We start from the raw sequence: 230,686 nt of genomic DNA, 5'->3' as shown, positions 1-230,686 counted from the left end.
ACGCGGTACGTATGCTGCGACAGCAGACGCCGGCGAGACGATGGCAATCTTATCCCCTTTTTGTAAGCGTGGTGGTTTCATGAGAGTTCCCCCTTTTCATTACAAGTATTTCCAGTATAACAAATCGAAAGGGGACCGCGTACTTTCATTTTTCCCCTCCATTTTACAGCTTCACGAAGAGCGAATCTCCGTTCTCAAGCAATTCTCCTTTTTCCGAGACATAATCGACCTTGACTGTCATATGTTGAAGAATCTTTTGTTCGCGCAACGACTTTGCCCACGCTGTGACCTGCGCTTTATCTTGTTCGTGTCGCTTGCGTGGAACGTCCACTAAGAGCGTCGGAGCGACTTCCTTCCGTAAATAAGCCTTTGAATAAAAACGCGCGTCACCTAGATGCTGTATTTTATCGTTGTCATAAAGTACGGTCACGCTCAATTGATTGTTCAGTTGTTCGAGAGTCGGCGACGGGATCCGTCGCTCTAACCGATCTTCCCAAAGTGACGCATGATACGAGTCAACGAACCTCCCCGACTCCTCTTGTTGATAGACGAAAAACTCAGTATTCGTTTTTTCGTCTATCGCGCGTGCGGCATATTCAAATGGAAAATTGCCCATGTTGTCGTAAAGACTACCGGTCACCTTCGCTTCCGGAAGATGCTGTTCTAAGTAAGTTTTTGCTTTCCGCTGTACTTCAGTCTCTTTCGTTCCATCCGAGTTCATGTCCTGTGTAAAAGCGAAAGTCATCAATAAGGCACTACCTCCGATGACTCCAATTAGACTGGCAATCCCGATTATCCAACGTTTCATATACTCCCCTCCCATATTTTTACACTTACAATTTTACCATAAAAAAAGTAGCGGACGAAGTCCACTACTTAAGTATTGCTGATTGGATTGCTTACTGGATAACAGCGTGAACGAGCGGGCGTTCTGCCGGTTTCGTTTCACTGATATGGTACGCGTGATCCATTTTTTCGATTGCTTGATCGAGTGTTTCTTTGTTTGAACGAAGTGTTGCGATGACATCGCCGACTTCGACACGGTCGCCGACTTTCTTGTGCAACGTGACGCTTGCTGCGTGATCAATCTCATCTGTTTTCGTCGCGCGTCCTGCACCGAGGATCATTGCTGCAACACCGACTTCGTCAGCGATGATTTCAGAGACATAACCTGCTTTTGAAGCGACGAATGTTTTTTCGTATTTCGTTTCAAGTGCTTTTGTCATGTCGTCAACGAGAGACGCGTCGCCACCTTGAGCTGCGATGAACTTTTTAAAGACGTCAAGTGCTGCTCCGTTACCGAGACGTGTTTCGAGATCCGCATATGCTTCGTCAAACGTCGGGTAGAAATCACCGAGGACTGCCATGTGTGATGCAATCGTCAAGGCGATGACTTTCAAGTCACGAACATCTTTCCCTTGAAGGACTTCGATCGCTTCCTTGACTTCGTTTGCGTTTCCGATTTCAAAGCCGAGCGGCTGATCCATGTCCGTAATGACAGCAACCGTCTTACGGTTGACACTCTTACCGATCGAAACCATCTCTGTCGCGAGTGCTTTTGCATCTTCAAACGATTTCATGAAGGCACCAGAACCTGTCTTGACGTCGAGTACGATGCTGTCTGCTCCTGCTGCGATCTTCTTCGACATGATCGAACTTGCGATCAATGGGATCGAGTTGACCGTCGCCGTAACGTCACGAAGGGCGTAGAGTTTTTTGTCTGCAGGCGTCAGGTTACCCGTTTGACCGATGATTGCCATCTTGATGTCGTTGACTTGTGAGACGAACGCTTCTTCAGAAAGCTCGACGTCAAAACCAGGGAACGCTTCGAGTTTGTCGATGGTTCCACCTGTATGACCGAGTCCACGACCGCTCATCTTCGCAACCGGAATACCGATTGACGCAACGAGTGGTGCGACGATCAGACTGATCTTGTCACCAACACCGCCTGTCGAGTGTTTATCGACTTTTTTCCCGTGGATACGTGAAAGGTCGATCACGTCGCCCGAGTTGACCATCGCCATCGTCAAATCAGCGATTTCACGATCTGACATTCCTTGATAGAAAATCGCCATCGACATCGCTGACATTTGGTAATCTGGAATCTCACCATTCGTGAATCCTTCTACCATTGCTTGAATATCAGCTGTTGCGAGTTCGCCACCATCTCGTTTTGTTGCAATCAAATCTACCATACGCATAATCTAGTTCCTCCTCAGGAGTGGTTGTGAGTTTTATAAACAGTCGTTACATTTTTTTGATCGAACCGCGAACGAGTGATAGGAAGTGTGCCCGGACACGTTCTGTCGTTTCGATGACTTCATCATGATGTAACGGTTGGTCGAGAATACCTGCTGCCATGTTCGAGACACATGAAATCCCAAGGACTCGCATATCGGAATGACGGGCAACGATGACTTCAGGGACCGTCGACATACCGACGACGTCGCCACCGAGCATCCGTGCCATCTTGACTTCTGCTGGCGTCTCATACGTTGGACCAGTGTTTCCGAAGTAGACACCTTGACGGACACGAATTCCGAGCTCGTCCGCTGTTTCCTGTGCAAGACGAAGTAATTCCGCATCATACGGCTTCGACATATCCGGGAAACGTGGTCCCATCTCATCGACGTTCTTCCCGATCAATGGGTTCGTACCGAAGAAGTTGATGTGATCTGTGATCAACATCAAATCACCTGGTTCGAACGCTTCGTTACAAGCACCCGCTGCGTTCGTGACGATCAATGTCTCGACACCGATCGCTTTCATGACACGGACTGGGAACGTGACCATGTCCATCGAATATCCTTCGTAGAAGTGGAATCGCCCTTGCATCGCAACGACTTGTTTCCCTTCAAGAGTACCGAAGACGAGTTGTCCCGCGTGTCCTTCGACCGTTGATACTGGGAAGTTCGGGATTTCATGATATGGAATCGCGATCGGGTTTTCGATCTCATCCGCGAGGACACCCAGTCCTGAACCGAGAATCAATCCGATCTCCGGTTTTGCCTGCATCTTGCTTTCTAAAAACGAACGTGTTTCATTCCAGTTGACTGTCATCTGAATCGCTCCCTCGAATTATAGTTCTGTTAAAAAGCTTGTTCCATGTACCGGCATCTTGACGGCGAAGTTTTCTGCGACCGTCGCTCCAAGATCAGCGAACGTTTCACGGATACCGAGCGGTTTTGCAACACCATTTTTATGGTAGGCAAGCAATGGTACGTATTCCCGTGTATGGTCAGTCCCAGCATGAACCGGATCGTTTCCGTGGTCAGCCGTGATGATCAAGAGATCGTCTTCGTTTAAGCGAGCAAACACTTCCGGAAGACGCGCATCGAACTCTTCGAGTGCTTGTCCGTAGCCTTGCGGATCACGACGATGTCCGAACAACGCATCGAAATCGACAAGGTTTAAGAAGCAAAGTCCGTTGAAATCACGATCGAGTTGTTTCACGAGCTGATCCATGCCGTCCATGTTCGACTTCGTCCGGATTGCATCCGTGACGCCTTCTCCATCGTAGATATCAGCAATCTTACCGAGCGAAATGACATCGAGTCCTGCCGTCTCGAGTTCGTTCATGACCGTCCGGTCGAATGGTTTAAGTGCATAGTCGTGACGGTTCGCTGTCCGGACCCACGCTCCTGCTTCACCAAGGAATGGACGTGCGATGATACGACCGAGCATGTACGGGTCATCCCGTGTGATATCACGTGCGTATTCACAAATCCGGTACAATTCTTCTAATGGCACGACTTCTTCGTGTGCTGCGATTTGAAGGACAGAGTCTGCCGACGTATAGACGATCAAGGCGCCTGTCTCGACATGTTCTTGTCCGAGTTCGTCGAGAATTTCCGTACCAGAAGCCGGTTTGTTCCCAATGATCTTCCGACCTGAGAACTCTTCTAGGCGATGAATCAAATCATCCGGGAATTTTTCGAAGACACGGAATGGTGTATCGATCCGGAGTCCCATGATCTCCCAATGCCCTGTCATCGTATCTTTCCCTGCAGATACTTCCTGCATTTTTCCGTATGCCGCAAGCGGTGCTTCTTCAGCTGAGATACCTTCGATCGGTTCGATATGCGAGAGACCGAGTTTTGCCATGTTCGGCATGTTGAGTCCGTTGCGTTCACGCGCGATGTGACCGAGCGTATGCGAACCAAGATCTCCGAACTGTTCAGCGTCCGGTGCTTCTCCGATTCCTACGGAGTCCATGACGATCAAAAATACACGTTTAAATGATTGAGCCATTTGCTGTTCCTCCTATATACGAGCTGTAGTTGTGCGATTCCCGTTACGATTTTTCCCGGAAAGGGACTAGACAAAACGCATCATTTGTCTGAAGTCAGACCTTTAAAAGATAGAACCATCATGCCCGTGGATGATGTTTCTTATACACGTCGTGAAGTCGTGCTTTGTTAACGTGTGTATACATTTGTGTCGTCGACAAATCAGCGTGTCCTAGCATCTCTTGTACGACGCGTAAATCGGCACCATTTTCAAGTAGATGGGTCGCGAACGAATGACGCAGGACGTGCGGCGTGATCTCTTTTTCGATACCCGCTTCCTTTGCCCGTCGCTTGATCATCTTCCAAAACCCTTGCCGTGATAAACGATCACCGCGACTGTTTAAGAAGACGTCGTCCGTCTGTTGACCACCGAGACTGTTGCGCGCGAGGTCAAGATATGTCCTGACGCTCTCAATCGATGTCGTACTCATCGGGATGATCCGGGATTTGTTCCCTTTCCCAAGACACGACAGATACCCGAGTTCGAGTTGCAAATCGTTCAATTTCAGTTGGAGCAGTTCGCTGACGCGCATGCCTGTTCCATAGAGAAGCTCAAGCATTGCTGCATCTCGTCGTGTAAGCGGATCGACACCGACGACCGAATCAAGCAAGCGTTCGACGTCCGTTTGACTCCAGACGACGGGCAACTTTTTCTCCGGTTTCGGTAAATCAAGATGACGAGACGGATCATGTGTTGCAAGTCTCTCTTCGACCAAATATTGATGGAACGAACGGATCGAGCTCGTCGCCCGGCGAACCGTCGATCGTGACTTTCGTGCTTCAAGCAATCGTTCAATATGGTCGACGATATGATGTCGGTGAACCTGTTCGAACGAGGAAACTTCCGCTGTTTCAAGCGTCTGTAAGTATTGATTTAAATCATTTCGATACGCAGCTGCCGTATTCGCGGACATTTGCCGTTCAATCACTAAATAATTGATAAATGCTTCCAGTTGTTCACGCACTGAACTCATCCTCTTCGTTTACGAAATCGCTTACTTTCCCATCATATCAAAGGTGTAAACCGTTGTGAAGAGGTCTGACCTATAAAATTGAAAAAGAAAAACCATCCGAAATTTCGTCGGACGGTCAGACTGTTTGTGTTTGCGATTGTTCCAACGCTTCCCGAGCATGACGCTCTTGGCAGACACGGCAGACGCCATGGAATGTCAGGCGGTGATCCTTGATTTTAAAGTGGAATCGGGACACGATTTCTTTCTCTACTTCTTCTAGCATGTCGTCTAAAATCTCTTCGACGGATCCGCATTCGATACAGACGAGATGGTGATGCGAATGACTCGCACCTTCTTGTCGTAAATCAAACCGGGATACGCCATCTCCGAAGTTGACTTTATCGACGACTTCAAGCTCCGTCAATAATTCGAGCGTCCGGTAAACCGTCGCAAGTCCGATGTCGGAGTTCTTTTCTTTTACAAGGAGAAAGACATTTTCGGCACTGAGGTGATCCGACTCGTGTTCGAGCAGGACACGCACAGTCGCTTCACGTTGGGGAGTCAGCTTATATCCTTTACCGCTTAGCTGTTTTTTGATGCGTTCTACACGACTTTCCATCATAACGCCCCCTTTGTTCGAACTGATGCTATTATCATAGCTGATAATCAGTCTTTTTTCAAATTAAAATGATTATCAACTGAAAATCATTTAAATGAGAATCATTTTAAAGTACGAATTTGCCAATGCTGGATCGCCATGATCGTTTTCGCGTCGACGATCGTTCCGTTTGCAACGAGTTCGAGTGCTTCTTCGAGCTTCAATGTCTTATTCTCAAGGAACTCATCCTCATCTAGTTGACGATCACCGGCAGTCAGACCAATCGCTTCATAGATATGTACACGCTCACTGCAGAAACCAGGCGCACCGTAGAAATCAAAGACATGTCGTAACTCTTTCGCGACGTATCCTGTTTCTTCCTTTAATTCGCGTCCGGCACAATCGAGTGGATCTTCACCCTTCTCGAGTTTTCCTGCTGGAATCTCGATCGATAGACTCTCGAACGCCTTCCGGTACTGTTCCACGACGATCAAATCACCTTGTTCATCAAAAGCAATGATTGCGACGGCACCATTATGATAGACCAATTCACGGACCGAGGTATTGCCGTTCGGTAACGTGACGACATGTTTCTCGACATCAAAGACTTTTCCTTCATAGATCACTTCACGTTCAATCGTTTTTTCTTCCATCGGATGTGTTCCCCTCTTCTATCTTAGTTTACGTTCTCTGTCATGATTAGTATGCCGTTTCCGACGTATTGCCGCAAGACTTCGAAATCGTCTTTTTCATCAGATATGATACACTAGAAAGCAGAAGTTCCAAACTTATAGTTCATCTAAGAAAAGAGGGAATTGAACATGTCATTAGGATTAGGTACGATGACGATCTTAAAGCGTGGTCAGGAGGAAGCAACAGCAATCCTGCGGACGGCACTTGATGCCGGAATCACGCACTTCGATACAGCGGACGTCTATGCGAACGGAGCGGTCGAATCCATCATCGGTCAAACCTTCTCACAAGAGGATCGCAGTCGATTGTTCCTCGCCTCAAAAGGTGGGAATCGGATGAACGCGACCGGAACCGGTTGGACATGGGATCCGAGTTATGACTATCTGAAGCAAGCTTGTCTTGAAAGTTTGAATCGTCTTGAAACACCTTATCTCGACCTGTATTACGTCCACGGCGGCACGATCGATGATGACATCGATGCGTCGATCCGCGCAATGGAAGATTTAAAAGCAGAGGGGAAGATCAAGGAATATGGTCTGTCGTCACTGCGCCCGAATGTCATCGAATATTGGCTCGAGCATAGTAATTTCTCTTACTTGATGACGCCTTATTCGTTGCTCGATCGCCGCATCGAAGAGTTGTTGCCACGCTTAAAAGAGAAAAACATCCAAGTCGTTGCCCGTGGTCCACTGGCAAAAGGACTCTTGACACATGAGAGTGCTTCACGCCTGCAGTCGGTTGATCGGTTCGAACAATTCGATAAGGAAACGCTTGAGGCGAGTCTACAAAAACTTCAAGATTTCCCGCTTCCGGCGCTTGCGTTGCAAGCCATCGATCAACAGGTCGATATCGTCCTTCCTGGCGCGTCAAGCGTGTCACAGCTTCAGGCAAACGTCCAAGCGATGAAAGAGCCGATCTCGCAAGCTCAAATCGATCAGGCACTTGCTACACTGCCGGTTCATCACTATACGGAACACTGGTGAGGTTTAACTCTTCATATCTCCGGGAAACTCCTTCTTTGTAACGTTCATACAGAGGAGGAGTTTTATTATGGCTCGTATTTTAATCGTATCAACAAGTGCAGATGACATGAATGGTCACAAAACAGGATTATGGTTCGAAGAGTTCGCAGCACCATACAACCTGTTTAAGGATGCAGGACATGACGTGACGGTCACTTCGATCAAAGGTGGCGACGTCCCGATCGATAAAGCATCGATCGTCAAAGAAATCTTGCCGAAATTCCAAGATGCACGCCGTGCGTTGCACGACACGAAAGCACTCTCAGAAGTCGATCCAGCATCATTTGATGCTGTTTACTTCCCAGGTGGTCACGGTGCGGTCGTCGACTTCCCGAATAACCCACAAGTGGCAGGTGCCATTGAAGCTGTCATCAAAAAAGATGGCGTCGTCGCATCTGTCTGTCACGGTCCAGCGGCCTTTGCACACGTCATGATTGATGGCAAACCTTTCGTATCAGGTCGTCAAATCAACGGCTTCACAGACGAAGAAGAAAAATCGACAGGTCTCGAAGATAAAGTACCATTCTTGCTTGAGACGACACTTCGTGGTGAAGGCGCTACTTTCCTCACATCGGATGCTGGTAAGGAATTCGCAGTCATCGACGGCAACGTCGTCACAGGACAAAACCCGGCTTCAAGTGAAGCAGTCGCAAAACTAGTCCTCGCAAAACTGGCGACACAAGCGTAATAGATAGTATTCATACAAAATGGAGCACGCGACATCATGTCGCATGCTCCATTTTTTCATACGTTATAGACGGTGAATTGAATCCAATCGTTCGAGGTCAGCTTCTGTCTCACGTGTTTTTTGTTCGAGTCGCTTTAACTCGTCCTCGAGTTGTTGCTGTTGGGCTTGCAATGCAGATCGTTCTTCCTCCGTATAGGAACGTGCTACTTCTTTTTCTTTGAGGTACCACCATTTTTTGACTTTTTTAGGTGGCGGTCCGAGTTCAATCTGTTGCTCGTGTTGTTTGACCTCATCTATTTGTTCAGCATGCGCCAATTGAAGCTGCTTCAATTCCGCCTCATAAGTGGCTTGTCTCGCTTCAAGAATTGGTGTGAGGTACGCGAGGATATGCGCAGTAAAATCTCGCTTGACGACCCGTCGTAACACATCTCGCCGAAGGGAAGCTTCCGAATGACCTGAGGCATTCTCCCAAACGATTGAATCCGCTCGTTCTAGAATCTCCTCTTCTTCTGCTTCTCCGAGCCAACGTAATTTCAGCAATAATGGTTCAAGGAGTGCCTCTTCTACATACGCCGTAAATTGCGAATACGAGATTGCTTCTCGTATCAGCGGTTCTTCATGTAAGCGAAATAATGCTTCCGCCTCTTCCTCAATCCAGTCTTCATAGTCATTAAAGTACATCGATTCTCTCCTTACTAAATCCTATTACAAAATAAAACTGGCTCGAATCCGCCATCTACATGACAGTCGAGCCAATATTGTTAGACGTTTGCTTCGTTCTTTTTGATTTCCGCGATTGCCCAGTCACACCAATCCAAGTAATTCAACATCATACGCAAGCCGTACTCACTCGTCAAGGTCTCCCCTAGTGTTGCACCGTTCTCGAGGTGGTCGTGACGCCAACTATGCATCATCTCGACGGCAAATTGATGGTGCCGCTTCGACTCTTCCAAATAAGCAACGGCTTCCTCTGGTGGGAGCAGATGCAAGAGCGACACCCGCATCAAGTTCTCATCCTTCATCTTCGGTTTGAATTCATTTGGTGTCCGTAACCATTCAACGAGCTCCGTACGCCCTTTATCGGTAATCGAATAGACTTTCTTGTCCGGCAAGTCTTCTTGGACGATATGAACACTCGTCACGAGCTCTGCCTCTTCCATTTTCAACAACTCTCGGTATATTTGAGTATGGTGTGCGGTCCAGAAGTGGATCATCTGTTTTTTAAAAGTCGCGCTTAAATCGTAACCGGTCGCTTCCCCTTGGGTCAGCAGCCCGAGTAGTGCAAATCGTAATGCCACTGGCTGCACCTTCTTTCCTTCTTTTGTATATATACTTAATTATCTCAAATATATCTTAATTTCGCTACTCTTGCGTCGAACGAATGTACGATTAAAAAAAGACCTACGAGCGAAATCACATTCGATCGTAGGTCTTCATGCGTTATTGCTTTCCCATTCTTTCTATTTACGTAATTGCTCGATTCCTTGTCGTACATGTCTCCAGTAAGAAGAAGGATGCGGAACGAATTGACGACGATCGAACCACTCGCCTGTCGTGTCCTGAATACGCTCGATGGACATGTCAGCGATTCGCTCAAACTGCTCGATCGAAAAAGCAATCAATCGCTTCACTTCTGTTTCCTGGAGGACGTATGCGTCTATCGCTTGATCACTTCGAGCAAGAAAGACATGGCATCGCTCACAGTCCCATAGTGACGCATCCCGAAACTCCTCTTCCTGGATGCCAAGCGGTATCAATTGATCAAACGTACACGTCAAACCAATCTCTTCCTCGAGTTCCCGGACACCATCCTCGACTGTCTCATTCGCAAGCAAGTGACCCGCTGCCGTGATATCAAGCATTCCTGGAAAGTCCTTCTTTTGTTCAGACCGTTGCTGGAGCAGCACGACGTCCCGCTTTGGATCGTAAACGAAACAATGAAACGTTTCGTGCCACAAGCCGTTTGCGTGGACTTCTGATCGTGGACGAGGTCCGAGCAGGTTGCCCGCTCGATCCACAGTCATGATCATCTCTTGTTCACTCATCGCAACACCTTCGAAGCTTGATGGAATCGCTCCCCGACCGTATAGAGTTCAGCAATCAAAAAGACAATTGCGATCCAAATGATGGCGCTTGGGAACAGGATCATCGCTGTTAGGAATAAAAACCCTTCCGTCCGCTCGACGAGTCCCGGTTGATATTGAAACGACTTATAGCCGTAATTTTCACTGACCGCTCCGATTGCGAGGAACATCGTCATCCCAATGACGAATGATGCGACGAGCAACAGAATAACGACCTGCGTTTCCGGAAATCGGAGTGCAAGACCAATCAGCACTGACAGCTCGACGATCCGGTCGAGCACAAGGTCAAGAATCGTACCAATCGGAGTTGTCTTTTCTTTTCGTGCCATCGTTCCATCGATGACATCAAGCATGCCCGAGATCCACAATAAGACAATCGCCGTTCCCATCATATCGTTATAAACGAAAAATCCCGTCGCACCACCGATGATGCCGGAAATGATCGTCACCTGTGTCGCCGATAATCCAATTTTCTTAAATAAGGTCGCCCCTTGATCAAACAGGGGTTGAACGATTTTACGCGCACGCGTATCTAACATGTCACCCCTCCTTTCTAACGATATAGCCTTCTTTCTCATGAATCGTCTCGTCTGAAGAAAGCACGAGCCGTTCTCCGGACGCCCGTTCTACTTCGTAGAAGCGAACGCCGTATTGAATGAGTTCTTTCGTAATCGTAACACGTTCATCCGTTTCCTTCGTCGGTCTTGAGACCAAGTTGACTGCCGTCAGCGGATGCCATGTTTCTTCAATCTGAATGCCTTCGCCAAAAAACGGACTTGTCTGACTAAGTGTGATTGGAGTGCCATGATCGACGATTCGTCCGTGCTCTAAGACATAGACGATATCCGCCATCGCCATTGCCTCTTCCCGATCGTGTGTGACAAGGAGTGTCGTGACACCTTGTTCCTCGGTCAACTTCCGAATCAATGTCCGTAGTTCCCGTCGTCTCGGTACATCTAGACTCGAGAACGGTTCATCGAGCAACAAGAAGTCCGGTTGACTCGCCAGCGCACGAGCTAAACTCGCCCGCTGCTGTTCGCCCCCTGACAATTCGTGAACAGCACTTTTTCCTCTTCCCTCGAGTCCGACGCGATGTAACCAGGATTCGAGCTCAATCGGTGTTAATTGTTTGGCACCGAGACGGATGTTCTGTTCGACGTTCAAATGTGGGAACAACAGCGACCGTTGAAACATCATCGTCACACCACGTTGATTCGGTGAAAGGACAGTCACATCTCGGTCGCCGAACTGAATCACTCCACTCGTCACACGTTCGAGACCTGCAATCAGGCGGAGAAGCGTCGTTTTCCCACTACCACTCGGTCCGACTAAGGCCACACATTGTCCAGACGCAATGCTTACATCGATATCAAATAATACATGCTTCGTTCCAAAACGTTTATTGACTTGTTGTATCGTGACTTCCATTTAAACGCCTCCGTACGATTCGTATCCAACTAGAAAAAATAATAGCTTGTCCAGCATAAAAGAGGATGGGTAAACCAATCAACCAGAGTGTCGCTAGACGCGCCGCCCCTTGAGAATTACCGGAATACGCCGGAAAAACTTCCAGTGCAATCATGCGGACGATTCCGCCACCAATCAACGCAACCAGTGCGTACTGACTGATGGTGATCACCGTGACGAGTAGCGTCACGGATTGTAACGTCGACCGAAGCATCGGTCCCGTCAAATAGAACCAACGCTTGAACCGGTTTCCCTCAATCAAGACCATCTGTTCAAGCATCCGTTCTCCGAGCGCCTGAAATCCGTTCGTGTACAAGCGAACTGTATAGGGTAAGGTCGGCAGAAGCAACACGAGCAGGACACCAAAAAATCGATCTGCCAAACCAAGACGGATCCATGTCAAATAGAGACCGAATGATAGCAATAACACGGGAACGAACAGCGGCAAACTAATCAAGAACTCTGCTATACGAATCCGTTTCCCCGTTTGAAAGGCAATCGCTTTTCCTGCCATGTATCCGAAGAGATGATTTAACAATACGACGGCACAAATCATCGCGACGGTCGTGCCGAGCGTCGCTTCTAGGCGCGGATTCCAATTCCACTCTCCTGGAATCAAACCAATTAAAGGAACGATGAACAGGAGTACAACGAATACGGTCACACTGATTTTTTTCATCATTCGCTTCGCCCCCTACTGATCTTCGTTGCCAGTGGGCGTGTCAAACCAGTCATAAGCAATAGCAGGAGGAAGAGTCCTCCCGTCAAGACGACACTCATTGCAAAAGCGAGTGGTTGCTCCGATAAATCGCCTTGTGTATACAAATCGAATGCATAGACGCCAAGTAATTTTGGATAGGTCACGCCAAGCAGTGCTGGAATCTCATATGCGAACAGGATGAAGGCAAGCAAGATAAATGCTGCCTCAAGCATCGGAACGAGTAGGAAAACACCCCGCGCATGCCAGAATCGGCACACTGGTGATAAACCGAGCATCATACCGAGTTCTTGATAACGCGAATCAAGGCGCCGGACCACCGGTAAGAGATAAAAAAACACGAACGGAATTTCTTTATACAGATACGTCAGGATGACACTAAAATAATTCCTTTCATGCGGTCCGATGACAGGCACATCACTCAAATAGAGAATCGCGAGGTATGCTGCTCCTAGATGAGGGATGAATAAAGGAATCGCAAGTAACACAGCTAGTCGTGTTCTGCTCAAGAGCCTTGCGAGCACCACACCAATGATCAGCGCGAGCACCGTACTGATGATGGCCACATAACTGCTGACGGCTAGACTCTCTAAAAAGACCTCATCCGTCAGTAGCTCGCGGTAATCAGCAGATGTCGTCATCGAGATACTGACCCATAACCCGTATAAGACCATCCCTGCCATCAAGAGTGCAGCAGGATACGCGTTACCGCGCCACACGAGACGGCCATTCCTTACGGATCATCTCGAAAATGGATGGGTCGAGTTCCGTCCGGACCTTTCCTTCAAAGACGCTTGGCTTTGGTGTCGACGGTGCAGCCGGTACATCAGCGAATTGCTTTTGTTCTGACGAATTCAGTGTCGATAAATCAAGACTCGTTCCGTCTCCCCAATACGTCGCATCGTATTTTTTCAACTGTGCTTCTGGTGATAACAACGTATTGATCGCTACGAGTGCGCCCTTCGGATTCGGTGCGTTGAACGGTACGGAAAGGAAATGCGTCGACGCGATTGATCCATCCTTCAAGACGATCGGACGTGTTTGTTTCGGAAACGTTCCTGTCTTCACTTCTTGTTCAGCCCGTCGTTCGTTGAAGCCCATCGTGAAATCAACGTCTCCCTTCGCGTATAACTGATCGAGTTGGGCAAGTGTCTTTGGATAGGTCTTCCCTTTTTTCCAGAGATACGGTTTGATTTCGTTCAAATAAGCCCATGTCTTCTTGAAGTCTGCTTTCGGGTCTTTTAAGGTTTCATTCGATTCGACACCATACATGACGTGGCGGACGAAGGCATTCCCCGTAAAGTCCGTCACTTCCGGATAAGTGAAACGTCCTGGATTTTCCTTGACCCATGACTTCAGTGCTTTCAAGTCGGTCGGTGGCGACTTCACGTCAGCTGCGTCATAGTGCAACGTATATTGAACTTTCCCCCATGCGGCTTCAAGTCCGTCTGTTTTCGTACCACTATCTGAACTCTGTGCGGCAGCATCAACATATTTCATGTTCGGGAGGACTTTTGTGATTTCTCCATAGAGTAAATCATCTTTTTTAGCATTCAAGAAATTATCGCCATTGATCCAGACGACATCGATGACACCTTTTTCCTTACCTGCCTGCTTCTCAGCACGCAGTTTTTGAATGATATCCGCCGTCTCGATCGGGACCCGTTCTAACGTGATGTTGTGTTCCTTCTTCAGACGCGGTGCTACATACTCATCGATGTAGGCATTGATGCCGTCATCGCCGCCCCACATGTACATCCGAACCGTTGACTTTTCCGCTTCTTTTTCGATCGTCTGATAAGAAGTCCCCAAGACATTCTTCGGTTCCGGTGTCGCATCCGGTGTTCCACAGCCTGCGAGCAGCGTACCTAGGGCAAGAAAGCTGATTACCTTTGTTTTCATTTGTCGTTCTCCTCCGTCATCACTTTTTATCGAAGCCCGGTTTTCCTAACCACTCGATCAACCGTGGCATCACGCCGTACCCTTTTGCCGATAACTCCATCCACCATGGTGCATTGACTTCACGTTTACGCCGCTCTATTGCTCGGACGACAGTCGAAGCTAGTCGTTCTTTCGATAGGACGATGGAAGCGACATTTTGCTCATACTTCCGGTCGACATCCGCACGGACAAAAAATTCTGTCGCGATCGGCCCTGGATTGACCGTCATGACGTGGATGCCTTTTGGACGTAACTCCAGACGTAACGCGTTCGAAAACTGCAACATCGCTGCTTTCGTCATGCAATAGATCGTTGATTTCGGTGTCGGCAACTTCCCCGCCTGACTGGCCACGTTGACGATCATGCCACCTTCTTTCAGTAATGGCAGACATGCCTTCGTTAAGCGAATGGGACTTAAGACGTTGATCCGGTGCATCGACTCAATCGTTTCAATCGAGGTATCGTCTAAGAAGCTGAATTCCCCGAAACCTGCGTTATTAATCAAAATATCAATCCGTCCATAACGATTTGCGAGTGTTTTCGCAAGAATTTCAGGCGCCTTTTCCAAATCGTAGACCAGGTAGTCTGCCTGGAGTTCAGATGCTAACGTTTGTAACCGATCCTCGCGTCGTGCAATTAAAATCAAGTTTGCGCCTTCTTTATGCAGAGTGCGCGCCAGTGCTTCCCCGAGTCCACTTGAAGCGCCCGTGATGACGATCGTCCGGTTGATGAGTTGCATTAGACTTCCTCCATTTTCGAATAGTAGAGGATACCTGATCGTTTCTCGACCGTGATCGCACCGCGGGCGACGAGTGTATCGAGACGTGCTTTCATCTCACTCATGACAAGCGGGAATGATTTTTTTAATCGGTTTCCATACGTCACTTGTGCTAATTCGAATAACGTATGTTCTCCCGAAAAATACTTCAAGAGCTGATCACCACGTGCCTTGCGTTGCATCAATCGTTCTTCGACGAGTACCGCAACATCTCGAATCGGAGCACCATGTCCAGTGTAGGCGATTCGAATCTGCTCACTTTGTAATTTTTCTAAAGAGTCAAGATACGCAAGAACAGGACGTTTTACGAGCACATCATCACTTGGTTGCGGTTGTTCGAGCAATGGATTCGGCTCGACCCGGTCGAGCAGGTGATCAGCCGCGAACAACACACCATCGTCACTTAGTATTCCGATTTGGTCACTTGCATGCCCCGGTAGTTCGATGACCCGGTATCGCCCAGACGGCGTAATTGCGTCGCCTTCTTTTAATGTAAAATCAAGTTGACCTTTTCCAAGCCATTTCAAGGCAGATTGATAGCTTGGTAACATCTCTTGAATCGCTAGCGGAACGCCAAACGATGTCGCCAATCGACGCAAGAATGCGTCCCCGTTGTTCAAGAAGGTCTCGTCCTGTTCCAAGTATGGGCGTAATCGCGCATGTCCATAGACGGGAATGCCTTTCTCTGAAAAGCGATGTGCCATCCCAGCATGATCCGCATGGTGATGTGTCACGATGACACGATCTAAATCCTCGACCTGAAGTTCATGTCGCGCAAGCGTCCGTTGCATCGTTTGCCATGCTTCAAGCGTATCCGGTCCACAATCAATGAGGATGTTTTCCCCTTCCGTTCGTAGTACATAGCAGTTCACGTCTCCAACCGGAAATGGTGTCGGAATCGGAATCGGGATGATTTCGTCTGATACAGTCATACCTACACGCCTCTTTTCTCTCGTCCATTTTCTTTCATTATAGAGAGAATGAAGCTATAGCGCCAAACTTTGTGCGTCAAAGGGTAACATTTGTTTTCTAGCTTACGTTACGGCGTGAGAAATGGATGCACAAAAAACCGACCTTTCCGCAGATTGAAAGGTCGGTCAGAAACTTATTTTAAGTTGAGGACCGTTAATTTGTCGCGTGTCATCGAAGCGAGGCTACGTCCGACGCCTTGAACGCCGAGACCCGATGATTTCACACCGATGAATGGGAAGTGGTCAGGACCACGTTCCGTCCGACCATTGATTTGAACAGAACCTGTTTCAAGCGCATCCGCTACTGCAAACGCAGCATCGATGTTCTCTGTGAAGACACTTGCTTGAAGACCGTATTCTGATTCGTTTGAGTATGCAATCATTTCGTCGACCGAGTTGACACGGATGATTGGAAGAACTGGTCCGAACGGCTCTTCCCAAGCAACGCGCATATCGCGTGTCACGTTGTCAAGAAGTGTTGGTTCGATCAAGTTCGCCGTACGTCCGCCACCTGTGACGAGTGTTGCGCCTTTGTCTGTTGCGTCCGTGATCAAGCCTTCGACGAAGTCCGCTGATTTCGTATCGATGAGCGGTACGACGACACTGTCTTGTTCAGGTGAACCGACTGTCAATTTCGCGATTCGTGTCTTGAGTTCTTCGATGAGTGCATCCGCTTGGTGATCAAGAACGAAGACGCGTTTGATTGCTGTACAACGTTGACCTGAGTAAGAGAACGCCCCACTGATGATATGGTCTGCCGCAAGTGACAGATTCGCATCTTCAAGTACGAGTGCTGGATCTTTTCCACCAAGTTCAAGGACAAGTGGAATCATTGCCGATTGACGCGACAAATGTTGTCCTGTGCCTGTACCACCTGTGAATGTGATCATGTTGATGCCCGGGTGAGCCGTCAAGTAATCACCGATGACCGATCCACGACCTGTGACGATGTTGACGAGTCCAGCTGGAAGACCTGCTGCGACGAGTGCCTCGACCATCAAGATACCGCTGATCGAACCTTGTGTTGCCGGTTTGAAGACGACGGCGTTTCCTGTCATGAGGGCAGGTGCGAGTTTCGCTGCTGCCAAGTTGACTGGGTAGTTGAACGGTGAAATTGCAAGGACGACGCCGAGTGGTGCTTTTTTGATGACCGCGATTTTTTTCGCGCTACCACCAGGGAACGAATCCCCTTGCATCATCTGACCGTCGAAACGGAGACCTTCTTCCGCTGTGTAGCGAATGATTTCAGCTGTCCGTTTGACCTCTTTGACGCCATCTGCACGTCCTTTACCGACTTCGCGCATGATGACTTCACCGATTTCGTCCGCACGTTTTTCGAGTTCCGTTGCCCAAGCGTGAAGCAATTCAGCCCGTTTGTTTGCTGGTTGTTTTGCCCACTCTGCTTGTGCCGCTTTCGCTGAAGCGATGGCACGATCGACTTCCGGTTTCGTCATCGCTTGAACGCGACCGACAAGATCCTCTTTATATGGTGAAGAGATTTCAATTGTCTCTTTTGATTCACTTTCATGCCATTGTCCATCTAGTAAAAATGTGTAGGTTTTTGCTGTAGTCATTCCACTCTACCTCCATTTATTTTTATCTCTCTCATTTCAGTGTGTGGCTGCATAGCTTATTGTAATCAATTGGTCTGACAAATGCCAAATTTTTTGCTTAACATATTATGAAAGCGATTACAACACTTTTTTTGTCAATTCAGAACTAGAATTTTCAGCGTAGCATGCCGATAACTAGTCAGAAGTGAAGTGAAGGTAATGGAAAGGGGCACAACCATATGTATAATCAGCACGATATTTTATTAGAAGCCGGCACGAACGAACTCGAGATCGTCATCTTCCATTGCGGACCATACACGTTTGGAATCAACGTCATGAAGGTCCGGGAAATCATCGTTCCGCTCCCGATGACACCACTCCCAGGTACACCGGATGCTGTTAAAGGATTGATTGAACTGCGTGGCGAAGTCATGACAGTCATCGATTTGCCGACGGTCATCGGTGTTCCCCACGATGAAGCAACCGAGGATCGATTGATCATCTGTGAATTTAATGGGGAAAAAAGCGTCCTGCGTGTCGATTCCGTGACGGAAATCCGTCGTATCTCATGGGAACAGATCGATACACCAAACGAACTCGCTCGTGGCATTGAGGGATTAACGAATGGTGTCGTCAAAACGGGCGACAAAATGATCATCCTGCTCGACTACGAAAAAATCGCACTTGAGCTCTCACGCAAGGATATCTTCGCCCGCGAAGAAGGGCGTCGCGTCCAGTCCCGTGACCGGTCCGACAAAGTCATCTGGATCGCCGAAGACTCGGAAATGCTCCGGACGTTGATCATCGAAACACTCGAGGAAGCCGGTTACCATGGTCTGAAATGGTTCATCAACGGTAAGGAAGCTTTTGATGCGTTTGAGAACGGAAGCAACTGTGACCTCCTGATCACCGATATCGAGATGCCGAAGATGGATGGACTACACTTGACGAAACGACTCCGTGAAGATGATCGTTATGCGGAATTGCCAATCATCGTCTTCTCTTCCTTGATTTCCGACGATTTACGCCATAAAGGTGAATCGGTTGGTGTCAATGCACAAATCACGAAACCGGAAATCGGTCGTCTGATCGAAACGGTCGATTCATACGTCTTGTAAATCAAAAAAAGCCGACATGAAGTCGGCTTTTACTATTTATTTCATCCTTAACGTAAAGCGTCAAGATTTTTTCCAGTAAACACATCGAGCCAGACGACACGGAATTCCACCATGCATTGCTCAATCCGATCGACGATTTCTTGTGTTCCGGTCATTGAACCAGATTCTGCTTCTTTTTCAAGCAGTTCGAAATCATCAGCTAAATCATCAGCGGCAACGGAATAGGAAGCACCTTTTAGCAAGTGAGCGAGCTTTTCAGTTTGCTCAGCATCTTGCTTGGCGACGGCATCTTTTAGTTCAGGAAACTTTCGATCGAACTGCGCGATATACGTTTCTCCGATTTTTTGAAGGAACGCGTGATCCCCACCCGCGATCGATTGAAGTTCTTCGAGCTTCTTAGCATTAAAAAAAGGCATGTCTTCCCCTCCTCTGTTTTCATCTTATCACTAATCTTCGTAAAAAAAAATCGGAGAATCATTTACACGCCATCGTTTCTATTTCTATAATGAGACAGTGAAGAGCAGGAGGGATAGACAATATGTTGACGATTTATCGAAGCGATGTCACCGGGGCAGTCAACGAGATACAGGAGTTCACGAAGGGTTCCTGGATCCATCTTGTCAATCCGACAAAGGACGAAGCCGACCAAGTCATCGCTGCTACGAATATTCCAGAGGATTTCATTTATGACCCTTTGGACGTGGAAGAAAAACCACGTTTTGAAAAAGATGAAGAAGGTCTACTGATGATCGTCGACGTTCCCTACATCGAAGAAGAATCATCAGGACGCCGTTATAATACGATTCCGCTCGGTATCATCGTGACATCCCGTCATTTCATCACCGTTTGTTCGCAACAGCTCGATGTCCTGACGTTATTCTCGAGTGGTAAGTTGCGAGGATTCCGGACGAATTACCGATCGCGCTTCGTATTCCAGATTCTCTATAAAGTCAGTTCCTCGTATTTACGTTTCTTGCGTCAAATCGATCGTCGTATGGACGAACTTGAGGAAGAACTTCAACGTTCGATGCGAAATCAAGAAATCTTTCAATTGATGAATCTTCAAAAATCATTGGTCTATTTCATGACGTCCTTGAAATCGAACGATGGTGTGCTCGACCGAATCATTAAGACACCGAGTCTTGAGAAACATGAAGATGATGAAGATTTACTGGAAGACGTCTTCGTCGAACACCGACAAGCGATGGAGATGGCTCAAATTTATAAAGACATCATCAGTTCGACGATGGATACGTTTGGTTCTGTCATCTCGAACAACGTCAACTTCGTTATGAAGTTCCTTGCCTCAATTACGATTGTCATCTCGATTCCGACGATGATTTCCGGGATGTTCGGGATGAACGTCCACGTTCCATGGGAAGGAGAAGTCATCGGATTCTGGATTGTTTTCGGTATGATGATTTTCTTCTCAGGCCTTGCAGCATTTATCCTATGGCGTAGAAGGTTTTTCTAGACCTTGTATGGTTTCATACAAAAAAGACTAGGTAGCGGAAGTATCTGCTACCTAGTCTTTTTCTATTGCGCTTTAGTTAATCTCGACTGTCACGAGACAAAGGTCATCCGCTTCATCGCTCTGATCTGGTTGAATCAACTGATGGATATTCGGTCCTTGTTGTTCAATCAAGTTTTGAATAGCGTGGATCCCTTCATCAATACCTTTACTGTAGAGTTCCATGAAACCGTCCGTATAGAGGTAAACACATCCTGGTGAGACGATATCGATCGTCTTGCTCGTATAGGTCGAGTCTTCGAACATACCGACTGGAAGGCCCGTATTCTCAAGCGGAATGATTTGATCATTCATGCGTAACAAACCAGGTGGGTGCCCTGCGTTCGCATAGCTGAGCTTCATCTCATCTAGGTCGATGTAAAGGTAAACGGCAGTGAAATAGATTTCTGTCTCGTCTCCCGGGAACAATCGACTCATCTGCTGATTCAATTCTTCAAGTACTTGTGCTGGATCACCAATTCGGTGCACGAGTTCAAATAAGATCGAACTCATCCCCATCGTGATCAGCGCAGAAGAGACACCGTGTCCCATGACGTCAAACAAGATGATGCCATATTTATTCTGAGAGATGCGATACCAGGCATACATATCTCCCGCTAATTTCTTAGACGGGATATACGTCGCCATGATGCGGATCTCATCGTCTTCGATATTCGCACTGAGCACACTCTGTTGCAGTTTTTGCGCCAAATCAAAGTCTTCCTGTAATACTTTTTCATAGCGTTTTCGCGCATCGATTGCTTGTTTCAGACCGATCGCATTACGAACTCGCGCGAGCAATTCCGTTTTTCGGATCGGTTTCGTCGTATAATCGGATGCCCCTGCATTCAGTCCATCAACGATATCTTCTTCGTTTGATCGCCCGGAAACGATCAGAATCGGTAATTCATCAAGACCAAACCGTTTTCGAATCAAACGTGTCGCCTCGATTCCACTGATCCCCGGCATTTCGACGTCGAGGAGAACGACGTCCAACTGTTCGATGAATAACGGATCATCCATTAATTCGATTGCTTCTTCCCCACTCATCGCCTTGACGACGTCATAGCCTTCATTTTCTAACAATCGCTCTAGGAGCATTAAATTCGTTAACTCATCATCTACGACCAAAATACTCATACGCCGTCACCTCGTTCCGTTTAACATGTTTATCTGACATCAGTTTAGCACACAACCTACAATTTCGTTTAGACGGAAGCTGCGTTTTCCGTCATACTAGAAAGTGAACGAAAGGAGGAGTGGACTATGTGGTTATATGTCGTCTCCATTCTCATCATCGTATTCGTCTTGGTCGCCTCGATCATCGTCATTTCGAAAGGATATGGCTACAAAGGCAACAAAGATGATATCGAAATCGATTATGATGAAATCAACCGAAAACTTCGTCACGAAAATGATGATGATTCATCCAACAAATGAACCTCTTAGACCATCATATCACGATGGTCTTTTTTATATTCATTTCAAATACATGTTATTTTTAAATGTTTTTTATTCACTCACAAGGGTATATCCATATCATGGTTAAATATTATCTCAAGGGAGTGTTCATCATGGAACCGAAGCTTCAACATGATCCACACGCAGCACACGCAGAACATCCGAATCGCCAGTTCGATCAGGAAGAATCATCAGGTCGTCAAATCAATCTCGTCACAGGGATGTTGCTCGGTGCCCTTGTCGGCGGTCTATTGACGCTACTTAGTTCTTCGTCTCGCCAAAATACGAAACAGAGTTTACGGGGGGCGAAAGATTCCGTCTCTACCCTCGCTTCTTCTATTAAGGAAGATCCGTCAGGTAAAGCATCACAAGTCATCAATCAAGTGAAGAGTGCTTCAAGCATCATTCAAGAAGTCGCATCTGACGTTCAAAATGTCTATGACAAAGTGAACACAGAGCTTGAAACGGTGAAATCAGATGCCTCGACGGTGAAAGAGACAGTAAATGAGACGAAAGGTGACTTGAATGCAATCAGCAATAAAGTCGTCGAAGCGAAGGATGTCGCACTCGGCAAAGAAGAACCACCTGCTGAGCATGATGCTTCCGACAAACAAGCAAATGATTCTCAATCTTCCGAGGAAAAACATAAAGGTGAAGGCATCTAATCATTCAATGCACTTCTTCTTTCGCCCCGACATGTTCAGCATGTCGGGGTTTTTAGCGTAGGAATTGAACAACGATCGCAACGCGTTCGCGCATTCCGAATCGAAGGACTCCTGAAAGTGGCGTCTCAGCCGGAATCGCATCCGTCTGTAAACCAAGTTGCTGTGCTTCTTTTCGAGCACGGTATAAGTGGAAATCCGACGTGACGATTGAGACGCGTCGGACGTCCTTTGGCAACAACGCTTTTGAAAACTTTAGATTTTCTGTCGTTGATGTCGAGTCGGCTTCAAGGATCAATCGCTCTTCAGCAATCCCGGACGCCATCATTCCGCGTCGCATCGCTTCTGCTTCCGAAATATCTTCATCCGGACCTTGTCCACCACTTAAGATGAAGCGGACTTCTGAATGTTTTTTCCCATATGCCGCAGCTGCCTGAATCCGGTTATGTAGGATTTGCGAAGGTTTTTCTCCTTTGACACCAGCGCCGAGGACGATGACATACGGTGACGTTCCATCAGCGAGTGGTCGCTCCCCTTTGTTGACGAAAATACCGACACTGTACCAGAAGGCGACACAAGCGACGAGCCCCCCACCGACCATCCATTTGATGTTTCGCTTGTTAAACGTGCGTTTGATCATACCGTACGACCTCTCTACTAAAAAATAACTTACGGTAGGCAATACGAATGGTTCTCCAAAAAAGTTTCAGCATAACAGGTTCGGACTCAATGAAAAAAGGCTGACTCAAAAAAGAATGACGCGTCTTTTCACGCCCTTTCCTCAGGCGAGACACAAGCCAGTTTTCCTGCTTTATTCAAGCAGGAAAGCGGGTCTTATTTGTCTCTGTCAGCGCAAAGATGCGCTTTTCCCTGTAGGAGTTGCGTGAAACGCGTCATTCTTTTTGTTACAAGATAGGGGTGGCAGATCATCATTCTGCCACCCCTATCTTTGTAGAGACTGACTGTTGAGTCAGCCCCTTTCCTATTTACTGACTCGTCATCAATTTCCCCAAATTGATGTTACGTATTCCGGATGATCGATGAATGGATTCCGGTTTTTTTGCCACTTCTCAAAGATGACATCGTTGCGACGTTTCTCGAAGCTATCGACTGGGTCAAGCTTATTCCATGCTTTCAGCGTCGACAATTTGCCATGTAACGGGTTCGTACCATTATTGACGTTTTCTGAGGCTTCGAGATCGATTTCTCCGCCACCTTCATAACGAACCGCCATGTAGAAGATCATCCGCGCGATGTCACCTTTGACACGGTTCGGTGGTTCCCACGAATCGCCATCACGGTAGCAATCGCAACCACTGTATTTCGTACCGCCATTGTCGAAGTCAAGATTCCCACGTGCACTGTTGACGACGACGTCTTCCGGACGCAAGTGATGCAAGTCTGTTCCAGGACCGTTCGTCGTACCAAAGTCACCGTGCGACTTTGCCCAGACATGTTCACGATTCCATTGACCGACATTCCCACCGTTGTTACTTTTCGCAATCGATTTTCCCGTGTATAACTCGATGACGTTATTCGCATTATTTGGATCTTGATCCGTTTCTTTCAGTGCTGTCCATACCGTGTCGTATGACACTTGTGTATGGTTGTCGATGATATCGTGCAGCGATGCCTTCAACGCTGCCCCTGTCTTCCCCGCTGCTGGTAGATAGTACGCATCGATCGTCGATTGTGACGTGACCATCTGCGGACCTGCTGAAACTTGTTTTGGATCAACTGTTTTTGCTGTGACCGGTGTAAATACGATTGACCCGAGTGCAAGTGTTGCGGCAAGCGCACCTGTGACCTTTGACTTCCAGTTCATGTGTGTTCCCCCTTAAATGGTATGTATGAGAGCTGGTGTTACACGCTCATTTTCACACCGAATCCATTCCTGGTGGAAGATGGACGATAGACCTGCTTTTTTAAAGGTGAGTCGTCGTTCAGAATATTCATCGAAAGGCAACGGTTAGATGGTCCTGATTTTTTTCATTCATGACGTTAATCTCATCAAAATAATTCTTCAGAAGAAATATTCTAGGGTCAAAAGTCACGAACAAAAGAGACTTACAAATAAGAATCCGGGACGATATTCCTCCTGTCTGAAGCTTCCCTATAATAAATAATGCAAGCGCTTTCACAAATCATAAGGAGGTCTTTACGTGAAACAAAAAAGATGGATTTTAGCAACCGTCGCATCCGCTGCTTTTTTAGCGCCACTTGCGCAACCGATTGCAGTCGGCGCAACGGCAGACAACGGAACGATGATGCAGTATTTCGAATGGTATGTGCCAAATGACGGTAACCATTGGAACCGTCTCGGGAGTGACGCAACAAAGCTTGATCAGCTCGGAATCACATCGGTCTGGATTCCCCCTGCTTACAAAGGTACCTCGCAAAATGATGTCGGATACGGCGCCTACGATCTATACGATTTAGGTGAGTTCAATCAAAAAGGAACGGTCCGTACGAAATACGGCACAAAGGCGCAATTAAAAACGGCGATCGGACAATTGCATACCGCTGGAATCGATGTCTATGGTGATGTCGTCATGAACCATAAAGGTGGCGCCGATTTCACGGAAGCCGTCACGGCAGTCGAAGTCAACCCGGGTAACCGTAATCAAGAAGTCTCTGGCGATTATCAAATCCAGGCATGGACGGGTTTCAATTTTGCAGCACGAAATAACCTCTACTCGAACTTCAAGTGGAAATGGTACCACTTCGACGGCACGGACTGGGATCAATCACGTTCTAAGAGTGCCATCTACAAGTTCCGCGGTACCGGTAAAGCGTGGGATACGGATGTCTCAACTGAAAATGGCAACTACGATTACTTGATGTATGCGGATCTCGACTTCGATCATCCAGAAGTCCAGCAAGAAATGAAGAACTGGGGTAAATGGTACGTCAACGAACTTGGTCTTGATGGGTTCCGTCTCGATGCCGTCAAGCATATCAAACACGGTTACTTAGCGGACTGGCTCGCGAATGTTCGTCAGACGACGGGCAAACCATTGTTTACAGTCGCAGAGTACTGGCAGAACGATCTCGGCACGTTGCAAAACTACTTAAGCCGGACGAATTATCAACAATCCGTCTTTGATGCACCGCTTCATTATAAGTTCGAACAGGCAAGTAAAGGCGGCGGGTATTTCGACATGCGGACGATCTTTGATGGTACTCTCGTCAAGAGCAATCCAGTCCAAGCCGTCACACTCGTAGAGAACCATGATTCGCAGCCTGGACAATCGCTTGAATCAACGGTTCAGTCATGGTTCAAACCGCTTGCTTACGCGATGATTCTGACACGCGAACAAGGCTATCCGTCGGTCTTCTATGGTGACTACTATGGTACAAAGGGTACGTCGAATCGCGAAATTCCAGCACTCGCTTCGAAGATTGATCCGTTACTTAAAGCACGGAAGGACTTCGCGTTCGGGAAACAAAATGATTACCTCGATAACCAAGACATCATCGGTTGGACACGTGAAGGTGTCTCAGACCGTGCGAAATCAGGTCTTGCGACGATTCTGTCAGATGGTCCTGGCGGTAGCAAGTGGATGTACGTCGGGCTTCAGAACAAAGGAGAAGTTTGGACAGACATCACTGGAAACAACACGAAGTCGGTCACGATCAATCAAGATGGCTACGGTCAATTCTTCGTCAATGGTGGTTCAGTCTCCGTCTATCGTCAACAATAAGCAATCAAAAAAGACTCTTCCGTATATGGGAGAGTCCTTTTTTCTTCATTCTGCTAAACCGACACTCGATTTGATATGATCTTCTGTCTCGATTGCCTGTAAGAGGAAATGCGCCACATCTGCGCGATTGATTTGTTTCGCATCTTCCGGTACACCTGTATCTGCTTGACGATAAAGCCCCGTCAACGGACCGTTCAGTAAACGGAGTGGTCGGGCCACCGTATAGTTCAAATCCGCTTGTTGCAAAAGCGCGATCGCTTGGCGGTGATCCTTCAGTGGATTTTTCAGAATCCGCTGAGCGAGCATCCCTTGTACACCCGGTAATTCATCATCAACACCGGCAGACGCAACATAACCGATCCGGTCTACCCCCTGTTTTTTCATCGCTGTCACAATCCGGACGAGACTCCGTTCTAAAAAGCCGCTGTATGCAAGACTCTCAGTGCCAAGAGCCGTCAGGACAGCCTCTTGCCCGGCAACAGCAGCCGTCACCGCTTCTTGATCGAGCACGTCGCCTTTAACGACGTGTAACCGTTCGTCACGTAGTGTCAGTTTTTCCGGACTACGGACGAACGCTGTGACCTCATGCCCGTGATCAATCGCTTGCTTGACCAGTTCTTGCCCCGTTTGACCCGTCGCTCCAAAAATAATCAATTTCATACAAAACACCCTTTCTCTTTCAACAACCACTGATTCCATCATACCCTCACCACTTGAAAATGAATCGTCTCACCTTGTCTTTATTTTCAGAAAATTGTTTTTATTTGTTAAGCGTGTATGCTAAAATCTTCCTAAGTACATATGGATATTTTTTCCTTAAAAACAGGAAGGAGGATCGCTTGTGTTACGGCAACGCTTTATCATGTCGCTTGGTGTCATTTTGATTGGTCTGTTCTTGTTTCAAACCGTCACGACGTACGTCTATACGCATTACATCATGCCGGATCCTGTTAAGCCCGTCTCAGAAGAACATCTTGCTGAAGGAGTACCTGAAAAAAAACAAAATGACGCAATCATCATGTCGAAACGTATTACTCGAAAAGAATTAGACAAAATCGAACGTATTCCTCGCCCGAAAGAAATATGGAAATCACTCAAAGCAAATGTATCTGACTCTCCACTTTCTTATCTGCAATACATCATTTTAATCAGCTTGTTTAGTTTCATGGTCTGGAAACTCGTTCAGTCGCGCCGCGTGAAAAAACGGCGCAGGTCTACAGGAGAGGTAACGGATGACGTTCCATTCGCTCAATCAATCTTTCGTCCTGCTTCTTTAAGAAAATCACCTTACCTATATGCATCGTATTCGTCTTCACGTGTCCGTGATCTCGTCATTCGTTTTGAGCAACAGTTACCGCGCAGTCAGCAACGTCGTCCGAACGAAACGCTTGAAGACTGGTTACGTCGGATTGAAGTCGCTGTCGATTTTCAGTTATATCGGGATATCCGCTACGGTGACATGTCGGAAACAATCGTCACGGACGATGAGATTTTACGCTTCGAACAACAACTAGCACGCTACTCAACCATTTAACCTTGGAGGGATTTCCTATGAAACTACAACAATTAAAAGACCAACTCAATTCCATCTATCTCGGTAAACCGGACGTCATCGATCTCTGTCTGACGGCACTCATCGCTGAAGGACACATTCTCCTTGAAGACGTACCGGGAACAGGGAAAACGATGCTCGCCAAAGCGCTCGCTCAGAGCTTCGAGAGTGCCTTTTCGCGGATCCAGTTCACGGCGGATCTTCTCCCATCAGACGTCATTGGTTCAGACTTCTTCAATTTAAAGACGCAAGAGTTCGAGAATAAACGCGGTCCCTTGTTTGCGAACGTCGTCTTGATCGATGAGATCAATCGTGCCGTTCCGCGGACACAATCGGCACTGCTTGAAGCGATGGAAGAGCGTCAGGTCTCGATTGGTGGAACGACCTATCAGATGCCAGCCCCATTCTTTGTCATCGCGACACAAAACCCGATCGAATCGGCAGGAACGTTCCCACTACCGGACGCCCAACTCGACCGGTTCATGGTCGCAATTGAAGTCGGTTATCCGGATTTCGAGAACGAACGGCGCTTATTGTCTGAGATTCTGACGAACGTCCGTCGGTCAGCTGTCGGCATCGCGTCAGGTGGTGACTTGATTTCCTGGCAGGAAGAGGCACGCCGCGTCCATGCATCACAAGACGTGCTCGATTACTTGCTCCATATCGTCCAAGCGACACGAAACCATGAACTCATTGAAGTCGGCGTCAGTCCGCGTGGAGCGATTGCATTACTTCGCGCCTCGCAAAGCTACGCGTTCTTGAATCAACGCGACTTCATCATCCCGGAAGATATCAAATATCTTGCAAAACACGTCCTATCCCATCGCCTGACACTGACACTCGAAGGTGGAATCAAGACGACGAAAGCGGCTGTCTTGACGCATATTCTGGACGACGTGCCGGTTCCGGTCGAGATGGGGTGACGAATCATGCAGATTGAACGTTCCGTCCCGTTTTGGCTTGAACGCCGACTTTTTCCACTGTACGTCACGATGACGTTCATCTTTCTCTTCATTCCGCGTCTTTCCGTCCTCGGTTTTCTGTTCGCAGCTTTGGCGACGATTCATTTCGTCGTCGGGCGAACAGAAAAGCAGCTCCGACGGGATGTCGCAATCGAATGGAAACATTATGAATCATTGATGTTCAACCAGGAGAAGACGTCGCTCCATTTGCAAGTCTTCGGCGTCGAATCCTTGAGTCAACTCGGACTCGAAGCGACACTTCGTTTGCACACGGATGGCGGAGTCATTTTCCCGGAGATGGACCCACTACATCCGGCGACGTTTCATGCAGTAATTGACTCTGAAGACGCAGTGACGATCCCGATTCAGACGGTTCGCCGCGGACCAGCCGAGTTCGATGAGATCATCTTGACGATTCGCCTGCCCTGGAAGATGGGCGTTTATCTCTTTACGTTCGATACATATCCGTCGTTTACAGTCTTACCGTCCTTGACAGTGCAAGCGACGCCGCTTCTCTTACAGCGTTTACGAATCGGTGATCGACCGGACCGTTACTCACCGCTCAAGAACAAACTGGTTCAACTCGGTGCAAAACCTTATACGGCGGAACCGTCAAAAGAGATCGATTGGTATGCGACGGCGAAGACCGGTCGCTTGCAGGCAAAAGTATTCGAAACGAGCAATCAAGATACGTTTACGATTGCCTTGAACTTATCTGCCCCGAGCGGTTACGGACTCCACCAACAATTTGAGACGTTCATCGAACAAGCGGCATTCCTGATCAGTGAATTAATCAAGGAGGGCTGTAAGATTGAACTGTTCTTGAATCGACTCGACGGAGCAAACCGGATGACACATCTCTCGTTACAAGAAGGACAACCGCAATTAAAACATGTCCTGATGACCCTTTCGACGGTCTCGATGCGTGATTCGTTCATCGCGACACAACAGTTCGAACGCTATGTACTGCGCAGGAAACATATGAACAGTCAGTTGATCCAAATTGGCAATGACCGGATCCTCGCCATCGGCTGAGGATCCAAAGAAAGGAGTTTTTCGCCTCATGGTGTTTATCGCCCGAAAATCAATTCAGCTTATCGTGGCATTTTTTGTCTTGATTGCGATCAGCGCCCTTCCGGCGCTTGTCGCGCAAATGAAATTCAACCCAGCAAGCTACTGGGAAGGTCTGAAGCAACAATTTGCTCAATTAACGAAACTTGATGAGATTACCTATTTCAACGTAACCGCTCAAAAGGAATTCTTGTTGCTTCCTACCATCAGTCCATTCATTAAAGAGACGTTGATTATCTTTACGACAGCTATGCTGGTCTCCGCTGTGTGTGCGATTTTTTATGCTTATTTGTTTTATCGGAGTGGTCGCAAAACACGCATGATGCTGAAACAAACGACTCGGACGCTTGAGATGGTTCCGGATCTGTTCTGGATCATTCTTTCGCAATTCCTTGTCCTCTATCTGTTTAAAACGACCGGGTATGACAAAATCGAAATTGCGGGATCCTATGCTGAGTACATTCGTTTTTTACCGATTCTTACGCTAACGTTGACAACACTATTCTTCTTCATCAAATGGTTAACGACGCAAGTACTCGAACAGGAAGCTGCTCCTTTCCTTGAACTCGCACGGGCTAAAGGCATTCGTCCTGCCGCTCTTTTCTGGAAACATTTGATTCCGACAATGATCTATCGGTTTTATCTGTTTTTCCGAGCGAACATCATTACGGTCTTATCGAGTCTCGTGATCATTGAATACACGTTCGAAGTGCAAGGTATGTTCCGGTTCGTCTTTTATAATGGACAAATGCCGATTTTGATGGTCATCTTGTTCTTAATCTATCTGCCGATTTTCATCATTGATTTGTTGGCAGAATGGCTTATTCCTAACGCCTGGAAAGGGGGGATTTGATGCGTCGTACTTTGATGCGAGATCCTGTCTTCTGGCTATGTTTATTTTTACTCACTGGTTTACTGCTCCTTAGTTTTGGAAATACGATCTTCCGTGATGGTCAAGTCGATCAAATCTCGAACCGGTATGCTGAAGACGGTACGTTCCTTGCGACGTCACCACTAAAACCGTCAAGTGATCAATGGCTCGGTACAGACCGCTCTGGCTATGACCTCTTTCAATTGATGATTGAAGGATTTAAATGGACAGCCGGTATTTGTATGATTGTTGCGCTCGGTCGAATGTTTCTTTCGCTAGTGATTGCGATTCCGCTAGCTTTTAGAAGTGCTCGCGTCAATCGATACTTAAAACTTATTCTTGATGGATTTTTAGTTTTACCGCTCTCTCTTGTCGCGTTGCTCATTTTGCTTCCATCACTTACGTTCTTTGATTCAACTGATATCCCACCACTTTTTGATCGTGTATCGTTTGAATTGATTGTCTTGATTTTGCTTGGTCTCCCCTCTTTATCGCTTTATCTGATTGCTGAGACCCGCCAGTTACTTAGTCAAGAGTTCATGATTGTCGCACAGACGCTTGGTGGCAGTCCGTGGCATAGGTTCAGACGCCATATTTGGCCACATCTTGTTCCAACGTTGACAATCGTTTTTATGCAACAGTTCATCCAAACGTTGATGTTACTCGTCCACTTATCGCTCTTTGATATTTTCTTTGCAGGAACAGTTAATTTACATGTAGGAACTGCTCCAACGATCTTTGAATGGTCGTCGATGTTTGGCTATTACTACAATCAGTTTTCGGCGACGTCGTGGCTCAACCATATGTTCCTCGTTCCACTAATTGGACTAGCATTAGTCGTCTTTTTCAGCAATCTATTCATGAGTCGACTCGAACGGGCTTTCCGATTCCGCCAGCAACTAAAACCAATCAAGCTATCGGCATCTCGTGCTCAAGACGAAGCTGCCGCGACGTCGATGGTTGATCCCTTTACACCCGTTGCACTGAAATCTCATCACGATTCTGATTGACAATCCATTTTTTTCCTCTTACACTAAAAAAAACACGAAATGAGGGCGTCCAATGTAAGTCATTCTGAATTTTCACTCCTAATTAAATACGTACGATATGGAGGTCATTCAGAATGAACCGGTTTACGCTTTTATTGGTCAGTCAATGGATTGCGAATGCGGGAGATGCGCTCTATATCGTCTCCCTGATCGCGATGATCTATCAAACGACAGGGCAAGCGAGTCTCGCTGCCCTGTTTCCCGTTCTCGTCACAGCAGGCATGACAGGAAGCGGCTTCTTATTCGCCCAAGTCGCTCAACGTGTTCCCCATGCCTCCTTGTTGTTCGGCAGTCAACTCCTCAAGACGATTCTCTTAGGCGTCATCTGGGGGTTTGATCTACCACTGCCGCTCGTCCTCGCGCTCGTTGGGTGTATTGCCTTCTTCGACGGATTTGCTCGTCCGATCGAAAGTGCCTTCATCCCTCGACTGTGTCAGGATGTCCAAAAAGCTAACAGTCTCGTACAAGGTTCGAATCAAGTGATTCAGCTCATCATGTGGCCGCTTGGTGCCATTCTGGTCAGCTGGTTATCGCCGCTTTCCGTCTTGTCCGTCTCGGCTGGTCTGTTTTTAGGTGCGAGTCTCATCAGTTATCTGTTCTATCGAAGCGTCCGCTCTCTACCCGCCCCTTCGATGGAAGGGGAAGACGTTTCCTTCCGGTCGAGTATTCGCTACACGCGAACGCATCCTTTCGCGAAAGCCAACACGTATCTCGTCGGAATCGATGCGTTCGTCAGTACGGCTTGGATTTCTGCTCTGTTCCTCGTCTACATCGATACACATTTCCAGCTATCGGAACGCTGGTGGGGCATTCTAAATGCCTTCTATCTGCTGAGCATGATCGCCGGTAGTTACATGATGTTACGTCGTCGTGGAACGCGTTCGTTGCTTTATCGTAGTATCGGCTTTTCGATTGTTGCGACCTTCTTGTTTGCTTTCGCTCCAATCGTCACACTTGCCGTGATCGCTTGTCTGATCCAAGGGTTTGCGAGTCAAGTCCGGGCGATTGAGCTGAATACGTTGTTGCAAAAGACGACACCACTCGAACGGTTACCGTATGTCTATAGCGTGCAACAAACCGTTTATGCACTCTGTTTCTGCCTCGGCAGTCTATTGTTCGGATGGCTTGCCGATTTGTTTGCGATCGAGCTTGTCTATGCGCTCGCAGGAGCCCTCTCTTTGTTGATGTGGCAACCGGCTCGCCAGGTATTGGCACGTTCCTCTCAGGAGCAACGACACGTGTCGTAATAAATGACAGTCAAAAGGACAAAGGTCAATGCACCTTTGTCCTTTTTTTGATTCAGTTCTGACGCGTTCGCGTCACACTATACAACAGAAGCAATATAAGTGAGACGAGACCGAGCGCAGCATAGGTCATCTGAAGCGAGAAGACACGTTCGACGAAGACGAATAGCGTACCGGTTCCAAGCACAGCTAAACGTTCAATGACTGAGATCAGCGACGTAAACGTTGCGCGTCCATTTGTCGGCGCAACATCTTGGATGACAGTGGTCACATAAGGCTCAGCCCAGCCATAGCACAAGTACAGCATACCGAGTAAACCGATACTGACGAGCGGAGAGGCAACCGACAATCCGGCAAGACACACGATATAGATCATCGCCCATCCGACGGGCGATCGGAACCGAGATAAGGACGCACCAATCGCCTGCATGATTTGGAATAACACGAAGACGAATCCGAAATGGACCATCGGTATCGTTTGATCCCGTAGATAGAGTTGCCAAAACTCATCAACGAAATCAATCGTCGCCCCGTATAACAAGACAAGACAAAGAATTCGGACGTAGACGCGTCGAAACGAAAAACCGTTTAGCAATGTCTTCAACGAACTCGTCTCTCCGTCTTGTTCTCGCGATGCTTCCTTTAAGAAAAACGTCAGGAGTACTGTTCCGAGCAAAACCCACCAAGACACGTGATAGTGCCAGATCAAGTCTACCGATCGCACGGCGTAACTCCCGACGAGTGCCGCAAGTCCAGACGTCAACAAACCACCGATTGAAATCACTCGCCAGACCGTCTCGAATCGCTCTTCTCTCCTATGCATGCGCAATGTTTCATAGACGTGGGCTTCAAGCGCTCCACTAAGTGCTGCGCTACCAATGCCAGCAAGGGCCATCGCCAAGAGGAAAGCAGGTAATGAGTAGGCTTCAAGCAACACCGTAAACGATAACCACTCACATACGAAACCAGCCAGAATGAACGGCTTTCTACCCCACCGGTCGGATAACAAACCGAACGGGATCTCACCAATCAACATGACCCAAGCAAAGACGATTTCTGCGATGACGACGTCGGCAATACTCATTCCTCGGTCTTCCCAGTAAAAACGTTCAATCACATATGCTGGAATGAACGAACTACTGGCTTCAATCAGGATCCACAAAATGAGTGATCGTCGGACTTAACATGGCCACCTGCTTCGCCGCATCTCCTCACTTCCTTTCTGTTTGATAGTAATCCGTTCCCGTTTTGCAAAGGAAACCAACAAAAAAACGCCCTTTGATTGAAAAAATCAAAGAACGCTTTTGACATTAACAGTCCTCTGCCGATTCTGTGACCGGTACGACGGACTGGACGATCGGTAGTTCGACGATGAACGCTGAACCGACACCCTCCGTTGATTCGACATGAATCATTCCTTCATGCGAACGAACGATTTCCTGACAAATCGCAAGACCAAGACCGGTACCGCCGATTTTTCGACTATCCGAGTTATCAACACGGTAGAACTTACTGAACAGTTGTGGTAACGCATGACGCGGAATGCCGATTCCCTCATCTTCGATCTTCAGCTGGACACGATCTTCGACTTGACGCATCGTGATCGTGATTTGACCACCATCCGGTGAATACTTGATTGCATTGTTGATCAGGTTCGTGAACAGCTGACGCATTTTTTGTTCGTCAGCATGAATCCGCCCCGTCGTCGTTTCTTCAAAATCAAGGACTAGCTCGTGATCTTTTGCCGAAGCGGTATGGAACTCGACCGTTTCCTGAATGACTTTCGTCAGATCAAGCGGTTTAAAGTCATACTGTTGCTGACTCGATTCCATGCGCTGGACATCGAGGAAGTCGTTGACGAGGTTCGTCAACCGTTCGGTTTCTGCATGAATCGTCTCGAGATACCGTTGACGTTTTGATTCCTGGACGTCGCGCGCGAGCATCAATTCCGTATAGCCGTAAATCGAGGCAAGCGGTGTCCGCAACTCATGCGATACGGTCGAGACGAATTCCGATTTCATCCGGTCGATCGCCGTCTCTGCCGTCACGTCACGTAAGACGAGCATCGTACCGCGGAAACAACCACCGTAATGGATTTCCTCTGCATATAACGTGACGAATCGCTCTTCCTTGTTTAAGGACAATGCCAAGCTCTCCGTCGGAATTTCCTGACTGCAGACATGATCCATGTAGGTTAAGAACGCCTCATGTTGATCAACCTGTACTGCCAACTCTTCGATTTTGACGTCGAGCGTCATCAATCCTTCTTCCGCCACTTGATCGTGCGCCGGATGATGGAATAAAGCGAGCAATGGTTTATTAGCAAAAATCGTTTCTCCTTCGATATAGATGACCGCTTCCCGAATCGAATGGAGAAGTTTTGACGTCTTTTCCCGTTCTCGTTCGACTTCTTCGAAGACGCGCATCCGGAGCAAGGAGAGTGCCAATTGACGGGAGAACGACCAGATTTCGTTCGTCTGCTCTTCCGTAAAGGCATCCCGGTAACGAACGAGATAAATGCTTGCAATCATCGTGTTCGTCGCTGGATCCATCACCGGTACGACGATTTCGTACATCGTGTACGGATATGGGAGCGGATGATGACTCGCGACTTGTTTCGTCGAGCGAACAGCTCGCTTGTTTTGACGTGTGCGTTCGAGTAATGACGTCGAAGCATGTAATAACTGGTGCTCCTGAGCTGCCGTCATTCCGTAAGAGACGAGATCCGTATAGCGGTCTTGCTCTAAGAAGACGATTGCTCCGAGCTCCGCATCGGTAATCGTGATCAATTTTTCGATGATCGCTGGATACGCCGTCAACGTTTCACGAGACGCGAGTGTCTCGGTCAACTCATTGCGATAACGCAAATGCGTCTCGTTACGCAACGTGATGTCGAGTGCTTCTTCGAGCTCTTCCTGTTGCGATTGAAGCTCTTCTTGCTGGGCAATTAATTCTTCCTGTTGACTTTGTAGTTCGTCGTTACTTGCGACGAGTTGATGTTTTTGCCCGGAAATGGCGGCTGCCATCTGGTTGAACGTCGTCGTCAATTCACCAATCTCATCTTGACGATTCGTGATGACGATTGGTGTCGCATCCTCACCTTTAGCGAGTCGTCCACTTTCCCGGTTCAACTGACGCAACTGACGCGTCAAGCGGCGGACGAATGGTCGGACGAAAACGAGAGTAATCAATAAGAGGATTGCGATATTGACTGCTCCGAGAATTTGCGACGAGTTGACTTGTTTACCAAGCCGCTCTTGCGCTGCCATCTCTTGATCGTTTAAGGAATTACGATATTTTGTGAAGACCGTCTCCATATCAACGATACTTGAACTCATATCAGCCGCACTCTTCGTCTTGATGTTAAACTTCCGCTGTGGATCGAGTGGTTTTGATTTTGTGACCTTTCCAAGCGTCGGCATCTTCAAGAACGGTTCCGTCACTTTGCCGTCTTTTTTCGCCGCGACATAATTGACGAGGCTCGGCATGACGCGTTGGGTATACGCTGTATAGAGTTCCCGTGCGTCCGTTGCATACTGCCGTTCTTCTTTGAAGCGTGCATTGCGCTCGAACCATGTCGTTTGTTGATTGATGCCATTTTTCTTTGCTTCGATTTCTTTTAACATCTCTTCGTCACCAAGCAAGACGAAGCCACGCATCTCGTACTGCATGCTTTGCCATGATTCGTACAAATCCGTCGCCCGTGTCCGATGTTCGTTTAACATCTTTAACTCTTGGCGTGATTCATCCACCTGTTGTTTCGTATATAGGTAGACACCACCTGTCGTTAGCAGCAGTGTCAGAAAAATCACATAAAACGCAGACATGATTTGCCGTCCAATCGTTCGATTCAGCCATGTTTTCATTAAAGGAATTCAACTCCTTTCCCTTTATCTTTCTCCAGCAATAAAGGTATTCCCGTCCATTCATTGTAAACTTTTTTCAACCGATACACAGCATTCTGCTCAAAAAGATTTCAATTTCATACAACTTTAATCTAAATCGTTGTATATGACAATTAGATGTCACGATTCGATCGTTTTCAACAAAAAAAGAGCCCCTCAGGACCCTTTTTTTAATGATGATGGTGATGGCTATGGCTATGGCTCCGGACCGGCTGTTCATCCGCTAAATGATCCGCATCCAAAATACCGAGCCGTAAGTACTGAGCGATGACTTGTTTTTTCGTCGTTTCGGAAATTTGATCCGTTCCTTGGACGAGCCTTAAGATGCCAGTCGCAATCCGAAACGGTTCGAGATTCGTCTTTTCGACCGGAAAACTTGTCAACGTTTCTAAGTAAGCGACGTAATTCAGTGCATCCGATTCATCCGGACTGACGAGACGCGCCGCATGCTCGCGCAGTTGTTGCGTCAATGAATTCGTTGAGATTCCCTTTGAGGCTGCAGAGATGACTCCAAACAGAATGAACCCGATGATGAGAACAAAAAATCCGACCATGAAAATCGGCATGCCCGAGAAGAAGCCATCGCCTCCCAGTTCGCTTTCCATGAATGCTACTGTGAACATAGTGAACCCTCCAAATGAATAGAATGATGACGATCACTTATCCTACGTCATCCTCTTCAAGGAAGTTTCACTTAGTTAGGTAGTTTTTGCAAATCAGCTTGGAACCAGTCTTCAACGAAGAAGCGTTCCGTCTCCGTCTCGATTTGATATGAATACAACACTTCGAAGTCGCCCTCCGTCAGCATCGGTAACGTCAATTCGCGTACGAGTTGGCGTAATTCTTCCGTCAGCTCAGCTTCGTAGCGGATGAATCCATCTTCCCGGTGCTCGACTTCCGTCAAGTACGGAAGTAGGATGTGTTTTCCGAATGATTGTGGATCATCGATCACTTCCGCAGTCACACCAAACAGTTCTTCTGCTTCTTCGACCAGTCCTTCTGCCGACTGTACCTCAATGTGGTCCGGAAACCAGACCGTCAAGCGGCGCCCTTCTTGTAACAGTCGTTCAAAGACAGGACGAAACGTTTGATTTTGAATCAGTTCGTATTGCATCAGTCTTCCCCTTTCGTGAATTCGAATTTTAATTGATCGCGTTCGAGATAGAGCATCGCCTTAAACTGGCGCGCATTTTTTTTCATCTCGAGTGGCTTTGTTTTTTGACCCGCTAGTACTTTTTTGACTTCCGTTTGCGTCAGTCGGGCACCAAGGATCGTTTTCGGTAACGTAAAACCACAGTTGTTCTTTTGATAGCCACTGCAGCCATAGAACTTCCCACGATCAAGCACTGCTGATTGACACAGCGGGCACGGACCGACCGGACGATTCGTTGCCCCCCGCGGGGACTTGCTTTTGACTTGTGTCGGATCAACGGTGAGTTGTTCTATTCGTTGTTTGGCATCGACGACGAGATGCTCCGACAATTTTTTCGCCTGTTCAATGAACTGGGCAGCCGACGCTTCCCCTTTACCGATTTGCTCAAGACGGCTCTCCCACTTCGCTGTCATCTCTGGCGAAGCAAGAATGCTTCCCGTCACGGCATCGATCAAGATCCGACCTTTTGGCGTCGGATGAATCTCTTTTTTGACGAGTTTGATGTATTCCCGCCGTTTTAGTCCGTCGATGATCCCGGCACGGGTCGCTTCCGTCCCAAGTCCCTCGACTTCCTTCATGATCGCTTGCAGCTCATCTTCGAGTAATTTACCGGCTGTTTTCATACCGAGGATGAGCGTCCCTTCCGTATAGCGTTTCGGCGGCTCCGTTTGTTTCTCAAGCAGACGACAGCCTTTGATCGGCATCTCTTGTCCTTGTTCGACGGCTGGTAACTCGACTTCCTTTGACTCGATTTGTAAGACCTGTTTAAAGCCCGGATCAATCGTCCGACTGCCGCGCGTCAAAAAACGGTCCATCTCACGCGTCGTCACGATTTCCGTCTTCTCCGAGACGGCGTCCGGTGCAAAGGCAGCAAGAAAACGGCGAACGATTAAGTCGTAGACTTGCGCATCTCGTCCGGAGAGCTTCGCGACGGCACCCGCTTCTTCTGTTGGAATGATCGCATAGTGATCGCTGACCTTTGCCGGATTGACGTAGCGCTTATCGTTAACCGGATTGTTCGTCAGGACATCCTTGATTGGACTATATTCCGCTTGCTTCAGTAACCGATCAAGAATGACCGGGAACTGTCCTGCCTCCTCTTTCGTCACGAAGGAAGAGTCCGTTCGCGGATAACTGATCCAACCACGGATATAGAGTTTTTGCGCGATATCGAGCGTCTCTTTTGCACCGAGACCAAACCGTCGGCTCGCTTCTGTTTGTAAGAGCGATAAACTGAACCAAAACGGTGGTCGTTCCGTCTGCCGCTTTTTCTCGATTGATGCGACGACTCCGGTTCCTTTCGTCCGATTCACGATCGCTTGTGCCTGATCCCGGTCACTCAGCTTCGTCTGTTTCTTCGCATTGATGTATTTTCCTTTGTATCGCGTAAAATCCGCCTCGACTTCGTAGTACGTCTCTGGTCGGAAGTTCTCGATCTGTTTTTCCCGTTCGACGATCAGTGCGAGCGTCGGTGTCTGGACCCGTCCGAGGGAAAAGACGTCGGCGATGCCCTTCTTCTTCAGTAACGTCGTATACGCACGGGACGCATTCATCCCGATCAACCAATCGGCGCAAGCGCGACTCATCGCCTCGTGAAAAATGTTCTCCGTTTCCTTACCATCGAGCAGGTTCGCAAAACCATGGTCAACGGCTTGAGGCGTCAAACTCGAAATCCAGAGTCGTTGCAACGGTTTTGCGTTGTTCGCGAGACGTAAGATCAATCGGACGATTGCCTCTCCCTCTCGCTCGGCATCCGATGCTATAATGATGGAAGTCGTCGTCCGCTCATTCAATAATTTCTTGATGACCTGGTATGGTTTACTCTTGCCTTTTGCCAGTCGGTAATCAAATCGTTCCGGGATGATCGGCAGATGATCGTAGTTCCATCGTTTCCATTTGGCGTCATAATGCGCTGGCTCCTGCAGTTCACATAAGTGTCCGACCGCATAAGCGAGTTTTGCTCCTTGCGGAAACCGGTCACATGGTTTGATTTCAATGTAGCCGTCCCGCTTCACCGATGGATACGGAGCTGCCAGTTTTTCCGCTTGTTTTGGTTTTTCAGCAATGATCAATTGCACACGCTTCACCCTCATTTCCTTACTTCAGACATGTGGAGGTACCCATGCCCTATTTTACGTTATTCATGGCTTTATTCTTTATTTCAACATCGGCAATCTTCGTCAAGTGGGCGGAGACACCGATCGAGGCTGTCGCCTTTTACCGCATGTTGTTCTCGACCTTGTTGTTGCTCCCGCTCATTCGATTGAAGGAACTGTTGCAACTCAGTTCGTCAACGATCCGGCATATGCTATTAAGTGGCATTTTGCTCGCCGGGCATTTTTGGCTGTGGTTCCTCTCTCTTGATTATACGACAGTTGCGAGCTCAACGCTCTTCGTGACCGCGAGTCCGATTTTTGTTCTGGCCGGTAACGCGTTATTCTTCAAACAACACCCGTCGCGCAAAGCACTCCTGTTCGTCGCTGTCGCCTTATTTGGTGGCGGTCTCGTCGCTTATGGAGATATCGCTGTCGGCATGCGCGCCTTGATCGGGGACGGTCTTGCCTTGCTCGCAACGATTTTAGTCGCTGGTTACTGGTTGCTCGGTCAACACGTCCGCACAAGCGTCTCGACGAACCTCTATTCGTTCGGTGTCTACGCTGTCGCGTCGCTCGTCTTACTTTTGTTATCATTGATTCAATCAACGAATCTCGTTGCTGCGTTCCAACAGGATTGGTGGCTGTATATTCTTCTCGCCGTCTTCCCGACGTTACTCGGTCACAATTTATTCAACTGGGCGCTCGCTCGTGTCAGTGCCAGCATCGTCAGCATCACGATTCTTGGTGAAGCGGTCTGGGGGATGATTTTCGGATATTATCTGTTTGACGAGAAGTTGACGTGGATTCAAATCACTGGTGCTGCCTTACTGTTGATCGGCATCGGATTGTTCCTCCGACGCAATGAACGCGATATTCGCGAACAACTCGCCCAGCGTGAGAGTGCCACTAGTCAATCTTCTTAATGACAAAAGCGAACTAGGATGATCACCATCCTGGTTCGCTTTTTCATTACGATCGTGGATCGTCAGGTCGAACTTTCGGTAAACGCCATGTCATCGCAAACGCGAGAATGGCACAAAGAACGCCACCGATGAAGACGTAACGTAATCCATGTGATAACGCGATTTCTGCCGCATACTGCACATCCTGTCCGAACGTTTTTGCCGTACTCGATTGGAAGAATGGATCAATCGCGTACCCTGAGAGCGTGTCCGACGCTGAAAACGAACGAAGGATGGATAGGTTGAAAATCGTACCGAAGATCGCAACACCGAGCGTCTGTCCCGTCGTACTCAAGAACGAGTTGACGGCCGTCGCTGAGCCACGAAGTGACCAATCGACGGAAGTCTGCAGGACGACCATGAAGACGGGTTGTGAGAGACCAAAACCAATTCCGATCAGCGAAACGGCAAGATAGATGAAAACATCACTTGATTCGCGCGTGATCAACGATAAAATCACTGTACCGACGATCAGCAGTCCCATTCCTGTCATCGTCCGATACCGGGGTGAGGCGGCACCAATCGTCCGTCCACCGATAATGGCGGTCAGCGTCCAAAAAAGCGACAGTGGCATCAACATGAAACCAGCTTCGGTCGGACTCTTGCCGAGTACCCCTTGGGCAAAAATCGGAATATATGCCGACATCGAGACGAGTACCCAGGCGGAAAAGAAGACCGCTAAGTTGATCACGAGAATGACCGGATGGCGAATGACTGCTGGTGGCAAGAGTGGATCGCTCGCCTTTTTCTCGACCCGATAAAACGTGAACAATAATACGAAACTAATGAAAAAGCTCGCTAGAATGATCGGCCGCAAGAACGTCTCCGACTCACTGCCCGACAATAAACCGTACAGAAACGCACTCATCCCGAGCGCAAACAATAAGGCACCCCGGTAATCGATTTTCCGCTCCGTTTCCCTGACCGTCTCTTTGTAGTAAACGACGATCATGAAAAACGACAATAAGGCAAACGGTACGTTTAGTAAGAAAATATACCGCCACGAAAGCGATTCGACGAGGAATCCACCGACGAGTGGTCCAGCGACACCCGAAATCCCCCACACGGCACTGAGCACTCCTTGGATTTTCCCTCGTTCCTCATATGTATACAAATCACCGATGATCGTCATCGCGATCGGTAATACAGCTCCTGCCCCGATACCTTGGATGGCACGGAAAACGATCAACATCTCCATCGATTGAGCGAGTCCACAGGCTAACGAAGCGACGGTGAAGACGCCGATCCCGAATAACAGAACCCGTTTTCGACCATATAAATCTGCCATCTTTCCGTAAATCGGTGTTGATACCGCCATGAACAATAAGAACCCGGCAAAGATCCAACTGACTAATTTCGCCCCGTTCAATTCACTCGCCATGACAGGTGTTGCTGTTGCAACGATCGTCCCCTCGATCGCGGCTAAAAACGTCGCGAGCAACAAGGCGACGGTTACTTTTTTCCTCATCTGTTCCACTTCCCCTCTACTGTTCTATCATACTGGTTGGACCAGTGATAAGAAAAGTAAATGCTTACGAAACAGGATTCGCGGGAACGGTATGGAATGGTATACACTAGACTCAGATTCACGATTTCGAATGGAGGAATGTCCTATGTTACGAAAAACGGCACTGATTACCGGTGCATCGGGTGGAATCGGACTGGATCTCGCTGTCCTCGCGGCGCGAGATGGCTTCGATTGTGTACTCGTTGCCCGCAATGAGAAGAAATTGAAGGAGCTTCAACAGGTCCTTGAAAAACGCTATCAGATCAAAGTCTATGTATTCGCTGCTGATTTATCACTAAGCGACAGCGTTGATCGTCTCGTGCAATACTTAGAGGAACAAGAATTGACAGTCGATCTATTGTTCAATAACGCCGGCTTCGCCACGTCAGGACGCTTTGCGGAAATCGATCCAACAGAAGACATTAACTCGATCCAGGTCAACGTCGTCGCCTTGACGGATTTGACGAAACGTCTCTTACCAGGAATGGTTGAACGTGGCTTTGGACGCATCCTGAATGTTGCGTCGGTCGCTGCCTTCATGCCAGGACCTTACATGAGTGTCTACTACGCAACGAAAGCCTATGTCCTGTCGTTCTCGGAAGCACTTGCGACAGAAGTCGACGGCTCGGGTGTCAGTGTGACTTGTCTCTGCCCGGGACCGACCGATACGAACTTCTTCGATCGGGCGAACATCACGCTACCATTCAAGAGTATGCCGTCACACCTCGTCGCATTCGCCGGGTACCGTGGCATGCTCAAAGGACGCCGCGTCGTCGTTCCAGGTGCTAGCAACCGCGCCATGGTTTCCTTATCTCGTCTCTTGCCACGCCGTCTCCTGACAGAAGTGACCGGTCGCATTCAAGACCCTGCTCGCCAACAAGAATCCTCGACAGAAGAAGAACTCCTGTACGCGAATTCATGAAAAAACGGAAGGACCAGATAGCTGGTTCTTCCGTTTTTGTATTTATACCTCGTGATGACGAAAACGCCGCGTCGCATAACGTTTGACGCGATCAAAGGTCGTCGTATAGCGATACAGATAACGAATGACGAGCGCACCCGTGATCGAGACGATGTAGCCCGTCGATAAGACGAGTAACCAGGAGACAATCGCGAGGAACCATGAACTCTCGAATCGTAAATGTTGCCAAAGTAATCCTTCTGATGAGGTAATGAGCATGGCGCTTGGGAAGATGGCGGCAGCAAGTAAGTAACAAGCAGCATAACGTCCTCTAATCGTACCTTTCATCAACAGAATACTTCCAAACACTAAGCCGACACTCGAGACGATGAGCAACATGACGACATAAGCAAGCGAAATCGACGATCCCAGCATATGCCTTCCCTCCTGTTCGGTATGTTACTATTCTGTACCCCTCTTTTCATCGAATGAATGCATAATTCGTAAAAAAATCGGAAACAATATCCAAATGAATATCGCGTTACTGAATCCGTGAAGCATATCAAACGTTCCCCCGGCTACAAGCAGTGTCAAAAAAGCTTGCCACGAGAATCCGGTCAATACCAAGAACCCGAGATTGCTCACCCATCCATATAAGAAACCAGCGAGAAATCCATACCCAGTCAATACGATCCGGTAACGAAGAAACGGAACGAATCCTAGACTGGCAATTGTTGCATACGCCAGCGCCTGAAAGAGGACGAACGGACCGCTTCCGAGAAACAAACTCGTTAACACGACGACAAGCATCCCAGAAATGGCTCCGACGATCGGATGGATGAAGACGGATACTAACAAGATAAGTGCCGTTGCCGGCTGGACATTCGGCAAACTGGAGAACAACAATCGTCCGACGATTGCCGCTGCCGTGATGATGGCGATGAACCGTAATCGTTGATCCGTCATCTGAAGTCTCTCGAACATGACTAAAAACAGACAAACGATTAGAACCGTTGCGACGATCATACGAACAACCGACTTTCTTGTAAAAAATGCTTCGTCGGTCCATCGAAAGCAACCTCTCCGTGCACGAGATAAATGACCCGTTGTGCTGCCCGAATGAGAACTGGATCATGCGTCGCCATGACGATCAGATTCGTCGGATTCTGCTTCCACGATGCGACAAAAGCCATTCGTGCGCTGTCATCAAGTCCAGCCGTCGGTTCATCAAAGTAATAGCTGTCTTTACTCCAATCGATACCGTCCAAGAGACGTTTTTTTTGCATCGTAAAACTACCGCTTCGATCGTCTAATGGCGCAAGCATCGGATGCGCTGGTACATAATGCGTCTCCCCCGACCGCCGGACTTTTCCGTATAGCGGTCGCTCGACACCAAGCGCGAGCCGTAGTAACGTCGACTTCCCACTACCATTCGCACCGACGATCGCAATGCGTTCACCTTGGTGAAACGACAATTTTTCTGTCACGAGTGCATAGCGTGTCTGTAACGGATAACGGTGTTGGACGTTTTCGATCCGATTCAGGATACGACCTGTCAGTTCAGTGGCGCGACTCGTGATGGACAAATCGGATTGTATCGTCATCGAGCAATGAATCTGACAACCAAACCGTCGTTCGATTTCTTCAAGCAATCCCATTAATCGCTTTCGCCTGACATGATCAAGAAAGAGAAACGGTTCCGACAAGAACAGGGTATTTGGTGACGAAGACAACGCATGACCGAGACCGACGAGCTGTTGTTCTCCGGAAGAGAGCTCACTGGACTCCGCTTCAAAAAAAGCTTCTAGCCCAAGCAAGGTCGCGAGTTCTCCTGCCCGAAACAAGGAACCCGTCGCCAGAAGATCTCGGACACGTCCATGAAGCAACCGCTCGGGTGTCAAGACCGATTGATCATGTTCGCCCGCCTGTTGACGTAGTCGCTCTTCGCGATCGGTGTCGGTATACATGATAGGCATCCCGGATTCCCCCTTTTGTAAATAATAGCGCTATAGGCAAAATCATCGCCGGAATGATTGCCCATGGTGTCAGACAAAGAGCCAATCCTGTCGCAAGCAATAAGCCTATCTGAACATCACGTCGCGTGATCGGTCTTAAGCGAGACGGCACCGCTTCGATCGGTACGATATGATAGGCGGCCATCCGCTCCAGTCGAACAGCAAGCGACGCATCCGGATGACTCATCTTGACTTCGGGCCAGGTTCGCAAGAAAGATGGAATCAGCGCCAGCACCATACCCGTCAATCGTGTCAGTCGAGGTAAGAAACGAAACAACGGACCCATCTGATCGAGTCGAACCAACGTAAAAATCCATTGACTCGACGTGATGAATAACGTCACTTGGACCGTCGTGTCATAAATCGCTACTGTGTCAATGCTTGCACCATAAAGAAGCGGAACACACATCATGACGGCATAAAGAGCCGGGAGGACCAAATAGCGAAACACAGTCCGTTCTTGAACGAATATGAACAAGAGCAGATGATAGACGACGATCACGGATTGATCATGTGTGAGGACGAACGGGATCGTAATCATTCCGATGAAAAAGAGAGCGACGTTCACTGGGTGAAGTCGCTCCCGTTCTGGTTTACTCAAAATAAGCCATTGCATCTTTTTCAAATCGCCATTCGAGACGATCTCCTTTTTTCAGTTCATAACTTCCGGCACCGACTTCGCCTGGTTTGCCGTTGACCCCGAAGACCCAGCCACTACCTGCTCCAGCTGATTTCTCTCGAATCCCATCGACTGCCGTGACATATGCCATCTCACCTTTACCTGTTTTGACGACATCGAGCGTCGTATCTTCAAGTGCATCCAGTGCTGTATCGTTTTCGTTCAAGCATACGTCTTTATCAAACAACGTCTTATCTTTGACGTGATCCACGACTGATACCTTGACTTCCGCCTCACAAGACGCCGTTTGTTGTTCCTCTTTTGCTTCCGCGCAACCGGCAAGTAACACGATACTTGCAGCAAATAACCATTTTTTCATCGTACGACTCCTTTTCGCCTTGATGTCTCAAAGCTGTAATTATATAACAGAATAGTTTTATCGCGTAAGGATTGACCGTCAGAACGGTAGTAGGTCAGACGGACCGCATTCGCTAAGACATCGTCCCCTGTATTGACGTACGGAATCAGTTTTCCTTCGTCATCAATCAAGAAGACCGTTGCATCCTGCAGACTAAACGTTTCATAGAGCCCATCGAGATCCATCTCGACATAGGGTGTTTTGGAATCATGTAAGATTTCATGAATCGAAAGCTTTCGCAACGTCTCAAACGATTGATTCGCATCAATCAGTTTCTGGTAATACGACGTCAACGATTTTGTCGTCAACTCTTCACGTGGTCGATAGGAAATCGTTCCTGTCAGCTCCTGGTAACTCACATCGTAACGAATGAAGCGTTTCGGCGTTTCAACGAGCATCTCAAACGAGGCGTTCCGGAGATTTCCGCCACGATCGAACATCAACTGACTTTGTTCCATCCGCAGTCCCTCTTCACCGACACGTCGTTCGATTTGAGAAAGGAAGCTGTCGAATGAGTCATCCGTGATCGTCACGCGACCAATCTGTTGTGTTTCTTCCCGCAACATCCCAGCATCAAACGGACCGAGAAAGAGTTGGAACAGGAAGAATAAGAACCCAAAGAGTGCCATGTACCGTTTATAACGCGAGTTCTTTTTCGGGTGCAGAACGATCAGAAAAATGATGATGCCGAGCGGTAACTGAATATCATAGACTGGAAACGACACGGCCCCGAGACACGCATAAAAAATGAACTTCATGTACAAGTATTTTTCTTTTTCCGTCCGACGTTCGAGCAAAAATCCTAATCCGCTAGCAGCCAGTAAAAAGAGTGCCCATAGAATAAGAAAGTCCATCGTCTATCCTTTGACCGGGACGACCCGGTGATCAAACATGAGATGGCTGTTCGCGAATACTTCTCGCGCCTCTTGTTCCAGTACTTCTTCTTGATCGACATAACGAGCGGATACGTGCGTCAATAGAAGCTTTTTCGCTTGTGCCGTTTCTGCAATGACGGCTGCCTGTCGAGCGGTCGAGTGACCGAAGCGTCCCGCATGTTCGACTTCTCGATCGGCAAACGTCGCTTCATGAACTAATACATCAACATCTTGCGCCAGTTCGACCGAGGCCGCGCACGGCATCGTATCGCCAAGAACGGCTAGCTTGACACCCGGTTTTGGCGACTCCAAAAAGTCGGACGATGGATAGACCGTTCCTTCGAATTCGAAGGTTTCTTCCAGTGTGATTCGGCGATAGATCGGACCGGAAGGAACGCCTAGTGCCTTCAGTGCATCCACACGCAAAGCACCCCGCTCTTCTGGTCCTTCTAGTCGGTACCCGAACGCCGGGAAGCGATGTTCAAGCGACCGCGCCGTCACGCGGAATCCGTCCTGTTCATAGGTTTGACCGTCTTCGACTTCAACGATCCGGAGTGGATAGCGTAGATATGTTCCTGTGATGCGTAATGTCGCGTCCATCCATTCTTTGATCCCGGTCGGTCCATAGATCGTTAGCGGTGTCGTTCCTTCTAGCGCTGCTCTTGTACTAATGAATCCTGGTAACCCAAAGATATGATCCCCGTGTAAATGGGTGATGAAGATCGCGTTGACTTTCCGTGGTTTGATCGGACTGTGTAAGATTTGATGTTGTGTCGCCTCTCCACAATCGAACAACCAGGTCATTTTGGGGTGTAACAAGGCAATCGATGTGACGTTTCGTTGTTTCGACGGCATACCGGCTCCTGTCCCTAAAAAATAAAATTCCATCTTTTTCCCCTTTTCGTAAAATTATCATTTTTCATACACAAAATACACCTTTCTTCTGTTGAAGCATGGTAAACTGTACCTATTCAGATTTGGAAGGTGGTTTTTTCCATGACTAAGATTGAACGGACCTATGCCCGCATCGTCCGGGAAGCCCGCAAACTGAACGAGAGTTATCGGCAAAAATACGGAAAGTCGATTCAAATCGATGAAATCGCTTCGACCTTATTATGTACTGAAGAACTCGTTCTAGAGTCTATGGAATATGTTGATCGTCCTCAAGTAGTTTAATCGTACAATGATAAAGAGTGTACCGCAATGTTGCGGTACACTCTTTTTTGTGTTTCATCAGCTTATTTGTTCGTAATGTAATCAACTAGCGTCACGCAAAGTTCCGCTGTTTTGACGAGTTCTTCGATTGGCATCTTCTCATTTGTCGTGTGGATATCTTCATATCCGACCGCCAAGTTGACCGTTGGGATACCAAAACCAGCAATGACGTTGGCATCTGATCCGCCACCAGAATGTAAGAGGCGTGGCGTGCGTCCGAGTTGTGTGATCGCTGCTTTCGCGACTTCGACAACTTGATCTCCATCCTCGAACTTGAAGCCCGGGTACATGACTTTGACTTCGACTTCAGCACGACCACCAAGCTCTGCTGCTGCTTCTTCGAACGCCGTTTTCATCTTCTCTGTCTGTGCCTCCATCTTCGGAGCGACGAGTGACCGTGCTTCCGCGAAGATTTCTACATAATCACAAACGATGTTCGTTGATGGACCACCACCGCTGAACCGTCCGATGTTCGCTGTCGTCTCTTCATCAATCCGACCGAGCGGCATTTTCGCGATCGCTTTCGAAGCAATCGTAATCGCCGAGACACCTTTTTCCGGTGCTACACCAGCGTGAGCTGTTTTCCCGAAAATCTTCGCATTGACTTTTGCTTGTGTTGGGGCAGCCGTGATGATGTCTCCGACTTTTCCATCTGAATCGAGTGCAAAACCGTAATCGGCATCGATTTTTGATGGGTCAAGCACCATCGCACCGACGAGCCCAGATTCTTCACCGACTGTGATGACGAACTGAATTTTTCCGTGCGGTTGTTTCGTTTCATTCAATACATGCACGAGTTCGATCAGAGATGCGAGACCTGTTTTATCATCTGCCCCAAGAATCGTTGTGCCGTCCGTCTTGACGTAACCGTCCTCGATGATTGGTTTAATACCTTGCCCCGGGAATACCGTATCCATATGGGAAGTGAAATAAATTTTATCGACACCTTCTTTTGTTGCCGGAAGCGTGACGATTAAATTGTTTCCTTTATGTTCCGTCTTGGACGAAGCGTCATCCTCGAACACCTCACATCCGAGATCCTCGAACGTTTTTTTCAGGTGAGCACAAATCCGTGCCTCCTCTTTTGATTCCGAATCGATCTGGACAAGTTCTAAAAACGTATCTAATACGCGTTGTTCATTGACCATGACTAAACCCTCCTCTTAATGTTTCAATCCATTAGCGCTTTTTTAGTATACCATCCCCATCGTCATTTGCACTTCTGAAAGGTTGTTTGTACAATGGCATTAATCAGTTGATGTAAGAGAGGAGTAGTGGATATGGCAAAACCATCGAAACAACAACGCATCATCAAATGGACGACGATCGGGATTTTAGCAATCTTCCTGATCGGTACGTTCGCTTCGACGATGTTTTATTTCTTTTGATTGACGTAACGTTGTTTTAAACGTAAATACTGCTCCGCTTCTTGTAACATATGCAGTAAGGCAGAGCGGACCTCGAACTCTTCCCGCGTGACGGGTAAGGCAGAGGCACGAAAACGTGTCAATAATGCCTCTAGTTCTGAAATGTACACCATTGCGTCGGCTTCAGGTCGGACATTGTCACCAATCGTCCGAAAGAAGTCGGCGACTTTTTTTCCTTCCTCGACGACGAGGACGAGTTCCTCGGCATGATGGACGATACCGCGCAGTAACTCGAATTGTTGTTCGCGCATCCGGAAGTAGGCATAATCTTCATCATCGTTCCGACGACCGATTGCGTTTCCCATCCGTTTTAAGGCGGCATCCTTCCCTTCACGTAACAGACGTTCTGTCTCGTCAAGCGTCAACGCATGATGATTGACCCGCCCTGTCTCGATCGCAGCGGCGACTTCGAAGAATAAGGCAGCGATCCGTTGGTCGATCTTTTCTCGTCGGTCGTCAATCAACAAATCGAGACTTGGCATGTACATGTTGACAAGCAATCCGACACCAACACCAATGCCAAGCAATAAGGATTCATTTAACAGGATGTGCAGGTTGAGCTGACGCTCCGTATACAAATGTGTCAGAATGACGACACTCGTGATGAAACCGTCCTGAAGTCGGAGGCGTTGAACGGATGGAAGGAATAAAATGAAATAGATCAATAACGTCACCGGACGATAGCCGATGACCTCGAATAGAATGAATCCGAGCACGATGGCAAGTAATGATGCCATGATGCGTTCGTAAGAAGACCGAAACGTCTTCTTTCGTGTCGACTGGATGCTCAAGATGGCGATGATGGCAGCGAAGACGTAATAGTCGAGCTTGAGCTGTTCTGCGATCCACATCGCGAGCGCAGCAGCGACCGCTGTCTTCAGCGTGCGATAACCGATTTGCAACAGGTTCACCCCCTTTTGTTTTTCTTTGTTAGACTACCTACCTTGGACACGAATGTCCATTGCTTTTTAAAGGACGTGATTTACTTTGACGACACGCACTATCCGCCCCGGTCGCCCCGTGCGCCGGACCGGTTCGATAAAAGGATTACTTTTTTTCTTCCTCATCGGAGTTCTCTTGTTCTTTTGGCTCCGCGAGGAACCGAAGACCGTCTTAACCCCATTAACCCCACCTGCGCCTTATTCGGCTGAGCGCTATGAGAAAGGTAAAATCAACGAGCAAGACTTCCAGACGTTCGCCGAAGCGAAGGAATATGCGGGTCAGCGTGGTGCGGTGAAACGTTCATCGGACGACCGCTACGTCTACCTCGGTGGACCAGGTACTGGGATCGTCGACGATCGTGGTATCCTATCGATTCATCGTGACCCTGAGTTAAAGAAACGGCTCACGTACGTCGCTTCCGGCACACGTGTCCAGTTGCTTGAATTCGGGGAACAGACAAGTCGTGTCAGCATCGCCGGCGTGACGGGTCATGTCCCAACGGACCGCTTACGCCCATTCCCGGCAGAACGTGTCTCGAATGCATCGTATTATCAGACGAAAGGTGATCGTCTCCTTCACTACATCGTCGCGGACAGCGGACTTGGTGGACTGATCGTTGCCGGTGAAGCGACGAAAACGACGCCTCGGACGAGTGAATATGTCGAATCGAAGACATTAACACGTGATTTGACGAAACCGACGCATCTCAGTGCGAAACAACTCGATGCGTTCATCAAGGAGCAAGCACCGGACAGTCCCTTGATCGGTAAAGGAAAAGTCTTTAAGTCCGTTGAAAAGAAATACCGTGTCAACGCGGCCTATCTGCTTGCACATGCGATTCACGAATCCGATTATGGACGGTCTGAGATTGCCCGCGAGAAAAATAACTTGTTCGGCGTCAATGCGACCGATTCCGCTCCGGGAGAAGATGCGACCGTCTATAAATCCTTGACGGACTCGATCGAGCAGACCGGTCGATTCATCGCAAAGGATTATCTCGATCGGGATGGACGTTATTTCCGCGGGGCGTACCTTGGGAACAAACAAAAAGGCATGAACGTCTTTTACGCGTCAGACCCCTTCTGGAGTGAAAAAATCGCTGGTATCATGGTGAAAATGAACGCTTTCTAAATCGGAGATATGATACACTATAGGGCGAGACAACAATCATTGAGGAGTGAACACGTCATGGAAAAAGTTTTAGTATTTGGTCACAAAAATCCTGATACCGATACAATCACATCGGCAATCGCTTATGCAGAATTAAAGAAAGCACTCGGTGTCAATGCCGAAGCCATCCGCCTCGGTGAAATGAATGATGAAACGTTATTCGCACTCGATACGTTCAAAGTTCCAGCACCACGTCTCGTGACAGAAGTCGCGACGGAAGCAACACACGTCATTTTAGTCGACCACAACGAACGTCAACAAAGTGCGAACGATATCGACGCTGTTACCGTAACAGAAGTCATCGACCATCACCGGATCGCAAACTTCGAGACATCAGACCCTGTTTACTACCGGGCAGAACCGGTCGGCTGTACAGCAACAATCTTGAACAAGCTCTACAAAGAGCATGGTGTTGCCATCAAACCAGAAATCGCTGGGTTGATGTTATCAGCGATCATTTCTGACTCGCTCCTGTTCAAATCGCCGACTTGCACGGAGCAAGATATCATCGCAGCGCGTGAACTCGCAGAAATCGCTGGTGTCGATGCGAACGTCTACGGTCTTGAGATGCTCAAAGCTGGAGCGGATCTCTCGAAGAAAACCGTTCCTGAATTGATCTCACTTGATGCAAAAGAATTCACGATGGGAACACTCAAAGTCGAAATCGCTCAAGTCAACACGGTCGATACAGCAGAAGTCTTGCTTCGCCAAGCAGAACTTGAAACAGCGATCAACGAAGTCATCCTTGCAAAAGGTCTTGATCTGTTCGTCTTCATCGTCACGGATATCTTGACGAACAACTCTGTTGGACTCGTCCTTGGGAAAGAAGCGAATCTCGTCGAGCGTGCTTACGGTCTTGAAGCGACGAACAACCTTGTTTACCTCGAAGGTGTCGTTTCACGTAAGAAACAAGTCGTTCCTGTCTTAACAGATACGGCTCTTGCAACACAATAAGTCAGAAAAAGAAGGAGTTCGCTCCTTCTTTTTTGAATAAAGAATATGAATGGTGGTTCATTCATTACATAAAGGAGGAAATCATATGACACAAACGATCATGGTGACGGGTGGAACGAACGGAATGGGGAAAGCGATGGCGCTCGCCTTAAAGGAAGCCGGCTGGAACGTCGTCGTTACAGGACGCGACGCGGAACGCTTGCGACTGATGGATGAAGCATTGGATCAGATTCAAGGTGAACATCTGACGATTCAGATGGATGTCCGTGACGCTGACGCTTGTCTGGCTGCAGTCAATCAAGCACGCGAACGGTTCGGTCGTCTCGAGGCATTGATCAACAATGCTGCCGGGAACTTCATCTGCCCGACCGACGAGTTATCACCGAATGGATGGAAGACGGTCATCGATATCGTCCTCAACGGGACATTCAACTGCTGTCACGCTCTGGTCAAAGGATGGCAGGAAGATCAAGTCGTTGGCGGACAAATCGTCAACATCGTTGCGTCTTATGCGTGGCAGGCTGGCGCTGGTGTCGCTCCGAGCGCCGCTGCGAAAGCTGGTGTCCTGAACTTGACACGGACGCTTGCCGTCGAATGGGGCTATAAATATCAAGCCCGTGTCAACGCGATCAGTCCGGGACCGATCGAACGGACAGGTGGTGCTGACAAACTCGCATTGTCACCGGAACACGCGGAACGAATTCGCCGCAACGTTCCGCTCGGTCGATTCGGTACACCGGAAGAGATCGCAACACTTGCAACATGGATGGTGTCAGATCAAGCCCGCTACTTGAACGGAGAATGTATCGCTCTTGACGGTGGACATTGGTTAAATAAACAACCGTTCTAATGATTGAGATGGGATGACTCAAGAAGTCGGTCTCCACAAAGATAAGAATGACGCGTTTCACGTCACTCCTACAGGATCTTGTGTCTCCCCTGAGGAAAAGGCGTGAAATGACGCGTCATTCTGTTTTTAAGTCAGCCCCTTGCATGCGTCGCGAACTATTTTTCTTTCTTTTCGCTATGTTTATGAATTATCTAGAACAGGTAGAAAGGACAAGAAGGAGGCGATCGTATGTGGGAAGCGTTCGGTTGGGGAGCGCTAGCAGGTGGTGCCGTTGTCATCGGTGCTTTGTTCGGATTGTACTTACCCTTAAAGCAACGCCTGATTGGTTACATCATGTCGTTTGGAACCGGGATCTTGATTGGAGCAGCGACGTTCGAGTTACTCGATGAAGCATTAAAGAAATCAACGACACTCGTCGTCGCAATCTCTTTCATTGTCGGCGCACTCGTCTTTACGGGCTTTGACCTATTCGTTTCGTCACGCGGCGCGAGTAAACGGAAACGCTCGTCTGGTGGGAACGAAGGCACGGGAACAGCGATTTTTTTCGGGACGATTCTTGATGCGATCCCGGAATCAATCATGATCGGTGCCAGTCTGTTATCGGGAAATGTCAGCGCGGCACTCGTCGCGGCGATTTTCGTCAGCAACATCCCGGAAGGCTTATCGAGTACGACCGGTTTGCGAAAAGATGGCTTTTCGAAGAACAAAGTATTACTGATGTGGGGAGTCGTCTGGTTGATCTCCGCCCTCGCCTCACTCGCCGGCTACACGATTCTCGCAGAACTCCCGGACATGCAATTCGCCATGATCGGTAGCTTCGCAAGCGGTGGGATCATTGCGATGCTTGCTTCGACGATGATGCCGGAAGCTCACGAGGAAGGTGGTGCGATCGTTGGTCTGTTCGCAGCACTTGGGTTAATTACTGCCATCATCCTTAGTTAAATACAACATAAAGCGCGTTGTCTGAAAAATGAACCGGACAACGCGCCTTATGTGTTTAAATCGATTTACATATCACCTATTTCTCCCGTAGCCCCCTCCCATTCCTGCTTAAAACGATTAACGAACTCTTCCATGTAGCGATGTCGCTCCTCTGCTAAATGAAGTGCTGTGTTCGTATTCATTAAATCTTTTAGCCGGAATAACTTTTCTTCAAAATGATTCAGGGCACTCGTCTCTCCCGTTCGGTCACCCGGTTCTCGTGGTGCTAGACCAGGTACATGCATCGGCTCCCCGAACCGACCAGCGAACTGAAATGTGCGCGCAATCCCGATTGCACCGATGGCATCGAGACGATCAGCATCTTGAACGATTTGCCCTTCGATTGTTTGCATCGGTGGGCGTGTACCGTCTTTATAGGACAGGCTCGTGATGATGTCTAGAATTTGTTCTTGTTCTTCTTCCGTCACTTTTCCTTGCAAAAAGGACGCGACCGTCTCTGCCGTTCCCCCGAGTTTACTATCTGCTACGTCATGGAGTAAGGCAGATAGTTCGATGATTTTGACGTTCCCGCCTTCTTGTTTGGCAATATGTAACGCTAAACGGCGAACCCGTTCGATATGGGCATAATCATGACCTGAAAAGTCCGTCGCGTGAAACGACCGGACGAAGATTTCCGTTTCTTGAATCATTGTCGATCTCTCCATTCCGGTTCGAGTAATCCGTACAGTAACATATCATGCCGCTCTCCGTCTCGTCGTAAAAAGGCACGGTATCTTCCTTCCTGTACGAACCCGAGTCGTTCGTACAGCTTAACCGCACGTGTATTATACTCAAAGACCGTCAATTGAATCCGGTACAAGTTCAACTCTAAGAAGGCGTATTCGAGGATTGTCTGTAGCGCATCCGTCGCATACCCTTGTCCTTCACAATCCGGATCGATGCCAATCATCAGCCATGCCGTTCCATGTGTCGGTAAAATATCTTCTAATGCGACGACACCAATCATCCGTTCATCTTCGAAGTTACGAATCGCAAACCGAAACGTCTCCGGAGCATCAGTCGCCATCATCTGTTCAATCTTTTCCTTCGATAAGTGACGATATGGCGTCGCACTGAAATGACGAGCAAACGTTGCATCGTCAAGCAGACGTTGCATCACTTCGGTATCTTCCGACTGAAAACGCGTCAGACGAGTATGATGACCTTCAAGCAATTTTTTCATTCTTATTCCCCTCTCTACTAAAAACCGAAAAACGCTAACCCTCTTCAGAGTTAGCGTGCCGTGCTCATAAAACTTTTTCGAGGAATTTTTTCGCCCGGTCCGTCTTCGGATTGTCGAAGAGTTCGACCGGCGAACCTTCTTCCATCAGAATCCCCTCATCGAGGAACAAGACGCGATCCGCGACTTCTTTGGCAAAGCCCATCTCGTGAGTGACGATGACCATCGTCATTCCGCTTTCCGCCAATTGCTTCATGACGTCCAGTACTTCGTTGACCATCTCTGGGTCAAGCGCTGACGTCGGTTCATCAAACAACATGACGTTCGGTTCCATCGCAAGAGCGCGTGCGATTGCGACCCGTTGTTTTTGTCCACCTGACAACTGGTTCGGGTAATTATCGCGTTTTTCAGCTAGACCGACACGTTCAAGCAATGTCTCTGCCCGCTTGACTGCCTCGTCTTTTGAGATACCAAGGACGTTGATCGGTGCGTACGTCAAGTTATCAAGAACAGACTTATGTGGGAACAAGTTAAATTGTTGGAACACCATTCCGATGTTCTGACGTGCTTTCGAGATGTTCGCTTTTGGTTTCGTCAGTTCAAAACCATCGACGATGATCGTTCCACTCGTTGGTTGTTCAAGTAAGTTGATACAACGTAGAAATGTTGATTTACCGGATCCCGACGGTCCAATGACAGCGACGACTTCACCGCGTGTAACTGTCGTCGAGATACCTTTTAATACTTCTAATTTTCCGAATTGCTTATGCAAATCGGTGACTTGGATCATAGGTTCCATCTGATTACCCACTCTTTCTCATAGCTTTTTCGACTTGTTGGCCTATCAAGCTCAATCCCATGACGAGAACAAAATATACGAATCCGGCAAACAACAACGGTTCGAAATAAATCGCCTTTTCTCCTCCAACGATTTGTGCACGACGCATGACATCGAGAACACCGACCGTCGAGACGAGTGCCGATTCCTTCGTCAACGTGATCAATTCGTTCATGATCGCTGGAAGGATATTTTTAAAGGCTTGCGGCAAAATGATCGAACGGAGTTGTTTGAAATACGAAATACCAAGCGCATCTGCAGCTTCCCACTGCCCACGATCAACGGCTTGAATCCCAGCCCGAATGATTTCCGAGATGTACGCTCCGGAGTTCAAGGAGAAGGCGATGATTGCCGATTGGTATCCTGTCGTGACATACCCTGTCAACTGTGGTAATCCGAAGTGGACGATCGCCAGTTGCAAGATCAGTGGGGTTCCCCGGAAAATCGCCGTATACGTATGACCAATGAAACGGATGAAACGGCTCTTCGTGATTTTCAGTGCCGCGACGACGATTCCGATCAGCATCCCGGCAATGGCTGCCACGATGACGACTTGGAACAGGACCGGAATCCCCTCAAGAATATATGGAATTGAATCTTGAATCTTTGTAAAGTCTATCATAATCAATCTCCTAACGTCGCACAAAAGGGATGAGGTTACCCCCACCCCCATGCACTTGACTTATTTCGCTTCTTTTTGGAACCATTCTTCTGCCAATTTATCGATTTCACCACTGTCGATCATCTTCTTCAACTCTTTGTTGAAATCGTCACGCATCTTGTCGCCTTTTTTGAAGGCGATCGCTGATCCAGCTGGACCATCTTCTTTAATCTGATACGTTTTCAGCGATGCGTCTTGATCCATGTATTTGACGGCAACTGCATCCTCGATGATGAGGGCATCAATCCGACCTGTATTCAATTCTTGAATGATTTCTGGAATTTTATTTAAAGGAACCGCTTCGCTGTCTTTAAAGCGATCTTTTGCGAGTCCCTCTTGGATCGAACCAAGCTGGACACCGATTTTTTTGCCTTTGAGTTCGTCTTCCGAACTGATGGCTTTATCCTTCGTCATGACTAAGTTTTTTGATTCGAAGTAGATGTCCGTGAAGTCAGCGTTTTTCTTACGCTCTTCTGTCGGTGTCATGCCCGCCATGACGAAATCGACACGACCTGAGCTAAGCGCACCAAGTAAGCTACCAAATTCCATGTCTTCGATTTTTAAGTCATACCCGAGATTTTTCGTGACTTCCTTGGCGATCGCAACGTCGAACCCGACGATGTCCTCTCCTTTTTTCGTATCGATGTATTCAAATGGGAAGTAATCCGCTGACGTTCCCATCGTCAATACTTTATCGCTTTTGCTTGATCCACCTGTTGATTCTTCCGACGCGCCACATGCTGCCATCGTGACTGCCAGAATGCCTGCCATTGCCGTTGCTAATAATTTTTTCATTCGAGTTTTCCCCTTCCAACGCTCAATTGTCAGAACTTTAACAATAGTATGACTTATGTGTATGTCCAATTCAATACCGAAAAGCCTGACCTGTTCTATTGCTTTTAGGATATACGAATATTTATTCACTGTAAAGCATAAATATATAAAATTTTTTGAGTTTCTATTCATAAATCATGCATAAATGACTTTTTATACAATTTTGCAAACGCTTTCAATTTTAAAATTTATTATTTTAATCTCATGAATACGCAAAAAAAGACTCCTTTATCAGGAGCCTTCTTTGCTTATGCGTAGATTTCAATCAATGATTCAAGTTTCTCGACGACCTCTTCCGCCGTGAACGATTCGATGTCGAAGCGCTCGACCATCGAGAGGATGTTTCCATCTTGCATTAATGCAAATGATGGAGATGAAGGTGGGTAACCTTCGAAGTATTCACGCGCACGGTCTGTCGCTTCGCGATCTTGTCCAGCGAATACCGTGACGAAATGATCGGGCTTGATACCCTCTTTCCGATTAACGTACGCTGCAGCAGGACGGGCGATCCCGCCAGCACATCCACACACCGAATTGACAAGGACAAGTGTTAGCCCTTCGCGTTTCATTGCTTCATCCACGCTCTCTGGCGTCGTTAATTCTTCAAATCCAGCAGCTTGCGCTTCTTTGCGGGCTGTTTGGACGACATCTTCAAAATACATTTGGAAATCCATCGTATTGCCTCCTTTGATTCGTTCTCCTTCTTATTGTACGAGTTTCGGTGAAATCTGTCCAAGTCTGCCGCTTAATTCAGTTTCTAAAAATGGTCGGGCATGCAACAAATCACGGAACGCGATGTAACGATCGATTTTCTCTTCCGTTGGTCGCTTGTTTTGTTTGTATGCTCGAATCAAGATGTTCTTCGGTGTGTGCTCGAGATCAATGAATTCGAGAAGTTGCGCTTCATATCCGACCAGTGTTAGCAACTCAGCACGAATCGAATCTGTCGCCAGTGATGCGAATTTTTCTTTGATCAGTCCGTGCTGGAGCATGACATCGAGTGGCGAACAGTCCAGTTGACGGTTCAATTCCTTTTGACAGCACGGTACGCTCAGGATGACTGATGCATTCCAGTCGACAGCTCGTGCGAGTGCGACGTCCGTCGCGACATCACAAGCGTGAAGTGTCACCATCAGGTCGACTTCCGTCTCCCCTGTGTAATCATGAACGTCCCCGACGCGGAATGTCAGATCGGTATAATCCAGATCACGCGCAATTTGCGTACATTCTTCGATGACTTCTTTCTTTAAATCAAGACCTGTCACTTCGAGGTCGAATCCTTTGACGACTTTTAGATAATGATAGAGAGCGAACGTCAAATACGACTTCCCGCATCCGAAGTCCAAGATCCGGAGTTTTTTTCCTTTAGGCAAGGCAGCAATGCTATCCTCAACGAATTCAAGAAAGCGATTGATTTGTTTAAACTTATCGTACTTCTGTTTTTTGACTTGACCCGCTTCCGTCATGACGCCTAAGCGAATCAGAAACGGAACCGGCACACCGTCTTCTAATAGATAGGTTTTTTTCCGGTCATGCGACAAGAGAGCTTTCATCGGCTCCTTTTTGGATGTCTTGATCGCGACTTTCATCTTTTTCGAGAGCTGGAATTGCCATTCTTCTTCTTCAAAACGGAATAAGAATTGACGAAATTCCGTGAACCAGTCATCGAGTCGTCCGACGAAATCGTCAATTAAAATATTTTCATGCTTCATAACGCGTTCAAATTGAAACTCTACCTGCATCATCACCGTATCTCTTAATAGAATCGGTTTTACCTTGATTCGTCGGAGATCATTTGATTTTTGACGCGGATTACTTATCGTTGCATGGATCAGTGTTCCTTGCGTGATTTGCGAGGCAAGACTCGCTTTTAATTCATGTAGTTCCACTAGTCGTCCCGTCCTTTTCTGATGTTCTTTCGAAACTGTAGCAAATTCGTACCTGTTCGACAAGTTTACACGCTTCATCATTCGTACGTAATCAAAAGGAGGAATTCATCATGTTCAAAAAAATTCTCTCACAAATCGGAATCGGTGCCGCAACGGTCGATACACGCTTGACGGATGACCGCTGCGAACCAGGCGGTCAAATTCACGGTGTCGTTCATATCAAAGGCGGAAACGTCGATCAAGAAATTGATCGAATTTATCTTGAATTCAACACGCAGTACAAACAAGAAGTCAATGATAGTACGACGTTTACGACCTTCACGCTCGACCGGTTTGCCTTAAATGAAGCGAAGTTCACGATTGAAGCGGGTGTTGAGCGGGAGATTCCCTTTACATTACGCGTACCGCTGAATACGCCACTCTCCGTCAGTCAATCGAAATCGTGGATCGAGACGGGACTCGACATCGCTCAAGCCGTCGATCCATCGGACCGTGACGCTGTCATCGTCGAAGCAAACCGCTACCAAGCGACAGTCTTAGATGCAATGGAGTCACTTGGCTTCCGTTTGAAAAAAGCCGACACGGAAAAATTACCTGGACGATTCCGGAAAGATTTACCGATTGCTCAGGAGCTTGAGTATTCAGCTCGCAATACACACTACGCTCATAAACTGGATGAGATCGAAATCATCATGCTCCAAGACAGCTCAGGGATTGATTTAATCGTCCAAGTCGACCGTCGTGCGCACAGTCTCGGTTCATTATTCAGTGAAATGGCTGGTGCGGATGAGTCGATGATCAAACTGCGTCTGTCCAATGGTGAACTGCAGGATCAATCGTTCGTCGAACGTCAGCTGACAAGCATCGTCGAACGCTATAGCTGATCAATCGATCGACTTTACTTGAAAGTGATTCCTCTTCAGGGGGAGTCACTTTTTTTTCATTCAAGTCAGTCTGTCTAAAAACACATTTGAAATTTATTTCAATTTGAAATCGTTTACAAATAAAATATTGTTTTAAAACAAACACCTTGCTATACTGTCCGTATTGAAAAGAATTCCAGTCACGGTTTGACTAAAGGAGGACGTACATCATGAAAAAAATCGGACAGTTCACGTTAACAGCCGGACTCGCAGCAGTACTCGTCTCAAGTAGTTTACCTGTCATGGCAGATGCAGGATCTTCAGCCGATCGGATCAGTCACAAAATCGACACGATGACACTCGAACAAAAAATCGGGCAGATGATCATGCCGGACTTCCGACAGTGGAATGGCAGCAATCATACGTCGCTTGCCCCAGAAGTCGCGAACATCATCGATCGCTATGATTTAGGCGGCGTCATCTTGTTTGCTGAGAACGTCAGCGAAACCGAACAGACGACGAAACTCGTTCATGATCTGCAAGAAGTCGTCAAACAAGACGCTAGCAACGATATTCCGCTGTTCGTCACGATCGACCAAGAAGGCGGAATCGTTACTCGGCTCGGAACAGGGACGAACTTACCTGGCAATATGGCGTTAGGTGCGACCCGCAGTAGTACATATGCCAATGATGCCGGTCATATCATCGGTTCCGAACTGCGTGCGCTCGGCATCAATGTCAACTTTGGTCCGGTTCTCGACGTCAACAGCAATCCTGGAAATCCTGTCATTGGTGTCCGCTCGTTCTCGAGTGATCCGGCGCTCGTCGGCACACTCGGTTCCGCTCTAATGAAGGGAATTCAGTCTGAAGGTGTCGCGGCGACCGCCAAACACTTCCCGGGTCACGGCGATACGGCGACCGATTCCCACTATGGATTACCGGTCGTTGACCGGTCCCTGCAGGAGCTGGAACAAGTCGAGCTCGTACCGTTCAAGCGAGCTATTGCTGAAGACATCGATATGATCATGACAGGACACATCGGGATGCCGCAAATCGAACCTGAACTCGTCACGTCGACAAATGGTACCTTCCCTTTACCTGCGACGTTATCGGATGATGTCATCACGGGCGTACTGCGCGAAAAACTTGGCTACGATGGCATCGTCATCACAGACGCATTGAACATGCAGGCGATCGCCGACAACTTTACGGAATCAGAAGCCGTCTTAAAGACGTTTGACGCCGGTGTCGATATCGCGCTCATGCCGACGATCCTTCGTTCCGAGCAGGATGTCACAAAACTCGACCGGATTTTCAAGGATGTGATCGCAGCAGTCAAAGATGGTCGCCTCTCAGAGGAACGGATCGATCAATCGGTTGAGCGGATTCTGACACTGAAAGCAGAACGCGGAATTTGGAACGGTACGACTGACACGACATCCCTAGCTGAAAAAATCGCGCAATCGAACCAAATCGTCGGCAGTCCCGAGCATAAAGCAAAAGAACGTGCGATGACGGAAGCCGCGGTTACACTCGTGAAAAATGATCAGCGGACCTTACCATTCAAACCGAAAAAGAATGCTAACGTTCTTGTGATCGCTCCTGCGGCGGATCAAACGGACAGCATGAAAAAGACGATCGCTTCCCTACCGAAGAATCGGAACTGGCACGTGACGACAGCGAATTACTCGGCTACTACGCTACCGCTCGACCAAAACCCGACATTACGGGCGCAACTCGATGCAGCAGATTACATCATCGTCGGTTCCAACGTCAACACGAGTGCTAAACTACTACCTACTGCACCAGAACAAGCGATTCCGGCTTCGATCTTCCGCTATGTGAAACAAACGGATACACCATCCGTCCTGCTCAGTCTCCGTAACCCATACGATGTCGCCGTTCAACCGGACGCACCGGCACACGTCCTCGTCTATGGCTTCAAAGGCGATCCAAACGGTCCAGACTCCGAAGCAGGCAATCTAAAATCAGCGGGACCGAACCTGCCTGCAGGTATCCGAGCGATCTTCGGAACGTTCAAACCGCAAGGCACTTTACCGGTTGATGTGCCGGTCTTTCAGAACGGTGTCTTTACCGATCAACTGCATCTCGAATTCGGTGACGGCTTTAAAAACTGGAAAAAATGATGACGTGATACACCAAAAGACCGAAGCTCCTTAAAGGATGCCTCGGTCTTTTAGTGATTGATACGGATATTCAGCTTCTTCTTTCGCACGATGGTAGACGCGGTATAACCAATAAGTCAGTAGTGCATAGACGACGATGACAAGAACAGCAGAAATGTAGCTCCCCATGCTATACGCTACCTTAAAGTTACGTGTCGAAGCGGATATACCGGATAACACGATTAATATCGGAATGATGTATCCAAGAAATCTTACTTTGACTCTACCAAGCATTCGTTGTACAGCATATGCTGCACTGATCACAAGTGCGATCACGATGATTTCCATTCCAATCCCTACTCTCACTAAATGGTATTCCTAATTCTACCATCTAGTGATTCAAGAAGATACCGCTCGTGCTGGAATCGTTTCGTAAACTGACGCAAATGTCTCTTCCGTCCACCCCATGTGCCAGAAGAGTAACTCATAGTAACAACTCGTCACGAAATGACGTTTCATCCGCTCGCGTTCCGTCGGGCTCGCTTGCTCCGCCAGCGCATCAAGCCGTGCAATCTGTTCAAAGACGACCTTTTCAAACCATTCCGAGCTATACGTGTCGATCCATTGCTGATAGATTTTTTCTTCCGGAGTACACGTCAGTAATTGCTGTCCGACTTCATAATACAACCAGTAACATGGCAAGATGGCAGCAATCGTCTCACCGAGCGTTCCTTCACTCGCATGATGCATGTGCGAGACATACGCATATGCTGTCGGTGCCGGTTCAAATGCTTCAAGGTCTGCTGCCGTAATACCGAGCGGCTCAAAAAATGATTGATGTAAGCTCAACTCTGCCTCATAAGTCGAAGTCGCATGTTCGGCAAGTGTCGCGATCGTCGCGAAGTCGTCTGCTTTTGATGCTGCCTTCGCTTGAATCTTCGCAAAATGTTTTAAGTAATAGGCATCCTGCATGACGTAATGCCGAAATTTCGAGAGCGGTAACGTCCCCTCCCCGATTCCTTGTACGAATGGGTGCGTAAAACTACTATCCCAATACGCTTGTGCCGCTTGTTTGATTTCTTGTGTGAACGTCATGATCTCATCCTCCTCGTTTAGTTATGAAACGAAAAAACACCACCCCGAAACACACGGGCATGGCGCAAGAAGAACAAGACTTGACGCCACTTCCCTCCGTAAGTACGAACTTAATCAGGTTCAAAGGGTCCGAACGTCTTCGTTCGTCTCAGTCGGTCTACCGACTCCCCTAGTGGTCATTATTCGATTCAAATTCACTATAGCATGCTGAAAACGGAAGTCAAGTTGTCTCCTTTTCGCTATACTATGGAGTGTCAGAAGACGGATATCGTCTCCATCTGCAGACCGATTCCGAACAGACATCGTTCCCGTACACTAAATTTAGTACCTGATACTATAATTCATTCTGTTACTTACAATTGGAGGATTTCATTATGCATACACCAACAAAAATCATGGCATCAGCCGTTATCGCTTCTGCTTTATTACTCCCAACAGCCGCATCCGCCGAACAAGTCGTCGATAAGACGATCGTCACACTCGGGGAGTCGCTCGGCGCAAAAGATAAAGCATGGGTGCTTTCACGTCTCAATGCACCGGAAGGCATCACACCGATCATCGCCACTTCTGCTGACGAGGAAAAATATCTCGGGAAAAACATCCCACAGTCGCAAAAAGGCGGCAACATGTATTCGTCGGCTAAAATCGAACTGACGGAAAAAGGAGATGGACTCTCCGTCTCGACGGAAAACATCACATGGGTGACGAAGGATATGTATCTCAACGCTCTCGTCACAGCGGGTGTCAAAGATGCCGACATCACGATTACTTCCCCTTACAAGGTGACCGGGACATCGGCACTGACAGGAATAATGAAGGCGTACGATCAAACTTCCGCTGAAACCGGGATAAAGTTAAGTGACGAACGCAAGGATTTAGCACAGCAAGAATTATTGGTCACATCAGACGTTGGAAAAACGGTCGGCACGGATAAAGTCGCTGACTTGATGAATGAGATCAAGGCTGAGATCGCCAATCAAAAACCGGAAACCAAAGTCGAGATCGAAAACTTGATCGTCCAAGTCATTCAAAATAACAATATCCAGTTGTCTGACGCACAAATGGACCGGTTGACGAATCTATTCAATCAAATGGAGCAAGCGAACATCAACTGGGGACAAATCGAAAGTGGACTCAAAAATGCGGGACAAGACATCCATGCCTTCGCAACATCAGAAGAAACGAAAGGGTTTTTTGCTAAACTATTCGATGGACTCAGTGACTTCTTCAGTTCAATCGCAGGTGTGTTCAAATAATTCAGACTTCCGTAACTGACAAAAAAATAGTAAACTAGATGTATCTGAAACGAAAGGTGGTGTGAAAAGATGGACTTTGCCGCGTGCAAACACTGGTTGATGGAACAATTGTATCTGTTGCGCGCGATTTTTCATGGAATGGCGTTCTAAGGCACCCGTCTGCCCTTTTTTAGAACTTCATGATTGAAAAATACAGCAAAGCGCATCTTTCACACGATAGGGAGAGTGCTGTTTGCGCTCTCCTTTTTTTGATGCGCGCGAAAGGATCAACTTACTATGATGATTTGCGACATTCAACACCTGACCAAACAATTCGGAGGCGAGACAATTTTAACGGATGTTTCCCTCTTCTTAAACGAACACGACCGTGTCGGTCTGATTGGACGAAACGGGAGTGGTAAAACGACATTACTCCGCTTGCTTGCTCGCCTTGAGCAACCGGACGGTGGTGTCATCTATCAAAAGAGCGGTTTGACGATCGGCTATTTAGAACAACTTCCTGTATATAGTGAGACGATGACCGGACTCGACGTCCTTTGGACAGCGTTTGAAGACATCCTCGCGATCCGTTCTCGGATGCAACAGTTGGAGCAAATGATGGCGACAGCACCAGAGAATCTTGATGCGTTACTCGCACGATATGCGGAAGCGACGAATGCGTTCGAACAAAAGGATGGCTATCTACTCGACTCGAAGATCGAGCGCATGGTGAACGGGTTACACCTTCGTCCGTTACTCACTCGTCCTTTCCACCAGTTGAGCGGTGGTGAACAGACGAAGATTTGTCTCGGTCGCATGTTACTCATGGAGCCAAATCTACTCATTCTTGATGAACCGACGAACCATCTCGATTTAGCTGCCGTGGAATGGCTGGAGCAGTTCTTACGGGACTATACAGGGACCATCCTGCTCGTCTCTCACGACCGGGTCTTCTTAGACGCCGTCGTCACCTCGATCGTTGAACTCGAAGACGGTGAACTGACAGCCTATATAGGGAACTACAGCGCGTTCGTCGTCGAACGAGAACGTCGCTTGATGGAACAGTTCCACGCCTACCAAGAGCAACAGAAAAAAATAAAGAAAATGAAGGAAGCGATTCGTCGACTCCGGCAATGGGCAAACGAAGCATCTCCACCGAGTGAGAAATTATTCCGTAAAGCAAAATCGATGGAACGGGCACTCGAGCGGATCGAACGGATTAAACGACCACAACTCGAAGCCAAAACCGCTGACGTCTCTTTTTCTTCTACCGATCACTCGAGCCAAGTCGTCTTTCGCGCTGAAGAACTCTCGTTTTCTTACGGAACCCGCCACATTTTTGATAACGTTTCGTTCGAGATCATGGCACAGGATCGGATCGCGATCGTCGGAACGAATGGAAGCGGGAAATCGACGTTGCTCTCACTGCTGCTTGACGAATTATCACCAGACGCAGGCACACTCACGCGTGGACCATCGAATCGGATCGGTTTCCTGTCCCAGCATGCCCATTTCGAAGAGGACGCGCGGTTAATCGACTGGTTTAGAGACCGGATTGCCGTTCCAGAAGCGGAAGCCCGCCATATCCTTGCCCGGTTCCTGTTCTTTGGACCAACTGTCTTTCGGTCCATTTTGTCACTGAGCGGAGGCGAACGTGTGCGATTGCAACTCGCCGTCCTCGTTCATTCGTCGATTAACGTCTTGATTCTCGATGAGCCGACGAATCATTTAGATATTGAATCAAGAGAGACACTCGAAGAAGCACTCGAGAATTTTTCTGGTACATTGATTGCCGTCTCACATGATCGCTATTTCTTGAATCGTCTTTTCTCGAGAATCATTTGGCTTGACCGCCAAATTACTTCGTATGCTGGAAGCTATGCTTACGCAGTGGAGAAACGACAAGCCGTTCGTGCCACACCACCTCAAATAAATCATGAGAAGAAATCGAGTATTTCAAAGCGTTCGAATGCGCCTGCGAAAGAACAGTCCATCGATCAACAAATTGAAGAGCTAGAATTTCAAGTCGTACATCTTGATGCCATTCTCTCTCATGTATCCGAGGAAGAAGAATGGATGACGGTCGAGATGAAAAAAGAAGCATTGTTACAAAAAATTGAAGGTTTGTATGAGCGCTTAATTCTAGAAACTTGAACTAACATGATTAGTCCTCCTTTGACTCGGGAAAATAGGAACAGATACGTCAAAGGAGGAATCCATCTTGTCTCAAGCCATGTTGATCATCAACCCGTCTTCTGGAAAAGAACTCGGAAAAAAACACGCGACGCTCGCTGAAGAGACGCTTGCTACTCGCTTTGAAACCGTCGACGTCCGGTTTACGGAAAAAGAACACGATGCGACGGAATTCGCGCGTCATGCCGCCCAGTCTAATTACGACGCGGTCATCGCCATGGGAGGTGACGGAACGGTCAATGAAGTCATCACCGGAATCGCCGAGCAACCGCATCGGCCAACACTCGGGATCGTCCCACTCGGAACGGTCAATGACTTATCGCGCGCATTACACATCCCGACGGATCCCGAAGAGGCGATCCAGATTCTAGCTGATGCCCCTGCCCGACCGCTCGATATCGGTAAATATGATGACCATTACTTCATGAACGTCATCGCTGTTGGTCTGATTGCAGAAGCCGTTGAGGAGGTCAGTGTCGAACAAAAAACGTCACTCGGATCGGTCGCTTATTTCATTGAAGGTCTAAAAGCCTTCAAGGATCATAGTCCCTATCCGATTGAAATCCATTCCGCTGAGAAACAATTCGATGGAGAAGCACACTTGTTGATTATCGCCTTGACGAATTCCGTTGGTGGGTTCGAATCCTTTGCAGAAGACGCAAAGGTCGATGATGGACTGCTACATGGGTTCATCATTACGAAGCTTGGATTCTTTGATGCGCTCCAAGCATTACCTAAACTTATCACGGGTGGATTATCAAAAGCCGATCAAATCGAACACTTCACGACGACACGTGTCGAAATTCGCTCGAAAGAAGAACTGCCGATTAATGCCGATGGAGATACAGCAGGTCATGTTCCCGTGACTGTCGAGGTACTCCCGCAACATTTAACTGTGTTTTCACCCTCTTCCATTGAATAACAGTATAGGTTTCATAGAAAAAAGAACTGACTCTTCGTCAGTTCTTTTTTACTTATTAATCCATTACAATATATGTTAATAACGCATAATTTTGAAATACATTTGAAATATTTTTGTGTTATTGACGATGCTATAATCATCTCAGGCGAAAAATCATTCCCTAAAATAAATATACATAAAATCTTACAATTTTGTAATGATCAGTTCTGTCGCTTCAGATTTTTAAGGAGGAAATACACTCAATGAAACGTTTACTTACAACAATGACAATGACAGCTTTGGTAGTTTCAGGTTTTGCAACAACGAGTGCTTCGAAAGTTGAAGCTGCAACGACATATAAGGTAAAGGTCACAGCGGACGGGCTTCGTGTCCGTACAGGTCCATCAACGGCTTATAAAATCGTCGGTAGCGTCAATACAGGACAGACATTCAATTATCTCGGTGTTTCCGGTTCATGGACGAAAATTTCGTACGGCGGCGCATCACGCTATGTTTCTTCTACATATGTTAAAAAGTACAGTACGACGACTTCGTCAAAAGCAACGACTGGTTTCTCACGTCCAGCAAGTGGTCCAATCACGCAAGGATATGGTGCTGCGAGTGGCGTTTACGGTTATACGTTCCATAACGGCATCGATATCGGCGCTCCAACAGGCACACCTGTCTATGCATCGGCTGCCGGTAAAGTCATCACATCCCGTTATTACGGCGCATACGGAAATCATGTCATGATGACACATACGGTGAACGGTATCCAGTACACGACAGTATATGCACACTTGAACAGTCGCTCTGTCTCAGTCGGACAAACGATTGCTAAAGGATCGAAAATCGGTACGATTGGTGCGACAGGTAACGCATTCGGTGCGCATCTCCACTTCGAAATGCATCGTGGTCCATACGTCTACAGCGGAACGTCTGCTGCAAACAGTGTCAATCCACTCAATTACTTCAACTAAGCTTGATTCACCGGACTTCTCTCCATGAGAAGTCCGGTTTTGTGTTTCAGATGAAATCTCCTGACAGGAGTGGTACGGTATGATTATGAGTCTAATCCACAACGGAGGCGAAACCCATGAAACGAACGATCCCTCTTCTTTTATCAGCGACGTTTGGTGTGACGTTACTTGCCGGATGTCAAGATCAGCCGACACCTGAAGAACGTCTTGATGCCTACATCAAACTTTGGGAAAAACAAGATTACGATAAAATGTATACGTACGCGAGTACGGCTACTAAAAAAGAATATGGTAAAAAAGAATTCATCGACCGGACAAAACAGTTGTCGAAAACACTTGATATCAAAAAGTTATCCGTCGAGCGAAAAAAAGCAGAGGAAGCAACGGATGACGAAAAAGCGTCCCTTCCCGTACAAATCTCCTTTGATACGGTTGCAGGAGCCGTTGCTTATGATAAACAAGTCCCGTTAACATTCGAGAAACAAGGAGAAACGGAAAACTGGTTCATTGACTGGGACTCTTCGTTTGTTCTAAAAGACTTTAAGAAAGAAGATAAAGTTCAGTTACAAACCGTAGAAGGCAAACGCGGTGATTTACTTGATGCGAACGATAAACCGCTCGCGACCTCTGGTAAAGGATATGCTGTCGGCGCAACTGCAGGACAACTTAAAGATGTCGCACAAGTTGCCGAGTTGCTCGATCGCCCGACCTCATCGGTCGAAGATTCCTTAAAAGCAAGTTGGGTCAAGGACGGACAATTCGTTCCGCTCAAAACACTGACCGACGAAGCAACGGTTGCGAAATTGCGTGACATTCCAGGTATCAGCGTTAAAGAGACGGAAGTCCGAACATATCCACTCGGGAAGGCCGCTTCACACTTGATCGGTTATATCGGTTCGGCGACAGCAGACGAGATTAAAGAATCGAAAAATAAAATCCAAGCTGGCGAACAGATTGGGAAACGGGGTCTCGAACAAGTCCTTGATGATCGCTTACGCGGTAAAGCCGGAGCTTCGATCATTCTACAAAAGAAAGACGGATCAAGCGTCACCGTCGCTGAAACGAAACCGTCGGATGGTGAGGACATCCCGTTGACGATTGATGCTACGCTTCAGAAAAAGACGTATGACACGATGAAAGAAGATCCAGGAACGGCATCGGCAATCGATCCGCGGACTGGTGAGACACATGTCTTACTCAGCTCCCCTGGCTTTGATCCTTCTGAATTCATGTCAGGGATCTCGCAAGCGCGACTCGATGAATTGACGCAGGATCCGGATCAACCATTGTTGAACCGATTCACGAGTGCTTTCGCACCCGGTTCGACTCAAAAACCCCTAACGGCCGCGGTTGGTTTAAAGAGTGGAACACTCGACCCGGAAAAAGCCTATACAATCAATGGACTGAAAAATAAGATCGATGGTTTTAACGTCACGCGGATTCACGAGACGCCAGCACCCGTTAATCTGCACAATGCGCTCGTTTATTCAGACAACATCTATTTCGCCCGCTCCACACTCGAACAGGTCGGAACGAAGGCGTTCACGTCTGGACTTGAAGCCCTCGGCTACGGAGAGAAGCTACCGTTTGCGTATCCGTTACGCGCTTCTCAAATCTCAAACGACGGGACGATTGCTTCAGATGGACAGCTGATGGATACGTCCTACGGACAAGGACAGATGCTGACGAACATTCTACATCTAGCGTCGATGTATGAAATTTTCCTGACTGACGGAACAATCTATCGTCCGACCCTTTTACAAGAGGAAAAAACGAAGCAAGTCTTTAAAAAGGATCTGCTGGATGCAAAAGACGCGAAGATGATTCGCGATGATCTTTATGACGTTGTCCATAACGGTTATACGCTCCCGGCCGATATCAAGGAAGTCGATGTTGCCGGTAAGACCGGTACGGCAGAATTGAAAAAGGCAGGCGAAACCGATGGAAAAGAGAATGGCTTCTTCGTCGGTTACGATAACGACAAAAAAGATCTTCTCGTTGCCATCATGATTGAATCGGTCGAAAAAGAAGATCGTGGTAGTCCGTATGTATCGGGACTCGTCGCCGAAGTACTCAAACAAAATCGATGACCGGAGTGATTACTTGATGATTCGCACGAGCCGTACTTCAGACCTCCCTGTCCTGCTTGCACTGACGGCAGAGACGTTCGAGCATCATAAACGATTATCGCCTCACTTTCATCCAGATGTAACGACACCGTACACGCTGGAGTCTTTAAGTCAGATGGTGGAAGCAGAACAACACCTCTGTCTGACAGCGCTTGACGGAGATACACTCGTTGGTTACTTGTTCGGCAAGTGGACTGCGCCAGCAGCCAATCGATTCACGCCTGTCCGGATCTTGAACATCACTGACGTCGGTGTCACCTCATCCCATCGTTCATTCGGAATTGGTCGCCAGTTGATGCAGGCGGCAGAAGAACTCGCGCTCGAGCGAGGTGTTGCTGCGGTTCGATTGAACGTCTGGGCGGTCAACGACCGTGCCGCAACGTTTTATGAGGAACTCGGATTCGAACCACTGTATACCAACTTGCAGAAGTCGCTCGTTCAACAGTGACATCTATATGAAAAAGAAGCTGACTCAAAAAAAGAATGACGCGTCTTTTCACACCCTTTCCTCAGGCGAGACACAAGCCATCTTTCCTGCTTCATTCAAGCAGAAAAGCGGGTCTTGTTCGTCTCTAACAGCGCATAAATGCGCCTGTTCCTGTAAGAGTGGTGTGTGACGCGTCATTCTTTTTGTTACGAGATAAGGGTGGCAAATCATCATTCTGCCACCCTTATCTTTGTAGAGACTGACTTTTGAGTCAGGTCCTTTTTATTAATGCGACGGCGTCGCCGCAAGACGTGCTGCCATCAACTGTTGAATTGTTTCTCGATCGTTCTGATGGAGTAAATCGACGATTTTACTGCCGACGATGACCCCCGAGACTGGTCTGCTCAGTTGTTTGACATGTTCCGGTGTACTAATCCCGAATCCGGCAAGTACAGGTACTGGACTGTTTGCTGCGACGTTCGCTAAGTGGTCTTCAAGCGCTGTATCAAACGTCGTCTGTCCACCTGTCGTTCCGTTGACCGTGACCGCATAGAGGAATCCTTCACTTTTATCGGCAATCTTTTGAATCCGCTCCATCGGACTCGTCAAGGAGACGAGCTGGACGAGCGCGATGTCCGACTTATCTTCTTGTTCGAAGAACTGTTCGCTCTGCTCAAGCGGCAAATCAGGAATAATCAGTCCGTCGACCCCGACTTCGCGACATGTCGCTAGAAACGCCGTTAATCCGTAGCGGAAAATCGGATTCAAGTACGTCATCAAGACGACCGGAACATCGACGGTCTGACGAGCAACGCGAACTGCCTCGAGGACATCCTTCAGTCCAACGTTCGCTTCTAGTGCCCGAAGTCCCGCTTCTTGAATGACTGGACCGTCAGCGACAGGATCCGAAAACGGGACACCGACTTCAATCGCTGTCGCTCCGGATTCAGCGAGAAACGACAGGATTTCCGGGAGTTGATCGATTCCTCCATCTCCCCCCATGACATACGGAATGAAGGCTTTCTCCCCTTTGCTCGTAACGGTACGAATGGCTGTCTCTAATCGCATCATGCTTCCCCCTTTAGTGCGTTTCTGACAGTGACGACGTCTTTGTCGCCCCGTCCTGATAAGCAGATGACGAGAATTTCTTCTTTGTCCATCTCTGCCGCGAGTTGAGTCGCGTAGGCAATCGCGTGTGCCGACTCAAGTGCCGGGATGATTCCCTCCTTGCGGCTCAACAGCTGAAGTGCTTCGAGTGCTTGTTCATCGGTCACCGCTTCATACTGGACGCGACCGATATCTTTTAGCAAGCTATGCTCCGGTCCGACACCCGGGTAATCGAGTCCAGCTGAGATCGAGTGCGCTTCTTGTACTTGACCATGCGCATCCTGTAAGAGATACATCATCGAGCCATGCAAGACACCGACCTCTCCTTTTGTCATCGTCGCTGCGTGTTTCTCTGTGTCGATTCCACTGCCTGCTGCTTCAATGCCATACAATTTTACATCTGTATCATCGATGAAAGGATGGAACATCCCGATCGCGTTACTGCCACCGCCAACACAAGCGACGATCGCCTCTGGCAGACGACCTTCTTTTTCGATGATTTGACGTCGTGTCTCTTTTCCGATGACTGCTTGGAAATCACGGACGAGTTGTGGGAATGGGTGTGGTCCGAGAACAGAACCCATCAAGTAATGCGTATCTTCGACATGTTTGACCCAGTAGCGGAGTGCTTCATTGACGGCATCTTTGAGTGTCCGACTGCCTTGTGTGACTGGGATGACGGTTGCTCCAAGTAACTCCATCCGGAAGACGTTCAATTCTTGACGACGGACGTCCTCTTCTCCCATGAAGATGACACATTCGAGATCGAGTAAGGCACAGACCGTCGCTGTCGCGACACCGTGTTGTCCTGCCCCTGTCTCAGCAACGATTTTTCGTTTCCCCATCCGTTCAGCCAGTAACGCTTGACCGATCGTATTGTTGATTTTATGGGCACCAGTATGGTTCAAGTCTTCTCGTTTCAAGTAGATCTTTGCGCCACCGATCGTTTGCGTCAAATGTTCGGCAAAATAAAGTGGTGTTTCACGTCCGACGTATTCTTTCAATAACTCGTCCATTCGCGCTTGAAACGCTGGATCTTCTTTTACCGTTGCGTAAGCTTCTTCGAGTTCGATCACCGCGTGCATCAATGTTTCCGGGATGTAGCGTCCTCCGTATTTACCGTATTGTCCGAGTGTATCTGGTTGTGCGTAGCTCATACTTCTCTCTCCTTTACGGCATCTGCGAATGCCTGCATTTTGATGGGATCTTTCCGTCCATCCGTCTCGATGCCACTTGAGACATCGACGGCGAACGGGTGATATCGTTTGATTGCTTCTCCGACGTTTCCTGCTGTCAAGCCACCGGCAATGAACAGTGGTCGATCGGCTTGAATGTCTCGTGACCAGTCGAATGTCTCGCCACTTCCAGCAACCGGTGCGTCAACGAGCAAATAATCCGTCTGTTGCTCTACTTGTCCGATGTCCGTCACCGGAATCGCTTGAATGACGGGAACTGGTAACTCTCCGTCCGGAATGACACCATGAATTTGGACGAGATCTAGCGCGACTTGTTCGACCGCGTCGGTCACCTGCTGGTAAGTCGGGGAGACGAAGACACCGACGACTTGGACCGTTTTTGGAATGTCGCGTCTGAGACGAGCCGCCTCTTCTAGCGTGACCTGTCGTTTGCTTTTAGCAAAGACGAAGCCGATGTAGTCCGCTAAGCGAACTGCCGCTTCGACATGTTCTCTTTCCCGGAGACCACAGAACTTAATCCGTGTCATACGCGAACGCCACTCACTTCTCGGATGAAGACTTGCGGATCGTCTGCCCGCATCAACGTCTCGCCGACGAGGATCCCGTCTGCACCGGCAGCGTGTAATCGCTGTGCTTCCTCGACCGTCTTGATGCCACTCTCACTGATATACCGGACGTCCGGTTGTTTTTGTTCGAGTAATCCGACCGATGTCTGTAAATCAACTTCGAACTTTTTCAAGTTCCGGTTGTTGATGCCAATGATTTGCGCACCAATCGCCTCTGCTCGGCGTAACTCCTCTTCGTCATGGACTTCGACCAAGACCTCAAGTCCTTCTGCGTAAGCATACGCATACAAGTCAGCAAGCGTCTCCTGCTCGAGAGCGGCGACGATTAAGAGAATCAACCGTGCCCCATGTGCTTTTGCCCGGTCGATTTGAATCCGATCAATCATGAAGTCCTTACAAAGCACCGGGATGTCGACTGCTGCAGCGACTGCCGCTAAATCGTCCATCGACCCTTTGAAGTACGTCTCGTCCGTCAAGACGGAGATGACGGTCGCCCCACTCGCTTCATATTGTTTTGCCTGAGCGACGACATCGACGTCGAGTGCGATTGCCCCTTTTGATGGCGACGCTCGTTTGATTTCCGCGATGACGGATAAATCCGCTCCCGCTAGTCGTTGCTTAATCGACGGCTTCAATGCCTCCCGACTGATCCGTTCGACCCCGTTTAATTTTAATTGCAGGACTTCCGCTCGTTTCGTTTCGATGATGCGATCTAAGATATTCATCCGATTGCTTCCTCCCGTGTCATTTGTCGTAATTGGTTCAATCGTTCCATCGCCCGTCCTGAGTCGATGCTATCTGCTGCTAAGGCGATTCCTTCTTCAATCGTCTTCGCTCGATTTGCTGCAAAGAGGGCAATTCCGGCATTGAGTAGGACCGTGTCGCGATAAGCGCCATGCTCACCATTAAGGACTTGCAATAAAATCGTCGCATTCTCTTGTGCACTACCTCCGCGGATCGCTTCAAGCGGTGCGGTCTTCAGTCCAACTTCCTCCGGATGAAGATTGAAGCGGATCAGTTCGCCTTCGTCGAGTAAGACGAGTTGGTTCGTTCCGGCAAGGGACGCTTCATCCATTCCATTCGCGCCGTGCAAGACGATTGCCCGCTTCCGTCCGAGTCGATGTAATGTCAACGCCATCGTCTCAAGCATATCCTCCCGGTAAATTCCTAATAGTTGTGTCTTGAGCGGGACCGGATTCGTCAACGGCCCGATCAAGTTAAAGATCGTTGGAATCCGCAGATCGCGTCGGACCTTCATGATTTGCTTGACGCGTGGGTGCATCCGTTGCGCAAACAAGAAGGCGATTCCGTTCGACTCGAGCTGTTCTGCTAAACGTTCCGGTGTCGCATCGAGCGAAACCCCGAGTGCTTCAAGCACATCAGCGCTGCCCGTTTTACTCGAGACACTCCGATTCCCGTGCTTCGCGACTTTCATGCCGGCACCTGCCAGAACGAAGGCAGCTGTCGTACTGATGTTGAACGATTGTGAGCCGTCGCCTCCAGTGCCGCAGTTATCCATGAAATCGCCGGTGACCGGAATGTCGAGGGCGACCTCGTGCATGATCGAAGCAAGACCGGCTAATTCTTCTGCAGTCTCCCCTTTTGCTTTCAATGCGACGAGAAAAGCGGCAATTTCGCTATCGGTCACGTCTTCCGCAAACAGTTCGCGTGCTGCCTGTTGCATTTCTTCATATCGTAAATGTTTTGCTTCTGCTAATTTCAATAACGTCTCTTTCATCGTTCGTCACTCCTTTGTCAATTCAATGAATCGTTTAATCATCTGCTGTCCTTGTGGTGTTCCGACAGATTCAGGATGAAACTGGATTCCGAAGGTCGGATGCGTCCGGTGCTCGAGTGCCATGATCGTCCGGTCATCCGTTTCTGCTGTGATGACGAGCTCCGTCGGTAAGTCGTTGCGAGCGACGATCAGCGAATGATAGCGCATGACCTCTAACGTTTCCGTCATGTCGTCGAAGAGTTGTCCCGATTGTCGGATCATCGATGTCTTTCCGTGCATGATGACCGGTGCTTCGACGACGCGTCCTCCGAATGCTTCGCCGATTGCCTGATGTCCGAGACAGACACCGAGAATTGGTACTTGACCCGATAATTGACGAATTAGATCGATGCAGATGCCAGCGTCAGCCGGGCGACCGGGACCGGGTGAAAGGATGATGCCGTCTGGTTTCATCTCGCGTAGTTCTTCGATGCTGACCGCATCGTTTCGAATGACGTGAACGTCCGTATAAACGGATGCGTATTGGTATAGGTTATAGGTAAAAGAATCATAATTATCAATTAGGACGATCATTTCCAAACCTCCAGTAGTGATTTCGCTTTGTGTAACGTCTCCTGGTACTCGAGGCGTGGAATCGAGTCGTAGACGATGCCAGCTCCTGCTTGAACAGAAGCGACACCATCCTTGATCACCATCGTCCGGATAGCGAGGGCAAAATCCATATTCCCCCGAACATCGAAATAGCCGACCGCCCCGGCATATACTTCTCGTTTCACCTGCTCGTACTGGTCGATCAACTGCATCGCTCGGATTTTCGGAGCTCCCGTAACCGTCCCTGCCGGTAGACAAGAGACGAGTGCGTCTGCTCCAGTCTTCCCGTCTGCTAACGTACCTTCAACGACCGAGACGAGATGCATAACGTTCTTGAATCGTTCGATTTGCATGAATCGCGTCACCTCGACGGTACCAATTTGGCAAATCCGTCCTAAGTCGTTGCGTCCAAGATCGACAAGCATTCGATGTTCCGCTCGTTCCTTCTCGTCGTGCAGCAACTCTTCTGCTAACCGTCCATCTTCCTCTTTCGTCTTCCCCCGGCGGCGTGTACCGGCAATCGGATTCGTCGTCACACGATTCCCTTTGACTTGGACCAAACTTTCCGGGGAGGCCCCGAGTACGATTGCTTCGCCTAAGTCGATATAGAAGAGATAAGGGCTCGGATTGTCCTTGCGGAGCTTCCGATAAAATTGGAACGGATCACCTGAGAACGTCGCATCAAGTCGTTGCGAGAGAACCAGTTGGAAGACGTCGCCTTGGCGGATGTGTCTCTTCGCTTGTTCGACGAGTCCTTCAAACGTCTCTTGATCCATTAACGGTTCATAGACGACATCCCGGAGTGGACACTCGATGTCCGTTCGCTCCCGTGGTTGCTCAAGTTGCGCTTTCCGTTCTGCTAAACGTTGACGTAATTCATCACGATCAGTGATGCCACCAAGTGACGTTTGAATCAAATGAACACGATGCTCGAGATGATCGAACAGGATGATTTGGTCGTATACGGCGAGCAGCGCGTCCGGTAGTTGGCGCGTTTGTTCCGGAACCGCTCCGAGCGTTTCATAGGCGCGCATCATGTCGTAACTGACATATCCGATCCCACCCGCTAAAAACGGAAGATCTTCTTCAACTCCACCCCGGAGGATCATCTGTTGCATCAGTCGTACTGGATCACCCGTTTCCTGCGTCAATCGACCTGTCGTCAACTGTTCCCGCGTCACTGTCCGTCCCTCTGCGCGAATCATCTCCACCGGATCAACACCGATGATCGAATACCGTCCTTGATCCGTATGCGCAGAACTTTCAAGCAAACATTTCTGTGTTCCGCTCAGTTGTTGAAAAATCATGATTGGCGTCATCTCGTCGCCGTTTAGTTCAAGTTGTTCGATAATAAGTGTGTCTGTCTGAACCATCCCTGTTCGCCTCCTGGAATATAAAAAAGTCCCCCACACAGCGTATGCTGCATGGAGGACGATTATCTCGCGGTGCCACCTCTCGATTGGAACGGTTCGACCGTTCCCACTCTGTCTGATGCGTCTAATAAGAGACATCATAGCCTACGATAACGGGGGCATCCGTCGCGACCTACTTCTTCGTTCAGCCACGCTCTCATGAGACCATTCACGAAACCTCGCCGTACGGAAGTCGCACCATTCTTCCGCTCTCTGAAACGCCGATGTTGTCTCGCTACTTAACTCACTCTACGATTTGTTCGATTCGATTGTTTGTTCGATTCGATTGTATACGAAAAGAGTCTTCTCGCCCATTCATGTAGAACATGAAGGACGGGAAGACCCGCGGTACCACCTTCGTTGACGATGCTGACACCGTCCCCTTTGAAACGAACCGGACCGTTGTCCTGATTCGTCGACCCCGATAACGGGAGGAACCCGTCAGAGCCTACTACCCATTGAAGGGATTCGGTCTGAAGCTCAGAAGGCCATTCGCTTGTTGCCCGATACTGATTCGCACCACCCATCAGCTCTCTTGAATCGTTTCACAAGTTACTTCTCTTCGTCTTTGCTATCGTGTGTTGAATTGATTCTTATATTACGATGCTTATTCTTCCCTGTCAACTGGAAAAACTCAGTATAAGGAAAGTTGGTTCGGATCAATCGATTCGAGCGCTTGTTTGACAGTTTGTAGGAACTGTCCGGCAACGAGTCCGTCGAGCACCCGGTGGTCGATCGACATACAGAGGTTGACCATGTCGCGTGCTGCAAACATGCCGTTCACCCAAACTGGACGTTTGACGATTGATTCAACGGATAGAATCGCCGACTGCGGGAAGTTAAGGATCGGTGCTGATTGGATTGAACCGAATGAGCCCGTATTGTTAACCGTAAACGTCCCGCCCTGCATCTCTGCAGACGACAACGTGCCGGCTTGTGCCCGTTTCCCGAAGTCATCAATCGCGCGTGCAATCCCCTTGATGCTTAGTTCATCCGTATTCTTGACGACTGGTACGAACAGAGCGTCCTGCGTCGCGACAGCAAGTGATAGGTTGATCGCTTTCTTTTGAATGATCTTATCTCCCGCCCATGTCGAGTTCATGATTGGATGTTTCTTCAATCCTTCGACTGTCGCCTTCATGAAGAATGGTAAGAACGTCAATTTGACCCCTTCTTGTTTGAAGAACGCATCTTTATGACGATTACGTGCTTCGACTAAGTTCGTGACATCGACTTCGATCATCAACCAAGCATGTGGCGCTTCGTGCTTCGCGCGAACCATGTTCGAAGCGATTGCTTGACGCACACCGGCAGTCGGAATCTCGATGTCGCCTGTTTCCGTCGGTTGTGGTGCAATGACCGGACGTTTTGGTGCGGGTGGTGCTTCTGCCGGAGGCGCTACCGGAGCCGCTTGCGCTTCCGGTTTTGGTTCCGTTGCTTGTGATGTCGGGATCGATCCAGACTCGATCAATTTCAAGAGATCTTTCCGGGTAATCCGGCCGCCCGCTCCCGTTCCCGTCACTTGTTCAAGATCAATGCCGTGTTCGCCTGATAATTTCAAGACCGCTGGTGAATAGCGTTTTTTCATCGATGTATCAGCCGACGTCGTCTCTTCGACAGCTGGCACTTCTTGTTCGGTCGCCGCGACTTCCGTTGATCCGCCGCTGACTTGCATCGTGACGATCGCGTCACCGACTTGCAACGTATCGCCTTCTTCTGCAAGTAGTTTTTCAATCACACCATCAAACGAAGATGGGACTTCTGCCGTTACCTTATCGGTAATGACTTCTGCAATCGGATCATATTTTTTGACAGTATCGCCCGGTTTGACAAGCCACATCGAAATCGTTCCTTCAGTAACACTTTCCCCGAGTTGTGGCATCGTAAGTGTTTCAGTCTTCATCGGTCAGTTCCCCCTTAGTATGCGTGTAACGTCCGGATTTTATCTTCAATTTTCTCGCTTGAGATGTTGAAGAACTTCTCCATCGTCGGAGCGTATGGCATCGCTGGGACGTCTGGACCACAGAGTCGTTCGATTGGTGCATCGAGATCGAACAATGCTTCTTCTGCAATGATCGCCGACACTTCACTCATGACGCTACCTTCTTTATTGTCTTCCGTGACGAGCAAGACTTTCCCCGTCTTTTTCGCTGCTTCGACGACTGCTTCGCGGTCGATTGGATAGACGGTCCGCAAGTCAAGGATGTGGACATCGATTCCGTCTTTTTCAAGGCGTGTTGCTGCCTCAAGTGCCATATGAACACATAGCCCATAAGTGATGATCGTCACGTCTTCGCCCTCACGCTTGACGTCTGCTTTACCGATTTCGACCGTATAGTCGCCTTCAGGAACATCCCCTTTTAACAGACGATAGCCTCGTTTGTGCTCAAAGAACAAGACCGGATCATTCGAACGAATCGCTGCCTTTAGCAATCCTTTTGCGTCATATGGATTCGATGGGATGACAATTTTCAGACCAGGCGTCGAGTTGAACATCGCTTCGACCGACTGAGAATGATAAAGTGCCCCGTGAATACCACCGCCGAACGGTGCGCGGATGACGATCGGACACGTCCAGTCATTGTTCGAACGGTACCGAATCTTCGCTGCTTCACTGACGATTTGGTTGACCGCTGGCATGATGAAGTCAGCGAATTGCATTTCAGCAATCGGACGCATGCCGTACATCGCAGCTCCAATTCCGACACCGGCAATCGCACTCTCAGCGAGTGGTGCATCGATGACCCGTTCTTCTCCGAATTGTTCGAGCAATCCTTGGGTCGCCCGGAAAACACCACCACGGACACCGACGTCTTCGCCGAGGATGAAGACGGACTCGTCGCGTTCCATCTCTTCTTTGATTGCACTATTGATCGCTTCGATTAAACTTAACGTCGTCATTTCGTTTCCTCCTCGTCGTACACGTAACGTAATGCATTTTCTGGCGCATCGTAAGCCGCTGCTTCCGCATAAGCCGTTGCTTCATCGACTTCTTTCTCCATCGCTTGTTCGATTTCAGTCGCTGATTCTTCCGTCAGGACGCCCATTTCAATCAAACGCGCACGGAAGAGTTTGATCCCGTCACGTGCTTTTAAGGCATCGAGTTCTTCAGCAGAACGGTACGATTTATCGTCATCATCGGATGAGTGTGGCACGAGGCGTTCGACTTCAACTTCGATCAAGGTCGGACCTTCTCCCCGTAATCCGCGCTCACGTGCTTCCTTGACGACTTTGTAGACAGCGAGTGGATCGATGCCATCTACCGTATAGCCAGGCATTCCGTAGCCGATTGCCCGATCAGCGACGTGTTTCGCCGACAGCTGTTTCGAAAGTGGTGTCGAGATCGCGTATTTATTGTTTTCACAGAACAAGATGACCGGAAGCTTGTGAATTCCGGCGAAGTTCGCCCCTTCATGAAAGTCTCCTTGGTTTGAAGAGCCCTCTCCGAACGAGACGTAAGCAACGAGTGGTTCCTTACGCATCTTCGCAGCAAGTGCGATCCCGACAGCATGTGGGACTTGTGTCGTGACCGGACTTGAACCCGTGACGATGTTCAAGGCACGTGAACCATAGTGTCCTGGCATTTGACGACCACCTGAGTTCGGATCTTCTGCCTTTGCGAATGCCGACAGCATGATATCGCGTGACGTTTGACCAAAGTGCAAGACGACGCCTAAATCACGGTAATACGGCAAAATGTAGTCCGTTCCTTTTTCAAGGGCGAACGCTGCACCGACTTGAGCCGCTTCTTGTCCTTGACATGAGACGAGGAAGGGAATTTTACCCGCTCGGTTCAACTTCCACATCCGTTCGTCGATCTTCCGCGCACGGACCATCGTTTCGAACATCTGAATCGCGTCCTGTTCCGTTAATCCGAGTTCTACTAATTCTTTGAATTCTATTTTTTCCATCCGTAATTCCTCCTTAGGCGTGAACCGCGAGTCCGTCGACGGCAAGTGCTGCTTCACCGAATGCTTCTGACAAGGCCGGGTGCGGATGCACGAGCTGTCCGACTTCCCATGCCGTTGCATTGAGTACGAGCGCTAATCCACCTTCACTGATCAGTTCCGTTGCTTTTGGTCCGACGATGTGAACGCCGACGAGATCATCTGTCTTCGCATCGGAGACGAGCTTGATGAAGCCTGCCGCCTCTCCTTCGATCCGCGCTTTCCCTAATCCATTGAACGAGAAGCTCCCTACCTTGACGTCCATTCCGGCACGTTTTGCTTCGTCTTCCGTCAAACCGACCGATGCCGCTTCCGGTACGCTGTAGATACAACGTGGTACGAACGCATATTCAAGTGGTGTCGTCGTTCCGTTTACGATCGCCTCGACCGCTTTGACACCTTCTGCTGACGCGACGTGCGCCAGTTGTAAGCGACCGATGACATCTCCGATCGCATAGATATGTTGATCCTTCGTCCGGAAATGGTCATCTACTTGGATGAAGCCATTTTCGACGACGATATTCGTGTTTTCGATCCCGATGCCTTCGACGTTCGCCATTCGACCGATCGCGACGAGCAACTTATCCGCTTCAAGCGTCGTTTGTTCTCCATTACGGTCAATCGCGATCGAGACACCGTCTTCTGACATCCGGAATGTGTCACTTTGTGCAGCTGCGCCGGTATGAATCTTGACGCCCCGCTTTTTCAGTTGACGGGCGACTTCACGACTGACTGCCGCATCTTCCGTCGGTAAAATCCGATCGCTGAATTCAACGACCGTTACTGCGACGTCAAAATCCGTCAACATCGATGCCCATTCGACACCGATGACGCCACCACCAATGATGACGATCGATTTTGGCAAATCTGCCATATCGAGTGCATCATCCGAACTGAGGACATACTCTGAATCAAAAGCAAGTCCGTTCAATGGACGTGGACGTGACCCTGTCGCGACGATCAATTGACGCGGAAGGATCAACTCACCTTCGCCTTCTTCCGGTTCGACGCTGATCGTTCCCGGCATCGGTGAAAAGATACTTGGTCCAAGAATCGAACCCCGACCATGAAAGACTTCAATCTTTCCTTTTTTCATCAGGTGCTGAATGCCTGCTTCTAATCCATCTACGATCTCTTGTTTACGTTGTTTGACCTGTTCGAATCGTAAAAACGATTCCGGTACGTCCACGCCATATGTAGCAGCGTGTTTGACCGTCTGATAGACTGCTGCTGATTTCAAAAAGGCTTTAGATGGGATACAGCCACGATGTAAGCATGTCCCGCCTAATTTTCCTTGTTCCACGATTGCTACCGACTTCCCGGCTTGTGCCGCACGGATCGCGGCGACATATCCACCGGGTCCGCCACCTAGGACAACGACGTCGAATTCTCTAGCCATGTTGGTTCGCCTCCATATTCCTTAACTTCTTCTTCCCCACGTAAGACACGCAACACTCCTTCTGCGAGCGCCTGCAACTCATCTTCACCAGGACTACGTACGACTTGACCGAGGTGGGCGATGCGTTCTTCGATCGCACGCGTCAACCGATCACTATAGGCAAGTCCGCCTGTTAGGATGATCGCGTCGATCTGACCGAACAAGACGGCACTTTGACCAGCTATCTCTTTTGCGACCCGGTACGCCATCGCGTCATATAACAACGCCGCTTTTTCGTCGCCTTCTTCAATCCGGCGCTCGATCTCGATCGCGTCAAACGTTCCCAAGTGCGCGACAAGTCCGCCTGACCCAACGACCAGACGCTTCATCTCTTCAAGTTTATACTTGGTACTATAACATAGTTCTACTAGTTGACCAACAGGTAGCGATCCGCTGCGTTCTGGCGAAAACGGTCCTTCTCCATCGAGCCCGTTGTTGACATCGATGACACGCCCCTCTTGGTGCGCACCGACCGTAATCCCGCCGCCCATGTGTGCGATGATCAGGCGCAGTTCCTCATAGGGACGCCCGATTTCCTTCGCGTACCGCTTCGCGACAGCTTTTTGATTCAAAGCATGGAAAATACTCTTTCGTTCAAGTTCAGGTAAGCCTGTAATCCGCGCAATCGGCTCGAGTTCGTCAACGACGACTGGATCAACGATGAACGATGGGATATCGAGTGTCCGAGCAATCTCATCAGCGAGGAGTCCGCCGAGGTTCGAGGCATGGACGCCAAAAATACCGCTGAGTAAGTCTTCTCGCATTTCCCGGTTAACTGCGTACGTACCGCTGACGAGCGGTCGGAGTAACCCACCGCGTCCTACGACTGCAGTAAGCGCTTTCAAATCAATCTGTTCTTCAGCTAACACTTCGAGTAACACATGACGACGCATCTCCAGCTGCGCTGGAAGCGGTCCTCCGACCGCCTCCGCTGGATGGCGTAACGTCTTCGTGAACACCTGATTCGTCCCTTCGAAGATACCAATCTTCGTCGACGTCGAACCGGGATTGATCGTTAAAATACGTTCGCTCATGGATATCCTCCTCTGATCAGCCCCGTGATCCTAGAATGTTTTTATCACGACGCAGGAACTGGCTGCGGGCACTACGCATCGTCGCAATGCGCTCTTCTGCCATTTTCTCAGCCGCACGGTATGTCGGTAAATGATCGCGTTTTGCGATTTCGAACACTTTCGTGACCGCATCGTAGACGAGTTCAACTTTTTTCATGGCACGATCACGGTTGTATCCATCGAGTTCATCGGCAACGTTGATGACACCACCAGCATTGATGACGAAGTCTGGTACGTATAAAATATCGCGTTCTTCGAGCATGTCACCGTGACGGTCTTCTTTGAGTTGGTTATTTGCTGCACCGGCGATGATCTTGACTTTCAATTGTGGAATCGTCTCGTCGTTCAATGTCGCACCGAGGGCACATGGTGCAAAGATATCTGCTTCGACACTGTAGATGTCTTCTGGTGCGACGATCAAGGCACCGAATGCTTCTTCTGCACGTTGAAGTGCTTCTTGATTGATGTCTGTGACGATCAGTTTCGCCCCTTCTTCATGTAAATGACGGCATAGATTAAAGGCAACGTTACCGACACCTTGGATCGCAATCGTTTTTCCACCAAGTGAATCTGTTCCGTACACTTCTTTTGCCGCTGCTTTCATTCCACGATAGACACCGTATGCCGTAACCGGTGATGGGTTACCACTTGATCCGAATGCTGGGCTGACACCAGTAACGAAATCTGTCTCCATGTGGATGTAATCCATGTCTGCAACTGTCGTATTGACATCTTCTGCTGTGATGTAACGACCGTTCAGTGACTGGACGTAACGTCCGAATGCCCGGAAGAGTGCTTCTGACTTTTGTGTCTTCGCATCGCCGATGATGACAGCTTTACCACCACCAAGGTTCAACCCAGCGGCTGCGTTCTTATACGTCATTCCTTTTGATAAACGGAGCGCATCAATCAATGCCTCTTCGTCTGATGCATAGTTCCACATGCGAAGTCCACCGAGTGCCGGTCCGAGTGTCGTGTCATGAATCGCAATGATTGCTTTTAATCCTGATACTTTATCGTGGCAAAAAACGACTTGTTCGTAATCTTCCATCTCCATTGTTTCAAAGATGCTGAAGCGTGACTCTACGTTTGTTTCGACCATTTTAAGTTCCTCCTCAGATTGTTTGTTTTACTTTTTTCGTCTGTTGGGCATTTAACAGCGCAAAGGCTAGTGAGTACATTTTTGCTTCTGCTGTATCGGCACGGCTAGTCAAAACGACTGGCGCCCGCGCTCCGACGAGAATCGCCGCAACCGAGGCATGTGCGAAATACATGAGTGATTTGTAGATGACGTTTCCGACTTCAATTTGCGGAACGACGAGTAAATCCGCCTGACCTGCTACGTCTCCCGTTAGCCCTTTTTGCTGGGCAGCGACGAGATTTACGGCATTGTCGAGTGCGAGTGGTCCGTCTACAAGGCAATCCTTGATTTGACCACGTCGGTTCATTTGTGTTAGCAGAGCGGCATCAATCGTTGCCTGCATCGTTGGATTGACGACTTCGACAGCTGCTAAGACTGCGACTTTTGGTAAGCCGTATCCAAGCGCTCGTAAGGCGGAGACACCGTTTTCGATGATCTTCACTTTGTCTTCGAGTGTCGGTTGGATGTGAATCGCTGCATCGGTTAATCCGATTGCTGATTCACGCCCCGGTACTTCGAACAAGGCGACATGCGACAAGACATTCCCTGAACGCAGACCCGTTTCTTTGTTCAAGACAGCTTTCATGAACGTTGCTGTCGGAACAAGACCTTTCATCAAGACGCTCGCATCCCCTTTGCGAACGGCATGAGCGGCACGCTCTGCCGCTTCTTGTGATGTAGAAGTGTGCGTGATCACGAACTGTGACTCTCGTAATGCTCGTTTTTGAATCATCTGCTGAATCCGTGTCGCATCCCCGAACAAATGAAAACGTGCTAAATCGTTCTCAATTGCTAATGCGACAGCATCCATCACTTCTTCGTCATCCGCAGCTGCAATCGCAACGACGGAATCTTCGAGTCGAGCTGCCTGCTCGACCATTTCACTGAATCTCACCGTATTCCCCCCTCACCTGTCATACATAAATAGTAATAGCAATTTTCGTGCCAATTCAAAAGAGACGGTAGGTTAAGCAAGAACGTCTTTAATTTTGCACGCTTTTGCATTTTTTGCAATATATTGCACGCAAAAATTTGCGCTTCACGAATAGATGTTAAATCGTTCCACTTTGTAATAAAGTGCCCGAAGAGAAATTCCGAGTTGTTTCGCCGCTTCTGTTTTGTTGCCATTAAAGGCAGTAAGCGCTTCCCGAATCAACCGTTCTTCGACGTGTGACATCTCGTCCGATAAATGCTTGATTTCCTTTTTCTGTCTCGTCGTGACTTTCGTTGTTTGTGGCACGACAAGCTGAAGATGACCTTTTCGCAAGACGGTTTCTGTTTTATCCGTAAAAATCAACGCGCGACCGATGACATTTTCAAGCTCGCGGACATTTCCTTTCCACGGTTGCTTCTTCATTGCTTCAAGTACATCATCTGAGATCCGTCCGACCGATCGTCCATAACTTTGATTCAATTTACGGAGTAAGTGCAAGGTCAATGGTGCGATATCATCCGGTCGCTCACGTAGTGCCGGTATGTGAATCGGTAAACGATTGATCCGGTAGTAGAGATCTTCTCGGAACTCATTCATGATGATCTTTTGCTCTAGATTCGCATTCGTCGCCGCGATAATCCGGACATCGACTGGAATCGCCTTCGTCCCACCGACGCGAACGACTTCATTTTCCTGTAACACCCGTAATAGTTTGGCCTGGACGTCGAGTGGTAGTTCGCCAATCTCATCTAAGAATAGCGAACCCCCGTGTGCTTCTTCGAAATATCCCCGCTTCCCACCACGTCGCGCTCCTGAGAACGCGCCTTCCTCGTACCCGAATAGTTCACTTTCGAGTAACGTCGGTGCGATTGCCGCACAGTTGACGCGGACGAATTGTTCATATTTACGTTCGCTCGCTGCATGGATCGCATGTGCAAACAATTCCTTGCCGGTTCCGGATTCACCGCGAATCAAGACGTTGACGGGCATCGTTGCCGCAAGCTTTGCTTGATCGACGACGAAGCGCATCGCTTCACTCTCAGCGATGATATCGTCAAAAGTATATTTGGCTTCGAGCGTCCGGATTTTTTGGCGCGCTGCCTTCAATTCTTTGGCGAGTGCCTTCATTTCCGAAATATCCCGAATGACCCCAACGGAACCGCGGACTTGTCCATCGACGATGACGGGTGCCGCATTGACAATGATATCACGTTGATCTTGCCCGATCTTCATGCGAACATCCCGCACGTTCTCGCCCGTATTCAAGACTTTCAAATGAACGGATTCCTGCATTCCGATATCGGCACTTGCCGGTTTTCCGACGACGTCTCGCTCCGTGAAACCAGTCATACGCGTATATGCTGGATTGATCAGCATCGTCTGTCCGTCTTGATCGGCGACGGAAATCGCCTCGCTCGTACAATGAATGATTGCTTCGAGCATTTTCTCTTTTTCAGTCAATCGCTCAAGCAACACTCTGACGAATTCACCCGGTAAGACCGCCGCTCCCGGAAAATCATGAATCAATTGCTCAAGTACGCCAGTTTCTCCTGTAGCGTCAATGATGAAATCGACATCAGCTCCTTCAAAAGCTGACCAATTCGTTTCGATCTGAATGTCCGCACGCCGTGCAAGCGCCACCCCAGGCGCCTCCATGTTTGGATCGACGAGACCGATGACCGTTAATAATGGTGAACGTTGAAACGCATGTAGGACTTCTGTTCCCCCTTGACCAGCCCCGACGACGAGTAGATGATGCATATGAATTCCCCCTTTGAAACTGCTTACATTTCTATCGTACTCGGAATAAAATAGGGAAGCAAACCCGATTCGCAGAACGATCGATTTTTTGATACAATACGCTTGGAAAGGAGTGGCGTCCTATGCGTATCATTGGTTTGCTCTCATTATTAATCCCCGGCATCATCGGCGCGATTGGTATTAAGCTCATGCGTGATAGTGTTTTTCTAATTGCGCAAGTGCCGTTTAAATACTTAGGCGATGCGGCTTACGTATATGTACTGCAAGGTCTCGTTGGTTTGGTTCTTGCGATGGGTGGCATTGGATTTGTCGCAGGATATGTCTTTTATCGCGATCGAAAACGTGGAAAAGTCTCCGACCGCTATCAAAAAAAATGAACACAGAAAAAGGTCCCCATCTCTTGAATTCATTTCAAGCGCGGGACCTTTTACTCGTATAAAATTGGTTTCACTTACGGATGAACTCCTCTCATAGTTAGAACTATTCGTGTACTCCAAAACCTTAGGTGTTCCTCTTAATGAAGAGGTAGAAAGAAATCAGATCTGGCTATCGGGCTAACGATAGAATGGTGTTTCAGTTCCATCATCTGACTGTACTCGGGACCTAGGTGGAGCGTAATGTCATCCGCTTGAAGCAGTCAAACATTCGGTTGCTAACAATCACTGCTAGACAACACTCCTTTTCACGAACTGTACTTTTCATTTTAGACGATCCGTTACCTTCCACTTTTCCCTAGCTTCGAAATCATGGAAGCTCCCATTCATTCGAGATTTCCCATCTAGAATGAACAAGATACCTTGGTACGACTTCTACCAAGAGAATGTCGTCCGGCATTCTTGAGCCATTTACAGTTGGCGTTCTGAGATGATGTTCATCAACAGGATTTCCGGAGTCCTTGTCGACTCGACGTTCATCTGACGTCTTGCCAAATCATTTGGTACCTTTATTATAACAAACATTTCAGTTTATGCAATATTTATTTGCAAGCGCTTTTATATATTTTTAACTTTGCGGTATGCTATAAGCAGAACGTAATCGAAAGGAGATCTTTCATGCGAAAAATCATCGTATTCGAACATCTATCGTTAGACGGTGTCGTTCAAGAACCGAGCGGAAAGAATGAGGATGTGAGCAACGACTTCGAACAGGGTGGATGGACTGCTCCATTTCAGCATCCTGAGATCGGTCAGGTCATCCGTGGATGGATGCAAGAGGATTGCGCCCTGTTACTCGGTCGCGCGACTTACGAGCAATGGTCGAGTTACTGGCCACTCCATGCCGATATCTGGCCAGTTGCCGATCGTGCCATGAAGTATGTTTCTACGCGTCATACACCACCTATTCGTTGGCAGCCGACGACATATTTGAATCAACCGACTTCTGAACTAACACGCTTGAAACAACAGGACGGACCACCGCTTCACGTCTGGGGTAGTAGTCAACTCGTTCATACGCTTTATGAAGCTGATCTGATCGATGAACTTCGATTGATCCACTATCCAGTCATCGTTGGTTCTGGTAAACGTCTATTTCCCGACAACGGAATGACGCCTCTTACTTGGAACGTCACGAAACGACACACGTTTGATAACGGCGTGTTGATCGCTTGCTATGAGCGGGATCGGAACTAAAAACACACCGTCTATCCATCAGACGGTGTGTTTCCTTTAACCAGATTGTTCTTGATTCATATGACTTGAAACATACGAGATGAATTCCGAGTTCTTCGGACTTTTCTCTTGTTCGATTCGACCATTGAAGAGCTCGTGCTGTTGCATTCCTTCGTTCCAAGCGGACTTGATGGCGTGACGCATCGCTCGTTCGACGCGAGATGCCGTCGTTTGATGTTTTTTCGCAATCGTCGGATAGAGTTCCTTTGTGATCAATCCAAGTAAATCTTCCCGTTCTAGCACCATTAAGACAGCGTCCTTCAAATACGTGAAGCCTTTAATATGCGGAGCAATCCCCACTTCTCGAAGTGTCGTACCGACTTTTAAATCAATCGTTTCGACGATCGGTGCTTGTCCTTGATTCGTCACGAGACGAATTTTTTGAACAAGCTGATCCATGCTGAACGGTTTAAGTAAGAAGTACGATGCTCCGAGGGTGACCGCCTGTTGCGAGACCTCGTCTTTACCGAAGGCACTCAACATGATGACAGCAGGGTTCTTCTTTTTCTTCATCAATTCTTCGAGAACACCAAGCCCATCTAAATGAGGCATGATGATGTCGAGGAGCAATACATCCACTTCGTGTTCTTTCATGCGTTCGAGACAACTCTCGCCATTGTAGGCGACGCAAACGACTTCCATGTCTTCTTGCGCAGAGATATGCTGGCGAATCAGTTCGACCATTTCGCGATTATCATCTGCTATCCCGACTTTAATCAATCCTTACACCCCATTTTTAAGCGATTCTTTCATCGTCTTCGCCTGATCCATCAATTCCTCGGCATGGCGTAACGTCAAATCCGTCATATGTGCACCGGAAATCATCCGTCCAAGTTCGTTTCCTCGGTCTGACTGAGACAAGACATTGACCTGTGTCGTCGTACGATCCGTCTCTTCAATCTTCCGAATATAGAGATGTTGATCAGCCATCGAAGCGACTTGCGGTAAGTGCGTAATACAGAGTACTTGTCCGTCTACTGACAAACGATAGATTTTTTCAGCCATCGCTTGTGCGACACGACCCGATACTCCTGTATCGACTTCATCGAAAATGATCGAAGCGACTCCGACCGAGCGCGAGAAGATTGACTTCAATCCGAGCATGATACGAGATAACTCCCCGCCCGATGCGACTTTTCCGAGCGACTTGAATGGCTCTCCCGCATTCGTCATGATGAAGAACTCTACTTGGTCGATCCCGTTCTTGCGTAGCATCGGTGTCTTCCCGTCTTGAAGAAAACGAATTTCAAACCGTGCTTTCTCCATGTAGAGCTCACGCAATTCTAGATGAATCGCTTCGCTTAATTGAACTGCCGCTTTTCGACGCTGTTGCGAGAGTCGACCACCTATATCAAACAATTCGCCTTCGAGCTGTTCGACTTCGGCTTTTAATCGTTCAATCCGTTCATCTCGATTCGTCATCGTATCGAGTTCAACTCGAATCTTCTCCCCATACGCGATGACTTCCTCGATTGTCGCCCCGTATTTTCGTTTCAGCTGTTGAAAGACCGATAGACGTTGTTCGATCTCATCGAGTCGATTGGAATCAAACTCAAGTGTTTCGAGTTGATCTCGAATCGCATACCCGACTTCTTCCAGTCCATAAAAAGCGCTTGCGATCGCGTCACTCTGTTGCGAAAACTGTTCATCGATGCTTGATGCTTGCTGTAATTCACGCATCGCGTCTCCAACAGAGTCGATGCCGCGCATCTCATCATGCAAAGCATCATACGCTGTCTTTAACGATGCATATAACTTCTCGAAATTCGCGAGACGATTTCGTTCGACGAGCAACTCATCTTCCTCATGTGCTCGAAGTTTTGCGCCTTCAATCTCTTCTGTCTGAAACGATAGTAGATCGATCCGTTGAGCGAGTTCTTGCTCACTTTGCGCGAGCGATTGCAGCGCCGTCCGTTTTTCTTCATACGCTTGATAACCGGACTGGTAGGCTTGAAGGAGCGGCGCAATCGTCTCTTGCGCGAAGTCATCGAGAATCGCTTGATGATACGTACTGTCCATTAAATGCTGATGTTCATGTTGCCCGTGCATGTCGACGAGGACACGCCCGAACTCACGTAAGATCGTCAGTGTGACCAGCTTATTGTTGACGCGACAGACACTTTTCCCGGTCGCGAACAGATCACGTCGTAAGATGATCAATCCATCTTCGATATCGATACCATACTCTTCTGCAAGACCATAGACGAGATGGTCGTCTTCAATCAGAAACAATCCTTCTAGTTCCGCCCGATCTTCCCCGTATCGAACGAATTCCGCGGATCCACGTCCACCAATCAATAAACCGATCGCGTCGAGAACGATCGATTTACCGGCACCTGTTTCCCCAGTCAAGACGGTCATTCCTTTTTTAAAGTCGATCTGTAGCTCGTCAATGATCGCAAATTGTTTGATCGATAATTCAGCTAGCATCCTGTCAACTCCTTACAGCATTTCTAAAATTCGTTCGGTCACTTCTTTCGCTTGTTCCTCACTTCGTGCGATCAATAGGATCGTATCGTCCCCACACACCGTGCCAAGCAGTTCGTTCCAGCTCAAATGGTCCAGTAAGACGGCGACTGCGTTCGCATTTCCCGGCAGGACATGCATGACAATCAGATTTTGAGCAGAATCAATCGAGATGAAGCTGTCACCGAGCAGACGCCGCAATTTCCCGAGTGGGTTGAAGCGTTGGTCGGCGGGTAAGCTGTATTTATAACGTCCATCATTCAACGGAACCTTAACGAGATGAAGTTCCTTGATATCTCGTGATACCGTTGCCTGTGTCACCTTATATCCTGCATTCCGTAATTCCTCTACCAATTCATCTTGGGTTTCTACTTCCGACTGGGTGATGATCTCCCGAATCTTAATCAACCGTTGCCCCTTTGTCATTCCTGCACCTCACAGTATTCTTCGATGTTACTATTGTAATCCAATAAATCATTAAAAGTCCACGTTTGCCATTTTATTATACGGTTTTCGTCGCTCCGAACAACAATGAGGACGGACCCATGAACCGGATCCGTCCTCGTTTTCATCTGTTCGTTTAAAGACTAGCATGTGCTTGCTTGACTGTCTCTGTCGCATGGACAGATGGATCAAGTCCTGGTTGACCAAGGCGCGCATGCAATAAGAACTCGATGTTCCCCTCTCCACCGGTAATCGGCGAATAGTCGAGCTGTTTCACATAGAACCCTTGTTGAATGAAGAATTCAACCATCTCCTCGAGGACGCGGACATGAATCCGTTCATCCCGCACGATGCCTTTTTTACCGATATCATCACGCCCCGCTTCGAATTGCGGTTTGACGAGCGCCATGACATCTCCTCCTTCGACGAGGATCGTCTTCAGAGGTGGAAGCATCAACCGTAACGAGATGAATGAGACATCGATTGTCGCAAACTGCGGCGCAACAGGGAACATGTCTGGTGTCGCATGCCGGAAGTTCGTTTTCTCCATCACCGTCACACGGTCATCCGAGCGAAGCTTCCAGTCCAGCTGATTGGAACCGACATCCAGCGCATACATATGTGCTGCTCCATTTTGTAAGGAGCAGTCGGTAAAGCCACCCGTTGACGATCCAATATCGAGACCTGTTTTACCCGTGACATCGAAATCGAATACTTGAAGTGCCTTTTCCATCTTGAAGCCTCCACGACCGACATAAGGCATCAACTGACCTTTGACGTGCAGATCGATGTCCGATTTGACCTTCTCACCGGCCTTCTCTAATCGTTCCGTACCACTAAAGACCAGTCCAGCCATGATCGATCGCTTTGCTTTTTCACGCGTTTCAAACAAACCGCGCTCGACGAGAAGAACGTCGAGGCGGATTTTTTTTACATTTTCCATGAATCGTCACACACTCTGTTTCTTTCCTTGATTGACGAAAGCGCGTACTTCTTCTGCGATTTGTCCAGGTAATAATCCGATTTCTTCCAGTAATTCGTTCACACCGCCATGCTCGATATACCAATCTGGAATACCAAAGCGTTTGACGCGTGGGAATGCTTCCTGCTCGTTCGCATGCTCAAGGACAGCTGATCCGAATCCACCTTTTAAGACGGCTTCTTCGAGCGTCACGAGTGGAATGCCTTCTGCGTAAAGGGCATTCAGCATCTTCTCATCAAGCGGTTTGATCGTCCGAGCATTGATGACACGAACCGACAGTTCGTCTGCTAGGAGATCCGCGATTTTGAGCGCATCTTGTACTTGTGGTCCAAACGCAAGGATCGCGACGTCCGTTCCTTCACATTCGACTTCCCATGTATCAAGCGAAATTTCATGCAGTGTCTCGTCCATTGGTACACCGATACCTTCTCCACGTGGGAAACGAACGGCGATTGGTCCTTCATATTTGACGGCCGAATAGAGCAAGTGTTGCAGTTCGTTCTCATCCTTCGCCATGACGATCCGGATGTTCGGTACGTGACGCATGAAGGCAATATCGAAGACGCCTTGGTGTGTTTCACCATCTGCGCCAACGAGACCTGACCGGTCAATCGTAAACGTCACATCTAGATTTTGACGAGCCACGTCGTGAACAAGCTGATCGTATGCACGTTGGAAGAAGGTCGAGTAGATCGATACGACAGGTTTCATGCCTTGCGTCGCTTGACCAGCTGCGAACGTCACAGCATGTTGTTCTGCAATCCCGACGTCAAACATCCGCTCTGGGAATTCTTTTTCAAAACAATCGAGTTTTGAACCGACGCTCATCGCTGGCGTGATCAACGTCAGTTTTTCATCATCGCGTGCCATCTTTGTTAAAGTATCCGCTACCGTAAAGGAGTAACTAGGTGCTTTTGATTTCCCTTTGATGACTTCGCCAGACTCCATCTTGTACGGTCCAAGACCATGCCATGTGCCGACACCATCGAACTCTGCCGGACGATAGCCTTTCCCTTTTTTCGTGATGACATGAAGCAGGACAGGACCTTCTTCTTTTTTCACGTAATTGAGCTGTTCGATTAAATCATCAAGATCGTGCCCATCGACCGGACCATAATAGTTGAAGCCGAGCTCTTCAAAGAACATGCCAGGAACAAGTGCGCCTTTAACAGCTTCCTTCAACTTCTCGCTTCCTTTTTCAAGACGTCCGCCAATGACCGGAATCTTTTTGATCAACGTTTCAAGCTCGTCTTGGGCAAAACGCACTTTACGTGATGAACGAATTCGTCCAAGCATTTGATGCATCGCCCCAACGTTTGGTGCAATCGACATCTCGTTATCGTTCAAGATGACGATGACGTTTTGTTGTTCTGCTCCAATATGATTCAATGCTTCGAGTGCCATACCACCTGTCAAAGCACCGTCACCAATGATCGCGACTGCACGATCACTCTTACCGCTCAGTTCGTTCGAAACAGCAATCCCCATTGCTGCTGACAAGGACGTCGAGCTGTGTCCTGTCTCCCAGACGTCATGCACACTCTCATTGCGTTTCGGGAACCCACAGAGTCCTTTGTGCTGACGGAGCGTATCAAACTGGCTTGCACGTCCTGTCAAAATCTTATGCACGTATGCTTGGTGCCCGACATCCCAGACGAACTTGTCATTCGGACTGTCGAATTCACGATGCAACGCAAGCGTCAACTCGACGACACCGAGGTTCGGTGCCAAGTGTCCACCTGTCGTCGCTAATTCTTCAATCAAAAAGCGTCGAATATCGCCTGCGAGTACTTCGAGTTCGGAGACCGACATACGCTTTAAAAATGACGGATCCTGTATTTCTGTCAATTTCATACCTTACCGCCTCTTTTCCTTACAATCTTATAGGGTTTGTACCCTACATTGTACTAGAACAATCTATCGAGCGCCATTGTCAGCATAGAAAAAGACGACGCAGATGCGTCGTCCTGCTTAATGGTCGCGCTTGACCACGAAGTCGAGCAGTTCCTTAAGTGTCGTCGCTTCGACTGATAATGCATCAATCGCTTGTTCCGCTGCTTCCACCTGAGCTGTCAGTGCGCGTTTCGCTCCTTCAAGACCCAGTAATTTTGGGTACGTTGCTTTTTCGTTCCCTTCGTCGCTACCGACCGGTTTGCCGATTTTTTCAGCATCGCCTGTTACGTCCAAGATGTCATCTTGGATTTGGAATGCGATTCCGAGATGGCGACCGTATTGCTTCAAGTGATCAAGATCCGTCGAGCTGACCGAGGCAAGCAAACCACCCGCTTCGACTGCAAAGACGAGGAGTGCTCCTGTTTTCCGACGGTGAATCGACTCAAGCTCCGCTACGTCATTGATGCCGCCACGCTCACCGAGCATATCGTCGAGCTGACCACCGACCATACCCGTAGCGCCCGCTGCTGTTGCCAACCGTTCGACAAGTGCAAGCTTCACTTCTGGCGAAGCTGGTGTCTCAAGAAGACAGCTGAAGGCGTTCGTGAGCAAGGCATCTCCTGCTAAAATCGCTGTCGCTTCATCAAAAGCGATATGATTCGTCGGACGCCCTCGACGCAGATCATCATCGTCCATTGCGGGAAGGTCATCGTGAATCAGTGAGTATGTATGAATCATCTCAAGTGCCGCAGCAGTCGCGTCACCTTTTGAACGATCGATGGAAAAAGCATCGAGTACCGCATAAATCAAGGCTGGGCGAATTCGTTTCCCACCCGCATCGAGTGAATACCGCATCGAATCGCGTAAACGATCCGGTGCGTCGAGTCGCTCCATGAACTCTTCCATTTTGTTTTCGACTTGTGTCTTCCACTCATTCAAAGCAATCATTGCGCTCCTCCTTTTTCCCGAAGCGTACCATCTTGCTCCAGGATTTGATCGAGTTTTTTCTCAGCAACGGATAACTTTCCTTGGCAAAGAGCCGTCAGTTTGACGCCTTCTTCATATAGAGCCATCGCTTGTTCAAGAGGAGCTTCGCCCTCTTCGAGTAACGTGACGATTTCTTCTAATCGTTCCAGTGCTTCTTCAAAAGATTGTTCCGTCTCCATTCTTACTCCCCATCCTCTCGTTTAGCACGAATCGTTCCATCATGGAATCGGATATCGAACGAAGACGCTGTCAATGCCTTCGCGGAACGGACGATTTGTCCATCCTGTTCGACATAAGTATAGCCGCGCATCAGAACATGCGTCGGACTGACGGAGTCGAGTCGCGCGAGCACATGACGCACTTGTTGTTGCTTGGATTGCAAGAGTCGACGCACGATTTCGAGTCGACGCCGTGATTGTTCAATCGTCGCTCGTTGTTGCACGAAGCGATCCCGCATCGGCACACGCATTAAGCGTGTGTCAAGACGCTCCACCTGTTGCTGGTGTTGCGCTACTACTTGCTTGATCTCCTTTTGGAGTGACATCTCTGCCCGGTCCAATTGTTCCTGCTTCAGTCCGAGTAGGACGCGTGGTGATTTCAGACCATAGCTCGCAGCAAGCCGTGTCACTTGCTCTTGTTTACTTTTGAGGAGTTGTGCATACGTTCGTTCTAAACGTCGCTCTACATCCTGCACCCGTCGAGTGAGTGCCTCTGCTTCCGGAGTGACGAGTTCTGCCGCTGCCGTTGGTGTAGCAGCACGAACGTCGGCGACGAAATCACTGATCGTAAAATCCGTTTCGTGACCGACAGCAGAGACGATCGGAATGCGGGATTCAAACACGGCTGTCACGACAGACATCTCATTGAATGCCCACAGCTCCTCAATCGAACCACCACCACGACCAATGATCAACACATCACAGGCAGCATGCTCATTCATCAGCTGAATGGCACGACTGATTTGTGGTGCCGCGTCCGCTCCCTGTACAAGGACCGGGGCGAAGACGATGGCTGCTTGCGGATAGCGGCGCCGGAGTGTCGTTGCGATATCATGAAGCGCTGCTCCTTTTGGCGACGTGATGATTCCGATGCGCTCTGGAAAAGCTGGCAACGATTGTTTGATTGCTGGATCAAACCAACCACGCTCTTCAAGATCCACCTTCAAGCGTGAGAACGCCTCATATAGCGCTCCTACACCATCTTCCGTCATCCGTTCGACATAGAGTTGCATCTCTCCAGAAGAGACGTAAACGGATAAGCGCGCGGTGACGACGACACGCATCCCATCGCGAACGTCTGCTTTGACTCGACTCGCATCCCGGGCAAACATGACGGCTTTCATCCGTGACTGCTCGTCCTTCAACGTAAAATAAAGGTGACCGGAAGAGTGTCGTTTAAAGTTCGACACTTCTCCCACCACCTGGACTTGTTGCAGAAGGGCGTCGCCTTCTAGTTCACGTTTGACATAGTGGACTAAATCGGAAACGTGAAGAGGTTCGATCATCGCGCAGCCTCGATCGTGTTATGCAGTAGCATCGTGATCGTCATCGGACCAACGCCACCTGGAACAGGTGTGATCATCGATGCAACGTCTTGTACCGTATCAAACTCGACATCACCGACGAGTTTGCCATCGACACGGTTGACACCAACGTCAATGACGACAGCACCCGGTTTCACCATATCCGCCGTAATCAGCTTCGGTACGCCGACTGCGACGATCAAGATATCCGCTTGACGCGTCATCGCACCGAGATCTTTTGTCTTGGAATGACAAAAGGAAACGGTAGCCGATTCATTCAAGAACAACATACCGACGGGTTTACCGACGATTTGGCTACGACCGACGACAACGACGTGTTGACCGGCAATCGGTACGTTCATCTCTTTGACGAGATGAAGAATGCCGTTTGGTGTACACGGTAAAAATGTCGGTTCACCAATCATCATTTTCCCGACAGAGACAGGATGAAAACCATCGACGTCCTTTTCAGGAGAAATCGCAAAAATGACTTTACTCTCATCAATATGGTCAGGCAACGGCAATTGAACGAGAATCCCGTGGACACTCGCATCAACGTTCAGACGTTCGATCAAGTGAAGAAGCTCTGATTCCGTTGTTTCTGCCGGAAGTCGGATCAACTCCGAATCCATACCGATTTCCTTCGCCGCCTTTTCTTTACCACGTACATAGGACTGACTAGCAGGATCTTCGCCAATCAGGATGACAGTCAATTGCGGTTGAATCCGCTGTTCTTTCAGACGTGCGACTTCTTCTTTCAGCTTCATACGATATGAATGGGCTACCTGTTTTCCATCGATTACTACTGCCATGATTTGTCCACTCCCCCAAAAAGTTCGATTCACTCTTCTGTCTGTTTGTCTCTATTCGGTTTTACAATTTTATGAATTTTCTTTAACGACGCCTTGTGCGACCTTACCGAGAACACCGTTCACGATTTTTGTCGCTTCTTCGTCAGCGAACGCCTTCGTCAATTCAATCGCTTCGTTGATCGTCACTCGAACCGGAATGTTCGTTTCGAACAATAATTCGTAGACGGCTAAGCGAAGAATCGTCCGCTCGATGTTTCCGAGTCGTTCGAATGACCAGTTGACCAGTGCTTCTCGGATGTGTTGGTCAATCGTTGCTTTGTTCGTTTCGACACCGTTCACCAATTGCTCGACGAATGTGTCATATTCCTTACCTTCTACCGCGAATTCAATGGCCTCTTGTGCAGTCAGATCCGAAAGCTCCATTTGGAACAAAGATTGGACTGCGAGTTCGCGTGCCATGTGTCGTTTCATCATGATTTTGCGTGCTCCTTTTTTTGTCGTTCTCAATCAGTTAGTTTAGCACATTCCTCTTTTAAAAAACATAGAGAACGCCAAAAAAAGACGGGAGTTCGTCGCACAAACTCCCGTCCTGATTCAGTTAACGATCGTACCTTTTAGCTCACGCTCTGCGAATTTCGTCGTGAACGTCCCACGCCGGAATACCGGGTGACTGAGAACACGTTCGTGGAACGGGATCGTCGTTTTGACACCTTCAATCCAAAATTCAGCCAGTGCACGTTCCATCTTCGCACATGCTTCTTCCCGTGTTTCCGCATGGACGATCAATTTCGCGACCATCGAGTCATAGTACGGTGGAATCATGTACCCCGGATAGACTGCGCTATCGATACGTACGCCCATTCCGCCTGGTGTCACGTATTGTGTGACGCGTCCAGCAGACGGACGGAAATCATGATCTGGATCCTCGGCATTGATTCGGCATTCGATCGAATGACCGTGGAACTTGATATCCTTTTGTTTAACGGCAAGCGGATGATCGAGCGCGACTTGCAATTGCGCTTGAACGAGATCGAACCCAGTGATCATCTCCGTTACCGGGTGTTCGACTTGAATGCGTGTGTTCATCTCCATGAAGAAGAACTCTTCCGTCTCTTCGACGAAGATGAATTCGATCGTCCCAGCTCCTGTATATTGAATCGCTTTTGCGGCTTTTACGGCAGCCTCTCCCATCTTCAATCGTGTCGCTTCACTGACCGCAGGTGACGGCGCTTCCTCGATCAGTTTCTGCATCCGGCGCTGGACGGTACAATCCCGTTCACCGAGGTGAATGACATTCCCGTGACGATCGGCGAGGACCTGTACCTCGACATGGCGGAACTCTTCGATGAAGCGTTCTAAATAGACATCCCCGTTTCCGAAAGCTTGTTTTGCTTCACGGCGTGTCTCACTTAGCCCGTTGATCAGCTCTTCTTCCGAACGAGCGACCCGAATCCCTTTACCGCCACCACCTGCTGTTGCTTTGATGATGACCGGATAACCAATTTCTTGTGCCAGTGCGACCGCTTCTTCGTCCGTGACCGTTCCATCTGAACCAGGCACGACGGGCACTCCACACTCGATCATCGTCTTCTTCGCAACGTCCTTGATCCCCATCTGACGGATCGCATCCGACGTCGGACCAACGAACTTTATCCCGCACGCTTCACACATCTCAGCAAAATCAACGTTTTCTGCTAGGAAACCGTAACCCGGGTGGATCATCGTCACTTGACGGTTCGTTGCGACCGCGAGGATATTCGTAACGTTTAAGTAAGATGAAGCAGAACTCGCCTCACCGATGCAGTACGCCTCATCGGCTAAACGAACGTGTAAGGCTTCCTTATCCGCTGTCGAGTAGACAGCAACGGTTTGTATTCCAAGTTCCTTTGCCGCTCGAATGATGCGGACGGCGATTTCTCCACGGTTGGCAATCAATAATTTTTCCATGCTGTTCACCCCCGTTTACGGACGGATCCGGAAGAGTGGTTGACCAAATTCAACGAGATCTCCATCGGCGACAAGAATCTCGACGACCGTTCCAGATACTTCCGAGTTTAAGTTATTGAAGAGTTTCATTGCTTCAAGGACACAAACGATCTGACCCACTTCAATCTGATCACCGACTTTGACGTATGCCGGTTTATCTGGATTCGGACGCGAATAGAACGTTCCGACCATCAAGGCATTGATCGTGACCGTATCATCCGTAGTCACCTCTTCCTCGACTGGTGCTGCCGCTTGCTTCACAGGAGCTGGCGCCGCCACTGGAGTAGCAGGTGCTTGGTGCGAGACCGTTACTGTTTCTCCTTGTTTCTTCAACTTCAATTTATACGTATCCGTCTCGAGTGAGAGTTCATTTACACTCGACTGATCGAGCATTTCGAGTACTTGTTTCAACTGATCGATTTTCATCTGTCATTCTTCCCCCATCTATGCTGTATTCACAATTATTATACCAGGTGCTAATGCCTACTCAAATACTTATATTAACTGGTCATACCATTGGATGCAAGTCAAGCTGGATGAAAAAAGACGTCTCTCGACCTGATAAAAGGTGAGAGACGTCTTGTCGTTTCAATATTATCCGTTGTAACGACCTGTGAAATCACCTGTACGTGTATCAACCGTTACTTTTTCGCCTGCTTCGATGAAGAGTGGGACTTGAATGATATGACCTGTCTCCACTGTCGCATTTTTCTTGACGTTCGAAGCTGTATCACCCTTAACGCCAGGCTCTGCTTCAACGATCGTCATGACGACTGTGTTCGGCAATTCAAGACCGAGGATTTCGCCGTTGTAAACCGCGATTTGAACTTCCATGTTTTCAAGCAAGTATGGAAGAGCTGCTTCGACTTGTGCCGTCGTCAATTCCAATTGCTCATACGATTCTGTGTCCATGAAGACGTAAGTCTCGCCCATTGGGTAAAGGTATTGCATCTTGTTACGCTCGATGTGTGCACGCTCGACACGCTCACCACCACGGAATGTCATCTCTTGGATGTTTCCGTTACGGATGTTACGCATTTTCGTCCGAACGAACGCTGCCCCTTTACCTGGTTTAACATGTTGGAATTCAAGTACTTGCCAAATCATACCGTCTGAAGTCTTAATCGTTAATCCTGTTTTTAAATCGTTTACTGATACCATGAATGGTTCCTCCTAAAATGTCCCGTCACTCTGAATTAGAGAGTGATCAGTTCTTTTGGTGAAGACGAAAGAATTTCTCGACCTGTTTCCGTGATCAAAACGTCATCTTCAATCCGGCATCCGCCAACTTGCGGCACGTAGATACCTGGTTCGACCGTAACGATCATGCCCGGTTCAAGTTTCGTCTCAGAGCGGAACGACAAGCCAGGTCCTTCATGTACTTCTAGACCAATACCGTGTCCCGTCGAGTGACCGAAGTACTCACCGTAACCTGCTTCTTTGATGATATCACGTGTCAATGCGTCCGCTTCGATCCCAGTGATGCCTGGTTTTAAGCCGTCGACACCCGCTAGTTGCGCTTGCAAGACCGTATCGTAGATCTTCTGCAACTCGGCATTGATCGGACCGACTGCGACAGTCCGTGTGATATCTGAAACATAACCGTTCAAGAGCGCTCCGAAATCAAGCGTGACGAGTTCACCCGTCGCAATGACCTTCGAGCTGGCAACACCGTGCGGCAAGGCAGAACGATAGCCCGATGCCACGATCGTATCGAAAGAAGAAGACGTCGCTCCATGCTTCCGCATGAAGAATTCTAGTTCATTTGATACTTCAAGTTCCGTTCGTCCTGGTTGAATGTACGTCAAGATGTGTTGGAAGGTCGCGTCTGCGAGCTCCACCGCTTCCTTAATCATCTTAATCTCTGACGAATCCTTAATCAAGCGTAGGTTTTCAATGATTCCTGTCGTCGGAACAAGCTCGATTGCTGAAGCTTGATCGTATGCTTCAAAAGCACCGAGTGTCATCGCATCCTTTTCGACACCAACCGCGCGAACACGCGCTCCTGCCATCAATTCGCCCATCGTCTCTGGAATCGAACGTTCGATTTGAACGATCTCCATTCCTTTGACTTGGTCTGCCGCTTGCTCCGTGTAACGGAAATCCGTCACGAAGTACGCTTGCTCTTCTGTTACGAGACATGCACCGCTTGATCCCGTGAAGCCGGAAATGTATCGAATGTTCTCTGCTTTCGTGACGAGTAATCCTGGAAGGTCCCGTTCCTTTAAAGCTGCTTGTAACGCCTCGATCCGTTGTTTCATGATTGATTTCCCCCTTGTTCCGATTGTTGTAAAGCTTGGAGTGCTTCCGTTGCCAGACGATATCCCGTCATGCCAAGTCCAGCGATGACTCCTTGGCAGACGGCTGCAATCATCGAATGATGCCGGAAGGATTCACGCGCATGGACATTCGATAGATGAACCTCGATGACGGGTGCTTCGATCGCAGCAATCGCGTCACGTAACGCGATACTCGTATGCGTGTAGGCAGCCGCATTGAAGACGATACCGTCCGCTCCCCGTTCCTCGTGAAGAACATCAATCAATCGTCCTTCATGGTTCGATTGTTCAAACCGAAACTGAATGTTCGGAAAATAAGTGCGAAGGTCGTGTTCTAAGTCGGCTAATGTCGCCGTTCCATATGTATCCGGTTCGCGTGTTCCGAGTAAATTCAAGTTTGGTCCGTTTAATATCAAGACACGCAAAAAAACACCTCCTCGAATTCCTTTTCATTGTATCATAACCCGATTTCCGACTCCTAAAGATTACCTCGTTTTGACGAGTCGAACATAGTTTTTTTGTTGTAAATCAAGTACACTGACGATACACCTAATTTTAATGAAGACGGGATGCGTTCTATTATGAAAACGACTAATCCGCCGGTCGGTGGTCAAGCCATCGTCGAAGGCGTCATGTTCCAAAATGCGACCCACGCGGTCTCAGCGATTCGTCGAAACGATGAGTCGATCGAGACGTTCGCCCAACAAAAACCGGTTCGACCACGAATCGCTAAAGGCAAAAAAATTCCACTTCTACGTGGCTTGTTCGCTTTGATGGAGTCCTCAGCGAATGGTGCCAGTCATATGAACTTCGCAAGTGACCGATACGGTGTCAAACCTGGTGAAGAAGAGCCGGAAGAGACGACTGCCAGCCCTTTGACGAAATGGCTCGGCGTAGCTGTCGTCGGAGTCCTATCATTCTTTTTCGGTAAATTACTTTTTACGTTACTACCTGCTTTCCTTGCGTCACTATTCGATGTGTTCCCTGCTTTATCAGGACATGTCATTCAAAATGTCATCGAAGCAACAATCAAATTAACGCTTTTGTTCAGTTACCTCTACGTGATTTCATTGACTCCGCTCGTCAAACGACTCTTTCAATATCACGGTGCAGAGCATAAGGTCATCAACTGCGTCGAATCAGGACGCCCACTCACGGTCGAAAACGTTCGCGTCAGCAGTCGTCTTCATTACCGTTGCGGCTCGAGTTTCTTGATCTTCACCGTCATCGTCGGATTTTTCGTCTATCTGATCGTGCCAACGGATCCGCTTTGGTTGCGTCTCGTCTGCCGGATCGCTTTATTACCGGTCGTCATCGGTCTTTCATTTGAAGTGTTGCAGCTGACGAACAAAGCACAGCACATCAAAGGACTTCGCGTCATTGCCTTGCCTGGCCTATGGTTACAATACTTGACGACGAAAGAACCGGACGATGCACAGATCGAGGTTGCGATTTATGCGTTTGAAGCATTGGAAAAACAGGAACATAACCTACATGAGAATGCACTGGGTTAATCGATAACAGGGGTGATATTATGATCAGACAACGCATTGGTTCTACATTTGCACTCGTCGTGTTACTGTTCGCTTTTGTCGGCTTCGGATATAAACTCGTCAATAATCCAAGTAGTCTGTTTTCACAATTGCTGTTCTTCGGGATTACCGCCGGGATCATCTTCTTGCTCTTTAAGTTCCTGACTCGTAATCGAAGCGTCGGAACGGGCGCAAATGCTCAGTACCGAAAATCCGTCGCTCAATCAAAAAAAATGCATGGCTCTTCGAATTCTGTTCGCCGGACAGACTTTAAGAAAAAACCGGTCAAGTCTTCAAAAGCGCCGGCATCGAATAAAGTCAGACCGTTGCGGGATCGTTCAAAAGCGCCTCATCTGACAGTCATCGAAGGAAAAAAAGGCAAAAAGAAAAAACGTGCTTTCTAATTTCAGAAGTACATTAAAAAGGAGATTCGTCATGCGACGAACCTCCTTTTTTCGTGTTCAATCCGTTTCGACCCAACCGATATACGGTAGATTGCGATATTCCTCCGCACAATCGATTCCGTACCCAACAACGAAGTAATCCGGAATCTCGAAACCGACATAGTCTGCGTCGAGTTTTACTTCACGACGTGCCGGTTTATCAAGCAATGTACATACTTTGAGAACTCCGGGTTGATGCAATTTCATGTGATCACATAAGAAATGGAGCGTCCGCCCTGTGTCGATGATATCTTCGATGACGACGACATATTTCCCTTGCACATCGAGATCGAGATCTTTCTTCAACTGAACACGCCCGGAAGAGACGGTCTTTGTTCCGTAAGAAGAGCACGCGACTGTATCAATTTGAACGCTTCCTTTGATTTCGCGCATCAAATCGGCAGCAAAGACCATCGATCCTTTTAACACGACGACGAGAACGATTTGACGCCCAGCCGCATCTGCTTCGATCTGTTGTGCTAATTCACGAACTTTTTCTTTCAGTTGTGACTCCGACACTAATTTTTCTTTAATCGTGATTTCCATGACAAGGTGCGAACACCCGCCACCCCCTTCGTCCATTTTCAGGCTCAGTATAGCATATCCAACTTAAAATGCGCACTTTATCATAAAAATGTAATGGATCGTTCGTGTTTGAGAACTTTTTTTTAGCAAAGAAATATAAAAAAACAAGCCTCAATCTTCTGGATGGGCTTGTTGATAGCGATGCAGTTCCTCTTTCAAACCAGGACGTTCCGCAAAGAACTGAATCATTCCGTTAATCTTATCCAATGCTTCGATACTAATATGGTGCTCGATTCCTTCGACATCCTTATAGATCAGTTCTTCATCCACACCAACGAGACGAAGAAAATCTTCAAGCAAGGCATGTCGTTCCACGAGACGCTTCCCGATTTTGCGTCCTTTAGGCGTCAGCATGAGACCCCGATACTTTTCATAAACGAGGTACGTCTCCCGGTCGAGCTTTTGAACCATCTTCGTTACCGAGGACGGATGAACTCCTAACGACTCCGCTATATCCGACACGCGGGCATATCCCTTATCTTCAATCAGTTTATAAATTTGTTCCAAATAATCTTCCATACTCGGAGTTGGCACGACATCACCTTCCCATTTCATTCATTAGCGTTTCCAGTTCCACTCATCACTACGGTATTTCTCGGCAAGACGCTCAATCTCCTGCCACTGCTCACTCGTGAACGTCAACGGAACGAACGACAAATCAAGCGCCTCTTCGAAGCCTTTCGTGAACGCTTCTCGTACCTCGTCAAAGGCGACAGCGCGACCTGCTAGCTCATTCAAAGCGACAGCCTTTCCAGAGAAACGTGCCTTCATCCGTTCGCGCGTCGACTCATCATCATACAAGAAACAATCAAACAATTCACCTTCATCGACAGAGAGTGGGACCGAACCGTGCTGTAAGACAACGCCTTGATGGCGGACTTGTGCACTTCCTGCGACTTTCCGTTTTCCGACAGCGAGTTCATAATACGATGCTGCATCAAAACAGACGGCTGATTTCGGCTTCCGTAATTCTTCTTTTTCCTCTTCCGTCAGCGGAACGGAAAATTCGACCGGAATGCCGAGGTGATGGTATCCTTTGCGAATCCCTTCCGTCAACATCCGATAACTTTCGATGACCGTGCGTGGTAAACCTTCTGTATCTTCTGGGATGACGACACTGTATGTCAACTCGTCTGCATGCAAGACAGCGCGCCCTCCTGTCATCCGACGCACGATCGGAATCCCGAGCTCTGCAATCCGCTCTCGATCGATATCACGGGTTGCCCGTTGAAAATGACCAACACTTAATCCACGTGGTTCCCATGAGTAAAAACGAAGCGTCGGTGCGATCTCCCCCCGCCCGACGAACTGAATCAATGCTTCATCGATTGCCATGTTCATTGCCGGCTCCATCGCCGGCGTCGTCAACACTTGCCACTCTCTGTTCACTTGAGCACCCCCAAAACGTTTCCGTCTTAGTGTATCAAACCCATTCTCGGTCGCGCAATCACGAGTCGATTGCCGAAATCGATTTCGTTGACTATAATGAAACAGAGGTTAAACGAACGAAGGGGTTGGAAGTCGAATATGGAAACTGGAACTATCATTACGATCGTATTATGGGTCGCGCTGATCGCCTACATCGCTTGGCGTTTCATGCCGGTCAAAGGCATCACGAAATTGTCGCAAGAAGAATTCCGTGCGAACTACCGTAAAGCACAAATCGTCGATGTTCGCGAAACACAGGAATTCAAAGGTGGACACATCGTCGGTGCCCGTAACATCCCGGTCAGCCAAATGAAGATGCGCTCGAAGGAATTACGAAAAGACATGCCGATTTACTTGTATTGTCAAGGTAGCATGCGTTCTTCACAGGCTGCAAAAGTCTTGAAAAAAGCAGGCTATACGAATCTGTATCAGTTAAAAGGCGGATTCAAGCAGTGGTCAGGAAAAATCAAACGGAGCTAATGCTTCGTTCATCGCAAAAAGAGGATCTCTCCTTCGTCGGAGAGGTCCTCTTTTTTATGAAACAGCTTATGCGTGTACTTCTTGTTTTGGTTCGTAGCGTAAGACCGGTTTTCGAGCAGCAAGTGTCTCGTCCATCCGTTTGACGACCGTCGTGTGTGGTGCGTTCAAAACGACATCCGGTGTCTCTTCGACCTCTTTTGCAATCTGGAGCATCGCATCACAAAAGGCATCGAGTGTTTCTTTCGACTCTGTTTCCGTCGGTTCGATCATGATACACTCCTCGACGTTCAACGGGAAGTAGATCGTTGGTGGATGGTATCCAAAGTCAAGCAGACGTTTAGCGATATCAAGCGTCCGGACACCTAATGCTTTTTGACGTTTACCCGACAAGACGAATTCGTGCTTGCAATAGACGTCGTATGGCGCGTCATACGCACCTTTGAGACGAGCCAACATATAGTTCGCATTCAAGACCGCTTCTTTCGAGACGCGAGCGAGACCTGCCCCACCCATCGTCCGAATATAGCTATAGGCACGAACGTTGATGCCGAAGTTACCGTAGAATGGTTTGACACGACCGATTGCTTCCGGGCGATCGTAGTCGAGGACATAACGATCTTCTTCTTTGCGGACGATTGGTTTCGGTAAATACGGAATCAAATCTTGTTTGACCCCTACTGGACCCGATCCTGGTCCGCCGCCACCGTGCGGTCCTGTGAACGTCTTATGCAAGTTCAAGTGGACGACATCAAAGCCCATGTCCCCTGGACGAGCAATGCCCATGATCGCATTCGAGTTCGCACCATCGTAGTACAGTTTTCCACCCGCCTCGTGAACCGCTTTTGCGATTTCGACGATATCCGACTCGAATAAACCGAGCGTGTTTGGATTCGTCAACATGAGTGCCGCTGTATCGTCACCGACTTTTTTCTTTAAGTCTGCTAAATCAACGAGACCACGTTCATCCGATAAGACCGTCACGGTATCAAATCCAGCGACTGATGCCGATGCGGGATTCGTTCCGTGTGCCGAGTCCGGTACGAGGACTTTCGTCCGTTTAAAGTCACCACGTGCATGATGGTAGGCCTTAATCAACATCAAGCCTGTCCATTCACCGTGTGCTCCCGCCGCCGGCTGGAGCGTCACTTCATCCATTCCTGTGATGACTGCGAGTTTTTCTTGCAGATCATACATTAAACCGAGTGCCCCTTGGACACTTTCGACTGGTTGAAGCGGGTGAATGTGTGCAAACCCAGGGAGGCGTGCCATATCTTCATTGATTTTCGGGTTGTATTTCATCGTACATGATCCGAGTGGATAGAATCCAGAATCCACACCATGGTTACGGTTCGAGAGTGCCGTGTAGTGACGGACGAGATCCAGTTCAGATACTTCCGGTAGCGCCACGTCTTCCTTCCGTAACATCGAGGTCGGTAACAATTCTTCTACTGCCACCTCATCGACAGTCGGTAACGGTAAGCTATAGGCGATACGACCCGGTTTAGAAATTTCAAAGATCAATGTTTGCTCATTCATGTGTGAGTCCCCCTAACGCTGTCACGAATTGATCCAACTCTTCATTCGTCCGTAATTCCGTTGCACAAACAAGCATTTCATTTTGACGTGCCGCGTCATACGATCCTAACGGCAAACCGCTGATGATCCCGTGATCGAGCAATTGTTGACTCGCACGTGTCGCGTCGATTGGTAGCGTAACGACGAATTCATTGAAGCTCGGTCCATCGTCAACGATCGTAAAGCCAGCCTGTTTCAGCTTTTGTTTTAAGGCATGTGCCGTTTGCAAGTTGCGTGTCGCGAGTTCCCGGATACCCCGTTTTCCGAGTGCACTCATCGCAATCGAAGCAGCGAGTGCATTCAACGCTTGGTTCGAACAGATGTTAGATGTCGCCTTGTCACGGCGAATGTGTTGCTCACGTGCTTGTAACGTCAGAACGAAACCGCGTTTCCCATTCTCATCGACGGTCTGCCCAACGAGACGTCCTGGAATCTTACGCATCAACGCTTTTGTCGTCGTGAAATAACCACACGTCGGTCCACCAAAACTTTGTGGAATTCCGAACGGTTGGCAGTCTCCGATCGTAATGTCAGCGCCAAGTTTACCTGGTGCTTCTAAGATACCGAGTGCCAGTGGATTCGCAGAGACGATGAACAGCGCACCACGTGCATGTGTCGCATCGGCCAATGCTTGTAGTTCTTCGACACGACCGTAGAAGTTCGGATACTGCACGATGACACAGGCGACGTCTTCGATGGCATCGAGTTGATCGATCCGTGTGACACCTTGTTCAAGCGATAATGTCTCGACGTTTAGTCCAGGACCGTTCGCATACGTCCGAACGACATCGTGTGCTTCCGGGTGAACGCCGTCTGAAAGAACGATCGTCTTTTTCTTCGTATGGGCACACGCAAGCATGGCCGCTTCCGCTAACGCCGTGATCCCGTCATACATCGAAGAATTCGCGACATCCATCCCTGTCAATTCACAAATCATCGATTGGAATTCAAAAATCGCTTGTAGCTCACCTTGCGAAATCTCTGGCTGATATGGTGTATAGGCAGTGTAAAACTCTGAGCGCAGTAACATATGGTTGACGACAGCAGGTGCATAGTGATCATAGATGCCTGCGCCAAGGAACGATGGATATTGTTTCGTATTCATGTTTTGGTCGGCAAGCTTCGATAGCGTCCGAATCAAGTCCGTTTCCGGAAGTGGCACGCCGACTTCTTCCAATGTACCGTTATCACGGACGGATGCCGGGATATCAGCGAGTAAATCTTCGATCGATGCTGCACCGATCGTCTGTAACATCGCCTGCTCATCTTCTGCTGTCATTGGTAAATAACGAAAATCCATAGAAATATCCCCCTTATTTCGTGCGACGATAAAACGGTGTCGCTGTTCGTTTCGCTGCTAAACGTTTTCCGCGTACTTCCACTTCAAATTGTTCTTGTTCCACTACTTCTGCAGGAACGAGTGCCCAAGCAATCGCTTTTCCGACTGTCGGCGGCAACGTACCTGTCGTCACCACACCAACGACTTCCCCGTCATGCCAAACCGGTGCATCTTGACGCGCAATCCCTTTATCGAGTAATTCAAGACCGATCAAGCGCCGCGGTGCTCCTTGTTCTTTCTGTTGCAACAAGACTTCCGAACCAACGAACGGTTTGACTTGTGGTTTGACCGCAAAGCCCATTCCCGCTTCGATTGGTGAAATCGTTGCTGATAATTCATGTCCATAAAGAGGAAGACATGCCTCAAACCGTAATGTGTCACGTGCCCCGAGCCCGCATGGTACGACACCTTGCTCAAGTAGTGCTTGCCAGACAGCAGGTGCGTCACCAGCTGCCATGTAGAGTTCGAACCCATCTTCCCCTGTGTACCCACTGCGTGAGACGATCATTTCCACTCCTGCAACCGTCCCCTGTTGGAACTTGAAAAATCCGATCTCTGATAAGACAAGTGGTGTCATGCCGGAAAGGATGGCTTCCGCACGTGGTCCTTGGACCGCAATTTGACCATATTGTTCCGATTGATTCTCAAGCGTGACGTCCCCTGTTAGATAGTGACGTAAATGTTGTTCGTCTTTTTCAATGTTCGAAGCATTGACGACGAGAAGATAGTCCGTTTCTGCCAAACGATAGACGAGTAAATCATCCACTGTCCCACCGTCTTCTTGGCATAAGACGTTATATTGCGCTTGCCCCACCGCAATCTTTGAAATATCGTTCGATAATGTAGCTTGTAAAAACGTCAGAGCATCCGGTCCGCTGACGAACAGTTCTCCCATGTGCGAGACATCGAACATGCCGACGTTCTCCCTTACTGCAACGTGTTCTTCTTTAATCGAGGAAAACAAAACTGGCATTTCAAATCCCGCAAAATCCACCATCTTACCGGTTTGCGAAACCGTTTCGAATAACGGTGTTCTTTTCAATGTCGTTTGACTCATACAAATCCCCCTATTTACGAACGTTTTTACTCTCTCTTCTCTTTAATGTTCCATTTTCAAATCCATCTTACCAATTAAAATCATAATTATCTAGTATTATTCGGAAAAAGGAACATACGAAAAAGAGAGAAAGGACCCTGTCCCTTCTCTCCTATTGTTTCATATTCTTCCCATGAAAGCCATTTCAAAATTGTTTGATTCCGGCAGTTCGTTTGATTTCTTCCTGGAGTCGACGACCTTCCGTCACCAATTGGCTCGCTCCTTGCTTCACACGATTTCCTTCTTCAGTGATTCGATTGATATTCCCTTTGATTTGATCGATTCGCTGCGTCGTATGATCAATGTTCGTCTGCAAGGTTTGCTGACGAATCGTAAAGCGGTCCATCAGTTGTTTTAACTGCCGAATATCCTGAGACAGCTTCTTTTTGTAAAGACTGAATCCGAACAACACGAGTCCTATGATAGCCAATAAAATAATACCTAACGTAATCCAAATCATGACTTCTCCTCCAATACAGTTTCAATCGCACGCGTTAATTCTTCGATTGATGCCGTTCCTTCGAGTCGGACAGTAGCTACTCCAGCATATAAGGAATAGCGACGTTCAAACAATCGTCTCACTTGTTCCCGTTCTGTCACGAGTGGACGATTCGGATCAGCGGCGATCCGTTCCCAAATCAAATCAAAGGGTGTATCGATCCAGACGACTGTTCCGGACTCCTGCATGTACAGTCGGTTCTCTTCTCGTTCGACGATCCCGCCACCTGTGACAACCACTTCGGCTTTGCTACTCTTCAACAATTCGCTTTCATGTGTACGAAACCCTACTTCGCCATGCTCAGCGAAAAAAGCGGTAATCGTTTGTCCATGTTCCTGTTCGAACCGTTCATCCAGTTCGTCGACCTCGTATTGTGAACCCAATCGATGTCCGACGGCTGTTTTACCAGTTCCCATAAACCCAATCAAATAAACCTTACTCATGTGTGACGACCGCCTCGATTCTTTGACCATTCTCTAATCTCGCTTCCATTTTAAAGCCTTTATCGGTCGCTGTACAGCTGACTTGTCCGATTGGGTAGCGGAGGGTCTCGTCCTTCGTACAATCTGCTTTCGCCGCTCGGATGAGAGATTCAAGTTGGAGCGCTTCTTGCTCTAACTGATGATGCCTCATCTCTTCGTCAATCTGCTGGCAAGAAATCAAGAGCACGACTCCCATTCCTAGAAGTAACAGTAACGTTTGAATCAAGATGAATCCTTCCTGACGCATCGGAAGGAACGTCTGCTGTCGTTCAACTGAATCGAGAGAATCTCGGCATCGCCTGACACGGTATATTGTTTGACGTCGCGGGCGTATGTCAGTTCACCTCCCTGTTCTTTCTTGAGACGTAGTTGATCTTGCACACGGACGAGACGCCACTTTTCAGCCGTCTCTCCCGGATTGACGTCCATTCCACGAATCTCGTCTCCGACGCGCTCACACATCGTACTGCGCCACATCAGTCGTTCCACGGTATGAAAGAACAATTCTTCATTCATTCGGTTGACTTCCGGCGGACGAACGAGTGGGGTCAATGTCAAGATTGCCAGCAGAAGAAATGGGCTCAGCCATAGGACGAATGACAGTTCGAGAAGGGTCATTCCGGATTCCGCTCGCAAGACACATCGTTTCATTGCACCACGCTCCTTGTTTCAGGACATAGGACGCTGTTCGGTTTTCAACTTGATCCGTCGCCATCTGCTCAAGCTGTTCCGTCTCTTGTTCCCATTTCATTTGTTTCGTCCGTAACTCGAGATAAGGATCGATCGCTAACGTCATGAAGATACCGATCGCAACGATAGAGAGCATCACTTCAAGCAAAGAGAAGCCCGCTTGGCGTTCGTTCTGCATACTTCTCACCTCACTTTACGGATTGCCATTTGATAGTTCCCAAGTAAGAATTTGATTTCATATTCAGCTGTTGCCGAACGGCAAGACCAGGTCGCTGCATAGATCGAGTGATAGCTTTTAAAATAGATGATGCGATTCGAGGGCGGAACGGTACACGTATGACCATTTTGAAATGTTCGTTGCCATAACAACCGGTCATCCGCAAGGACAAGATATCCCGTACCATCCCCTCGAAATCGAAACTGCATCAATGCTTGATCTTGCTTTGAGTACTGCATCAGTCGAAGTGTCTGAATATCTTGTTCCATCAGACGAACCTCTTGTTCAAGCGGAATCCAGTCCGGTCGTTTTTCAAACAGTGCCGGCAACAAAAAAACAAGTAAACAAGCAATGATTGTCAGCACCGCCGTCATCTCAAACAAGGTAAATCCTTGTTCACTTCGTAAGTTCGCCAGTCTTCGGATCATACGTATACGTCTCCTGATCACAGACGAGGGCATTCGGTTTATCAGCTGTACCGCGATTGATTGTCTGGAGCGATTCCGGGTACTTTTTCTCTTTCGCGTAATACAAATTAACCTCTGACCGAATGACTCGAATGTTCGCCTCACAACTGACACCTTTCGCCTGGTCCTTTCCACTTGTCATCGTTGGAATCAAAACGAGCAGTAATAACGAAATGATCAATAAGACGGCTGCCATCTCAAGTAAGGTGAATCCATCCTGTCGCTTTAAGAATTGTTTCATCGTATCGTCTCCTCTGTTTAGAATGGAAGCTGCTGTATCGCTAGCTGTATCGGATAATACAAGATGAGAAACAACGTTCCCGTCATGATCGTCAATCCACCGTACAAAATCGGCTCGATCCATAACAACTTTTTCTCTAGTTCCTCTTCCATCGACTCATGCAAAAGTGTCGCTTGTTCAAGCAATAACGGTCCAAGATCGCCACTTTCCCGCGCCAAATGGACGATTCCAATCGTCTCGGCTTCGATGATCTCATCTTCGCCAAGCGCTTCTGCAAGTGGTTCCCCTGCCTGTTGTTTAGCATGTAGACGAGCATAGAGATGCCCTTTTTTATTCGCTTGTCCTTGCTCTAGATGGCGAAAGGTCTCTTCGAGCGAGAAGCCAGCATCGATGAACGATCCTACTTCGATCGTGAATAAATAGCTGTAGTAGAGGCGAATCAAACGCTGTAGCGGTTTCAGTCGTAAAATACGGTTTAACGGAAAGAAGCGAAAAAAGAGGTACCCGGAGGTCAACAAAATAACGGGAATACTTGCGAGCAGATATTTCGCAGAGGGGTGAAGAAGGAGATGCAGAAATGAGGGGAGAGTCTTCGGGTCCGACATCTCGAGGAGAGACGGAAATACGTAGAGGGCGTAAAAGAAGAACAGAAGGAATAGACTGGTCGCTAGAACAAGCGGATACCGAATCATCTTCCAAAACTTCGATCGCATTTCTGTTTCGAGGTCGAGCAGTTTCACGATTTGGCGAAGAACGAGCAATGGTCGCTCTGTCCTTTCTCCAACGAAAAGAAGTCGTTTTAAGGTATTCGTTAACGCAAGCGGTTCAAGCGATGCTGCAAAGGAGTCTCCTTTCTCAAGACGTTGTTCCATTTCTCCGACTACTTCCGCGAACGGCTGACGCTCGAATCGTTTTAAAATGAGTAACGTCTCTTTCGCGGAAATGCCTTTTGATAACAAACGGTGATATCGTTTTAAGAACCGACTTTGATCGCGGCTTGTAAGTTTCTGACGGTACAGCGGACATCCTCTCCTTTTCGCTCGAGATGAATGATGCGTTGACAGACAGCTAGTTCTGACTCTTCGATCCCTAAACTACGCAATCGCAATCGCGCCTCATCAATACTTCCAGCGTGTAACGTAAATAACACGACGTGACCACTAAGTGCGGCATTCATCGTCAAACGTGCTGCCTCTCTCGTCCGCACCTCACCAAAAGCAATCCAATCCGGATCCGCTCGCAATATTTCCTCAAAACATCGCGTAGCAGTGAAGCCTGCCTTTTCATTTAGTTCCAGTTGTAAGACGTTTGGTACCGTACATTCCACCGGATCTTCAATCGAGATGATTCGCTTTTCTTCCATTGCACTCATCAAGGAATATAACATCGTCGTCTTTCCTGCACCTGTCGATCCAGAAATGACGATACACCCGTGTCGTTGTTCAGCTAACCAAGCGAAGTCCAATTGATTGTGTAACGTTCGTAAAGCTGTTTCTTGAGAGACCGTTGATCGATAAAATCGCCACGACATCGCATCCCCTTGTCGACTCGGTAACAACGAGACACGCATGCCCTTTTTCCCGTGCGGATACAAACCACTTTGCGGAATCCGCTCATTCTGTTCCTTTAAGTTCGCCTCATAGCGGACATGACTGACAAGTGTCCGGTAACGTGTCAGTTCCACCTCTTCTTGTTCACACAAACCATCACCCGTTCGACAAACTATTCGGACGCAAGCTTCATTCGGTACGAAATGAACATCTGTTGCACCAAGTGATTCGAATCGTTCCATGAGTTGTGTCGTCCATTCCTTCATTTCTCTTCACCTCCCTACCGCAAACAATACACAAAAAAAAGAAGCCGACCAAACCGGCTTCTTTACGATACGTGTGCGATTGTCCGATGTTTACGCTTCGCCAATGTCTCAAGACCTGGTTTATCGTATCCGATAACAAGTTGTTTTCCATCAGTGATGATTGGGCGGCGTAATAATTTCGGATTGTCACTCATGAGGCGTAATAACTCACTGAGTTTCATGTCTTCAATATCAATGCCGAGATCCTTGAAGGCTTGACTGCGTGTTGCGAGCAAACTTTCAATCCCATCCGTCGATAATTTCAACAGTTCCATGAGTTCATCAACTGTTGGAGCATTTCTGAACAGATGACGTTCCTCTACATCAACATGGTCCTCTTTTAACCATGATTTCGTTTTACGACATGATGTACAGCTTGGGTATGTGAAAAAGACTAACTCATTCGTCATTTTTGCTCCTCCTCTCAAAGTGTGGGGTTTCATTACAGTTACTATAGCACGTCAATTTGACTTTGTACACCTTTTGTACAACTATTGTACAACTTTTTTTGAAACTTCATCTTTTGTTCACAGTTATTCCTTAACAATCACTAGAACAGGATGGACGGATGATTGTTTGCTTGGTAAAATAAGTACGTATATTGACTATCTGTCGGATTTAGGGGGTTATAGGAATGGGGAGAATGTACCGCGTACTCGGTTTCTGGACTGGTATCATCGCAGTCATGGCATTTATCGGCGCATTGGGTGGCGATGCAAGCTCAAGTGAGCATACGGATTCATTTTTAGTCATGGGCTTCGTCTTCTTAGCACAAACTGTCTTTTTTGCAGCGCTCGGTTACTTGCGCTTAACTGAAAAAACGTATGTCTATATCTTTGGAGCTTACTTAACTGTATTTTTCATCGTCTTTACGTACTGGTCGAACTTCCAGATGTAATGAAAAAAACTCGTCATCCTTTTGGATGGCGAGTTTTTTTAGTCAGAGGAATGGATTCGATTTCATTTCTTGACGAATCGTCGTACTCGGACCATGCCCTGGATAAACCGTCGTATCTGCCGGTAGTTCCGCGATGAGTCGATCCAGTGAACGCATCAATACGTCTTGATCCCCACCGTGTAGATCCGTTCGTCCGACGCCTTGCTGGAACAGGAGATCTCCACCGAACGCGATCCGTTCTCCTTTAAAGTAGAACGTCACACTTCCTGGTGAGTGTCCTGGCGTCTCAAGTACATGCATCGAAAAGCTACCGATCGTCAATCGTCCTGGTTGCAACAAATGATCCGCTGGTTTCATCCGCATCGGTGGCATTCCGAATTTTGCTGAACCATTCCATTCTGGATTACCGAGCCATCCTGCTTCTTCCGGATGCACGTAGACAGGGGCTTCCGTGAAGCGTCGTAACATATCCACACCACCAATGTGGTCAAAATGCGCATGCGTCAACAAAATCGCTTTTAATGTTGCTCCCCGACTTTCAATCTCATCGAAAAACCGCATATCTTCTGTACCCGGATCAATGACGAGACATTCCTTATCTTTAAATAACAAATAACCATTCTCAGATGCCATACCGGAAGTGATCATTACGATTTCCATTCTATAAAACCCCTTTACAATAGACTCTTCTCCTACTATACACGAAATTGTCGAAAGTTCCTGCAACGCCCTCTCGACTTTATCCCGCGAGTCGGATAAACTAAAAAGTGAGATTTAAGTGAAATCTTCGTGAAATTCATAACGTGATTGTTTAAGGGGGAGTACGTCATGCATTTGGATCAACCAATCGGTTGGCTTTTCTTCTTCGTCGCACTCGTCGGCGTTTGGGCCGTCGTTCGTTCACTTAAGAAACGCCAAATGTTTCCACTCGTATTCGCAGGTCTGACTGTCGTCTTATTCGGCTGGTTCGGGATTGCGACATTGATTTACGGCGGTATTCCATCGTAATCAAGATACGCTAAAAAGAGGCTGACTCAAAAGTCAGTATCTACAAAGATAAGGGAGGCAGATTGATGATCTGCCTCCCTTATCTCGTAATAAAAAGAATGACGCGTCATTCTTTTTTTTGAGTCAGCCCCTTGAGACTAAAGACAAAGTGCAATTTTTCTCTAACGAGAAGGATTGCACTTTTTTGTTCGTTTCGAATCGTTTTCCTGAGACAAGCATCGCGCCGCTTCAATTCGCTGCAGGGTCGCTCTTGCTTGTTATTCCCTAGGAAGCGATGTCGAGTGAACAAAACGCTTCCCTGATCCTTCTTCCGAGTATCAAAAGAATGACGCGTTACACGCCACTCTTACAGGAAAAAGCGCAATTTTGCGCTGTCAGAGACAAACGGGCGTGTGTCTCGCCTAAGGAAAGGGCGTGAAAAGATGCGTCATTTTTTGGTGTCAGCCCTTTTGTCTAAAATCTGAAGAGAGATACCTCGCGCATCTCTCTTTTTATTTGCCTTTCTACAAAAAAACGAATCCACTCGAAAGTAGATTCGTTTTCTTCATCTTATTTTGAAGTTTGAAGGAAACGGAGCAAGTCACCATAGATGACTTTATCCGAAAGTCCTAACTCCTTCTCGGATTGTTTCGTAGATTGTTTACACATCTCTGCTAACTCTCCATCTTTTACCTCTTCACCTGTCTGACGATCATAACATGTTTCCTGCGTATAAACCGTTTTGTCTGTTATGACGGAACCATCGCGGAACAGCGCATAATCCTTGTGCTGTTTCGAGAAGAGATCAGTACCGAACAATACTTCATTCTTGAAGTCTTGTCCTAACAGATGAAGCAATGTCGGTTTAATGTCGATTTGGCTCGCGACGTCTTCATGTTTGACACCTTTCGTTTGACCCGGTAAATGGATCACGAATGGTACACGTTGCAATTGCGCGACATCATACGGCGTCAACTCATCTTTGTTCATGAGTTCTGCCATCGCAGCATTGTGGTTCGTCGAGATACCATAGTGGTCACCATAGACCATGAAGATCGTATCATCCCACGTACCATCTTTTTTCAGACCCTCGATGAATTTACCGAGTGCCATATCTTGATACGCTAGTGCCTGAACGTAGTGGTTCAGCGTCGTAGAACTTGTCTCAAGCGGTGGTACAAGTTCATCTTCTGGTTTTGGCATCTCAAATGGATAGTGGTTCGTCAATGTGATGAACTTCGAATAGAACGGACGTGGTAAATCTTTCAACATCGGCAATGACTGTTCAAAGAATTTATCGTCAAGCAAGCCCCACTCCGTCAAATCTGCTGGATCACCTAGGTCATAATCCGTCTCTGAGAAGAAACGATCGACGCCAAAGCTATTGTAGACGATGTCTCGGTTCCAGAACGATTTGTTGTTTGCATGGAAAACAGCTGAATAATAGCCGTCTTCTTTCAGCATTTCAGGAGTTGCCCGGAATTCATTTTCTCCGTTCGTAAAGAATGCTGCACCGCGTCCAAGTGGATAGATCGAGTTTTCGAGAATGAACTCAGCATCTGCCGTTTTCCCTTGTCCTGTGTTGTGATAGAAGTTATCCCATGAATGCGATTCCTTGATCAACTTATTCAGGTTCGGTGTAATCTCTTGTCCGTTTGGTGCTTTTAATCCAACTGCAAAGGATTGTGCCGACTCAAAGGAAACGACGATGACGTTCTTTCCTTTGTACTTTCCGAACATAGCTGGGTTCGGTTCAGCATGTTTTGAATCAATGAAACTTTGAACTTCCGACAGTTCAGAACTGTCCGCGAGTGCTTTTTGCGCAGATGTCTTAGACTGAATGAGAGCATCATACATATGGAAGTTAAATGTTCCGATGTTTTTAACGAGCAATTCTCGGTCGAAGGCACGTGTGAGCAATTCTGGACGTTCTGTCTCAGCGAGCGTCAAGTTTCCAAGGAAAACGACAACTGCTGCAACGAATGCGAGAATCGCGCGTCCACGTGACGCAACATTTTTTGACATGTCCATTTTCCGTAAGAAGAACGGTAAGATGATCAAGTCACCGACGATCAATAAATCGGACCAATTCAAAAGTGACCCGAGCGATGCAGAAACAGTTTCCGCATTCGATGTTTGGAACAATACCGGCAACGTCAGATAGTCATTAAAGAAGCGGAAGAAAATGATGTCCGCATATAAAATGAGTGTCGCGACGAACAGTGTGCCGTAGATGAACCATTTTTGAACATTTCCTCGGAAGAAGAAGCTGAACCCGAACATGAAGAGCGCTGAACTAATTGGGTTAATTAGTAGAATGAATGCTTGCGCAGAGTTTGTTACGGGAACGTTGAAGAAAAGTGTATACGCTAAATACGTTTTTAACCAAATCAATAAGGTCGCAATCCAAAAGAGCTTGTGCTCTTTATAGGTGCTGCGAACGCCTTGACCCATCTTTAGGCGCATTCGCGACCAGATGTTTGCGTCTTGCTGCATAAAAACCTGCCTCCTAATTTACATGTGCTTTCTGATTTCAGTTCACACAACTTACCTCATAATTTACATATACCCATATCACGTGAAAATTTTACGCTTAGTTTTACAAAAATGCAACTGGAATCCGGAAGATACTTAACAATCACATAATTACTGTACGTTTGTAAACAAAAAAAAGATTCGCCGAAGCGAACCTTTTACTGAAATTGAATATTATCATTTTTTGAGAAACATCTGCTTCGCAAGCCATGCACAGCCGATGACTCCTGCATCGTTTCCAAGCTCGGCAATCTTGAACGTCGTTGATCCGAAAACCCGTGGTAAAGCGAAGCGTTCGAACTGTTGACGGAGTGGTGCAAGCAATGTCTCGCCCGCTTTTGACACACCACCACCGATAACGATGATTTCCGGGTTAATACTGTTCGCTAAGTTGGAGATGGCAAGACCGAGATGGAACGTCACTTCTTCTACGACTTCCGTTGCAATCCGGTCTCCTTTCTCATACGCTTCGAATACGTCTTTTGCTGTCACTGCCTTGATGTCGTTGAGTAACGTTTCTTTCCCTTTACGCTTCTCAAGACCAAGACGAGCGATCCCTGTTGCTGACGCGATCGTCTCAAGACATCCTTTGCGACCACATCCACATAGGACGCCACCTTCAGGCAACATCGTGATATGACCGATTTCTCCAGCCATTCCGACTGTACCATGCACGATTTGTCCGTTCGTGATCAGACCACCACCGACGCCCGTACCGAGTGTGACAGCAAGGAGTTCGGTTGCCCCACTACCGGCACCTTTCCACATCTCACCGATTGCCGCTGCGTTCGCATCATTTTCAAGCACAGCCGGTAAACCCGTCAAACGTTCGAATTCACCGATGAGTTCAAAGTTAGTCCAACCGATATTGACTGCTTTCTCAACGACACCTGTATTGAAATCAATGAATCCCGGCGCACCGATGCCCGCTCCGACGAAATCTTCTGGTCGTTTATTGCTCTCTTGACACTTCTCAAAGAAGGATTTTGCGATATCTCCAGGAATTTGTACGCCATCATTCAAAACGACCGTCTCGATTTCCCACTTTTCTACAATGATCCCTTGCAAATCCAAAATTGCCATTTTGACTGTCGTGCCGCCGATATCAATGCCGAGTAACCATTTCATTGCTTCGTCTCCCCTATACTCATATAATGTCTGCTTCCTCATTTTACCGGACATAACCCGTTTGCGCAAAGGGTTGCACAATCTTAAATGTTATCGGATTGTGAACGCTTTAATTCATGTCGTAAGATTAGTTTCGCTGAATCGTACTGACGTTGTTCCAAAACGCCTGCTTCTTGTAATTCATCGAGTTCAAGCATCATCATCGCGATATCGGACGCTCGGTCCCCAAGATAGATGAATGTTCCGTATGTCTTGAGTAACTGCTGTACGTCATACAGTGTCTTCATCAACCATCGGCTCCTTTACATAGGCATGCAACAAATCATATGTCGCTTGTAACGACGTCTCATGTGTACGTTCGTACGAATGACTCGATTCGATTCCCGGACCGAACAATCCGTGCCGGACGTCGTGTCCCGCACTTACTGCCGCTGAGGCATCCGAGCTATAGAATGGATAGATATCAACCTTATATGGAATACTGTTACGTTGTGCTAAACGCGTTAACTGGTGGCGTAAAGCCAAGTCATATGGACCCGAACCATCTTTCGCACAGATCGAGACCGTGAATTCATCGGAGTGTTGACCGTCTCCTAGTGCCCCCATGTCGACCGCGATGTATTCTGCGACTTCTTCCGTGAATCCAGCATTTCCACCGAATCCAACTTCTTCGTAATTTGAAATCAGAATCTGGACCGTGTGTGGCAGCTCGATTGTTTTCCATTCCTTGATCAATTCAAGCAACAAAGCAACGGATGCTTTATCGTCGAGATGGCGCGACTTCACGAATCCCGTTTCCGTGTAGAGGAATCGCGGATCAAATGTTACGATGTCTCCTACTTCAATCCCCGCAACGCGCGTCTCTTCTGCTGTCGTTGAACGGATATCGAGCCGTACTTCGATATTATCAGCGGAGCGTTCCGTCTTATTCGTCTCGCGCGACGTATGAACACTCGAATGGTGGAACACGATCGTACCTGAAATCGTTTGACCGTCCATCTTGTGAATGAGACAGTTCTCACCTTCAATTGCTGTCCAAGCATATCCCCCCAGTTGTGATAAACGAAGTCGTCCTGTTGGTAAAATCTCTTTCACCATCGCTCCTAGTGTGTCGACGTGTGCCGTCAGTAACCGTGTACGCGTTGAAGCACCAGGTAGTGTCGCTAAAATCGCTCCTTTCTCAAGTTTTCGATACGTGATTCCTTCTGATACCAATCGCTTTTCTACATATGTAATCGCTTCTTTTGTCGAACCTGTTGGACTCGGAATCGAGACAAGCTCTTCAATCGTACGTATGACTTCTTTCATGTTCATTCGCTCCCTTTCAATCGGACTACGATGTGACATCCGCTTTGTTCTCATGATAACAAATATTCATTCTTTGCCGATACTGATATCCTACGGATACCATGCAAAAAAGCTGTAGCACTTTTTTTGCTACAGCTTCTAATCTACATCCTCTGAAGAACTTAGACGTACTTCTTCATCCAAATATCATCACGATATGTGCCGTCTTCTAATTTTACGGAATCTGGATCTTCGGCATATACTTCAAAACCGAGCGACTCATAAAGATTTTGTGCGGCTTCGTTTCCTGATAAAACGGCAAGAATGACTTGCTCGACGTCCGGTAACTTTTTCGCTTCCTCGATTAAGGCTTCCATTAAAGCGCGACCAGTACCCCCGCGATATTCAGGTGATACGTATACTCCAGAAATCATCGCTTTATGCGATTCACGTGACAATTCATATGGTTTGACCTGACCAAACCCAAACAACGTATCACCGTCGAACATACCAAGCCAAACCTCATCGGAGTCGGGTTCTCCCTCAAGTCCTTCTTGTACTTCGCGGAGCGGGGTTTGCTGTTCATCATCAAACGAATGACCGAATGCATCTGGATGATTTTTTAATCCCTCAAGGCGTAGATTCCAGTATTGTTCTGCATCCTCTTTAGTAAGTTTTCGAAAAGTATACATGACTGTCGGTTCTCTCCTTTTTGGGTATCATGACGTACAAAAAATGACGTAAAAATGCTTCTATCTCTTACTTAACCCTTTTCTAGTAAAATAAAACCTAGATTTTTCTCTTTTTACTACTGGACGAATAGATGTGATTTTTTATGTATTCGTTCTTTACATCAAAAAAACTCAAGTGTGGACAATATAAAGCAAGTCCGACACTTGAGTTTTTTTACTACTTTATTTCGGTAATACCTTCAGCATGATGCGTACGCTTATCCTTGCAAGACGGGTTCAAGCGTCTGACGCAATACATCAGCAGAATGATGGAATTTCTTCAACTCTTCTTCCGTCAATGAGACTTCAATGATTTCACGCACACCTTGACGATTAATGATGGCGGGAACTCCAATGTGGATACCGGAAATGCCATACTGCCCATCGACATGCGCACCGACCGTTAATAGACAGTTCTCATTTCCGAGGATGGCACGAACGATCCGAACAAGCCCAAGCCCGATCGCATAGTAGGTTGCCCCTTTGCGCTCGATGATATGATAAGCAGCATCTCGGACGTTGATGTAAATTTGATCAAGATCTGCTTGAGAATAACGATCGTCTTCAGCAAGTAGTTCATCAATCGTTTTTCCATAAATACGGCTGTTACTCCAGGCAGCGAATTCCGTATCACCATGTTCTCCAAGAATATAGGCATGGGCATTTCGGGAGTCAATGTGAAAGTATTCTCCAAGCATTTGACGCAGACGTGCTGTATCAAGCACCGTTCCTGATCCAAATACGCGGGATTTCGGAAGACCGGAATATTTCCAGGCAAGATGCGCCATGATATCAACCGGATTAGAAGCCACGACGATGATCCCATCAAAACCAGAATCCATGATTTGACGAATCATTTCTTTCATGATCAACGCATTCTTTGCAACGAGATCGAGTCTTGTCTCACCTGGTTTTTGTGGAGCGCCTGCCGTGATGACGACGACTTCCGCTTCGCGGCAGTCCGCGTAGTCGCCAGCCCATATTCGCATCGGTGAAGAGCTAAATGGTGTTCCATGGTTTAAGTCCATTGCCTCGCCCTCTGCTTTGGCTTTGTTGACATCAATGATGACAAGTTCTTCACAAAGCCCAGCTGTTGACATCTGATAGGCAAAGCTTGAACCGACTGCACCAGCTCCAATGAGGGCTACCCGTGTCACTTTCGCATGTAATTCCATATCGTTATGTCCACCCTTTCATTCGTCCTAAGAGTTTGTTAACTATCTCACAAATAAATTGTAACATCTTTCACATTATTTGTATCATGTGAAATTAATCACATTTGTCCATTTTGTGTCATTGATATCCTAACATAAGGAATTACATACTCATATACTTTCCAGTTACCAGAATCGAACGATGATAAACCCGATTCCACTTGCCAAACCACTCGTTAAGACATTGACAGCATCATTCCCTAAAAATCGAATACCTGAAACATAAGCTGTCGGTTGCCCATGGTGCTTTCGCTTTTCTGTGTATTCCCCACAAACTGTACATCGGTAAACGCGTTGCCCTACTGCTCCAAATAGTGTATCCAGCAGGCTCCCGAGTACACCGATACTTGTTACGAGTAAGACGTCTCTTAAAGAAAGAGAAAATATCCAATGCGCTGCTATCGCGATGAACGCAGCTCCTGCGATCGTACCGACCGTTCCAATCAGCGACATCGCTCCACTTGTTCCTGCTGGTACCCGTCGTAACGTTTTGAGCGACCATGGATCACGTCTTGAGAGCGGTCCGATTTCGGATGCCCACGTATCAGCATTCGATGCTGCGATGACGAATAGAAATAACAAGAGATACGCAAAATCCATCGTCATGGCATACGCTAAGGCAGCAACGAACGCTAGCCCTCCATTCGCAAGGACCTGCCATCCGTCACGCGCGCCGTCTTTCTCAACGATGGAGTCGACCGATTGTTTTCTAGATCGTCCGACCTTCGATAACAGACTCGAGCTACCAAAGAAGAGTAAAAGTACTACTAATCCTTGCCAACCGAATCCGAATGAGACACCACTACCGACGAGCAGGGTCATGATAGCACCACTTGTCGTCAATAAACGAAAAGATCGTCCGGTCCAAGCAAGCAATAGACAAAACAAAATGGTCGCGCTTAGCATCGGATGACCTCTAATTCAGTGACGATCAAGTCAACGGGGATATCAAAGGCTTCCACTTCGAAATCTGGAAGAAGTTGTTCAGAAAAGGCAATCGATACTTTACATCCTGTATATGGCACGAGTGCACGATCGTAATAGCCTCCTCCCCATCCTAAACGATAGCCGTCCCGACGATAGGCGCGACCTGGAACAAGGCAAAGCTCTGCTTGATCAAGTGAGGCGCGACGTGCTGAAGCGATCGGTTCAGCAATCCCCATCTGATTTGCTTGCAGTTGATCTTCTGGTCCATGTTCATAAAAGATCATCTCTTCTCCGACTACTTTTGGTATCAAGACCGTCTTGCCCTCTTGCCACGCTTGTTCAATCAGCATTCTTGTATCACATTCATTTCGAAAAGCTAATGTGATCGCGACACAAGTCGCTTGTTGCCATTCAGGTAATAATAATACATGTTCGTGAATCAACCGTTCCTTCTCCGCACGGTTCTCCATCATATCGAGTCGTTCTTTGATCAGACGGCGTACTTCTTGTTTATTCATGAATGTCTTCCTTTCCACAAAAAAAGCCATCACACGAAGTGACGGCTTCCATCTCAATTATTTCACTTCACGGTGAAGTGTGTGCTTACGGAGACGTGGGTTGTATTTCTTCAACTCAAGACGCTCTGGGTTGTTACGCTTGTTCTTTTTAGTGATATAAGTACGGTCACCAGTTTCAGTGCAAGCTAATGTGATTTTAACGCGCATGGGATTCCCTCCTATCTAGCTCTCGATGTATCAAGTGATTTTGCTTTACATAAGGTTAAGCATACTCAAGTATCGTACCAAGAAAGGAAAGGAATTGCAACTGTTCATCCGTTCTTTTTCGGATTCGTCACGTGTTGATATGGTTTTTCAAGGTTCTCTTCAAAACGCAGTGGCTTCTTTTCGACGTGATACTCTTGCTCCACCCCGTGACGTGACTCTTCTCGTTCTAGATAAACAACCGCTGATTGGCGCAACGCATCTCCTTCAAGTCGTTTTAAGGCAACGACCAGACCACCTGAACGATCAGGAGAACGCTCACTTTCGACATCGTAGACATTACTGACGAGTGGCAACTCTTTGATCTTCGCGATAGCTTGGGCAGCTGATGCGGTCTCCATGTTGAAGTTGTGGATGACTGCGAAATCAACGATCTTACTCAAAGCTTGCGCTTGGCGTAAGAAGGTTAAATTTAGTGCCGCCAGTTGGTTATAGGTCTGAACGAGCGGTAGACCTGTCACTTGCACTCCGTAAACGTGAACACCTTCTTCAAATCGATACGCTTCCGGATGTTCCGTGACGACATAGACGTTCTCACCAGCAGCAGCGAGCCGTCGAGCGAGCTCCGAAGCTGGTCGGTCTGACGCATCATATTGTCGGACGAACAATAAGATGGCGTCTGTATTCCAAGATTTCTCACGCTTCACTGCCACGTAGTAATCATGTGCCGTCAAGAAGACATCCGGTTCAATATCTGAATCTTGAAGAAAAGGATATTCGCGATATCGAGCATCCAACCATTCCACCGTCAGCTCCTCAGCATCCAGTCGACGCTCGGTTTCTTCAAAACGTAAGATATGCTCCCGGAAACGATTCGCAGCATACTGCGCTGTCGTCTGTCCATCAAGGATGAACGGCCAGTCGCTCGAGACAGCGAGGAGGTATTCTCGAATGAGTTGACGCTTCGCTTTGACAGTCAACGCATCTTGATGACGATTTCGAGCTACGATTCCTGCTAGTCTCTTCTCAAGCTGATGGAGATGACGAATCATCCAGTCATTCCGTTCATTGATCCAGACTTCCGCGTAGCCTTTTCGTCCCCACGTTCCCATCGCGACGTGCGCCGTGTCGATGTCTTGGAAGTGACGTTCGAGGAAGATCGCCGGTGAAATCGACTCAATTCCTTGATCTTCTAAACGTTCCATCGCTTTACCGAGGAAGTCGGGACCTTCAAACCACCAGTGACCGAACAATTCGGCATCAAATGGTGCTGTGACAAGGAACGGTGGGAAGTCTTGTCCTTGATGCGCATCTAAATGTTCACCAAGTGCTTGTGCGAAGTCTGCTGCGTGCTCACTTGTCCGTTGCCATGCCCAATCACGAACGTAATAGTCTTTTTGATCCGTTTCTCCTGTTACACGATGCAATTTCAATCCTGTATCATAACGTAAGCCTTCCGGGTGCATGAACTCAGCGATTTGATCCCACTCTCGATCGTACGCAAGGTCACGATAAAACTCGCGGTAATCCGGATGACCCGGGTATCCGATGACAGAGCTCCAAATCTTCCCGGAAATGATTTGATCACGCGGGAACAGTGCCACACCGTGCGGCGAATAGACAGGTGCTCCGATTCCGTGTTTCGGTGACGGATCCGCGTTTAAGATTGAATGTTCGTCAACGAATGTATAACGAATGCCCTCTTCATACAAAATACGATCAAGTCCGGGCGTATACGCACACTCTGGCATCCAAAGACCAGATGGACGGAATCCGTAATGACGTTCGAAACAGTTCAATCCCGTCTGAATTTCAGAACGTGCCGCTTGTTCAGACAACATGTGCGGACTGAATCCGTGCGTCGCCGTACACGTAATCAAATCGAGATAACCTTGCTCCTTGTAATGACGGAATGCGCGGTTCAAATCTTTTTCCCAGTGAAGGAACGTATTCAATAAATCTTGATAGCGGTCTTGATAGAATAGAAGCGCATCTCGTTCCTTTTGAGCAAGCTCTCGCTCTAGTTCCTGGCGAATCAAACGTAACGTATCCTCGATATGCTCGATATACCGCTCTTGAATCAATGGGTCGGCAAGCATCTCGATGACGGGTGGTGAAATGCTGACCGTCCAGCCGAGCGGACGTGACAAGCGATCGACCTCCCACAATAATGGGATGTAGGTTTCTGAAATCGCTTCATACATCCACCGTTCTTCTAGACGATGCGCCTCTTCATGACGGATATATGGTAAATGTGCATGTAAGACGAGTGAAAAATATCCTTTTCGCATAGCTTCTCTTCCTTTCCCTCTCTCTAATTCCATTATCGGACGCGATCGAAATAGGAGTAAGGACGTAATACTTCGACCCATTCCGGTTGTTCGACCTCTCCGTATTGCCAATGATGCACGACTTCCGCGAACCGTCCGTCCGTAACTGGCTCGTCACGTGGCGTTTCGACTGGTTTTGAACGCAGTACTGGAACAAAGTCCCCGTCGATCGTTTGAATGCCCCATTCAATGATGTATGTAGTATTCGGGGCGACTGGTCGAACGAACCAAGCATTCGTCATTTCTGGTAGCTCGAATTGATACGTCCGATTTGCCTGTCCTTGTTCATATTCAACAAGCGTGACATCAATAATGCGTAATTCTTTACGGAACGAATCAAACGTCGTGTGATAGTGCGTCTCTAGCAACTGTTTCGACAGTTCAGACAATTCCCAGTAGACGTATAACGCTGTCGGTGACTGAACGATGGCGTGGAGGATGTCATCCTCGTAATGTGTCGCCATTCCAAACGCGTCACGTTCTAGCGAAGGTACCACTTGCACAGACGGTACGACGTCTAATACAGGTGCAGTCGACTTTTTTGTCTGCTTGACCGTTTTTGATTCTACTTTCGGCGCTACTAAAGGTTGTTCTGTTAACGATTTACGATATTTAGTCCACGCATATTTGATTTTTCCTTCAGTCGTATCCAATTGAGCTGCGATTTGTTTTGTTGTCAGCCCTTGTTCTTTCAATTTAATGATTTGCTCAAGCATTCCCAATCACCTCTCTGTCATTATTCACTTCTTTCCTATTCTACAAACGTGTTTCGAATCCCTTTACAAAAAAAGTAGGCAGAGGAAATTCCTCCTGCCTACTTGATTCATCCGTTTAAATCATAATGTTTTCCTTTTTCGAGATAGATCAGATGCTCCCCGACGTTCGTCAAGTGATCACCCATCCGCTCGATGTAGCGGCAAATGTTCGTGAATTGCATGACTTCATCGACGACAATCGGCTGAAGTGACATGTGACGCATGTACTGGCGAAGTGCCTTATATGTCGTCTCATCAATGACGTTATCGAGATCAGACAAGGCTTTTGCTTTCTCGACATCTCCGTCACGATAGGCGACGATCGCAGTTTCCGTCATATCCAGTAATGTCTCGAATGCTTCCTTCAACAAAGAGATATCGATGACATACGGGAATGTTTCGACACGAAGAACCGCTTTTGAGATATTCCCCGCATAATCTGCAATCCGTTCGAGATCCGACGAAATTTTCATCGCGGTGATGATTCGTCGTAAATCCGTTGCAACGGGTTGTTGCTTCGCGATTAAGAGAATCGCATCATCGTTGATTTCAAGTTCAAGATCATCGAGTTCATTATCGTTTTCGATGACACTACGCGCGATATCTTGATCATATTTTTCGAGTGCTTCAGCTGTGGTTGCGATCTGTTGCATCGTCTTACGGGCCAGTAAAAAGACCTTTTGATCGAGTATTGCCAAATTTTCTCCAAAAATCGTACGGTTCGCTGCCATTCGTCTCGTCTCCCCTTCTTATCCGAATCGTCCTGAAATGTAATCTTCCGTCCGTTTGTCACTCGGATTGCCAAAGATCCGATCTGTTTGATCGAACTCGACGACTTCACCATTCAAGAAGAACGCTGTTTTGTCCGAAACACGTGCAGCCTGTTGCATGTTGTGTGTCACGATGATGATCGAGTAGTCTGATTTCAATTCTTGGACGAGTTCTTCTACTTTTAATGTAGAAATCGGATCAAGTGCCGATGTCGGCTCATCCATCAAGATGACATCTGGCTCGATTGCAAGGCAACGGGCGATACAAAGACGTTGTTGCTGACCACCAGAAAGACCATAAGCATTTTCGTTCAAACGATCTTTGACTTCATCCCAGATTGCCGCACGGCGTAAACTACGTTCAACAATTTCGTCGAGGATCTTTTTGTTTTTGACGCCGTGGACACGGGGACCGTAAGCGATGTTATCATAAATTGATTTCGGGAATGGATTCGGTTGCTGGAAGACCATTCCGACCGATGTCCGTAATTCTTCGACACCGTATTCTTTATCAAAGATATTACGTCCGTGATACTCGATTGCACCATTCGTCCGTACGATCGGAACGAGTTCGACCATTCGATTCAATGTTTTGATGAATGTCGACTTCCCGCAGCCAGACGGTCCAATGATTGCCGTGACTTCATTTTTCTTAATGTCGAGATTGACATCTTTCAGCGCATGATCGTCACCGTACCATAAGTTTAAGTCTTTGACGTTATAGACGCTCTCACGTGCTGCTACTGGTTGGTTCATACGCTCTGTCCCTTCTGTATCGACTGATTTCGTATTCAGCTTCGTATCCATCATCTGTCTTCCTCCTTAAAAGAAATCCCTTCTATCTATCTCGTTCGATTAATAACGTTTTGAGAAACGGTTCCGGATCCAGATCGCAAGTGAGTTCATCGTCAAAAGGATGACCATTAAGACAATGATACCTGCCGCTGCAAGTCCTTGGAAGTCCGCTTGTGGACGACTTGTCCAGTTGTAGATTTGAATCGGTAATGCTGTGAATTCTGAGAAAATACTTTCAGGCGCACGAGCAATGAAAATCGCAGCTCCGACCATGATGAGTGGTGCTGTCTCACCAATCGCTCGAGATACAGCCAAGATGATCCCAGTAATGACACCCGGAAGTGATGCCGGAAGAACGACTTTGAACGTCGTTTGCCATTTTGACGCACCGAGTGCAAGTGATGCATGACGCATCGCTTGTGGAACGGCACGAATCGCTTCTTGAGACGAGACGATAACGACAGGAAGACTCATTAATGCAAGCGTCAATGCTCCTGCAATCAATGTCGAGCCGAAGCCCATATTACGTACGAAGAACGTCAAACCAAGTAAACCGAAGACGATCGATGGTACACCTGCAAGGTTTGAGATGTTGACTTCGATGAATGAAGTCATCCGACTCTTCTTCGCATATTCTTCAAGGTAAATCGCTGCTCCGACACCAATGACGAAAATCATCGGGATGATGAGGAGCATCAAGAAGATCGATCCCATTAACGCCGGATAAATCCCGGCCCGTTCCGCACGACGCGATGGTGCATTTTGTAGAAACTCAAGTGATAACCATGACGCACCGTCACGGATGACGCCGAACAGGAGAATACCAAGGACAACGAGACCAAAGAACAGTCCAGCAAGGAAAATGACTTTTGTGACGTTGTTGACGACGAGTCGCTGGCTAATGGATTTCTTCACCGCGACTGGATCGATAAATTTTTTCATGACAGGTTGCTTTTCTGGTAAGGCCATCTTAGTACTCCTCTCTGAAGCGGCGTGTGATCCAGTTCGCAAGTAAGTTCATCACTAACGTGAAGACGAACAAGAGCGTACCGACCGCATAGATACTGTAATATTCGACAGTTCCAAATCCAGCATCACCTAAGGCAACCTGAACGATGTAAGCTGTCATCGTTTGAACTGGTTCGAGTGGATCAACAGCAGCTGTTGGATTCGAACCACCAGCGATTGTAACGATCATCGTCTCACCGATCGCACGAGACATCCCGAGTACGATCGATGCGATGATACCTGATAAAGCAGCTGGAACGACGACTTTCAAAGCGACTTCAAGACGTGTCGAACCGAGCGCAAGCGCACCATCACGAATTTTTTTCGGGACAGAGCTCATTGCATCCTCAGAAATCGAAGCGATCATTGGAATGATCATGATCCCGACGACAATCCCTGGGCTAAGCGCATTGTAAATCTGAATTCCTGGAATCAATTTTACGAGTAATGGTGTGACGAACGTCAACGCGAAGAATCCGAAAACGATTGTCGGAACACCAGCTAAGACTTCAAGAATTGGTTTTAAGATACGGCGTGCGCGGTCTGACGCGTACTCACTTAAATAAATCGCTGATGTGAGACCGATCGGCACGGCAACTAGCATCGCAATCACGGTAATCTCAAGCGTACCGACGACAAGTGGCCAAATTCCATACTCTGGTTGTGAGTTGAGTGGATACCAGCTCGTACTGCCGAAGAATTCCTTGAACGGAACGACTTCAAAGAAGTGTTCTGTTTCAATGACTAACGTGAGAATGATGCCGATGGTCGTAACGACCGAGACGAACGCACATAGGAATAACACGATCGGCATGACGCGTTCCATGACGTTTTTCATACTGTATTTTTGCTGTCGGTTCTGTTGAATCAGCTCGCGAACCGATTTGTTTTGAGTTGAACTCATCCTTCTTCACTCCCTACTTCTTCTTGACATGAGAACGGGACCCAACCGGTACAGACTTCCCCGGTTGGGCCATCCTCATGACTCGATGATTTATTTCATTGCGTCTTCAATTGCTTTTGCGTTTTCATCATAACGATCTTGTGGCATTTTGATATATCCAACTTCTTCAGCTAGATCACCAGCGTTTTCGTTCGTGAACTGAACGAAATCAGCGACTTGTTTTTTATCTTTCATCGATTTGTTGTTGACATACGTGTAAATTTCACGTGACAGTGGGTAAGAAAGATCTTTGATTGTTTCTGGTGTTGGATCGACTGCGTCTTTTCCTTCAGCTGAAAGTGGTACTTCCTTCAACTTATCTTTATTCTCTGCGTAGTACGCGTAACCGAAGTAGCCGATTGCGCCTTTCGTTCCTTCAACACCTTTGACGAGAACGTTATCGTCTTCTGATAATTGAACATCTTTACGCATATCTTTTTTCTCAAGTACTTTTTCAGAGAAGAAGTCGAATGTTCCTGAATCTTTCCCTGGGCTAAAGAATTTCAATGGTTCAGCTGGGTAAGAAGAATCGACATCTTTCCATGTTTTGACGTTAGGATCGAGCCAGATTTTCTCGAGTTGCTCCATTGAGAGTTCTTTTACCCATGTATTTTCTTTACTGACTGCGACAGTCAAACCATCATATGCGAGTGAAAGTTTTGTATATTCAATGTTGTTCTTTTTCGCTTCAGCTGCTTCTTCTTCTTTAATTTCACGCGATGCGTTTGAAAGATCTGTTTCCCCAACGACGAAGCGTTTGAATCCACCGCCTGTACCAGAGACACCAACTGTGACATCTACGTCAGGTTGTTCCATCGAATATTCTTCACCGACAGCTTCCATAATCGGGAAGACTGTAGAAGAACCGTCGATTGCGATTTTTCCTTTTAAATCAGATGAACTAGCAGAACCGCCTTTATCGTTACCACATGCTGCCCCCACTACTGCGATTGATGCTACCGTTGTGATGAGTGCTGTTTTTTTCATCCAAGACATGATTAATTTTCCTCCTCGAAAGTATGTCGCTGACGATGTCACGACTTTTTATCCGTTTTCCTTACAAGACTTATACTACGGATGAACTATTAAAACGAAATGAATCCAACGTAAAAGAATTGTAAAGGCGTGTTTTTTAGTGTTTACAATTCGAAATCCATTAGAAAAAAAGGTCAATACAAACAAAAAAAACGAGAGTGATTGCTCACTCTCGCTTTATTTCTAGTTAATTTGGCTTAGTTTGCCATGGTACGTCCTTCACATTGAAATACGCTTTGACAAGATCGTGACCGATTTTTGAGTTGACGGTTTCTTGTTCCATATAAGGAAGGAACACGGCCCATGCCATCTCTGGATTATCATACGGTGCCCAGCCGACAAGGTTCGAGTTCAATGAACGAACCGGTTGACCACTGCCGTCACGTAAGGCGATTCCATCATCACCATAGACACTGACCTGCGCTGTACCTGTTTTCGCAGCTGCATCAATACCGGTTTGGGCAATGATTTTTGCTGTACCACGCTCTCCCTTGACAACACGATGTAATCCTTCGCGGACATGATCAATGTTATCTTGACTGACTTCAATCCGATTCAGGTAATTCGTCTTAAAGCTATAATCCACTTGTTTTGTCCCTTTTTCAATCGAATTCGACGCGAGAACTTCTTTTAAGAAGTGCGGTTGAACACGATAGCCACCGTTGGCAAGTGTTGAAATATATTGTGCGACTTGTAGCGGTGTAAAGGCATCATACTGTCCGATGACTCGGTCCATGAGTAGCGTGACACGGTCCGGTGTTCCTTGAACACCTTTTGCTTCGTACGGTAAATCTACACCCGTCGTCACTCCAAGGCCGAACTGACTATAGTAATTCTGCATGATCGCAGCTGCTGCATCTACACTTGCTCCAGCGATACCATTACTCGGATATTTCGCCATCCGCATCGCAATGTTGAACATATAAACGTTTGATGAACGCTCAAGAGCCGTTAAATCCGTGATTGCTCCCATGTTGACATACGATCCTTTTTTCGTACCCCCGATTGTAATCGGAGCATCATTGATGACTTCGTTTTGACGGATGACGCCCTCCTCGAGCCCCATCGCAACCGTTGCACCTTTGATCGTCGAACCGATTTGAAGCGACGTTAAGACGTTATTGATTGCGACATCTGAGAACTTACCGGTTGCTGGATCCAACTTTTGACCAGACATCGCAAGAATCTCACCTGTCTGTGGATTCATGACGACGGCGTAACCTTCTTTTAGATAACGACTACCCATGCCACGTCCCATTTTAATGGCTTGTTGCATGATTTGGTCGACTTGTTTGTTGTATTCCGCATCCACGGTCAGAACGAGATCTTTACCGGACTCGCCTTCCTCGCGTTTTGGATCACCGACCGGCTCTCCGTTAAACGTCTCATACACATCGTATGCGGGTTTCCCTCGCAGTAGATCTTCATACTGTTGTTCAAGGAATGATGTTCCGACACGGTCATTCAAGCTGTAGCCTTTTGCTTTGAACTCCGCTTGTTGTTCTGCTGGAATCTTCGAATACTTCCCGAAGATATTCCGAAGTGTTCCTTCATATGGATAAGATCGCTCGTAGAACGGTTCCACCGATACACCCTTTAAATCTTCTAGATTTTCATCGATGATTGCCATCTCTTTTGCGGAAGCACCGAGTTTGACGAGTTGTGGATCAAGCGCGTAACCGACTTCCATGTTGTGTTTGATCGCAATGACTTCCATTGTTTGATCGTCATAATCAATATCGTCTTTCGTAATCGCATCTAATCGGATTTGATCCTGTTCTGCGATTGATAGTTTACTTTGTGCTTCTGCTGAAGGATATTTCTGTTTGACGGCTTCTTGATAACGACGATCAGACTCTTTCGTGTTCGTCGCGATCCAGAAATCCTTAATATCACGTTCTGTGACTTTCCAATCTTTTTTCGGTAGATCAATGATTGCTGCAAGACGTTGTGCAATCTCAATGCGTTCATCGACTTTCGTCGTTTGTGCTCGACGGTAGACGATCGAGTATTTAGAAATCGTATCAACCAAAAGACGACCATCCCGGTCATAAATCTTTCCGCGTGGCACTTCATATTTTGATGCGATCATTTCTGTTTTTTGAACTTCCCGCGAAATTTTCTCACCATTGACGATTTGCACGACTCCTAAACGGAAAATCAAAATCGCAAACAATAAAAAAACGACGAAGAACATTAAATTCAGACGAAGCGGCAGATGATTACGCCGTTTTCCTCGTACGGTAATTCGTTTAGCCATGGCGTACTCCCCTATCGTTCAAAAGTCATCTTGTTTCATTATATAGAAGGAAACTTTCCATAACAACCTATCCCATCATTTTCCGCATAAAAAAAAGCGTATCGTTCACAATTGAACGATACGCTCGTTTTCACATTACTTCGCGTCAGCGTAAAGCTTCGCTACGTGATCCCAATCAACGACGTTGAAGAACGCATTGATGTAATCAGGACGACGGTTTTGGTAGTTGAGATAGTATGCATGTTCCCAAACATCAAGACCGAGGATTGGTGTTTTGCCTTCCATGACTGGTGTATCTTGGTTTGGTGTCGAAACGACCGCCAATTTTCCACCGTCAACGATTAACCAAGCCCAACCTGAACCAAAACGAGTTGTTGCTGCTTTCGCGAATGCATCTTTGAATGCATCGAATGATCCGAAGGCTTCGTCGATTGCTACCGCGAGTTCCCCTGTTGGAGCAGCACCATCGTTCTTCTTCAACAGTTTCCAGAAGAATGAGTGGTTCCAGTGACCGCCACCGTTGTTACGGACTGCAGTTTGAATGTTTGCTGGGAGAGCATCCAAGTTTTGAAGAAGTTCTTCAAGTGACTTTCCTTCATGTTCTGTACCCTCAAGCGCCGCATTCACGTTCGTGACATACGTGTTGTGGTGTTTCGTGTGGTGAATCTCCATCGTACGAGCATCGATATGTGGCTCAAGCGCATCATAAGCGTAGCCGAGTTCTGGTAATTCAAATTTTGACATGTTCATGTCCCCCTTTGTACTATTTTCGAAAACTTCAATACCCTTTAAGACTAGCAAAAGAACCTGTGTTGACGCAAGTCAAGACCCTCGGATTTACTCGACTTCTCGTGGAGCAAAAACTGATACACCACCACCCGGAACTGGGAAGACACCAAATCCTTCATCGTCGATCACAACAGGGTGATCTTGATAGTTCGTATAGTCAAACCATTCTTGACCTGCACGTTCTTCACCGACAAACATCCGTTTTTCACACATGTCGGCATTCGACAATAAGACCGCACAGCCGGAGTTCTCAATTTCCTCAACTCCACGACGAACCCAACCGACACAATGTGGATCATCGAGATAATCTTCTTGTTCACCATACGCTTTGTGATAACGTGCATAGAGTAAGGCATCAATCATTTCTTTTTTTCCTTCTACCGGATGTGGTCCTTGCACACCATAATAGTCACCGTAGAAGACACATGGATAACCATCTTTACGAAGTAAAATCGCCGCGTAAGCATGTTGTTTAAACCAGTCATCCACCCACGACTCCAGTGATTCGCCCGGTTGTGAATCGTGATTATCGACGAACGTGACGGCATTCGTCGGGTGTGATTCGACAAGGGTATCCGCAAACAACGTCGTCATATCAAAGTCTTGCCCCTGCTTCGAAGCTTCATGGAACTTGTAATGAAGCGGAACATCGAATAAATCGATCGTATAGTCGACGCTATCGAGGAAATGACGACAATCATCGAGATCTGATTTCCAGAACTCACCGACCATATAGAAGTCACCTTCACTTTTTTCAATCATTGATTTTGCGAATTCATGAACGAATTCATAGTTGATATGTTTGATGGCATCGAGTCGGAAACCTTGGCAATCAATTGTTTCTTGGAACCAATGTCCCCAGCGGATCATTTCTTCTCGGACTTCAGGGTGATTATAATCGATGTTCGCGAACATCAAATAGTCATAGTTTCCGAATTCATCATCGACTTGATCATTCCAATCTTTATTTTTACCGGAAATTTTAAAGACACCCGTCTTTTCTTCACGAGCATCAAAATCCGTTCCATTGAAAAATTCATGTGTCCAGATGAAATCTGAATATTTTCCGTTACGTCCCGGGAACGTAAACTTCGTCCAAGCTTCGATTTCAAACTCTTCTGAAATTTCTTTCGAACGATCTTCCGGATGGACTTCGACGACATTGATCGTCTCGAGTTCATCGGCTGCTGCTTTATGGTTCATGACGACATCCGCGTAAACAGCGATATCGTTCTCACGAGCAACCTGGATCGCTTCGACGAGTTCATCTTTCGTACCGTATTTCGTACGGACCGTTCCTTTTTGATCAAATTCGCCTAAATCATAGACGTCATAGATGCCATATCCTGTATCTTCATCCGATTGACCTTTTGACGCCGGTGGAATCCACACGGACGTGATGCCGGCAGCACGTAATTCAGGCGCCCGCTCTTTCAAGCGTTGCCAGTGCTTCCCATCATTCTCTACATGCCACTCAAAAAACTGCATCATCGTATGGTTACGTTCCATCTCTCTTCGCTCTCCCTTAGTTACTATAGTATGAATATTATTACAATATCTTTACTATTCCCCGGGGGAACAAAAATAAACGCTCCTCGTTTTTCAACGAGAAGCGTTCTACTGAATGGACCCTGCAGGGCTCGAACCTGCGACCGGACGGTTATGAGCCGTCTGCTCTGACCAGCTGAGCTAAGGGTCCTTAAGTAATAGTAGCGGCGGAGGGAGTCGAACCCACGACCTCACGGGTATGAACCGTACGCTCTAGCCAGCTGAGCTACACCGCCATGATGTATGTTTCTTACTCTTACTAGATTACGAGATGTGGCGAAACTTGTCAATATGCTATTTCAAAAAAATAAACAGCTGATTTCATTTTTTGAAATCAGCTGTCATAGATAAATCGTATTTCACTTAGTTCGTTAATGCGGTCCGCTGTTCAAGGACGAGATCCGTGATGTTGACAGCGTGATCGCCAATTCGTTCGAGGTTCGACAAGAGATCGACGAAAATCATCCCTGCTTGTCCCGTACATTCGCCAGCGTTAACACGAAGGACATGATGCTTACGGAATGAACGTTCGAGTGCATCGAGTTTACCTTCGAGTTCAAGAACTTTTCGAGCCCGTGTGACATCATCCTCTTCGACAGCGCGAACGGCACAATCGACGATTTCTTGTGTCAAAGCGTACATGTCATCAAGTTCTTGCTTCGCTGATGATGTGAACTGAATCCGGTTGACGATTTGGAAGTCAACCAATTCGACGATGTTTTCAACGTGGTCACCAATCCGTTCAAAATCATTGACGGCATGCATCAGTAACGAGTGCTCATTTGATTCACGTTCTGATAAATCATGTGCCGCTACTTTAACGAGATAACTCGTGACTTCTGTATTTAAATGGTTGATCGCATATTCAATCTGTTGTGATTCCGATACATCTTTCTTATCATGCGATTGTGTGTAACGCTGTGCTTTTGCAAGTGCGTCTTTCGAGAATTCACCCATACGCAATACTTCGAGCTTTGCTTGGTTTAATGCGAGTGCTGAAGATTGGTTCAAGATATTTTGATCCAGATGACGCGGTTTTGAATCAATCGTCGTATCCGTACCCGGTACGATTTTTTGTACAAGCCATGCGATTTGCGCAATGAACCAACACTGAATCAACGTATTGACGACGTTGAATGTTCCATGTGCAAAGGCGATTTGCATCTTTGGACCTAAATCAAGCGCGCCCGTGATCCAAGTAATGAAATTCGAGAAGATCGGTAAAGCAATCAAGAATAAAATCGTCCCGATAATGTTGAAGATGACGTGTGCTGCTGCTGTTCGTTTAGCTGCAATCGACGCACCAAGTGCTGCGAGTACTGCTGTGATCGTCGTTCCGATGTTATCACCGAACAAGACGGGAAGTGCTGCTTTGATATCGATCATGCCACCAGCGTATAGCTCTTGTAAGATACCGATCGTTGCTGACGACGACTGAACAAGAACGGTAAAGATCGTTCCGACGAATACACCAAGCAATGGGTTATCCGACATCGATACCGTCAACTCACGGAACCAGACACTTGACTCAAGTGGAGCCATTCCGTCGCCCATCAATGTCAAACCATAGAACAATGCACCGAAGCCAAAGAAAATCTGTCCGATGTATTGAACCCGTTCTTTATTGAAGAAGAAGATCAAGAAAGCACCAATTGCGATTGCTGGAAGCGCAGCTTCCTTGACGTTAAAGCCGATGATGAAGGCCGTAATCGTTGTTCCGATGTTAGCCCCCATGACGACTCCAATCGCCTGTCGTAAATTCATCAGACCTGCACTAACGAGTCCGACGACGATGACGGTCGTCCCTGACGACGACTGTATCAAAATCGTGACGACGATACCTGCTAGGATACCTAACAGTGGGTTCGTCGTATATTTATCGAGGATATAACGTAATCGGTCTCCTGCTGTTTTTTGGAGCCCATCTCCCATATACTTAATACCGAATAGGAAAATCCCGAGTCCACCGATGAAGGTGAAAATCATTTCCTGCAAATCATAGTTCATCTTGCCAGCTCCTTTATTTCATGTGGATTGATGTGTTTGTAAAGTTTATTTTCTCAACTCCCCCATTATGTAAAGGTCTTTTGAACTTGTAAATAGTTTTTGAGACATCCGTTTGTTAAGGTTTTATTAATCTGTACCATTACACGAAAAACCTTTATTACCAATCAAAATCGAATAAATAAAATCTGTTATAAAACAGTAGAAAGAGTGATTTTCTTGTCATTTTTACGTCAACTAATTAATTACTTACAAACTTCTTTAATTCCAAATCGTCCGTTTTTGCGTCTTCGTTTGGCAGATGTTTCCCTTTATTTTTGTGGATTAGCTTGGATTTCATTTTGGACGACGGTCATTGATTCCTTCTTTTTACAAAAAAACATCCCAATCGTCGTCTGGTTCATCCTTCATTTCATCTTTATCGCAATCGCTGTATTACTTTACGTATTGTTTATGGCGTATCTAACGAAGGGATTTGTCCGATTGTTACTTCCCCGTCCGTGGGCGTATCGCCAAACGTTTCCTTACACAGTTGCGACGAATCTCTGGTCTTTCCCACTCGGTATGCTTCTATACCAACTCGATTATCCTCGCTTCGGAATCGGGATACTCGTAATCGGACACCTCGTCTACACATTAGTTCCATTATGGATTGCCCGTTCCGCGAAGTCACGCGCTTCACGCAAACCTCAATGAGTATCAAAATCAGGCGTCCGACGGATTGACGGACGTCCTTCTTTCATTAAACAATTGTAAATGTTCGATTTTCGTTCTTGTTTCTCGATTTTTAGGGAATAGTTCGATATGATAGGAAGGGTAAAGATAAACAATATGGCGGTATGCCACAAAAGGAGATTTTCGATATGCCGAAAATGGTCCATCGCTCTAAGACTCGTCCTGTTCGTGTAGGGGACCTTGTCATTGGTGGAAATAATGAAGTCATCATCCAAAGTATGACGACAACTAAAACACACGACGTCGAAGCGACAGTCGCTGAAATTCTACGTCTTGAAGAAGCTGGTTGCCAAATCGTCCGCGTCGCTTGTCCAGAAGAACGTGATGCGCTCGCACTTGCAGAAATCAAAAGCCGAATCAACATTCCGCTTGTCGTAGACATCCACTTCAACTATAAACTTGCGCTCATGGCAATCGAAGCTGGCGTCGATAAAATCCGGATCAACCCGGGTAACATCGGTCGCCGCGAAAAGGTCGAAGCCGTCGTGACAGCAGCCAAAGCGAAAAACATCCCAATCCGGATCGGGGTAAACGCCGGTTCACTTGAAAAGCACATTCTTGAAAAATACGGCTACCCGACAGCACGTGGTATGGTCGAGAGTGCGTTGCACCACATTAAGATCCTCGAAGATCTCGACTTCCATGACATCATCGTCTCGCTTAAGGCATCAGACGTACAGTTGGCGCTTGAAGCGTATCAACTTGCTTCTGAATCGTTCGACTATCCACTTCACGTCGGGATCACGGAATCTGGTCCACTTCGCTCTGGTTCATTAAAATCAGCAGCGGGACTTGGCGCGATCTTGTCACGCGGAATCGGAAACACGGTTCGTGTATCTCTTTCAGCGGATCCTGTCGAAGAAGTAAAAGTCGCAAAAGAAGTCTTGAAATCATTTGGTCTCGCGGCGAATGCGGCGACATTGATCTCATGCCCAACATGTGGTCGGATCGAAATCGATTTGATGTCGATCGCTGCAGAAATCGAAGACTATATCGAAAACATCCAAGCGAACATCAAAGTCGCGGTTCTCGGATGTGCGGTCAACGGTCCTGGTGAAGCACGTGAAGCTGATATCGGTATCGCTGGCGCACGCAACGAAGGATTATTGTTCCGTCACGGAGAAATCATCCGTAAAGTACCGGAAGCAACGATGGTCGAAGAATTGAAGAAAGAGATTGATGCAATCGTTCTCGAAAAACAGGCTGAAAAAGAAGCCGAAAAAGCAAATCACGCATAAGTGGAAGACTCCTCCCTCGCGAGGAGTCTTTTTTCCTATCTCGATTTCGACTATGTTATACTAAGTGAAGAAAAATTTTTAGAACGTGGGTGACTGTAAATGAAAATTGGAATCGACATTGATGGAACGATCACACATCCATCCTCTTGCTTCACTTACATGAATAAACATCTCGGAACGTCGATTGACTTCAATCAGGCGTCCGAGTATGAATTGCATACGTATACCGATATGAATCAAATCGAATTTTGGGACTACATGGTGAACTCTGGTCACGAGACAGGCATTTATCGTGAATCCATCCCTCAAGAACATGTTCGTCATCACTTATGGAATTTGCGGAAGCAATATGATCTCCATTACGTAACAGCACGATCGGAGCTCGTTCGTCCTGTAACAGAAGAGTGGATCAAACAACACGAACTTCCTCTTGATTCCTTGATCATGACGGGATCACACGACAAAGTACAAGTCGTCCGTGATTTATCACTCGATTTATTCATGGAAGATCGATTAGAGAATGCTGTACAAATCGCAGAAGACACCTCTATTCCTGTAATCTTGTTCGATGCACCTTATAACCGTAAAGCCGTACCGAATAATGTCATTCGTGTCGCTTCCTGGAATGAGGCCGTTCAAGAGATTCAAAAATTTGCACCAATTCGTTAAAACAGCCGATTAGGCTGTTTTTTCCATTTTCTATGCCATTATCCGATGAGATAGCATACAATGGCATTAGATTTAGATTTTCTAATAGAAAGGGTTTCATGATGCTTACGACAGTGAATATCTTTTTCGTCAATATCTGTATTATCTTTCTTGTCTCTACATTCACTTTTTATCTGTTGCGTGATCGCTTACCGATTCAACCAGACTCGATGATGTCCACTCGCCTGTATTTCGGACTCTCGAATGGAGTAACAGGAATTCTCCTTATGCACCACGCCATCGATTTAAATGGGGCACTGATCGATTTACGATTGTTACCTCTCGCTTTATCCGCCCTATTTGGCGGTAACGTCAGTATCGCAGTGACAGGAACGATGCTTCTATTTTATCGGTTCTTGATTCATGACGGCGCTTCACTGAATGTTCTACTTAGTTCTGTCATCACACTACTTGGTTTTTTAATTCTTTCGTTTATTTGTCGCCGATTTATCACACGACAAGGGTACTTCTTTTCCGCCATCGTCACGGTCGGTTCATTACTTGTTCTTTGGCGACTGATCATAAGCAATTCTCCTGTCGATGCATGGGAAACGATCTATATTCCCTATTTTATCCTAACGATTGGTGGAGCGATTTTGTTTTATCGGTTATCCTCGCTCCTTCAACAGCACTTTGTTCTGTACTCCTATCAATCCTACCTCGCATCGACCGATCAGTTGACACGGCTTGCGAATCGACATGTCATTTTAGAAAAAGTAACGACGCTCGAAAAAAGTAACGCCTCTTGGAGTGTGATTCTATTCGATTTGGATCATTTCAAGACTGTGAACGATACACACGGTCACGCCATCGGTGACGCCGTCTTACGCCATTTTTCGATTATATTGAATGAATATTGTCCTGTACCAGTCACGGTCGGCCGATATGGAGGTGAAGAATTCATCATCATCATTCCGGATAGCGAACAATATACTCCTGTTATCATAGCGGAAACGATCGTAACAGCCGTTCAGCAAACACCGTTCGTGATGCAGGATCATGCCGTATCAATCACCGTATCCGCTGGAATTGCTTACGCTCATCATCTGCCTGCTGAAATGGTCTTTAAGCAAGCAGATGCCGCTTTATATGAGGCAAAAACGCAAGGTCGAAATCAATATCGACTGTACCAATCATAAGTATTGTATGAAAAAGCCACTTCTCTCCGAAAAATTCGGACTGAAGTGGCTTTTTTTGATTAATGAATCGTTCCTTCATTCGTTTTTTGTAGCAGACAGATGATTTCTTTAAGTGGTACGGGTTTAGCGAAGAAATAGCCTTGGAACAAATGAATCCCGATTTCTTTGGCAATGCGTACTTCCTCTCCTGTCTCTACTCCTTCAACGATACATTCGACATGCATCGACTCACTCAATTGAAAAATCGACTCAAGAATCGATTGTCGTTTATCCGATGCTCCAATTTGTTCAATGAATTGCTTCGGAATCTTTAATTGACGTAACGGTAATAAACGTTCGAGGACGTGATAAGACGCATGACCAGTACCGAAATCATCAAGCGAAACTGGGAAATCAAGCGTTTTGATGCGCTTGAGCGCTCGATGAATCGACTGACTCTCAAAATCGAGCGACTGACTTTCCGTAATCTCAATCTTAATCTGTTGCGGCTTTAATGCATACTTGAGTAACGTTCGTTCAATGAATGGCATGAACGACTCACTCGTCAACTGTCGTGGTGATACATTGACTGACAACGTAAACTCATCCGGAACCAGACCGACCAATGCTTTACGCGTCTTACATCCTTCCTCAAAGATCCACTCACCTAGACGAATGATCAAGTCACTTTTTTCAGCAATCGGGATGAACACGGATGGTCGATCGGCTCCCTGTAGCGGGGTCTTCCATCGAACCAATGCTTCGAGACCGATGAATTGCTCTGATCGAACATCGTATTGCAGTTGATAGACGAGGTGAAAATCCGTTTCAATATTAGCCTGTGCTAACGATTGTGCTGCTTTGACTCGTAATTCTTGATCCTTACGCCATTCTTGGTCAATACACATCACACGTTCGTTTTGTTGCGCTGCTTCTTGTAAGGCAGTCAATAATTGCTGCACCCGACGCTTTCGATTGTCGGTCGCCCCATCGCCATTATCAATGACGATGGATATGTTGACATAGACATGATGCCCCTCGATTTCGTATGGTACGGAAATTTCTTGGCTCAATTCTTCCATCGCTTCCTTACATGCCACCTCGTCCGGCTTTTCCATGACAATCAATAACGTCCCTGCTTCAATCCGAGCAAACGCTTGATAAGGAGGTAGTTGTCTCTTGAGTCGCTCGATACAGGCGCGTAGTACTTGTAACTGAATATCTTCTCCAAAATAACGTGCCAGCTCATAGTAGTTTTCTAAATGAATCCCAACAAAAATGAGCTGTTGTTCGGATCTTGGAAAATCAATTTCGTTTAATCCTTGGCGATTCAAGACACCTGTTTCTTCATCACGTCGCGCCGTATCGTGTAATTGTATCGCAAGGTCATTCAAACGATTTAAATTGCGAATATGCAAGTGATTGATGACAAGTGCAATCGATACGCCAATCACAATCATACCAATCCGCCCATAATGGTCGGTCGGATCAATTTCCACCGTTACGGTATCGACATTCCCCATGACGTACAAACTAGTTGCGATGGTAACAATGATGGCGTACCACATCATGATGCGTTGATAGGAGATTAAAGCGATCATCAAAAACAAAAAGCTACTTGCCCAAACGGTAACTGCCGCGTAAGGTAAAAAGCTAATCGATGTAATCGGAACGACGAGCAACATCAAGGACAATAAGTGCGTTTGCAAAACGATTTCCATCTTACGACGACTGATATAAAAAATAAAAATTCCCATGATGACTAAAAATGAAATAATGACAGAACGACTCAAATATGCATTCTTGATTGTCTCTTCCGTCGTCGTATAAATGATTAGAGCACCAACAAGCATCATGAAAAGAGCAAAGTTTCCAATCCACCATTGTTGTTTCCGGACAATGTCCTCCATGTATCCCCCTCCTTTCCAGTAGATTTTCCGTATATAGGTTTCGACATCGCTTGATGATACTCCTGTCATATAGAATGTGTCAATTATTCCCTAAAAAGAAAAGTCTTCCCTTATACTTGCTGCGGAAGACTTTTCTCTCACATCCAGTGTTCTATAACTCAAGTCGTCCTAACTCTTCGATGACATCCGTTGCTAACAAACTACTGGGATGTAACCGTCGTTCAACTTGTTTTGAAGCACGTGCATACCACTCCGCTCCTTGCGCTAGTGTTCTTTCGATATCTCCTGTTGGATGTTGTGCAAGAAGGCTGGTTAATATGCCAAACAGCGTATCCCCACTTCCTCCTTTGGCGAGACCACTTGATGCACCAGAGACGACGAATCCGCCTCCATCTGGTTTCGCGATTAAGATGACATGAGACTTCAAAATGACAGTTACTTGATGCAAGATGGCATAGTCGGTTGCCTGACCAAAAAGATCATCTTGAATACTTTCGACACTCTGATTCGTCATTCGGGCGAATTCACCGATATGCGGTGTGACGATGATTGGCGCGGTTCGTTCGGGATAACTTTCTTTTACTAGAGCTGCAGCATCTAGTACAACCGGCAAATCACTCTCAAGCAGATAGTCCACCCATGTTTCGACTGCCTCTTGCGATAATCCGGGACCGATTCCAACTGCTGAGACGGAGGGAATCATCTCCTGAATTGCTAGTAACGTCTGATCAATGACCATCGCTTCCGGCGCTTGGGCGATGATTCCATGTTTCGCAAGTGCCGTCGTTGCCACTTGTAGTTTACCGACTCCTGTTCGTAAGGCTGCCCGTGTAGCGAGTTGGATGGAACCCGGCATCGTCTCACTTCCACCAATCAATAGCGCCGTCCCGTACGTTCCTTTATGACCGTATGGTTCCCGCTTGAACAAGGCGGTCACACCCATAGGTGATACGCGCCATTCACCGAATGTCGGTAATCCGATATCAATCGTTTCTAATTCGCCATAAAACGGTGCTGTTCGTATTAAAAAGGCAGATCGTTTCATTGCATGTAATTGGAATGTCACGTCTGCGCGAATCGCTGTCTCCTTAAATTCCGTTGCATGATCCGTCGGTACTCCGCTCGGTACATCCACTGCATAGATACGTGCCCCTTGTCGCTTTTGTTCCGATACGAATTCACATTGCGCTTCGAACACCTGATTCATCCGCTTTGGATCAAATCCCGTTCCATATAAGGCATCTAGAATGACATCATATTGACCACACGGTTGTTCGGTCACGAGTCCAAACGCTTCTGCATAATGAACATGAACGATGGATGTATCCGAACGATTTTCTCCAAATGGTGCATGTAGTGTGACATCAAATCCGTCGCGTATCAATTCGCGTCCAATGACATACCCATCCCCACCGTTATTGCCTGTCCCACATAAAATCAAGATTCGCTCCGTCTTCCTATGACGCTCTTTGATACGTGTTGCGATGTGACTTCCAGCTCGTTCCATCAGCACTTCAAGTGGCAGTCCGGATGTCCGTGCCCACTCATCGATTTGTCGCGCTTCTTGTGTATCATAAATCATCTTCTCATCACCTCTGTTCGACTATTCCCGTTTTGAACAGGACTAGTCTTTTAAAACGCAAAAAGAGGACGCCCGACCGGGCATCCTCTTTCATTTAAGATGTCATGCGTTGACAATTCGCACAGCGTCCATAAATTTCGAACTTATGATCCTCGACTTCAAAGCCAGTCTCTTGGACCGGAGAAACCCATTCCATCGGACAGACATTCAATGTTTCCGTCTTGCCGCAGATTCGGCATATCAAATGATGATGATGGTGTCCTGAAGCACAAGCTGCTCGGTATTTCATCTCACCGTCTAATTCCGTCACTTCTAATAAGTCGATTTCCGAAAAGTCATTCAAGTTTCGATAGATTGTATCATAACTTAACGAAGGATGAGACGTTCGAAGAGCTTCTGCTACTTCCCGCGCACTGACATAACGATTCACTTCAAACAGATACGATAGCAAATCGAGACGCTTCGGTGTCATTTTAAACCCAGAAGCCTTCATGCGTTCACGCGCTTGTTCGATGTTCGTCTTCATGTGTTTTCCCTCCTATCCAAAAACGTTCCAACAGCATCACGATGATCAGCTCAAGTACCGCAATCAAGACGATCATTCCGCCGGGTGCCAAATCGAACTGATAAGCCAGGATGAGTCCAAGTACTGTAGCGATTTCGCCGAAGATGATTGCTAAAAAGATTGTCATCTTAAAACTCTTCGCAATTCGAAGTGCTGCCGCAACCGGTAACGTGATTAAGCTTGAGACAAGCAAAATCCCAACTATTCGCATACTGATCGCAATGACAAGCGCAACGACGATCATAAAGAGAATATGCACTAAGCGAAGGCGAATCCCGGAAACGCGCGCCTGCTCCTCGTCAAAGGAGAGGAACAACAATTCCTTGTAAAAAGCAAAGACGAAGATGACGACGACGATCGTCACGATAAGAATCGTGTACACATCCGTCAAGGCGACAGCCGAGACCGTTCCAAATAAGAAGGAGACGAGATCCATTGAAAAGCCGTTCGCGAGACTGATGAATGTTGCCCCAAGCCCCATTCCCGTCGCCATGATGATCGGGATTGCGAGTTCTTGGAAGTGCTTGTACTTCGCACGCAACCAATCGATCGTAAGTGCCGCGATGACCGACGTCACGATTCCTAAATACAGTGGATTCAAGTCCGCTAATTGTGCGACCATTCCAGAAATCAAGAGACTGAGCGCAATCCCAGCTAGCGTGACGTGTGATAGTGCATCTGCGATTAAGCTCATCCGCCGGACGACGACGAACGAACCGATCAATGGTGCCGTGAATCCGATCAGAATGGCAGCCACCAAAGCGTACTGTAAAAACTTTAACGTCATGAACGCTTCAATCATTGGACACTCTTCCCTTCATGAACGAGGACACGTCCCGGAACCGGATAGAGGGAGCGGATCGTCTGTTCATCTAGTTCCCAGTATTCCTTGATGCCACAGTTACATCCTAAACGTCCATCGACCAGATGAATCACATCCGTGACAAGTTTACTGACGAAATGAATATCATGTGTGACAAGAACGAATGTCCGGCGCTTATCTCGACGAAGTTCTTCTAAGATCTCATAAAATTCTTTCACGTATCGCTGATCGACACCAACGGTTGGTTCATCCAAGATCATTAAATCAGGATCGTTGACGAGCGCACGTGCGATGAAAACACGTTGTTGTTGACCACCGGATAGGTCGCCGACTTTTGAATCGCGTCGCTCCCACATGCCGACCGTTTCGAGGGCCGTTCGTACTTTGTCTCGATCGTCGCGAGACAAGCGACGAAAGAGTCCTTTTTTAGCGTACAGTCCCATCTCAACGACTTCTGCGACAGTCACCGGAAAACCGGAGTTGAACGCTGCCGCTTTTTGCGAAACATAGCTGATCCGCCACCATTCATTGAATTGTGATTGGGATTGTCCAAATAAACGAATCGTTCCTTTCGGTTGCAATAACCCTAATATACATTTGATCAGCGTCGATTTTCCGGATCCATTTTCACCGACGATGGCTAAAAATTGCCCTTGCTCGACCTGAAACGAGACTTGATTCAACACCCGACGATCCGGGTAATCATAGCTGACTTGATCAATCTCGATGATTGGTGTTTCCATGTATTTTCACTCCTTCCGTTTTCATAAAACGGAATAATTACGCCTTAATCAACTGTCTTATTATAGCGCCCGCCAATTATTGGTGCAACTCTAGCAACTTCCTATCCTCCTTAGAAAACATTCAAGGTACAATAAAGAAAGAAGCTAGCTGTTTCCGGCTTGTTCAGAGAGGGAATTCTTTTAGTGCACGCATCGCAGAGAGGAGTCGGAGTCATTTGAAACAAGAACTTGCAGTCATCGATATCGGTTCCAACTCGATTCGTTATGTCATCTTCCATCCGATCGCTTCTGGTCGCTATATCGAGAAGATTAATATTAAAGTCGTCGCCCGGTTATCTGCTCACATCAACGAGGATGGAGCACTCGATGATGAAGGCATCGCCTTACTCGAAGAAACGTTACATCGTTTTTATGAAGTTGGTGTCACCCATGAAGTCGAAGAAACGATCTGTGTCGCGACAGCAGCCATCCGTAATGCAACGAACCGAGATGCCATCGTTGAATCCGTTACAGAAAACACGCCTTTTTCCATTCAGGTTCTGACAGATGAACAAGAAGCATACTATGGCTATTTTGCCATCATCAATTCGACCTTCCTGACTGATGGCTTTTCTGTCGATATCGGTGGTGGTTCCATGGAAGTCACCTTGATTGAAAATCGCGAAATGGTGGCGTATCACAGCTTTCCATTTGGTGCCGTCACTTTGACACGGCAATTCGTTTCGGACGAGACACTAAATACCAGCGATAAGAAAAAATTGGTGAAGTTCCTACGGGAGCAATTCGAATCGATTCCATGGCTGAGTGATAAAAAGCTTCCTTTAATCGGTGTCGGTGGTTCTGCCCGAAATTTCGTTCGGATCCATCAGTCGAATCAGGACTATCCCCTACGAAGTGTTCACCAATATCAAATCAAAGCGAAGGAACTCGCGAAGATGGTGGACGATCTCGAAGGCAAGTCGGCGAAACAACTATCGAAAATCGAAGGACTCTCAAAGGATCGAATTGATATCTTCCTGCCGGCATTGATTGCGATTCAAGAGTTAGTTCATCACATCGAAGCGGAAGAATTCGTCATGAGTAATCTCGGTCTTCGCGAAGGTCTTGTTTACGAGTTCGATGTGCAGGACGAAGCATACCGTCAGATTGAAAACGTACGTGAGCAAAGTCTCTATCAGCTCGAAAGCGACTATAAGGTCAATCGAGATCGTGCGTCATATATTGGAACTCTCGCCAAATCGATGTACCGGCAGCTCGTCACGCTCGACTTGATTTCAGAACGCGCGTCTGATCTACGACTGCTCGATTCAGCAAGTCGCTTATTTTATTGTGGAGAATACATTAATCCAGATACACGATCGGACCAGACGTTCTACCTGTTGACGAATACCGAATTGAATGGCATGACGCACAAGGATCGCGTTGCTCTCTCGCTTGTCAGCTCCTATTCTTCTGCCAAACGGATGAACCAGCTTGCGAAACCTTTCAAGGACTGGTTTACGGAAAAATCGCTGGATCGCTTTGATCTACTTGGTTCTCTCCTCAAATTAAGTCATGCGCTCGACGTGACGGAGCGAAAAGCTGTCGATCATTTGGAGCTATTCCTTCAAAAGGATCAACTCCAATTCGTCCTCGATACAGGGGATCATGATTATGGATTCGAAGTCGAAAAAGCGGAAAAACAAAAGAAACACCTGGAACGAATCATTGATTGTACGATTACCTTCGAAACGAAAGGAGATCTTCCTTCATGAAGCTCGACATACCGGAACATTTCAATAATCGTGAGCTTAGCTGGCTCCAATTCAACAAACGTGTACTGGATGAAGCGTTTGACACACGCAATCCGTTAATGGAACGTTTTAAGTTTCTCGGTATCTTTAGTTCCAATCTAGACGAGTTCTATATGGTACGAGTCGGTGGTTTAAAGGATGAAGTACTCGCCGGATTCAATAAACCGGAAAATAAACAACAAATGACACCCAAACAGCAGTTACGTGCGATCGCAGCGAAAACAAAGGAGTTAGTCGATCGGCAATACGAAGCATTTCAATCAATCAATCAGACGTTATCCGATGAAGGCATTACATTCTTAAAATATGATGCCCTGACTTCGGATCAGACGACCTATGTAAAATCCTTTTTTCGTGAACAAGTCTTTCCGGTACTCACGCCTGTCGCCGTCGATGCCTATCGTCCATTCCCGATGCTCTCGTCAAAGTCACTCAACATCGCGACGGTACTCGAGGCAGAAGACGGGACAAAACGGAATTTGGCGCTCGTACAAGTACCTGCTGTCTTGCCACGATTCGTCGATTTACCGGTAGAAGATGATGAGACGACCGCTGTCATCTTACTCGAAGACGTCATCATCGCCTTCATCGATAGTCTATTCAAAGGCTATCGTGTGTTGTCTGCGATGCCGTTTCGAATTACGCGGAATGCCGACCTTCCGTTTCACGAGGAAGGTACGCATGACTTATTAAAGCTGATTGAGAAAGAATTAAAAAAGCGGCGTTGGGGAGTCGCGATTCGACTCGAAGTTCAAAAAGCTGCCATCAATACCGAACTGCTCAACATGTTGCGCGATGTACTTGATTTACAGGAACGCGACATCTTTGCCGTGGATGGTCCGATTGATTTAACGTTCTCCTTTGCCTTTTACAGTCAAATCGGTATTGAATATGATCATTTGATTTATCAGACGATCATGCCAGTCGACCCACCAGCACTCGATAGTTCAAAAAATCTGTTTAATCAATTACTCGAACGCGACTATCTCTTGCATCATCCGTATCATACGTTTGATCCGATCGTCCGGTTCATCGTCCAAGCGGCGAATGATCCGAACGTCCTTGCCATCAAACAAACACTTTATCGTGTATCTGGTGATTCTCCGATCATCAAGGCCTTAAAAACGGCAGCGGAGAACGGGAAACAGGTCACCGTCCTCGTTGAACTGAAGGCTCGATTCGATGAGGCGAAAAACATCGAGTGGGCAAAGCAACTAGAGAAAGCTGGCGCTCATGTCATTTACGGATATAGTGACTTAAAGACACACTCAAAGATCACGCTCGTCGTCCGACTCCACGAAGGCAAGATTCAGCGTTTCGTCCATCTTGGTACCGGCAACTATAATGATTCGACAGCGAAACTATACACGGACGTCGGATTATTGACCGCTCGGGAAGAGATTGCCGAGGATGCGACGAACTTCTTCAATTGGTTATCCGGATACGGGGAACAGCCGGAATGGAACGTCATCCAAACTTCACCGAACGCGATGCTTGAGAAGTTTCTGTCATTAATTGATGAAGAGATTCATCATCACAAAAAGCACGGAAATGGTCGAATCGTTGCTAAGATGAATAGTCTAACGGAAAAAGACATCATTTTACGGCTTTACAAGGCATCGCGCGCCGGTGTCCAAGTCGAACTCATCGTTCGGGGTGTCTGTTGTCTACGTCCTGGAATTCCAGATGTTTCGGAGAATATTCGCGTCATCTCGATCGTCGACCGTTACTTGGAGCATTCACGCATCTTCTACTTCCATCACAACGGTCAGGATTTGATGTATGGGTCAAGCGCGGACTGGATGACACGCAACATGCGAAAACGGATTGAAATCTTGTTCCCGATCATGGACGAAGAACATAAGGAGTATTTAAAGGATTGTCTTGCCCTCGCCCTTGCTGATAATGTAAAGTCGCGTGAGCAGGCAGCCGATGGATCCTATCATTACGTGAAGGATGGAAAACAGAGCTGTGAATCCCAGTTGCTGATTCAAGACTATACGAGCGGCAAACTCAAACAAAAACCTAGTTTTACAACTCCATTAACACACAAGTGGATTACGATCGAAAAGAAAGAGGACAAAGTCATTCTTGATCAAAATGCTACATGATTCTGGTCATGTTTTACCACGTACTCTACTTCAAATGCTGATTTAAAGCAGAAAGGACGAAATGTATGCTTCAGCAAATCTTATTATCCCTTCTCGCCGGCGTCATCTGCGGCGTCGTGTTTACCGCACTGAAATTGCCGATTCCTGCTCCACCCGTCTTTCCAGCTGTCGTCGGAATCTTTGGTGTCTTCCTTGGGATGAAAATCTATTTATTTATAGTAGAACGCTTTTTCTAATCCAAACAAAACCCGTTCTCTAACTGCCTCGCGCAGAAAGAGAACGGGTTTTTGATTATTTTTTTAAGGCTTCAGCGATCACACGATCCCAGTTGACCTCATCACATGCCGTCTCACATGTCGACTCTACTTCACATGTCGCACATTTCCCTTTTTTCGCTTTTTTCGTAAAGCGAACAAGTGAAAAACCAGCATAACCAAAGACGATGAGTCCGATGAGTATATCGATGAAATGCATCTGTTCTCCCCCTTAAGCGAATCCCAACCAATGTCCTGTTTGATAAATGATGAACGCCACCCCGTAAGCAACGAATAAGCCATATAAACTAGCAATCCACGTCCACTTCGCACTTCCGACTTCGCGACGAATGACAGCGACCGTTGCTAAGCACGGGACGTAAAGCAAGACGAAGACCATGAAACTATACGCGCTGAGCGGTGTGAACTGTTGCGCGATATGACGTCCCAGTTCCGATTCATTGACAGCATAAATGATTGCCATCGTTGAGACAACCACTTCCTTCGCAAGAAATCCGGTAATAAGGGCAGCACCCGCCTGCCATGTTCCGAATCCAAGCGGTACGAGCACAGTGGCAATGACGCCGCCAATCATCGCAAGAAAACTATCATTCATATTGACGTCCAGTCCACCAGGTCCTGTATAGGCGAGCAACCAAATGACGACTGATCCACCGAAGATGAACGTTCCCGCCTTTCGAACAAACCCTTTTCCTTTTTGCCATGTACTCCGCCATAGCGTTAACCCTTGCGGAATCCGGTATGGTGGTTGTTCGACCAAAAATAAGCTCGTCGCATCTTCAGCAGCTAACACTTTCGAAAAGACTTTTGCTGCAATGAGCGCCAGTACGATTCCAAGGATATAGAGCGATAAAACGACGAGTGCCTGATTCGTCGCAAAGAAGCTTCCCGCAAAAACAGCGTAAATCGGTAAACGAGCAGAACAAGACATGAATGGCGAGATAAAAATCGTCACTAAGCGCTCCCGTTCTTCTTCTACAGAACGAGCAGCCATGATTCCTGGCACATTACAACCGAAGCCGATAATCATTGGAATGAAGCTTTTTCCGTTTAATCCGACCATCTGCATGAATCGATCCATGACGATTGCGACACGTGCCATGTAACCCGAATCCTCCAAAAATGAGATGAAGAAAAAGAGGACGAAGATTTGCGGGACGAATACAAGTACCCCACCAACCCCAGCCACGACACCTTCAACAAGTAAATCTTGAATGAACTGTGAGGCACCAAGCGTACTCAACAAACTGACGAGCCCTTTGGAGAGTGGTCCAGCGATGAATCCATCCAGTAAATCCGACATTGGCGATCCAATCCAGTTGAACGTCACATGGAACAAAAGATAAAGAATCGCAAAGAAAATGGGTAATCCTAAAATCGGATGTGTGACGATGGCATCAATCCGTTCTGTCCAGTTCGTTCTTGTCGTCTGTTCTTCCGTTACGACAGCTGCCCTCGTCGCCACTGCCCAGTGTCGACGACATTCCGTGATATGCGCATGAACGAATCGTCCTAGCTGTTGTTCTAGCTGTTTACGAATCGTTGCGATCTGTGGTGTCCGTTGCTCTAACACGTCAACAAAAACACGATTCCCCGCTAAATATTGAACAGCCATCCACCGTTCCATCTCCGGCATATCGACGATTTCGAGGATATCCTCAATCGCCTGCTCGGTCTCTGAACCATAATCAATTCGAAGGACAGGATGTGGTTTTTGTTCTAAGGAAGATAATAATACATCACACCCATCACCCGTGCGGGCAACGATGGGGAAAACGTCAACGTGTAAGACGTTTGCTAAACGCATTGGATCAACTTTCATTCCACGATGATCGGCTACATCCATCATGTTCAGCCCAATTTGAAGCGGTTTTCCGATTTCAAGCAACTGGGCGGTTAATTGTAGATTTCGCTCGAGCTGTGACGCATCGATGATGTTGATCATCGAGTCAAACGACTCCTCCATTAAAAATCGGGCGACGACTGCTTCATCCGCAGACAATGGATCTAAGTCATATACACCCGGTAAATCAATCAATTGCCCACGATCGCCACGCAACTGTCCAATTTTTTTATCTACTGTAACTCCCGACCAGTTCCCAACATGAGCATAGGAATTCGTCAACCGATTAAACAAAGACGTTTTTCCAGTGTTCGGATTTCCGAGCAAGGCAATACGTTGCGTCGTCATGGGACATACACCTCGATTCGTTTTGCATCTCTGCGGCGGATGGCAACCATTTGGTGATGATCCTGCTGTTCGATTGTCATAGGACCTTGAAATATCGCTTTTCGTCGCACGATGATCGGACACCCTTCATAAAAACCAAGCGCGAGTAACCGCCGACGTAATCGATCATCGATGTGATTCATGTTCGTCATCACGACAGGCTGGTTCATTGGAACCGTAGCTAAATCCATCATAGCTGCTCCCCCATTTATCTTTTCATTCATTGATAACAATTATCATTCCTGATTATAACACCATCGATTCCTTAGTTACATAGGAATTCAACAAATGAATCAACTAGATATGTCCGTCTTAATAAAAAAACTCTGCTTTCCTGACCAAGATCAGGAAAAGCAGAGCTTTCATTCACTTTCTTCCGTGGCTGCTGCCGTATCTACAGCATGAAGCATCTGTTGATGTAACCATCGATGGCAGGTCGGGCAAACCGTCTGATATCCTTCTGGTGTCAAATGCCATTCAAGTAACGACTGCCTAGACTCCTCACAATGCATACATTGACGCGCGACTTGTTCCAGATGATTTCGCTCCTTGAAGCGCTCGATTCGACGTTGTTTAGATTGTTCGAGTGTCAGTACATCCGTTTCGAAATACCCATACTGCCATGAATCAAGCAGACGCGTGCGAAACACTCCTTCGACCGGTCCAGTTTTAAGACCAAGTTGATCGAGTGGTCGTCCAAGTAAGGGATGACGTAAATCCACACTGATGAGATCAAGGCACACATATGACCCTTCTGAGTCGTCAGCATTCGTCAACCAAAATGGATCTTCTGGACGTGTCGTATACTCGGTGAACAAGGCTTCAGCATACGCCATGATACCGTCAGTCGTCGCAAGAAACACTTCTTCTCCCTCTACCAGTTCTGCCGGCAAATAAAACGGTTCCTTTGTTTCATAGTAGTGGACAACAGCTTGTCGTATCGCAAAACTAGTCTCATCGACGACGAGTATATGACACATCACAGACACCCCTTTATGAGTTATTCGACTGGTGCTCCTAGAATCGGTAGACGCCAGTCTGCATCAAACGCACCCGAACGTAACATATCGATTTCTTGTTTATACGGTGCCACTTTTTTCTTTGGATCGAGACCAATGTATGGCGTCTCTAAGATTTTCGGTAAATGTGCCAGAGCAGGATGATGCACGACACGATGTAAGGCATCAAATCCAATCTCACCAAAACCAATATTTTCATGACGGTCCTTTCGAGCACCACGGATATTCTTTGAGTCATTCACATGGATGACACCAAGACGATCCAGTCCAACGATCCGGTCGAATTGTTCAAGGACACCATCTAAGTCGTGCACGATATCGTATCCTGCATCATGCACGTGACATGTATCGAGACAGACGGACAGACGATCATGATGTGTGACGCCTTCGATGATTTGAGCAAGTTCCTCAAAAGTTTTTCCGATTTCCGATCCTTTTCCAGCCATCGTCTCAAGCGCGATCTTGACCTGTTCGTCACCTGTCAGTACTTCATTGAGTCCTTCGACGATCCGTTTGATTCCGATTTCTTCCCCAGCACCTACATGCGCACCAGGATGTAATACGATGTGTTGCGCCTTTTCAAGCGCTTCTGCTCGTTTAATTTCTGCTGCTAAAAACGAAACGGCGAGTTCGAATGTCTCGGGTTTCGTCGTATTCCCTAAGTTGATGATATACGGCGCATGCACGACGATTTCCTCTATTCCATTAGCGCTCATATGTTGCAATGCTTCTTGAATCCGTAACTCTTCCATCGGCTTACGGCGTGTATTTTGAGGTGCTCCTGTATAGACCATCATCGTCGTTGCACCGTAAGATGCCGCTTCCTTACTTGCACCTAATAGCATTTTTTTCCCCGAAACGGAGACGTGTGAACCTATTTTCATGTTCTTTTCCACCTTTCTCTTTTTACAGTGTACCAAATCTTGAAAACGACAAGACACCCGAAAAATGTTTTTTCATTTCACGGGTGTCATCAATGGAATTATTTTGATTTGCGTGCGTTTTCTTTACGTTGCGCGCGACCGACACCACGTTGTTCTTTGATGCGTTCACGTTTTGCTGTTTCTTTCAGCTTGTATTGATGTTTCTTCTTATAACCTGGTTTAACACGTTTTTTCGCTTTTGCTGCTTCACCCGAAAGACGGCTATGTGCTGTCTTCGAGACGGCAGTCTTCATGTGCGGCTTCGCACGGCGACGTTCTTTGACTTCGACGATTTGAGTTCCTTTGACATCAACGTTTGTGAATTGAATGCCACGGTCCTCTAAACGATTGATCATGCCGTTCTCGTGATCTTCAAACAGTGTATATGCCAATCCATCTTGATCGACACGACCTGTCCGACCGACACGGTGGACGTAGAAGTCTAAATCTTTTGGAATGCCGTGGTTAATGACGTGCGAGACACCTGAAATATCAATTCCGCGTGCAGCAAGATCCGTCACGATGACATATTGATACTTCGCATCGTTGATTTCTTTGATGGCTTGCTTACGGCGACGTGCTGGAAGATCTCCGTGAAGAGAACCAACGTTCAGTCCTGCTTCTAGGAACAAAGCTTCGACTTCGATTGCTTCTGCTTTTGTATTCGTAAAAATTAAACAGATATAAGGGTTTAACGCTTTCGCGACTTTCAACGTCAATTGTGAGCGCTCACGATGTTTGACCGGAATCGTATGATGAACGATTTTCTTCGCTGTCTGTTGTTTTGGATCCACATGCGCATAACGCGGGTTATTCATATATTTTTTCAAGAACGGTTGCAATTTCTCAGGAATCGTTGCTGAGAAGACCATCATCTGAAGCTGTTCTGGAAGAGCTTGCGCAATCCGGTCAACTTCTGGCAAGAAGCCCATGTCGAGCATTTGATCCGCTTCATCGATGACATAGTGCTTCACGAAATGCGGTTTTAAAGCCTGTTCTTTGAATAGGTCTAAAATACGTCCTGGTGTTCCGATGACGATTTGGGGCGAGACTTTCACACGACCGATTTGACGTTCGCGATCCATTCCACCTGTAATAAGACTCGTCTTGATGAAGTCTGGTTCCTTCACGAGTAACGATTTCAGTTCTTCATGAATTTGCCATGCAAGTTCGCGCGTTGGAGCAACGATGATGGCTTGTAATTCTTGAAGCTTTGGATCGACGTTTTGAACGATTGGAAGAAGGAACGATAACGTTTTTCCTGTTCCTGTTTGTGATTGACCGATGATATCGCGTCCCTTTACTGCAGCTGGGATGATCCGCGACTGAATGTCGGTCGGTTTTGTGATGCGGGCGTCATCGAGTGCTTCGATGACGAACGGGTGTAATTGATAATGGCTGAATCCATTCATGAATTGACACCGTCCTTTCCTTATTTGCTGAGGCTTCTGCCTCTCGATTAGTTCAACATGGTTATGGGTCTACTACCGTCATACAGATAGGAGTACGTATAAAAACGAGTTGGAATCTTTTTGTTTTTCGTATGAAGCTTCAATGCACTGAAGGCGACTTTCATCATCTCATCAGCACTCTGGACGACCGTCGCATCCATCGATTTCATGTCAACAGCTTCTAATATAGCACGATTCCCGTCTATGCCGACAATTATTTTTCCTTTGATCCCTGCTTTTTTCAATGCTTCGAGGACACCTAGCGCGATATCGTCATTGTGACAATAGACTGCATCAAACGGAATTCCCGACTCAATCACCTGTGTCATGACCTGTTCTGAAGTGACGGGGTCGTAATCTCCATTCACGGATTCGACGATTTTCAGATCCGACTCCCGCTCAAGACCAGTCAAAAATCCCCGGTGTCGTTCATTCGTCGTGTTGACGTTTGCCGTACCTGCGACTTCAATGATATTAGCGGTGGCTCGTCCCGTCTGCTTGATGCGTTCGTGTTTGATGAATGATGCAAGTTGTTCACCAATCAATTGATTATTTGAGGTAATCGAACTGACGACTGCATCGGAGCGAATCAATCGATCGATCGCAAAAACAGGGATATCTTCTTTGGCAGCTTTTTCTAAAGATTCAGCGATGTAAACATCGTCGAGTGTGGTAACGAAAATTGCATCCACTTTCATTCGAATGAATTCTTCAATCTGCTCTCTTTCATTAATGCGTGAATTATGCGACGTCGCGACGACTGCTTCATATTTATTCAGTTTCGCTTGTGTCTTGAACGCATCAACGAGCCGCTGCGCAAATTCATGTTTATCATTGACGATCGTAAAACCGATGAGATGACGACGCGGATTCGAATCCGTATTCACGAACATATTGGATATAAGAAGAACGGATGATATCCAAATGACTAAGACGAATAGCCACGCTTTATTGAATTTCATTCCGTTTTCTCCTTTCGAGGTAAGTGAACTTGAATCGTTGTGCCAACTCCAGGTTTACTGTCAAAAATCATCTTCCCTTTGTGATCGCGTACGATTTGTTTTGACATGAACAGTCCAAGACCATTTCCATCCACTTTTGACGTCTTGAATGCTTGACCAACATGATCAATCTGATCACCGTCCATTCCGACACCATTATCTTGGATGATGAAGACAACCTCTTCCGGATAGATATGCACATGCAAATGACAAATCCCATCTGGCCCTTTAAACGCGACAGCTTGAAGGGCATTTCGAACACAGTTTGCTAAAATCTGCAAAATCCCCTCTTCTGATGCATGAATCTTTGGCATAAAGGAAGGTGTATAAATTTTACAATCCGCTTCGTAAAGATGAGCTTCCGCTTCTAAGATATATGTCAGCTTCTTCATTAAATCATTCATATCAATCGTCGTTTTTTGAAGCGCATTGTTCTCGCCTTTGGATAAATCAAGCATCGTCTGAATCATGCCGTTCGCTCGATCAAGCTCAGATAAAGCTAACATCAACATCTCTGTATCTCGATCCTTTTCTGCGGCTAATAACTGTAAGGTCATTTTGACTGGTGTTAATGGATTACGTATCTCATGAGCAATGCCCGCCGCTAATTGACCAAGTGACGCTAGCTTCTCTTGCTGCAACATGGTTTGCTGTTGACTTAACTGCTCAAGTCGCGCATGTTCCATTCGCTGTGAGTATTCATTATAAGCAGCGACCAATGTCTTCACTTCGTTTGATCCGGCACGTTCAAGGACGATCGGTTTCGGGGAACTACTTTTCTCAATTTTATGAACAAGCTCAAGTAAAGGAGATGTCAATTGTCGTGACATTAAATAGCCAACAATCAGACTAAGGACGAGCGTCAAAGCGGCGATGATCAAATACTGCTGCCGTGTCGTGTAGACAGGTTCATAAAAAACGTTTCGCGGCGTTCGAACGAGAATTTTCCAATCCGTCACCTTTAAATCTTTTGCAAAGTAATACATATCTTGATTCGTACTAAAGATTTCAGATGGTTCGACGGATTGAAATGCACGATCGATCACACTTCTCGACAATAGTCGTTCTTCGTCTGTCACAAGATTACTCGACGTTGCTAGCAATTCTTTTTTACTATTAAATAAATAGGCAATCGTTTGATCATCAAAAGATTCTAATGATTTCCGGAAAATGATTGAATTCATCGCACTTAGTCCACCACCAAACACACCTACACGTTCGTTACCATCTCGAACTGGCACGAACATATATGTGACGGCATCTGATTCCATTGAGTACAGCTTACTCATATGAAAATCCGTACTTGTCAGAGTTTGTAGAAAATCATCATCCTTTACTATCGTACTATCTGGTACGCGACGATCTTCACTTGAGAACCAAGTAATCTGTTTCGTCTTTCTGTCAAAATAAAAAAGACTTTTAAATCCAGTATCAATATCAAGAAGATTTGATTCTTCAATTTTTCGACTTAGCTTATCAGGATTTTCGACGTTTAACTGCAAACTCATGATTTCCTCATGTAAATTCCCAATGTTATCACGGATCGCGTTTCCAGAAACTTCGACACTTTTCTCACTCTGCTTTTCCGTTTGCTGTTCGACTCGTGAAATCGTGACTCGATCCGCAGTAAAGGCAAGCGCTGAAATGACAAGACATAACAGGATGAATAAGATGGCGGTGATTTGAAAAAAATACGACCGCATCATTTTCTTAGACTCCACCCTTTCGCCCCCTTATTAAATAATTGCAACTTCATTAGTATACCATGTTCTGTTTCTGAAACAGACTCCTCTATTTTCATTCCCGTCTAAACAATGGTACACTCTAACTAATCATTCTTTTTCACAAAGGGAGAATCTACAACTATGCTAGTAAAAAAAATCAGCCCCCGCGGCTATTGTTACGGTGTCGTCGATGCAATGAAACTTGCACAACAAGCGGCATTGAATAAAGACTTGCCACGCCCGATTCATATTCTTGGTATGATCGTTCACAATGCTCATGTCACACGTGAATTCGAAAGTATGGGTGTCATCACAGTCGATGGTCCCGATCGCCTCGAAGCACTTGAGACGATTCAAGAAGGAACTGTCATTTTTACAGCGCATGGTATTTCGCCTGCTGTTTATGCACGCGCCGCCGAAAAAAATCTGCACGTCGTCGATGCAACATGTCCTGACGTGACGCGTACACACGATTTGATTCGACAAGTCGTCGCGGATGATTATGAAGTCATCTACGTCGGCAAACATGGACACCCGGAACCTGAAGGTGCAGTCGGTGTAGCACCAGAGCATGTGCACCTCATCGAAAAAGTCGAAGATATCGATGAACTCCCGCCTCAGCTCGCTCATAAAAAAATCATCGTCACGAATCAGACGACGATGAGCCAATGGGATGTCCAAGCTTTGATGGAACACGTGCGTAAAAAGTATCCGCATGTAGAAGTACACAATGAAATCTGTAACGCAACACAAGTCCGGCAAGAAGCGGTGGCTGATCAAGCAGGAGATTGTGACCTTGTCATCGTCGTCGGTGATCCACGTTCTAACAACTCGAACCGATTGGCACAAGTATCATTCGATATCGCAGGAACTCCAGCGCATCGGATTGGTGATTTAACAGAACTCGATCTATCATGGCTTAAAGGTGTACAGCAAGTTGGTGTCACATCAGGTGCATCAACACCAACACCAATCACGAAAAAGGTCATTGATTTCTTACAGCAATATGATCCATCAGACATCAGTACACATGACAAGACACCATTCCTTGAACTACGACGGATTTTACCAAAAGTAAAAGTCCTTTAACCTGAATATGATAGAAGTAATAACAAACACCGGACAGCGAATCATCGCCGTCCGGTGTTTTATCTCATTTTTTACTTTACATATCACAAAAAATGAAAGGGATTCGTATTGGCTGTCGAGACGATGAGTTCCACATCTATCTTCTTCTCTTTGAATCGTTTGCTTAATTCGTTGACGACGCCTTCTTTCATGACCGACTCCACATGATGTCCCGGATCGACGACTGCTAGTCCAAGTGCCATCGCATCATGCGCTACATGGAAATAGAGATCTCCTGTCACAAGGACATCTGCTCCTGCAAATGCTGCAGTCGAGACGTACTTATTGCCGTCACCACCAAGGACCGCTACTTTTTGGATATGGCGCGATTCGTCTCCGACGAAGCGTAAGTTTTGTACACCAAACGCATCGCGAACATGTTCTGCAAATTCTCGTAACGTCATTGCTTCCGGTAACCGACCAATCCGTCCAAGACCAAGTGATGTTGCCGGGCGTTCTTGGCGAATGAGATCATAGGCGACTTCCTCATATGGATGAGCCTGTTTCATCGCTCGAATGACTTGTTTCTGATTCAGTTCCGTGACGATCGTTTCGATTCGGACTTCTGAAACGCGTTCGAGTCGCCCTGCTTCACCGATATACGGGGTAGCTTCCGTCAACGGTCGGAATTGACCTGTTCCATCGACGTGGAATTGACAATCACTGTAGTCTCCTTCTTTTCCTGCTCCCGCTTGTGCAAGGGCTGTTGAAACGCGCTCTACAGCCTCGGTCGGTACATAGACACTTAGTTTATATTGCGTGTTTTCAAACGTCGGTGCTAGTACTTCACAAGACTCAAGACTAAGCGCATCTGCCATCCAGTCATTGACCCCGCCTGGTGTTACGTCAAGGTTCGTATGTGCAGCATACACCGCAATATCGTGTTTGATACATTTTGTGACGATCCGTCCTGTTGCAGAACGATCCGTCACATTTGCTAATTTACTAAAAATCGGTGGATGATGCGCGATGATGAGATCGACCTTCTTTTCAATCGCTTCATCGACGACAGACTCCAAGACATCAAGTGTCACGAGCACACGTTTGACGTCCTTGTTCAATGTTCCGATTTGTAGACCAATCGGATCACCTTCGAGTGCGAATTTTTTCGGAGCAAATGCTTCAAACTGCTCAATGACATGGTTCCCATTCGCCATTAGTTCGTCACCTCTTCCATCTTTTGAATCAATCGTTCGATGGCTTCGATTTTTTCAGATAAAACCTCCGTTGCTTGTCCTTGTTTCATCTGAGCTAGGATATACTCTCGCTTTTGTTTTTCAATCTGCCATTTTTCAATGAATTCTGGTGCACGTTCCCGCATTAACTGTGGTCCAAAGAACAATTCCCACTGACGTGTTGTTTCGTCCTCTGAGTACAGTGTTTCATCTCCACGTTCTGCAACGAGAATTTCATAGATCTTTCCGTTCTCCTCGACGATGGCTTCAGACAATAACGCATATGAATTCGTCAGCAACCACTTCCGAACATCGACTGCATCAACATTTGGTTGAAGGATCAAACGTTCCTCCCCCGACAGCCGATCTTTGCCTTCTTCAAGGATTGAGGCAATCAGTGTTCCGCCCATTCCTGCAATCGTAATCGCTGTTGCTTCGCCCGGCTTTAAAACCGATAGTCCACTTCCAAGGCGGACATCGATTTGTGACTCGAGCCCGACAAGCGCCACTTGTCCTTTTGCCGCTTCCATCGGTCCTTCGTTTACCTCTCCCGCGATCGCGCGTTCGATTTTCTGTTGCTGGATACAAAAACATGGTACGAATGCATGATCTGATCCAATATCTGCGAGGATAGCTCCTTGTGGAATATACGACACGACTTTTTGGAGTCGTTGATCCAATACGACGTTCATTTGCATCATCTTCATCCTTCCTATTTTCCGAAAAACTCTCTTTTAAAAATAGCGGATTTACGCTAAAAAAGATACCATACACCACAAAAAAACATCCATCTCGTAACGAGATAGATGCCCTTGTTCTTATTTCTTAGCAGCTAACCATTTGGCTAGAACAGCTGCTTCTTCGTCATTCGCAAGACCGCCAGGCATTTGCCCTTTACCGTTCATTGCGATGTTCTTAATTTCATCTTCTTTCAGCTTCGCGCCGATCTTTGTTAAGTTCGGACCTGTTCCGCCTTCTAAGTTTCCACCGTGACATCCTGTACATCCTTTAGATGCAAACAAGTCTTCTGGCTTCATTTCTGCAGTTGACGGCCCTTTGCGAGCTTCCTTCACCTGATCGACCCCAAAGTAAGACAATGAAATCATAGCGATGATGGCGATGACTGCGATCGCCGCGAACGGTACTAATGGATTACGCATTTGGATTCCCCCCATATTCTATACCCAACCAAGTTGGTGACTGAATGGTATTCCCCGTTACTATTCTACTGTAAAAAAAACAGGGAAGGAAGAAAAAAACGAAACTTTTTTCTTCCTTCCCACTAAAATTTCATATATTCTTCACACTTTGAATTAATCGAGGAAATCTTTCAGGCGTTTCGAACGACTCGGATGACGTAATTTCCGAAGTGCTTTTGCTTCGATTTGACGAATTCGTTCACGTGTAACACCAAATACTTTCCCGACTTCTTCAAGTGTCCGTGTCCGACCATCGTCAAGACCAAAACGAAGACGGAGGACGTTTTCTTCACGATCCGTCAGTGTATCTAACACATCTTCGAGTTGTTCTTTCAAGAGTTCGTATGCTGCAGCATCTTGTGGTGCTGTCGCATCTTGGTCCTCGATGAAATCTCCGAGATGTGAATCATCCTCTTCCCCGATTGGAGTTTCAAGAGAAACCGGCTCTTGCGCAATCTTCAGGATTTCACGGACTTTTTCTGGCGTGATTTCCATCTCTTTTGAAATCTCTTCCGGTGATGGTTCACGTCCGAGATCTTGCAAGAGTTGACGCTGGACACGAATCAATTTATTGATCGTCTCAACCATGTGAACCGGAATTCGGATTGTCCGCGCTTGGTCAGCAATCGCACGTGTGATTGCCTGACGAATCCACCATGTTGCATACGTCGAGAATTTATATCCCTTCGTATAGTCGAATTTCTCGACCGCTTTGATCAGACCCATGTTGCCTTCTTGAATCAAATCAAGGAACAACATACCGCGTCCGACATAACGCTTCGCAATCGAAACGACGAGACGTAAGTTTGCTTCCGCCAATCGTTTTTTTGCTTCTTCATCGTTTTGTTCGATTCGTTTAGCAAGTTCGACTTCATCTTCTGCATTTAACAAATCAACGCGACCAATTTCTTTTAAATACATCCGGACAGGGTCATTGATCTTGACACCAGGAGGAACAGACAAATCGTTTAGATCCGCCTCTTCTTTTTCGTCCCCTGTACCGTCATTGTTGACCTTGATACCTTCTGTTTCAAGCAATTGAAGGAATTCCTCGAATTGCTGAGCATCCATTGATTCGAACGAACTTAGTTTGTCTTCGATCTTTTGGTGTGACAATTCACCATTTTTATGTCCGAGCGCGATGAGTTCCTCTTTCGCGAGACGGAGTAATTCAGCTTCTGATCTTGCTTTTTCTGCCATCGAACCATACACTCCTTCCACATCATGCAGCAGGTCATCGATCTTTTAAACGACGCTTCCGTTCTATGATCGCCTGCATCAGCTCCGCTTGAGCACGGATATCTGTTTGTTGATTCAATCGTGACTTTTCTTCTTCTAACAACCGACGTTGCTGTTCATTTTGGACGGCACGAATGTAGTGACTGAGTAAATCAGGATCATATTCAGGCATTAGCATGAACTCTAAATCCGCTACGATTCGTTGCAAAGAGGCGTCGTGCAACATCGTCAAAAAACGATCAGGACTTCCTTGCGTACCTGCTCCGTAAAATTCATATAGCTTGCCGGCAATCAATTGGTGTGCCGGATCATTGAATTGGACACCTAGTTGCTCTCGCACTTCAAGACATACTTCTTCTGAACGGATCATGTAGGCAAGCAAGAAGCGTTCTGCCTTCTTCCAGTTCGCGAACGTTCGGTCAGGAGGTGCTGTCGGTAGAGCAGCTGGGCGATCGGAAACGATTTGTTCTCTCTTCGGTTGTTGGACGGTTGGACGCACTTGTGCGATCAAGGAGTCTTTCGAGAGTTTGAATTCCTCAGAAAGTTTTCCTAAATAAATGTCCCGTAACAACGGATTGGATGTTCGACCAATCTCTTCAAGCATAGTTTCAATATATCGAACGCGTTCTCCTTCTAATCGCAAGTTTTTTCCTTGTCGAAAATAAAAAGATTTGAATTCAAGACTTGAAACCCGTTCTTGTTCAATCCAGTGTAAAAACGTCTCTTCGCCCTGATTCCCAATGAAGGAATCCGGGTCTTCGCCATCCGGTAAACGGATGACGGAACAGTCGACGGCAACGGCTTCAAGCAACTGTAGGGCTTTTAACGTCGCAGCGCGTCCTGCCTTGTCTCCGTCATAACAAATAATGACTTCATCGACGATACGTGCTAGGTTTTGGGCATGAACCGGTGTTAAGGCTGTTCCTAAAGAGGCTACCGTATAAGGTATACCCGCTTGAGCGACACGCACAACATCAAGATTCCCTTCAACGAGGACGACTTGTTTGATTTTGCGCATCGCTCCTCGTGCTTGAGCGAATCCGAATAACAGTTCACTTTTATTGAACAAAGGTGTTTCCGCTGTATTGACATACTTCGGATCACGACCATCAATCGAACGTCCACTAAATCCGACGATCGTGCCATCACGATCGGAGATAGGAAATACGACTCGACCGTTGAATCGATCTCGATAATCGCCATCGCGTCCGATTGAAATCAATCCCGCTTCGACCATCTCATCTAAATCAAACCCACGTCGTGCCAAGGAATCCACTGTAAAACGATCTTGATCCGGTGCATACCCGAGTCGGAACTCACGCATCGCACCTTCACGGATACCACGATTCTCTAAATAGATTCGTCCCGCGTCGCCTGCTTCCGTTTGAATCAACACCTCATGATACAACTCGGTGACGATCCGATGTGCCTCGCGCATCCGGAACTTCTTTTCCTGTTCGGGTGTCGATTCCGATTGTTCGAATCGATCCGGCTCCAGTTCCGGAAGTGTGACATCGCTTCGATCAGCTAATTTAGAGACCGCTTCCTTGAAACTCATTCCTTCTGTTTCCATGACGAAAGTGATTGCGTTTCCACCTGCACCACATCCAAAACAGTAGTACATCCCTTTATCAGGAGAAACAGAAAAGGAAGGTGATTTCTCAGAATGAAACGGGCAAAGCCCTGAATATCGATTCCCTTGTTTTTTTAATTCTACACGTTCTGAAATCAATTCGACGATGTCCGTTGCTTGGCGGACCTGATCGACGATTTCATCAGGAATTCGCTTCATTCCGTCCTCTCCCCTTTCCTTGAGAACTTATCCTTACATGACCATACCCGCAATGAAACGGAACGATGACTCGTTCCGTTTCATTAGAAAAAGGGCATTATCTCATTTATCAGCTAAACAAGTATACTATGTTCCTGACTGCTTGACTAGTCATGCGCCTTCCCGGAAATTCCGGTCAAAATCAGGTTTGCCGTTTCCTCGACTGCTTTATTCGTCACGTCGATGACTTGGCAACCGATTCGTTCGTATAAATTCCGTGCGTATTCGAGTTCCCGGTTGATTCGGTCCATCTGCGCGTATGCTGCTTCTGGTTTGAGTCCTAATGAACGCAGGCGTTCCATTCGGATGTCGATCAACTTTTCCGGTGAGATGAGTAGTCCAAAACATTTTTCTTTTGGAATATCGAATAGCTCCGCTGGCGGGATCGATTCAGGTACGAGTGGTACGTTCGCTACTTTATATCGCTTCAAAGCCAGATACTGCGAAAGTGGTGTCTTTGATGTACGCGACACCCCGATCAAGACGATATCCGCACGTTTGATACCTTTTGGATCACGTCCATCGTCATACTTGACAGCAAATTCAACCGCTTCGATTTTTCGGAAATACTCCTCATCTAGGCGATAGATTAACCCTGGCTCTTCCTTCGGTTGCATCTGCAAGCGATCTTCCATCGTGTCAAGCAATGGACCAAGTAGATCAATCGCTTTAACACCGTGGGCGCGAGCTGTGTCTGCAAGCAGACGACGATGGGTCGCATGAACGATCGTGAAAGCGATTGTCGCTTGTTCTTCTTTCGCATGAAGAACCAAGTCATAAATGACTTGATCATCATCGACGAACGGAATGCGGACCGTTTCGATGGCTTGTTCCGGGAATTGGATTGCAGCTGCGCGGACGACGAGTTCACACGTCTCTCCGACAGAGTCACTCACGACATAAATCCGTTGACGCATCAGGAACCCTCCTTAAATTTCTTCATCACGTGCTAAAGCGACCAACACTTTCGTCATGTTCGTCTTCGTCATTCGACCCACGACTTTCAAGACGCCGTTCTCCTCTTCGACGACTGGCATTGAATCAATCTGCTTTTCGATCAGTTTCATGCCGGCACCAATCAACGTTTCCGATTTTTCACAGACCGTCAAATTCGGCATCCGTGTCATGATGATGTTGACCGGTAACGTATCTAATTCTTGATTACCGATTGCCGCACGTAGAAAATCCTTACGTGACAACACACCGACTAACGCATGGTCCTTACTGACGACGAACAGCGAACCCACATCTTCAAGGAATAAGTGAACGATCGCATCGTATACGGTCATCCCTTCATGAATGACCTTTGCCGACGACATGAATTCGCCGACGGTCAAGGTGTCGAGTTTCTCATGAAGCATGGACGCATTTTTCTTTCCAACGTACATATAGCCGACACGTGGACGCGCTTCTAGCATGCCGGTCATCGTTAAAATCGACAAATCGGGTCGTAATGTCGCCCGTGTCAGGGAGAGTGCAGAAGCAATCTGCTCTCCCGTGATCGGACCATTCTCTTTGACGATTTGGAGTATCTTTTTTTGCCGTTCATTTAACTTCATCGGCTCATCCGTCCTTTTTCTTTACGCTAAAGTAAGTGCATTGAACCGGGCGACTGATTCGATGGCTTGCGCAAATCGTTTCATTTCGCTAAGACGGTTCGTACGGACTGTTTCGTCGTCCGTCATGATCATCGTACCGTCGAAGTAGGCTGTAATCGACGGAACGGTTGCATCAAGTGCCTCAAGCGCTCGTTCATAATCAAGTGACGCGATTGCTTGATCAACCTCTGGTAAGGTCTTCTCAATCGCCTCATGCAACGCGCGTTCCGCATCATTTTCAAAGAGCGCTGGATTAACAGTTGTGACGTCTTCTGCTTTTTTCGAGATGTTTAAGACACGGCTGAGTTGTTCGACCGTTTTCTTGAACGATTCTTTTTTCGTCGCACTTTCAAGCATTGCAGCACGTTGCTCATTCGCTTCGACTGTCAACGTATGATCAAGAGCGGCTTCGACGACATCATGACGGAAGTTCATTTCCGATAGACGGTATTTCAAGCGTTGTGCAAAGAAGTCTTGTAATGCAGATTGGACTTCTTCGGCATCCTTCGCGTAAAGACCTGCTGCCACCTGTTCTGAAACGACGAAGGCAATCAATTCAGTCAATGTCAGATTCAACTTGCGATCTGATAAAACCTGAACAATCCCTTGTGCTTGACGACGCAATGCGTACGGATCCGCTGATCCACTTGGAATCATACCGACACCAAAGAATCCAGCGACGCTGTCCATCTTATCGAGAATCGCATAGAGTGTTCCTGTCGGTGTTTCCGGACTTGCATCCCCCGCGAAGCGTGGCATGTAATGTTCACGAATCGCAGCCGCGACTTCCGGATCCTCATTCTTCATGTTCGCATACCGCTCACCCATCAGACCTTGCAATTCTGTGAATTCATAGACCATTTGACTGACGAGGTCGAATTTATAGATCTGTCCTGCACGTTCGACACGTGTTTTGTCTGCACCGACACGATCTGCAAGTGCGAGTGCCATCTGACGGACGCGACGGACTTTTTCGCCTGTCGTTCCTAATTTTTCATGGAAGACGATTTTATCAAGACGTTTCGCCTGTTCATCGATATCTGCTTTTTTATCTTCTTCATAGAAGAACTGCGCATCGGCTAAACGGGCACGGATGACTTTTTCGTTTCCGCGTGCGACGTTTTCAAGATGTGTTGCGTTTCCGTTTCGTACCGTGACGAAATAGTGGAGCAACGCACCGTCACGTTTGACCGGGAAGTAACGTTGGTGTTCTTTCATCGTCGTGATCAAGACTTCTTCTGGTAACTCAAGATACGCTTCATCGAATGCACCGAACAAGGCTGTCGGATACTCGACGAGGTTCGTGACTTCTTCAAGTAAAGACGCATCAATCGGCACTTCGAATTGTTCGCGTGCCGCAAGCGCTGCGATTTGTTCTTCGATCAATTGACGACGTGCTTCATAACTGACGATGACGTTTTCTCCTGCGAGCGCTTCAACATAAGCGTTCGGACGCAGGATCGTGATGTCCTGCCCAAGGAAACGATGTCCACGTGATGTCCGACCCGTTTCGACGGATGCGACTTCAAACGGGATGACTTGATCGTCAAGCAGGGCAATCAACCAACGAATCGGACGCATGTAACGTAACGATTGTGTGCTCCAACGCATGTTTTTCGGGAATGTCATCGCTTCGACGACTTGTTTTAGTCCAGGAAGTAGATCGGCTGTCGCTTGTCCGACTTCCTTACGTGTCGCATAGAGATACTCGACTCCTTTTTCTTCTCCAAGGAAGAGATCGTCCGTCGTTAACCCTTTACCACGCGCAAACCCTTCGGCTGCTTTCGTCCAGTTCCCTGCTTCGTCCATCGCGATACGTTTTGCTGGTCCTTTTAATGTCTCTTCGAGGTCACTTTGACGTGCTGCGAGACCTTTGACATACACTGCAAGACGACGTGGTGTCGAGAAGGATTCGACGCTTGTGAACTCAATCCGAGCTTCTTCAAGGAAACGCGTCACGCGTTCCTTGAGTTGTGTTTCGGATTGAAGGACGAATCGAGCCGGCATCTCTTCTAAACCGATTTCAAGTAATAATTCATGCATGTGACTCACCTGCTTTCGACTTGATCAATGGGAAGCCAAGACGTTCCCGTTCTTCGATGAAACTTTGCGCACAACGGCGCGACATGTTCCGGACACGATGGATGAATCCTGTACGTTCCGTGACGGAAATCGCCCCCTTCGCGTCAAGAAGGTTAAAGGTATGTGAACATTTTAAGATGTAATCATACGCTGGGAAAACGAGGTTCTCGTCCAAGGCGCGATTCGCTTCTTTTTCATATTGATCGAACAACGTGAAGAGTAAGGCGACATCTGACGTTTCAAACGTATACTTCGAATGTTCGAACTCCGGTTGATAGAAGATATCACCGTATTTGAAGCCATCCGTCCAAACGAGATCAAAGACACTCTCAACGTCTTGAATGTACGACGCAAGACGCTCGATTCCATAAGTGATCTCGACTGCGATCGGATTACACTCGATTCCACCGACTTGTTGGAAATACGTGAATTGCGTGATTTCCATTCCGTTCAGCCATACTTCCCAGCCGAGACCTGCAGCACCGAATGTCGGGTTCTCCCAGTTATCCTCTACGAAACGGATATCATGTTCGAGTGGGTTGATACCGAGCAACTCGAGACTTTGTAAGTACAATTCCTGAATGTTGTCAGGTGATGGTTTCATGATGACTTGGAATTGATGGTGTTGATACAGACGGTTCGGGTTTTCCCCGTAACGACCGTCAGCCGGACGGCGTGATGGTTCTGTATAACAAACGTTCCATGGTTCTGGTCCGAGACTCCGTAAGAACGTCATCGGATTCATCGTACCGGCTCCTTTTTCTACGTCGTATGCTTGCATCGTCAAGCAGCCTTGTTCTGCCCAAAATTTTTGTAATGTCAAGATCATGTCTTGTACTGTCATCTTCACGACTTTCACCTCCGAAATGATTAAGGAACGCAAAAAACGCCCCTATGTACAACAATCGTTGCACATAGGGACGAGACGAGCCCGCGGTTCCACCCTACTTGCATGCATCGCATGCCACTCTTTTTGACAAAGAACACTCCGAAACGCCATTCGCGCCCCTCTCACTCCCAGCTCGCACCACCCTGGAATCGCTTGATTGAGAAAAAGACGGTACTCCTTTTCGTCATCGTGTTCATTTAGTTGCTTCTACCGCATTTATTCTACCGAACCCGCTTGTTGCTGTCAATCGTTGCCGAAATCAATCAACTGGTCGAGGACACGTTTTGAACGTAGGCGTAACCCGCTGTAGCGTTCCATATAAGCATCCATGATTTGACGCAGTAGACGCTTCGTTTCCGGCTTCACCGTCACGGTCCCGATTCGCGAGAAATCATAGACGGAAAACACGTAGAGCATCTTCGCGACTGCCTCTGACATAAAGACGGCATGTTCATCCTCATGACGGTGCCGGCGACAGAGTAGACCGCCGTGGTGTAACGAAAAAGCAAACGGTGCTTCAGCACTCCCGCAAATCGTACAGCCGTTCAAGTGCGGCGCAATCCCTAGATGACGCAACAGGCGCAACTCGATGATGAAAGAGACGACGTCGGGATCAAGTCCTTCATCCATCGCCTCCAGTCCTTCAACGAACAAATCATAGAGTGCCGGTTGCGGCACTCGTTCATCAAGCGCTTTATCTGCCAGCTCCAGTAGATACATCGCATACGCCATCAAGACGACATCTTGCCGGATATGCGCGTGGCTCGTGATGACGTCTGCCGATTTTAACTGACCGAGACCACGTGACCGTGGATAGATATAGACGGCTCGAACGAAAGGCTGGCTTGCCGCGTTGAAACGACTACCCGGCTTCTTCGCTCCTCGCGCCATGACGGCGAGCTTGCCGTATTCACGTGTCAGTAGCGTGACGATCTTATTCGATTCACCGTATACGACCGTTCGTAGTACAAGCCCTTCCGCCTTATCGATCATCGCTTAATACTCGTCATCGCGGAAGCCAAGTTCACGCAATTGACCGGCCTTGTTACGCCAATCCTTTTGGACTTTGACCCACAAGTTCAGGTAAACTTTTGTTCCGAGTAACATCTCGATGTCCGTTCGTGCTTCGGAGCCGATTTCTTTTAGAAGTGCTCCGCGTTTACCGATGATGATTCCTTTTTGGGAATCGCGCTCGATCAAGATCGTCGCATGGACATCGACCATGTTTCCATTCTCACGCGTCTTGATTTGATCAATCGCGACCGCGATTGAGTGTGGTACTTCATCGCGTGTCTTTTGCAAGACTTTCTCACGAATCATCTCTGAGATGATGAAACGCTCCGGGTGGTCAGTGACTTGATCCGCCGGATAATACATCGGTCCTTCCGGTAAGATCTTCGCGATTTCTTCAAGTAACGGTCCGACGTTGTTACCTTGAAGCGCAGAGATCGGAACGACTGCCGCAAACTCGAGCTCATTTTTATATGACTCGATGATTGGCGGAATATCATTCGGATGAATCAAATCGACCTTATTCATGACGAGGATGATGGGTGTATCGAGTTCCTTCAATTTTTCAATGATGAAATCGTCACCTTTTCCTTTTGGTTCCGTCACGTTGACCATGAATAAAATCGCATCAACTTCACGCAATGCGTTCGTCGCGACCTTCATCATGAAGTCGCCGAGTTTATGTTTTGGTTTGTGAATCCCTGGTGTATCGATGAAAATCGTCTGAACGTCTTCTGTCGTATAGACACCTTGGATCTTGTTTCGCGTCGTTTGTGGCTTATCAGACATGATGGCAATCTTTTGTCCGATGACACGGTTGAGGAATGTCGATTTTCCGACGTTCGGGCGTCCGATGATCGAGACAAAGCCCGATTTGAATCCTTCTTTAAACATGTAAATCCCCTTTCGTGAATGCTCCTGGTAAGAGGGCACCCACTGTTGTTTCTGTGACATCCCCTTTAAGGTTCGTCAAATAGATTGGCATATCCGCGTCACACATCTCTGATAGCACTTGGCGGCATTGTCCGCACGGTGCGACCGGTCCTTCCGTGTCCGCAACGACAGCCATCGCTGCATACTCGCGCGCATCCTGTGCCCACGCAGAGAAGATTGCTGTCCGTTCTGCACAGTTACAAAGACCATATGCAGCGTTTTCAATATTGCAACCATGGAAGACTTGTCCGTCTTTTGTTAGTAGAGCAGCACCGACTTGGAATTTCGAATATGGAACATACGCTTTTTCGCGTGCACGTTTAGCTTGTTCGAGTAATTGTTCTGTTTTCATGTGAGTATCCCCTTCTTAGGAACGGTATTGGCCAAAAAGGCCGGATTCTTATTGTACCAAATATGGGATGAAGATGCATAGTGCAATTGCAATAGATGTAAGCGCCAACACAAGAACAGCTCCACTTGCAATATCCTTGACTGCTTTTGCCAGTGGATGCCATTCCTGCGTCACGAGATCAACGACGCGCTCAAACGCTGTATTGAACATCTCGGCACTGATGACGATCCCGACCGTCAAGAAGAGGATCGCTCGCTCGACAGACGTCAAGGGTAATAGAAAGGCGACAAGCAACACGATGGCACCAACTGTCACGTGAACTTTCATATGCCGTTCTTCTCGAATCGATTGGCGCAATCCGTTCATGGCATGTCGAAACGGTTGCCACCAGCTTTTCACAATGTGCCCCGATATAACTCGAAGTGATGCAGGATTTCCTCCTGTCGCTTCGTCATGACTTCCTCATCTGCTTTTTCAATGTGATCGTATCCGAGTAAATGGAGAAAACCATGGACAGCGAGGAAACCGAGCTCTCGCTCAAAATGATTCCCATACTCTGCCGCTTGTTCACGACACCGTTCTACGGAAATGATCAAATCGCCGAGGACGATTGGTTCGTCTTCGAGCAATCCAAAATCGATTTCATCTTCTCCGAGTTCTTCCATCGCAAAGGAAATGACGTCTGTCGCCTGATCCTTTCCACGCCATTCACGATTGATTTCTTGAATCTCATCGTTTGAGACGAAAGTCACGGACAACTCACTATTTGAATCGACTTCTTCTTGTTCCGCCGTGTAAATCAAAATCGATTCGACAAGCTGTCGTTGTTCTTCCGTTAGACGATTATTTTCGTCTGTCATATAAATATTCATGTCGTTGCCTCTTTCTTTAATTCTGGATACTCGATTCGTTCATGGAACAAACCGGATAAGGTATGACACGCACTTTCACCAACGCGATAAATCTCACGTGTCGTAATGTCACATTCCGCAAATTGATCATCCATCATCTTTTCACGAATGATTTTCGCGACCAAGTCCCGAATTCCTTCTTCTGAAGGAGCTTTCATCGAACGAACTGCCGCTTCAATCGAGTCAACGATCATGATGACCGCCGCTTCACGAGTTTGTGGTTTCGGACCCGTGTAACGGAACGTCTCCTCATCGACCTCACCTTGTTCTGCTGCCTTGACATAAAAGTATCTCAGCAGAGAGGTTCCATGATGCTGGCGGCAAATATCGATGATCGCTGCAGGCAGTTTTGCGTCTTCGAGTAATTCAACACCATCCTCGGTATGTGCCAAGATGACACGTGCCGACTCTTCCGGTGTCAATCGATCATGGGGATTGCGTCCATGCTGGTTCTCAATGAAATAAAGCGGTCGTCGCGTTTTCCCTAAATCATGATAGTAGGCGCCGACTCGTGCAAGCAAGCCATCTGCTCCGATTGCTTCACAGGCTGTTTCTGCTAGGTTCGCGACCATCATACTATGATGGTACGTTCCCGGTGCTTCAACTAATAGTTTTTTGAGTAACGGATGCGTCGGGTTCAACAGTTCGAGTAGACGGGTCGGTGCTAAAATACCGAACGTCATCTCAAGAAACGGCAATAGTCCAATTGCTAGGACGGCACTCAAGATACCACTCGCAATCGCAAAACCGATTAAAATCAGCGTTTCTCGTAGTTCGAACGTACCACTTCGTAACAGGACGAATGCTAAGAAAATCGCGATGTTTGCTCCGGCAATCGAAACACTGCTCATGAAAATACGACGTCGTGACAAACTAGAGCGCAGGAAAAACGTTGCGACTAAACCACCGACCAATAAATAGATTGCGATATTGAAGCTGAAGTTCTGGTTCGTACTATAGAAGAACGTTCCGGCAAGCGCCGTAAACAGAGAACTCGATAATGCAATCCGTTCGTTCAATAAATTGCGCAAGACGAGCGCAGCAAAAGCGGTCGGCGTGAGTAAGTAAAATGCTGGATTGATGTCGTCTGCTAAGAACGCCATACCATACATGACGAGTAATTGTAGACTGACGACGAGGTAGACAAGCCCGAATAATCGAATCCGCCCCATTTGAGCGTATCGCAGTTTTGAACGGTGAATGAATCCAAATAAAAAGGCAGTCATCAACGCACTGACAAGCATCGCCCCGAGTAACGGTTTCAACGACTGTCGATCAGAAATCAAGCCGACTAATTGTAGCTGACGATAGGCATCTTGTGAAATCACTTCGCCTCGTTTAACGATCACTTCGCCTTCTGAAATGATGACTGGTTCAACTTTATCACTCGTCTGCTTACGAAGCTGTTCCGTCTTTTCCGGATCATAGACGTAGTTCGTCACGATCAGTTGATCGGTCATCGCTTTAGCGACTGCTTTTAGTGAAAAGGACAGTGGCGAACGTTCAATATCCGTTCGCGCATTCTCACGTGCCTCCGCTACTTCACCACCATCAGACGAGATACGTTGACGCATCGCTTCTTCAATCGCGGTGATGACGACGTCACGTGTCGTATTCCGTAGTGCTGTCGTCGACGTCACAAGCAAGCGTAACTCATCATCCTTCAAAAGAGTTGCCGCCTCCGTTCCACGCAGACGCTGTTTGATTTTACCGATCTCATTTGTTTTTTTGATACCAGACAAACTCGCAAAAAGTTGTTCGACTTTATCAATTTGTTGTGCTGCATACTCTTGTTTGATCGTATACTGACTCTCGATTGCAGCAACCGAATTTTCCTTGATTTGATTTGTTGCAACCCGGTCCTCCATCGTCAAGGGTGACCGGATATCTTCTTCTGCAATTGAGAATGGTTCTGCGGACAAGGCTTCTGGCCGAACACTGACATACATCATCGTCGATACGACGAGATAGAATACTACTGTCAAAAGCCCGACCCAGACCCCAACCTTGCGCATATCATCTCCCCCTTTTCCATCTATTTTCGTAACGGCTTAGGTCAAATCCTGACTATAAGCATCAACGATTTTTCGGACAAGTGGGTGACGCACGACATCCGCTGAGCCAAAGTGCTCAAAATGAATCCCTTTGACATTGCCGAGCAAATGTAACGCTTCTTGTAGACCAGACGTTTTTCCTCGCGGAAGATCGACTTGTGTCAAATCGCCTGTGACGATCATCTTCGAATGGAATCCGAGACGCGTCAAGAACATCTTCATTTGTTCACGTGTCGTATTTTGCGCTTCATCAAGAATGACGAAGGCATGTTCAAGTGTCCGTCCACGCATGTAAGCGAGCGGCGCGATCTCGATGACGCCACGCTCAAGCAGACGAGCCGTATGTTCGACACCAAGTACGTCATGTAGCGCATCGTATAGAGGACGTAGATAGGGATCGACTTTTTCTTTCAGATCCCCTGGAAGGAATCCTAGATTTTCTCCTGCTTCTACTGCTGGACGCGTCAGGACAAGTCGTTTGACGTGACCTTCCTTTAACGCTTTTGCCGCCATCACGACAGCAAGATACGTTTTTCCAGTTCCCGCTGGTCCAATACCAAATGTCAAATCACAGCGGTCGATTCCCCGAACGTAACGTGCTTGACCGAGTGTCTTTGCACGAAGTGGTTTTCCTTTATGATTCGTATGAATGACCGTATCGTAAAGTTCCAGTAGTTCATCCACCCGATCTTGACGTGCCAGTTGAATGGCGCTCGTCGCGTCACGCTCCGTCAAAACAGCTCCACGATTCACAAGTTGTTTCAAGACGCCTACGACCTGTCCTGCTAAGATTACAGACTGCTCCTGTTCGGATTGTGCCAACAGCTCATCTCCTCGATGCGTAAGCTGAACGTCAAGTTCTGCTTCCATCGTACGTAAGACTGCATCATTCGGACCGACGAATGCTTGAATCTGTTCTGAATTCGAAAATGCAAATGGGATTCTTTCGTTGAATATCACGTTGTGAATGGCCTCCTAGTCATGGATAACAAGTTGTCATCGCTTCATATCTAATCTCTTCCACTTTAGCACTTCCGCCGAAAAGATGGAAAGAAAAACCCGTTCCCACCTTTTGGGAAATAAAAAGAGTCGATCCTACGCGTTTCGTAGGATCGACTCACTGTCTAATCATCATCGTTTTCGTTTTGAAACGGGTGCACCCAGAACCTCACTCCAGACGATGGCACGACGCATTTCATCCTGTGAGAGTCTCGTCGCTGATGCTGAACGACTCGACGTTCCAATAGCACCGTCTGCGACGCTATCTTTGATTTCACCGATCGTTGAAGAGGACATCCCTTTTTTCGAATGTTGTTTCTGACGCTGGTCCAAACGTTGTTGCAATTCCGTTCGTTCATGAACGGGTCGCGCTTTTGTTTGCGTTACCCCCGGTTGTTTCTTCGCGGGTGCTTTTTTACGAACGACAGGTGGAGGTACCATCTCTTGTCGCGCCGTATCGACCTGTTCGGTTATTTGTTTCACATAGTCGCCGAACTCCTTTGAAGGTGTCCGGTTCGTCTGCTTCGGTTTTTTATCCGCTGCTTTTGAGATGACGGAGATGACACCGAATGCGATCATCAATCCGACCCATATGATATCCATACCGTCTCACCCTTTATTGTGAGTCATTTGGTGATGATTGCCCACCGATTGCTTGACGCATTTTCGTATCTGCCGTCACGTTCAAGTAGTTTGCATAATCCATGACGCCAAAGTTACCGTCACGCATCGCTTCAGCGATCGCAAGCGGCACTTCCGCTTCAGCAGCGACAACCTTCGCACGCATCTCTTCAACACGTGATTTCATCTCTTGTTCACTTGCGATCGCCATTGCGCGACGTTCTTCCGCTTTTGCTTGCGCAATGTTCTTATCTGCTTCTGCTTGATCCGTCTGCAGAACCGCACCGATATTCTTACCGATATCAATGTCCGCGATATCAATCGAGAGAATCTCGAACGCCGTACCCGAATCGAGTCCTTTCGCAAGAACCGTCCGTGAGATCATCTCTGGATTCTCAAGTACTTCTTTTTGGTCATTACACGAACCAATGGTTGAGATGACACCCTCACCAACACGTGCGATGACCGTTTCTTCCCCAGCACCACCGACGAGACGATCAATGTTCGCACGTACCGTGATCCGGGCTTTCGCTTTTACTTCAATCCCGTTCATTGCCACACCGGCGATAAATGGTGTTTCGATGACTTTCGGGTTAACCGACATTTGAACAGCTTCCAGAACGTTACGACCAGCAAGATCAATCGCTGCTGCGCGTTCGAAGCTCAACTCGATATTCGCACGGTGTGCTGCAATCAAGGCATTGACGACGCGGTCAACGTTACCACCGGCAAGGAAGTGACTTTCCAGTTGATTCGTATTCAAGTTCAATCCCGCTTTAACTGCCTTAATCAACGGATTGACGATTTTAGATGGTGTCACTCGACGTAGTCGCATCCCGACTAATGTAAAGATCGATACACGTACGCCTGCTGCGAGCGAGCTGATCCAAAGTGGGATCGGAACGAGCGTGAAGAAGATGGCGAGGAAAATTAAAATTCCTCCAGATATGAGTAATACGGTCAATAGTTCAGGTGTCATGTGTGGGACTCCTCCTTCGTATGTTGGACTCTAACAATGACGCGTCCATGCGTCACTTCTTTTACGACGATTGTTTCCCCCGCTTGAATGAAGGTCCCTTCCGTTACGGCATCAATTCGATTCCCATCGATTTCAATCGTTCCTGATGGACGAAGAGGCGTCAAACTGACTCCTTCTTGTCCTAACAGTTGTACTTTGTCTTGATGGGAGAGATAGCCTTTTTCAGACGATGTCGAATCCGTCAAAATCAAACCGCGCCATAGTAACGACTGATTTGATTTAATTCTGCGATACGCCCAGTATCCGGCCGCAAGCGATAGAAATACAGCAAGTCCGATTGCGATACCGACTTGACCAACTGTAGCGCCTGCCATGATCAGACTAGCAAGGACCGCACCGATTCCGAGGACTCCAAAGATTCCGAACCCTGTGACGAATATTTCGACCAGTAACATGAGGACCCCAATCATGAAGACCGCCAAAATCATTCCTAAGCTAAACGTCATGCGTACGTTCACCCCTTTTTCATTCGTGTCAGAAGCTGCTTCTTTTGCACTTTGATTCGTTACTATAATTATATACGCTTTCAAAACAAAAAAGGTTTCATGACTATTCTGAATTCATATAAGAAACTTTTAATTGTGACAGGAACGACAAAAAAGGTGCCCCGAAGGACACCTTTTTCATGTATTAAGCGAGCCGTTGTTTGACGAGTCGATTAATTAACGCACCGTCTGCCTTGCCTTTAAGCTGTGGCATGACGATACCCATTACTTTCCCCATATCTGAAGGAGCAGAGGCACCCGTCTGCGCAATAGCTGCGTCGACGATTTCCTGTACTTCTTCCTCGGAAAGCTGTTTTGGCATATAAGCTTCGAGCACGACAATCTCTGCTTGAATTTTCTCGACGAGATCGTGACGACCAGCGCTTTCGAATTCTCGGAGGGAGTCGTTGCGCTGCTTCATTTCACGTGAAAGAATTGTTAATTCTTCCTCGTCTGTCAATTCTTGCTTACCGAGTTTGATCGTTTCATTTTGCAGCGATGATTTCACCATCCGAATCGTCGTAAGACGATCTTTTTCACGTAGACGCATGGCTTCTTTCATATCCGCTGTCAAACGCTCCTGAAGACTCATGAGGATACACCCTCTCTAACGTTAGAACTTCTTACGCTTACGCGCAGCCTCCGATTTAAGCTTACGTTTTACACTTGGCTTTTCGTAGTGTTTACGTTTACGAACTTCTGCAAGCGTACCATCTTTTGAAACACCACGTTTGAAGCGACGAAGTGCGTCTTCAAGTGATTCATTTTTACGTACACGAGTTTCCACTAGTTTTCCCTCCCTCCGATATTACCGACTAAAGGAAACGTGTCAGACACGTCATACAACATTATAGTAGGAATATACAATTTGGTCAACAGTTGATTCTAGCGACTTTTCTGCATCCTACGCTGTTCCTTTTTGTTCCTTTCTATCCTCTCATGGTTACATCCGTTTGACAACAAAATCTAGTCATTCCTGCATCAAAATCCAGAAACTTTTTTGTAAGCGTTATCACGTGTTTTTTAAAATGTTTTGTCAAAAAGGGTGATGATGTGTCAAAATATAGACAATTATCAAATAAAGGAGTGTGACATCACTTATGAAAGAAGCAAAGCGCATCATCTGGGGATTGATTCTCGGGGTGATCCTCGGAATCATTCTTGCTAGCTTACCGGATAAGTCGATTTATGAGGGATTGAATAAATATGCTTTACAACCCATCGGGACGATCTTCCTGAACTTGATTAAGATGCTCGTCGTACCGATCGTCTTCTTCTCGATCGCCCTCGGCGTCATGGGTCTTGGTAATCCAAAAGAGCTTGGTCGTGTCGGCGGAAAGGCAATTGGCTACTTCATGACGACGACGGCTGTCGCGATTGTCATTGCTCTCGGTTTGTCATTATTGATCAAGCCGGGTACGTTCGGTAACTTCGAGACGCAAGGTCTTGAATATGATAACGGAAATCTACCAGATACGAGCATTATCAATACAATCGTCGGTATGTTCCCGACGAACCCGATCACGTCGATGGCAGAAGGTAATATGCTGCAAATCATCGTCTTTAGTGTCTTTATCGGTTTTGGAATCACGTTCCTCGGTCAAAAAGTCTCAACGTTACGGACATTCATCGAGCAGGGTAATGATTTAATGACGTACTTGATCACGCTTGTCATGAAGATGGCACCGCTTGGAGCATTCGCCCTAATCGCATCAGCAGTTGGTTCACAAGGACTTAATTCCCTAAAGGCGATGGGGCTTTATATGGGTGTCGTCATCTTGTCACTATTCGTCCATTCCGTATTGACGTATGGTTCGACCGTTTCACTTCTTGGGAAGATGAACCCGTTCTTCTTCTTTAAGAAATTCGCACCTGTCATGCTGTTCGCTTTCTCGACGTCTTCGTCGAACGCAACACTTCCTGTTGCGATGCAAACGGCTCAAAAAGAGTTGAAGGTTCCGCGCTCCGTCTCAAGTTTCGTCCAGCCTCTCGGTGCGACGATCAACATGGATGGAACAGCAATCATGCAAGGTGTCGCGACTGTCTTCATCGCGCAAGTCTACGCTGTTGATTTGACGCCAGGTCAACTTGCGACTGTCGTCCTGACAGCTGTTCTCGCCTCAGTCGGTACAGCCGGTGTACCAGGTGTCGGTCTCGTCATGTTGACGATGGTTCTTCAATCGGTCAATCTACCGGTCGAAGGAATCGCTTTAATCATCGGTGTCGATCGTCTTCTTGATATGATGCGGACAGCCGTCAACATCACTGGTGACGCAGCATGTGCCGTCATCGTCGCGAAATCGGAAGAAGGTAATCTGAAAGAAGAAGAGAACGAAGAAACGGATGAGCGTTACGCTTGATTGCATCTTTCTCGACTGACGAAAAGGACGTTCCGCCAACCGGCGGAACGTCCTTTTTTATCTGTTCATTTATTTTGATAAGACGAATGAGCTAAGTCCTTCGACACGAACCGCACCTGATACGTTACGGATTGCTCTGGTTCCTGCTTGTTTACCGTCTACAAGCAGCTTCCATTTTCCTTTTGGTAACTTCATGTCGACTGCTTTTCGATTTGCATTGTGAATGACATAGAGATCCTCTTTTTGTTTCGGCGCAGCATCATCTAGTCGATACGCGATGACTTGAGCCGGTGCTGCTTCAAACGTCAGGTAACGACGAATGTCTTTTGCTGTTGCTAAATGAAGTACTGGATTCTTTTTGCGTAACTCGATCAATCCTGTCATATAATCAACGTCTTGTTGACGGTCCATCTTCCGTTTCCAGTCGAGCTGGTTGACAGAATCCGGTGATTTATATGAGTTATGGTCGCCGCCCTTCGTCCGCATGAAATCCTGTCCTGCATGGATGAACGTTGTTCCTTGAGACGTCAACAAGATACTTGAAGCCAAACGATGCATCTTTGTCTTCGTTGCGTCATTGTCTTTCGGATTCGTCAGGTTCAACTTATCCCAGAGCGTATGGTTATCATGTGCTTCAACGTAAGTGATCGCTTGATCTGGTTCTTGCGTAAATCCTTGAATCTCTTTGTTATAAGCAATCTCTCCGACGATTCCGCGTTTGATGCGCGTTTCAAGACCCGTTGCTCCGTTAATGAAACCAGCATCTGAATCGATGAAGACGCTACCTTTGAGCGCATCGCGTAGGTTGTCATTGAAATGTCCGATTCCTGGCATTTGTTTTGTATTCGTTTGGTTGGCCTTCTCTGAATCTGGAAGCGGTGTTCCAAGGCTCCACCCTTCTCCGAATACGAGAATCGACGGATCAATTCGTTTTGTCGCCTGTTTGACAGCATTCATCGTCTTGACATCATGAATGCCCATTAAGTCAAATCGGAATCCGTCCCAGTGGTATTCTTTCGCCCAGTAAGAGACAGAATCAACGATCAATTTGTGCATCATTTGACGCTCAGACGCTGTATCGTTTCCGACACCCGTTCCGTTCGCTAAATCGCCGCCTTCTGTATAACGGTAGTAATAACCAGGAACGATTTTATCAAGGTTTGATGCCTTTGCGTCAAACATGTGGTTGTAGACGACATCCATGACAGCACGAAGTCCATTGTCATGTAGCCCTTGAATCATCTGCTTCATTTCCTTGATTCGGACTTTTGGATCATAGGGGTTTGTCGCATACGATCCTTCTGGTGCGTTATAGTTCTTTGGATCATAACCCCAGTTATACGATTTAAGCGGGTTCGTCTCATCGACGGAAGCTGTGTTGAAATCATAGACTGGAATGAACTGAATGTGCGTGATGCCAAGTTCCTTCAGATGATCAAGTCCCGTCTTCGTCTTCGTTTTCTTACCATCCTTCGTTAAACGTGTACCTGGCTCGATGACGCCGAGATACTTCCCTTTTTGTTTGATACCTGAATCGTAACCCGAGTTCGTCACATCAAACACCGATAAATCACGGACGTGTGATTCATAGATGATCGCATCTGTCGCATGGCGAAGTGGCATTTTTCCATTTGTCCAGCGTTTTGGATCCGTCTCGCGTAAGTCGACGACGACACCTTGGTCGCCATTGACGGCGACTGCTGTCGCATACGGATCAACCGCACGCGTCGATTCTTTGGCATGTTTGACTTCGTATGTGTATCCAACACCGTCAAGATCGCCCTTGACCGTCACTTGATACACACCACGATCCGTTCGTTCCATCTTGATTTCGCGCGTGATATCTTTTGTCGTAGCAGCTTGTTGCTTTGGTAAGCGATACAATTCGAGCTCGACCGCTTGTGCTGTCGGTGCCCAAACTTTAAACGTCGTCTTTGACTTTTGATAGTCGACACCGAGTTTTCCATCGTAGGCATACTTTTGGTCGAATGCTTTCGAACGGAGCACTTTACCCGCTTCAAGGACTGCTTCTCCAAAAACAGGATGAGACGCTCGGACGACTTTTGCTAAATCGATATCTGAAGTGACTTCGACTTTTACCGTTTTGGCATCGATTGCTGACACGGCTGGATTCGTCACGCCTTCAAACGTAAATGCCTTTACGTCTTCTTCCGTCAACGGTGCATTCGTTTTTAATGTCATCGTCCGGAAGTCATCTGCTAAAAAGCTTGTGATTTTCGGTGTGCGATCGATTTCCGGTTTGCTGTAGTATACCGTCTGATCCCCTTCAATCAACCAGATGTCTTTCGCCCCTGCATAAAAGAAACGATCAGCTCCGTCTTTTTCCGACCATCCTTCAAGATGAGGAATGACGCCTGCAAGACGTGCTTTCGTCGGATTATCGAGTGTTACCTTGGCAACGGCACCGAACTCATCTTGCTTGTCAAACTCGAATCGCTTGCCATCTTGCTCTTCCGGCCAAGACCAAACGCCATACTTTTCATAATCATTGTCATACCGGTAATAGTGGATGTTCGTGTCGATATTTTCGACATCTGCTCCATTGCTTGGATTGACTGTCGAGATGTTCTTACTTCCCGACTCGATCCAGATTTCAGCAACACCATTTTTAATCATGTCTTTCGTAATGAAGCGATCATTCTCAGATCCCCCATCTTTGTTCCAGTTATCATCTCGAACGATAAAGCCGATTTTTTCCGGCTGATCAACTGGGAATTCATAAGCTGCGATTTTTCCGTAAGCATCCTCGCCGTTAAAAGCGTGAGCTTCATTCGGAAAATAATCCGGTCCATTTGCCCATAACCACAGATTCCAATCCTTCGTGGTATTCGGGTCTGCCTTGTAGTGAATGATGACCAATGTCGACTTCCCTTTTTCCAGTGCTTGACCAGATAAAGAGAGTCCACTAAATATCAGTGCAAACGTTAGCGCAACGATACAAACGAATCTCATGCGTTTCATACGGTAGCCATCTCCTTTTGGTATGTAATCGTTTTCATTTTGCATCCGTTTACAAGTCCTGTCAAAGCCTATTTCATCGGTTTGGTCGAAAATAAGACTTTTGAACCAAGCACTTTTTTTCAAAAAGAATGGGGAGTTACATCAGAGGAAGACAGAAAAAAAGCGTCTCCACAATCATGTGCTAGAGACGCTCATCCTGATTTGTCTGATGGTACTACTAGTTATAGCTTACGATTGTGCAAGAAGTTTAGCGATTGTCTGCTTCGTCTGTTCCATTGATTCGTCCGATGCAAAGAAATACCAGACACCATCACTTGCGATATATCCTTCTCCCTCGATTTTCAGCGGCTTTAATTGTTCGAACCCCCGCTGATTTTCCTGCGCTAGTTGCGCTGCGACATCGAGTCCAATATTCGTCGTAAAGTTGTTTTTCATGACGTCCGTAATCTTTTCGAGTTGCGTCAACAACTGTGGTCCAGCAAGCTTCATTCCGACGGCTTCTAGCACTTGACGCTGACGAATTTGTCGTCCCATATCGCCGAGTGGATCTTGCTTTCGCATCCGAGCGTAACCACTCGCTTCAAGACCCGTCAGATGAATTTTCCCTTTCTCATACTCCTTTTGAAGACGACGGTCGTTCCAACTGAAGGCAGATGGATTGTCGACCGTGACACCCCCAACAGCATCGACCAACTCAATCAATCCATCCATGTTGATTTTCGCATAATAAGGAATATCGGTCTCAAACGTCTGCTCCACCGTCTCGACTGTCTCTTTCACCCCCCCATAGGCATAGGTATGATTGATTTTAGTCTTTTCGCCAGACGGCACGGTTACCTGCATATCTCTTGGAATGGACAGGGAAGTCGCTTGTCTTGTTTTTGGATTGAATGAAAGAAGCATGATGGCATCGGCACGTCCTTTATCGTTTTTCCGTTCATCCACGCCCAGTAATAAGACATTGACCGGCTTCATCGATTCGAGTGGCTTCGGCCGCTCTCCATCTAACGGTGTTAAGAACGCGTCTGCCGTTTGCTTCACTTTTAAAAAAGCTAAACCAGCTGATGTACTAGCAATCAGAACGAACCCTAGTAGGAGCGCACTCAATACGCGCCAAACAAGGCGTGGTTTTCTTTTCGCCATTCGGGATCTCATGTCATGAACTCCTTCATAGTGTGTTTTCATACGTCTTCATCAATCCAGCAATGTTCGAATTATGCAGGAACAATACGGAATCGACTTGTTTTTGTTTAGCGAACTGCGAGACGTCGAATGATTTTGGCACATAACGAACGTCGACGACTTCCAGATTGGCACTTTTAGCAAGGAACGGTAAGACGGGATTCGCGAATGAATCCTTTAAGACGAGAATCGTTGGGCGATCATTCTTCGTCTGCTCCTTCATCGACATGATGCCGTGATTCCCGCGCAAGAATACTTCATACCGATCGACGTAATCTCCCTCCTGCTGAACGAAGGATTCATCAATGACTGGGCGATCGCATGCCCCGTCGTAACAGACATCGATCCCTTTAAAGAATGCTGGTCCATAATAAGCTAACTGATCACCGGACGTCGCGTACGCAAGCGTCGTCTTTCGCGCTAATGAACCATAATAGGCATGCTCATCCTCTTTACGATCTGCTTTTGATGGTGTGACCGGTTGCAAGCCCATCCCCTTCGTAATCGTCTGGTATGCTGACGCTGCCCCGTCGATATTCCAGTGATGGTCCGTCTTGAAGTAGTCCGTTAGTTTTAATTGATCAAGTGACAAATTCGTCATCCCGGCAGCCTTGAAGTCACGAATCATTCCTGCGTAACGTGTCCGTGCATTCGAAGCAACATACGATGGGATCAACTGATCGCGTTCAGCAATGACCGTCTTCGATGGAGCTAGCGCCATATATACGGGTCGATCGACTTCTTGCACGAATTGCTGAAACGCGTTTGGGATCTGGACTTGAGTCGAGGCACTCGGTTCGATCATATAGCCATTTTTAGCTGTATAGATTCCATTACGAAATGGCTGTCTGAAGACATCCTTCGATAGTAGCGCTTGCATCTCAACGAACGTTCCCCGCAAAAGTAGTTGATCCGTGAAATACGTCTCCATCTTCAGCATGTCTTTTCCAGTCGCGATTCCTTCGATCGTCGGATTGACCGATTGTGCGAGTGTACGGTTTTCTAACTGGGAACGCACACGATCCTCTCGGACGATCGTTCCGATACCAATCGTTAACAAGATGAGTAAAAAACTAATCGTCGTCACCCACATCATGATCCGTTCAAAAGAAGTCGTCCGTTTTTGTCCCTGCTTATTTTCTGTTTCAAGTGGCTGTGCCATCAGTAGACCTCCTTTTTAGAAGCGGAAATAGATGAATGGGTTAAACGTACTTGCAACAAGTGCTGATGTCGCCAAAAATAGTAGCAACATCGCATACCCATACTGCATCGTCGTACCAATTCTTCCGAGTGACACGACTAATCGCTCTCCGATGATTTTCGGAATCGGTGTCGCTGCGATACACGCGACAAGCAATAGAACACCATTTTGGACAAGCTGGTAGCTCGCGCGTTCATCCCAGATTACATCTGGTACGAACATCGCTTGAATGTACGTAACGGCTTCTGGGAACGTCTCGGAACGGAAGAATACCCAACCGACCAACACGAGTACGAGTGTCCAAACGGTCGAGAAGACTGGCATTTTCTCCAACCATTTCCCGAGAAATGCTTTCTCGAGCATGATCCAGATTCCGTAATACGCTCCCCACGCGACAAACGTCCAACTCGCACCATGCCAAAGACCTGTCAGCATCCAGACAATTGCTAAGTTGCGATACTGTAACCATGGTGAGACACGATTTCCACCAAGCGGGATGTAGACATAATCCCGGAACCACGATCCAAGCGAAATATGCCAACGACGCCAAAATTCAGAAACTGACTTTGAAATGTAGGGATAGTTAAAATTCTCAAGAAAATGAAATCCGAACATTAAAGCTAGTCCAATCGCCATATCACTGTATCCCGAAAAATCGAAATAGATTTGTAAGGCGTAGGCGATGATGCCGATCCAAGCAAGCCCCATCGAAAGATCTTTCATATTGAAGATGGCATCCGCGACCTGACCACATCCATTGGCAAGAATCAGTTTTTTAGCTAAGCCGATCGTAAACCGACGAACCCCTCGGGCAAAATCGGAAACCGTCTCTTCTCGTGACTCGATTTGGCTCGCAATCGTGTGATAGCGAACGATCGGACCCGCGACGAGTTGGGGAAAGAACGCGATATAAAGGGCGAGGTCAAGCGGATTCTTTTGCACCGCTTCCTTCCCTTTGTAGATGTCGATGACATAACTCATCGCATGAAACGTATAGAACGAGATCCCGAGTGGCAAGACGACTTCTGGTACGAACAATCCTAATCCGAATGTCTCGTTGACTGAACGAACAAAAAATCCGCTGTACTTGAACCAGCCGAGTAACCCCAGATTGACTACGATCATGCTGAACATGATCCATTTGACGCCAATTCGGTGTCGATACAGATCGACGAACAAGGCGAAGAAGTAGTTGATTGTGACGCTCAGTAGCATCAGCAATGCAAAACGCGGTTCTCCGAACGCATAAAAGAATAGACTCGTCACTAATAACCAGCCATTTCGGAAGCTGCGTGGGAGTAGGTAATAGACGATCAACACAGTCGGTAAGAACAGAAATAAGAATATCGTCGAACTAAATAGCATACGTCGCTTCCTCCCCTGCCGTGACATGTTGCACAATCTGAATGTCCCGGAGATGGACCCGGAAGCTCCCCTCTTGCAAGAACTTCCATGCCACCTTGAAATACTTCGCTCCTGTTACTCGTTTCATCTGTACATGAACGACTGTCGCATTCGTCAATGTGACGGTTTCCGTTTCCGATCCCATCCGTTTTTTCTGTCCATATTGCATCTTGAATAACTGAACGACACATGGTGCATCGACTTCGAAATGACAGGTCACCTCGATGAGATCTCCTGTAATCGTTGCGTCTGATCGGTATAACTTTGAAGGCGGATGTTGAAATCCTTGATCAAACAACTGAATGTACAATTTGTCGTCTGCCGTCGCTTCTTGAAAATCAAAATAGACACCATCTGTAGCATCCTCAAGCAAGATTTTTTCCTGCGTTCCGAATGGAAAGAATTGATAAATCGCCGGAGGAATACGTTGACTCATACAGGTACCTCACTCATGATGGCATCGACGATTCGCTCCGCCGCTTGTCCATCGCCATAAGGATTCGCCGCTTGTGCCATCGATTGATAGAACACCTGATCCGTCAACAATTGATGACTCATCGTATAAATCATCTCTGGATTCGTCCCGACGAGCTTCAACGTTCCAGCTTCGACCCCTTCTGGACGCTCTGTCGTCTCCCGTAAGACAAGGACAGGCACGCCGAGCGAAGGTGCTTCCTCTTGAATCCCACCTGAGTCGGTCAGAATGAAGGATGCCCGAGCCGCAAGATTATGGAAGTCAAAGACATCAAGCGGTTCGATCAATTGAATCCGCGGATGATGCTCCAAGCGAGCTGCCTCTTCTAGTACGACCGGATTCGGATGAACCGGATAGACGATTTCGATTTCTGGATGATCATTTGCTAACCGTTCGATCGCCTCAAAAATCGTTGCCAGTTGTAAATGATTCTCACGGCGGTGAACCGTCAAAAGAACGAGTTTTCGTCCCGACTTCTCTAGGCGCGATAGGACAGGATGCGTATATGTCGGTGATACAGTCGTCTTCAACGCATCGATGACCGTATTACCGGTTACGATGATTGGTGTCTGCTTGTTCTCAGCACGTAAGTTCATTGCAGCCTGTTCAGTCGGTGCAAAATGATAATCCGCCAACACACCTGTCAATTGACGATTCATCTCTTCTGGGAACGGCGCATACTTTTCATATGTCCGTAGTCCTGCTTCCACATGACCGACTGGAATCTGTTGATAGAACGCCGCTAAAGAAGCAGCGAACGTCGTCGTCGTATCCCCATGGACAAGGACGAGATCCGGCTGTTCCTTTTCGAGGACGCGACGCATCGCGTTTAAAATACGCGCCGTCATTTCCTCTAACGTCTGACGCGGACGCATCAAATCCAAGTCATGGTCCGGAGTGATTTCGAATAGTTCAAGGACCTGATCGAGCATCTCTCGGTGTTGTGCTGTAACGACGACGATTGGTTCGACGTCCTGACGATTTTCAAGTGCTTTGACGACCGGCGCCATTTTGATCGCCTCTGGTCGTGTTCCGAATACAAGCATGACACGTTTCATTTACTTCATCCCCTATCTCATTTCATGACGATTGTTCAATCGTCTCGCCCATCATCTGCTGATCCACGGAACCAATCCGTTCCGTTCGTTTCTTAGCTACGTAATGGGAGGATTGCTTTTTTGATAACTGTTTGTACCAATATAGATATTTATTGTATTCAGCCAACGTTTCGTTCGTCGGACCAAATAGACGTACTTCCCCGTATTCCAACCAAAGGATTTTTGTACAGAAACTCTTTACCTGGCTGAGCGAATGACTGACGAAAAAAATCGTTTTCCCTTGATCGCGGAATTCACGCATCTTATCGAGACACTTTTCAGTAAACGTTTGGTCTCCGACTGAGAGCGCTTCGTCGATGATCAAGATATCTGGATTAATATGAATCGAGATCGCAAAACCAATTCGAGCTCGCATGCCGCTCGAGTATGTCTTGACTGGCTGATCGATGAACTCCCCGATATCAGCGAACTCTAGAATTTCTGGAGTAATCGTCTCGATTTGGCGTTTCGTCAAGCCCATCATCAGCCCTTTTAATTCAATGTTATCTCGCCCTGTCAGTTGACTATTCAATCCACTAGAGATGGCAATCAATGCTGACTTCCCACCCAATGTGACCCGACCGTACGTCGGTGGTGTCACGTTAGCAAGCAGATGCGATAGTGTCGATTTCCCACTTCCGTTGATGCCAACGACACCGACGATTTCTCCCTCTTCCACAGAAAAGGAGACGTTCTTCAGAGCATAGAACGATTTTCCATTCACCTTACCGAACAACACTTCCTTTAGCTTGTCGATCGGTCGGGCATAGAGCATGTACCGTTTCGATACATTCTCAAACACGACATGACCCATCGTTCTCCCTCCTATACGTAATCGATGAAATAGCGTCGGAATCGAATGTGAATCGATGCTCCAACAAGTAAGATTGCGAGCGTCATACACCAGAAATACACGCCGTACCACATATGATCGAGCAGATAACCCGTTCCGATGAGTGCGGACCGATATCCCTCAATCAAATAAACGAGTGGGTTTAACATCAACAACATCTTAAATAACGAGTGATCTGGCGGAATCCACATGATTGGTGTTAAATACATCAGCATGCGGATCGCAGATGTCACCATGTTTTGTACATCTCGAATCATCGTCGCAAGTGCGGATAACAATAAGGAGACCGCATATAGGAATACGACGCCTGCCGGTACGATATAAAGGAGTTCAAGCGTATGCCATCCCGGGAAATAACCGAAGGCACACCCTAAAATGATTGTCAAAGCAATCATCGCGAGATGACGGTAGAATTGTGCCAAAATAACATACGCTGGAATCGTACTCAATGGAAAGTGCATCTTCGAGACGAGAGCGACCCGACCATAAATCGACCGGGAACCACTTGGAATCGTACTACCGATGAAGAACCAAGCAATCAATCCGCTGACGAGCCAAAAGACGAACGGAATTCCATCGACTGGATGACCACCACGAATCCCGAAGCCGAATACGACCCAGTAGACACCGATTTGGAGAAGTGGCGTCATGATCTCCCAAAACCAACCCAGGTATTGCATGCTATATTGACTCTTTGTTTCATAAAGCGAGAGCCGAAAGATCAGATATAGATGATCCTTCAACTCTCCCCCAATCGTTCGTAACGCGTTCATATCGCTTTCGCATCCACTTCCGTCACGCGGTGCGTATGCAAATTACCGAAGTTCAGTACTTTGACAGCGTCGAGCGCTTTGACGATCCCTTTCGTATCAAAGAGTAACGGTGTCCGCATGTAGTTTGCGAGACGACGTGAATCGAATTGTTTGAATTCATCATGATCGACCAAGACAAGCGCTAAATCAGCGCCTTGAATCGCTTCCAGCTCATCAACGATTTCGAAACGTGTCGAGATCGAACGTTCGACGTGTGGATCACAGACAGCGACGTCAAGTCCACGGTCGAGCAATTGTTCAATGACTTCGACAGCTGGACTCTCGCGCATGTCGTCGACGTTTCCTTTATACGTGACACCAAAGACGGCGATTTTTGGACGAACACGCGAACCGACGAGACGCGCTGCTTGTTCGGCAACGAATTGTGGCATCTGAACGTTCGTTTGTCGTGCCGTATGAATGATGCGTGCAAGCGATGGGGCTTTTGCGACGATGAAGTACGGATCCACTGCGAGACAGTGACCACCCACTCCCGGTCCCGGATGATGCAAGTTCACCCGTGGGTGCATGTTCGCCATCTCAATCACATCTAAGACGTTGATCTCTAGCTGATGACATACTTGCGTCAATTCATTTGCGAGAGCAATGTTGACATCGCGGAACGTATTCTCCATCAACTTCGACATTTCGGCTGTTTTGGCATCTGTCCGGACGATTTCACCTTGAACGAATGTTTCGTAGACGGCAGCCCCTGCCTCCGCACACGCTGGCGTCAATCCACCAACGATTCGGTTATTATGGATAAGTTCATGTAAGATTTGTCCTGGCAAGACACGCTCGGGACAATGGACGACATAAATGTCCTCACCGATCGTAAATCCAGCTGCTTCGATTAAGGGACGGACATGATCATCCATCGTACGTGGTGCAATCGTCGATTCGACGATGACGACATTTCCTTTTTCAAGGAATGGCAGCATGTTGTTGACCGCTGAAATGACATATTTCAAATCACATGATTTATACGTATCGTTTAAGTTCGGCGTTGGAACGGCGATTAAGAAAACATCGGCTCGTTCTGGCGTAAGTGTCGCTCGGAATTTTCCGTTCGCGACGACCCGTTTGATGACATCCTCGAGTCCTGGTTCCTCAATATGAATCGTTCCCGTGTTCAGAAGATTGACGATTTGTGGATCGATGTCGACACCTACGACTTCCGTGCCATGATCCGCGAACATCGCAGAAGAAGGTAATCCAATATATCCTAGTCCGATTGTGCAAAGTTTCATTTTGTCATTCCTCCATCGAGTTAGTCATACTAGCCAACGAACGGTCTGTGGCTTGGCTGTAACTAGACCATAACGACATTTCCTTTGCTTTCCAATGCTTCTAACCATCTCTTAAACCATTCTTCACAGACCTTACATTTCCAGTGTTTTCTATCGTTTTTGTAAATCTTATGAAGCTTTCGCGAATCCTTCGTGTCTATTCGAATGAAACAAAACGACTCGTCAGGAATCCGCCTTCATTGCACGTGGATTTCCCTTCGAGTCGTTGTCTATTTTTCTTATTTTGCGCCAGATTCCATGAAAATCGAGTCATAGACAGCAAGAAGGCGACCTTTTTCTTGCTCCCAGTTGTATTGTCTCCTTGCTACGCTTGCTCGCTCCTGCATCGCCCGTCGCAAGCTCTCATCCTTCACTAGACGATTGACCGCTGCAGCAATACTCTGCGGGGATTCGACATCGACGATTAATCCAACTCCTTCTGTCTCGACGACACGACGGATTTCTGGTAAGTCGGCCGCGATGACAGGAATCAATGCCGCCATGTATTCGAATAGTTTATTCGAAGAAGCGGAATAATGATTGAAACAAACGTTCTGAAGGACTTGAAATCCGACCGTCGCCGCTGCCGTGTAACTGGGTAGTTCAGTAAGCGGAACCTTCTCAATGAAGCGGATTCGAGACTTTTCCGATGATTGTGCAGCCAGTTGCATGAGTTTCCCTTTTAACTTTCCATCTCCAACGAAAATCAGTGTTCCTCGATCGATTAACGGCATCGCTTCAATAAGTCGCTCTAGGCCACGTCCTTCTTGGATCCCGCCCTGATACAACAAAATCGGCTCGTCTGGTGCGAGTGCTAACTCTTCGCGTAACGGTCGCGGTTGCGGAACAATCGGTTCGTAAAACGGATAATTGTGTAAGACGGACGGTCGAGTTCCATATAACTTTTGATGGTAATCCGCACGTGTGTCATTTTCAACGATCGTCTGATCGACGAAGTGAAGCAACCAGCGCTCTAGTTTCCCTTGCATGCTTCCGTATCCTGTCCGATCGGTTTGGACTTCATGCGAGTCATAGACGATTTGTGCACCACGCGCCGCTCCAATCGCTTGTGGTAACGTATTGACATCGTTCGCATGCATGACGTCATAATCATGCTTCCGGGCAGCACGTGTCATACGAAGAATGCCGAAACTGTTATATAGGGCGTAACGGATGAATCGACTTCGCATGAGTAAAAAGAGCACGAGCATCACGGGAATCAGCCATGGTGCAAGAAGCGCCCCCATCAATCCGATCACAAGAGTCCGTTTTTTCCGTTTGCGAAAGAACGGGAGCCACCTCGCAAAAGGTGGCGTCCGGTCGATTCGAATGACGCGAAACCCTGACATCGGGTATTCGACTTCTGGAAGTGTGCCGTCATTGAGACAGTATAGGTCCACGCGGTGTCCTGCCTCGACGAGTGCTGTACATTCACGTAAGACACGAGCGTCATTCGTAAACGGATTCCAAACAAACATCCCAATGCGCTTCATTCTGTGACCGCCTTTCGTGACTGTGTTTGTTCAATGGCTTCGAACAAACGCTGTTGATTTTGTTCCCAATCGAAATGGCGTTGGACGTAATCCACACCCGCTCGTCCCATCGCTGCACGTTTCTCTGGATTTCGTGATAACTCAAGAATATGATCGACGATCTCCTCTTTTTTTCGCTGGACAGACACGTAACCCGCTCCTGCCTCTTCGATGACATGCGCCGCGTGTCCGGATACCGCTCCGACGATGGCACACCCCATCGCCATGTAGTCGATGATTTTTCCTGGTGTCACCGTATCGAACGCTGTACTCTCGACGAGTGTTGCAAAGGCGATGTCACTCTTCGCAAGTTGTTTCAACGCATCCCAGCGTGGCATCGCGTCAAGAAATTCGATGTTCGTTAATCCACGTTCCTTGACGAGTCGTTCGAACGTTTGCTTGTGATAGCCGTAACCGACGACTTGAAAACAGATATCCTCCTCTTGTTGAAGTTCCTGTGCGACGTCAAGCAACAAGAACACATCTTGTGCGAGACCGATATTTCCTGTATACACGACGCGGACTTGTTCCGATACTTTACGACGTTTGATCAACCACTCATTTTCCTCGATCGAGTTTGGAATATAATGAATTTTTTCCGGTGCAATACCTCGTCCTTCAATATACGATCGGAACCCCTCACTGTTGATGACCAATTGATCTGCCTGACGATACATCCATTTTTCAAGCCAATAGAGCGGAGTCAATAAGAGACGCGATTTTGTGATGCCGACGCCAATCAACGATTCCGGCCATAAGTCACGTACATCGAGAATCAAAGGAGCCTTTTTGACATGTTTCGCGACGACCCCGACGAGTCCCATGAAGATGGATGGCGTCGTCGCATAGATGTAGGCATAGGATTTCGTATCATGCCGCACCTCTTTAATCGCGAGCACGAATTGTTCGACGAATAAACGAAGACGTCGCCATAAATTATTCGTTGCCCGGACGTCACGCGGCTGAATACGGGTCACATGAGCCGTATCGAGGCTCGGTTCATCCCAGAACATCGAGTCCGTATAGAGTTCTGCCGTTGGATAGAGCGGTTCTGACGTTAGCACATGGACATCATTTCCCGCTTGTTCCATCCGCTTGAAGATATTCTTCATTCGGTTTGCCGCACTACCGATTTCTGGATAGAAATTTTGACAAATCATCAAGACGTTCATCGACGACTCCGGTGTTGTTTGAGTTGACGTCGGAACTTCCAGTAGCGGACGACGACTTTTCCGAGTTTTGAGCGCGCGAGTGAGCGGTATTTTGATTTCCATGATGCATTCGCCTCCAACAATTCCAGATTTGTCACCAGTGATCCTTCGAATCGATCAAGCAGTGCGGCATATTGTTCTTCAAGCATCTTGTATTGTTCATGCTGTTCCTGCAGTTGCTGTTCATGACGTAGCGATTCTGCTCGAATATGCTCCAATTCTTCCGTTTGTTCTCCTAACCGTTGCACTTTCCGTTCTAGATTCTGTTGCTTGCGTTTTAAATCAAGGATCGTTGCCTGATGCAATCGTTCCACCTCTTCAAAGGCATCCTCGAGCCATTCGACTTCCGCTGGTAAAATTGCTCGACCCTCTCGAGGTTCCGGATAGACTTGGATCGTGACCCCGAGCCACTTATCAATCCGCTCGATCGTCTCGATTTTACCGAAGGGTGTCAACTGCTCAAGCAATTGATTTAAATAGTATGTCCGTTTATGATCCGCATAATCGTTTACTCCGAATGGGACTGTGATGACGAGTCGTCCTTCTGGTGCGATGAACGAGACGGCACGGGCGATAAAGCGCTCTGGCTCTCCGATATGTTCCAGTACTTCCGTCATCAAGACTGTATCGAATTGAATGTCAGGTGTGTATGTCATGACATTTGCTTCATGTAATTCCACCTTTTCTTTAACGGATGTTGGTTCCTCCAGTAAGGCTTGTTTGGCCTCGATGATTGCTTCCGGTAGTACATCGATTCCGACGACGTGTTTCCCTTCCCGTCCAAGTAAAATCGGAACGACTCCACCCGAACACCCGATATCTAAAATGTGCTCCCCTTTTGCTTGTCGAACGATCCAGTGAACACGTGCGCGAACTTTTTTACCGAATCCACCACCTAACTGATCGTAGTAGGCAGCTCGGATTTGATCCTTGGGGCGTGCTGTTTTCATCGATGCCGTCATTTCTGCACCTCCTCGAGTAATAAGTGTTGAAGTCGATCCGTCTCCTGTCGATCCGCAAGTTCTATGAACTGACGGATCAATGGGTTCGTCAACGTGATGGGTTCATAGAATCCGATGATTGTTCGCAACAATGCGACACTCGGTGCAAAATCCTTATCACTGCAGTAGCGTAATTTGACAAGATACCAATGCTCAAAGAAATGCTCGAATCGAGTTTCCTTGTATTCCTCTAGCACTCCATAACGAGCGAATTTCTCAGCACGTGCCCGCTCTCGGACGACACTTCGTTCGAAGAACTTCACCGTCAATGCATTCACGGTCGACCCCGCAACAGCTGCGTAGTAATAGTGGATAACTCGATTGACGAGTAAGACACGGTTCGCGCGAAGCATCAATTCTTGGAAGAACAAGGAGTCCTGACCAACCGCACCGACGACCTGTTCCAATTGATGTTCAAGCAAGAAGGTGCGACGGACGACGAGTGCTTGAATGCTTTGTACCGCAAACCGATGTTTCAATAGAAAAGCTTTCGGATCCTCGCAAACCGTTCGTCCTTGTTTACGAATCGTCGGTAAGGCGATGATACTTGTCTTCTCGGCAAGCTTTTTCATATGCCCTGCCACAAAATCAAGTGATGGATCTTTTTCTAGTTCTTGAAGCAAAAAGGCGTATCGATCACTGAGCACCTCGTTATCCGGATCAAGGAACGTCACGTAGTCAGCTCGTGCCATCTCGACTCCTTTGTTACGCGGACGTGAAGCACTACCGCTTCCACCTGTCTCAAAGAAATAGGTTCTGACATTTTCATGACGTCGTGCGAGACGCTCTACGGCTTGACGTGTCGCTCTGTCCGTCGATCCATCATCTACGAGTAAAATCTCTGACTCCATGAATCGATCCATCCGCGTGAGACTGGCGAAACATTTATACGTGAGGTGTTTTCCATTGTTATAGATTGGAACGACGACCGACAGTTGCGGAGTCTGATTCGTCGGAACTACCGTCTGCTCGTTCCACTCCAATTGATCAAGCAACAGTGTTTTTCCGTTCAGTTCATCTGCCTGGAACATGTCATATCCGATAGCTGACCGCCAAACAATCGCACCGTTTCGGCTACCGCTCATCTCTTGTACATGATACGGATACTCACTTCCTTTGCGAACGATGCTGGCATCACTGTATTTAAAACCATTCACAAGATCCTCTAGATAATACTCACCATAGGATTCCTGTCCATCCATCCAAGCAACGAGATCTGCTTGATTGTAAAGTTGCTCCGTTAATGCATCCACAGAAACGATTGCGTCGGGTGTGAGGCTTTGGCGATCGATTACGTTACGGATGTCTTCTCCGTCCTGAGCGACGACGACTAGTAAACGATGTTTTTGTGTCTCAGGTATGCGCCCGATGAACGCTAGAATCTGATCCATCCGCTCGAAGACCGTATGCCCCGTCATGACGGCACGAAGTCCTTCTGCTCGTAACCGTTCGATTTCTTCTTGCGACGTGCGCTCCACGATTGCCGTCGCCTCTTGTGCGTCATGCACGGTAAAAATATTCGGAAATTCATTATTGACGGCGATACTGTAATTCGACAGAATCAAATTCCCGAGTGCTTGTGATTCATAAACGCGACGGGCACACATCGTTTTGCTGTATTTGATGCTGTTCAAGTTCAAAACCCAGTCATAACATTTACTGACTTGTTGTAAGGCATCATAAGGAATCGCTGGTGCGACCCGTGATTGATAGCACTCCGGAAACTGATAAGCTGGTAAGTCGAGATGATAATTTCGGTCCACGATATCGAGTTCGTGCGAGGATTGCATCACCCCATCAAATAACATTTCCGTATCTTTCACACGTTCCGGATATTTCGCCATCCAGCTACCGGCAAATAAGACGCCCTTCTTTCGGCTACGTGTCGCCCCGATTGGATTATGAATCAGTGGATTGACACCAAACGGCATCGCCATGATCCGATCGTGTCCACATAAGACACGGTATTCAGGAATCATCGCCTCATCTGAAGTCAGAACGTAATCCGCAGCTTGCGCCACGTCTTGAAAACGTTCATGATTGCTCGGATCTTCTGTCGATTGAAAAACGACTGGAATGCCTTTATCTCTCACTTCTTGCATCATCGCAAGTAAACGGTTTCGCTTCTTGGAATTCGGTGTGGCGACACCTTTCCAATCATCATTTTGGAGTCCTTTCCAAGACGAAATAACTAAAAATAGATCAATTGGGCGTTTGAAGACATCCTCAAACGTATCAGAATTAACGTAATGAAGATGAGCCGCATCTTCATAGTAGGCATACATGAATTCCGAACAGACGATGGCTATTTCGATTGATCGTTTTTCATAATAACGCGTCGTCGTCCGGATCGGTATATGTGAGACATCCAATTGATCTAGTAGTGACGCTTGGCTATTTTGTCGGTAACGTGTCGTCGTGTTATTAGAAGTTCGAACCGTCGGCAGTCGCAAGACGTCTAACTGACGGAGTTTTTCGAGTGCATCTTTACTTGCGGTCGTCGCGCTCGTCAGCCGTTTTTTCTCTTCGCGGACCCAGTTCAGTTGTTGCATGATTTGTCGTTTCCATTTTTGATCACTCACACGTAAACACCCTTCCTCTTTTCAACTCTTTCTTAGTCTACGGAAGCAGTTCAAAGGCTACTTGAAGGACTTGCAAGGTTTTTGTAAAGACTTCATGAAGCTTTTTTGGATTTTCCTTACATTCCAGTTCAGTCAACCTGTATTTCCTAGGAAATCGACCGCTTTCACTTTCTTGTCCGTGGAAGTCATTCACATGTTTTCAAAAACGAATCCTATGCACCCTGATTGTTTTGGATTTAAAAAACGGGGAAACATTACTACGTATTGATAAAAGGAGATGAGTGGACATGTTAAACGAAAAAAAACATGATTTACCAGATGAAAAGGCAGACGTTGGTCTTCACCCGGATCCTGATCCAGCTGAGACATCCGATCCCGGAATCAAGCCTGCGGAAACACAACATCCGGATCCTGATCCTGAAGAGCTCGAGCGCGATCGAAAAGATTCATGAATCTTACGCCATTGAAAAAGAGGTTGCGGAAATGATTCCGCAACCTCTTTTGGCATATTTACTTCACTTTTACTAATAGTTTCCCCGTGTTCGACCCATCGAATAAGCCAAGGAAAGCATCTGGTACACGATCGAATCCTTCAAAGATCGTCTCTTCGTATTGTAACTTTCCTTCACTAACCCATTGACCGAGTTGCTCAGCCGCCTCCTTGAATCGTTTGCCATAATCGCCCACTAAGAAACCTTGCATGCGCGCACGCGCGATGATTAATTTCGATTGAACACGTGGACCGATGTCCTGTTGTGCGTTATATCCAGAAATGGCACCGCAGACTGGTACCCGCGCGAATGGATTGAGTCGATCAAGAACTGCATCACCGATTTCCCCACCGACGTTTTCAAAATAGACATCGATGCCGTCTGGACATGTCCGGTCTAACGCTTCCCGGATGTCTTCCGTTTTATAATTGATGACTTCATCAAAACCAAGATCTGCTTTCAAGTGTTGTAGCTTTTCGTCACTTCCTGCGATTCCGACGACACGTGCGCCTTTGATTTTAGCGATTTGACCAACGATCGATCCAACAGCCCCTGCTGCTGCCGATACGACGACCGTTTCCCCTGGTTGTGGATTCCCGATATCAAGCAATCCGAAATACGCTGTCATCCCTGTCATTCCGAGAACACCAAGTGCTGTTGAAATCGGTGCGATTTGCTCATCGATTTTACGAACGGTTTTCGCATCGACGACTACTTTTGTTGCCCAATCGAGCATCCCGACAACGACATCACCTGACTTGAGCCCTTCACTTTTAGACTCGATGACACGTGCTACGACACCTCCGTGAATCGGTTCATCAATCTCAAATGGTTGCGAATAAGAACGCGCATCGTTCATACGACCCCGCATATATGGATCGACCGAGATATAGAGTGACTCCAGTGCGACTTGTCCTTCCTTCAGCTCTGTTAACTCAAATGATTCATAGCGGAATGTTTCCCCTGTTGGTTTTCCGTTTGGTCGTGCTGCTAATACGATACGTTGTTCTGACATGATTCATGACCTCCTCATTCAATGTACTTCTTCACTGTAACAATTCCGTTTCTGAAAGACGAATCCTTTGCATGTTTGGAATTTTCTAACTTTTTCTTGACGTCCTTCTGTTCTTACCGTAAGATAAAACACAATTCATAACTTTTATACTGTTATGCACAAAAGCATTACATAAGGAGAGGACTTGTATGGATTCATCTATTTTGCGTCAGCCACGTCAATTCGCTGTTCATGTTTTAAACGGACTCAGTATCGGAATTCTCGTTGCCCTCATTCCGGGAGCACTACTCGGTGAACTCGCTAAGGCGTTGTTGCCATACGTATCCGGAGCCCAGCATGTTTTAGATGCCACTACACTCGCGATGCGCCTTTTGCCGATGGTGATTGGTGTTGCCGTAGCCATGCAATTTAAAGTGACACCGATTGCGACCACGTCGATTGGACTCGCGACGGTCGTTGGCTCAGGCGTTGCAACTCGTGCAGATGCGACCTTCGTTTTCGTCGGCACGGGCGACGTCATCAATGCCGGACTGACGGCAGCTGTTGCGACGGCAATCGTCTTATTGATCGGTGAACGTTTCAAGACGTATACGGTGCTTGTCATGCCAACGATTTTGATTGTCGGTGCCGGTGGGATTGGTGTTTTGACGTATCCGTTCGTGACACGGATCACGACAGCGATCGGACATGTCATCTCAGACTTTACGGCACTTCAACCCGTCTTAATGGGTATTCTGATTGCGATTACTTTTTCCGTACTGATCGTCTCTCCGCTTTCAACGGTCGGTATTGCGACCGCCATCAGTCTATCGGGTGTTGCCGCCGGAGCTGCAAATCTAGGCGTCTGTGCCGCTGGATTCGGTCTTGCGATTGCCGGGTGGCAAGCCAATTCGCGCGGAACGTCGATTGCTCATTTTCTTGGTTCTCCTAAAATCCAGATGGCGAACTTCATCCGTAATCCCTTGATGATTCTTCCTGTCATGTGTAGTGCTGCTATCCTTGGCGCACTAGCAGGAATGCTCGGCGTCCAAGGTACACCGTTTAGTGCCGGCTTCGGAATGTCTGGATTAATCGGTCCGATCAATGCGTTACATCTGATGTCAGGAGGCTGGACATTGTTCAACATGACATTTGTTCTGGGATTATTCATCTTCTTGCCGGTCATCCTTTGTCTAGTGTTCCACCTACTCTTCCGGAGATTCCGTCCATGGATGAGTGCAGAACCATACCGACTGGATTTCGAGTAAGTTCATCGTTATCGTTCTCTCATCACAAAAAAGCCAAGCCGACCGTCTAAAAAATCGACGGATCGGCTTGGCTTTTTGGTGCATTTATTTGATCACTGTCAGTAAGTCAAGCGGTGACTCGATGACATGGTCTGCCGAATCCCACTCGGATTGTGTCCCAAAACCGTACTGGCATAAAACGACCGGCATCTTTTCCTTACGAGCCGCTTCCACATCGGAAGACCGATCCCCGATCATCCAGTAGGACTCTTCCCCAAACTCCTCACGGTGCGCTCGTAAAATATCCGCCTTTTCTTTCCCGTTGACGGATTCTAAGCATTTCGGACTCGTGAAAAACGAACGAATGTCTTGACTATCCAGCACAAGGTTAAGATAGTGGTTGCCACAATTACTCGCTGTTGAAATGGTATGTCCTGCAGACACTAGCGCTTCTAATAAGGATCGAATTCCATCAAACAAGACATTCTGTTCTGCCATCGTCGCTTCTAGATGACCATGTCTTTTTTTACGAATCAACCGAATATCCTCTTCTGAGGCTTCCGGAATCGCCTTACGCCAAAAGGCACTTCCTGCTAAACCATAACTTGCTTGTACACTAGCTTTAGAAGGTTTTGGAAGATGCGGCATGTCCTCCATCGCCCGATGGATTGCTTCTGTCATCTGTTCCGTTGAATCGATCAATGTACCGTCAATATCGAATAAGATAATTCCCATGTTCCCACTCCTTTTAGATTTCTTTTTTTGCTTTTCTCTTTTTTTGAATCAAGTAGCCAACCGTAATCAACACACCTAAACCAATCCAAACTATTGGATGATTGAGATGGTGCAATTTTCGCCATTCATGCCCGACGGCTTTCCCGCCCCAAATGAAGATCGCCGACCAAAGGAAAAAGGAAATCGTCGTCACGACGGTAAACGTCCAGCGTGAAACACCAGTCAGACCGGCACCAATCGCAAATCCGATGCGCCACATCGGGGACAGAAGGAGAATATAGCGTCCCTTCGTCTCCATTTGTGTCTGAAACTGAAGCATTTTTGTTTCCGAAATCCGAAACCATTTGAATAAACGGTTCAATAACCGTTCACTCCCGAACTGACCAATCGTAAAGAAGAGGTTCTGACTAATGACGAAGCTCACTACAGCGAGGAACAACATGAATAGCAGATTCGCCTGTGCCGTGTGGACGAGATATCCGGCATACGCTAGCGGCACTTCGCTCGGTATGAATGGAAACATGAGCGTCATCATGATGCCAATATAACCGTATGACTCCATCCAGTGATGTCCCATCTTCGTCCCTCCTCCCCCTTTACCAACTATTTCTAGTGTATCGAACTTTCAAGAAGGCGTACAGGAAACGGCTCTTTTTACATCAGAAAGAGCGACTTCTCATAGTGAAGTCGCTCGGATCATCTATTTGATTAATACGCATCCTCACTTTGTACTGGTTGCGTACGGCGCTTTTGTTGTTCATCTTGCCAGTCACTGAAACGTGTCAATTCTTCAAAGACTGTTTTCGTGACGAAAAGGATGACCGCGATATCGTCTGCGAAACCAAATCCGAGTACGAAATCAGGTACGAGGTCAATCGGTGACACGAGGTAAATCAACGCTCCGATTACTTTTAAGATCGTCGTACGACGAATGTTGCGATATTCACCTGATTGGTACGCGCGAATCATATCGACGAATAACGTCAACGGTGAGAAGACGACGGACAAACGAGAGTTACTGTTTACCTTTGCAGTTGCTCGTTGTAACAACGAATTCGTCTTTTTCGGACGATCGATATAATCTTTTGCATCTTCGGCATATTGATTTTGTTGTTTTTCTAATTGTTGATTCGAGAATTTCATTCCTATTTTCCCCCATTCTAAAGTAACTTCAACGCTTTTCTATTTCCCTGTTCCTACGGATGATAATCCTGTCAGGTTTCAGGATATGATGGAACGGTAAAAAAGGGAGAGAAGCGTTACAGAAAGGATGATTTTTATGAATCATGTTAATCAAACCGTCATCATTACAGGAGCTGCGAATGGAATTGGTGCAGAACTCGCCCGCACCTATGCTGCGCATGGCGCAAATGTCGTTCTTGCTGATATCGATCAGATGACAGGAGACGAATTGGTCCAACAAATTGAAGAAGATGGTGGTACGGCTTATTTCTATCACCTCGATATCCAACATGAAAAAGACGTTCAACTGTTGATTGAAAAAGCGATTGAACATACTGGTCGCATCGACATTGTCATCAACAACGCTGGAATTATGATTCGAAAACCATTACTCGAATTATCGCTTGAGGAATGGGACCGAGTTCATCATACGAATCTGCGTAGCATCTTCTTGACAACTAAGGCGGCTACACCCTATTTGAAACAAAGTAAAAGTGGTGGTCGAATCATCAACCTTGCTTCGACCCGCGCCTTTATGTCGGAACCGCATACGGAATCCTATGCGTCGACGAAAGGTGGCATTTTTGCTCTGACCCATGCACTTGCTGTCTCACTTGGAGAAGACGGAATTCTCGTCAACGCGATTGCTCCTGGTTGGATTGAAACCGGTGACTATCAAGAATTATCACCTGAAGATCATAGTCAACATCCAGCTGGTCGCGTCGGAAAACCAAGTGATGTCGCTCGTGCGGCTCTCTATCTGACACACCCAGATAACGATTTCTTGACGGGCGAAACATTGGTCCTAGACGGTGGAATGACACGAAAGATGATTTATGAAGAATGATTCGTGCTGAGTGCCTTTCGGGGCACTTTTTCATTTCACAAAAACTATACTTATACCTTTTTCAAACATTAATAAACGTTCTATTTATATGATGTTACAAAAATATATCCTATGACATCATTCGGAAATCAATCAATCGTTCCTCAATTTTTCCTTCTATATCAACGATTCAAGCATGTCCTTTTACTTCTCTATCGTTATTTTCATAAATTCTTCATACTTTCTGCTAGTTTCTCTTGTATTTTTTTAAAAGAATTGTAAAGTGGATTTTTCGATTTTCTTGTTAGAGTGGGATAGGTAACACTTCACAAGGGAAAGGAATGACGCTTAGTTTATGAAACGACCTTTCGGAAAGTCACTCGGGCTATCGCTCATGACACTCACTTTACTCGCAAGTCCGCTCATGACGACAACTCCCGTCGACGCGGCAAGCTCATATAAAGAAAAGCAACAACAAAACCAGCAACAACAATCGAAGCAACGCGAGGCGTTGTCTCAAAAAAATAATCAATTATCTAAAGCACAGCAACAAGTCTACGCCCTGGATCAACAGATTAACGGGCTGACATTACAAGTCGTCGAAAATCAAAAGAAGATCGACGAAAACACGAAACAGATTGCTCGATTAGAAGATAAAATCGAAAAGTTACAAAAGAAAATCAAGAAGCAAGAAAAAATGCTCGGTGATCGCCTGGCAGTTCGTCAGTCTAAAGCCGATAATGCCCCGCTGCTTGAAGCCGTCTTCGGCGCAAAAGATGTCGGTGATATGATTAGCCGCTTCAATGCCTTCAATACGATTGCGGAAAGCGATGCTTCTTTGTTAAAAGATTACGAATCAAACAAAAAAGAACTGGCAGCTGCGAAAGAAGAATTGAAGCAGACACGCCAAGACTTGATTGAAGATCGTAATGTTTTAAAAAAGAAACAACGTGAACTGAAAGAAGAGAAACAAAAACGAACAGCCCTTTTGAAACGCTTGACGTCACAAAAGAAAAAAATAGAATCCAATATCCTCAGCCTGAAAGAGGCATCGGCCCAACTGAAGGCACAGGAAGCAGCTGAAAAAGCGGCAGCTCGTGCTGCAAAAGCAGCTGCCGCAAAAGCCGCGAAACAATCGGCAGCGCCAGCATCTGTTAGCAAGGCCAGTACGAAAGTCATCTCAAAAGCAAAAGGTAAATTCATCAAACCTGCTCAAGGCTCTGTTTCGCAAGGAATGGGTGCAGCAAGCGGAAGTAATGGTTATGCGTACCACAACGGAACAGACTTCGCTGGTCCACTCAACTCGCCAATCGTTGCGTCTGCAAGCGGAACAGTCATCTTAGCAAGTTCAGGTGGTCCTTACGGAAATCACGTCTATATCTCTCATAATATCGACGGGAAAACATATACGACCGTGTATGCTCATATGAATGCCTTAAACGTTAAACAGGGACAACAAGTCAAACAAGGACAGCAAATCGGTGTTCTCGGAAGCACTGGTAACTCAACTGGTCCACACTTGCATTTTGAAATCCACGATGGTGGATACCAGTATGATGCGAATGGACGGACGAATGAGCTCGATCCAGAAAGCTTCTTCTAATAAGTCTAATAAGTCGATTCAAGAAAAAGTGCACGCCTTCTCTTCCTGAGAAAGCGTGCACTTTTTGCTGTGTTCATTAAATTTTGAATTGATGTGTCTGACTGTCAAGCGACGTCGTCGTCGATTCGAGTTCTTGCATCAATTGATGAATCTGTTCGAACGATGCCTGTTGATCACGCATCGAAGCAGCAATTTCTTCGTTTCCGGCTGCAAGTTCTTCCATGACGCCACTGACTGTACTGACTTGACCAACGACATGACGGGCTTGTTGTTTCGAATGAACGAGTTGTTTCGTCACGTAATCGAGCGTTTCCGTCACACTTGCTACCTTTTGACGCGTCTCACCGAATGCTTCTTGAACGTGTGTGAAGTTCTCGACCTGATTCGTCTGCTCCCGCTCCGCTTGCACGAGTGCTTCTTGTAAGACAGCACCATCCTGACGAATCGAACGAACGAGTGAGAAGATTGAGCGCGTCGCCTCATTTGTCTCATCCGCTAACTTTTTAACTTCACTTGCTACGACGGCAAATCCACGACCGGCTTCCCCAGCCCGCGCCGCCTCGATGGCCGCATTAAGTGATAATAAATTCGTCTGTGCAGAAACTCCAGCGACGAGTTGCGCCATCTGTTCGATTTGTTGCGTCTGCTCTAAGAAACCTTCCAGTTTCTGACCAAGTTCGCGATTTTGTTCTGTTGATGCACGTAGTGATGCGGCCTGTTGTTCCATGATGGAACTACTTTGAACCATCACGTGATCGGCCGCCTGTCCTTCTGCATAAGCCGTTTGTGCACGTTGTTCACTCTCTTCAAAGAGCTGTTGCATATCGGACATCGTACTGACTGTCGTCTGGATATCGTCCGACACCGTTTGTGTCCCGCTCGCCATCTCATTGATCGCATGGGTCATGTTACCAGAAACTTCAACGATGTTCGCGTTCTCCGTCGTCGCTTCCGTACTCATCTGACGAATCGTATTCGACGAACGACTGATCGTTCCGATGACCTCATGCAATGTTCCTTGCATCTGCGCAACCGCTGTCTCGAGTCGACCAATCTCATCTTTTCGACCGGATACGACTAATTCCTGCGATAAGTCTCCGTCCGAAATCTGTTCTGCTGTCCGGACGACACGGCTGATCGGTCGCGTGATGCTACGTGCGAAGTACCAGTTGTATAACGCAAGACCAATCAGGAGAATGAATGTCGCAATCATGACGGTCCGCGTCAGGTTCAATGTCTCGTCTTTTGCTTCACGTTGTAAGACATCATAAAACTCTCCATTTTTCGTATGTAACGTATAGAGATCACTGAGCACACCTTCGATTCGTGCGGCATGGGAGCGAATCTCAATCGGATTCATCGCGTCCGTCAGTTCCGTCCGTTTCGCAGCAAGCGTCTTATATTTCATATCCGCCCGGTTCAACTCTTCTTGAAATGCTGGAATCAAATACGTCTTTTGTAACTGGTTCAAGGCTTGTTCGTTCTTTTTGCTAAGTGCCTGTACTTGCTCCGCCTGACTTTCAGACGGTTGGCTTGCCAGTCGGTTCCATGCTGCCTGTTCATATAAGAGCTTCGTTTCAAGCTCTGAGATCTCAACGAGCTGTTTCCCGTAATCTTCGTTATAGGACTGAATTTGACGGAGTTGGAACAAAGTCCATCCCATCAAGATGACGACACTCAAAATCGTCACTAACGTGGAGAGTAAAAATCGTTTCCGTAACGTCATTGGATCGTCACCTTACCTTCGAGCACGTCTTGTTGTAGCTGCTCTAATTTTTTTCGTTCCCCGTCCGTAAAGTTCGTGTTTCGGATTGGAGCCAACTGGATTGCCCCTTCTTTGACACCCAGGACGACTTGTCCGGACTGTAGACCTTTCGCAGCCACATCTTGTCCGATTTTCGTGATCGCAAGATCAACTTGTTTTAGCATTGACGTCATGACAGCGTCAGGTGCGATCGGGGTCTGATCGCTATCGACACCGATCGCTTTTTTCCCCTTCGTTTGCGCTGCCTCAAGGACACCGCTTCCTGTCAATCCAGCAGCTGCGTATAACACGTCTGCTTTTTTCTGCATCATTTCGTTTGCGAGCGTCCGTCCCTTTTCAGGCGCTGCAAAGTCCTCTGCGTATTCGACGAGTACTTTTGTTTTTGGATTGACGGCTTTTGCGCCAGCTATGTATCCTTTTTCGAATTTTTCGATCAGAGGTGACTTCATCCCACCGACGAAACCAATCGTATTCGTCTTCGTTTGGATACCTGCAGCCGCACCCGCTAAATAGCTTCCTTCGTCCTCTTTGAACGTAACCGAGAGTACGTTCGGTAACGTCGATACAGCATCAATCAAGGCGAATTGTTGTTTCGGATATTTTTTAGCAACGGTCTCAAGATCCGTCTGTCCCATGAATCCCAGTCCGACGATGACGGTCGGCTTCTTCTTCGCTAACGCTTCGAATGCTACTTTATAGGTCTTCGTTTCGTTCAACTCTCGGTAATCGATTGACCAACCTTCCTTCTCGCGTAACAACGCCATACCGCTCATCGCCGCATCGCTGAATGATTGATCGCCAAGACCCACATCCGACAAGACGACTGCCATTTCCTTTCGTTCCTTGACTGCCCGTTCTGGATCATCGATGACACTGCCGCACCCTGCGAGGCTAAGTGTCGATGCCAGTATGATTCCACTCCACCGTTTCATTCATTCCACATCCTTCCGACATTCTACATCTGATTATCGGAAGCGATGTCTGACTTCTTAATACAAAATTTAAATTCAGAATAATTCCATAACAAAAAAATGCCCCTCAAAAAAAGAGGGACATTTGAGATATTCTTAGTAGTCGCTATCAGAAGTACCACCTGTAACGATTGCGATTCCTGCTGATGCGCCAATGCGCGATGCACCTGCATCGATCATTGCTTTTGCACCTTCGAAGTCACGAACGCCACCAGATGCTTTAACACCGATGTCAGGACCAACTGTCTCACGCATGAGACGGATGTCTTCGACAGTTGCACCACCTGTTGAGAAACCAGTCGATGTCTTCACGAAGTTAGCACCTGCTTTAACTGAAAGTTCAGCAGCTGTTTTGATTTCTTCTTTTGTAAGAAGGCAGTTTTCGAAGATGACTTTAACGAGTGTACCGTTTGCCGCTTCGACAACCGCACGAATGTCACGTTCTACTAACTCAAGATCGCCATCTTTTAATGCGCCGATGTTGAGAACCATATCGATTTCAGTTGCACCGTTTTGGATCGCATCCTTTGTTTCGAATGCTTTTACTTCTGGTGTGTTTGCTCCAAGTGGGAAGCCGATGACTGTACATACTTTGACGTCATCATCTGATTTTAAGAGTTCTGCTGCTAACGCGACGTATGTTGGGTTAACACAGACGCTTGCGAATTTGTATTCTAATGCTTCTTTACAGAGTGTTTCGATCTGAGCACGTGATGTTTCTGGCTTCAGTGCCGTATGGTCGATCATTCCTGCTAAATTCATGTTTGTTGTCCTCCTTAAGGGTATCCCTTAGACTCTGTTTTTATTCTATCACGCAAGAGGTCAGACTTCTATCTTTTTACGCGACTTTTCGGAGCTGTTTTTTCCGAATCCAGACACCATTGAGCGTAAAGACGATTGCTGCTGTCCAAATACATGTAAACGCCACCATGTGCGTTTTAGTAAATGGTTCGTGATACAGCAACACACCGAGTCCAAGCGACAAGGTTGGTGCGACGAATTGCAGGAATCCGACCCACGTGAACGGAATCCGTTGTGCCCCGAATCCGAATAACAAAAGTGGAACAGCGGTGACAATCCCGGTCAAGATGAGTCCGGTCGTCGTACCGACAGATTCGGTCATCGAAGACGTCCCTTGTACTTGCCAATAGCCTAGGAAAATCAAAGCCAGCGGAAGCGGCGCCATCGTCTCGAGCGTCAGACTGACCGTTGATTCGAGTGGTCGCCGCTTTTTGACGACGCCGTAAAAGCCGAAGCTTAAGGCAAGTGCGATCGAAATCCATGGAAACTCGCCGTAGCCAATCGTCAAAATCAAGACACCGATCGTCGCAAGGACAATCGAGATCCACTCGATCCGTGAAAGCTTTTCCCGAAAGAATACGACACCAAAGACGATGCTGACAAGCGGATTGATGTAATAACCAAGCGACGCTTCGACAATGAATTGATGATTGACGGCCCAGATATAGATGAACCAGTTCAGACTGATGATCAGTCCGTTTAAGAAAAAGAGTCGCCGCGTGAACGGATCGCGTAACGCCGTTTTCCACTTCCCAAGTGCTTTTTGAAATGATAATAAGATGAGCAGAAATAAGAATGACCAGATGATCCGGTGTGCCAGTATCTCTTCACTCGGTACGTTGGCGAGCATCTTCCAGTAGAGCGGTAAGAGTCCCCAAATGATATACGCGACAAGTGTCGCAAAGAATCCTGGTAGATTCACGTAATCCCTTCTTTCATTATGATACCTTCTTCATTCGCATTTTTCCTGCCGATAAACCGCTGATCGTAAAGAGAGCAACAGCAATCCAAATGAACAGGAAAGCGATGAAGTGAATCGTCGTAAAGACGTCATTAAATAGATAAATTCCAAGGAGTAGCGTCAGGGTCGGGGCAATGTATTGGAGAATCCCGACGTAGACAAACGGGATTTTCGGCATTCCGTATCCGAATAACATCAATTGGACTGCTGTTGCGATCCCGAGCATGATGATCGCAACCAGCGCACTCGTCGGCATCGCAAGCGGTTGATTATCTGTCACACCAAGCGTCAAGAGAGCGAACGGGAGCGTGACCAGTGTCTCTAAAAATAATCCGGATAATGGTTCGGCTGCTGCCTTTTTCTTTAGTACACCGTAAAATGCGAACGAGACGGCAAGTGAAAAGGCGATAATCGGAAATTGACCATAACCGAGCGTTAAAATCATCACACCGATGATTGCTGATAAAATCGCAATCACTTGCGGACGCGTCAATCGTTCCTTAAAAAAGATCAAACCGAACAAGACGCTGACGAGCGGATTGATGTAATACCCGAGTGACGACTCAACGATATACCCTTCCCCGATGGCGTAAAGATAGAGCGACCAGTTCCCACCTAATACGAGCCCTGCCGCAAGCACGGTATAGCGCTGGCGTTTGTTTTGCCATAATTGACGAACGAATTGGAATTTCTTCGTCAGGCGTAGTAACAACGTCACGAAGATGAACGCACTCAATATCCGAATTGAAACGACCGTCCATGCTGGAATACCAGCAGCAAATACTTTGTAGATCGGCAACAGTCCACCAATCACGTAGGCGACAAATGTCGCAGTCATACCCCGTTTATCCACGGTCATCCCCCTTATGTATGAAGAAAGCCGCCAGTGGCGACTTTCATTGAACCTTATTGCCCGTCAAGCGTCGTAAACAACACGCGTAATTCCTCTTCTGTCAAATCTCGCCAAGAACCAATCGGTAAATCGCCAAGCTCGATGTTCATGATCCGGACGCGTTGGAGACGCTTAACTCGGTAGCCGAACTCTTTACACATACGGCGAATCTGACGATTTAACCCTTGCGTCAAAATGATCCGGAATGTCCGTGTCTCAAGTGGTTCAACGATGCATTCCTTCGTTGTCGTACCGAGAATGTCAACACCACTCGCCATCCCTTGAATGAACGTATCCGTAATTGGTGCATCGACGGTTACGATATATTCTTTGTCGTGATTGTTTTCTGCTCGTAAGATCCGGTTAACGACATCACCGTCATTCGTCAACAGAATCAAGCCGTCTGAATCTTTATCGAGGCGACCGATTGGGAAAATCCGCTTCGGATGATTGACGAAATCGATGATGTTTCCTTCGATATCAAGCTCTGTCGTACACGTGATGCCGACTGGTTTATTTAAGACGATGTAGACAGGTTTTGGTTTTGTCTGAAGCGGCTGACCGTCGATTTCGACGACGTCCGTTTCTTCAGCTTGCGAGCCGAGTTCTGCTGTCAGACCGTTGATCGTCACACGACCTGCATCGATCAGTTTATCGGCAGCACGTCTTGAGCAAAAGCCCGTTTCGCTAATGAATTTGTTGATTCGCATGAATGATATCCTCTTTCCTTAATTGAACTGTATTCAGTGTAGCGCATTCCTGAAATGAAAACAAAAAAAGTGGCAAAGAAAACCAGAGGTTTCCTTTGCCCTTTCGATTAGACCGCAGCGTCTTTTAATGTCTGCATGATGCGGACGAATTGACCATCATTCATCGGATAGCCGGCTTTCGTGATTTTGACACGAACGAGTTGTCCGATCATTGACTCATCGCCTTCGATTGCGACACGCAGATAGTTATCCGTGTAACCGACGAGACGACCGCCTGCTTCTTCCGAAAATTCTTCCGGAATGATCTCAAGCAGTTCTCCCTCGTATTTCGAAGCATATTCCTTCGCGAGTTGATCTGATAAGGCAATCAAGCGCGCGACGCGTTCTTCTTTGATCGATTCCTCGACTTGATCGTCCATCATCGCAGCCGGTGTTCCCGTCCGTTTCGAGTACGGGAAGACATGCAACTCACTGAACTTATGATCGTTGATGAAGTTGAACGTTTCCATGAACTCTTCTTCCGTCTCACCTGGGAAACCAACGATGACATCCGACGTGATTGCACAGTCAGGCAGGACTTCCTTCAGACGCGTGATCCGTTCTCCGAATTCCGCCATCGTATACTTGCGGCGCATCCGGCGAAGGACCGTATCGGATGCAGACTGGATCGGAACGTGCAAGTGACGAACGACGATTGGTGAGTCCTTCAGGACATCGAGTACCTCGTCCGTGATTTGACTCGCTTCGATCGACGAAATGCGTAAACGTTCAAGTCCATTGACGGATTCGAGTGCTTTAAGTAATTTCGCTAAGTTGTAGTCTTTTAAGTCTTCTCCGTATCCACCTGTATGGATTCCCGTCAAGACGATTTCTTTGTAACCCGCATCAACGAGCTGTTGTGCTTGCTTCAAGACATCTTCCGGTTGACGAGACCGCATGAGACCACGTGCCCATGGGATGATACAGAACGTACAGAAGTTGTTACAACCTTCCTGAATTTTCAGCGAAGCCCGTGTCCGGTCCGTAAAAGCTGGTACATCCAGTTCTTCATAGACTTTGGCTTTCATGATGTTTCCGACCGCATTGATTGGCATGCGTTCTTCACGGAATTGTTCGATGTATCCAATCATTTTATGCCGATCTTGCGTTCCGACGACGACATCAACGCCAGGAATCGCCATGATCTCAGCAGGAGACGTTTGGGCATAACAGCCCGTTACGCAGATGACACTATCCGGATTTTGGCGAATCGCCCGTCGGATGACTTGGCGACTTTTCTTATCTCCGGTATTCGTGACCGTACATGTATTGACGACATACACGTCCGCATGATCAGCAAAATCAACGCGTGCGTAGCCAGCGTCCTTGAACAGTTGCCAGACAGCTTCTGTTTCGTAATGGTTGACTTTACAGCCAAGCGTTTGAAAGGCAACAGTTGCCATTTCGTTCACCCTTTCAATTCAAAATGATACGAGACGGCGGAAAGGACATACAACGGTGCCGTTTCCGTCCGTAAGATGCGGCGCCCTAGAGCGGCTTTTTTAAAACCGGCATCCGTCAAACGTGCGATTTCTGCTTCAGCGAACCCACCTTCAGGTCCGATGACGACAAGAAGGGAATCTCCTTCTTGCAGTCCAGCAAGCGTCATAGCGAGGACGGAGGCCTCCCCTTGTTTCGCTGATTCTTCATAGGCAACCAGACAAGCCGTGTAGTTCGATGCATCCTGTAAGACTTCATCATACGCCACGAAGTCGACTGTCGGCAAGTGGGCACGGTACGATTGTTCCGCTGCTTCCTTGACGATTTTTTCGAGGCGTTCAATCTTTTTCGGAACCTTCTTCTGATCCCATTTCGAGACGGAACGATCGGCTTCGAAAATCCGTAGCTGATGCATCCCGAGTTCCGTTGCTTTTTGCGCAACGAGTTCGATCTTATCGCCTTTTGGCAATCCATGGGCGATCGTCACACGAATCGGTAACTCCGTCTTGATCGGTAAAGTCTCTTCGATCCGGGCAGAAGCCGCTTGTTTATCGAGTGCTTCCAGGCGGCACCGGTAAAGACCTGTCCCGTCGAGTACGAGAATCTCTCCGCCGACTTCCATCCGCATGACGTTTTTCATATGGTGTGCGTCGTCTTTCGGGAGATGAAAGACATCTCCCTGACGCATCGAGGGCTCGACGAAATACCGTTGCATGCGTTTACGCCTCCCGTTTCGCGATGATCGCGACCCAGTCCTCAAGCTTCGTCGTCTCGACGATCGTAAATCCTGCTTCTTGCATCGCTTGTACGACCATATCCTTCTTCTGACTGATGATACCGGAAGCGATGAAATGACCGCCTGGTAACGTCAACGTATAGGCATCCTTGACGAAGAGGAGGATGACTTCCGCTAAGATGTTTGCGACGATCAACTCGACCGGCTCACTCAATTCCTTCATCAAGTCGCCTTGACGAACCGTGATCTGCTCACTGACTTCGTTCAAAGCGACGTTTTCTGTCGCTGATTTGACAGCGACTTCGTCTAAATCCAGTGCAAAGACATCTTTTGCCCCAAGCTTCGCTGCTGCAATCGCGAGGACACCGGATCCCGTTCCGACATCGACGACACGGTCTTGCTCTTGCAAGTAGTTCTCAATCGCTTGAATACAGAGAACCGTCGTCGGGTGTGTTCCCGTTCCGAATGCCATACCTGGATCGAGCTCGATGATTTTTTCATCCGGCTGTGGCGTGTAGTCTTCCCACATCGGGACGACCGTCAAATGACGACTGATCTTGACTGGCTTATAGAATTGTTTCCATGAATGAGCCCAGTCTTCTTCATCTACTTGAGTCAGCGTGACAGCACCCGTGCCAATCGACAGACCGAAGTTCGTCAACTGTTGGATGTCATGTTCGATGCCTTTGATCGTGTCCGTCAAATCGCTGCTTTCTGCAAGATACGCCTTCACGAGTACACCTTGTGTCGGATACTCGTCTCGTTTCGTCTCATCCCAAATTTCACCGAAGTTATCTTCGCGGTGGGACATCATCTCGAAATCTTCGACGTCCTCGATGACGACTCCGCTTGCTCCCGCTTCATGTAAGATGTTTGAAACTGCTTCGATGGCTTCTTGTGTCGTATGGACACAGATCTCTGACCATTTCATTTCTTGTCACGCTCCTCTGTAGTGATCACCCTGTGAAGAATGTCTTGATCCGGCTGAAGACACCTTCGTGTTGCTCTTCGACACCTTTTTCATCGCTGATTTCATTGAATTCCCGTAAGAGTTCTTTTTGACGTTCCGTCAGATTCTTCGGTGTAATGACGACAACATTGACGTACTGGTCGCCATGGTGACCGGACCGAACGTTCGGCATCCCTTTTCCGCGGAGACGGAATCGTGATCCTGTCTGTGTTCCGGCTGGAATCTTCAGACTGACCTTACCGTGAACAGTTGGCACTTCGATCTCATCGCCAAGTGTTGCTTGCGCGAATGTAAGTGGCATATCCATGACGATATGATCGTCGACACGTTCGAACAGTTCATGTGCTGCGACACGAACGACGACATACAAGTCACCCGCTGGTCCACCGTTGACACCAGCTTCCCCTTTTCCTGCTAAGCGGATTTGTTGCCCATTGTCGATCCCTGCTGGAATTTTGACACGGACATCTTTGTTTTTACGAACGCGACCGGCTCCACGACATGTTTCACATGGCTCATTGACGATTTGTCCACGGCCATGACACGTTGAACATGTCGTTTGGTTGACGACACGACCGAACATCGTGTTTTGTTCGACGTTGATGTGACCCGAACCACCGCATCGTTTACATGTTTCCGGATGTGTTCCTGGTTTAGCACCCGAACCATGACATGTACCGCAATCTTCTTCGACTGGGATCGTGATCGTCTTCTCGACGCCTGTGACCGATTCCATGAAGTCGATTTCCTCGACGTATTGTAAATCCTGTCCTTTACGTGGTGCGTTTGGATCTTGACGACGTCCGCCACCGAAGAACATGTCGAAGATGTCTCCGAATCCTTCAGCTCCACTGAATCCACCGCCACCTTGCGATGGATCTTGGTGACCGAATTGGTCGTAACGTGCTCGTTTATTGTCATCGGATAACACTTCATACGCTTCCGATAATTCCTTGAATTTCGCATCCGCATCTGCTTCCTTGTTGACGTCCGGGTGATACGTCCGGGCAAGCTTACGGTACGCGCGTTTGATTTCCGCTGATGAGGCATCGCGCGCGACGCCTAGTACTTCATAATAATCGCGTTTTTCCACGTGCAGTCTTCCTCTCTCTATTCCGATTCATTTCATACTGTTTGATTTTACCGAACTTCGTGCGACATGGAAAGAGCCAAAGCGCGGATACGCTTTGGCTCTCTCTAGCGCCCGAAAAATCGGTCGGATGAATTACTTGTTGTCTTTCTCGTCGACTTCTTCGAACTCAGCGTCCATGACGTTGTCGTCTTGACCACCAGCTTGTGCGCCTTCAGCGCCCGCTTGTTGCTGTGCCATGTTCTCGTAGACTTTTTGTGTCAACTCTTGAACGACTGTCGACAATTCGTCTTTTGCAGAACGGATTGCTTCGATGTCTGTTCCTTCGAGAGCTTTTGTTACTTTTTCTTTTGCAGCTTCTGCTTTTTCTTTATCAGCGTCAGCGACTTGCTCACCGAGGTCTTTGATTGCTTTATCTGTTGCGAAGACGAGTTGGTCTGCTTCGTTGCGTAATTCGACTTCTTCTTTACGCTTGTTGTCTGCGTCCGCGTTTGCTTCTGCATCTTTGACCATTTGCTCGATATCCGCTTCAGTCAAACCGCTTGATGATTGGATCGTGATCGACTGTTCTTTGTTCGTTCCGAGATCTTTCGCAGAAACGTTAACGATACCGTTCGCATCGATGTCGAATTTAACTTCGATTTGTGGCACACCACGTGGTGCTGGTGGAATGTCCGTCAATTGGAAGCGACCGAGTGTTTTGTTATCTGCTGCCATTGGACGTTCCCCTTGGAGGACGTGGATGTCAACAGCTGGTTGGCTGTCTGCTGCAGTCGAGAAGACTTGTGATTTCGAAGTTGGGATCGTTGTGTTGCGATCGATCAATTTTGTCATCACGCCACCCATTGTCTCGATACCGAGTGAGAGTGGAGTTACGTCGAGAAGAACGACGTCTTTGACGTCTCCTGTCAATACGCCACCTTGAACCGCTGCACCGAGGGCAACGACTTCATCCGGGTTAACTCCTTTGAACGATTCTTTACCAGTGAAGTCCTGGATTGCTTTTTGAACTGCAGGAATACGAGTCGAACCACCAACGAGGATGATCTTGTCGATTTTGTCTGGTGTTAGACCTGCATCGTTCATAGCTCGGCGCGTTGGTTCCATCGTACGTTCAACGAGATCTGCTGTGAGATCATCGAATTTCGCACGTGAAAGCGTCATTTCCAAGTGAAGTGGACCTGATGCGCCAGCTGTGATGAACGGAAGGCTGATTTGTGTTGAAGAAACACCTGAAAGGTCTTTTTTCGCTTTTTCAGCTGCATCTTTCAAACGTTGAAGCGCCATCTTATCTTGAGCAAGATCGATGCCGTTTTCTTTTTTGAATTCTGCTACGAGATGGTCGATGATTTTTTGGTCAAAATCATCTCCACCAAGACGGCTGTCACCAGCAGTTGAAACAACTTCAAAGACACCATCACCGAGTTCAAGGATCGACACGTCGAACGTACCGCCACCAAGGTCATAGATGAGGATCGTGTGATCTTCGCCTTTTTCGAGACCGTATGCGAGTGCTGCCGCTGTAGGCTCGTTGATGATCCGTTTTACATCAAGACCAGCAATCGTACCAGCATCTTTTGTCGCTTGGCGTTCTGCATCGTTGAAGTAAGCAGGTACTGTGATGACAGCTTCTGTGACTTTTTCACCAAGGTAGTCTTCTGCTTGCGCTTTTAGTTTTTGAAGGATGATCGCAGAGACTTCTTGTGGTGTGTAGTCTTTGCCTTCGACTTCTACTTTATAGTCCGTACCCATATGACGCTTGATCGACATGATCGTGTTCGGGTTCGTGATCGCTTGACGTTTTGCGACTTCCCCTACTTGACGCTCGCCGTTTTTGAATGCGACGACAGATGGTGTCGTACGGTTTCCTTCTGCGTTAGCGATGACGACTGGTTCGCCACCTTCCATTACTGCAACACATGAGTTCGTTGTACCTAAGTCAATACCGATGATTTTTGCCATGATCTATTTCCTCGCTTTCAATGATTAGAATATTCAAGTGCCTACTTGCTGATTACTCAGCTACTTTAACCATACTCGGACGAATCACACGATCGTGCAATTTGTACCCTTTTTGGAATTCAGCGATGACGACACCTGATTCGTGTTCTTCGCTCGCTTCTTGAACGACCGCTTGGTGTAAGTTCGGATCGAACGCTTCACCGACAGCTGGAATCTCGACGACGCCTTCATTTTGAAGCGTTTCAACGAGTTGACGTTTTACCATCTCGACACCCGTCAAGACGGATTTCGTCTCATCGTTTTCTGTCTCGATTTGGAGCGCACGGTCCAAGTTATCGACGAGCGGCAATAGCTTTTCGACAATCGCTTGTGAAGAATACTTCGCGCGGTTCTCCGCTTCGACACGGTTGCGACGTTTGAAGTTCTCAAAGTCCGCACGGAGGCGTAACTCTGAAGCTTTTGCTTCTGCGAGTTGTGCTTCGAAGTCTGGTTTCTCATCTTCGACGAGATCCGCTTGGATGACTTCTTCTTCTGTGACTTCGACGGTTTCAGTCGGCTCTGTCACGTTTTCTTCTTGTTGGAGGTTTTGATTCTGTTCTTTTTCTTCCACTCTGAATCGAGCCCCTTTCTATATTCAATCCAAATTGTTCTTATGCAATTCGGTTTGGAATGCTTGAAGTAGATGGATGATCGAGTTGATTCCCCGGTTGTAATCCATCCGTTTCGGTCCGATCAAGGCGAGTGTCCCGATCGAGACACCGTCGACCGAATAATGGGCCCGGATGACGCTACAATCTTTTAATGCATCCACATTGTTCTCACTCCCGATCGTGATCAGGATTTGATTATCGAGATTCGGTCGTAGGAAGTCGAGAACGGCTTCTTGCTGTTCGATCAACTCGAGAACAGGTCGTAGTTTTGCGACGTCCTGAAATTCGGGCTGATCGAACATGTTGGCTTTCCCGCCCAGATAAATGAACGGTCGTTCCTCTTGATCCGTCAATACGAGATCAAGTGCCTTCGAAAGCAACACCGTCTGTTCAGAATGCTCTGAACGGAAGCGACGGATTTCCTCGAGCAGACGACTGCGTAAGGCTGAGAGCGGCGTACCGCGTAACGTCTGATTCAGACGTTCCATCAGCCGGCTCGCTGCTTCTTGGGACAACGCTTGATTCAATTGCAATGTCTTGTGTTCGACATGTCCTGTCTCCGTGACGAGAACGATGACGACACGACCTTCGGCAAGAGGAATCAATTCCAGATGATGCAAGCGTTGTCCCTCTTCTTTTGGTCCAAGTACAAGCGTCGTGTAATGGGTTAAATCGCTCAACAGGTCTGCTGTGTGCCGAATCAACCGATCATTCTCATTCACGGAATGGGCAAAGAGTGATTTCAATGCCTGCGCTTCTTTTGGTGTGATGCTTTCCGGACGAATCAGATGGTCGACATAAAAACGATATCCGAGTTCGGAAGGAATCCGTCCTGCGGAAGTGTGTGGCTTTTCAATCAGACCCATCTCTTCGAGGTCCGCCATCTCGTTACGAATGGTCGCGGAACTGAACGTCACGTCGTCTCGCTTGGAGAGCGTCCGTGAGCCGACGGGTTGAGCAGTCTTGATGTAATCATCGACGATTGCACGTAAAATCAACAATTGACGATCCGTCAGCACCTTCTTCACCACCTTATTTTGTTAGCACTCACTTTTAACGAGTGCTAATTACATCTTTTACTATAAGGAATTGTCCGTCCGATGTCAACCGAATTGCGTGACCCTTTGAACAGTTTCCCATTCTGCGATACAGTGAAACAAAGAACGGAAAGGATGAATCGGATGATTGAATTATTGGCAATGGCAGGAGTCTTTGTCTGGCTGTTCATCGCGGTCATCGGAACGACTGCCTATTTTTTAAGGAAATCCAAAAAATGAAAAGAAGCGGTCTTCCTCTTTTTTAAGGGAACACCGCTTCCTTTCATTTATTCAAGACTCATTGAACCTGCGCTTCACCGATGAATTCTGCAAAGACTTCGTTCGCTAATGGAACACCGGCTGGCGTTAAACGGATATGTGTCTCCGTCTGTTCGACGAGACCGTTTGGCAATAAACGTTTCATGACATCACCAAACACATCTTCAAACGCTACTCCATATTTCGTCTGGAAACGTTCGAGTGATACGCCATCCTTCATTCGAAGTCCGAGGAACATCTCTTCTTCCATCCGCTCGACGTTCGTCAACGGCGTCTCTTTTCGAACCGGTAACCCTTCCGCCTTGATATAGTGCGGAATTGGTGCGATGTTCGCACGACGCGTCTGATTGATATAGCTGTGTGATCCTGCACCGAATCCGTAGTACTCATCGTTTTCCCAGTAGACGCGATTATGACGACTCTCTTTTCCTGTTTGCGCGAAGTTCGAGATCTCATACTGCGCATATCCACCTGCTTCGATCGTATCGATCATCACTTGATACATCTCTGCCTCGAGATCTTGCGTCGGTAGCGGTAACTTTCCTTTTCGCTCTTGAATCGCAAAGACCGTGTGCGGTTCTAAAATCAACGAATAGGAGGAGATATGCGTGATCGGTAATTGAAGTGCCCGCGAGACGTCGTAGCGGACCTGATCGAGCGTCTGATTCGGTAAGCCGAACATCAAGTCGACGGAGATGTTATCAAACCGTTTCGCTGCTGCGTCGAGCGTCTGCGCGACTTTTGCTTCCCGGTGCGTCCGACCGATGCGTTCGAGCAAACCGTCATCAAACGATTGGACACCGAAACTGACGCGATTGACACCGCCCGCCTTCATGATATCGAGTTTCTCTTCTGATACACCATCTGGATTCGACTCGACCGTGTATTCTAAATCATCACCTGTTAGTGGCAACAAGTGCTTCTGAATGATTTCCATCAACCGTTGCATCTGTGGTTCGTTCAATGCTGTCGGTGTTCCGCCACCGATGAAGATCGTCTCGAGATGATCCGTCGGGTATTGTTTCAACGTCAGTTCAATTTCGCGTTCGAGCGCATCGAGGTATTCATCGACGGGCTGATTCTTTAAAAAGACTTTATTGAAATCACAGTAATAACAAATATGTTCACAAAAAGGGATGTGGACATATGCGGCGCGTATTCCCATTTCGCCTCATCCTTTCTCTATAAAAACCAAAAAGGGGACGCAAGCGCCCCCCACCTGTTTAATCTTCGTCCATGGATAGAACGGACATGAAGGCTTCTTGCGGTACCTCTACTGAGCCTACCATCTTCATGCGTTTCTTACCTTCTTTTTGCTTCTCGAGCAGCTTCCGTTTCCGAGAGATATCTCCCCCGTAACATTTCGCGAGAACGTTCTTCCGTAATGCCTTGATCGTCGAACGAGCGACGATCTTCGTTCCGACAGCGGCCTGTATCGGCACTTCGAACTGCATCCGCGGAATCAATTCTTTCAACTTATCAACGATGACTTTCCCGCGTTCGTACGCGAAGTCACGGTGAACGATGAAGCTGAGCGCATCGACGTTCTCGTTGTTGAGCAGGATGTCCATCTTGACGAGACGCGACTGTTGGTAGCCGATCAATTCATAATCAAGTGACGCATACCCTTTCGTACTCGATTTCAACTGATCGAAGAAGTCGTAGACGATCTCAGATAACGGTAACTCATACGTGATTTTGACACGTGTCGTATCGATGTATTGCATGTCAACGAATGTCCCACGCTTCTTTTGACACAACTCCATGATCGCACCGACGTAATCATTCGGTGTCATGACAGCAGCCTTAACGAACGGCTCTTCGATGAATTCGACTTTTTGCTGATCCGGCATCTTCGATGGGTTATCGACGTGCAAGACTTCACCCGCTGTCGTCGTCACGTGATAGATAACCGATGGTGCCGTCGTGATCATATCGATGTTGAATTCACGTTCGATCCGCTCCTGGATGATTTCCATGTGGAGCATCCCGAGGAATCCACAACGGAATCCGAATCCGAGTGCTTGTGATGTCTCTGGTTCGAACTCAAGCGCCGCGTCACTGAGTTGTAGTTTTTCAAGCGCTTCTCGTAAATCATTGTATTTCGCAGCATCGATTGGATAGAGTCCACAGTATACCATCGGATTCATCTTCCGGTATCCTGGCAGTGCTTCAGTAGCTGGCTGTTTCGCAAGCGTAATCGTATCCCCGACACGTACGTCGCCGACCGTTTTGATCGACGCAGACAACGTCCCAACATCACCGACCGTCAATTCTTGCTGACGTAATGGTTTTGGTGTCGCAACGGCAAGTTCCAGAACCTCAAAGTCCTTACCTGTCGACATCATCCGGATCTTATCGCCGACTTTAACTGTTCCGTTGACGATTCGAATCGATGCTACGACACCACGGTAAGCGTCATAATAGGAGTCAAAGATCAATGCTTCGAGTGGTGCAGACGGATCACCCGTCGGAGCTGGTACTTTCTCGACGATTTGCTCCAAAATTTCTTCGATCCCGATCCCTGCCTTCGCAGAAGTCGGAACGGCTTCAGATGCATCAAGTCCGATGACATCTTCGATTTCTTGACGGACGCGTTCGACATCCGCAGAAGGTAAATCGATTTTGTTAATGATCGGAAGGATTTCGAGATCGTTGTCGAGTGCTAAGTAAACGTTCGCAAGCGTCTGCGCTTCGATTCCTTGCGCCGCATCGACGACGAGGACAGCCCCTTCACAAGCTGCAAGTGAACGCGAGACTTCATATGTGAAGTCGACGTGTCCAGGTGTATCAATGAGGTGAAGAATGTAATCTTCCCCATCTTTTGCTGTATACTTCAATTGAACAGCGTTGAGTTTAATCGTGATGCCACGCTCACGTTCGAGATCCATGGCATCAAGTGTCTGATCTTTCATTTCGCGCGATGTCAACGCGCCAGTTTTTTCTAAAATTCGGTCAGCGAGTGTCGACTTCCCGTGATCGATATGGGCAATGATCGAGAAGTTACGAATACTCTTCTGCCGCTTTAAACGGTCTTCATTCGTCATGTTTAGAGTCACCTTACCTTATTTTCAAACGTACATACGGTTCATTATACCAAAAAGCGCTTCACTGTACTATCTCGTTTTGTTTTACCCGAAAAACAAAATGTGAAGATTCCCTAGACGTCGTATTGCTTTTAAGAAAAACGTTTGCTACAATTGTGTTTGTTCTGTTGAACGATAACTGCAGATATGCGAATATAAATCTCGAATGAGTTTTATTGGAGGTGAATCATCCATGGCTAACATTAAATCAGCAATCAAACGCGTTAAAACAGCTGAAAAACGCCGCGTCGCTAACGTACAACGTAAATCGGCAATGCGTTCAGCGATTAAAGCAGTCGAAACTTTCGCAGCTGAAGGTAACAAAGACCAAGCGGTCCTTGCTTTCGCTACAGCTTCTAAAAAAATCGACAAAGCTGCTGCTAAAGGTCTCATCCACAGCAACAAAGCTGGTCGTGACAAATCACGTCTCGCTAAACTCGTAAACGCACTTTAATTCTTTCCGAAGAATACGGTGATGGGTCGCCACTAGGAGGGTTCTCCAGTGGCGATTTTTTATATGATCTAAAATGGCGGACGAAGGACTCGTGTAAAACGATTCCTTCGTCCGCCATTTCTTGTCTTACTTGTCGTCTAGACGATCGATCATGACATAGTGAAGACCGATCCCTTCAATGAGGAACGGTTCTCCAACACGTTCCAGTCCGAGGCGCTCATAAAAAGGAAGTGCCGTGACGCGGGCGTTACACCACCATGCTGTCACTTGTCGTTCTTTCAATAGACGACGGGCTTCTTCGATCAGCGCCCGACCATATCCTTCACCACGCACTTCTTCACTCGACGCCATACCACGAAGCTGATACGTCGCTCCTGGCGCTTGTGCATGCGATTGTTCCGAGAAACTACCGATTGCGACGATTTGTTGTGCTTTTATCCCGCCGAGATGAAACGTCGATGCAAGCGCATCGTCTGGGTAGATACATGCTTCACGTGGTTGATGGGGACGTAACACATCATGCCGTAATGGGATGACCTCTTCTGCTGTAATGATCTGGACTTCCATCATCGTTTGCCTCCTCTTATAGCGTCGCTAAGCGAACAATCAACGCATCGAATAGAATCTTCTTATCACCGCGTCCTGTTTTCATACCTTCATCTGTCGTCGTGATGGCGATGAGTGCTTGCTCGAGCTGCGCAAACGTAAACCGTTTGGCAGACTGGAGTGCCAATTTGATCGCATACGGATGAGCTCCGACTTTTGATGCGATTTGTCGTTCTCCGTATCCTTGTTCTGCTAATCGTTTCGACAGCAACATCATCCGGTATTGGCGTGCCATCAGTCCAAGGAGAGCCAACACTTCCTGTCCTTGTTTTTCAAGGTCGCGAATCAAGCGGATCGCTGGTTCGAGTTGACGCTTCATCAAGTAGTCCGTTAATTGAAAGACGTTGTCCTCTAATGTCCGCGGAACAAGCAAATCGACATCCTCGATTTCGATTGTTGGTCGGTCCCCTGCAAACAACATCAACTTCTCAAGTTCATGGGCTAATGTCCCCCACATCTCAGCAGTCAAGAAAATGAGTCGCTCGATTGCCGGACGTTCCATCCGGTATCCTTTGTCGTTGACAGCATCCAGAACGAAGCGGAACAACTCTTCGGTCGTCGGTTTTTTCGCTTCTAACACCGTCGCGCGCTCCTTCAATCGTTTGACGACGGTTTTTCGTTCATCGAGCTTTTCTGCTTCGACGATCAAGACGACGACCGCGTAGTCTGCCGGTTGTAGGATATAATCCGCTAACCGTTCGAGGTTATGTTGTTTTTTATCTTTTGCCCCTGTCAGAAACGTTGCAGGTTTTGCAACGACGACGCGATAGTCACTTAAAAAGGGGACCGTCTCCGCTTCATCGAGTACCGCATCAAGCGGTTGGTCGTTCAAATCGATTTTCATATAATCAAAGCGTTCTCCGTCCGGAAGAGCCGCTTTTACGATTTCACGTTCCCATTCTTCTAACAAGTGTCGTTCTGTTCCATATAATAAGTATAAATTCGCTAATTTTCCGTTGACGAGCCAAGGAGTTTTCATCATTCCCACCACATTTCACAGTTTGTTCTTAACTTCATCATAGATAATCCTCTTTTATTCCGCTATACTAGAAGCGGAATCTATTAAGGGGGAATGCAGCATGGCACATTCAGTACGCCCACCAAGTGAAAACGCGTTCGAAAACGATATTCAATCAAAACGCAACGATGCGCTCGACTCTGCCGTTGGTTTTGGTGCATCATTCGGCTTCTTCGCAGTCTTGTTCATCATCGGTGTCGCAATTAAGTTCTTAAGTCTATAATCAGTAAAACAGCAACCTTGGGGGGTTGCTGTTTTTTTATTTTATCATAGGTTCACAGCCCGCTGAAGAACAAGTTATACTCCCGTCCTCATCCGTTCGAAAGACGATCCGATCTGTCCCGATCCGCTCAAGCACGTCCGGATGCGGATGCCCGTATCGATTTTTTCGTCCGACTGATAAGATGACAATCTTCGGATTTGTCTTCTGCAAGAGTTCTTCACCGGTCGACGTGTTCGAACCATGATGACCTGCTTTTAGAATATCGATTGGTCCAACGCTTAATTCGTCCTCGATTGCTAGGCCAGCGTCACCCGTCAGTAAAACACGTTGTTTGGCAATCTGTGCAAGTAATATGATAGACCGATCATTCTCTTCTTCTTTTCGTCCTGTCGGTGCAAGTACATGTAACCAGGGACGAATCGTTTGCCCCTTTTGAACGAACTCGACACGCGTCCCAGTTGCTTCGATCGAACGAATCAAATCGTTTCGCTTCTCATCCGTGTTGTCATACGCACCTAAATAAATGGTTTTCACGCGAACTTGACGCAGTAATCCTAGAAGTCCACCGACGTGATCATGATCAGCATGCGTCACGATGAGAC

At 47.3% G+C, this 230,686-nt stretch carries 233 protein-coding genes, 2 tRNA genes, 1 pseudogene, 1 riboswitch and 2 other annotated features (2 of these 239 only partly in view); of the genes and pseudogenes, 50 read left to right on the top strand and 186 right to left on the bottom strand.

Going from position 1 to position 230,686, the window contains the following annotated elements; all coding sequences use genetic code 11:
• The 8 genes from KNQ12_RS09420 to KNQ12_RS09385 all read right to left on the bottom strand — a co-directional run.
• Positions 1-81 carry the 5' end (the start) of a S66 family peptidase gene (locus KNQ12_RS09420; RefSeq protein ID WP_214747757.1) on the bottom strand. Its footprint begins 924 nt before the window's first position, so only the first 81 of its 1,005 coding nucleotides appear in the window; its start codon is at positions 79-81; its stop codon lies beyond the left edge, outside the window.
• Positions 82-163: 82 nt separating this feature from the next.
• Entirely contained in the window at positions 164-808 is a 645-nt protein-coding gene (locus tag KNQ12_RS09415) for a hypothetical protein (protein WP_214747754.1), read from the bottom strand.
• 91 nt (positions 809-899) lie between these two features.
• A complete protein-coding gene (locus KNQ12_RS09410; RefSeq protein ID WP_214747751.1) occupies positions 900-2,201 on the bottom strand; it encodes a pyrimidine-nucleoside phosphorylase in 1,302 nt (433 codons plus the stop codon).
• A gap of 46 nt (positions 2,202-2,247) precedes the next feature.
• On the bottom strand, positions 2,248-3,060 hold the full coding sequence (locus KNQ12_RS09405; protein ID WP_029341181.1) for a purine-nucleoside phosphorylase: 813 nt from the start codon (positions 3,058-3,060) through the stop codon (positions 2,248-2,250).
• An 18-nt stretch (positions 3,061-3,078) separates the two neighbouring features.
• Positions 3,079-4,251, bottom strand: a complete 1,173-nt coding sequence (gene deoB, locus KNQ12_RS09400) for a phosphopentomutase (protein ID WP_214747748.1) — start codon at positions 4,249-4,251, stop codon at positions 3,079-3,081.
• A gap of 118 nt (positions 4,252-4,369) precedes the next feature.
• Entirely contained in the window at positions 4,370-5,254 is an 885-nt protein-coding gene (gene xerD / locus KNQ12_RS09395; RefSeq protein ID WP_029341179.1) for a site-specific tyrosine recombinase XerD, read from the bottom strand.
• A 124-nt stretch (positions 5,255-5,378) separates the two neighbouring features.
• Positions 5,379-5,861: a ferric iron uptake transcriptional regulator gene (fur, locus tag KNQ12_RS09390; RefSeq protein ID WP_023467675.1), complete on the bottom strand. Its 483-nt coding sequence runs from the start codon at positions 5,859-5,861 to the stop codon at positions 5,379-5,381.
• A gap of 101 nt (positions 5,862-5,962) precedes the next feature.
• Positions 5,963-6,493, bottom strand: coding sequence for an NUDIX domain-containing protein (locus KNQ12_RS09385; RefSeq protein WP_023467674.1), 531 nt, complete (start codon positions 6,491-6,493; stop codon positions 5,963-5,965).
• 168 nt (positions 6,494-6,661) lie between these two features.
• Between KNQ12_RS09385 and KNQ12_RS09380 the strand changes: the two genes are divergently transcribed.
• Both KNQ12_RS09380 and KNQ12_RS09375 read left to right on the top strand, forming a co-directional pair.
• Positions 6,662-7,516, top strand: coding sequence for an aldo/keto reductase (locus KNQ12_RS09380; RefSeq protein WP_214747745.1), 855 nt, complete (start codon positions 6,662-6,664; stop codon positions 7,514-7,516).
• A 67-nt stretch (positions 7,517-7,583) separates the two neighbouring features.
• Positions 7,584-8,243, top strand: a complete 660-nt coding sequence (locus KNQ12_RS09375) for a type 1 glutamine amidotransferase domain-containing protein (protein WP_023467672.1) — start codon at positions 7,584-7,586, stop codon at positions 8,241-8,243.
• A gap of 63 nt (positions 8,244-8,306) precedes the next feature.
• Here the strand turns inward: KNQ12_RS09375 and KNQ12_RS09370 are convergent, their stop codons facing one another.
• The 11 genes from KNQ12_RS09370 to KNQ12_RS09320 all read right to left on the bottom strand — a co-directional run bounded on the left by KNQ12_RS09370 (position 8,307) and on the right by KNQ12_RS09320 (position 17,776).
• Complete coding sequence (locus KNQ12_RS09370; protein ID WP_058265153.1) at positions 8,307-8,924, bottom strand: hypothetical protein; 618 nt, start codon at positions 8,922-8,924, stop codon at positions 8,307-8,309.
• A gap of 80 nt (positions 8,925-9,004) precedes the next feature.
• Positions 9,005-9,541, bottom strand: a complete 537-nt coding sequence (locus KNQ12_RS09365; RefSeq protein ID WP_023467670.1) for a PadR family transcriptional regulator — start codon at positions 9,539-9,541, stop codon at positions 9,005-9,007.
• Positions 9,542-9,703: 162 nt separating this feature from the next.
• The gene (locus KNQ12_RS09360; protein ID WP_023467669.1) at positions 9,704-10,288 is read right to left on the bottom strand and encodes an NUDIX hydrolase; all 585 of its coding nucleotides are present in this window, start codon (positions 10,286-10,288) and stop codon (positions 9,704-9,706) included.
• Entirely contained in the window at positions 10,285-10,866 is a 582-nt protein-coding gene (locus tag KNQ12_RS09355; protein ID WP_023467668.1) for a CDP-alcohol phosphatidyltransferase family protein, read from the bottom strand. Before KNQ12_RS09355 ends, KNQ12_RS09360 begins: the two co-directional genes overlap by 4 nt.
• Before the next feature lies 1 nt (position 10,867).
• The gene (locus KNQ12_RS09350; RefSeq protein ID WP_214747741.1) at positions 10,868-11,755 is read right to left on the bottom strand and encodes an ABC transporter ATP-binding protein; all 888 of its coding nucleotides are present in this window, start codon (positions 11,753-11,755) and stop codon (positions 10,868-10,870) included.
• A complete protein-coding gene (locus KNQ12_RS09345; protein WP_251055778.1) occupies positions 11,727-12,476 on the bottom strand; it encodes an ABC transporter permease subunit in 750 nt (249 codons plus the stop codon). The genes KNQ12_RS09350 and KNQ12_RS09345 overlap by 29 nt, the downstream gene beginning before the upstream one ends.
• Positions 12,473-13,231 (bottom strand): ABC transporter permease, encoded by a 759-nt coding sequence (locus KNQ12_RS09340; RefSeq protein ID WP_214747738.1) that lies wholly within the window; start codon positions 13,229-13,231, stop codon positions 12,473-12,475. Before KNQ12_RS09340 ends, KNQ12_RS09345 begins: the two co-directional genes overlap by 4 nt.
• A complete protein-coding gene (locus KNQ12_RS09335) occupies positions 13,218-14,414 on the bottom strand; it encodes an ABC transporter substrate-binding protein (protein ID WP_023467664.1) in 1,197 nt (398 codons plus the stop codon). Before KNQ12_RS09335 ends, KNQ12_RS09340 begins: the two co-directional genes overlap by 14 nt.
• A gap of 19 nt (positions 14,415-14,433) precedes the next feature.
• Positions 14,434-15,192, bottom strand: a complete 759-nt coding sequence (locus KNQ12_RS09330; RefSeq protein WP_214747735.1) for an SDR family NAD(P)-dependent oxidoreductase — start codon at positions 15,190-15,192, stop codon at positions 14,434-14,436.
• A complete protein-coding gene (locus KNQ12_RS09325) occupies positions 15,192-16,163 on the bottom strand; it encodes an MBL fold metallo-hydrolase (RefSeq protein WP_214747732.1) in 972 nt (323 codons plus the stop codon). Before KNQ12_RS09325 ends, KNQ12_RS09330 begins: the two co-directional genes overlap by 1 nt.
• Before the next feature lie 173 nt (positions 16,164-16,336).
• Entirely contained in the window at positions 16,337-17,776 is a 1,440-nt protein-coding gene (locus KNQ12_RS09320; RefSeq protein WP_214747729.1) for an NADP-dependent glyceraldehyde-3-phosphate dehydrogenase, read from the bottom strand.
• A 218-nt stretch (positions 17,777-17,994) separates the two neighbouring features.
• Between KNQ12_RS09320 and KNQ12_RS09315 the strand changes: the two genes are divergently transcribed.
• On the top strand, positions 17,995-18,873 hold the full coding sequence (locus KNQ12_RS09315; protein WP_023467660.1) for a chemotaxis protein CheV: 879 nt from the start codon (positions 17,995-17,997) through the stop codon (positions 18,871-18,873).
• Between the two features lie 47 nt (positions 18,874-18,920).
• On the opposite strand, the gene KNQ12_RS09310 is transcribed toward KNQ12_RS09315, so the two are convergent.
• Positions 18,921-19,289 carry an Hpt domain-containing protein gene (locus KNQ12_RS09310; protein WP_023467659.1) on the bottom strand — a complete coding sequence of 123 codons (369 nt, stop codon included), beginning with the start codon at positions 19,287-19,289 and terminating at the stop codon, positions 18,921-18,923.
• Between the two features lie 122 nt (positions 19,290-19,411).
• On the opposite strand from KNQ12_RS09310, the gene KNQ12_RS09305 reads away from it, so the two are divergent.
• Positions 19,412-20,347 carry a magnesium transporter CorA family protein gene (locus KNQ12_RS09305; RefSeq protein WP_023467658.1) on the top strand — a complete coding sequence of 312 codons (936 nt, stop codon included), beginning with the start codon at positions 19,412-19,414 and terminating at the stop codon, positions 20,345-20,347.
• Between the two features lie 72 nt (positions 20,348-20,419).
• Here the strand turns inward: KNQ12_RS09305 and KNQ12_RS09300 are convergent, their stop codons facing one another.
• Positions 20,420-21,523 carry a PP2C family protein-serine/threonine phosphatase gene (locus KNQ12_RS09300; protein WP_058712912.1) on the bottom strand — a complete coding sequence of 368 codons (1,104 nt, stop codon included), beginning with the start codon at positions 21,521-21,523 and terminating at the stop codon, positions 20,420-20,422.
• A 126-nt stretch (positions 21,524-21,649) separates the two neighbouring features.
• On the opposite strand from KNQ12_RS09300, the gene ytzI reads away from it, so the two are divergent.
• Positions 21,650-21,823, top strand: coding sequence for a YtzI protein (gene ytzI, locus KNQ12_RS09295; protein ID WP_023467656.1), 174 nt, complete (start codon positions 21,650-21,652; stop codon positions 21,821-21,823).
• Positions 21,824-21,957: 134 nt separating this feature from the next.
• Complete coding sequence (locus KNQ12_RS09290; protein WP_023467655.1) at positions 21,958-22,509, top strand: hypothetical protein; 552 nt, start codon at positions 21,958-21,960, stop codon at positions 22,507-22,509.
• Positions 22,510-22,561: 52 nt separating this feature from the next.
• On the opposite strand, the gene KNQ12_RS09285 is transcribed toward KNQ12_RS09290, so the two are convergent.
• Both KNQ12_RS09285 and KNQ12_RS09280 read right to left on the bottom strand, forming a co-directional pair.
• Positions 22,562-23,146: a YdcF family protein gene (locus KNQ12_RS09285; RefSeq protein WP_081637419.1), complete on the bottom strand. Its 585-nt coding sequence runs from the start codon at positions 23,144-23,146 to the stop codon at positions 22,562-22,564.
• A gap of 360 nt (positions 23,147-23,506) precedes the next feature.
• Positions 23,507-24,331, bottom strand: a complete 825-nt coding sequence (locus KNQ12_RS09280; RefSeq protein ID WP_035398221.1) for an endonuclease I family protein — start codon at positions 24,329-24,331, stop codon at positions 23,507-23,509.
• 337 nt (positions 24,332-24,668) lie between these two features.
• Here KNQ12_RS09280 and amyS point away from each other — a divergent pair, with 337 nt between their 5' ends.
• A complete protein-coding gene (amyS, locus tag KNQ12_RS09275; protein ID WP_214747726.1) occupies positions 24,669-26,210 on the top strand; it encodes an alpha-amylase in 1,542 nt (513 codons plus the stop codon).
• Between the two features lie 45 nt (positions 26,211-26,255).
• Here the strand turns inward: amyS and KNQ12_RS09270 are convergent, their stop codons facing one another.
• Positions 26,256-26,870: an NAD(P)-dependent oxidoreductase gene (locus KNQ12_RS09270; protein ID WP_023467651.1), complete on the bottom strand. Its 615-nt coding sequence runs from the start codon at positions 26,868-26,870 to the stop codon at positions 26,256-26,258.
• A gap of 181 nt (positions 26,871-27,051) precedes the next feature.
• Here KNQ12_RS09270 and KNQ12_RS09265 point away from each other — a divergent pair, with 181 nt between their 5' ends.
• The 6 genes from KNQ12_RS09265 (at position 27,052) to KNQ12_RS09240 (ending at position 32,962) form a co-directional block, all read left to right on the top strand.
• Complete coding sequence (locus KNQ12_RS09265; protein ID WP_214747723.1) at positions 27,052-27,744, top strand: hypothetical protein; 693 nt, start codon at positions 27,052-27,054, stop codon at positions 27,742-27,744.
• A gap of 17 nt (positions 27,745-27,761) precedes the next feature.
• On the top strand, positions 27,762-28,685 hold the full coding sequence (locus KNQ12_RS09260; protein WP_029341157.1) for an AAA family ATPase: 924 nt from the start codon (positions 27,762-27,764) through the stop codon (positions 28,683-28,685).
• A gap of 6 nt (positions 28,686-28,691) precedes the next feature.
• Positions 28,692-29,759: a DUF58 domain-containing protein gene (locus tag KNQ12_RS09255; protein WP_214747720.1), complete on the top strand. Its 1,068-nt coding sequence runs from the start codon at positions 28,692-28,694 to the stop codon at positions 29,757-29,759.
• Between the two features lie 28 nt (positions 29,760-29,787).
• Entirely contained in the window at positions 29,788-30,648 is an 861-nt protein-coding gene (locus KNQ12_RS09250) for an ABC transporter permease subunit (protein WP_023467647.1), read from the top strand.
• The gene (locus KNQ12_RS09245) at positions 30,648-31,676 is read left to right on the top strand and encodes an ABC transporter permease subunit (protein ID WP_214747717.1); all 1,029 of its coding nucleotides are present in this window, start codon (positions 30,648-30,650) and stop codon (positions 31,674-31,676) included. The genes KNQ12_RS09250 and KNQ12_RS09245 overlap by 1 nt, the downstream gene beginning before the upstream one ends.
• Positions 31,677-31,789: 113 nt before the next feature.
• Positions 31,790-32,962: an MFS transporter gene (locus KNQ12_RS09240; RefSeq protein WP_214747714.1), complete on the top strand. Its 1,173-nt coding sequence runs from the start codon at positions 31,790-31,792 to the stop codon at positions 32,960-32,962.
• Positions 32,963-33,014: 52 nt separating this feature from the next.
• Here KNQ12_RS09240 and KNQ12_RS09235 read toward each other — a convergent pair whose 3' ends face one another.
• The 5 genes from KNQ12_RS09235 to KNQ12_RS09215 all read right to left on the bottom strand — a co-directional run bounded on the left by KNQ12_RS09235 (position 33,015) and on the right by KNQ12_RS09215 (position 40,095).
• A complete protein-coding gene (locus KNQ12_RS09235; protein ID WP_214747711.1) occupies positions 33,015-34,121 on the bottom strand; it encodes an MFS transporter in 1,107 nt (368 codons plus the stop codon).
• Positions 34,122-34,269: 148 nt separating this feature from the next.
• Entirely contained in the window at positions 34,270-36,825 is a 2,556-nt protein-coding gene (locus KNQ12_RS09230) for a sensor histidine kinase (RefSeq protein ID WP_214747708.1), read from the bottom strand.
• 209 nt (positions 36,826-37,034) lie between these two features.
• Positions 37,035-37,487 carry a hypothetical protein gene (locus tag KNQ12_RS09225; RefSeq protein WP_214747705.1) on the bottom strand — a complete coding sequence of 151 codons (453 nt, stop codon included), beginning with the start codon at positions 37,485-37,487 and terminating at the stop codon, positions 37,035-37,037.
• Positions 37,488-37,558: 71 nt separating this feature from the next.
• On the bottom strand, positions 37,559-37,978 hold the full coding sequence (locus KNQ12_RS09220; protein WP_023467641.1) for a hypothetical protein: 420 nt from the start codon (positions 37,976-37,978) through the stop codon (positions 37,559-37,561).
• Entirely contained in the window at positions 37,978-40,095 is a 2,118-nt protein-coding gene (locus tag KNQ12_RS09215) for a DNA topoisomerase III (RefSeq protein ID WP_214747702.1), read from the bottom strand. The genes KNQ12_RS09220 and KNQ12_RS09215 overlap by 1 nt, the downstream gene beginning before the upstream one ends.
• 44 nt (positions 40,096-40,139) lie before the next feature.
• Here KNQ12_RS09215 and KNQ12_RS09210 point away from each other — a divergent pair, with 44 nt between their 5' ends.
• A complete protein-coding gene (locus KNQ12_RS09210) occupies positions 40,140-41,036 on the top strand; it encodes a DMT family transporter (RefSeq protein ID WP_023467639.1) in 897 nt (298 codons plus the stop codon).
• A 46-nt stretch (positions 41,037-41,082) separates the two neighbouring features.
• On the opposite strand, the gene KNQ12_RS09205 is transcribed toward KNQ12_RS09210, so the two are convergent.
• Positions 41,083-42,543 carry an MDR family MFS transporter gene (locus KNQ12_RS09205; RefSeq protein ID WP_214747699.1) on the bottom strand — a complete coding sequence of 487 codons (1,461 nt, stop codon included), beginning with the start codon at positions 42,541-42,543 and terminating at the stop codon, positions 41,083-41,085.
• 145 nt (positions 42,544-42,688) lie between these two features.
• Here KNQ12_RS09205 and KNQ12_RS09200 point away from each other — a divergent pair, with 145 nt between their 5' ends.
• Positions 42,689-43,504, top strand: a complete 816-nt coding sequence (locus tag KNQ12_RS09200) for an SDR family NAD(P)-dependent oxidoreductase (protein WP_023467637.1) — start codon at positions 42,689-42,691, stop codon at positions 43,502-43,504.
• Between the two features lie 42 nt (positions 43,505-43,546).
• On the opposite strand, the gene KNQ12_RS09195 is transcribed toward KNQ12_RS09200, so the two are convergent.
• Genes KNQ12_RS09195 through rnz form a run of 7 tightly spaced genes read right to left on the bottom strand, consistent with a single transcriptional unit; the run spans position 43,547 to position 48,298 of the window.
• Positions 43,547-43,918 carry a hypothetical protein gene (locus KNQ12_RS09195; RefSeq protein ID WP_214747696.1) on the bottom strand — a complete coding sequence of 124 codons (372 nt, stop codon included), beginning with the start codon at positions 43,916-43,918 and terminating at the stop codon, positions 43,547-43,549.
• Between the two features lie 27 nt (positions 43,919-43,945).
• Positions 43,946-44,509: an ECF transporter S component gene (locus KNQ12_RS09190; protein ID WP_214747691.1), complete on the bottom strand. Its 564-nt coding sequence runs from the start codon at positions 44,507-44,509 to the stop codon at positions 43,946-43,948.
• Positions 44,506-45,459 (bottom strand): ATP-binding cassette domain-containing protein, encoded by a 954-nt coding sequence (locus KNQ12_RS09185; protein WP_251055777.1) that lies wholly within the window; start codon positions 45,457-45,459, stop codon positions 44,506-44,508. The genes KNQ12_RS09190 and KNQ12_RS09185 overlap by 4 nt, the downstream gene beginning before the upstream one ends.
• Entirely contained in the window at positions 45,395-46,114 is a 720-nt protein-coding gene (locus KNQ12_RS09180) for a hypothetical protein (protein ID WP_214747688.1), read from the bottom strand. The genes KNQ12_RS09185 and KNQ12_RS09180 overlap by 65 nt, the downstream gene beginning before the upstream one ends.
• On the bottom strand, positions 46,092-46,496 hold the full coding sequence (locus KNQ12_RS09175; RefSeq protein WP_214747685.1) for a DUF4430 domain-containing protein: 405 nt from the start codon (positions 46,494-46,496) through the stop codon (positions 46,092-46,094). Before KNQ12_RS09175 ends, KNQ12_RS09180 begins: the two co-directional genes overlap by 23 nt.
• The gene (locus tag KNQ12_RS09170; RefSeq protein ID WP_214747682.1) at positions 46,493-47,389 is read right to left on the bottom strand and encodes a hypothetical protein; all 897 of its coding nucleotides are present in this window, start codon (positions 47,387-47,389) and stop codon (positions 46,493-46,495) included. Before KNQ12_RS09170 ends, KNQ12_RS09175 begins: the two co-directional genes overlap by 4 nt.
• A gap of 3 nt (positions 47,390-47,392) precedes the next feature.
• The gene (gene rnz / locus KNQ12_RS09165) at positions 47,393-48,298 is read right to left on the bottom strand and encodes a ribonuclease Z (protein WP_214747680.1); all 906 of its coding nucleotides are present in this window, start codon (positions 48,296-48,298) and stop codon (positions 47,393-47,395) included.
• A gap of 108 nt (positions 48,299-48,406) precedes the next feature.
• Between rnz and KNQ12_RS09160 the strand changes: the two genes are divergently transcribed.
• Positions 48,407-48,586: a hypothetical protein gene (locus KNQ12_RS09160; protein ID WP_023467629.1), complete on the top strand. Its 180-nt coding sequence runs from the start codon at positions 48,407-48,409 to the stop codon at positions 48,584-48,586.
• A gap of 62 nt (positions 48,587-48,648) precedes the next feature.
• On the opposite strand, the gene KNQ12_RS09155 is transcribed toward KNQ12_RS09160, so the two are convergent.
• Positions 48,649-49,773, bottom strand: a complete 1,125-nt coding sequence (locus KNQ12_RS09155) for a M20/M25/M40 family metallo-hydrolase (RefSeq protein ID WP_214747677.1) — start codon at positions 49,771-49,773, stop codon at positions 48,649-48,651.
• A gap of 227 nt (positions 49,774-50,000) precedes the next feature.
• On the bottom strand, positions 50,001-50,963 hold the full coding sequence (locus KNQ12_RS09150) for an aromatic acid exporter family protein (protein ID WP_353047613.1): 963 nt from the start codon (positions 50,961-50,963) through the stop codon (positions 50,001-50,003).
• A gap of 76 nt (positions 50,964-51,039) precedes the next feature.
• On the opposite strand from KNQ12_RS09150, the gene KNQ12_RS09145 reads away from it, so the two are divergent.
• The 4 genes from KNQ12_RS09145 to KNQ12_RS09130 all read left to right on the top strand — a co-directional run bounded on the left by KNQ12_RS09145 (position 51,040) and on the right by KNQ12_RS09130 (position 54,910).
• Positions 51,040-52,125 carry an N-acetylglucosaminidase gene (locus tag KNQ12_RS09145; protein WP_214747671.1) on the top strand — a complete coding sequence of 362 codons (1,086 nt, stop codon included), beginning with the start codon at positions 51,040-51,042 and terminating at the stop codon, positions 52,123-52,125.
• A gap of 57 nt (positions 52,126-52,182) precedes the next feature.
• Entirely contained in the window at positions 52,183-53,118 is a 936-nt protein-coding gene (locus tag KNQ12_RS09140; RefSeq protein ID WP_214747668.1) for a manganese-dependent inorganic pyrophosphatase, read from the top strand.
• A gap of 85 nt (positions 53,119-53,203) precedes the next feature.
• Positions 53,204-53,968, top strand: a complete 765-nt coding sequence (fadH, locus tag KNQ12_RS09135) for a 2,4-dienoyl-CoA reductase (protein ID WP_214747665.1) — start codon at positions 53,204-53,206, stop codon at positions 53,966-53,968.
• A 228-nt stretch (positions 53,969-54,196) separates the two neighbouring features.
• Positions 54,197-54,910: a ZIP family metal transporter gene (locus KNQ12_RS09130; RefSeq protein ID WP_023467622.1), complete on the top strand. Its 714-nt coding sequence runs from the start codon at positions 54,197-54,199 to the stop codon at positions 54,908-54,910.
• 65 nt (positions 54,911-54,975) lie between these two features.
• On the opposite strand, the gene KNQ12_RS09125 is transcribed toward KNQ12_RS09130, so the two are convergent.
• The 7 genes from KNQ12_RS09125 to KNQ12_RS09095 all read right to left on the bottom strand — a co-directional run bounded on the left by KNQ12_RS09125 (position 54,976) and on the right by KNQ12_RS09095 (position 60,351).
• Complete coding sequence (locus KNQ12_RS09125) at positions 54,976-55,614, bottom strand: HD domain-containing protein (protein WP_058265129.1); 639 nt, start codon at positions 55,612-55,614, stop codon at positions 54,976-54,978.
• On the bottom strand, positions 55,596-56,132 hold the full coding sequence (locus KNQ12_RS09120; RefSeq protein WP_023467620.1) for a GNAT family N-acetyltransferase: 537 nt from the start codon (positions 56,130-56,132) through the stop codon (positions 55,596-55,598). Before KNQ12_RS09120 ends, KNQ12_RS09125 begins: the two co-directional genes overlap by 19 nt.
• Before the next feature lie 64 nt (positions 56,133-56,196).
• On the bottom strand, positions 56,197-56,919 hold the full coding sequence (locus tag KNQ12_RS09115) for an amino acid ABC transporter ATP-binding protein (protein ID WP_041255311.1): 723 nt from the start codon (positions 56,917-56,919) through the stop codon (positions 56,197-56,199).
• Positions 56,920-56,932: 13 nt separating this feature from the next.
• Positions 56,933-57,592, bottom strand: coding sequence for an amino acid ABC transporter permease (locus KNQ12_RS09110; protein WP_035398698.1), 660 nt, complete (start codon positions 57,590-57,592; stop codon positions 56,933-56,935).
• 57 nt (positions 57,593-57,649) lie between these two features.
• Entirely contained in the window at positions 57,650-58,423 is a 774-nt protein-coding gene (locus KNQ12_RS09105) for a transporter substrate-binding domain-containing protein (RefSeq protein WP_023467617.1), read from the bottom strand.
• 287 nt (positions 58,424-58,710) lie between these two features.
• The gene (locus tag KNQ12_RS09100) at positions 58,711-59,136 is read right to left on the bottom strand and encodes a BrxA/BrxB family bacilliredoxin (RefSeq protein ID WP_023467616.1); all 426 of its coding nucleotides are present in this window, start codon (positions 59,134-59,136) and stop codon (positions 58,711-58,713) included.
• A gap of 30 nt (positions 59,137-59,166) precedes the next feature.
• The gene (locus tag KNQ12_RS09095; protein WP_023467615.1) at positions 59,167-60,351 is read right to left on the bottom strand and encodes a class I SAM-dependent methyltransferase; all 1,185 of its coding nucleotides are present in this window, start codon (positions 60,349-60,351) and stop codon (positions 59,167-59,169) included.
• A 110-nt stretch (positions 60,352-60,461) separates the two neighbouring features.
• Between KNQ12_RS09095 and KNQ12_RS09090 the strand changes: the two genes are divergently transcribed.
• Both KNQ12_RS09090 and KNQ12_RS09085 read left to right on the top strand, forming a co-directional pair.
• Positions 60,462-61,235 (top strand): sporulation protein, encoded by a 774-nt coding sequence (locus KNQ12_RS09090; protein WP_214747661.1) that lies wholly within the window; start codon positions 60,462-60,464, stop codon positions 61,233-61,235.
• A gap of 209 nt (positions 61,236-61,444) precedes the next feature.
• A complete protein-coding gene (locus KNQ12_RS09085; protein WP_214747658.1) occupies positions 61,445-63,361 on the top strand; it encodes a glycoside hydrolase family 3 protein in 1,917 nt (638 codons plus the stop codon).
• A gap of 30 nt (positions 63,362-63,391) precedes the next feature.
• On the opposite strand, the gene KNQ12_RS09080 is transcribed toward KNQ12_RS09085, so the two are convergent.
• Together KNQ12_RS09080 and tenA are read right to left on the bottom strand one after the other, a co-directional pair.
• A complete protein-coding gene (locus KNQ12_RS09080; RefSeq protein WP_214747655.1) occupies positions 63,392-63,688 on the bottom strand; it encodes a hypothetical protein in 297 nt (98 codons plus the stop codon).
• 51 nt (positions 63,689-63,739) lie between these two features.
• The gene (tenA, locus tag KNQ12_RS09075; RefSeq protein ID WP_035398260.1) at positions 63,740-64,435 is read right to left on the bottom strand and encodes a thiaminase II; all 696 of its coding nucleotides are present in this window, start codon (positions 64,433-64,435) and stop codon (positions 63,740-63,742) included.
• Positions 64,436-64,509: 74 nt separating this feature from the next.
• Positions 64,510-64,616, bottom strand: a riboswitch (TPP riboswitch).
• A gap of 193 nt (positions 64,617-64,809) precedes the next feature.
• Between tenA and KNQ12_RS09070 the strand changes: the two genes are divergently transcribed.
• The 6 genes from KNQ12_RS09070 (at position 64,810) to KNQ12_RS09045 (ending at position 72,321) form a co-directional block, all read left to right on the top strand.
• Positions 64,810-65,691: a DUF1002 domain-containing protein gene (locus tag KNQ12_RS09070; RefSeq protein WP_214747652.1), complete on the top strand. Its 882-nt coding sequence runs from the start codon at positions 64,810-64,812 to the stop codon at positions 65,689-65,691.
• A gap of 279 nt (positions 65,692-65,970) precedes the next feature.
• Positions 65,971-67,824: a ribosomal protection-like ABC-F family protein gene (abc-f, locus tag KNQ12_RS09065; protein WP_251137745.1), complete on the top strand. Its 1,854-nt coding sequence runs from the start codon at positions 65,971-65,973 to the stop codon at positions 67,822-67,824.
• A gap of 67 nt (positions 67,825-67,891) precedes the next feature.
• The gene (locus tag KNQ12_RS09060) at positions 67,892-68,785 is read left to right on the top strand and encodes a diacylglycerol/lipid kinase family protein (RefSeq protein ID WP_214747644.1); all 894 of its coding nucleotides are present in this window, start codon (positions 67,892-67,894) and stop codon (positions 68,783-68,785) included.
• 242 nt (positions 68,786-69,027) lie between these two features.
• Positions 69,028-69,744: a M23 family metallopeptidase gene (locus KNQ12_RS09055; RefSeq protein WP_023467606.1), complete on the top strand. Its 717-nt coding sequence runs from the start codon at positions 69,028-69,030 to the stop codon at positions 69,742-69,744.
• A 116-nt stretch (positions 69,745-69,860) separates the two neighbouring features.
• A complete protein-coding gene (locus KNQ12_RS09050) occupies positions 69,861-71,834 on the top strand; it encodes a penicillin-binding transpeptidase domain-containing protein (RefSeq protein ID WP_214747642.1) in 1,974 nt (657 codons plus the stop codon).
• Between the two features lie 16 nt (positions 71,835-71,850).
• Positions 71,851-72,321, top strand: a complete 471-nt coding sequence (locus KNQ12_RS09045; RefSeq protein ID WP_214775438.1) for a GNAT family N-acetyltransferase — start codon at positions 71,851-71,853, stop codon at positions 72,319-72,321.
• 264 nt (positions 72,322-72,585) lie between these two features.
• On the opposite strand, the gene trpA is transcribed toward KNQ12_RS09045, so the two are convergent.
• The 15 genes from trpA to KNQ12_RS08970 all read right to left on the bottom strand — a co-directional run bounded on the left by trpA (position 72,586) and on the right by KNQ12_RS08970 (position 89,204).
• Positions 72,586-73,368: a tryptophan synthase subunit alpha gene (trpA, locus tag KNQ12_RS09040; protein WP_047390833.1), complete on the bottom strand. Its 783-nt coding sequence runs from the start codon at positions 73,366-73,368 to the stop codon at positions 72,586-72,588.
• Complete coding sequence (trpB, locus tag KNQ12_RS09035; RefSeq protein WP_023467602.1) at positions 73,368-74,564, bottom strand: tryptophan synthase subunit beta; 1,197 nt, start codon at positions 74,562-74,564, stop codon at positions 73,368-73,370. The genes trpA and trpB overlap by 1 nt, the downstream gene beginning before the upstream one ends.
• Positions 74,561-75,130, bottom strand: a complete 570-nt coding sequence (locus KNQ12_RS09030) for a phosphoribosylanthranilate isomerase (RefSeq protein WP_214747636.1) — start codon at positions 75,128-75,130, stop codon at positions 74,561-74,563. The genes trpB and KNQ12_RS09030 overlap by 4 nt, the downstream gene beginning before the upstream one ends.
• Positions 75,127-75,894, bottom strand: coding sequence for an indole-3-glycerol phosphate synthase TrpC (gene trpC, locus KNQ12_RS09025; RefSeq protein ID WP_058713633.1), 768 nt, complete (start codon positions 75,892-75,894; stop codon positions 75,127-75,129). The genes KNQ12_RS09030 and trpC overlap by 4 nt, the downstream gene beginning before the upstream one ends.
• Positions 75,891-76,907 carry an anthranilate phosphoribosyltransferase gene (trpD, locus tag KNQ12_RS09020; protein WP_214747633.1) on the bottom strand — a complete coding sequence of 339 codons (1,017 nt, stop codon included), beginning with the start codon at positions 76,905-76,907 and terminating at the stop codon, positions 75,891-75,893. Before trpD ends, trpC begins: the two co-directional genes overlap by 4 nt.
• A 6-nt stretch (positions 76,908-76,913) precedes the next feature.
• On the bottom strand, positions 76,914-77,480 hold the full coding sequence (locus KNQ12_RS09015; protein ID WP_035398279.1) for an anthranilate synthase component II: 567 nt from the start codon (positions 77,478-77,480) through the stop codon (positions 76,914-76,916).
• Entirely contained in the window at positions 77,477-78,871 is a 1,395-nt protein-coding gene (gene trpE / locus KNQ12_RS09010) for an anthranilate synthase component I (RefSeq protein ID WP_214747630.1), read from the bottom strand. The genes KNQ12_RS09015 and trpE overlap by 4 nt, the downstream gene beginning before the upstream one ends.
• Positions 78,872-78,922: 51 nt before the next feature.
• Positions 78,923-79,171 (bottom strand) — a binding site (T-box leader).
• A gap of 65 nt (positions 79,172-79,236) precedes the next feature.
• Positions 79,237-79,488: a binding site (T-box leader), on the bottom strand.
• A 56-nt stretch (positions 79,489-79,544) separates the two neighbouring features.
• Positions 79,545-80,813 carry a dihydrolipoamide acetyltransferase family protein gene (locus KNQ12_RS09005; RefSeq protein ID WP_214747626.1) on the bottom strand — a complete coding sequence of 423 codons (1,269 nt, stop codon included), beginning with the start codon at positions 80,811-80,813 and terminating at the stop codon, positions 79,545-79,547.
• 14 nt (positions 80,814-80,827) lie between these two features.
• Positions 80,828-81,811, bottom strand: coding sequence for an alpha-ketoacid dehydrogenase subunit beta (locus tag KNQ12_RS09000; RefSeq protein WP_023467596.1), 984 nt, complete (start codon positions 81,809-81,811; stop codon positions 80,828-80,830).
• The gene (locus tag KNQ12_RS08995; RefSeq protein WP_023467595.1) at positions 81,808-82,821 is read right to left on the bottom strand and encodes a thiamine pyrophosphate-dependent dehydrogenase E1 component subunit alpha; all 1,014 of its coding nucleotides are present in this window, start codon (positions 82,819-82,821) and stop codon (positions 81,808-81,810) included. Before KNQ12_RS08995 ends, KNQ12_RS09000 begins: the two co-directional genes overlap by 4 nt.
• Before the next feature lie 13 nt (positions 82,822-82,834).
• Positions 82,835-84,256 carry a dihydrolipoyl dehydrogenase gene (lpdA, locus tag KNQ12_RS08990; RefSeq protein WP_029341109.1) on the bottom strand — a complete coding sequence of 474 codons (1,422 nt, stop codon included), beginning with the start codon at positions 84,254-84,256 and terminating at the stop codon, positions 82,835-82,837.
• Positions 84,226-85,329 (bottom strand): butyrate kinase, encoded by a 1,104-nt coding sequence (gene buk, locus KNQ12_RS08985; RefSeq protein WP_058265383.1) that lies wholly within the window; start codon positions 85,327-85,329, stop codon positions 84,226-84,228. The genes lpdA and buk overlap by 31 nt, the downstream gene beginning before the upstream one ends.
• Positions 85,330-85,345: 16 nt before the next feature.
• Positions 85,346-86,470: a Leu/Phe/Val dehydrogenase gene (locus KNQ12_RS08980; protein WP_023467593.1), complete on the bottom strand. Its 1,125-nt coding sequence runs from the start codon at positions 86,468-86,470 to the stop codon at positions 85,346-85,348.
• A gap of 13 nt (positions 86,471-86,483) precedes the next feature.
• Positions 86,484-87,404, bottom strand: a complete 921-nt coding sequence (gene yqiS / locus KNQ12_RS08975; protein WP_041255026.1) for a phosphate butyryltransferase — start codon at positions 87,402-87,404, stop codon at positions 86,484-86,486.
• A 144-nt stretch (positions 87,405-87,548) separates the two neighbouring features.
• Positions 87,549-89,204 carry a sigma 54-interacting transcriptional regulator gene (locus tag KNQ12_RS08970; protein WP_058713638.1) on the bottom strand — a complete coding sequence of 552 codons (1,656 nt, stop codon included), beginning with the start codon at positions 89,202-89,204 and terminating at the stop codon, positions 87,549-87,551.
• Between the two features lie 122 nt (positions 89,205-89,326).
• On the opposite strand from KNQ12_RS08970, the gene KNQ12_RS08965 reads away from it, so the two are divergent.
• Both KNQ12_RS08965 and KNQ12_RS08960 read left to right on the top strand, forming a co-directional pair.
• The gene (locus KNQ12_RS08965) at positions 89,327-89,581 is read left to right on the top strand and encodes a DUF2627 family protein (RefSeq protein WP_058265115.1); all 255 of its coding nucleotides are present in this window, start codon (positions 89,327-89,329) and stop codon (positions 89,579-89,581) included.
• Between the two features lie 675 nt (positions 89,582-90,256).
• Positions 90,257-90,835, top strand: coding sequence for a dihydrofolate reductase family protein (locus KNQ12_RS08960; RefSeq protein WP_214747622.1), 579 nt, complete (start codon positions 90,257-90,259; stop codon positions 90,833-90,835).
• A 36-nt stretch (positions 90,836-90,871) separates the two neighbouring features.
• Here KNQ12_RS08960 and spo0A read toward each other — a convergent pair whose 3' ends face one another.
• From spo0A to aroQ, 15 genes are all read right to left on the bottom strand, one after another.
• Entirely contained in the window at positions 90,872-91,594 is a 723-nt protein-coding gene (gene spo0A, locus KNQ12_RS08955) for a sporulation transcription factor Spo0A (protein WP_035398295.1), read from the bottom strand.
• 3 nt (positions 91,595-91,597) lie between these two features.
• Positions 91,598-93,304 carry a DNA repair protein RecN gene (gene recN / locus KNQ12_RS08950; RefSeq protein WP_029341101.1) on the bottom strand — a complete coding sequence of 569 codons (1,707 nt, stop codon included), beginning with the start codon at positions 93,302-93,304 and terminating at the stop codon, positions 91,598-91,600.
• 12 nt (positions 93,305-93,316) lie between these two features.
• Positions 93,317-93,766: a transcriptional regulator AhrC/ArgR gene (gene ahrC, locus KNQ12_RS08945; RefSeq protein ID WP_023467586.1), complete on the bottom strand. Its 450-nt coding sequence runs from the start codon at positions 93,764-93,766 to the stop codon at positions 93,317-93,319.
• Between the two features lie 154 nt (positions 93,767-93,920).
• On the bottom strand, positions 93,921-94,727 hold the full coding sequence (locus KNQ12_RS08940; RefSeq protein ID WP_064300283.1) for a TlyA family RNA methyltransferase: 807 nt from the start codon (positions 94,725-94,727) through the stop codon (positions 93,921-93,923).
• A 6-nt stretch (positions 94,728-94,733) separates the two neighbouring features.
• A complete protein-coding gene (gene dxs, locus KNQ12_RS08935; protein WP_214747619.1) occupies positions 94,734-96,620 on the bottom strand; it encodes a 1-deoxy-D-xylulose-5-phosphate synthase in 1,887 nt (628 codons plus the stop codon).
• A 117-nt stretch (positions 96,621-96,737) separates the two neighbouring features.
• The gene (locus tag KNQ12_RS08930) at positions 96,738-97,607 is read right to left on the bottom strand and encodes a polyprenyl synthetase family protein (protein WP_214747616.1); all 870 of its coding nucleotides are present in this window, start codon (positions 97,605-97,607) and stop codon (positions 96,738-96,740) included.
• Positions 97,604-97,825 (bottom strand): exodeoxyribonuclease VII small subunit, encoded by a 222-nt coding sequence (xseB, locus tag KNQ12_RS08925; RefSeq protein ID WP_023467583.1) that lies wholly within the window; start codon positions 97,823-97,825, stop codon positions 97,604-97,606. Before xseB ends, KNQ12_RS08930 begins: the two co-directional genes overlap by 4 nt.
• 2 nt (positions 97,826-97,827) lie before the next feature.
• Positions 97,828-99,150, bottom strand: coding sequence for an exodeoxyribonuclease VII large subunit (gene xseA / locus KNQ12_RS08920; protein WP_214747613.1), 1,323 nt, complete (start codon positions 99,148-99,150; stop codon positions 97,828-97,830).
• On the bottom strand, positions 99,147-99,980 hold the full coding sequence (gene folD, locus KNQ12_RS08915; protein WP_214747611.1) for a bifunctional methylenetetrahydrofolate dehydrogenase/methenyltetrahydrofolate cyclohydrolase FolD: 834 nt from the start codon (positions 99,978-99,980) through the stop codon (positions 99,147-99,149). Before folD ends, xseA begins: the two co-directional genes overlap by 4 nt.
• A 69-nt stretch (positions 99,981-100,049) precedes the next feature.
• Complete coding sequence (gene nusB, locus KNQ12_RS08910) at positions 100,050-100,454, bottom strand: transcription antitermination factor NusB (RefSeq protein ID WP_023467580.1); 405 nt, start codon at positions 100,452-100,454, stop codon at positions 100,050-100,052.
• 120 nt (positions 100,455-100,574) lie between these two features.
• Positions 100,575-101,927 carry an acetyl-CoA carboxylase biotin carboxylase subunit gene (gene accC / locus KNQ12_RS08905; protein WP_023467579.1) on the bottom strand — a complete coding sequence of 451 codons (1,353 nt, stop codon included), beginning with the start codon at positions 101,925-101,927 and terminating at the stop codon, positions 100,575-100,577.
• 15 nt (positions 101,928-101,942) lie between these two features.
• Positions 101,943-102,392: an acetyl-CoA carboxylase biotin carboxyl carrier protein gene (gene accB, locus KNQ12_RS08900; RefSeq protein WP_023467578.1), complete on the bottom strand. Its 450-nt coding sequence runs from the start codon at positions 102,390-102,392 to the stop codon at positions 101,943-101,945.
• Between the two features lie 168 nt (positions 102,393-102,560).
• Positions 102,561-103,127, bottom strand: a complete 567-nt coding sequence (efp, locus tag KNQ12_RS08895) for an elongation factor P (RefSeq protein WP_023467577.1) — start codon at positions 103,125-103,127, stop codon at positions 102,561-102,563.
• A gap of 35 nt (positions 103,128-103,162) precedes the next feature.
• On the bottom strand, positions 103,163-104,227 hold the full coding sequence (locus tag KNQ12_RS08890; protein WP_023467576.1) for a M24 family metallopeptidase: 1,065 nt from the start codon (positions 104,225-104,227) through the stop codon (positions 103,163-103,165).
• Positions 104,224-104,670: a type II 3-dehydroquinate dehydratase gene (gene aroQ, locus KNQ12_RS08885; protein ID WP_058713641.1), complete on the bottom strand. Its 447-nt coding sequence runs from the start codon at positions 104,668-104,670 to the stop codon at positions 104,224-104,226. The genes KNQ12_RS08890 and aroQ overlap by 4 nt, the downstream gene beginning before the upstream one ends.
• 156 nt (positions 104,671-104,826) lie before the next feature.
• On the opposite strand from aroQ, the gene KNQ12_RS08880 reads away from it, so the two are divergent.
• Both KNQ12_RS08880 and KNQ12_RS08875 read left to right on the top strand, forming a co-directional pair.
• Positions 104,827-105,759, top strand: a complete 933-nt coding sequence (locus KNQ12_RS08880) for a DUF1385 domain-containing protein (protein WP_023467574.1) — start codon at positions 104,827-104,829, stop codon at positions 105,757-105,759.
• A gap of 20 nt (positions 105,760-105,779) precedes the next feature.
• On the top strand, positions 105,780-106,181 hold the full coding sequence (locus KNQ12_RS08875; protein ID WP_023467573.1) for an SA1362 family protein: 402 nt from the start codon (positions 105,780-105,782) through the stop codon (positions 106,179-106,181).
• 57 nt (positions 106,182-106,238) lie between these two features.
• On the opposite strand, the gene hpt is transcribed toward KNQ12_RS08875, so the two are convergent.
• The 3 genes from hpt to KNQ12_RS08860 all read right to left on the bottom strand — a co-directional run bounded on the left by hpt (position 106,239) and on the right by KNQ12_RS08860 (position 108,194).
• Entirely contained in the window at positions 106,239-106,766 is a 528-nt protein-coding gene (gene hpt, locus KNQ12_RS08870; protein WP_023467572.1) for a hypoxanthine phosphoribosyltransferase, read from the bottom strand.
• A gap of 150 nt (positions 106,767-106,916) precedes the next feature.
• Positions 106,917-107,339, bottom strand: a complete 423-nt coding sequence (mntR, locus tag KNQ12_RS08865) for a transcriptional regulator MntR (RefSeq protein WP_035398709.1) — start codon at positions 107,337-107,339, stop codon at positions 106,917-106,919.
• A 24-nt stretch (positions 107,340-107,363) separates the two neighbouring features.
• On the bottom strand, positions 107,364-108,194 hold the full coding sequence (locus KNQ12_RS08860) for a lipoate--protein ligase family protein (protein WP_023467570.1): 831 nt from the start codon (positions 108,192-108,194) through the stop codon (positions 107,364-107,366).
• Positions 108,195-108,332: 138 nt separating this feature from the next.
• Between KNQ12_RS08860 and KNQ12_RS08855 the strand changes: the two genes are divergently transcribed.
• The gene (locus KNQ12_RS08855) at positions 108,333-108,713 is read left to right on the top strand and encodes a rhodanese-like domain-containing protein (RefSeq protein WP_023467569.1); all 381 of its coding nucleotides are present in this window, start codon (positions 108,333-108,335) and stop codon (positions 108,711-108,713) included.
• Positions 108,714-108,779: 66 nt separating this feature from the next.
• Here KNQ12_RS08855 and gcvPB read toward each other — a convergent pair whose 3' ends face one another.
• The 13 genes from gcvPB to KNQ12_RS08790 form a co-directional block, all read right to left on the bottom strand.
• Positions 108,780-110,249 carry an aminomethyl-transferring glycine dehydrogenase subunit GcvPB gene (gcvPB, locus tag KNQ12_RS08850; protein ID WP_133207976.1) on the bottom strand — a complete coding sequence of 490 codons (1,470 nt, stop codon included), beginning with the start codon at positions 110,247-110,249 and terminating at the stop codon, positions 108,780-108,782.
• Complete coding sequence (gene gcvPA / locus KNQ12_RS08845; RefSeq protein ID WP_055966865.1) at positions 110,242-111,588, bottom strand: aminomethyl-transferring glycine dehydrogenase subunit GcvPA; 1,347 nt, start codon at positions 111,586-111,588, stop codon at positions 110,242-110,244. Before gcvPA ends, gcvPB begins: the two co-directional genes overlap by 8 nt.
• Positions 111,589-111,601: 13 nt before the next feature.
• Entirely contained in the window at positions 111,602-112,684 is a 1,083-nt protein-coding gene (gene gcvT, locus KNQ12_RS08840) for a glycine cleavage system aminomethyltransferase GcvT (RefSeq protein WP_214747609.1), read from the bottom strand.
• Between the two features lie 184 nt (positions 112,685-112,868).
• Positions 112,869-113,183 carry a hypothetical protein gene (locus KNQ12_RS08835; RefSeq protein WP_214747606.1) on the bottom strand — a complete coding sequence of 105 codons (315 nt, stop codon included), beginning with the start codon at positions 113,181-113,183 and terminating at the stop codon, positions 112,869-112,871.
• The gene (locus KNQ12_RS08830) at positions 113,180-113,665 is read right to left on the bottom strand and encodes a shikimate kinase (protein ID WP_214747604.1); all 486 of its coding nucleotides are present in this window, start codon (positions 113,663-113,665) and stop codon (positions 113,180-113,182) included. Before KNQ12_RS08830 ends, KNQ12_RS08835 begins: the two co-directional genes overlap by 4 nt.
• Complete coding sequence (locus KNQ12_RS08825) at positions 113,658-113,930, bottom strand: hypothetical protein (protein ID WP_231925701.1); 273 nt, start codon at positions 113,928-113,930, stop codon at positions 113,658-113,660. Before KNQ12_RS08825 ends, KNQ12_RS08830 begins: the two co-directional genes overlap by 8 nt.
• Complete coding sequence (locus tag KNQ12_RS08820) at positions 113,927-114,220, bottom strand: hypothetical protein (RefSeq protein WP_214747601.1); 294 nt, start codon at positions 114,218-114,220, stop codon at positions 113,927-113,929. Before KNQ12_RS08820 ends, KNQ12_RS08825 begins: the two co-directional genes overlap by 4 nt.
• Positions 114,213-114,572, bottom strand: coding sequence for a type II secretion system protein (locus tag KNQ12_RS08815; protein ID WP_214747598.1), 360 nt, complete (start codon positions 114,570-114,572; stop codon positions 114,213-114,215). The genes KNQ12_RS08820 and KNQ12_RS08815 overlap by 8 nt, the downstream gene beginning before the upstream one ends.
• 5 nt (positions 114,573-114,577) lie before the next feature.
• Complete coding sequence (locus KNQ12_RS08810) at positions 114,578-115,039, bottom strand: prepilin-type N-terminal cleavage/methylation domain-containing protein (RefSeq protein WP_035398319.1); 462 nt, start codon at positions 115,037-115,039, stop codon at positions 114,578-114,580.
• The gene (locus KNQ12_RS08805; protein ID WP_023467559.1) at positions 115,008-115,319 is read right to left on the bottom strand and encodes a competence type IV pilus major pilin ComGC; all 312 of its coding nucleotides are present in this window, start codon (positions 115,317-115,319) and stop codon (positions 115,008-115,010) included. Before KNQ12_RS08805 ends, KNQ12_RS08810 begins: the two co-directional genes overlap by 32 nt.
• Before the next feature lie 17 nt (positions 115,320-115,336).
• The gene (locus KNQ12_RS08800; RefSeq protein WP_058265105.1) at positions 115,337-116,278 is read right to left on the bottom strand and encodes a type II secretion system F family protein; all 942 of its coding nucleotides are present in this window, start codon (positions 116,276-116,278) and stop codon (positions 115,337-115,339) included.
• A gap of 14 nt (positions 116,279-116,292) precedes the next feature.
• Positions 116,293-117,135, bottom strand: coding sequence for an ATPase, T2SS/T4P/T4SS family (locus KNQ12_RS08795; protein ID WP_023467557.1), 843 nt, complete (start codon positions 117,133-117,135; stop codon positions 116,293-116,295).
• Positions 117,136-117,197: 62 nt separating this feature from the next.
• Complete coding sequence (locus tag KNQ12_RS08790) at positions 117,198-117,584, bottom strand: Spx/MgsR family RNA polymerase-binding regulatory protein (RefSeq protein WP_214747595.1); 387 nt, start codon at positions 117,582-117,584, stop codon at positions 117,198-117,200.
• A gap of 224 nt (positions 117,585-117,808) precedes the next feature.
• On the opposite strand from KNQ12_RS08790, the gene KNQ12_RS08785 reads away from it, so the two are divergent.
• Positions 117,809-118,072 carry a DUF2626 family protein gene (locus tag KNQ12_RS08785; protein ID WP_023467555.1) on the top strand — a complete coding sequence of 88 codons (264 nt, stop codon included), beginning with the start codon at positions 117,809-117,811 and terminating at the stop codon, positions 118,070-118,072.
• A 42-nt stretch (positions 118,073-118,114) separates the two neighbouring features.
• On the opposite strand, the gene KNQ12_RS08780 is transcribed toward KNQ12_RS08785, so the two are convergent.
• On the bottom strand, positions 118,115-118,732 hold the full coding sequence (locus tag KNQ12_RS08780; protein ID WP_023467554.1) for an MBL fold metallo-hydrolase: 618 nt from the start codon (positions 118,730-118,732) through the stop codon (positions 118,115-118,117).
• Positions 118,733-118,900: 168 nt separating this feature from the next.
• On the opposite strand from KNQ12_RS08780, the gene KNQ12_RS08775 reads away from it, so the two are divergent.
• On the top strand, positions 118,901-119,080 hold the full coding sequence (locus KNQ12_RS08775; RefSeq protein WP_023467553.1) for a DUF2759 domain-containing protein: 180 nt from the start codon (positions 118,901-118,903) through the stop codon (positions 119,078-119,080).
• Between the two features lie 549 nt (positions 119,081-119,629).
• On the opposite strand, the gene KNQ12_RS08770 is transcribed toward KNQ12_RS08775, so the two are convergent.
• The 22 genes from KNQ12_RS08770 to KNQ12_RS08665 form a co-directional block, all read right to left on the bottom strand.
• Positions 119,630-121,555: an LTA synthase family protein gene (locus tag KNQ12_RS08770; protein WP_023467552.1), complete on the bottom strand. Its 1,926-nt coding sequence runs from the start codon at positions 121,553-121,555 to the stop codon at positions 119,630-119,632.
• Positions 121,556-121,771: 216 nt separating this feature from the next.
• The gene (locus KNQ12_RS08765; RefSeq protein WP_023467551.1) at positions 121,772-122,722 is read right to left on the bottom strand and encodes an ROK family glucokinase; all 951 of its coding nucleotides are present in this window, start codon (positions 122,720-122,722) and stop codon (positions 121,772-121,774) included.
• 83 nt (positions 122,723-122,805) lie between these two features.
• Positions 122,806-123,009: a YqgQ family protein gene (locus tag KNQ12_RS08760; protein ID WP_023467550.1), complete on the bottom strand. Its 204-nt coding sequence runs from the start codon at positions 123,007-123,009 to the stop codon at positions 122,806-122,808.
• Positions 122,993-124,030 (bottom strand): M42 family metallopeptidase, encoded by a 1,038-nt coding sequence (locus KNQ12_RS08755; protein ID WP_023467549.1) that lies wholly within the window; start codon positions 124,028-124,030, stop codon positions 122,993-122,995. The genes KNQ12_RS08760 and KNQ12_RS08755 overlap by 17 nt, the downstream gene beginning before the upstream one ends.
• 161 nt (positions 124,031-124,191) lie before the next feature.
• Positions 124,192-124,701 carry a GNAT family N-acetyltransferase gene (locus tag KNQ12_RS08750; RefSeq protein ID WP_023467548.1) on the bottom strand — a complete coding sequence of 170 codons (510 nt, stop codon included), beginning with the start codon at positions 124,699-124,701 and terminating at the stop codon, positions 124,192-124,194.
• A gap of 257 nt (positions 124,702-124,958) precedes the next feature.
• Entirely contained in the window at positions 124,959-125,915 is a 957-nt protein-coding gene (locus tag KNQ12_RS08745; RefSeq protein WP_023467547.1) for an L-lactate dehydrogenase, read from the bottom strand.
• 165 nt (positions 125,916-126,080) lie between these two features.
• Positions 126,081-126,860: a DUF92 domain-containing protein gene (locus KNQ12_RS08740; protein WP_055966883.1), complete on the bottom strand. Its 780-nt coding sequence runs from the start codon at positions 126,858-126,860 to the stop codon at positions 126,081-126,083.
• Positions 126,854-127,399 (bottom strand): 5-formyltetrahydrofolate cyclo-ligase, encoded by a 546-nt coding sequence (locus tag KNQ12_RS08735; RefSeq protein WP_214747592.1) that lies wholly within the window; start codon positions 127,397-127,399, stop codon positions 126,854-126,856. Before KNQ12_RS08735 ends, KNQ12_RS08740 begins: the two co-directional genes overlap by 7 nt.
• Before the next feature lie 57 nt (positions 127,400-127,456).
• A complete protein-coding gene (gene rpmG / locus KNQ12_RS08730) occupies positions 127,457-127,606 on the bottom strand; it encodes a 50S ribosomal protein L33 (protein WP_012369771.1) in 150 nt (49 codons plus the stop codon).
• Positions 127,607-127,710: 104 nt separating this feature from the next.
• Complete coding sequence (locus tag KNQ12_RS08725) at positions 127,711-129,894, bottom strand: 1,4-alpha-glucan branching protein domain-containing protein (protein ID WP_214747589.1); 2,184 nt, start codon at positions 129,892-129,894, stop codon at positions 127,711-127,713.
• Positions 129,895-129,926: 32 nt separating this feature from the next.
• Positions 129,927-130,649 carry a DUF4912 domain-containing protein gene (locus KNQ12_RS08720; protein ID WP_035398333.1) on the bottom strand — a complete coding sequence of 241 codons (723 nt, stop codon included), beginning with the start codon at positions 130,647-130,649 and terminating at the stop codon, positions 129,927-129,929.
• Between the two features lie 107 nt (positions 130,650-130,756).
• Positions 130,757-131,419 carry a phosphate signaling complex protein PhoU gene (gene phoU, locus KNQ12_RS08715; protein ID WP_023467542.1) on the bottom strand — a complete coding sequence of 221 codons (663 nt, stop codon included), beginning with the start codon at positions 131,417-131,419 and terminating at the stop codon, positions 130,757-130,759.
• Between the two features lie 18 nt (positions 131,420-131,437).
• Positions 131,438-132,214 carry a phosphate ABC transporter ATP-binding protein PstB gene (gene pstB, locus KNQ12_RS08710; RefSeq protein WP_053454494.1) on the bottom strand — a complete coding sequence of 259 codons (777 nt, stop codon included), beginning with the start codon at positions 132,212-132,214 and terminating at the stop codon, positions 131,438-131,440.
• Positions 132,215-132,313: 99 nt separating this feature from the next.
• Complete coding sequence (pstA, locus tag KNQ12_RS08705) at positions 132,314-133,222, bottom strand: phosphate ABC transporter permease PstA (protein WP_058265099.1); 909 nt, start codon at positions 133,220-133,222, stop codon at positions 132,314-132,316.
• 1 nt (position 133,223) lies between these two features.
• Positions 133,224-134,165, bottom strand: coding sequence for a phosphate ABC transporter permease subunit PstC (gene pstC, locus KNQ12_RS08700; protein WP_035398337.1), 942 nt, complete (start codon positions 134,163-134,165; stop codon positions 133,224-133,226).
• Positions 134,166-134,255: 90 nt separating this feature from the next.
• On the bottom strand, positions 134,256-135,200 hold the full coding sequence (locus KNQ12_RS08695) for a PstS family phosphate ABC transporter substrate-binding protein (protein WP_214747583.1): 945 nt from the start codon (positions 135,198-135,200) through the stop codon (positions 134,256-134,258).
• A gap of 226 nt (positions 135,201-135,426) precedes the next feature.
• Positions 135,427-137,499 (bottom strand): peptidoglycan D,D-transpeptidase FtsI family protein, encoded by a 2,073-nt coding sequence (locus KNQ12_RS08690; RefSeq protein WP_214747580.1) that lies wholly within the window; start codon positions 137,497-137,499, stop codon positions 135,427-135,429.
• Between the two features lie 135 nt (positions 137,500-137,634).
• Positions 137,635-138,243, bottom strand: coding sequence for a superoxide dismutase (locus KNQ12_RS08685; protein ID WP_214747577.1), 609 nt, complete (start codon positions 138,241-138,243; stop codon positions 137,635-137,637).
• Between the two features lie 93 nt (positions 138,244-138,336).
• Positions 138,337-139,797, bottom strand: coding sequence for an alpha-amylase (locus KNQ12_RS08680; protein ID WP_214747573.1), 1,461 nt, complete (start codon positions 139,795-139,797; stop codon positions 138,337-138,339).
• 116 nt (positions 139,798-139,913) lie between these two features.
• Positions 139,914-139,987: transfer RNA gene (locus KNQ12_RS08675), tRNA-Ile, on the bottom strand.
• Positions 139,988-139,998: 11 nt separating this feature from the next.
• A tRNA-Met gene (locus tag KNQ12_RS08670) sits at positions 139,999-140,072 on the bottom strand.
• A gap of 127 nt (positions 140,073-140,199) precedes the next feature.
• Entirely contained in the window at positions 140,200-141,843 is a 1,644-nt protein-coding gene (locus KNQ12_RS08665) for a Na/Pi cotransporter family protein (RefSeq protein WP_035398342.1), read from the bottom strand.
• A 207-nt stretch (positions 141,844-142,050) separates the two neighbouring features.
• On the opposite strand from KNQ12_RS08665, the gene KNQ12_RS08660 reads away from it, so the two are divergent.
• The 4 genes from KNQ12_RS08660 to KNQ12_RS08645 all read left to right on the top strand — a co-directional run bounded on the left by KNQ12_RS08660 (position 142,051) and on the right by KNQ12_RS08645 (position 145,660).
• Positions 142,051-142,536, top strand: a complete 486-nt coding sequence (locus KNQ12_RS08660; RefSeq protein ID WP_214747570.1) for a hypothetical protein — start codon at positions 142,051-142,053, stop codon at positions 142,534-142,536.
• Positions 142,537-142,703: 167 nt separating this feature from the next.
• The gene (ispG, locus tag KNQ12_RS08655) at positions 142,704-143,813 is read left to right on the top strand and encodes a flavodoxin-dependent (E)-4-hydroxy-3-methylbut-2-enyl-diphosphate synthase (protein WP_023467533.1); all 1,110 of its coding nucleotides are present in this window, start codon (positions 142,704-142,706) and stop codon (positions 143,811-143,813) included.
• Between the two features lie 99 nt (positions 143,814-143,912).
• Positions 143,913-144,482, top strand: coding sequence for a 5' nucleotidase, NT5C type (locus KNQ12_RS08650; RefSeq protein WP_023467532.1), 570 nt, complete (start codon positions 143,913-143,915; stop codon positions 144,480-144,482).
• Between the two features lie 101 nt (positions 144,483-144,583).
• A complete protein-coding gene (locus tag KNQ12_RS08645; RefSeq protein ID WP_214747567.1) occupies positions 144,584-145,660 on the top strand; it encodes a GGDEF domain-containing protein in 1,077 nt (358 codons plus the stop codon).
• 59 nt (positions 145,661-145,719) lie between these two features.
• Here KNQ12_RS08645 and KNQ12_RS08640 read toward each other — a convergent pair whose 3' ends face one another.
• The 5 genes from KNQ12_RS08640 to KNQ12_RS08620 form a co-directional block, all read right to left on the bottom strand.
• On the bottom strand, positions 145,720-147,549 hold the full coding sequence (locus tag KNQ12_RS08640) for a GGDEF domain-containing phosphodiesterase (RefSeq protein WP_214747564.1): 1,830 nt from the start codon (positions 147,547-147,549) through the stop codon (positions 145,720-145,722).
• Positions 147,550-147,700: 151 nt separating this feature from the next.
• Positions 147,701-149,131, bottom strand: coding sequence for an NAD(P)H-hydrate dehydratase (locus tag KNQ12_RS08635; RefSeq protein WP_214747561.1), 1,431 nt, complete (start codon positions 149,129-149,131; stop codon positions 147,701-147,703).
• Positions 149,132-149,225: 94 nt separating this feature from the next.
• Positions 149,226-149,657 carry a Fur family transcriptional regulator gene (locus tag KNQ12_RS08630; protein WP_023467528.1) on the bottom strand — a complete coding sequence of 144 codons (432 nt, stop codon included), beginning with the start codon at positions 149,655-149,657 and terminating at the stop codon, positions 149,226-149,228.
• Entirely contained in the window at positions 149,629-150,498 is an 870-nt protein-coding gene (locus KNQ12_RS08625; protein WP_023467527.1) for a metal ABC transporter permease, read from the bottom strand. The genes KNQ12_RS08630 and KNQ12_RS08625 overlap by 29 nt, the downstream gene beginning before the upstream one ends.
• Positions 150,495-151,262 (bottom strand): metal ABC transporter ATP-binding protein, encoded by a 768-nt coding sequence (locus tag KNQ12_RS08620; protein ID WP_023467526.1) that lies wholly within the window; start codon positions 151,260-151,262, stop codon positions 150,495-150,497. Before KNQ12_RS08620 ends, KNQ12_RS08625 begins: the two co-directional genes overlap by 4 nt.
• Positions 151,263-151,477: 215 nt before the next feature.
• Here KNQ12_RS08620 and KNQ12_RS08615 point away from each other — a divergent pair, with 215 nt between their 5' ends.
• The 3 genes from KNQ12_RS08615 to KNQ12_RS08605 all read left to right on the top strand — a co-directional run bounded on the left by KNQ12_RS08615 (position 151,478) and on the right by KNQ12_RS08605 (position 155,402).
• Positions 151,478-153,016, top strand: coding sequence for a Ppx/GppA phosphatase family protein (locus KNQ12_RS08615; RefSeq protein ID WP_214747558.1), 1,539 nt, complete (start codon positions 151,478-151,480; stop codon positions 153,014-153,016).
• On the top strand, positions 153,013-155,166 hold the full coding sequence (locus KNQ12_RS08610; RefSeq protein ID WP_214747555.1) for an RNA degradosome polyphosphate kinase: 2,154 nt from the start codon (positions 153,013-153,015) through the stop codon (positions 155,164-155,166). The genes KNQ12_RS08615 and KNQ12_RS08610 overlap by 4 nt, the downstream gene beginning before the upstream one ends.
• Before the next feature lie 65 nt (positions 155,167-155,231).
• Positions 155,232-155,402, top strand: coding sequence for a XapX domain-containing protein (locus KNQ12_RS08605; RefSeq protein WP_087679838.1), 171 nt, complete (start codon positions 155,232-155,234; stop codon positions 155,400-155,402).
• A gap of 55 nt (positions 155,403-155,457) precedes the next feature.
• On the opposite strand, the gene KNQ12_RS08600 is transcribed toward KNQ12_RS08605, so the two are convergent.
• The 8 genes from KNQ12_RS08600 to KNQ12_RS08565 form a co-directional block, all read right to left on the bottom strand.
• Entirely contained in the window at positions 155,458-155,640 is a 183-nt protein-coding gene (locus KNQ12_RS08600; RefSeq protein WP_214747552.1) for a FeoB-associated Cys-rich membrane protein, read from the bottom strand.
• 12 nt (positions 155,641-155,652) lie between these two features.
• Entirely contained in the window at positions 155,653-157,632 is a 1,980-nt protein-coding gene (gene feoB, locus KNQ12_RS08595) for a ferrous iron transport protein B (RefSeq protein ID WP_214747549.1), read from the bottom strand.
• Positions 157,629-157,865, bottom strand: a complete 237-nt coding sequence (locus KNQ12_RS08590; RefSeq protein ID WP_214747546.1) for a FeoA family protein — start codon at positions 157,863-157,865, stop codon at positions 157,629-157,631. Before KNQ12_RS08590 ends, feoB begins: the two co-directional genes overlap by 4 nt.
• A gap of 168 nt (positions 157,866-158,033) precedes the next feature.
• Positions 158,034-158,651 (bottom strand): hypothetical protein, encoded by a 618-nt coding sequence (locus tag KNQ12_RS08585; RefSeq protein WP_058712879.1) that lies wholly within the window; start codon positions 158,649-158,651, stop codon positions 158,034-158,036.
• 20 nt (positions 158,652-158,671) lie between these two features.
• Positions 158,672-159,574, bottom strand: coding sequence for a deoxyribonuclease IV (locus tag KNQ12_RS08580; protein ID WP_214747543.1), 903 nt, complete (start codon positions 159,572-159,574; stop codon positions 158,672-158,674).
• 98 nt (positions 159,575-159,672) lie between these two features.
• On the bottom strand, positions 159,673-161,025 hold the full coding sequence (locus KNQ12_RS08575; protein WP_023467520.1) for a DEAD/DEAH box helicase: 1,353 nt from the start codon (positions 161,023-161,025) through the stop codon (positions 159,673-159,675).
• Positions 161,026-161,072: 47 nt separating this feature from the next.
• Complete coding sequence (locus KNQ12_RS08570) at positions 161,073-162,026, bottom strand: sugar ABC transporter substrate-binding protein (protein ID WP_035398353.1); 954 nt, start codon at positions 162,024-162,026, stop codon at positions 161,073-161,075.
• Complete coding sequence (locus KNQ12_RS08565) at positions 162,023-163,786, bottom strand: ATP-binding protein (RefSeq protein WP_214747540.1); 1,764 nt, start codon at positions 163,784-163,786, stop codon at positions 162,023-162,025. The genes KNQ12_RS08570 and KNQ12_RS08565 overlap by 4 nt, the downstream gene beginning before the upstream one ends.
• A 144-nt stretch (positions 163,787-163,930) precedes the next feature.
• On the opposite strand from KNQ12_RS08565, the gene KNQ12_RS08560 reads away from it, so the two are divergent.
• A complete protein-coding gene (locus tag KNQ12_RS08560; RefSeq protein WP_214747538.1) occupies positions 163,931-164,878 on the top strand; it encodes a 4-hydroxy-3-methylbut-2-enyl diphosphate reductase in 948 nt (315 codons plus the stop codon).
• A gap of 83 nt (positions 164,879-164,961) precedes the next feature.
• On the opposite strand, the gene KNQ12_RS08555 is transcribed toward KNQ12_RS08560, so the two are convergent.
• The 21 genes from KNQ12_RS08555 to rpsU all read right to left on the bottom strand — a co-directional run bounded on the left by KNQ12_RS08555 (position 164,962) and on the right by rpsU (position 184,122).
• The gene (locus KNQ12_RS08555; protein WP_214747535.1) at positions 164,962-166,074 is read right to left on the bottom strand and encodes a Nif3-like dinuclear metal center hexameric protein; all 1,113 of its coding nucleotides are present in this window, start codon (positions 166,072-166,074) and stop codon (positions 164,962-164,964) included.
• Positions 166,074-166,793 (bottom strand): tRNA (adenine(22)-N(1))-methyltransferase, encoded by a 720-nt coding sequence (locus tag KNQ12_RS08550; RefSeq protein WP_326937793.1) that lies wholly within the window; start codon positions 166,791-166,793, stop codon positions 166,074-166,076. Before KNQ12_RS08550 ends, KNQ12_RS08555 begins: the two co-directional genes overlap by 1 nt.
• A 117-nt stretch (positions 166,794-166,910) precedes the next feature.
• Complete coding sequence (cccA, locus tag KNQ12_RS08545; RefSeq protein WP_023467513.1) at positions 166,911-167,252, bottom strand: cytochrome c550; 342 nt, start codon at positions 167,250-167,252, stop codon at positions 166,911-166,913.
• 153 nt (positions 167,253-167,405) lie between these two features.
• Positions 167,406-168,491, bottom strand: coding sequence for an RNA polymerase sigma factor RpoD (gene rpoD, locus KNQ12_RS08540; protein ID WP_023467512.1), 1,086 nt, complete (start codon positions 168,489-168,491; stop codon positions 167,406-167,408).
• 34 nt (positions 168,492-168,525) lie between these two features.
• Positions 168,526-170,322 (bottom strand): DNA primase, encoded by a 1,797-nt coding sequence (dnaG, locus tag KNQ12_RS08535; RefSeq protein ID WP_023467510.1) that lies wholly within the window; start codon positions 170,320-170,322, stop codon positions 168,526-168,528.
• 146 nt (positions 170,323-170,468) lie between these two features.
• The gene (locus KNQ12_RS08530; RefSeq protein ID WP_047396410.1) at positions 170,469-171,278 is read right to left on the bottom strand and encodes a pyruvate, water dikinase regulatory protein; all 810 of its coding nucleotides are present in this window, start codon (positions 171,276-171,278) and stop codon (positions 170,469-170,471) included.
• Between the two features lie 12 nt (positions 171,279-171,290).
• Positions 171,291-171,920 carry a transcriptional regulator CcpN gene (gene ccpN / locus KNQ12_RS08525; protein WP_023467507.1) on the bottom strand — a complete coding sequence of 210 codons (630 nt, stop codon included), beginning with the start codon at positions 171,918-171,920 and terminating at the stop codon, positions 171,291-171,293.
• 21 nt (positions 171,921-171,941) lie between these two features.
• On the bottom strand, positions 171,942-174,002 hold the full coding sequence (gene glyS, locus KNQ12_RS08520; protein WP_214747531.1) for a glycine--tRNA ligase subunit beta: 2,061 nt from the start codon (positions 174,000-174,002) through the stop codon (positions 171,942-171,944).
• Positions 173,995-174,885, bottom strand: a complete 891-nt coding sequence (gene glyQ / locus KNQ12_RS08515) for a glycine--tRNA ligase subunit alpha (protein WP_029341034.1) — start codon at positions 174,883-174,885, stop codon at positions 173,995-173,997. Before glyQ ends, glyS begins: the two co-directional genes overlap by 8 nt.
• 288 nt (positions 174,886-175,173) lie before the next feature.
• The gene (gene recO / locus KNQ12_RS08510) at positions 175,174-175,923 is read right to left on the bottom strand and encodes a DNA repair protein RecO (protein WP_023467502.1); all 750 of its coding nucleotides are present in this window, start codon (positions 175,921-175,923) and stop codon (positions 175,174-175,176) included.
• 3 nt (positions 175,924-175,926) lie between these two features.
• On the bottom strand, positions 175,927-176,835 hold the full coding sequence (gene era / locus KNQ12_RS08505; protein ID WP_023467500.1) for a GTPase Era: 909 nt from the start codon (positions 176,833-176,835) through the stop codon (positions 175,927-175,929).
• Complete coding sequence (locus KNQ12_RS08500) at positions 176,828-177,226, bottom strand: cytidine deaminase (RefSeq protein WP_023467498.1); 399 nt, start codon at positions 177,224-177,226, stop codon at positions 176,828-176,830. The genes era and KNQ12_RS08500 overlap by 8 nt, the downstream gene beginning before the upstream one ends.
• Before the next feature lie 48 nt (positions 177,227-177,274).
• On the bottom strand, positions 177,275-177,625 hold the full coding sequence (locus KNQ12_RS08495; protein WP_058265082.1) for a diacylglycerol kinase: 351 nt from the start codon (positions 177,623-177,625) through the stop codon (positions 177,275-177,277).
• Complete coding sequence (gene ybeY, locus KNQ12_RS08490) at positions 177,622-178,098, bottom strand: rRNA maturation RNase YbeY (protein WP_029341033.1); 477 nt, start codon at positions 178,096-178,098, stop codon at positions 177,622-177,624. The genes KNQ12_RS08495 and ybeY overlap by 4 nt, the downstream gene beginning before the upstream one ends.
• Positions 178,095-180,152, bottom strand: coding sequence for an HD family phosphohydrolase (locus KNQ12_RS08485; protein WP_055966923.1), 2,058 nt, complete (start codon positions 180,150-180,152; stop codon positions 178,095-178,097). The genes ybeY and KNQ12_RS08485 overlap by 4 nt, the downstream gene beginning before the upstream one ends.
• A 36-nt stretch (positions 180,153-180,188) precedes the next feature.
• Complete coding sequence (locus KNQ12_RS08480; RefSeq protein WP_023467492.1) at positions 180,189-181,151, bottom strand: PhoH family protein; 963 nt, start codon at positions 181,149-181,151, stop codon at positions 180,189-180,191.
• A 171-nt stretch (positions 181,152-181,322) separates the two neighbouring features.
• Positions 181,323-181,793 carry a hypothetical protein gene (locus tag KNQ12_RS08475; protein ID WP_023467490.1) on the bottom strand — a complete coding sequence of 157 codons (471 nt, stop codon included), beginning with the start codon at positions 181,791-181,793 and terminating at the stop codon, positions 181,323-181,325.
• A gap of 13 nt (positions 181,794-181,806) precedes the next feature.
• On the bottom strand, positions 181,807-182,790 hold the full coding sequence (gene floA, locus KNQ12_RS08470) for a flotillin-like protein FloA (RefSeq protein WP_023467489.1): 984 nt from the start codon (positions 182,788-182,790) through the stop codon (positions 181,807-181,809).
• Positions 182,787-183,308 (bottom strand): NfeD family protein, encoded by a 522-nt coding sequence (locus KNQ12_RS08465; RefSeq protein WP_235147624.1) that lies wholly within the window; start codon positions 183,306-183,308, stop codon positions 182,787-182,789. The genes floA and KNQ12_RS08465 overlap by 4 nt, the downstream gene beginning before the upstream one ends.
• A gap of 172 nt (positions 183,309-183,480) precedes the next feature.
• Positions 183,481-183,927, bottom strand: a complete 447-nt coding sequence (locus tag KNQ12_RS08460; protein WP_023467485.1) for a GatB/YqeY domain-containing protein — start codon at positions 183,925-183,927, stop codon at positions 183,481-183,483.
• 21 nt (positions 183,928-183,948) lie between these two features.
• Entirely contained in the window at positions 183,949-184,122 is a 174-nt protein-coding gene (rpsU, locus tag KNQ12_RS08455) for a 30S ribosomal protein S21 (protein ID WP_012369719.1), read from the bottom strand.
• Between the two features lie 313 nt (positions 184,123-184,435).
• Between rpsU and KNQ12_RS08450 the strand changes: the two genes are divergently transcribed.
• Entirely contained in the window at positions 184,436-185,695 is a 1,260-nt protein-coding gene (locus KNQ12_RS08450; RefSeq protein WP_058265080.1) for a dicarboxylate/amino acid:cation symporter, read from the top strand.
• 69 nt (positions 185,696-185,764) lie between these two features.
• Here KNQ12_RS08450 and pulA read toward each other — a convergent pair whose 3' ends face one another.
• From pulA to KNQ12_RS08385, 13 genes and pseudogenes are all read right to left on the bottom strand, one after another.
• Positions 185,765-188,677 (bottom strand): type I pullulanase, encoded by a 2,913-nt coding sequence (gene pulA / locus KNQ12_RS08445; protein WP_214747528.1) that lies wholly within the window; start codon positions 188,675-188,677, stop codon positions 185,765-185,767.
• A gap of 228 nt (positions 188,678-188,905) precedes the next feature.
• Positions 188,906-189,820: an LCP family protein gene (locus KNQ12_RS08440; protein ID WP_251055775.1), complete on the bottom strand. Its 915-nt coding sequence runs from the start codon at positions 189,818-189,820 to the stop codon at positions 188,906-188,908.
• A 25-nt stretch (positions 189,821-189,845) separates the two neighbouring features.
• Complete coding sequence (locus KNQ12_RS08435) at positions 189,846-191,021, bottom strand: DHHW family protein (protein WP_058265078.1); 1,176 nt, start codon at positions 191,019-191,021, stop codon at positions 189,846-189,848.
• Positions 191,022-191,036: 15 nt separating this feature from the next.
• On the bottom strand, positions 191,037-192,425 hold the full coding sequence (locus KNQ12_RS08430; RefSeq protein WP_214747522.1) for an MBOAT family O-acyltransferase: 1,389 nt from the start codon (positions 192,423-192,425) through the stop codon (positions 191,037-191,039).
• Positions 192,415-192,900, bottom strand: a complete 486-nt coding sequence (locus tag KNQ12_RS08425) for a hypothetical protein (RefSeq protein WP_214747520.1) — start codon at positions 192,898-192,900, stop codon at positions 192,415-192,417. The genes KNQ12_RS08430 and KNQ12_RS08425 overlap by 11 nt, the downstream gene beginning before the upstream one ends.
• On the bottom strand, positions 192,897-193,997 hold the full coding sequence (gene wecB / locus KNQ12_RS08420; RefSeq protein ID WP_214747517.1) for a non-hydrolyzing UDP-N-acetylglucosamine 2-epimerase: 1,101 nt from the start codon (positions 193,995-193,997) through the stop codon (positions 192,897-192,899). The genes KNQ12_RS08425 and wecB overlap by 4 nt, the downstream gene beginning before the upstream one ends.
• 112 nt (positions 193,998-194,109) lie before the next feature.
• A pseudogene (tagH, locus tag KNQ12_RS08415) lies at positions 194,110-194,850 on the bottom strand (teichoic acids export ABC transporter ATP-binding subunit TagH); the annotation flags it as partial.
• An 11-nt stretch (positions 194,851-194,861) separates the two neighbouring features.
• Positions 194,862-195,662, bottom strand: a complete 801-nt coding sequence (locus KNQ12_RS08410; RefSeq protein ID WP_029341022.1) for an ABC transporter permease — start codon at positions 195,660-195,662, stop codon at positions 194,862-194,864.
• Complete coding sequence (locus tag KNQ12_RS08405) at positions 195,659-196,951, bottom strand: nucleotide sugar dehydrogenase (protein ID WP_214747514.1); 1,293 nt, start codon at positions 196,949-196,951, stop codon at positions 195,659-195,661. The genes KNQ12_RS08410 and KNQ12_RS08405 overlap by 4 nt, the downstream gene beginning before the upstream one ends.
• A gap of 278 nt (positions 196,952-197,229) precedes the next feature.
• A complete protein-coding gene (locus KNQ12_RS08400) occupies positions 197,230-198,483 on the bottom strand; it encodes a glycosyltransferase family 4 protein (RefSeq protein WP_214747510.1) in 1,254 nt (417 codons plus the stop codon).
• Positions 198,480-199,796, bottom strand: coding sequence for a glycosyltransferase family 4 protein (locus KNQ12_RS08395; RefSeq protein ID WP_251055774.1), 1,317 nt, complete (start codon positions 199,794-199,796; stop codon positions 198,480-198,482). Before KNQ12_RS08395 ends, KNQ12_RS08400 begins: the two co-directional genes overlap by 4 nt.
• Entirely contained in the window at positions 199,691-200,695 is a 1,005-nt protein-coding gene (locus tag KNQ12_RS08390; protein ID WP_251055773.1) for a class I SAM-dependent methyltransferase, read from the bottom strand. The genes KNQ12_RS08395 and KNQ12_RS08390 overlap by 106 nt, the downstream gene beginning before the upstream one ends.
• On the bottom strand, positions 200,692-203,316 hold the full coding sequence (locus tag KNQ12_RS08385; protein ID WP_214747507.1) for a glycosyltransferase: 2,625 nt from the start codon (positions 203,314-203,316) through the stop codon (positions 200,692-200,694). Before KNQ12_RS08385 ends, KNQ12_RS08390 begins: the two co-directional genes overlap by 4 nt.
• Positions 203,317-203,603: 287 nt before the next feature.
• Between KNQ12_RS08385 and KNQ12_RS08380 the strand changes: the two genes are divergently transcribed.
• Positions 203,604-203,768: a hypothetical protein gene (locus tag KNQ12_RS08380; RefSeq protein WP_214747504.1), complete on the top strand. Its 165-nt coding sequence runs from the start codon at positions 203,604-203,606 to the stop codon at positions 203,766-203,768.
• A 58-nt stretch (positions 203,769-203,826) separates the two neighbouring features.
• Here the strand turns inward: KNQ12_RS08380 and KNQ12_RS08375 are convergent, their stop codons facing one another.
• Positions 203,827-204,822 carry an NADP-dependent oxidoreductase gene (locus KNQ12_RS08375; RefSeq protein WP_023467457.1) on the bottom strand — a complete coding sequence of 332 codons (996 nt, stop codon included), beginning with the start codon at positions 204,820-204,822 and terminating at the stop codon, positions 203,827-203,829.
• 188 nt (positions 204,823-205,010) lie between these two features.
• Between KNQ12_RS08375 and KNQ12_RS08370 the strand changes: the two genes are divergently transcribed.
• Positions 205,011-206,069, top strand: a complete 1,059-nt coding sequence (locus tag KNQ12_RS08370; protein WP_058265069.1) for a PTS sugar transporter subunit IIC — start codon at positions 205,011-205,013, stop codon at positions 206,067-206,069.
• An 84-nt stretch (positions 206,070-206,153) separates the two neighbouring features.
• Here KNQ12_RS08370 and KNQ12_RS08365 read toward each other — a convergent pair whose 3' ends face one another.
• The 3 genes from KNQ12_RS08365 to KNQ12_RS08355 all read right to left on the bottom strand — a co-directional run bounded on the left by KNQ12_RS08365 (position 206,154) and on the right by KNQ12_RS08355 (position 207,926).
• Complete coding sequence (locus KNQ12_RS08365; protein WP_214747502.1) at positions 206,154-206,783, bottom strand: HAD family hydrolase; 630 nt, start codon at positions 206,781-206,783, stop codon at positions 206,154-206,156.
• Between the two features lie 13 nt (positions 206,784-206,796).
• Complete coding sequence (locus KNQ12_RS08360) at positions 206,797-207,360, bottom strand: DedA family protein (RefSeq protein ID WP_035398399.1); 564 nt, start codon at positions 207,358-207,360, stop codon at positions 206,797-206,799.
• Positions 207,361-207,491: 131 nt separating this feature from the next.
• Positions 207,492-207,926 carry a YkvA family protein gene (locus KNQ12_RS08355; protein WP_023467454.1) on the bottom strand — a complete coding sequence of 145 codons (435 nt, stop codon included), beginning with the start codon at positions 207,924-207,926 and terminating at the stop codon, positions 207,492-207,494.
• 136 nt (positions 207,927-208,062) lie between these two features.
• On the opposite strand from KNQ12_RS08355, the gene KNQ12_RS08350 reads away from it, so the two are divergent.
• Entirely contained in the window at positions 208,063-208,812 is a 750-nt protein-coding gene (locus tag KNQ12_RS08350; protein ID WP_023467453.1) for an SDR family NAD(P)-dependent oxidoreductase, read from the top strand.
• Between the two features lie 373 nt (positions 208,813-209,185).
• Positions 209,186-210,394 (top strand): murein hydrolase activator EnvC family protein, encoded by a 1,209-nt coding sequence (locus KNQ12_RS08345; RefSeq protein ID WP_251137744.1) that lies wholly within the window; start codon positions 209,186-209,188, stop codon positions 210,392-210,394.
• A gap of 76 nt (positions 210,395-210,470) precedes the next feature.
• On the opposite strand, the gene KNQ12_RS08340 is transcribed toward KNQ12_RS08345, so the two are convergent.
• The 15 genes from KNQ12_RS08340 to lepA all read right to left on the bottom strand — a co-directional run bounded on the left by KNQ12_RS08340 (position 210,471) and on the right by lepA (position 227,744).
• A complete protein-coding gene (locus KNQ12_RS08340) occupies positions 210,471-212,120 on the bottom strand; it encodes a methyl-accepting chemotaxis protein (protein ID WP_023467451.1) in 1,650 nt (549 codons plus the stop codon).
• Complete coding sequence (locus tag KNQ12_RS08335; RefSeq protein ID WP_023467450.1) at positions 212,117-213,091, bottom strand: BMP family lipoprotein; 975 nt, start codon at positions 213,089-213,091, stop codon at positions 212,117-212,119. Before KNQ12_RS08335 ends, KNQ12_RS08340 begins: the two co-directional genes overlap by 4 nt.
• Before the next feature lie 135 nt (positions 213,092-213,226).
• A complete protein-coding gene (deoC, locus tag KNQ12_RS08330; RefSeq protein WP_023467449.1) occupies positions 213,227-213,892 on the bottom strand; it encodes a deoxyribose-phosphate aldolase in 666 nt (221 codons plus the stop codon).
• Positions 213,893-213,968: 76 nt separating this feature from the next.
• A complete protein-coding gene (rarD, locus tag KNQ12_RS08325) occupies positions 213,969-214,853 on the bottom strand; it encodes an EamA family transporter RarD (RefSeq protein ID WP_023467448.1) in 885 nt (294 codons plus the stop codon).
• Between the two features lie 16 nt (positions 214,854-214,869).
• Positions 214,870-215,751, bottom strand: a complete 882-nt coding sequence (rarD, locus tag KNQ12_RS08320; protein WP_251055772.1) for an EamA family transporter RarD — start codon at positions 215,749-215,751, stop codon at positions 214,870-214,872.
• Positions 215,752-215,798: 47 nt separating this feature from the next.
• A complete protein-coding gene (gene rluF / locus KNQ12_RS08315; RefSeq protein ID WP_174316047.1) occupies positions 215,799-216,494 on the bottom strand; it encodes a 23S rRNA pseudouridine(2604) synthase RluF in 696 nt (231 codons plus the stop codon).
• A gap of 107 nt (positions 216,495-216,601) precedes the next feature.
• Positions 216,602-217,936, bottom strand: coding sequence for a tRNA (N(6)-L-threonylcarbamoyladenosine(37)-C(2))-methylthiotransferase MtaB (gene mtaB / locus KNQ12_RS08310; protein ID WP_023467445.1), 1,335 nt, complete (start codon positions 217,934-217,936; stop codon positions 216,602-216,604).
• 5 nt (positions 217,937-217,941) lie between these two features.
• On the bottom strand, positions 217,942-218,688 hold the full coding sequence (locus tag KNQ12_RS08305) for a 16S rRNA (uracil(1498)-N(3))-methyltransferase (RefSeq protein ID WP_214747497.1): 747 nt from the start codon (positions 218,686-218,688) through the stop codon (positions 217,942-217,944).
• 4 nt (positions 218,689-218,692) lie between these two features.
• On the bottom strand, positions 218,693-219,640 hold the full coding sequence (gene prmA, locus KNQ12_RS08300) for a 50S ribosomal protein L11 methyltransferase (protein ID WP_029341002.1): 948 nt from the start codon (positions 219,638-219,640) through the stop codon (positions 218,693-218,695).
• Between the two features lie 25 nt (positions 219,641-219,665).
• On the bottom strand, positions 219,666-220,772 hold the full coding sequence (gene dnaJ, locus KNQ12_RS08295) for a molecular chaperone DnaJ (RefSeq protein WP_214747494.1): 1,107 nt from the start codon (positions 220,770-220,772) through the stop codon (positions 219,666-219,668).
• A 132-nt stretch (positions 220,773-220,904) separates the two neighbouring features.
• Positions 220,905-222,731, bottom strand: a complete 1,827-nt coding sequence (gene dnaK / locus KNQ12_RS08290; protein WP_035398411.1) for a molecular chaperone DnaK — start codon at positions 222,729-222,731, stop codon at positions 220,905-220,907.
• A gap of 52 nt (positions 222,732-222,783) precedes the next feature.
• Positions 222,784-223,341, bottom strand: a complete 558-nt coding sequence (gene grpE, locus KNQ12_RS08285) for a nucleotide exchange factor GrpE (protein WP_214747491.1) — start codon at positions 223,339-223,341, stop codon at positions 222,784-222,786.
• Positions 223,342-223,365: 24 nt separating this feature from the next.
• Entirely contained in the window at positions 223,366-224,400 is a 1,035-nt protein-coding gene (hrcA, locus tag KNQ12_RS08280; protein ID WP_023467439.1) for a heat-inducible transcriptional repressor HrcA, read from the bottom strand.
• Between the two features lie 316 nt (positions 224,401-224,716).
• Complete coding sequence (hemW, locus tag KNQ12_RS08275) at positions 224,717-225,862, bottom strand: radical SAM family heme chaperone HemW (RefSeq protein WP_035398414.1); 1,146 nt, start codon at positions 225,860-225,862, stop codon at positions 224,717-224,719.
• Between the two features lie 58 nt (positions 225,863-225,920).
• Positions 225,921-227,744 (bottom strand): translation elongation factor 4, encoded by a 1,824-nt coding sequence (gene lepA, locus KNQ12_RS08270; protein WP_023467435.1) that lies wholly within the window; start codon positions 227,742-227,744, stop codon positions 225,921-225,923.
• A gap of 232 nt (positions 227,745-227,976) precedes the next feature.
• Here lepA and rpsT point away from each other — a divergent pair, with 232 nt between their 5' ends.
• Positions 227,977-228,237, top strand: coding sequence for a 30S ribosomal protein S20 (gene rpsT / locus KNQ12_RS08265; protein ID WP_023467434.1), 261 nt, complete (start codon positions 227,977-227,979; stop codon positions 228,235-228,237).
• Positions 228,238-228,363: 126 nt separating this feature from the next.
• Here the strand turns inward: rpsT and KNQ12_RS08260 are convergent, their stop codons facing one another.
• Together KNQ12_RS08260 and holA are read right to left on the bottom strand one after the other, a co-directional pair.
• A complete protein-coding gene (locus KNQ12_RS08260) occupies positions 228,364-228,807 on the bottom strand; it encodes a GNAT family N-acetyltransferase (protein WP_251055771.1) in 444 nt (147 codons plus the stop codon).
• Between the two features lie 13 nt (positions 228,808-228,820).
• Positions 228,821-229,822 (bottom strand): DNA polymerase III subunit delta, encoded by a 1,002-nt coding sequence (holA, locus tag KNQ12_RS08255; protein ID WP_023467432.1) that lies wholly within the window; start codon positions 229,820-229,822, stop codon positions 228,821-228,823.
• A gap of 100 nt (positions 229,823-229,922) precedes the next feature.
• Here holA and KNQ12_RS08250 point away from each other — a divergent pair, with 100 nt between their 5' ends.
• Positions 229,923-230,084, top strand: coding sequence for a YqzM family protein (locus KNQ12_RS08250; protein ID WP_023467431.1), 162 nt, complete (start codon positions 229,923-229,925; stop codon positions 230,082-230,084).
• Positions 230,085-230,120: 36 nt separating this feature from the next.
• On the opposite strand, the gene KNQ12_RS08245 is transcribed toward KNQ12_RS08250, so the two are convergent.
• Positions 230,121-230,686 carry the 3' end of a DNA internalization-related competence protein ComEC/Rec2 gene (locus tag KNQ12_RS08245; protein ID WP_214747488.1) on the bottom strand. 1,597 nt of this gene lie beyond the right edge of the window, so 566 of the gene's 2,163 nt are visible here — the last part of the coding sequence; the start codon falls outside the window, past its right edge; it ends in the stop codon at positions 230,121-230,123.

The sequence above is a fragment of the Exiguobacterium sp. s11 genome, assembly GCF_018619015.1.
Lineage (GTDB): Bacteria > Bacillota > Bacilli > Exiguobacteriales > Exiguobacteriaceae > Exiguobacterium_A > Exiguobacterium_A indicum.
Note: the sequence above shows the minus strand (reverse complement) of the source record. Positions and strands in the feature narration are given on the sequence as shown.

Bases quoted from the DNA above. Each gene is read 5' to 3' on its own strand.
- glyS (WP_214747531.1), bottom strand. From the start codon at position 174,002: ATGCATGAATTATTACTTGAAATCGGTTTAGAAGAGATGCCGGCTCGA.
- KNQ12_RS09105 (WP_023467617.1), bottom strand. From the start codon at position 58,423: ATGAAAAAATTATTAGCAACGGCAATGGCAGGCATTCTGGCAGTCACG.
- KNQ12_RS08425 (WP_214747520.1), bottom strand. From the start codon at position 192,900: ATGAGTCAACGTATTCCTCCGGCGATTTATCAATTCTTTCCATTCGGA.
- abc-f (WP_251137745.1), top strand. From the start codon at position 65,971: ATGATTTGCGACATTCAACACCTGACCAAACAATTCGGAGGCGAGACA.
- xseB (WP_023467583.1), bottom strand. From the start codon at position 97,825: ATGGAGACGGAACAATCTTTTGAAGAAGCACTGGAACGATTAGAAGAA.
- KNQ12_RS08835 (WP_214747606.1), bottom strand. From the start codon at position 113,183: ATGATTTGGATTACGTTAGGTATTATTTTATTGGCTATCATAGGACTC.
- KNQ12_RS08680 (WP_214747573.1), bottom strand. From the start codon at position 139,797: ATGGAACGTAACCATACGATGATGCAGTTTTTTGAGTGGCATGTAGAG.
- KNQ12_RS09190 (WP_214747691.1), bottom strand. From the start codon at position 44,509: ATGATCGTCGCAACGGTTCTAATCGTTTGTCTGTTTTTAGTCATGTTC.
- KNQ12_RS08555 (WP_214747535.1), bottom strand. From the start codon at position 166,074: ATGGCGAATGGGAACCATGTCATTGAGCAGTTTGAAGCATTTGCTCCG.
- KNQ12_RS08460 (WP_023467485.1), bottom strand. From the start codon at position 183,927: ATGAGTCTTCAGGAGCGTTTGACAGCGGATATGAAAGAAGCCATGCGT.
- ybeY (WP_029341033.1), bottom strand. From the start codon at position 178,098: ATGAATATTTATATGACAGACGAAAATAATCGTCTAACGGAAGAACAA.
- KNQ12_RS08785 (WP_023467555.1), top strand. From the start codon at position 117,809: ATGGGGAGAATGTACCGCGTACTCGGTTTCTGGACTGGTATCATCGCA.
- KNQ12_RS08620 (WP_023467526.1), bottom strand. From the start codon at position 151,262: ATGGAAACACCAATCATCGAGATTGATCAAGTCAGCTATGATTACCCG.
- KNQ12_RS08685 (WP_214747577.1), bottom strand. From the start codon at position 138,243: ATGTCAAAATTTGAATTACCAGAACTCGGCTACGCTTATGATGCGCTT.
- KNQ12_RS08995 (WP_023467595.1), bottom strand. From the start codon at position 82,821: ATGGAAAAAATAGAATTCAAAGAATTAGTAGAACTCGGATTAACGGAA.
- KNQ12_RS09380 (WP_214747745.1), top strand. From the start codon at position 6,662: ATGTCATTAGGATTAGGTACGATGACGATCTTAAAGCGTGGTCAGGAG.
- trpE (WP_214747630.1), bottom strand. From the start codon at position 78,871: ATGGTTCAGACAGACACACTTATTATCGAACAACTTGAACTAAACGGC.
- KNQ12_RS08340 (WP_023467451.1), bottom strand. From the start codon at position 212,120: ATGACGTTACGGAAACGATTTTTACTCTCCACGTTAGTGACGATTTTG.
- cccA (WP_023467513.1), bottom strand. From the start codon at position 167,252: ATGCGTAATCCATTAGTACCGTTCGCGGCGATCGCAGTCATCGCCATC.
- KNQ12_RS08485 (WP_055966923.1), bottom strand. From the start codon at position 180,152: ATGCGCAAGGTTGGGGTCTGGGTCGGGCTTTTGACAGTAGTATTCTAT.
- KNQ12_RS09200 (WP_023467637.1), top strand. From the start codon at position 42,689: ATGTTACGAAAAACGGCACTGATTACCGGTGCATCGGGTGGAATCGGA.
- KNQ12_RS09285 (WP_081637419.1), bottom strand. From the start codon at position 23,146: ATGATCAAACGCACGTTTAACAAGCGAAACATCAAATGGATGGTCGGT.
- KNQ12_RS08720 (WP_035398333.1), bottom strand. From the start codon at position 130,649: ATGCTTGAGCAAATCATTAAATTGAAAGAACAAGGGCTGACAACAAAA.
- phoU (WP_023467542.1), bottom strand. From the start codon at position 131,419: ATGGCAGCGAACCGTACGATTTTTGGAGAAAATTTGGCAATACTCGAT.
- KNQ12_RS08965 (WP_058265115.1), top strand. From the start codon at position 89,327: ATGCGTATCATTGGTTTGCTCTCATTATTAATCCCCGGCATCATCGGC.
- KNQ12_RS08375 (WP_023467457.1), bottom strand. From the start codon at position 204,822: ATGTCAGAACAACGTATCGTATTAGCAGCACGACCAAACGGAAAACCA.
- KNQ12_RS08625 (WP_023467527.1), bottom strand. From the start codon at position 150,498: ATGATTGAAGCGTTCATGACGTTAAAGTTTTTACAGTACGCTTTGGTG.
- KNQ12_RS08980 (WP_023467593.1), bottom strand. From the start codon at position 86,470: ATGGTCGAAACAAACGTAGAGTCACGCTTCAGCATCTTTGAAACAATG.
- KNQ12_RS08260 (WP_251055771.1), bottom strand. From the start codon at position 228,807: ATGATGGAAGTCCAGATCATTACAGCAGAAGAGGTCATCCCATTACGG.
- nusB (WP_023467580.1), bottom strand. From the start codon at position 100,454: ATGATGAAACGACACATGGCACGCGAACTCGCAGTCCAATCTTTGTTC.
- KNQ12_RS09375 (WP_023467672.1), top strand. From the start codon at position 7,584: ATGGCTCGTATTTTAATCGTATCAACAAGTGCAGATGACATGAATGGT.
- KNQ12_RS08305 (WP_214747497.1), bottom strand. From the start codon at position 218,688: ATGCAACGGTATTTCGTCGAGCCCTCGATGCGTCAGGGAGATGTCTTT.
- ccpN (WP_023467507.1), bottom strand. From the start codon at position 171,920: ATGAAGTTAAATGAACGGCAAAAAAAGATACTCCAAATCGTCAAAGAG.
- KNQ12_RS08440 (WP_251055775.1), bottom strand. From the start codon at position 189,820: ATGGCGAAAAGAAAACCACGCCTTGTTTGGCGCGTATTGAGTGCGCTC.
- KNQ12_RS08790 (WP_214747595.1), bottom strand. From the start codon at position 117,584: ATGACGAATGAGTTAGTCTTTTTCACATACCCAAGCTGTACATCATGT.
- rpmG (WP_012369771.1), bottom strand. From the start codon at position 127,606: ATGCGCGTTAAAATCACATTAGCTTGCACTGAAACTGGTGACCGTACT.
- KNQ12_RS09405 (WP_029341181.1), bottom strand. From the start codon at position 3,060: ATGACAGTCAACTGGAATGAAACACGTTCGTTTTTAGAAAGCAAGATG.
- KNQ12_RS08250 (WP_023467431.1), top strand. From the start codon at position 229,923: ATGGCACATTCAGTACGCCCACCAAGTGAAAACGCGTTCGAAAACGAT.
- lpdA (WP_029341109.1), bottom strand. From the start codon at position 84,256: ATGGCTAGAGAATTCGACGTCGTTGTCCTAGGTGGCGGACCCGGTGGA.
- KNQ12_RS08630 (WP_023467528.1), bottom strand. From the start codon at position 149,657: ATGAAGACGAACATCGAACAAGCGCGTGAACGCATGAAGGCTTCTGGG.
- KNQ12_RS08435 (WP_058265078.1), bottom strand. From the start codon at position 191,021: ATGGCACAGCCACTTGAAACAGAAAATAAGCAGGGACAAAAACGGACG.
- KNQ12_RS08380 (WP_214747504.1), top strand. From the start codon at position 203,604: ATGTTAAACGAAAAAAAACATGATTTACCAGATGAAAAGGCAGACGTT.
- ytzI (WP_023467656.1), top strand. From the start codon at position 21,650: ATGTGGTTATATGTCGTCTCCATTCTCATCATCGTATTCGTCTTGGTC.
- era (WP_023467500.1), bottom strand. From the start codon at position 176,835: ATGTTTAAAGAAGGATTCAAATCGGGCTTTGTCTCGATCATCGGACGC.
- KNQ12_RS09045 (WP_214775438.1), top strand. From the start codon at position 71,851: ATGATTCGCACGAGCCGTACTTCAGACCTCCCTGTCCTGCTTGCACTG.
- rnz (WP_214747680.1), bottom strand. From the start codon at position 48,298: ATGGAATTTTATTTTTTAGGGACAGGAGCCGGTATGCCGTCGAAACAA.
- KNQ12_RS09220 (WP_023467641.1), bottom strand. From the start codon at position 37,978: ATGCAATACGAACTGATTCAAAATCAAACGTTTCGTCCTGTCTTTGAA.
- KNQ12_RS08390 (WP_251055773.1), bottom strand. From the start codon at position 200,695: ATGACGGCATCGATGAAAACAGCACGCCCCAAGGATCAAATCCGAGCT.
- KNQ12_RS08360 (WP_035398399.1), bottom strand. From the start codon at position 207,360: ATGGGACATCACTGGATGGAGTCATACGGTTATATTGGCATCATGATG.
- KNQ12_RS09100 (WP_023467616.1), bottom strand. From the start codon at position 59,136: ATGGATTTCCAAATGTATTTTGAAGATGTCGTCCAAACAGCCCGCAAA.
- prmA (WP_029341002.1), bottom strand. From the start codon at position 219,640: ATGAAATGGTCAGAGATCTGTGTCCATACGACACAAGAAGCCATCGAA.
- hpt (WP_023467572.1), bottom strand. From the start codon at position 106,766: ATGGAAATCACGATTAAAGAAAAATTAGTGTCGGAGTCACAACTGAAA.
- KNQ12_RS09330 (WP_214747735.1), bottom strand. From the start codon at position 15,192: ATGCAACTCATCAACCGGACGATCGTCATCACGGGCGCTTCAAGTGGA.
- glyQ (WP_029341034.1), bottom strand. From the start codon at position 174,885: ATGACAGTACAAGACATGATCTTGACATTACAAAAATTTTGGGCAGAA.
- KNQ12_RS09185 (WP_251055777.1), bottom strand. From the start codon at position 45,459: ATGCCTATCATGTATACCGACACCGATCGCGAAGAGCGACTACGTCAA.
- KNQ12_RS08960 (WP_214747622.1), top strand. From the start codon at position 90,257: ATGCGAAAAATCATCGTATTCGAACATCTATCGTTAGACGGTGTCGTT.
- KNQ12_RS08335 (WP_023467450.1), bottom strand. From the start codon at position 213,091: ATGAAACGGTGGAGTGGAATCATACTGGCATCGACACTTAGCCTCGCA.
- pstC (WP_035398337.1), bottom strand. From the start codon at position 134,165: ATGAGTTCAACTCAAAACAAATCGGTTCGCGAGCTGATTCAACAGAAC.
- KNQ12_RS08585 (WP_058712879.1), bottom strand. From the start codon at position 158,651: ATGTGTCATATACTCGTCGTCGATGAGACTAGTTTTGCGATACGACAA.
- holA (WP_023467432.1), bottom strand. From the start codon at position 229,822: ATGAAAACTCCTTGGCTCGTCAACGGAAAATTAGCGAATTTATACTTA.
- KNQ12_RS08580 (WP_214747543.1), bottom strand. From the start codon at position 159,574: ATGAAAATAGGTTCACACGTCTCCGTTTCGGGGAAAAAAATGCTATTA.
- KNQ12_RS09370 (WP_058265153.1), bottom strand. From the start codon at position 8,924: ATGTACTTTAATGACTATGAAGACTGGATTGAGGAAGAGGCGGAAGCA.
- KNQ12_RS08890 (WP_023467576.1), bottom strand. From the start codon at position 104,227: ATGAAACAACGGATCGAGGCGTTACAAGCAGCTTTAAAGGAACGGGAC.
- deoB (WP_214747748.1), bottom strand. From the start codon at position 4,251: ATGGCTCAATCATTTAAACGTGTATTTTTGATCGTCATGGACTCCGTA.
- KNQ12_RS09250 (WP_023467647.1), top strand. From the start codon at position 29,788: ATGGTGTTTATCGCCCGAAAATCAATTCAGCTTATCGTGGCATTTTTT.
- KNQ12_RS08650 (WP_023467532.1), top strand. From the start codon at position 143,913: ATGAAAATTGGAATCGACATTGATGGAACGATCACACATCCATCCTCT.
- dnaK (WP_035398411.1), bottom strand. From the start codon at position 222,731: ATGGCAAAAATCATCGGTATTGACTTAGGTACAACGAACTCATGTGTT.
- KNQ12_RS08725 (WP_214747589.1), bottom strand. From the start codon at position 129,894: ATGCGAAAAGGATATTTTTCACTCGTCTTACATGCACATTTACCATAT.
- KNQ12_RS09055 (WP_023467606.1), top strand. From the start codon at position 69,028: ATGAAACGTTTACTTACAACAATGACAATGACAGCTTTGGTAGTTTCA.
- KNQ12_RS08530 (WP_047396410.1), bottom strand. From the start codon at position 171,278: ATGCGTCAACGGATTTATGTCGTGAGTGACTCTGTCGGAGAGACGTGT.
- KNQ12_RS09210 (WP_023467639.1), top strand. From the start codon at position 40,140: ATGCCCTATTTTACGTTATTCATGGCTTTATTCTTTATTTCAACATCG.
- KNQ12_RS09410 (WP_214747751.1), bottom strand. From the start codon at position 2,201: ATGCGTATGGTAGATTTGATTGCAACAAAACGAGATGGTGGCGAACTC.
- KNQ12_RS08820 (WP_214747601.1), bottom strand. From the start codon at position 114,220: ATGAATGAAGAATTGTTCTTTCATACCGTGGAACGACTGATGTGGCGC.
- KNQ12_RS08665 (WP_035398342.1), bottom strand. From the start codon at position 141,843: ATGAACTATGATTTGCAGGAAATGATTTTCACCTTCATCGGTGGACTC.
- KNQ12_RS09360 (WP_023467669.1), bottom strand. From the start codon at position 10,288: ATGAGTGAACAAGAGATGATCATGACTGTGGATCGAGCGGGCAACCTG.
- KNQ12_RS09335 (WP_023467664.1), bottom strand. From the start codon at position 14,414: ATGAAAACAAAGGTAATCAGCTTTCTTGCCCTAGGTACGCTGCTCGCA.
- KNQ12_RS09140 (WP_214747668.1), top strand. From the start codon at position 52,183: ATGGAAAAAGTTTTAGTATTTGGTCACAAAAATCCTGATACCGATACA.
- KNQ12_RS08755 (WP_023467549.1), bottom strand. From the start codon at position 124,030: ATGAAAGAAGTCATACGTACGATTGAAGAGCTTGTCTCGATTCCGAGT.
- KNQ12_RS08345 (WP_251137744.1), top strand. From the start codon at position 209,186: ATGACACTCACTTTACTCGCAAGTCCGCTCATGACGACAACTCCCGTC.
- KNQ12_RS09245 (WP_214747717.1), top strand. From the start codon at position 30,648: ATGCGTCGTACTTTGATGCGAGATCCTGTCTTCTGGCTATGTTTATTT.
- KNQ12_RS08600 (WP_214747552.1), bottom strand. From the start codon at position 155,640: ATGCATTTCATCGATATACTCATCGGACTCATCGTCTTTGGTTATGCT.
- KNQ12_RS08610 (WP_214747555.1), top strand. From the start codon at position 153,013: ATGAAGCTCGACATACCGGAACATTTCAATAATCGTGAGCTTAGCTGG.
- KNQ12_RS09130 (WP_023467622.1), top strand. From the start codon at position 54,197: ATGTGGGAAGCGTTCGGTTGGGGAGCGCTAGCAGGTGGTGCCGTTGTC.
- dnaG (WP_023467510.1), bottom strand. From the start codon at position 170,322: ATGAAGCGAATTCCTGATGAAATCGTCGATCAGGTCCGCCAAGCAACG.
- KNQ12_RS09160 (WP_023467629.1), top strand. From the start codon at position 48,407: ATGACTAAGATTGAACGGACCTATGCCCGCATCGTCCGGGAAGCCCGC.
- trpA (WP_047390833.1), bottom strand. From the start codon at position 73,368: ATGCGATTAGAGACAGCCATTCGTACCGTTACGAGCAAAGGGGAGAAA.
- KNQ12_RS08745 (WP_023467547.1), bottom strand. From the start codon at position 125,915: ATGGAATTACATGCGAAAGTGACACGGGTAGCCCTCATTGGAGCTGGT.
- dxs (WP_214747619.1), bottom strand. From the start codon at position 96,620: ATGAAATTGACAGAAATACAGGATCCGTCATTTTTAAAGCGTATGTCG.
- KNQ12_RS08355 (WP_023467454.1), bottom strand. From the start codon at position 207,926: ATGAAATTCTCGAATCAACAATTAGAAAAACAACAAAATCAATATGCC.
- ispG (WP_023467533.1), top strand. From the start codon at position 142,704: ATGCCGAAAATGGTCCATCGCTCTAAGACTCGTCCTGTTCGTGTAGGG.
- KNQ12_RS08450 (WP_058265080.1), top strand. From the start codon at position 184,436: ATGAAAGAAGCAAAGCGCATCATCTGGGGATTGATTCTCGGGGTGATC.
- accB (WP_023467578.1), bottom strand. From the start codon at position 102,392: ATGAAAATCGATCAGTTGAAACAAGTACTCGAAATGCTCGATCAGTCG.
- KNQ12_RS08590 (WP_214747546.1), bottom strand. From the start codon at position 157,865: ATGATGGATTTAGCTACGGTTCCAATGAACCAGCCTGTCGTGATGACG.
- trpD (WP_214747633.1), bottom strand. From the start codon at position 76,907: ATGAAAGAGACGTTATTGAAATTAGCAGAAGCAAAACATTTACGATAT.
- pstB (WP_053454494.1), bottom strand. From the start codon at position 132,214: ATGAACCAACCAGTAGCAGCACGTGAGAGCGTCTATAACGTCAAAGAC.
- gcvT (WP_214747609.1), bottom strand. From the start codon at position 112,684: ATGAGTCAAACGACATTGAAAAGAACACCGTTATTCGAAACGGTTTCG.
- KNQ12_RS09255 (WP_214747720.1), top strand. From the start codon at position 28,692: ATGCAGATTGAACGTTCCGTCCCGTTTTGGCTTGAACGCCGACTTTTT.
- KNQ12_RS09280 (WP_035398221.1), bottom strand. From the start codon at position 24,331: ATGAACTGGAAGTCAAAGGTCACAGGTGCGCTTGCCGCAACACTTGCA.
- KNQ12_RS09305 (WP_023467658.1), top strand. From the start codon at position 19,412: ATGTTGACGATTTATCGAAGCGATGTCACCGGGGCAGTCAACGAGATA.
- gcvPA (WP_055966865.1), bottom strand. From the start codon at position 111,588: ATGGATTTTCGTTATTTACCAATGACAGCAGAAGATGAGCAGGCGATG.
- rpsT (WP_023467434.1), top strand. From the start codon at position 227,977: ATGGCTAACATTAAATCAGCAATCAAACGCGTTAAAACAGCTGAAAAA.
- rarD (WP_251055772.1), bottom strand. From the start codon at position 215,751: ATGACCGTGGATAAACGGGGTATGACTGCGACATTTGTCGCCTACGTG.
- KNQ12_RS08605 (WP_087679838.1), top strand. From the start codon at position 155,232: ATGCTTCAGCAAATCTTATTATCCCTTCTCGCCGGCGTCATCTGCGGC.
- KNQ12_RS09240 (WP_214747714.1), top strand. From the start codon at position 31,790: ATGAACCGGTTTACGCTTTTATTGGTCAGTCAATGGATTGCGAATGCG.
- KNQ12_RS08365 (WP_214747502.1), bottom strand. From the start codon at position 206,783: ATGGGAATTATCTTATTCGATATTGACGGTACATTGATCGATTCAACG.
- KNQ12_RS09195 (WP_214747696.1), bottom strand. From the start codon at position 43,918: ATGCTGGGATCGTCGATTTCGCTTGCTTATGTCGTCATGTTGCTCATC.
- KNQ12_RS09320 (WP_214747729.1), bottom strand. From the start codon at position 17,776: ATGACTACAGCAAAAACCTACACATTTTTACTAGATGGACAATGGCAT.
- rluF (WP_174316047.1), bottom strand. From the start codon at position 216,494: ATGCGAATCAACAAATTCATTAGCGAAACGGGCTTTTGCTCAAGACGT.
- KNQ12_RS09170 (WP_214747682.1), bottom strand. From the start codon at position 47,389: ATGGACTTTCTTATTCTATGGGCACTCTTTTTACTGGCTGCTAGCGGA.
- KNQ12_RS09005 (WP_214747626.1), bottom strand. From the start codon at position 80,813: ATGAAGACTGAAACACTTACGATGCCACAACTCGGGGAAAGTGTTACT.
- KNQ12_RS09350 (WP_214747741.1), bottom strand. From the start codon at position 11,755: ATGGAAGTCACGATACAACAAGTCAATAAACGTTTTGGAACGAAGCAT.
- KNQ12_RS09115 (WP_041255311.1), bottom strand. From the start codon at position 56,919: ATGATCCAAGTCACCGATTTGCATAAGCAATTCGGAAAATTAGAAGTA.
- KNQ12_RS09125 (WP_058265129.1), bottom strand. From the start codon at position 55,614: ATGGAGAGATCGACAATGATTCAAGAAACGGAAATCTTCGTCCGGTCG.
- KNQ12_RS09345 (WP_251055778.1), bottom strand. From the start codon at position 12,476: ATGATGAAAAAAATCAGTGTGACCGTATTCGTTGTACTCCTGTTCATC.
- KNQ12_RS08775 (WP_023467553.1), top strand. From the start codon at position 118,901: ATGCATTTGGATCAACCAATCGGTTGGCTTTTCTTCTTCGTCGCACTC.
- KNQ12_RS09090 (WP_214747661.1), top strand. From the start codon at position 60,462: ATGTTCAAAAAAATTCTCTCACAAATCGGAATCGGTGCCGCAACGGTC.
- rpoD (WP_023467512.1), bottom strand. From the start codon at position 168,491: ATGGCAGAAAAAGCAAGATCAGAAGCTGAATTACTCCGTCTCGCGAAA.
- gcvPB (WP_133207976.1), bottom strand. From the start codon at position 110,249: ATGAATGAGCAAACATTGATCTTTGAAATTTCTAAACCGGGTCGTATC.
- KNQ12_RS09175 (WP_214747685.1), bottom strand. From the start codon at position 46,496: ATGAAAAAATGGTTATTTGCTGCAAGTATCGTGTTACTTGCCGGTTGC.
- KNQ12_RS08370 (WP_058265069.1), top strand. From the start codon at position 205,011: ATGGATTCATCTATTTTGCGTCAGCCACGTCAATTCGCTGTTCATGTT.
- KNQ12_RS08855 (WP_023467569.1), top strand. From the start codon at position 108,333: ATGGAAACTGGAACTATCATTACGATCGTATTATGGGTCGCGCTGATC.
- KNQ12_RS08645 (WP_214747567.1), top strand. From the start codon at position 144,584: ATGCTTACGACAGTGAATATCTTTTTCGTCAATATCTGTATTATCTTT.
- KNQ12_RS09030 (WP_214747636.1), bottom strand. From the start codon at position 75,130: ATGACACGGATTAAGTTCTGTGGTCTCCGGGAAAGAGAACATGTCGAA.
- KNQ12_RS08475 (WP_023467490.1), bottom strand. From the start codon at position 181,793: ATGGATATCATATGGGTCGGATTGATGATCGCATTCGGTGTCATCTCC.
- KNQ12_RS08740 (WP_055966883.1), bottom strand. From the start codon at position 126,860: ATGCTAAGCGCGACCATTTTGTTTTGTCTATTGCTTGCTTGGACCGGA.
- feoB (WP_214747549.1), bottom strand. From the start codon at position 157,632: ATGACGACGCAACGTATTGCCTTGCTCGGAAATCCGAACACTGGAAAA.
- hemW (WP_035398414.1), bottom strand. From the start codon at position 225,862: ATGGGAATACGCGCCGCATATGTCCACATCCCTTTTTGTGAACATATT.
- KNQ12_RS09300 (WP_058712912.1), bottom strand. From the start codon at position 21,523: ATGAGTATTTTGGTCGTAGATGATGAGTTAACGAATTTAATGCTCCTA.
- KNQ12_RS08410 (WP_029341022.1), bottom strand. From the start codon at position 195,662: ATGAACGCGTTACGAACGATTGGGGGAGAGTTGAAGGATCATCTATAT.
- KNQ12_RS08405 (WP_214747514.1), bottom strand. From the start codon at position 196,951: ATGAAACTTTGCACAATCGGACTAGGATATATTGGATTACCTTCTTCT.
- KNQ12_RS08970 (WP_058713638.1), bottom strand. From the start codon at position 89,204: ATGCATCATCTACTCGTCGTCGGGGCTGGTCAAGGGGGAACAGAAGTC.
- wecB (WP_214747517.1), bottom strand. From the start codon at position 193,997: ATGAAACGTGTCATGCTTGTATTCGGAACACGACCAGAGGCGATCAAA.
- KNQ12_RS08805 (WP_023467559.1), bottom strand. From the start codon at position 115,319: ATGAAACAATTCTTAAAGCGACAGGATGGATTCACCTTACTTGAGATG.
- KNQ12_RS08350 (WP_023467453.1), top strand. From the start codon at position 208,063: ATGAATCATGTTAATCAAACCGTCATCATTACAGGAGCTGCGAATGGA.
- KNQ12_RS09180 (WP_214747688.1), bottom strand. From the start codon at position 46,114: ATGCAATGGCTTATTTTGAGTAAACCAGAACGGGAGCGACTTCACCCA.
- KNQ12_RS09205 (WP_214747699.1), bottom strand. From the start codon at position 42,543: ATGAGGAAAAAAGTAACCGTCGCCTTGTTGCTCGCGACGTTTTTAGCC.
- KNQ12_RS08830 (WP_214747604.1), bottom strand. From the start codon at position 113,665: ATGAGTAAGGTTTATTTGATTGGGTTTATGGGAACTGGTAAAACAGCC.
- KNQ12_RS09120 (WP_023467620.1), bottom strand. From the start codon at position 56,132: ATGAAAAAATTGCTTGAAGGTCATCATACTCGTCTGACGCGTTTTCAG.
- recN (WP_029341101.1), bottom strand. From the start codon at position 93,304: ATGCTAGCTGAATTATCGATCAAACAATTTGCGATCATTGACGAGCTA.
- KNQ12_RS08795 (WP_023467557.1), bottom strand. From the start codon at position 117,135: ATGAAGGAATGGACGACACAACTCATGGAACGATTCGAATCACTTGGT.
- accC (WP_023467579.1), bottom strand. From the start codon at position 101,927: ATGGAAAAATTATTGATTGCCAACCGTGGAGAAATCGCCGTCCGCATC.
- KNQ12_RS08695 (WP_214747583.1), bottom strand. From the start codon at position 135,200: ATGTCTTGGATGAAAAAAACAGCACTCATCACAACGGTAGCATCAATC.
- KNQ12_RS09000 (WP_023467596.1), bottom strand. From the start codon at position 81,811: ATGACGACGTTAAGTTTAATCGAAGCGATCAATAGTGCAATCAAAGAA.
- KNQ12_RS08575 (WP_023467520.1), bottom strand. From the start codon at position 161,025: ATGAATGGATTCAGCCATTATCAATTACACCCGTTCGTCATCGAAGCA.
- KNQ12_RS08760 (WP_023467550.1), bottom strand. From the start codon at position 123,009: ATGAAGACACTGTATGACGTACAGCAGTTACTCAAGACATACGGAACA.
- KNQ12_RS09415 (WP_214747754.1), bottom strand. From the start codon at position 808: ATGAAACGTTGGATAATCGGGATTGCCAGTCTAATTGGAGTCATCGGA.
- KNQ12_RS08765 (WP_023467551.1), bottom strand. From the start codon at position 122,722: ATGAAATGGTTACTCGGCATTGATATCGGCGGCACGACAGTCAAAATG.
- KNQ12_RS08500 (WP_023467498.1), bottom strand. From the start codon at position 177,226: ATGAAAACAGAACAATTACTCGAACAAGCTAAACGTGCACGCGAAAAA.
- KNQ12_RS08395 (WP_251055774.1), bottom strand. From the start codon at position 199,796: ATGGAAATCAAAATACCGCTCACTCGCGCGCTCAAAACTCGGAAAAGT.
- KNQ12_RS08560 (WP_214747538.1), top strand. From the start codon at position 163,931: ATGCTAGTAAAAAAAATCAGCCCCCGCGGCTATTGTTACGGTGTCGTC.
- KNQ12_RS09080 (WP_214747655.1), bottom strand. From the start codon at position 63,688: ATGGAAATCATCGTGATCGCACTTGTGATCAGTGCAGCATATGCTGTA.
- KNQ12_RS08780 (WP_023467554.1), bottom strand. From the start codon at position 118,732: ATGGAAATCGTAATGATCACTTCCGGTATGGCATCTGAGAATGGTTAT.
- KNQ12_RS08430 (WP_214747522.1), bottom strand. From the start codon at position 192,425: ATGCTATTTAGTTCGACGATATTCTTATTTCTGTTCTTACCGACTGTG.
- KNQ12_RS08930 (WP_214747616.1), bottom strand. From the start codon at position 97,607: ATGATTGCTTTGAATGAGTGGAAGACACAAGTCGAAAACAAAATGGAA.
- xseA (WP_214747613.1), bottom strand. From the start codon at position 99,150: ATGATCGAACCTCTTCACGTTTCCGATTTAGTCCACTATGTCAAACGT.
- KNQ12_RS08735 (WP_214747592.1), bottom strand. From the start codon at position 127,399: ATGAATAAACAAGAAGTACGCCGTCTGATCAAAGAACGACTCGATATG.
- fur (WP_023467675.1), bottom strand. From the start codon at position 5,861: ATGGAAAGTCGTGTAGAACGCATCAAAAAACAGCTAAGCGGTAAAGGA.
- KNQ12_RS08635 (WP_214747561.1), bottom strand. From the start codon at position 149,131: ATGATTTATGATACACAAGAAGCGCGACAAATCGATGAGTGGGCACGG.
- KNQ12_RS09155 (WP_214747677.1), bottom strand. From the start codon at position 49,773: ATGGTCAATGAACAACGCGTATTAGATACGTTTTTAGAACTTGTCCAG.
- KNQ12_RS08570 (WP_035398353.1), bottom strand. From the start codon at position 162,026: ATGAAATTCAATAAAGCGTGGCTATTCGTCTTAGTCATTTGGATATCA.
- floA (WP_023467489.1), bottom strand. From the start codon at position 182,790: ATGACACCTGAACTATTGACCGTATTACTCATATCTGGAGGAATTTTA.
- ahrC (WP_023467586.1), bottom strand. From the start codon at position 93,766: ATGACAAAGGGGCAACGGTTGATTAAGATTCGGGAGATCATCACCCAG.
- KNQ12_RS08550 (WP_326937793.1), bottom strand. From the start codon at position 166,793: ATGATGCAAATGAACGTCGTATTGGATCAACGACTCCAAAAAGTCGTG.
- KNQ12_RS09260 (WP_029341157.1), top strand. From the start codon at position 27,762: ATGAAACTACAACAATTAAAAGACCAACTCAATTCCATCTATCTCGGT.
- KNQ12_RS08815 (WP_214747598.1), bottom strand. From the start codon at position 114,572: ATGCAGAACGAACGCCAAGCGGGCTTCTCTTTGCTTGAAGTGATGCTC.
- KNQ12_RS09310 (WP_023467659.1), bottom strand. From the start codon at position 19,289: ATGCCTTTTTTTAATGCTAAGAAGCTCGAAGAACTTCAATCGATCGCG.
- KNQ12_RS08750 (WP_023467548.1), bottom strand. From the start codon at position 124,701: ATGTATACTTTTCGAAAACTTACTAAAGAGGATGCAGAACAATACTGG.
- lepA (WP_023467435.1), bottom strand. From the start codon at position 227,744: ATGACGAATGAAGACCGTTTAAAGCGGCAGAAGAGTATTCGTAACTTC.
- tenA (WP_035398260.1), bottom strand. From the start codon at position 64,435: ATGACGTTCACACAAGAAATCAAACAAGCGGCACAAGCGTATTGGGAT.
- mtaB (WP_023467445.1), bottom strand. From the start codon at position 217,936: ATGGCAACTGTTGCCTTTCAAACGCTTGGCTGTAAAGTCAACCATTAC.
- KNQ12_RS09315 (WP_023467660.1), top strand. From the start codon at position 17,995: ATGTATAATCAGCACGATATTTTATTAGAAGCCGGCACGAACGAACTC.
- KNQ12_RS09070 (WP_214747652.1), top strand. From the start codon at position 64,810: ATGCATACACCAACAAAAATCATGGCATCAGCCGTTATCGCTTCTGCT.
- KNQ12_RS09015 (WP_035398279.1), bottom strand. From the start codon at position 77,480: ATGATCGTCCTAATTGATAATTATGATTCTTTTACCTATAACCTATAC.
- KNQ12_RS08640 (WP_214747564.1), bottom strand. From the start codon at position 147,549: ATGGAGGACATTGTCCGGAAACAACAATGGTGGATTGGAAACTTTGCT.
- KNQ12_RS09270 (WP_023467651.1), bottom strand. From the start codon at position 26,870: ATGAAATTGATTATTTTTGGAGCGACGGGTCAAACGGGGCAAGAACTG.
- trpB (WP_023467602.1), bottom strand. From the start codon at position 74,564: ATGAGCTACGCACAACCAGATACACTCGGACAATACGGTAAATACGGA.
- deoC (WP_023467449.1), bottom strand. From the start codon at position 213,892: ATGAATTTAGCAGGAATGATCGACCATACGGCACTGAAGCCAGAAACA.
- KNQ12_RS08400 (WP_214747510.1), bottom strand. From the start codon at position 198,483: ATGAAGCGCATTGGGATGTTTGTTTGGAATCCGTTTACGAATGACGCT.
- KNQ12_RS09085 (WP_214747658.1), top strand. From the start codon at position 61,445: ATGAAAAAAATCGGACAGTTCACGTTAACAGCCGGACTCGCAGCAGTA.
- KNQ12_RS09385 (WP_023467674.1), bottom strand. From the start codon at position 6,493: ATGGAAGAAAAAACGATTGAACGTGAAGTGATCTATGAAGGAAAAGTC.
- KNQ12_RS08810 (WP_035398319.1), bottom strand. From the start codon at position 115,039: ATGATCCGAAGACTGGCGAACTTACGAAGTGAACAAGGATTTACCTTG.
- fadH (WP_214747665.1), top strand. From the start codon at position 53,204: ATGACACAAACGATCATGGTGACGGGTGGAACGAACGGAATGGGGAAA.
- KNQ12_RS09225 (WP_214747705.1), bottom strand. From the start codon at position 37,487: ATGTTCACAGTAGCATTCATGGAAAGCGAACTGGGAGGCGATGGCTTC.
- KNQ12_RS08940 (WP_064300283.1), bottom strand. From the start codon at position 94,727: ATGGAAAATGTAAAAAAAATCCGCCTCGACGTTCTTCTCGTCGAGCGC.
- pstA (WP_058265099.1), bottom strand. From the start codon at position 133,222: ATGGCCTTACCAGAAAAGCAACCTGTCATGAAAAAATTTATCGATCCA.
- KNQ12_RS09355 (WP_023467668.1), bottom strand. From the start codon at position 10,866: ATGTTAGATACGCGTGCGCGTAAAATCGTTCAACCCCTGTTTGATCAA.
- efp (WP_023467577.1), bottom strand. From the start codon at position 103,127: ATGGTATCAGTAAACGATTTAAAAACAGGATTAACGATTAAGACTTCA.
- KNQ12_RS09290 (WP_023467655.1), top strand. From the start codon at position 21,958: ATGGAACCGAAGCTTCAACATGATCCACACGCAGCACACGCAGAACAT.
- KNQ12_RS09325 (WP_214747732.1), bottom strand. From the start codon at position 16,163: ATGACTGTATCAGACGAAATCATCCCGATTCCGATTCCGACACCATTT.
- recO (WP_023467502.1), bottom strand. From the start codon at position 175,923: ATGATCGATAAGGCGGAAGGGCTTGTACTACGAACGGTCGTATACGGT.
- KNQ12_RS09230 (WP_214747708.1), bottom strand. From the start codon at position 36,825: ATGAAAACATGGCTGAATCGAACGATTGGACGGCAAATCATGTCTGCG.
- folD (WP_214747611.1), bottom strand. From the start codon at position 99,980: ATGGCAGTAGTAATCGATGGAAAACAGGTAGCCCATTCATATCGTATG.
- KNQ12_RS08880 (WP_023467574.1), top strand. From the start codon at position 104,827: ATGAAAACGACTAATCCGCCGGTCGGTGGTCAAGCCATCGTCGAAGGC.
- trpC (WP_058713633.1), bottom strand. From the start codon at position 75,894: ATGAATATCTTAGATCGCATCATCGAAACGAAACGAGCGGAAGTCCTG.
- buk (WP_058265383.1), bottom strand. From the start codon at position 85,329: ATGAGCGAACGTATTTTAACGATCAATCCCGGTTCGACGTCGACGAAG.
- KNQ12_RS08690 (WP_214747580.1), bottom strand. From the start codon at position 137,499: ATGGCTAAACGAATTACCGTACGAGGAAAACGGCGTAATCATCTGCCG.
- KNQ12_RS08770 (WP_023467552.1), bottom strand. From the start codon at position 121,555: ATGCAGCAAGACGCAAACATCTGGTCGCGAATGCGCCTAAAGATGGGT.
- KNQ12_RS08875 (WP_023467573.1), top strand. From the start codon at position 105,780: ATGATCAGACAACGCATTGGTTCTACATTTGCACTCGTCGTGTTACTG.
- KNQ12_RS09050 (WP_214747642.1), top strand. From the start codon at position 69,861: ATGAAACGAACGATCCCTCTTCTTTTATCAGCGACGTTTGGTGTGACG.
- pulA (WP_214747528.1), bottom strand. From the start codon at position 188,677: ATGAAACGCATGAGATTCGTTTGTATCGTTGCGCTAACGTTTGCACTG.